The sequence below is a fragment of the [Ruminococcus] lactaris ATCC 29176 genome (assembly GCF_025152405.1).
In the GTDB taxonomy this organism is placed as follows: Bacteria; Bacillota; Clostridia; order Lachnospirales; family Lachnospiraceae; genus Mediterraneibacter; species Mediterraneibacter lactaris.
The window spans coordinates 1,672,474-1,903,159 of sequence record NZ_CP102292.1 but is presented as its reverse complement, the minus strand read 5'-3'; the positions used below and the strand labels follow the sequence as shown (position 1 = coordinate 1,903,159).

The window sequence follows — 230,686 nt, the reverse complement described above, 5'->3', positions numbered from 1 at the left end:
ATCGTAGGGTATATTATGTCTGGAGATCCGACTTATATCACCAGTTATAACGGTGCGAGAAGCCTTGTGATGAAGGTAGAGCGTGATGAACTGGTAGAAGAATTACTGAAAGCGTATATCGAACATAATTCTTGGGAATAATCAGAATATGAGGATCATGGGACTGGATTACGGCACAAAGACTGTGGGCGTTGCGATCAGTGACGCACTGAAGATCACCGCACAGGGGATCGAGACGATACAGCGGAAAGAAGAGAATAAGCTGCGAAAGACTTGTGCCAGAATTGAACAATTAATTAAAGAGTACGAGGTAGAAAAGATCGTACTCGGATTTCCTAAGCATATGAATAATGATGTCGGTGAACGTGCTGAGAAATCTTTGGAATTTAAGGCGATGCTGGAGAGAAGGACGGGTCTGGAAGTAGTTATGTGGGACGAGCGTCTGACGACAGTGGCAGCAGAGCGTACGTTAATAGAGAGCAGTGTAAGAAGGGAAAACCGCAAGCAGTACGTTGATAAGATTGCGGCGGTTTTTATATTGCAGGGATATTTGGATTTATTAAGCATGAGGAACGGAGCAGATGGAGAAGATTAAATTTGCGTTTGGAGACGGAAATGGTGAGGACGAGTTTTTCGTCCTTGAGCAGACAAAGATCAACGGAGCTACATATATTCTTGTGACAGATTCGGAAGAGGATGATGCAGAATGCCTGATCTTAAAGGAGACGGGCGTGGAAGAGCAGACGGATAAGATGTATGAGATCGTTGAGGATGATACAGAGCTTCTGGCAGTATCTAAAGTATTTGAAGAACTGCTGGAAGATGTAAGTATAGAGATGTAACAGTTTTTTGAAGACCGATGGAGGGGAAACGGATACAGATGGGACAGGATAAGACGCAGGAATTACTGAAAGAGAAATTAAGAGGAAAGGGTCTGAAAGTGACTCATCAGAGGCTGCAGGTCTTATCTGTTCTTGAAGAGAATGGCGGACGTCATATGACGGCTGAGGATATTTATGAGCTAGTGTCTGTGGACAACCCGGAGATCGGCCTTGCAACGGTATACAGAACCCTGCAGCTTTTACTGGATATGCAGTTGGTGGACCGGATTGATTTCGGGGATGGATGCGTGCGGTATGAGATCGGACATCTGTTGAACGGAGATACCCGGCATAACCATCATCATCTGATCTGTAAAAGATGCAATAAGGTAGTTCCGTTTGATGATGATCTTCTGGATGATCTGGAAGAGCATATCGAAAAAGCGACCGGATTTCATGTACTGGATCATGAACTGAAGTTTTATGGTCTGTGCAGCAAATGTCAGAAAAAGGAAAATGAAGAGAAATAAAATGTAAAAAGCAATAAAGAAAAAGGTTTATGGAGGTGTTTTATTTTTGAAAAAAAAGAATAATGGAAAATTGCGTATCATACCGCTTGGCGGTCTGGAGCAGATCGGTATGAACATTACTGCGTTCGAGTACGAGGACAGTATTGTTGTCGTGGACTGCGGACTTGCATTCCCGGAGGATGATATGCTTGGAATCGACCTGGTCATCCCGGATGTCACGTATCTGAAAGATAATATTTCCAAAGTGAAAGGATTCGTGATCACCCACGGACACGAGGATCATATCGGAGCATTGCCTTATGTGCTTAAGGAGATCAATATCCCGATCTATACCACGAAGCTTACAATGGGAATTATCGAGAACAAATTAAAAGAGCATAATCTGCTCCGCAGTACAAGAAGAAAAGTAGTCCGTCATGGACAGTCTATCAATCTCGGAAAGTTCAGAATCGAATTTATCAAGACGAACCACAGTATTCAGGATGCATCCGCACTGGCAATCTATTCCCCGGCAGGAGTGGTTGTCCATACAGGAGACTTTAAAGTGGATTATACACCGGTTTTCGGAGATGCGATCGACCTGCAGCGGTTTGCTGAGATCGGAAAGAAAGGGGTACTTGCCCTGATGTCAGACAGTACGAATGCAGAACGCAAGGGATTTACCCAGTCTGAGCGTACTGTTGGTATCACCTTTGACCATATTTTTGCGGAGCATCAGAATACCCGTCTGATCATTGCTACTTTTGCGTCCAATGTAGACCGTGTACAGCAGATCATCAACTCTGCCTATAAATACGGAAGAAAAGTTGTTGTTGAAGGACGGAGCATGGTGAATATCATTTCAACGGCTTCGGAGCTGGGATATCTGAATGTCCCTGAGAATACGCTGATCGAGATCGACCAGATGAAGAATTATCCACCGGAGAAGATGGTGCTGATCACAACAGGAAGTCAGGGAGAATCCATGGCTGCTCTGTCACGTATGGCGGCAGACGTGCATCGGAAAGTGACGATCCAGCCGAATGATACGATTATTTTCAGCTCCAATCCGATTCCGGGAAATGAAAAGTCTGTATCAAGAGTCATCAATGAGCTTTCAGCAAAGGGAGCAGAGGTTATCTTCCAGGATGCTCATGTATCAGGGCATGCATGTCAGGAAGAACTGAAGCTGATTTATTCACTGGTGAAGCCTAAATATGCGATTCCGGTTCATGGTGAATACCGCCATCTGAAAGCAAATGCAGGTGTGGCAACCTCTTTGGGAATCCCGAAAGAGAATGTCTTTATCATTCAGTCCGGTGATGTACTGGAGTTATGTGATGAGTCGGCAAAAGTAGTGGACAAGGTGCATACAGGTGCTATTCTTGTAGATGGATTAGGTGTCGGAGATGTTGGAAATATCGTATTGAGAGACAGACAGCATCTTGCGGAAGATGGAATTATTATCGTTGTCCTGACACTGGAACGAAGAACGAACCGTCTGCTTGCAGGACCGGATATTGTTTCCAGAGGATTTGTATATGTCCGTGAGTCAGAACAGTTGATGGAAGATGCAAGAAAGGCAGTGGCCGATGCACTGGATAAGTGCCTGCGAGGAAAGCATACGGACTGGAATAAGATCAAGCTGGTGATCCGGGATGCAATGAATGATTATATCTGGAAAAAGACGAAGAGAAGACCTATGGTGATTCCGATTATCATGGATGTGGATGTGTAGATATGATAGTAGATGAACGTATCATTACATTCATCAATTCTATGGATACAGAGAACAGTGAAATACTGGAGCAGATTGAAAAGGAGGCACGTGCAGATTCCGTTCCGATCATCCGGCGGGAGATGCAGAGCTTCCTCAGGACGCTCCTTATGCTGAAAAAACCTGTGCATATCCTTGAAGTGGGAACTGCCGTAGGTTTCTCTGCGTTATTGATGAGTGAATATGCACCGGAAGAGTGCAGGATTACAACAATAGAAAATTATGAAAAAAGGATTCCCATTGCCCGTGAAAATTTCAGGAGAGCAGGAAAAGCTGACCGGATCACTCTGATCGAGGGAGATGCGGCTGAAGTGCTTACAGAGTTGACCGGGGAGTATGATTTTATTTTTATGGATGCAGCGAAAGGCCAGTATATCCACTATTTTCCGGAAGTGATGCGGCTCCTGGCAAAGGGAGGCTGTCTTGTATCAGATAACGTCATGCAGGATGGAGATATTATAGAATCAAGATTTGCCGTGGAACGGAGGAACAGGACGATCCATGCAAGGATGCGAGAGTATCTTTATGAATTGAAGCATAATGAAGAGCTGGTTACTTCGATCATCCCGCTGGGAGACGGTGTAACGGTAAGTATAAAGAAATAGCAGGAAGGAACAAAAACGATGAGCAGACATCCAGAATTATTGATTCCGGCGAGCAGCCTGGAAGTGCTGAAGACAGCGGTTATCTTTGGAGCAGATGCAGTTTATATCGGGGGAGAAGCATTTGGATTGCGTGCGAAAGCAAAAAATTTCTCGTTGGAGGACATGAAAGAAGGAATCGCATTTGCACATGCACACGATGTGAAAGTTTATGTGACTGCCAATATTCTTGCACATAATGGAGATCTCGATGGAGTCCGCACATATTTTGAAGAATTAAAGGAAATCGGACCGGATGCATTGATCATTGCAGATCCGGGAGTTTTTGATATTGCGAAAGAGGTTTGTCCGGAAATTGAACGTCATATCAGTACGCAGGCAAATAATACCAACTATGGTACTTATAATTTCTGGTATCGGCAGGGGGCGAGCCGTGTGGTATCGGCAAGAGAATTGTCGCTGCAGGAACTGAAGGAATTAAGAGCAAAAATTCCGGCAGACCTGGAGATTGAGACCTTTGTCCATGGGGCGATGTGTATTTCTTATTCGGGAAGATGTCTTCTGAGTAACTATTTTACCGGAAGAGATGCAAACCAGGGAGCATGTACCCATCCATGCCGTTGGAAATATGCGGTAGTGGAGGAGACAAGACCGGGAGAATATATGCCGGTTTATGAAAATGAGCGTGGAACTTATATTTTCAATTCAAAAGATCTGTGCATGATCGAACATATACCGGAGTTGATTGATGCGGGAATCGACAGCCTGAAGATCGAGGGACGTATGAAGACGGCTCTGTATGTTGCAACGGTTGCAAGAACTTACCGCAAGGCACTGGATGATTATCAGAAAGACCCGGAATTATACAGAAAAAATATGCCGTGGTATCTGGATCAGATATCAAACTGTACTTATCGTCAGTTTACGACCGGCTTCTTTTTTGGCAAGCCGGATTCGGAATCTCAGATCTATGACAGTAATACGTACATTAAAGAATACACTTATCTGGGGATTGTAGGAGAAGTGAAAGATGGTCTGATCCAGATTGAGCAGAGAAATAAGTTTTCAGTTGGCGAGACCATCGAGATCATGAAGCCGGACGGACGGAATGTTGAAGCGAAGGTAGTGCGGATCGTCAACCAGGACGGGGAAGAACAGGAAAATGCACCACATCCGAAGCAGATCCTTTTTGTGGAACTCAGTGAGCAGGCGGATGTATATGATCTGTTGAGAAGGCAGGAAAAGGTCTGAAAAGTTAGAAACTGATTATGTAGCTGCAGGGAACCGCCGGAGGCAGTTCCTGCGGGTCAGCAGAACCAGACCCTGAGTTTTTCTACAGCACTTTTTTCAATACGGGATACATAAGAACGGGAAATGCCAAGCAGAGAGGCTATTTCCCGTTGCGTGTATTCTTCACCATTATATAAACCATATCTCATTTTTAATACAAGACGTTCACGGGGAGAGAGTTCACTCTCCACTTTTTCATATAATTTTTGAATATTTTCTTTCAGATACAGTTTTTCGGGAACATCAGTATCAGTAGTTTCAATGATATCGTAAAGACGTATTTCATTGCCGTCCCGGTCCGTGCCAATGGGTTCATAAAGAGAAATTTCTTTTCCCCCTTTTTTCCTGGCACGCAGGTACATCAGGATCTCATTTTCAACACAGCGGGATGCATAGGCAGCAAGCCGGTTTCCTTTTTCAGGATCAAAGGAAATGACCGCTTTGATGAGTCCGATCGTACCGATGGAGATCAGATCTTCCATTTCTTCACCAAGATTCTGGTATTTTCTTACGATATGTGCTACAAGCCTCAGATTACGCTCAATGAGAATGTGCTTTGCTTCCAGATCACCCTCGGTGTACTTTTGAAAGTAATACTTTTCTTCGTCAGGCGTGAGGGGATTGGGAAATGTCTTCAAGGATACACCTCTTAGCACATTTGATATCATTGTATGAAAAAGGATATTATATCGTGCTTTTCCATCTGAAAAATGCCTGGGATTCAGTAAAAAATTTCTAAAATCCGGAAAAGAAAAATAAACTCCATTGACTTTTGAAAGAGAGTCCTCTATTCTGTCAGTACATTTCCAGAGCATTCCGCTCTGGCGATCAGATCAGGCTGGTTCAGCCAGGTTTCATTGAAAGTGATTTCGTAAAAAGAACGGTTTTATTATTCGGAAAGAGGTGCATATTGAGTTTCAGTACAGTAGTATCTGCTGCAACCGAAGGACTTGCAGTAGAATTTGTCCATGTGGAGGCAGATGTCAGCAATGGTCTGCCGGTATTTCACATGGTAGGATATCTTGCCTCGGAAGTAAAAGAGGCAGGAGAACGTGTCAGAACAGCAATTAAAAATTCAGGATTTGATTTTCCGGCAAAAAGGACGGTGATCAATCTGTCCCCGGCAACGATGCGGAAGAGAGGAGCATCGTTTGATCTTCCGATTGCAGTGGCAGTACTGACTGCTCTCGGAGAACTGTCAGGGTCCAGGATTCAGAACACTCTGATCATTGGAGAAATGGGACTGGACGGGAGTGTCAGAAAAGTTCCCGGAATCCTGCCGATCGTGGCAGAGGCGAAAGAAAGAGAAGTCAGAAGGTGTATTGTGCCGGAAGAAAATAAGGCGGAGGCAGCTTTAGTCAGTGAAATGCAGGTAATCGGGGTGAAGGACTTGAAAGAAACGATTGAGTTTCTGAAAAGCGGGAGCAAGCCGCAGAAAGTGCAGCAGACCGGGAGTGTGCAGGAAAGAGAGACAGAGGAGAGTTTTCCAGATTTTGGAGATCTCTGTGGACAGAAAAATGTCAGAAGGGCAGCAGAAATTGCAGTGGCAGGAGGTCATAATCTGCTGCTGATCGGTCCTCCGGGCAGTGGAAAGACAATGACAGCCGGCTGTATCGCAGGGATCCTTCCACCTATGAGTACGGAAGAAAGTATGGAGGTAACGAAAATCTACAGTGTTATGGGGATGGTAAATGAAAAACAGCCACTGATCCGGAAGAGACCGTTCAGAAACGTGCATCATACAGCAACAAGGGCGGCACTGATCGGAGGAGGGATGATTCCAAGACCCGGGGAGATCAGTCTGGCACATCAGGGTGTCCTCTTTTTAGATGAACTCCCTGAATTTAAAAAAGGTGTCCTTGAGGTGCTGAGACAGCCGTTGGAGCAGCATTGCATTCGTATTACAAGAAATTATGGCACATATACCTTTCCGGCAGATTTTATGCTGGTGGCGGCAATGAATCCCTGTCCGTGCGGGTGCTATCCGAATCTGGAACGATGTACCTGTACGCCTGCACAGATCCAGGCTTATCTCGGAAAGATCAGCCAGCCCTTTTTAGACCGGATCGATCTGTGTGTGGAGGCAGGGAGAGTTGATTATGAGAATCTGACAGAACAGAAAAAAGGAGAAGCATCAGCGGAGATCAGGATGCGGGTCTGCAGGGTGAGAAATCTTCAGAAAGAGCGGTATGAAGGGAAGAAGATCAGAAGAAATACACAGCTTGAGGGGGAGCTGCTGAAAAAATACTGTGCATTGGGAACCAAAGAAGAAGCTATGATGCGTCAGGCATTTGAACGGTTCAGCCTGACGGCAAGATCCTATCACCGGATTCTGCGGGTTGCAAGAACGATCGCAGATCTGGATGGCAGGGAAAAAATCAGCGAGGAACATCTGAGTGAAGCTTTAGGATATCGCATGGTTGACAAAAAATACTGGGGCAGATAGAAGGCAGAGAAAAGGGAAGAGAACCTGTGTGGAAAGTGGAATGGAACGAGAAAGAAAATAGAAAGAAATCAGAAAGAACAATAAAAAGAACAATAAAAAAGAAAAATAAAAAAGAACAATAAAAAAGAACAAAAGAAAGGAGCAGGGATATGGGACAGGAAAAATATGAGGTATGGTTTGCAGGGATACGGGGACTTGGTGCAAGAAAAAAATATTTGCTTCATGAAGCTCTGAAATCGTGCAGAAATGCATATTATATAGAAGAAACGCAGTTGAAAAAATTCCCTTTTCTGACAGAAAAGGACGGTCAGGAAATCCGGCAGGCACAAAAGAGGAAAGATCCGGAGAAAATCTGCGAGGAAATGAAGAAAAAAGGAATCCGTATAATCCCGTATTATTCAGAAAAATATCCCCCAAAATTACTTCAGCTTGCGGACTTTCCATTTGCATTATTCGTGAAAGGAAAACTTCCGGGAAAAGATACTGAGAAGGCAGCGATCATAGGAGCGAGGAACTGCACCGCTTACGGAGAAAAATATGCAGTAGAATATGGAAGAAAGCTGGCACAGGCAGGAGTCGATGTCATCAGCGGACTGGCAAGAGGAATTGATGGAATGGGCCATCGTGGTGCGTTGATGGAGAAGGGGAAAACGTTTGCAGTTCTGGGCTGTGGTGTGGATATCTGTTACCCGAGAGAACATATTGGTCTGTATATGGATATTCTGGAGCAGGGAGGTGGGATCTTGTCTGAATTTCCACCCGGTACGCCGCCGCTGGCTGTCAATTTCCCGCTCAGGAACCGGATCATCAGCGGTCTGTCTGATGTGATCCTTATCATGGAGGCAAGAGAACGGAGTGGTTCACTCATCACAGCCGACCTGGCACTGGAACAGGGGAAGGAGGTTTATGCTCTGCCCGGACCGGTAGACAGTCCGCTCAGTACCGGCTGTAACCGGCTGATCCAACAGGGGGCCGGTGTACTCCTGTCAGCCGAAAACCTGCTGAATGAATGGGGAATTATGCCGGATAATTTGTGCAGAAAGACGGAGATAAAACCTGATAAAAATAAAAAAACGCTTGAAAGTGAAGATGAATTGGTGTATAGTTGTGTCGGTCTGTATCCAAAGAATGTGGAACATTTAGTGCTGGAGACAGGACTGGAAATCAGGAAACTGATGCGTGTTCTGGTATCTTTGGAGTTACAGGGATATATAAAAGAAGTTTCAAAGAATTATTATATCAGAAGGTAGAAGAAAGAATACTTCTGCCGGATGGAGGAAGTAGATTTATGGCACATTATCTTGTAATCGTGGAGTCTCCTGCAAAGGTAAAGACAATTAAGAAATTCCTTGGAAGTAATTATACCGTGACGGCTTCTCAGGGACATGTAAGGGATCTTCCGAAAAGTCAGCTTGGAATTGACGTAGACAATGACTACGAACCAAAATATATTACAATCCGTGGGAAAGGAGATATCCTTGCAACGCTCAGAAAAGAAGCAAAAAAGTCAGATAAAGTCTTTCTTGCAACCGACCCTGACCGTGAGGGAGAAGCTATTTCGTGGCATCTTGCCACAGCATTGAAGCTGGACGAAAAGAAGATGCGGCGTATCACATTTAACGAGATTACGAAAAATGCAGTAAAGGCATCATTGAAAAATCCAAGAGATATTGATATGAACCTGGTAGATGCCCAGCAGGCAAGAAGAGAGCTGGACCGTATGGTGGGATATAAGATCAGTCCGCTGCTCTGGGCGAAAGTGAAAAGAGGTCTGAGTGCAGGAAGAGTCCAGTCAGTGACACTTCGCATTATTGCAGACCGTGAAGCAGAGATCGATGCATTTATTCCTGAAGAATACTGGTCGCTGGAGGCAGTTCTTAAGGTAAAAGGCGAAAGACGTCCACTGACGGCAAAGTTCTACGGAACTGAGAAAGAAAAAATGACGATTCATTCTAAAAAGGAAATGGATGAGATTCTGAAAGCTCTGGAAAATGCAGAGTTTCAGATTACGGATATTAAAAAGAGTGAGCGGATCCGCAAGGCACCGTTACCGTTTACGACCAGTACCTTGCAGCAGGAGGCAGCAAAGGCTCTGAATTTTGGAACGCAGAAGACGATGCGTATTGCACAGCAATTATACGAAGGTGTGGATATCAAGGGCAGTGGAACCGTAGGTATCATTACCTATCTGCGTACGGATTCGACACGTATTTCGGATGAGGCAGATGCTGCAGCAAGAGGATATATCGGTTCGGTTTACGGAGCGGAATATGTGGCTGCAGGAAATCAGATCAAAAATGATGGAAAGAAGATCCAGGATGCCCATGAAGCAATCCGTCCGACTGATATTTCCAGGACACCGGCGGCAATAAAAGAGTCTCTTACGAGAGATCAGTTCCGTCTGTATCAACTGATATGGAAACGTTTTACGGCAAGCCGTATGCAGCCGGCACGTTATGAGACAACGGCGGTTAAGATCGGGGCAGCAGGTTATTGCTTTACCGTTGCAACTTCAAAAGTAGCTTTTGACGGATTCCGCTGCGTCTATACAGAAGCAGAGGAAGAGAAAGAGGAGAGCAATGTTCTTGTCGGAAATCTGAGTATGGATTCAGTACTGACAAGAGAAGAGTTTGAGCCAAAGCAGCATTTTACCCAGCCGCCGGCACATTATACGGAGGCAAGTCTTGTAAAGACACTGGAAGAACTGGGGATTGGACGACCTAGTACTTATGCTCCGACGATCTCTCTGATTCTGGGAAGACGCTATGTGACAAAAGAGGGAAAAAATCTCTACATGACCGAGATCGGGGAAGTTGTCAATAATATGATGAAACAGTCTTTCCCTAGTATTGTGGATGTGCATTTCACAGCAAATATGGAAGGGCTTCTGGATATGGTTGAAGAGGGAAAAGTACCGTGGAAAGAAGTCATCCGTAATTTCTACCCGGATCTGGACGAAGCTGTGCAGAAAGCAGAAAAAGAGCTGGAGAGTGTGAAGATCGAGGATGAGGTGACTGATGTAGTCTGTGAGGAATGTGGACGAAATATGGTCATCAAGTATGGACCGCATGGAAAATTCCTTGCCTGCCCGGGATTCCCGGAATGCAGAAATACGAAGCCGTATCTGGAAAAAATCGGAGTACCATGTCCGATATGCGGAAAAGATGTCGTGATCCGCAAGACGAAAAAGGGAAGAAGATATTACGGCTGTGAGAATAATCCGGAATGTGAATTTATGTCATGGCAGAAGCCGTCGAAAGAAAAGTGTCCACAGTGTGGTGGATATATGGTTGAAAAGGGAAATAAGCTTGTATGTGCAGATGAGCAGTGTGGTTATGTAACAAGTCTGAAAAAAGAGCAGGATCATGCGTAAATTACATTGATGTTTTCAGAATTGTATGATAATATAGACTTGCTTACAAAATTTTTTGCATTTGTATATACAACTTAGAATTGTGGAGGAGACAATGAGCGTACAATTATTGGATAAGACCAGAAAGATTAATAAACTTTTGCATAATAATAATTCCAGCAAAGTAGTGTTTAATGATATCTGTGCCGTCCTGACGGAGATTCTTGACTCCAATGTACTGGTTGTCAGTAAGAAAGGAAAGATTCTGGGAGTCAGCAAGTGTGATCATGTCAGAGAGATTCATGAACTGATCACCGAGGCAGTCGGATCGCATATTGACAGTATGCTCAATGAGCGTCTTTTAAGCGTCCTGTCTACCAAGGAAAATGTAAATCTTGAGACTCTGGGATTTTCTGCTGATGCAGTAGAGGGATGTCAGGCGATCATTACACCGATTGATATTGCGGGAGAAAGACTTGGTACATTATTTATTTATAAGCAGGATGCTACCTATTCCATTGATGATATTATTCTCAGCGAGTATGGCACTGCGGTTGTCGGACTTGAGATGCTTCGTTCAGTGAATGAAGAAAGTGCTGAAGAGACGAGAAAAGAGCATGTTGTCCAGGCTGCGATCAGTACCCTTTCATTTTCAGAACTGGAAGCGATCATCCATATTTTTAAAGAGCTGAACGGAACAGAGGGGATTCTGGTTGCAAGCAAAGTGGCTGACCGTGTAGGAATTACCCGTTCCGTGATCGTGAATGCACTGCGTAAGTTTGAAAGTGCGGGTGTGATCGAGTCCCGGTCTTCCGGTATGAAAGGAACTTACATCAAAGTACTGAACGATTATGTATTTACAGAACTGGAACGGATTGAGAAAGAGCGGATGTATTAGGAAGGAAAGACAGCTATGTATGAGGGAAATCCTGTTGATCTGCAAATGGAAAAAGTGATATCTGCGGATGGAATTTTTGACGACACAACACGAGCCTGCCGGGTATATAAGTATGATATCGAGGACGAATACATTTATCTTGAATTGAAAGAGGATGAACTGACAGCGATTCTGCTGGATGCAAAGTACCGGTGTTATATTTCCACGAAGACGGAACTTCTGTGCTGTTCCGGTGTCGTAAAAGAGAGATACCGGTCAGAGGGAATCAATCTCTTAAAGTTCCGCATTGAGAATGGATTTTATAATATCTACGAAGACCGCCGGGCAACGAGACACATATAAGAAACCCCATAAAAGGCATAAAAGAACGTAAAGAAGAGCTACAGGAAAGAACCTGTGGCTCTTTTCTGGTTGCATAAACCCGGCAGGCTGCATTCGTGCAGGTACGATACAGGAAGGAATCTAAAAAAAATCTAAACTAGGTTGACAAATGGGAAGTGGAGTGCTATTTTATATTCATGGGTTAGCACTCAAGTGAAAAGAGTGCTAATAAGCTGAATATCAAGGAGGAATTACAATGAAATTAGTACCATTAGGTGACAAGATCGTTTTAAAGCAGTTAGAAGCAGAAGAGACTACAAAGTCCGGTATCGTATTACCGGGACAGGCGAAAGAGAAGCCGCAGGAGGCAGAAGTTATCGCTGTAGGACCTGGCGGTAATATTGATGGAAAAGAAGTTGTAATGCAGGTAAAGGTCGGAGATAAAGTTATTTATTCCAAGTATGCCGGAACAGATGTTGAGCTGGATGGCGAGGAATATATCATCGTTAAGCAGAATGATATTCTTGCAATCGTTGAGTAAAGTACATTCAGAGCCGGAGAAATCCTGAGAAGAATGGCGGGCAGATCTGAAGAACAGGAACAGATCAGAGAAGCAGAGATAGATGATAGATCGAAAAGAATGAAAAGGAGATGCAGTGAGATGGCAAAGGAAATTAAATATGGCTCAGAAGCCAGAGCAGCACTTGAAAAAGGTGTAAACCAGTTGGCAGATACAGTAAAAGTTACGTTAGGACCAAAAGGAAGAAATGTTGTCCTTGATAAATCTTTCGGAGCACCACTGATCACCAATGACGGTGTTACGATCGCAAAAGAGATCGAGCTGGAAGATGGATTTGAGAATATGGGAGCACAGTTGATCAGAGAGGTTGCATCCAAGACCAATGATGTTGCCGGAGATGGTACTACAACAGCTACGGTACTGGCACAGGCAATGGTCCATGAGGGAATGAAGAACCTGGAGGCCGGAGCAAACCCGATTGTTTTAAGAAAGGGAATGAAGAAGGCAACAGATAAAGCAGTAGAAGCCATCCGTGAGATGAGCAGCAAGGTAAACGGAAAAGAGCAGATCGCAAGAGTTGCAGCCGTATCTTCAGGAGATGATGCAGTTGGACAGATGGTAGCAGATGCGATGGAAAAAGTATCCAACGATGGTGTGATTACGATCGAGGAGTCCAAGACTATGCAGACAGAACTGGATCTTGTAGAAGGTATGCAGTTTGACCGTGGATATATTTCAGCTTATATGGCAACCGATATGGAGAAGATGGAAGCAGTTCTTGATGATCCATATATCCTGATCACAGATAAGAAGATTTCCAATATCCAGGAGATCCTTCCACTTCTGGAGCAGGTTGTACAGTCAGGAGCAAGACTTCTTATCATCGCTGAGGATATCGAAGGTGAAGCTCTTACAACCCTGATCGTGAACAAACTGCGTGGAACATTCAACGTAGTAGCTGTAAAAGCTCCGGGATATGGCGACAGAAGAAAAGAAATGCTGCAGGATATCGCTATCCTGACAGGCGGACAGGTGATCTCAGAAGAGCTTGGATTTGACCTGAAAGAGACGACAATGGATCAGCTTGGCCGTGCAAAATCTGTAAAAGTACAGAAAGAGAATACAGTAATCGTTGATGGTTGTGGAGATAAGAATGCAATCGAAGACCGTGTTGCACAGATCAAGAAAGCTCTTGAAGAGACAACTTCTGAATTTGATAAAGAAAAACTTCAGGAAAGACTTGCAAAACTGGCAGGCGGAGTTGCAGTGATCCGTGTCGGTGCAGCAACAGAGACTGAGATGAAAGAAGCAAAGCTCCGTATGGAGGACGCACTGAATGCCACAAGAGCAGCAGTAGAAGAAGGAATTATCGGTGGAGGCGGTTCAGCGTACATTCACGCTTCCAAAGAAGTTAAGAAGTTTGCTGATGAACTTGAAGGCGATGAGAAGACAGGTGCGAACATCATCCTGAAAGCTCTGGAAGCTCCACTGTATCAGATTGCAAAGAATGCGGGACTTGAGGGTGCAGTTATTGTAAATAAAGTAAGAGAGTCTGAGCCTGGCACAGGATTTGATGCTTATAATGAGAAGTATGTCAATATGGTTGAGAAGGGAATCCTTGATCCTGCAAAGGTAACAAGAAGTGCTCTTCAGAACGCAACAAGTGTTGCATCTACTCTGCTGACAACAGAGTCAGTTGTGGCAACGATCAAAGAAGATGCTCCTGCTATGCCGGCTGGCGGTGCAGGCGGAATGGGTATGATGTAAGCAGTGTTCATCATCCTGTTGAGAACCGGAAAAGAAAATGGGGTGCGGAAATGTGCAGACGTTTCCGCACTTTTTTATTATACAAGTACTTTCGGAATAAAAAGTGCTTTTCGGAGGCAGTTATAAGCAGAAGTTAATAATACTATTTAACATAAATCAACAGGATTGACTTTGTCGAAGTTTTAAAGTTCTTGACAACTGATCTGAATTTAGGTACTATAACAGGTAACAATCACTAATAGTTGGATCTTATAAGGAAAGAGAGGTATTTGCATAATGGGAAAAATTATTGGAGAAGGTATTACATTTGATGATGTTCTTCTTGTACCTGCGTATTCGGAAGTAATCCCGAATCAGGTCGATCTTTCAACATATCTGACGAAGAAGATCAGACTGAACATCCCGATGATGAGTGCCGGAATGGATACAGTTACAGAACACCGCATGGCGATCGCAATGGCACGTCAGGGTGGAATTGGTATCATTCATAAGAATATGTCAATCGAACAGCAGGCAGAAGAGGTAGACAAGGTAAAGCGTTCTGAGAATGGTGTTATTACTGATCCGTTTTTCCTTTCTCCGGAGCATACACTGGAGGATGCAAATGATCTGATGGCGAAGTTCCGCATTTCAGGAGTTCCGATCACAGAGGGACGTAAGCTTGTAGGAATCATTACGAACCGTGACCTCAAGTTTGAGACAGATTTTTCCAAAAAGATCAAAGAGTCCATGACTTCAGAAGGACTGGTCACAGCCAAAGAGGGAATTACTCTTGAAGAGGCAAAGAAGATCCTTGCAAAGGCAAGAAAAGAAAAGCTCCCGATCGTAGATGATGAAGGCAATTTAAAGGGGCTTATCACGATCAAAGATATTGAGAAGCAGATCAAATATCCGCTTTCTGCAAAGGATGAGCAGGGAAGACTTCTCTGTGGAGCAGCAGTTGGTATTACGGCAAATTGCCTGGATCGTGTAGAGGCACTGGTGAAATCTCATGTCGATGTTGTTGTTATGGACTCCGCACATGGACATTCCGCTAATGTACTCCGTACTGTAAGAATGGTAAAGGATGCATATCCGGATCTTCAGGTTGTTGCAGGAAATGTTGCGACAGGAGAAGCAGCAAAGGCATTGATCGAGGCAGGAGTAGATGCCGTGAAAGTCGGTATCGGACCTGGATCGATCTGTACAACCCGTATCGTTGCCGGTATCGGTGTACCGCAGGTTACGGCAGTTATGGACTGCTATGCTGCGGCAAAAGAGTACGGAATCCCGATCATTGCCGATGGCGGTATCAAGTATTCAGGAGATATGACGAAAGCGATCGCAGCCGGTGCGAATGTATGTATGATGGGAAGTATCTTTGCAGGATGTGATGAGAGCCCGGGAACGTTTGAACTTTATCAAGGAAGAAAATATAAAGTTTACCGTGGAATGGGATCCATCGCAGCGATGGAGAACGGAAGCAAAGACCGTTATTTCCAGGAGAATGCAAAGAAGCTCGTACCGGAAGGTGTAGAAGGCCGTGTGGCATATAAGGGTTCAGTAGAAGATACTGTCTTCCAGTTAATGGGTGGTCTTCGTTCCGGTATGGGTTACTGTGGAACGCATACGGTTGAAGAACTGAAAGAGAACGGACGTTTTGTAAAGATTTCAGCCGCTTCTCTGAAAGAGAGTCATCCGCATGATATCCATATTACGAAGGAAGCTCCGAACTACAGCGTAGATGAATAAAAGTGCCCCCCTTTTGTTAGACAAAAAAGTCTAATGAAAGGGGTTATTTTTTTAGTTGTTTAGTTTTAAAAAGAAAGTCCTAAGATTTTATTCAGAATCCTTTAGAAAAGCTATGCTATAATGAACAATATGTAAAGAAGTTGTGTGAAGACAAAAGATTTTTATATATGAGGTACGGAATATGGCACAGGGAAACAGAAGAGATGAAAAAATGAGATCGGACAGAGGAGAATGGGACAGGAAAAGAACGGGTTTTGGAAATACAGATAAAAGAAAAAAGAACAGAAGGAGCAGACCTTCGGGGAGAGAAAGAAGAGCGGTGAAAAAATACCGCTTGATCCGTAGCGGAGTGTTGCTGCTGTTTTTGTTGACAGTGGTTCTTCTGCTTCGTTCGTGTATCAGAAAAGTCAGAGGAACAGACAGTATGTCATTCGATTACGGAACGGTCAACGTGGATGCGTCAGAGCCGGTGATTGATGTGCAGCTTCTAGATGTAAATCCATATTCAAGACCCGGCACAACGATTGATGAGATTCATGGGATTGTGATCCATTATACAGCAAATCCAGGAAGTACGGCACAGGAGAACAGGGATTATTTTAATGGGTTGAAGGACAGCCATGAGACAGAGGCCAGTAGCAATTTTGTGGTCGGACTGGAAGGGGAGATCATCCAGTGTGTGCCAACATGGGAGATGGCTTATGCATCAAATGAACGGAATGCGGATACGGTATCCATTGAGTGCTGCCACCCGGATGAAACAGGAAAGTTTACAAAAGAAACTTATCAGTCGATGGTTCAGCTTACAGCATGGCTGTGTAAAAAATATAATCTGAATGAGGATCAGGTCATCCGTCATTATGATGTGACCGGGAAAATCTGTCCGAAATATTTTGTGGAAGATGAAGCTGCGTGGAAACAGTTTAAAAATAATATAAGGAAGGCACTTGAAGAATAATCGAAAAACCTTGCTATCCCACTTTTGAATTGCTATAATAAGATGGATTGTGCGACGAAAAAAGATTTTAGCGGAAAATCTGTAAGAAGCATAAAGAAGTGTGGAGGTTTTAGGATGAACGATCTGGAAATGTACCGCGAGCAGCTTGCATTATGTGATGATAAGATCATTGATGCACTCGTGGAGAGAAATGCCATTATCGAGAAGATCATGGCTTATAAAGAAACTTATGGTATGCCGATTCTCCAGCCGGCTCAGGAAGCCAAGCAGGAACGCAGACTGAACGAGAAGCTGAAAGATAATAAATATCAGGATGAGATCCATGATGTATTTAAGCGGATCTTAAGGAATAGTAAGAGAATCCAGGCAAGAAAGCTCTTCTCATATAATATTGTTCTGATTGGATTTATGGGAGCAGGAAAATCCACGATTTCCGATTACTTAAGCACCATGTTCGACATGAAACTGGTGGAGATGGATCAGGAGATCGTAGAACGTGAAGAGATGAGTATCCCGGATATTTTTGCTACTTACGGAGAAGAATATTTCCGTAATCTTGAGACAAATCTTCTCAAAGAACTGCAGGAGGGTGAGAACTGCATTATTTCCTGTGGTGGTGGTGTTGCCATGCGTGAGCAGAATGTAGTCGAGATGAAGAAGAACGGAAGAGTTGTTCTGCTTACGGCAAGTCCTGAGACAATTTATGAACGTGTCAAGGACAGCAACGACAGACCGATCCTGAATGGAAATAAAAATGTTCCGTTTATTACAGATATGATGGAGAAGCGTCGTGAGAAATATGAAGCGGCAGCGGATGTTGTGATCCAGACAGATAATAAGTCGATTCTTGAGATCAGTGAAGAGCTTATCTCAAAGCTTACGGAGTTAGATGAAGAGAATGTTTGATCAATTTTTCCCGGATGAATATATGGAATCAACATACAGTATTCCATTTGAAAAGCTGTATCAGGAAGGGTACAGAGGTGTAATTTTCGATATTGACAATACACTGGTTCCGCATGGTGCTCCGGCAGATGAACGGGCAAAGCAGTTGTTCAGACGTTTGAAAGAGATCGGGTTTGAGTCCTGTCTTTTGTCGAATAACCAGAAGAAGCGGGTTGAGATGTTCAATCAGGATGTAGGGACGCATTATATTTTTAATGCACATAAGCCGGCTACAGGTAATTATAAGCGTGCGATGGAACTGATGGGGACAGATCTGTCCAGTACAATATTTGTCGGAGATCAGCTTTTTACGGATGTGTGGGGAGCAAAAAGAGCCGGGATTCATAATATTCTTGTGCAGCCTATGAATCCGAAAGAAGAGATCCAGATTGTGTTAAAACGGTATCTGGAGAAGATTGTATTGCATTTTTATGAAAAAGAATGCAGATAAATGCATTTAAGACAGGGCAACCTGCAAAAAAGGATTGAAAAAAGTAGAAAATTAGTATAAAATGGTATGAGCGAATGCCTGAATGATAAGTTATTGAAGGAGGATTATACATGGTTTCAGCAGGAGATTTTAAGAACGGTATTACAATCGAGATTGAAGGAAATATTTATCAGATTATGGAGTTCCAGCACGTAAAGCCTGGAAAGGGTGCTGCTTTCGTAAGAACAAAATTAAAGAATATCATCAGTGGAGGAGTTGTTGAGAAGACATTCCGTCCTACAGAGAAATTTGAGAATGCTCATATCGAGAGAAAAGATATGCAGTATCTGTATCAGGATGGAGATCTCTATAACTTCATGGATATGGAGACATATGATCAGATCGCACTGAACTCAGATGTTGTTGGTGACGCACTGAAGTTCGTAAAAGAGAATGAGACAGTTAAGATCTGTTCCCACAATGGAAATGTATTTTCTGTAGAGCCACCGCTGTTCGTAGAGTTGGCGATTACAGAGACAGAGCCTGGATTCAAGGGTGATACAGCACAGGGTGCTACAAAGCCTGCAATCGTAGAGACAGGTGCTACCGTTATGGTTCCGCTGTTCGTTGAGACAGGAGATGTTCTGAAAATCGATACACGTACTGGAGAGTATCTCTCAAGAGTATAATCCGGATATTCATAATTAGTCAGAGTCGTATACATGAGATGTTCATGTCTGCGGCTCCTTTTTTATATATTTTTAATTAGTTTGGAAAGTTTTAATAATTTTTATGTTGCGGTCAGGTGGACGGTCGCATATAATAAATAGCACATAATATTGTTTCAATTCATAAATCGAATCAGTCAGGTACGGATCGTACCGAATTTCATTCAAAAATCAGTGGACCGCAGTCGGAAAGGAGAAAGGTGAATTATACAGAATTTGTACATGCGGTTGAAACTATGATAAACCAGAGAAAAGAAGGAGGTCTGAAAGCGACAGTTTATACAGCAGTGAAGAATAACGATACACGGAGGACAGGTGTGATCCTTGAAACTCCGGGAATCAATCTTTCACCGACGATTTATTTAGAAGAATTTTATGAAAGTTATCTCGGAGGAAAGACGATCAATGAGATCGTGGACGAGCTGTTGGAGACTTATGAAAAAATTAAAAAAGATGAATCCTGGGATTATGAAAAGATTTTTGATTTTCAAAAGGTCAGAGAAAGAATTGTATACAGGCTTGTCAATACTGAAAAAAATGAACAGATGCTTCAGGATGTTCCGCACAGGGAAATACTGGATCTGTCATTGATCTATTATGTTCTGCTGGATGCAAGTGAAAAGGGGACTACGGCTATGCTGATCAGCGACAGGCATATGGATCAGTGGAAGACGACAGAGAAAATACTCTGGAGTGAAGCGGACAGGAATACAAGGCGGCTGCTTATGGCAGAGTGCTTTACAATGCAGTATGCCATGAGTGAACTGTTGGGGGCTGCCGGAAAAGAGGCACGCAGAGAGCAGAATCTCCTGGAAAGTGAAGAGAAGGGAGAAGATAAAATGTATGTCCTGTCGAACCGTGCAAGAAGCAACGGAGCAGCCTGCATGATCTATCCTTATGTGTTAAGAATGATGGGTGATATTTTAGAGGAAGATTTTTATATACTTCCAAGCAGCATCCATGAGGTGATCCTGGTTCCGGCTTCAGCAGGGATCAGTGTGGCGGAGATGGAAAAAATGGTCTGCGAGATCAATGAGACGCAGGTACCGGAAGAAGAAATCCTGGGAAGTCATGTATACCGGTACAGCAGAAAAAATAAGACCATCAGCATGGGTGGAAAAGCATATCAGGTAAAGGAGGAGACGAAATGAGAAAAAAGGGGAAATTTCATGGAAGTCTTCTCTCGGCGGTGATGATCCTGGTGATTCTGTTTACGGCACTGGGAGAGAAAGGCATTTCGGCAAAAGCGGAAACTTCAGAAAAAGAAGAGGTGAAGGAGCAGATTGAAGAAAAAAGGAACCGGATCAGGAATGCTTATTTTCCTGAAGCGGATGTAGCAGACCGGTCAGCGAAAGAGGATGTGGATGTTCAGTCGGCGGAAGAAGCGAAGACGGTTTATGTAGAATGTGGCAGAGTTATCTATTATTCAGGCTATTCTACCAATTATTTTGAGGCGGAAGGGAACAGTGCATGGTGTTTAGAACCGGCAAGAGGTACTCCGCAGAGTGGAAATTATACAGCAGTAAAACTGGAAAATACTTCTGATCTTGCAAGGGCATTATATTATTCTGTTGCTGCTCCCGGTGAAGCGGCACTGTATCAATGGTACGGAAGTGAAGGGTACTGGCAGATCGGGGATGTAAAGCAGGGGGCAGCAGTGGCAGGTTTTGATGAGAGATATTGCTACAGCCATATGTTCTTGTCATGGGTCTATAATGCGTTTGACTTTGATGCCGCTTTTTATGGAACGAATCTGAAAAGGCAGGAATACTACGAAGATCTGAAGAAAGCATTTCAAAAGAAACTGGAGGAGATCAGGGCATTGGCTGTACCGGATCAGGGATTTTGTGCATACGTCATCAACGGAGGAAACGGAAAGCAGGTCATGGGTGGCTGGACTTATGTTCCGCATGGAAAAGCAAAACTGAAGAAAAGTTCAAAAGAGCCGCAGGTGACAGAGCAGAATCCGGCATATCGTTTAAACGGAGCGGTTTACGGAGTCTATACTGATGCCGGGTGTAAAAATCTGACAGGAACGCTTACAACCGATGAAAATGGAATGACGCAAGAACTGACGGTCAGTCCGGGACAATATTATATAAAAGAGAAAAGTTGTCCGACAGGTTATGCACTGGATGATACAGTTTATCCGATCTGCGTTTTATCCGGTCAGACGGCGATGATAGAAGTCAGTGATATACCGCAGAAAAATCCAGTCAGTCTTATTCTGCAAAAAAAGGATGCCGATACAGGGAAATGTGAAGCTTCAGGTCATGCGACACTGGAAGGAGCAGAATTTGAAATCAGATACTATAAAGGACTGTATGAGGAAGATCCTGCAAAAAAAGGAATGAAAGCCGAAAGAATCTGGCTCATGCGGACAGATGCTTCAGGAAAGATCACTTTTGATCCGGAGCATAAGGTCAGTGGCGATGCATTTTTTGAACTGTCAGATGGGGAAGCAGCGTTTCCACTTGGGACAGTGACAATCAGGGAAACGAAAGCACCGGATGGATATCTGACAAAAGATGAGGTAGTTGTGAGGAAGATTCTTCCGGAGGGAACAGCCGAGGCTGTCTGCACTTATGAACCGGTGGAGGTCGCAGAACAGGTGATCCGGGGTGATATCGAACTGATTAAATTCAGAGAGGACACAGATCCTGAAACAGAACACAAGACTCCGCTGGAAGGGATTGAGTTTTCCCTGACAGCAAAAAGTACCGGAGAAGTTTTTAAAATCGTGACAGATGAAAAAGGTTATGCAACGACAAAGCAATCAGGAGAAAATGCAAGGGGAAATCTTGTCTATGATACTTATACTGTCCATGAAATAAATCCTCCGCAGGGAATGAAACCGGTACAGGATTTTGAAGTGACGATCTCTGAGGAGGGACAGACATTTTATTATCTGCTGGAGGATAAGCAAATCGTTTCACCCGTCAGACTGGTGAAAAAAGATGCAGTAACGGGGAAGACGATCCGGGTAAAAGGAGCAAAATTTGAGCTGCTGGACGATGAGAAAAAAGTGATCACCATGAAAAGTTATTATCCGGAAGAGACAGAGCATACTTATTTTGAGACCGGTGAAGACGGAATGTTTCTTCTGCCGGAGAAACTGAAGCCTGGTACCTATTATTTCAGGGAGATAGAAGCACCTTATGGTTATCTGCTGGGAGAAGATGTGGCATTTGAGATCCGGGAAGGACATAACTGGGCAGAACCGGTTACGGTAGAATTTTACGATGAACCTTTGATGGGAAAACTGGAAATAATAAAGACAGATGCTGATACAGGAGACGTACTGGAAGGTGCAGAGTTTGAAGTTGTAGCAGAAAAAGATATCATAACCGGGGACGGAACCATTCAGATAAAAGCCGGAGAGACAGCCGCAGTATTGAAGACGGATGAAAAAGGAAAGGCAGAAAGCGGACTGCTCTGTCAGGGAACATACCGGGTCAGAGAAATCCAGGCACCGGAAGGATATATCCGGGCAGAAAAAGAATGGATCGTGGAACTGACTAAGGATGCAGAAGATGACGAACAGAAAGAATTTGTCAGGAAAATGAGGATAACGAATCAAAAAGAGAAGATCATTGTGGAAAAAGAGAAGAAAAAATCAGAACCCCAGTCAGTAAAAACCGGGGATCCATCGCAAATGAAACAGTGGATGATGATCGTATCAGCAGAAAGTGTGGTATTGATTCTGATGCTTCTGACCTTAACTCGAAAAAGGAAAAAAGGGTACAAAAAAAGCGTCTGAGCGGAGTCGAACCGCCGCACATGCCTCCGGAGGGCATCGCTCTATCCACTGAGCTACAGACGCATTCCGATTGTATGATGAAATTCATCAACAACCTTATTTATCCTACCATAAAATAAAAGAAAAGTAAAGGGTGAATCTTGCTTGATGGATTTCATCATGAGCAGAAAAAATTTTACTGTTCATAAGACCGGTGACCAGCATCCGGAGACTTTCTGCTAGTTTTCTGCATCGGCAAGAATCTGTTCTTTCATATGTGGATTAAAAACCTGTTCTCTCAGCATCTGTATCTCATATTTATAAGGAGCATAAGATTTTTTCGCTTTTGTTGCAGAAGGAATATAGGGAGTTTCGAGGATTTTGGGGACATTTTCAAAGTCGGGATGATGAACAATATAGTTCAGGGCGTCAAATCCAATTTGTCCGAATCCGAGATTTTCATGCCGGTCTTTTGCTGCACCGGGGAGATTCTTGCTGTCGTTAATATGGAAGACAGCAATCTGTTCTTTTCCGAGGATACGGTCAAAAGAATCCATGACAGCATCGAAATGATGGATGATATCATATCCGCTGTCACTGGTGTGACAGGTATCAAAGCAGACCCGCAGTTTGTCGTTATGCATTACACCATCGTAAATGGCAGCCAGTTCTTCAAATGTACGACCAATTTCCGAGCCTTTTCCGGCCATGGTCTCCAGTGCAATGCAGCAGTCTGTGTCAGAAGAGAGGACTTCGTTCAGCCCTTGAATAATCTGTGCGGTTCCGGCCTCAATTCCTTCGCCTACATGGGAACCGGGATGAAGGATCAGGGTGTGGCTTTTACAGGCAATGGTACGTTCAAGCTCTTTGGCGAGAAATTCAACAGCAAGGGAGAAAGTTTCTGGTCTGACAGTGTTTCCGAGATTGATGATGTAGGGAGCGTGGACAACAATCTCCCGGATGCCATGGGCTTTCATGTATTCCCAGGCAGGATCAATCTGAAGTTCGCTGATGTCTTTTCGGCGGGTATTCTGCGGAGCACCGGTATAGAACATAAATGTATCAGCTCCATAGGAGACCGCTTCTTTCGCAGAACCAAGGAGCATCTCTTTTCCACTCATGCTTACGTGAGAACCTAATTTCATAGATAAATCCGTCCTTTCTGAAAGTATTACTTCATTATAAAGGAATCTGAAAGAAGGAGCAAGAAAATCTTCGGTTTTACTTTCGACTAAAATATTTGCTGTCAGTTGCTCACCTACCTATGAGCAAGCTCATGTGGGCTTAGACCTTTTGACCCTGGCATCATGAAAGATAAATAGCAGAAATGTCAGTAAAGATAGCTACACACCTATACAAGTTAAAATAGCTAGTGACTTGCCGTCTGGGAATATTCATGATAAAATAAAGATTACTGTTGTTCGAGTCTGAAAAGACTGAAGATCCAGAGACAGATCTTAGATACGAGAGATTCAAAAGGAGTGTGGAAAGTGAGAACATTACTGGAGTTAATTACAATAGAGATGAAAGAGGCATTTGTAAAGGCCGGTTACGGTGAAGAGCTTGCAAGAGTGACTCTTTCTAACCGCCCGGATCTGTGCGAGTACCAGTGTAATGGTGCTATGGCAGGAGCAAAGAAGTATAAAAAAGCCCCGATCATGATCGCAGAGGACGTTGTGGCAAATCTGGCAGAGAGTCAGTGCTTTGCACAGGCAGAGGCGGTGAAGCCGGGCTTTATTAATCTGAAGCTGAAGCCGGAGTTTGTGGCAGAATATCTGAATGAGATGGCTGCAGATGAGAATTTAGGCGTGGAGAAAGAAGCAGAGCCAAAGACTGTCATGATTGATTATGGCGGACCCAACGTGGCGAAGCCGCTTCATGTAGGTCATCTTCGTTCAGCGATTATCGGAGAGAGCATCAAGCGGATCATCCGCTATAAAGGAAATAAAGTGACCGGAGATATTCATTTAGGTGACTGGGGATATCAGATGGGGCTGATCATTACGGAGCTGAAAAAGCGTCAGCCGGATCTGCCATATTTTGATGAGTCTTTTGGAGGAGAATACCCGGAGGAAGCTCCGTTTACGATCAGTGAACTGGAAGAAATCTATCCGACTGCCAGTGCCTATGCCAAAGAGCATGAGGATTACAGAGAAGAAGCATTGCATGCGACTTATCTGCTGCAGAATGGTTATAAGGGATATCGTGCGATCTGGAAGCACATTATGAATGTGTCTGTGACAGACTTAAAGAAGAATTATGAGCGTCTGAATGTGGAGTTTGATCTGTGGAAAGGTGAGGCAGATGCACAGAAATATATTCCGGGCATGGTAGAGATGCTTAAAGAGAAAGGCTTTGCACATTATGACCAGGGAGCTTTGGTTGTGGATGTGGCAGAAGAGACAGATAATAAGGAAGTACCTCCGTGTATGATCCTGAAGTCAGACGGTGCGGCATTGTATGACACGACGGATCTTGCAACGCTGGTAGAGCGTGAAGAGTTATATCAGCCGGATGAAGTGATCTATGTTGTGGATAAACGTCAGGAACTTCATTTTATCCAGGTATTCCGCTGTGCAAAGAAGACAGGAATTGTAAGACCGGAGACCGAGCTGAAATTCCTCGGATTTGGTACGATGAATGGAAAGGACGGCAAGCCGTTCAAGACAAGAGAAGGCGGTGTGATGCGTCTTGAGAATCTGATCCGTGAGATTGACGAAGAGATGTATAAGAAGATTATGGACAACCGTACAGTAGAGGAGGCGGATGCAAGAAAGACAGCGGCGGAAGTCGGTCTTGCTGCCATTAAGTATGGAGATCTTTCCAATCAGGCATCCAAGGATTATATCTTTGATGTGGACCGCTTTACATCTTTTGAGGGAAATACAGGACCGTATATCCTTTATACGATCGTGCGTATCAAGTCCATCCTCAAGAAATATGCGGAGAATGGCGGAAATGCAGAGGGAGCGAAGATTCTTGCAGCAGAAAATGCAGCAGAAAAGGCACTGATGCTGCAGGTTCTGAAATTTAATGAAGTGATCGATACCGTATATGCCGAGACAGCACCGCATAAGCTTTGTGCTTATATTTATGATCTCGCCAATGAATTTAATAAGTTCTATCATGAGACAAAGATCTTGTCTGAAGAGGATGAGGCAAAGAAGAGCGGTTATATCGCACTCCTGAATCTGGCGAAAAAAGTTCTGGAGACCTGTATTGATCTGCTTGGATTCACTGCACCGGAAAGGATGTAAGACTTCATGACGGAAAATGGATTGATGGAAAGCTCGCAGACAGAAAAATTATTTTATAATAACAGTCATCAGAAGTCATTTGAGGCGACGGTCCTCTCCTGTCAGAAAAAGGAAAACTATTATGAAATCGTACTGGATCAGACCGCTTTCTTCCCGGAAGGGGGCGGTCAGTATGCAGATACCGGATATCTGGGGGATGCAAAGGTACTGGATGTGCAGGAGCAGGAGGGACAGATCCTCCACAGAACGGACCAGGAACTGCCGGTCGGAGAAAAGGTGACAGGACAGCTTGACTGGGAACTGCGGTTTATGAAGATGCAGCAACATACAGGTGAGCATATCGTCTCCGGAATCGTGCATGAACGCTATGGTTATGAAAATGTTGGTTTTCATCTGGGAAATGAAGACTGTACGATGGATTTTAGCGGAGAGATCCCGGTGGAAGATCTGCAGGAAATAGAGTTTCGTGCAAATCAGGCAGTCTGGGAAAATCTCAAAATACAGATCCTTTATCCTTCCAAAGAAGAGGAAAAAGAGATGACTTACCGGAGCAAGATCGAGATCACCGGACAGGTGAGAGTGGTTATCGTTCCCGGATATGATGCCTGTGCCTGCTGTGCACCGCATGTAGATTTTACGGGAGAGATCGGACTGATCAAGCTGGTTGGCATGCAGCGGTATAAAGGCGGTGTGCGTGTAACGATGCTTTGCGGAGGCAGGGCAATGGCTGATTATGCTTTAAAGCAGAAGCAGGCAAAAGAAATTTCAGCGATGCTGTGTGCAAAAGAAAATGAACTGACCGATGCCGTGGCACATCTGCAGAAAGAGCTGGCGGAAAAGAAGACAGAACTGGCAGAAAAGGAGCAGGAACTGATCCGGTGTAAAGCGGAGCAGATTCCGGAGTCAGAGCAGATTGTCTGTATTTTCCCGGAAGGAATCCAGGGAGACTCTCTCAGGATACTGATGAATGCAGTCCTTGAGAAAAATCGGAAGCTTTGTGCCGTGTTCAGTGGAAATGATGCTGCAGGATACCGGTATGTGATTGGAAGCCGGGATGTAGATGTGAGAAATATGGCGAAAGAGCTGAATGCCGCATTTGAAGGACGCGGTGGAGGAAGACCGGAGATGGTACAGGGAACAGTCAGAGGAACGGAAGAGGAACTGCAGAACTGGATTCTGAGGAAAGCGGAGGAACTGTAGATGAATCAGAAAAAAAAGCAAAATCCATTCTGGCATCTGGCAGGACCGCTGCTGGGATACTGGGTGATCCAGTTAGTTGCAGAGATTATCGTTTCGATGCTGGTCATGCTTCCTTATGCAGCAAAGTATCTGAGTCTGGTTATGAACCATGCTTCAGAAATGAATTATACAGATGTGGTAAATAAATATTATATGGAGACGATGCAGCCGGGGCTGGAGCTGGTGTTGAAATATGCTACAGAGATTAACGGTGTGACAGCACTTTTCACATTGATTCTTACGGTATCTTTATTTCGTCTGGACAGAAAGAAAGAGAAGCAGGCAGGGATACCGCAGCGGCAAAAAGTATCTGCCAGAAACTATGTCTGGCTGATCCTGATGGGAGCAGCAGGAAGTATCGGAGTAACCTGTCTGTCTGTTTTGGCACAGCTTGCGATGAACAGCAACAGCTATCAGCAGAGTGTACAGAGTACCTATGCCGCACCGATTTTTGTTCAGGTTGTGGTTGTGGGGATTATTATCCCAGTCGCAGAAGAGATGATGTTCCGGGGGGTTCTGTATCGCAGATACAGAGAGACAAAGGGCTTTTATTATGCGGCACTGTGGTCATCGGTTTTCTTTTCGGTGACGCATCTGACGATGATCCAGACCGTTTATGCATTTCTGCTGGGGATCCTGCTATGTTATGTCTATGAAAAGTATGGCTCAGTGAAGGCAGCGATAGGTTTGCATATCTGCCTGAATACCGGGTCGATCCTCTTTACCGAGGTCGGTCTGTTCAGATGGCTGGCAGGAGATCTGATGAGGATGGGACTGGCGATCATTTTAAGTGCTTTCTTCTGTTCCGTCTTATTTGTTATGATACAGAAGACCGGTGATCCGGTAATGGAGAAAAAAACTTCAAGGGAAAACGATGAACTATAACAGGAACATTATATAGAAAATTGTATTTATAAAAATACAATCTTGAATTGTACGCAATGGGGCGTGTGACCTATTGCGTATTTTTTTACTTTTATGAAGAAAAATCCAGTGATTAAAGGAAATATCGAAGATATCAGGAATTGATGTTAAATTCATAAAAAACTTAAATAATCAGACAATAAAAAATAAAATAATAAAAAGTCGAATTATCAGATAATTTACAGAAAATTCCTGTTTACAAGATAGGGAAAAAGAGTTATATTTTAAAAAAGTTTTAAATATGCAAAAGAAAGGACAGCGACTATGAGGAAAGAAAATGAAATCCCACAGCAGGGTCTGTATCGTGAAAGTTTTGAACATGATAACTGCGGTATTGGAGCAATCGTTAATATTAAAGGTCAGAAAAGCCACAGTACAGTAGCAGGTGCACTGCATATCGTGGAAAATCTGGAGCATAGAGCCGGAAAGGATGCAGAGGGAAAGACAGGAGATGGTGTCGGAATCCTGACACAGATTCCACATAACTTTTTTAAAAAGGTCTGTCAGCCACTCGGGATCGATCTCAAAGGAGAGAGAGATTATGGTGTGGGAATGTTCTTCCTTCCGCAGGACGAGCTGAAGAGAAATCAGGTGAAGAAGATCTTTGAGGTGATCGTAAAAAAAGAAGGACTGAAATTCTTAGGATGGAGAGAAGTTCCAATTCACCCGGATATCCTCGGAAAAAGTGCGGTTGACTGTATGCCATGTATCATGCAGGCGTTTATCGAACGTCCGTCTAGGTATGCAAAGGGACTGGAATTTGACCGCCGGCTGTATGTGGTAAGAAGGATCTTTGAACAGAGCAGTGATGACACGTATGTCGTTTCACTCTCCAGCAGAACGATCGTCTATAAAGGGATGTTCCTTGTAGGACAGCTCCGTCTTTTCTTTGCAGATCTGCAGGATGAGGAGTATGTATCAGCTATCGCCATGGTACATTCCCGTTTCAGTACGAATACAGCACCAAGCTGGCAGAGAGCCCATCCGAACCGTTTCATCGTGCATAACGGAGAGATCAATACAATTCGTGGTAATGCGGATAAGATGCGTGCCAGAGAAGAAACGATGGAGGCAGGCAAGCTGAAAGGTGAGCTTCATAAAGTTCTTCCGGCGATCAATACCTCCGGTTCTGACTCGGCAATGCTTGACAATGCACTGGAATTTATGGTCATGAGTGGAATGGAGCTTCCGCTGGCAGTCATGATCGCAATTCCTGAACCATGGGTCAACAACAATGAAATGTCTCAGAACAAGAAAGATTTCTATCAGTATTATGCAACCATGATGGAGCCATGGGACGGACCGGCATCCATCCTTTTCTCCGATGGAGATGTGATGGGAGCGGTACTTGACAGAAACGGTCTTCGTCCTTCCCGTTACTATATCACAGAGGATGATAACCTGATCCTTTCTTCTGAGGTCGGAGTACTGGATATTGATCCGTCAAAGATTGTCATGAAAGAAAGACTTCATCCGGGCAAGATGCTTCTGGTTGATACTGTGGCAGGCCGGGTGATCGATGATGAGGAACTGAAAGAAAAATACGCAAACGAGCATCCGTACGGTGAGTGGCTGGACAGCAATCTGATCGCTCTGAAGGATCTGAAGATCCCGAATAAAGATGTTCCGAAATATACGGCGGAAGAATGTACACAGCTTCAGAAAGCATTCGGATATTCTTATGAAGATGTGAAGACCTCCATTCTGACCATGGCAAAGAACGGTGGAGAGGGAATCGCAGCCATGGGAATGGATGCACCACTGTCCGTTCTTTCTAAAAAGCGTCAGCCGTTGTTTGGATATTTCAAGCAGTTATTTGCCCAGGTTACGAACCCGCCAATTGATGCGATCCGTGAGGAGATTGTTACATCCACTACGATCTACATTGGAAAAGACGGAAACCTGCTGGAGCAGAAAGAAGAAAATTGTAAGATGCTCAGGGTAAATAACCCGATCCTGACCAATACCGATCTTCTGAAGATCAAGAACATGAATGTGGACGGATTCAAAGTTGCAGAGATCCCGATCACTTATTATAAGAATACGAGCCTGGAAAAAGCCATTGAATATCTGTTCATCGAAGTAGACAGAGTCATCCGTGAGGGAGCGAATATCCTGATCCTGACAGACCGGGATGTAGATGAGTATCATGTAGCAATTCCGTCACTTCTGGCTGTATCGGGATTGCAGCAGCATCTAGTCCGCACAAAGAAGAGAACCTCTGTTGCCATGATCCTGGAAAGTGGGGAACCGAGAGAGGTCCATCATTTTGCAACCCTGCTGGGCTATGGAGCATGTGCGATCAACCCGTATCTGGCACATGAGTCCATCCGTCAGTTGATTGAGGCAAATCTGCTTCACAAAGATTATTACGCAGCGGTGGATGACTATAACTCTGCGGTGATCCATGGAATCATCAAGATCGCATCCAAGATGGGAATCTCAACGATCCAGTCTTATCAGGGAGCAAAGATCTTTGAGGCGATCGGTCTGAAGAGTGACTTTATCAATCGTTATTTTACCGATACAGTCAGCCGTGTCGGTGGAATCGGAATTGAGGAGATTGCAGAAGATTATACTGCATTCCATACAGAGGCCTTTGATCCGCTGGGACTTGCTGTAGATATGACACTGGACAGCGTCGGAAAGCATAAATATAAGAGCGGTGGAGAAGAACATCTTTACAATCCACAGACGATCCACATGCTTCAGCAGTCTACAAGAACCGGAAGTTATGATCTGTTCAAACAGTACACACAGATGGTGGATGAAGAGGGCGAAAAGATCAACCTGAGAGGCCAGCTTGAATTTAATTATCCGAAGAAGAGCGTTCCGATCGAAGAAGTGGAAAGCGTAGATTCCATCGTAACAAGATTTAAGACAGGAGCCATGTCCTACGGATCCATTTCCAAAGAAGCTCATGAGACCATGGCAATCGCCATGAACATGCTTCACGGAAAATCCAACTCCGGTGAAGGTGGAGAGGATATCGAGCGACTGGATACAAATAAATGCTCGGCCATCAAGCAGGTGGCTTCAGGACGTTTCGGAGTGACATCAAGATATCTTGTCAGTGCAAAAGAGATCCAGATCAAGATGGCACAGGGAGCAAAACCAGGAGAAGGTGGACATCTTCCGGGAGGAAAGGTATATCCGTGGATCGCAAAGACCCGTCATTCAACACCGGGAGTCAGTCTGATCTCACCACCACCGCACCATGATATCTACTCCATCGAAGACCTGGCACAGTTGATCTATGACTGTAAGAATGCAAATAAAAATGCAAGGATTTCAGTGAAGCTTGTATCAGAGGCAGGAGTCGGTACTGTGGCAGCCGGTGTTGCGAAAGCTGGTGCAGGAGTCATCCTGATCTCAGGTTATGACGGAGGAACCGGAGCTGCTCCGAGAAGCTCCATTCAGAATGCAGGACTTCCGTGGGAACTCGGACTTGCCGAGACGCATCAGACACTGATCCAGAATGGGCTGCGTGAGCGTGTCCGCATTGAGACAGACGGCAAGCTGATGAGCGGCCGTGATGTGGCGATCGCAGCAATGCTGGGAGCAGAAGAGTTCGGATTTGCCACAGCTCCGCTTGTAACGATGGGCTGTGTGATGATGAGAGTCTGCAACCTGGATACGTGTCCGGTGGGAGTTGCTACGCAGAACCCGGAACTGAGAAAGAGATTTACAGGAAAGCCGGAGTATGTAGTCAACTTCATGCGGTTTATTGCAGAAGAACTGAGAGAATATATGGCAAAGCTGGGTGTCCGCACAGTAGACGAACTGGTTGGACGTACCGATCTTTTGAAAGTGAAGGATGTACCGACTTCCCGTCGTGCGGCTATGCTGGATCTGAGCAGCGTGCTGTATAACCCATATGCAAAAGAAAAGAAAGGCATGATCTTCAATCCAAAGAAAGTTTACGATTTTGAACTTGGTAAGACCCTGGATGAAAAAGTGCTTGTAAAGCAGCTTCTTCCGGCACTTGAGCGGGGAGAAAAGAGAGGACTTGAAGTCGATGTCACGAATACAGACCGTGCATTCGGAACAATCTTCGGATCAGAGATCACGAGAAGATATCCTGAAGGACTGGAAGAAGACAGCTTCGTGATCCAGTGTAAAGGAGCAGGCGGTCAGAGCTTTGGTGCATTTATTCCGAAGGGACTGACTCTTGAACTGACCGGAGACAGCAACGATTATTTCGGAAAAGGTCTTTCCGGTGGTAAACTGGTCGTATGCCAGCCGAAGGGCGTGAAGTTCAAATCAGATGAGAATATCATCATCGGTAACGTTGCTTTATATGGAGCTACCAGTGGTAAAGTATTTGTCGGTGGTGTGGCAGGAGAAAGATTTGCAGTAAGAAACTCAGGAGTCAGAGCAGTGGTAGAAGGTGTCGGCGATCACGGCTGCGAGTACATGACCGGAGGATGTGTCGTTGTACTGGGACAGGTTGGAAAGAACTTTGCAGCAGGAATGAGCGGCGGTATTGCTTATGTTCTTGACCTTGACAGCAGACTTTATCAGAAAGTCAACAAAGCGATGGTCAACATCGAGCGTGTGACCGATAAGTATGATGTGCAGGAACTCAAAGGCATGATCCAGGAGCATGTAGCCTATACAAATTCAGAGGTCGGAAAGAAGATCCTTGATAACTTTAAAGAGTATCTTCCGAAGTTCAAGAAGATCATACCGGAAGATTATGAGAAAATGATGTCAACGATCATTCAGATGGAAGAAAAAGGTCTGAGCAGAGAAAAAGCAAAGATCGAGGCATTTAACCTGATTAAGAACGGAAGATAGGAGGCGTAGGAAGATGGGAAAACCGACAGGATTTATGGATTATAAAAGACAGGATAAAATAGCGGAGACACCACTTGAGAGAATACAGCATTTTAACGAGTTCCATACGCCGTTATCAAAGGAAGAACAGGAACTTCAGGGAGCACGCTGTATGGCGTGCGGAGTTCCATTCTGTCAGTCAGGAAAATTACTGGCAGGGATGGCAAGCGGATGTCCGCTCCACAATTTAGTACCGGAATGGAATGATCTGATTTATAACGGAAACTGGAAAGAAGCCTATCTGCGTCTGAAGAAGACAAATAATTTCCCGGAGTTCACCTCCCGTGTATGTCCGGCACTGTGTGAGAATGCCTGCACCTGTGGACTGAACCAGGAGGCAGTGGCATCAAAGAGCAATGAATATGCCATCATTGAAAATGCTTATGAGATGGGTTATGCCAAGGCAAATCCACCGAAAGTAAGAACCGGAAAGAAAGTTGCAGTGATCGGATCCGGTCCGTCCGGACTTGCTGCCGCAGATCTTCTGAATCAGAGAGGACATCAGGTGACGGTATTTGAACGGGAAGACAAGCCGGGCGGTCTGCTGCGGTATGGTATTCCGAATATGAAGCTGGAAAAGCAGATCATTGACCGCAAGATCGAGATCATGAAAGAGGAAGGAATTGAGTTTCGGACCGGATGTGATGTAGGAAAAGAAATCAAGCCGTCAGAGATCCTGAAAAATTATGACCGGGTTGTACTTGCATGTGGTGCATCCAATCCAAGAGATATCAAAGTACCGGGGCGGGATGCAGAAGGAATTTACTTTGCGGTAGATTTTCTGAAATCAACGACAAAAGCCTTATGGGCAAATGATATGCAGTTAAAGGATGGCACATATATTTCTGCAAAAGGAAAGAAGGTCATGGTCATCGGTGGTGGAGATACAGGAAATGACTGTGTTGGAACTTCCATCCGTCATGGAGCAAAAAGTGTGGTTCAGTTGGAAATGATGCCCAAGGCACCGGATCAGAGAGCTGCATCCAATCCATGGCCGGAATGGCCGAGAGTCTGCAAGACCGATTATGGCCAGCAGGAGGCAATCGCAGTTTTTGGTGCAGATCCGCGTGTGTATACCACAACGGTCAAAGAATTTATCAAGGATAAGAAAGGAAAGCTGTGTAAGGCTGTTCTTGTGAAACTTGAGAGTAAAAAAGACGAAAAGACCGGACGCATGAGAATGGAAGAAATTCCGGGAAGTGAATATACAGTGGCGGTGGATCTGGTTCTGATCGCAGCAGGATTCCTTGGAAGCCAGGATTATGTGACAAAAGCATTTGGTGTGGAAATCAATGAACGCACGAATGTAAAAACAGAGCCGGGCAGATATGCGACGAATGTAAAAAATGTGTTTACAGCAGGGGATATGCACCGGGGACAGTCACTTGTTGTGTGGGCGATCCGCGAGGGCCGCGAAGTTGCAAGAGAAATTGATGAAAGCCTGATGGGTTATACAAACCTGAATATACAGTAGGAAATTCCTCTGAAAAATATAACAGGAATCTTCTCTGAAAAAGATATCCGTAGAGAAATCTATGGGTATCTTTTTTCTTCCTGTGATATAATGAGCGTTAACAGATGAAAATAATTGATAGCAGGAGAGAACCATGGGAATCAGTCAGTATACATTTATAAAAAAAGAACGGAGAGCCGAGTGGGACAGAATACCGGAGCAGCATCGGCAGGAGGAGAGACTGCTTTTATGGCAGGGAGACCGTGGAAATGCAGCGGCGGAAGTGATCCTGGACGAAAAGGCAGAAGACCTGGAACTGATCGCAGATCCGGTGATGAATGAAAAAGGAAATTTGTCTGAAGGGATAGAGGTAAGAGCAGAATTTCAAAAATGGATCAGCACGTATACGGGAAGTAACTGGATCCCGGAGCCGAGGTCGTACCGTCTGCCGGAAGCACCGAAGGGAGACAAAAGCTATAGTGCGGATGTGATCTATGGTTCACAGATGGAGCGTGAAAAGCTGTTGGAGAAGAACGGAAGAATCATCCAGCCGATCTGGATCACGGTGTCAACGACTCAGGATGCAAAACCGGGGCTTTACAGTACAAAAATCCGGGTGAGAACAGAACAAGGTGGGGAGCAGAGCCTGAAGTTAAAGATCCGGGTGCTGGATCTTAAGCTGGACCAGGACAATGAGTATTATCTGAATCTGTGGCAGTATCCTTATGCCAGTGCGGCATATTATCAGGTTGAACCTTTTGGCAGGGAGCATCTTCAGATCATGAAACGGCAGATGCGGCCTTATATGGAGGCTGGTGGAAAAATCGGAACAGCTTCGATCGTGGAAGAACCGTGGTATCATCAGACATGGTGTGACTATCCGTCCATGGTCAGATGGAAAAGAGAAAATGGAAAATGGCAGTTTGAATACGGAGAGTTTGACCGGTGGACTGGGTTTTTGCTGAAAGAAGTAAAGGTGTCCTATATAGAGTGTTATTCTGTTGTTCCCTGGGGGAATGTGTTGCGATACAGGGAAGATGGAAAAGAAATAGAGAAGCAGGCAGAACCCGGAAGTGAGTTCTGGACTGAGGCGTGGAGTGCATTTTTACAGAGTTTTGTACAACATCTGGAAGAAAAAGGATGGTTTGACCGGATGATACTGGCGATGGATGAACGCCCGAAAGAAGAGATGGAGGCAGCTCTGAACCTGATCGCAACTTTCCCGGACAGGCACGGAAATTCCCTGAAAGTGGGCGGTGCGGTGGTGCATTATAATAAAGAAATGTGGGACAGACTATTTACGGTGACACCCCATCTGTCTGCACTGGCAAATGAGGAGATCCCGCAGGAGTTGTTCAGGGAGATTGTCCGCAGGCGGAGGCAGGAAGGAAAGCTGACAAGCATTTACAGTATGATCCATGATTATCCGGGCATCTTTTCCATGAGTGATCCGGGTGAAGCTGCATGGACAATCTGGTATATCGAGTCATGTGGTGCGGATGGATTTCTGAAATGGGCATATGATGCCTGGTGTAAAGATCCTCTGGAGGAAAATGTCCACTGCTATTTTGAAGCAGGGGATATGTTCTTGGTGTATCCCGGAGAAAGGCGGGAAAAAGAGCCGGATGTGCGGGTTTCACCGAGGTTCAGGATGCTGGAAGAAGCCATCCATGATGTAAGGAAACTGTGTCAGATGAAGAAAGTACCGGAATATGAAAAGAAGGCAGAACAGCTTTTGGACAGTGTCAGATGCTTTTATGGAAAAGGAAAAAGCAACGGAGTCGGAACAGCCGGATTTATGGAGGCAGATGAGCAGATAAAAAGAGAACTGGCAGAAGAAGTGGAACGGCTGCATCGGGCAGTCGGTATACTGTCCTGCCGGTATGCAGTGGATGAAGAACAACTGATGGAAAGGATCAGGCTGCCGAAAGAGGGAAGAGATGTGGTACGGATTCTGAAGATGACGGAGCAGGAATACCACAGATGGAAAGAATTATTTTATAAAAAAGAAGAAAAATTTTTTGAAATGCTTGCAGGAGAACAGGAAAAAGAAGGACTTCTTCTTTCTTTATATGTCCGTTTTGCAACGGATCTGTATAAAGAGTATGTAGAAAAAGAAATACCGGATGAAGTGTATGATGCGACATTTTCAGATTTTACAATCTGGTATCGGCATTGTGTAAAAGAAAGAAAAAAGATCGGACTTTGCGAGGAGCAGTGGCTGAAACTTCATTTGAAAATGAAATTATTCCGGCTTGGAAGACTTCAGTTTGAGCCGGATGAGGGGCAGAAAGTGATCCATGTCCATGTACCGGAAGGAGAATCTCTGAGCCGTGAAGGATGTGAAGCATCTTTTGCATGGGCGGACCGTTTTTTTGGTTCTTCCTATAAACTGTATGACTGCGAATCCTGGCTGCTTTCTCCGGCACTGAAAGAGCTGCTGGAGAAAGAAAGCGGAATCCTTCAGTTTCAGAATTGCTTTGAAATTCAGTCTGTGAATCTGGAAAACCGTCAGGCAGAGGAAAGGGTTTTTGGAAGAATACTGGAAGATCCGGAGGCATATCCTGAGAACACCAGTCTGCAAAAAGCATTGAAAAACTATTTGTCAGAAGGGAAAAAACCGGGAGTCGGATATGGGTGTCGGATAAGAAAAAAGATCTTTTGACCAAAAAATTAGATGTCGGGGTCAAAAGCCCCCGACTATGATACCTGCGGATTGTTACGCACTACGTGCCCCCACAATCCTACCCAACATTCGCATATCGTGGTGCTTACGCCCTACTTTTATGCTCATATTGGGGCAGGTCACAAGGTCATTCTACCACTGGTGTGCGAGCACACGTGGTGTCAGACCTTTTGCCCCTGGTATCAAAAATTAAAATATAGTATGATAAAAGACAATGCAAATAAAAGGAGCAGATGCCTATGTTACAGATAAAGAATGTCTGCAAAGAATACAGAACAGGGGGACTGGTGCAGAAAGCCCTGGATGATGTGAGCCTGAATTTAAGGGATAATGAATTTGTTGCCATTCTGGGTCCCAGTGGTTCCGGTAAGACAACCCTGCTTAATATCATTGGTGGGCTGGACCGGTATGACAGTGGAGATCTGATCATTAACGGGATTTCAACCCAAAAATATAAAGACAGAGACTGGGATTCCTATAGAAACCATACCATCGGATTCGTTTTTCAGAGTTATAATCTGATCCCGCATCAGAGTGTGCTGGCAAATGTAGAACTGGCACTGACAATCTCGGGAATCGGAAAGAGTGAACGAAGAAGACGTGCAACAGAAGCACTGGAAAAGGTGGGGCTTGGAAAGCAGCTCCATAAAAGACCAAGTCAGATGTCGGGCGGTCAGATGCAGAGAGTGGCGATCGCAAGGGCATTGGTCAATGATCCTGACATTTTACTGGCAGATGAGCCGACCGGAGCGTTGGACAGCGATACCAGTGTGCAGGTCATGGATCTGCTTCAGGAGGTGGCAAAAGACCGTCTGGTTGTGATGGTCACGCACAACCCGGAACTGGCAGAACAGTATGCCACCAGGATCGTGACCCTGCGTGACGGGAAGATCCGTTCCGATACGGATCCATATGAAGTGGATGAAACGCAGGCAGAACCACCGAAGCATAAAAATATGGGAAAGTCGTCGATGTCATTTCTGACGGCACTGGCACTGAGTTTTAATAATCTGAAGACCAAAAAAGCAAGGACACTTCTGACTGCTTTTGCAGGTTCCATCGGAATCATCGGGATTGCACTGATTCTTTCTCTGTCCAATGGAGTCAATGAATACATTCAGAATGTGGAAGAAGAGACTCTGTCAGAGTATCCTTTACAGATTCAGAGTACCGGATTTGATATCACTTCCATGATGGTCGGAAATGCATCTGAGATGGCAGCCGATGATGAAAAGGATACGGCAGACAATGAGGATGGAAAAGTCAAAGTCATGCAACTGGTAACCAATATGTTTTCGACGATGGATTCCAATGACCTGAAATCTTTAAAAGAATATCTTGATGAAGGAAAAAGCGGAATTGAAAAGTATACGAATGCCGTGGAATATTCCTATAGTGTAACGCCTCAGATCTTTAAAGAGGAGAAGGATGGTGTCCGTCAGGTACATCCGGATCAGTCTTTTTCTTCTCTGGGACTTGGATCATCGAGCAGTTCCAACAGTATCATGTCATCTATGATGAGTACGGATGTATTTTTTGAGATGCCTGAAACCAGAAGTCTCTACGAAAGTCAGTATGATGTGAAAGCAGGAAAATGGCCGGAAAAATATAATGAGTGTGTCCTGGTGCTTTCTTCTAATGGAAGTATCAGTGATTTTGTAGCATATACGCTGGGACTGAGAGATCCGCTGGAGCTGGATGAGATGATCCGGCAGTTTATGAATGAAGAGACGATTGATGTACCATCCGATTTTCAGGATTACAGTTACGATCAGATCGTGGGAACGACGTTTAAACTGGTGAACAGTTCTGACTTTTATGAATATGACAGTCAGTATAAGGTCTGGAAGGATAAAACAGATAATGCTTCTTATATGAAGAAACTGGTAGAAAATGGAGAGACGATTCGGATCGTTGGTGTAGTACAGCCCAGGGAAGGAGCAGCAGCTTCTTCCCTGAATCCGGGCATCTGCTATCCGGCATCACTGACCAGGTATGTGGCAGAGCAGGCAGCAGACAGTGAGATCGTAAAGCAGCAGCTTGCAGATGCAGGAGTTAATGTATTTACAAATAAGAAGTTCGGAGAGGAGGACGGAGAGAGCAGCTTTTCAGAAGATTCGCTTTTTACTGTAGATGAAGCAGCATTGCAAAAGGCATTTAAGATGGATGAGTCTGTACTTGCAGGACTTGGAACAGCATCGGATTTTTCAGGAGTCTTTACATCCGGTGGAAATGCACTGGATCTGTCAGGAATGATGGACAGTGGCAGCCTAGATCTGAATCTGGACGGACTGCCTGCAATGGATCTGCAAAAGCTGTTAAAAGGGATAAAAGTCGAGGTTTCATCGGATGGAATGCAGAAGTTATCTGCCAGTATGCTGGAAGGATATCAGGAGTATGCAAAGACGCATCCGGAGGCAGATTATTCCAATTTACAGGAAGATCTCAGAAATTATCTGCGTTCGGAAACTGCAAGAAAGATCCTTTCGGATAATCTGAAAGAGATTTTAAAAGCCAACGGAGAAGTCAAAGTCAGTGCAGAACAGATACAGGAACTGCTCCGAAATCTCATGTCGGGTTATCAGGAGTTCCTCATTAAAAATGGTTATACAGATCCTGCAAAATCTGATGAGTATCTGACAGAATATCTGCAGACAGCAGAAGCACAGAAGATCATTGCCGACTGGATGGAAAAGATCTATCCGTCGGACCGAGATTTTGAGATCAGCGATGCACAGCTTGAAAAACTGACAGATGAGCTGCTTAACGGTTATCTTGATTATGTAAAAGTGAATGGCCTGCCGGATCCGACAAAGCTGGGAGATCATATTCTTGAATATCTGAATACGGAGGACGGTCAGAAGCGGTTTTCTGAAGGACTGGTTGCAGCGGTCGATATGGATTCGCTGGAGCAGCAGCTCTCCAAAGCCATGGCTTCTTATATGGAACAGGCGATGGGGGCAATGTCAGAATCTGTGGCACAGGCGGTAGAGAAGCAGGTGCAGCAGTTGATGGGACAGATCACGAAAGCAATGGAAAATTCCATGCAGCAGGCAATGTCACAGCTCGGCACGAATCTGCAGAACGTGATGGAAAATGCAATCAGTATTGATGTGGATGCTTTTGCAGATGCATTTCAGATGAATGTAAGTGAGGAAGACTTAACGGAGTTGTTCTTATCTCTTGGATCAAAGCAGAGTGCATCTTATGATGGAAATTTACAGAAACTTGGCTATGCTGATTTTTCTGAACCATCCGGCATTAATATTTATCCAAAAGATTTTCAGAGTAAAGAACAGGTTGTAAAGATCCTGGATGATTACAACAGCCGGATGGAGGCAGACGGAAAAGAAGAGCAGGTCATCACATATACGGACGTAGTTGGAACGCTGATGTCTTCCGTGACAGATATTGTGGATATCATCAGTTACGTTCTGATTGCGTTTGTGGCAATCTCACTGGTCGTTTCTTCGATCATGATCGGTGTCATCACGTATATCAGTGTACTGGAGCGAAAAAAAGAAATCGGTATCCTCCGTGCCATCGGTGCGTCCAAAGGAAATGTATCGCAAGTCTTTAATGCTGAGACATTTATCATCGGATTTTGTGCGGGACTGATCGGAATTGGTCTGACGCTTCTGCTGCTGATTCCATGTAATGCGGTGATCCATCACTTGGCAGATACAACAGCGGTCAGGGCAGCACTTCCATTTGTCCCGGCAGCGGTTTTGATCCTTTTAAGTATCGGGCTTACTTTACTTGGAGGACTGATTCCTTCCAGAAAAGCAGCAAAGAGTGATCCGGTAACGGCATTAAGAACGGAGTGATAAAATGGAAAATTTGATTTTTAGTCTGAATGCGACTGTTCCTATTTTTCTCATGATGGTACTGGGAATGGTTTTTCGGAAAATTGGGTGGATGGATGTAGAATTTGCGGAAAAGATGAATAAATTTGTTTTTCTTGTTCCGCTTCCGGTGTTGCTTTTCAGTGACCTTGCAACGGTTGATTTTGAGGAAGTATGGAATATCCGGTTTGTGATCTTCTGCTTTATTGTTACATTTATCAGCATTGCGATTGTGTCAGGTATTTCATTTTTATGGAAAGACAGGACTATTCAGGGAGAGTTTATCCAGTCATCCTATCGGAGCAGTGCGGCACTGCTGGGAATTGCATTTATTCAGAATGTTTATGGAAATGCAGGAATGGCTCCGCTGATGATCATTGGAAGTGTCCCACTTTATAATGTGATGGCAGTGGTTGTATTGTCGTTCTTTCAACCGGAAAGAAAAGCACTGGATAAGGAAGTGTGGAAAAAAACTTTAAAAGGGATCGTGACAAATCCGATCATTATCGGAATCGTGGCAGGGCTGATCTGGTCAGCACTGAAGATCCCGATGCCGCAGATACTCAATAAGGCAGTGTCCAGTATCGGAGCTGTTGCGACACCAATGGGACTGATGGCGATGGGAGCAACCTTTGACTTTCAGAAAGCACTGGGAAAAGTAAGACCGGCTGTCACAGCAACATTTATTAAACTGGTCGGATTCGTCGCGATTTTTCTCCCGCTTGCAGCATATCTTGGATTCCGAAGGGAAGAACTGATCGCAATCCTGGTCATGCTTGGATCGGCGACGACTGTGAGCAGTTTCGTGATGGCAAAAAATATGGGACATGAAGGAGTGCTTTCTTCCAGCGTCGTCATGCTGACAACTCTGTTCAGTGCATTTACCCTGACCGGGTGGCTGTATCTTTTAAAAAGTCTGGCACTGATCTGAACAGACCGGACAGGATACAATGGATTTCATTTTTGAAAGCAGGAAAGGAGGATGTCCATGCTAAAGACATTATTAAAAGAAGTAAAAGAATATAAGAGAGTTTCCATAGTGACTCCTGTATTTATGATCGTGGAAGTCCTGATGGAGACGCTGATCCCGTTCCTGATGGCATCGATCATTGATGAAGGGGTCAATGCAGGAAATATGCAGCATATTTACAAAGTAGGAGGCATTATGGTCGTTGCCGCCGCAGTCGGATTATTTGCAGGACTGGCAGGCGGAAGGTTTGGAGCAAAGGCTTCTGCAGGATTTGCAAAAAATCTGCGTGAGGCAATGTTCAACCATATCCAGAGTTTTTCTTTTGCCAATATCGATCATTTCAGTACGGCAGGACTGGTAACCCGTATGACAACTGATGTGACGAATGTACAGAATGCGTACATGATGACACTGCGTATGTTCACGCGTGCCCCTGCCAGTATGATCTGTGCCATGGTGATGGCATTTGCGATCAATGCAAGACTTGCAAGCATCTATCTTGTTGCAGTCATTATATTAGGTACGATCCTTTTCTTTATTATCCGTCATGCAACGGCGTATTTTCGGCAGGCATTTCCGAAATATGATGACCTGAATGCATCGGTACAGGAGAATGTCTCTGCGATCCGTGTCGTGAAGGCTTATGTAAGAGAGGAGCAGGAGACAAGTAAGTTTCAGAAAGCAAGTGAAAATATTTACAGGATTTTTGTAAAGGCAGAACGAAATGTTATTTTTAATGCACCGCTGATGATGACAACGGTTTATACCTGTATTATCCTGATTAGCTGGCTGGGAGCAAAAATGATCATAAGTAGTACGCTGACGACCGGGGAACTGATGAGTCTGCTGGCATACTGTATGAATATTCTGAGCAGTCTGATGATGCTGTCCATGGTATTTGTCATGATCTCTATGAGTACAGCCAGTATGCAGCGAATTTCAGAAGTACTGAATGAAGAGAGTGACCTTCATAATCCGGCAGATCCTGTCTTTGAAGTAAAAGATGGAAGAATCGAATTTAAAAATGTAGAATTTGCTTATAAAAAGGACAGCAAAGAGCCGGTACTGACCGATATCAATCTGAAGATCCGTTCAGGAGAGACAATTGGGATCATCGGGGGAACAGGAAGTGCAAAGACCAGTCTGGTCAATCTGGTCAGTCGTCTGTATGATGTGACAAAGGGAGAAGTTCTTGTCGGTGGCAGAAATGTCAGAGAATATGACATGGAATCTCTGAGAAACCAAGTAGCAGTTGTACTTCAGAAGAATGTTCTTTTCTCCGGCACGATTCTGGAAAATCTGCGGTGGGGAAATAAAAATGCCACAGATGAAGAGTGCATAGAAGCGTGTAAACTGGCATGTGCAGATGAATTTATTGAACGATTTCCAAAGAAATATGAGACGTACATCGAACAGGGTGGAACTAATGTATCCGGTGGACAGAAGCAGAGACTCTGTATTGCCAGGGCAATTCTGAAAAAGCCGAAGATCCTGATCCTGGATGACAGTACCAGTGCGGTAGATACAGCTACAGATGCAAAAATCCGCAGAGCGTTCAGAAAAGAGGTTCCTGATACAACCAAGCTGATCATCGCCCAGCGTGTCTCCAGTGTGCAGGATGCAGACCGTATCATTGTGATGGATGAAGGCAGGATCAATGGATTTGGAACGCATGAAGAATTGCTGGAGACGAACGAAATCTACCGGGAAGTTTATGAGTCTCAGACGCAGGGCGGCGGTGATTTTGATGAAAAGGCAGGTGAATAAAATGGCAGGAACAATGAGGAAAACTCCCCGTGGAGCAAAGGGAAAAGTGGAAAACCCGGGAAAACTTTTTGTACGGCTGATGAAATATGTATTTAAAGATTACCTGTGGCAGTGTATTCTGGTTTTTGTTCTGATCCTGACAGGAGTTATCGCAAATGTACAGGGTACGATGTTTACCAAAAATCTGATCGATGATTATATTACTCCGTTCCTTCTGACGGATTCACCGGATTTTGGACCTTTAGCCCAGGCAATCGGCAGGGTAGCGGTCTTTTATGCAGTGGGTGTGATAGCAACCTATCTGTATAACCGGATCATGGTCAATGTGACGCAGGGAACTCTGAGGAATCTGAGAAATGAATTATTTGAACATATGGAAACGCTGCCGATCAAATATTTTGATACCCACGCTCACGGAGATATCATGTCTGTATATACGAATGATATTGATACACTGCGACAGATGATCAGTCAGAGTATTCCGCAGATCATCAACAGCGGGATCACGATCATCAGTGTTTTTATCAGTATGCTGATCCTGAATATCCCGCTGACGGTGGTTACGATGGTCATGGTGGCAGTCATGGTTTTATGCACGAAGGCATCAGCAGGACGGAGCGGAAGATACTTCCTGGAACAGCAGGTGAATCTGGGAAAAGTCAATGGATTTATCGAGGAAATGATGAACGGGCAGAAAGTCGTTAAAGTTTTCTGTCATGAGGAAGAAAATAAAGCCGATTTCAAAAAGCTGAATGATGACTTGTTTGTCAGTGCGGATCGTGCCAATACTTTTTCCAATTTTTTAGGACCGATCAATGCACAGCTTGGAAATATCAGTTATGTCTTATGTGCGATCGTCGGTGGAGGTCTTGCATTGAACGGAGTCGGTGGCTTTACATTAGGTGGTCTGGCAAGTTTTCTGACTTTTAATAAAAGCTTCAGTATGCCGATCAATCAGGTCAGCATGCAGTTAAATGCGATCGTCATGGCAATGGCGGGTGCAGAAAGAATTTTCCGGCTGCTGGATGAAAAGCAGGAAGTAGATGAAGGATATGTCACTCTGGTACGTGCAAAAGAAGTGGATGGAAAGCTGACAGAGTGTAAAGAAAGAACCGGACGCTGGGCGTGGAAACATGTGCATCAGGCAGATGGTTCAGTGGATTATATTGAACTGAAAGGAAATGTTGTCTTTGACGGAGTTGACTTTGGATATAATGATGATAAGATCGTTCTGCATGATGTCAGGTTATATGCTGAGCCGGGCCAGAAGATCGCATTCGTCGGATCGACCGGAGCCGGAAAGACAACCATTACGAATCTGATCAACCGGTTCTATGATATCCAGGATGGTAAAATCCGCTATGATGGCATCAATATTAATAAGATTAAAAAGGCAGATCTGCGGCGTTCCCTGGGGATCGTTCTGCAGGATACGCATCTTTTTACCGGAACAGTCCGGGAAAATATCCGGTTCGGAAAGCTGGATGCAACAGATGAAGAAATCGTGGCGGCAGCAAAGCTTGCCAATGCAGACGGATTTATCCGCAGGCTTCCGGATGGATATGATACCGTACTGACCGGAGACGGTGCGAATTTAAGCCAGGGACAGCGTCAGCTTCTTGCGATAGCAAGGGCAGCAGTGGCAGATCCACCGGTTCTGATCCTGGATGAAGCGACAAGCTCGATCGATACAAGAACAGAGCGGATTATTCAGGAAAGTATGGACCGTCTGATGAAAGGAAGGACAACGTTTGTGATCGCACATCGCCTTTCTACTGTCAGAAACTCAGATTGTATCATGGTTCTGGAACAGGGAAGAATCATAGAGCGTGGAACGCATGAACAGTTGATCGAAGAAAAAGGCAGGTATTATCAGTTGTATACCGGAAATGCGATCAGTGCATAAAAAGTGCCGGGAACAGAGAAAAAAGTATCCGCATAAAAAAGAAGAAAAGAATGAAAAAGAATCCTTCAGAGCGAGGTCATGAGTGAAGACACTGCTTTAAAGGATTCTTTTTTGCTGTCAGGCATCCGCAAAAATAGACACGCTGGATTCTTCAATCAGTACTAGTACATCGTTTTCGAAATAACTATACCACTAACTTGTCTGCAAATCCGATTGCACAGGCATAAAAGCCTCGGCGTAGCCCGCTACGCCTACATTTTTATACCTGCACACTCGAATCTGCATCCTGCGTGATTGGTATAGTTATTTACGAAACGATGTACTAGGAGATGAATACAGCCAGCTTTTTCTGCTCCCAGCTAATGACAGGACCAAGGAAAAATGCAATCGCAAATGTGACCGGACCGACATTTCCACCGGCGATCCATCCCAGAAGAAGAAAAGATGTATCCCATGCGATACGGACGTATTTAAATGGAACGTGCGGTACTTTCTTTGCAAGAATAAATGAAATTGCATCGTACGGTGATGTACCAAGAGCAGCAGTCATATACATGGCGGCTCCGAAAATAAATACAATCAGTGCAGGCAGCAGGATACAGATGCGAACCGGCATGGATTCAAAGAAATGTGCGGGAAAGATTCTGCTGTAGATCCATCTGCAGGTATCGGAGATATATCCGATAAAGATCATATTTGCAATCGTTCCAAAACCGATCAGGCTTGTATCGGACAGGAAAATGATGATAAAAAGGATCAGATTGATCAGAAGCTGGGCTGTTCCAAATGTCAGTCCGACATGGGAGATTACTCCCTGCGTAAATGCCGAACATGGATCTGTACCGAAATGGATCTCGATCAGCCAGGAGAGTCCGAATCCCTGGATGAGAACTCCAAGTATGACCATGATCAGTCTGTTCTTGAATTTTTCAGGTCTTGCAAACCAGTTTAATTTTTTCATAGATACCTCCTCAAGATATAAAAAATAAAGTCACAAAAAATGCAGTAACAGCATATAGCTTATCGTTCCGGCAGCGATGGACAGGAACATATTCCGTTTCCATATATGTAAAAGTGTTGTTATCAGAATGGAAACTGCTTCAGGAAGTCCGTGCGTTCCATGGAGAACATCTACATTCCGCAGGCAGTAGATGATGAGCATTCCAAAGACGGCAGAAGGAAGATATTTCCCAATATATTGTATAAATTCCGGTGTCTTTCGATTTTCACTGAAAATGATAAAAGGAAGGAAACGGGTCGTCATTGTTCCGAGAATACAGAGTCCGATGGTGATGATCTGCTGGGTAAGTGTCATGGGTTATCAGCCTCCTTTTTTTCAAGTTTCTTTCTTAATATAGCAAGAAAGATCAGGATCAGGAGCATGGTCGGGATCATAAAGGCATCTGCACCGAAAAGGATCAGGCACAGAGCAGTAACGGTAAGTCCGAGGACAGAAGCTGTATGATCCTTTTCCTTGAACCATTGCTCCAGAAAGATCACGACGAACATTGCTGTCATCACAAAGCTGATTCCATTGGTATCAAATTTGAGTAAAGAACCGAGCAAAGCTCCCAGAGTTGCTGAAATACCCCAGTAAAGCTGGTCTAAAAGTGTCACAAAGAACATGAACCATCCCCGGTCAATGTCTTCCGGAATGTCAGCCGTATAATTGACAGAAAATGTCTCGTCGCACATTCCGAAGATCAGATAATATTTTTCACAACCCATTCCCTTAAATTTGTCCAGCATGGAAATCCCGTAAAAAAGATGGCGTGCCTGGATCAGTAATGCCATGATCAATACCTGTACCGGGGCAAATGGACTTAGCAGCATCTCGACAGCGACAAACTCCAAAGAGCCACCGTAGATCAGAAAACTCATGCAAAGAGGGTAGACAAAAGAAAACCCGGATGCATTCATGTAGATTCCATAAGCCATTCCGAGAAAACTGAACCCGGCTAAAATAGGGAGAGTATAAGGAAAAGCGGCTTTGAAAGCTTTGCGTTTCATAAATCCTCCTTGAAATCATTTCCAACATACGATAAAATTTTTAACAGATGCAAGTATAGCATTAACGACAAAAAATTACAATCATCAGAAAAAGAGGCAGGTATACCAGAAGAAAGGACGGGTATACAGAAAAAGCAGGTGGAACTATGACATTGCAACAATTAAAATATGTCTGCATGGTAGCAGAAACAGGGAAGATCACTGAAGCAGCAAAAAAATTATATATTTCCCAGCCGAGTCTGACAAATGCCATCCATGAGCTGGAAAAAGAGATGAATGTGGTTATTTTTAACCGGACGAATAAGGGCATCAGCCTCTCAGCAGAGGGGGAAATCTTTCTGGGGTATGCCAGACAGGTTCTGGAACAGGCAGCAGTACTGGAGGACAAATATAAAGGAGGACACGGGGAAAAGAAAAAGTTCTGCGTGTCGACGCAGCATTATTCTTTTGCGGTAAATGCGTTTGTAGATCTGATCAAAAGGTATGGTCAGGATGAGTATGATTTCAGCATCCGGGAAACGCAGACTTATGAGATCATTGAAGATGTGGCGAGAATGAGAAGTGAGATTGGTCTTCTCTTTTTAAATGATTTTAATGAGACGGTACTCCGCAAGATTCTGAAATCCAACGGACTGGAGTTTCATCTTCTCTTTGTGGCGAGGCCGCATGTCTTTATCAGCAGACGGCATCCGCTGGCAGACAGGGAAGTCATTACCAATGAAGAACTGGAAGATTATCCATATTTGTCCTTTGAACAGGGGGAACATAATTCCTTTTATTTTTCCGAGGAAGTTTTTTCGGTTTCAGAGCGAAAGAAAAATATCAGAGTCAGAGACAGGGCAACACTTTTCAATCTTTTGATCGGGCTGAATGGCTATACTGTATGCAGCGGTGTCATTGATGAAAATTTAAATGGGAAAGATATCATTGCAGTACCGCTGGCAGATGAGAATGAAATGAAGATCGGATATATCGTGCATCAGAAAAACCGCATAAGCAGACTTGGAACTACCTATTTAAAGGCACTGGAAAAGTATCTGGATCCCAAAGAAGAACCGGGAAGGGAATGTCTGCATATGCGGCAGGAATAAGTAAGAAGATGTCGGGGTCAAAAGCCCCCGACTATGATACCTACGGATTGTTACGCACTACGTGCTCCCACAATCCTACCCAAGATTCGCATATCGTGGTGCTTACGCCCCACTTTTATGCTCATATTGGGGCGGGTCACAAGGTCATTCTACCACTAGTGTGCGAGCACACGTGGTGTCAGACCTTTTGACCCTGGTATCATTAAGAATATTACTGCATATGCAGAGGGAACGATTAAAAATGCTCTGGCATATGCAGAGAAAAGTCACGGTCAGTTCCGTTTCTTCAGATTTAACTGGTACAGATAAAAGATTCCGCCAAATAATCCAAAGATCAGGCCACTGTAACCGCCAAAGCAGATGAAAAGTGTAAGTTTGCTTTCCATATTAAAAGGTAGGATCAGATCAGCCAGTCCGCCGACAAGGAGTCCGGCAAGCATCCATCCAAGAGTCATAACAGTAAGGTAAATAGCAGATGTATGTGCTACAGTATGATTCTGATTCAGTTTTTTCCATAATTTTTTGTACATGACAGTTCCCTCTTTTCTATCTATGAGAAATCTTTTTTTTCTATCTGAGATCAGTATAGAAAAAGGATGTAAAGAAGAATGGGTGGAAAATGAAAAATTTATGTAAAATAAAAGTCGGAAAAAGGCAGAAATTTGAGTATGAGGCTTGAATCCTGGCAGGTTTAATGATAGGCTAGTGTTCTGACTATATTGATAAGTTATGGAGGAACTTCCCATGGAGAAAGTCTCAAAAAAGAAGGGTAAAGAGGAGAAGCCGGATGTAAGAGGAAAATTTTCAGGGCGTATAGGATATGTTCTGGCAGTGGCAGGCTCAGCAGTCGGCCTTGGAAATATCTGGCGTTTCCCTTATCTCGCAGCAAAGTATGGTGGCGGTATGTTTTTGCTGGTTTATCTGATCCTGATGCTGACGTTCGGATATGTCATGATCATGTCGGAAACGACACTGGGGCGGATGACAAAGAAAAGTCCGGTTGGTGCTTTTGGCACTTTTGGAAAAAAGAAATTTTTAAAATTCGGTGGATGGATCAATGCAGTGATCCCAATGCTGATCGTTCCATATTATAGTGTGATCGGTGGCTGGGTGCTGAAATACCTTTTTGAATATCTGCGTGGAAATTCGGAGACACTGGCAAAGGACGGATATTTTACAGAGTTTATCACTTCTTCCGGGAAAGTGGAATTCTGGTTCTTTGTATTTGCGGTGCTTGTATTTGCAGTTATTCTGGCAGGGGTGAAAAATGGAGTTGAGAGAGTCTCCAGGGTGATGATGCCCATGATGATCGTGCTGGCAGTTGTGGTTGCAGTTTATTCGGTTACAAGACCGGGAGCAGTGGAAGGAATCAAGTATTTTCTGATCCCGAATCTGGAACATTTCTCTATGATGACAGTTGTGGCAGCCATGGGTCAGATGTTCTATTCTCTTTCCATCGCCATGGGAATCCTGTATACTTATGGCTCTTATATTGGAAAAGAAGTGGACATTGAGAAAAGTACAACCCAGGTGGAGGTTTTTGATACAGGTGTGGCACTTCTTGCAGGACTTATGATTATTCCGTCGGTGTTTGCTTTCTCAGGCGGAGATATGGAGACACTGCAGGCAGGCCCGTCATTGACATTTATTACATTGCCAAAAGTATTTTCAAGTATGGGAGTAGGAACTGTTGTTGGGATCGTCTTTTTCCTGATGTTCTTATTTGCGGCACTTACCAGTGCGATTTCCCTGCTGGAGACAAGCGTATCCACACTGGAAGATGAACTTCACTGGAAACGTTGGAAATGTTGTCTGCTGATGGCAGGAGTTATGCTGGTGATCGGAACAGCCTCATCAATGGGATATGGAGTCTGGGATTCAGTCAGAATCCTGGGAATGCAGTTCCTGGATTTCTTTGATTTCCTTACCAATTCGGTGATGATGCCGATTGCAGCACTGGCGACCTGTCTTTTGATCGTGAGGGTGGTTGGATTTGAGAAAATGGACAAAGAGATCGAGCTGTCTTCAGCATTTAAGCGGAAAAAATTGTATCACTTTTTCCTGAAATATCTTGCACCTCTCTGCATTCTTGTGATTTTGATCAGTTCCATCGCAAATGTGTTTGGATGGATATCAATGTAAGAAAAAAATCCTTGCAATGCGAGAAGTTTTATGCTATACTCCCATCTTTGACAGTTGGAAAGATAAAAATGGCTACAAACCCAGTAAACATGGGCTCTGTAGCCGTTTTTTATTTCGTAACGATATGTGCTATATTATGATTTTTTTGATTTAATCTGTTTCGTTTCTTTAATGATTGTTCGCATGGAGGCTTTTGTAATGAATTCATAATCCGTTCTAAAGCCGAATGTTTTGTGCAGAGAATCCGTTAATTCTGTTCTTGTGTAGGAAGGAATATAACCACTTGCTGTATTTAGTAGTGTCATTTGCATAGAACGTAATGTCCCAAGTATCTGACTGACCGTATAAGCATCTCCAAGTTTCTTTTCTAATAACCGATAAAGAAGAAGACTGATATAGCAAGTCATGAAATGAGCTTTTATTCGCTCCTCTCTTCGTACATAGACTGGTCTAGCTTCAAATTCGGTTTTCATAATTCTAAAGTTTTCTTCTATTTCCCAACGCTGTTTGTTAATCCGTATGATTTCAGAGACATCACCTTCCAGATTTGTAATAACAGCATAAAAACCATCATACATTTCTTCTTTTTGAATCTGTTCTTCATCGATATTGTATACTTGTTTATTAGCGATTTCCCCATCTGGCGTCACAGAAGTCTTCTTTACAAAACGCATTGGATCATTCTGATTTTTTCCTTTTCGTTTACGCCCAGGTGTGTTGATGATCTTTTCAGCATGTTCGATTTGGCGGTCACGAATTCTTCTTTGGTATGCTTTATATTTTGGAGAATAAGTAACAATCAGAGTTTCATCCATGTTTCCTGTAACCACGGGAACTTCTTTGTAATAAACAGTGTTATAAACTTCTTCATCAGTTTCATCAAGTGTACGCAGATCTATGAATTTTGTGCTACCGACTTTACGAAACTGCGTAGGGTTCAGAGCAATCTCACGATCTTCTTTCTTCATCTTTTTAAGAGAATGAGTGATGATGTATGCCCGGTTTCCAAGACTGTTAAATCTTCTGTTCGCAGCACTTCCAAGTCCGGAATCAGAACAATAGATGAATTCACTGCAGTTAAAGTCCTGGAGAATTTTTGATTCTAAAGGCTTTAAAGTTGTCTGTTCATTTTGATTTCCTGGATAAACATCAAAAGCAAGAGGAATACCATCAGCATCCATAAATAATCCCATAGTTACAATTGGATTCGGACGGTTTTCCTTACTTTTACCATAACGCTTAGAATCGCTTTCCTCTTCAATTTCGAAATAGTAGTTTGTGCAATCGTAATAGAGGATACGATTATTTCTTGGATAAAGGAAATTAGAATTCTTGTAAAGTTCACTTTGAATAAAATCCGATTCTTCTGCAATCACAGAAAGAGAGCGGTAAACATCCTGCAGACTGTATTTAGGTGGCTCTAACAGTGTTTGACAATAGTCATAGCTAGCCAGCTTGCTAGAAGGCGATAGGATTCGTGCATAAACTAAATCAGTCAGGATTGCTTGTAGATTATATTTATATTTGTGGCGTTCTTTGATTGTTCTACAAATCTTATCTATACGAAGTTGTGTACAAAGTTCTTGTAAAAAGAGATACCCAACATTGAAAGAACGGCGTTCATTCATCGGAATGCAAGCAGCTTTTGAAAACTCTACAGAAATCTTTCCAGTAGCTTCTTTATAGAGCTTTGTTTCTTTATCAGCCTGCTCTCTTGCCCATGCCATCATCTTATCTCTGTCACCATCGAATTGTTCTAAAAGTGTGTTATATTTTCCAAGTTTTTTATAAATACGAGATGAGGACTTACCATTTTCCTTGCGAAAAGAATGATAAATATACACATCTTTATTGTTTTCACTACCTGTAAGTGCAATATACATGATTAGAAAAAACTCCTTTTCTTTTATTATAACACACTATCACAAACAAGTACATATAAAAACGGAAAATTTGACATAAAAAAAGCAGGTTTTATAAGGCCTGCAAGGTATTTTTCTAATATTCAACTGTCAAACTCCCGGATGGATATCAATGTAAGAAAAAAATCCTTGCAATGCGAGAAGTTTTATGCTATACTACGAGCGTTGCGAAAAAGCACGTATGCGGATTCCTTTGAAGGTGCCTAAGGAGAATCGCAGGATTTACCCGGTTTCAGAGGAGCTGAAAGCATACGGAAGAAAAAAACCAAATGGAGGAAAGTAACATGAGCGTTATTTCAATGAAGCAGTTATTGGAAGCCGGTGTTCATTTTGGACATCAGACAAGAAGATGGAATCCTAAGATGGCTCCGTATATCTACACAGAAAGAAATGGTATCTATATCATCGACCTGCAGAAGTCTGTAGGAATGGTAGACGATGCATACAAGGCAGTATCTGATATTGCAGCAGATGGCGGAACAATCCTTTTCGTAGGAACAAAGAAGCAGGCACAGGATGCAATCAAGGCTGAGGCTGAGCGTTGCGGAATGTATTATGTAAATGAGAGATGGCTTGGAGGAATGCTTACAAACTTCAAGACAATCCAGAGCCGTATCAAACGTCTGAAAGACATCGAGGCTATGGCTGAAGACGGAACATTCGATGTACTTCCGAAAAAAGAAGTTATCGAGCTGAAAAAAGAATGGGATAAGCTGGAGAAGAACCTCGGCGGAATTAAAGATATGAAGAAGCTGCCAGATGCTATCTTCATCGTAGATCCGAAAAAGGAAAGAATCTGTGTACAGGAAGCACATACACTCGGAATCCCGCTGATCGGTATCTGTGATACAAACTGTGATCCGGAAGAACTGGATTATGTAATCCCGGGAAATGATGATGCAATCAGAGCTGTAAAACTGATCGTTTCCAAGATGGCAGACGCTGTGATCGAGGCAAATCAGGGAGCAGCAGAAGATGGTTATTACGAAGATGCTGATGTAGAAGCAGCAGAAGCTGAAGAGGCTGTAGAAGAGTAATATCAGTTCTTGATATGAAAAGAAATGCGTTGCTGTTTACAGTATTCTGTGACCAGCAACGAGAATGCTTCAGCCTGATCAACAGGTTGAGGCATTTTGTATATACTTTAGTATGCGGGAAAATCTGCAGGTAGGAGATTTTCTGTATAAAAGTTTTATAGAGACAAGCAACAGATAACTATGAATAATGGAGGAAAATTATCATGGCAATCACAGCAGGAATGGTAAAAGAGTTAAGAGAAATGACAGGTGCAGGAATGATGGACTGCAAAAAAGCACTCTCCGAGACAAATGGAGATATGGATGCAGCCGTTGAATTCCTGAGAAAGAACGGACAGGCTAAAGCTGAGAAGAAAGCTGGAAGAATTGCAGCAGAAGGTATCGTTAAGACTGTAGTTAAAGATGATAAAGTAGCAGCAATCGTAGAAGTAAACTCTGAGACAGACTTCGTTGCTAAGAACGATGAGTTCCAGGGATTTGTAGAAGCAGTAGTAAATCAGGTTGTAGATTCTGATGCAGCAGATATGGATGCATTCATGGCTGAGGCATGGGAAGCTGATACAACAAAGACTGTAAAAGATGCTCTCGTAGAGAAGATCGCAGTTATTGGTGAGAACCTTAATATCAGAAGATTTGAGAAAGTAACAGCAGAGAATGGTGTAGTTGTACCTTACATTCACGGTGGCGGACGTATCGGTGTTCTTGTAGTAGCTGATACAGATGTTGTTAATGATGAGATCAAAGCTGCACTGAAGAACGTAGCTATGCAGGTTGCAGCTATGTCTCCGAAATATGTTTCCCGTCAGGAAGTGGCTCAGGATTATCTTGATCATGAGAAAGAGATCCTTCTTGCACAGGCTAAGAAAGAGAACCCGGAGAAGCCGGATAATATCATCGAGAAGATGATCATCGGACGTCTGAACAAAGAGCTGAAAGAAATCTGCCTGCTTGATCAGGTATATGTTCAGGACAGCGACCTTACAGTAGCTAAGTATGTTGATAAGGTAGCAAAAGAGAACGGTGCAAATGTAACAGTAACGAAGTTCGTTCGTTTCGAGACAGGAGAAGGTCTTGAGAAAAAGGTTGACGATTTCGCAGCAGAAGTTGCAGCTCAGGCTGGAATGTAAGCCAAAAGTCGCAAATCAGATGAACGCATAATCTTACAGTTCGCATAAGAATTTGAACCGTATTATTATCATGTAAATCAACGAAAAACCTTGAATTTCCTATGAAAATGGGATGATTCAAGGTTTTTTTGCGTGTTGGGGAACAAATTTTGACTTATCGTAAATTATCGCTATTTATGCATGGAATTGGGTAAAAGTTGGGGAGTAGTGTAATTACCCAATATTTACCCAACTTTTGATGTATGATAGCGTAAGATTCCCCAACTTTTCATAAGCTATCGTGGAAAATAATAAATTGAAATATTAAAAAAGAGAGATTATAATGAGGACACAGATTTTCGATTATTTGCATAAAGAACCATTTAGTAGTAAAAAGGGGAATAGAATTGATTTTATATCATGTAACATTATTTAATAAGCCAACACAGGAAATACTGATTCCACGAATACCAGGAGATACTTCTATAGGGGAAGAAGTTAAAACAAATAGAATATGTTTGGCACCAAGTATTATTCAATGTTTGCGTGCATTGGAGATATATAAGTATTTTCAAGAAGATACGCTAGATGTTAAAGTTTATAAGATAGTCGTTGATGAAAATGATGAACAGTTAATTTCATGGGAACAGTTATATTTAAATGGTTTGGTTGATGATGCTGCACTTACACATGAATATTGGTATAAAAGTAAGCTTATTCCAGTAGAATATAATGAATATAGAATTAGTGAATGTGTAAAAAAGAGGTATATTATTATTCCCTCAAAAGAGAAAATGCGGATAAAAGAAATCATAGAAACAATGGGAGTATGTTTTGATAGACTGGAGAAATATAATGCATTTCAAATTATGAATGAATGGCTTCCACGACAATCAGAAACATTTCAAGAGCAAGTAAAAAAGAAATTAACACATAAAGTTGAAGAATATACAGAAGGGTCTGCTGAAATTTATAAGAAAATATTTGGAAATATTCCGGAACGTTTTCGTGAAGAAAAAGATTTTCGAGAAATTGAATATCTTGAAAAATGTAAAATAGAATATATTACATAGCCGATTGATTCAAATGGAAAGTCAGTCGGCTTTTTTCATGCTCATTTTTATACATAGCCAGTTTCGTAAAACAGATTGGCTATTAAATTTTTCGAGGAAGGAGGAATCCACATGACCAAGTGTAAAGTAATCGCCCTTGCAAATCAGAAGGGAGGAACAGCTAAGACCACAACAACATTGAATCTGGGAATAAGACAGTTACAGTGACAGACCATGTCAAGCAGTCCTATGTCAGAACAAAAGAAAATATCATGCAATCGACGGAGAAATCTAGTGATAGAGAGAATAATCCGGTAGGTTATGCAGAAGATGTGGCCAGCGAGTATGCTGACCGCATCTTTCACGAAACAGGGCATCAGGTACGCAGACAGGCAGAAAAGCTTATTGAACGGAAGAAAGGGAAAGCTTCTGTTTCTTCGGCAGGCGAAGAAACTGTTTACCAGCCGAAAGAACAAATGCGACCAGTACCGCCTTCAGGCGAAGAAAAGGCACAGGAGCAGGGAAAAGAACTTGCTGTCAAAAAAATCAAGACCATTGAACGGGATAAAAGAACCATCAAGACCGGGAGAACTTCGGAACAGGTTGTAAAGAATACCGGAAAAGGTACCATTAAGATAAGAATAACAAAAGAAGAGGGTGTCACATAATCATTACTTTGATGATTTGGTGGCACTCTCTAAAAAATGAATTTTATGACATTATGGATATCAGAACTTGTTCCTTATTTTTCGGTACTCTCTGGGTGAATACCCTTTCAGCTTGTGAAAAAGCCGACTGAAATAAAGCTGGTTATCATATCCGACAATCTTAGAAATCTCATTGATGGAATAAGTTGTTGTTTCAAGTAACATCTGAGCATTGTTGATCCGGATTCCCACAATGAATTGCATTGGTGTAGAACCGGTATATTTTTTGAAATTTCGGATAAACCAGCTGACACTCATGCCTCGTGAGGCAGCATAATCATCAATATTGATATTTTGATTGTAGTTTTCACTGAAAAAGGTAACAGCATTATCCATCTCATGATCAAGATATTCATTTTTTAATATGTGCTCTCTTGTCAGTTCCCGGTGGAAACTAATCAGAAGATGACGCAGCAAAAGGACAAGCATTTCCTCATAATTCTCTTGACAGCGTTGGAGCTCGATAATGATACGTTTGAAAATTTGTTCATATTCATTAGATGTACCCACTTGAAAGACACGTTCTTTATCTGGAAACCCATATTGACGTAAGATATTTTTTACATTGCTTCCTGTGAAATGAATCCAGTATACTTCTGTCTTATCTTCTCCGTAATATTCATATTTTTGGAGTTCTTTTGGTCTGTACAGTACAATGTTACCAGCTGGAACAATCGTTTCGTCATCTACATTATCAAAATGAAAATGCCCACAACCAGCAGTGATATATATAATCTGATAATCCAGACGACCCCTTGGACGGTAGGTAGGAAGTTTGGGATGTCTGGAAAGACGGTAGGTACCACAGCTACCTACAACCAGTGGGCGACTTTTGTCTTTGAAATCCATATGGGAGTGGTTTAAATAACCGGTATTCATATACATATGGTAGCACCTCTTTTCCTTTTTGTTATTGTATCATTTAGTGCATATTTTGTCTAATCCAATTCATAGACATGTTTTGCGGATTAGGATAAGCTATATATAGCAAAACAGAGAAGCGTAAACATAAAAGTAAAAGACAAGGTTTGCTGTGGAAAAACAAAGTGCAAAAAAATGTATATGTATTAAAGGAGAGTTATTTATGATTGTACCACGTTATTATGAGGATTTAAGAGTACTGCATGAAAACACAATGCCAGCCAGAGCCTATTTTATTCCGGCATCCAAAAGAATGGATAACCTGATGGAGCACAGGGAAGAGTCAGACCGAATGCAGTTATTGAACGGAACTTGGAAGTTCCAGTATTTTAACAGTATCTATGATGTTCAGGAACCCTTCTTTGAGAAAGATTATGATACAGAAAATTTTGATGAGATTCAGGTTCCGAGTGTATGGCAGATGGCAGGATATGACACACATCAGTATACAAACATCAGGTATCCGTTCCCATTTGATCCACCGTATGTACCACAGGATATTCCATGTGGAACATATGCACATACCTTTGTTTATCACAAAGATGAAAATGCACCAAAAGCTTTCTTGAATTTTGAAGGAGTAGACAGTTGCTTTTATGTATGGATCAATGGCTCTTATGTAGGGTATAGCCAGGTTTCTCATATGACCAGTGAGTTTGATATCACCGACCTCCTTCGGGACGGAGAGAACAGCATAGCGGTTCTGGTCATGAAGTGGTGTGATGGTTCCTATTTGGAAGATCAGGACAAATTCCGTATGAGTGGTATTTTCCGGGATGTGTACATTTTGAAACGCCCAAAACAGGCAATCAGTGATTATCATATTAAAACAAGAATTGAGGATATGCTTGCGAAAGTAGAAATTGAAATGAAATTCTACTCTCCGTTAAATGTAAAAATTTCGATTGAAGATAGAAACGGAGCAGTTGTAGCACTAGGAAGTATTGCTGAAGAAGGAACAGCTGTATTAGAAATCGCAAGTCCGGAACTTTGGAATACAGAAAATCCATATCTATATAAACTGATTCTTGAAACAGAGAACGAAGTAATTGTAGATCACATTGCATTAAGAAAGATAGAGATTAAAGACCAGGTTATTTATTTAAATGGACAGAAGATTAAATTCCGTGGTGTCAATCGACATGATTCCGATCCGGTTACTGGATTTACAATCAGTCCGGAACAGATTACAACCGATCTTACGTTAATGAAGCAGCATAATTTTAATGCGATCCGTTCCAGCCACTATCCGAACGCACCATTTTTCTATGAAATGTGTGACAAGTATGGATTTATGGTAATAGATGAAGCAGATATTGAAGCTCATGGTCCATTTATGATCTACAGAAAAGAAGACACCGATTACAATCGATTCAAACGCTGGAATGAGAAGATTGCAGATGATCCGGTATGGGAAGAGGCAATCGTTGATCGAGTAAAACTCATGGTGGAACGTGACAAAAACCGTTTCTGTATTGTTATGTGGTCAATGGGAAATGAGAGTGCTTATGGCTGCAACTTTGAAAAAGCACTGGAATGGACAAAGAATTTTGATCCAGACCGTATCACACAATATGAGAGTGCAAGATATCGTAATTATGATGAAACATATGATTACAGCAATCTGGATGTGTACAGCCGGATGTACCCGGCACTTTCCGAAATTCAGGAATATCTGGATAAAGATGGAAGCAAACCCTTCCTTTTGGTAGAGTACTGTCACAGCATGGGAAACGGACCTGGAGATTTTGAAGATTACTTCCAGATGATTCAGGATAATGATAAAATGTGCGGCGGCTTTGTCTGGGAATGGTGTGACCATGCGATTGCTCATGGAACTGCTGAGAATGGAAAGACTATATATGCTTATGGGGGCGACCATGGCGAAGAAATTCATGATGGCAACTTCTGTATGGATGGATTAGTATATCCGGACAGAACGGTACATACAGGACTTTTGGAATACAAGAATGTTTATCGCCCGGCAAGGGTTATTTCCTATGACAAAGAAAGTGGAGAACTAATGCTTCATAACTACATGGATTTTGATGATTTGAAAGATTATGTGAAAATCAGTTATGAACTGACACAGGACGGTCTTGTAATCAGCAAAGGTAAACTTCCAGAAGTTTCAGTAGCACCACACAGTGAAGGAAAAACAAACCTTAAAATCAATGTGCCAGAGAATGGAAAATGTTATTTAAAACTTATTTACCATTTGAAAAAAGAATTACCATTATTGGATGAAGAACATATTCTTGGATTTGATGAAATTGAGGTAAGCAAAGATGATGCAAAATGTAAACTTGCAGAGAAATGGCTGCAAAAAACAGCAGTGGACTCTGAATTACAGGTAAATGAAAATGATACACAGATTCATATCAAGGGGCGTGAATTTGCTTATACCATAGACAAACGTACTGCACTCTTTACAGAGATGAAATTCGCAGGGCGGGAATACTTGAACCATCCGATGGAATTAAATATTTGGAGAGCTCCAACAGATAACGATATGTACATCAAGTCTGAATGGAAGAAAGCCCACTATGATAAAGCTTATACAAGAGCCTACACGACAGAGGTTGTGCAGGGAAAACATGGTGTGAAAATTACAAGCCATGCATCCGTTGTGGCAGAGACAGTACAGAAGATTCTTGATGTGATGATCACATGGAAAATAGAAGCTGCTGGAAAGATTGATGCAGATATTGAAGTAACAAAAGATGATGAATTCCCAGATTTGCCAAGATTTGGTGTGAGGATGTTCCTTGATAAAAAACTCTCAGCTGCAAGATACTTTGGAATGGGACCACAGGAAAGCTATTGTGACAAACATCAGGCTTCGAGCCACGGTTTGTATCAGGCAAATGTAGATGATTTGCATGAGGATTATATTCGCCCACAGGAAAATGGAAGCCATTATGATTGTGAATATGTAGAGCTTAACAACAGCCGATATGGAATTGTGGTATCTGCGGAAAATGCCTTCTCATTCAATGCTTCTTATTATACGCAGGAAGAACTTGAGAAGAAAACGCATAATTATGAACTGACAGAATCAGATAGTCTAGTATTTTGTGTTGACTATGCACTAAATGGCATTGGTTCTAATAGTTGTGGTCCAGTTGTATTGGAGCAGTACCGATTTGATGATGTATTATTCCGGTTTCAGTTTACACTGATACCGTATGTAAAGGGATAATAAAGTTTCATGTAACCCGTAAACAAGGAAAGAGAGTCTGATTGTAATGTAAAGTCCGGATATACAGAACAATCAGACAAAAACAGAGAAAAAACTAGAATTAGACATCATACTCTGTTAGACATCTTGAAATTCTAAGTGCGATGAAGATGAGGAGCAAAGAAATTCTATGGAAGAAAAAAAGTATTTGAAATGGTATAATAAAATTGGATACGGATCAGGTGATATTGCAGGTAATGTAGTCTATGCGTTCCTGACATCCTTCATGATGCCCTATCTGACAGACTCGGTAGGACTTGCTGCAGGTGTCGTAGGTACCCTGATTGCCGTATCAAAACTATTTGATGGTTTCACGGATATATTTTTTGGATCAATGATTGACAAAACACACAGTAAAATGGGAAAAGCGAAGCCATGGATGCTATACGGATATATTGGTTGTGCCATTACGCTGGTCTGCTGCTTTACAGTACCGGTCAGTTTGGGAACAACGGCTAAATATGCATGGTTCTTTATTTCATATACACTGTTAAATGGCGTGTTTTATACAGCAAACAATATTGCTTACTCAGCACTTACGTCACTGATTACAAAGAACAGCAAAGAGCGTGTGCAGATGGGATCTTACCGTTTTATTTTTGCATTTTCAACAAGTCTTCTGATTCAGGCGATTACAGTTGGATTTGTGGATAAATGTGGTGGAGATGCTGCGGCATGGAGAACGGTTGCTATTATCTATGCAATCATTGGTCTTGTCATAAATACGATTTCAGCACTTTCTGTTAAGGAACTTCCGGAGGAGGAACTTAATGAAGGAGAAGTAAAGAATGATAATGAAAAGTATGGAATGGTACAGGCATTCAAGCTTCTTGTCAAAAACAAATATTACATGATGATTTGTGGAACATATATTTTACAGCAGTTATATGGTGCCATGATTGGAGCTGGCATTTATTACATGACATGGGTACTGAAAAATAAGAATTTGTTTGGACAATTTGCATGGGCAGTAAATATTCCACTGATCATTGCCCTGATTTTCACACCGACATTAGTTGGTAAGTGGAAAGGTATGTATAAACTGAACTTAAGAGGTTATGTCTTAGCAGTCATCGGTAGAGCACTTGTTGTTGTTGCCGGATATATGGGTAGTGTTCCGCTGATGATGGCGTTTACAGCTCTTGCAGCCTTAGGTCAGGGACCATGGCAGGGAGATATGAATGCAGTTATCGCATCCTGCTCTGAATACACTTATCTTACACAGGGAAAGAGAATTGACGGAACGATGTACTCTTGTACTTCTCTTGGCGTAAAAATCGGTGGAGGTATTGGAACCGCTGTTGTTGGATGGCTGCTTGAGTTCAGTGGATATATCGGAACAAATGCAACTCAGCCGCAGTCTGCACTTGATATGATGCAGTTCATGTATCTTTGGCTTCCGTTAATCTTTGATGTATTGATTATGTTTGTACTTTCAAGAATGAATGTAGAAGATGCAAATAAAAAACTGAAAGCAGAAAAAGGAATTGCTGCAGATGAAGTAACAGATGCATCAGACATAAATTAGAATTGACAGGAGAAAGCGTTGTCTGGTCGTTGCTCGATGAGACAGTGCTTTTTTTCTATATATAAATTGATTGAATTTGCAGATATTTTGAAAATAAAAAAGGACTACTTCATTTTTGTGAAATGGCCTTAAGAAAATATTCAGTTTTCACAAAATAGTCCTTTTAGTATTTATACATGGTATGGATGCTCAAAATATTCAGCGTAGAATACTAAAAGGTTATTCAGATATTTTTTAAGATTGCTCATTTGCGATTCCTCCTTCCTTATTTACAAGTTGATTATAAGATAGGTGTAAAAGGATTGCTTGCCAAATCGAAAGAAGATATAGACAAATGTTGCAAAGGGGAGTATTTCATGCAGTTAAAATATGTTGACACAAAAGAGGAGATCATAGCAATAAATAGAAAGTCAAAACATATTGAACCACATCTTCATAATGCATTGGAGATCGTTTGTGTAACAAGTGGAGCATTAGAACTCGGTGTCGGACAGGAACTATATCATATGGATAAAGGAGATATAGGCTTTGTATTTCCAGATGTTATTCATCACTATCAGGTACTGACACCCGGTGTAAATAAAGCGACTTATCTGATTGCATCGCCATTTACGATTGCCAAATTTGCAGATATCATGCAATCCATGGCTCCTGAATACCCGATCATCAAAGCGGAAAATGTTGAACCGGAGGTATATAGGGTTATAAATGCGATTTTAGAGACAGAACAGTCGGATATTATTGTTGCACAGGCATATCTTCAAATTGTGTTGGCACGTTGCATAGGAAAATTAAATTTGGTAGAAAAGAGTAATGTGGGGAGCAACAATCTTATTTACCAGACAGTTTCCTATATATCAGCAAATTTTAAGAAGAAATTTTCGTTGGAAGAGATGGCAAAAGATCTGGGGGTGAGCAAATATGTTTTATCCAGACTCTTTTCCAAAACTTTCCATAGAAACTTTAATCAATATCTTAACGATGCAAGGCTGAACTATGCATGCCATCGTTTGGAAAATACGAGTGATTCTATTACAAACATTTGTCTGGATAGTGGATTTGAAAGTCAGAGAACGTTTAATCGAGTATTTAAAGAAAGATATAAAATATCACCGAGTGATTATCGGAGTACTTGTGTGAAAGATATGTTGTCATAAAAGGTTCTGTTGATAGAAATATTTACTTCGATTTCACAGTACTATGTATTTGATTTTATGTTCAAAAAAGCAAACCTATTAATGGGAAAGGCTTGGTTGCTTTAATTATGCACCAACGTTCTTCGGGACTTCCTTGCCGGAGGTTGTCGGTATCAAAGAAAATGATGATGGGACAGTAACATTAACGGTAGAGGCGGTGTGCGATATGGTTATTTGTAATGATGCGGTCATAACCCATGAACTGACTGTAAGGTTTGCGGAGGATGGCAGTTTTCAGTATTTAGGAAATGAAATATTGAATGATGGTATTACGAGTATACCGGATTACCAATACCGTATTCGCAAAGAGTAAGTTAAGAAAGAATGATTTGATAATAGTGGTGTTCTATAATAATCTTACATATGTAAGAAAAGAAAGGAGGAGAGGATGAAAAAACTGAAAATAGTTTGGATTTTAGCGGCAGCCATATTGATAGGAGGAGTTATTTCCCTTCCACTCATAAATAACCACACTGCTTACAAAGTGGAAAAAGCATTATGTGAAATTCCGCTACCAGAGGAAACAGAATTGATAGAGTCCTTATCACAGGCAGGGAAATTGACGGGTAATGGGAATGGAATGCAGTATTTCGGAGCAATCCTAATCAGAAGCGAATTGTCTTTGGAAGAACTGGATGCTTACTATTCAGATTATAGAAGGAATGAATGGGAATATTTGGTGGAAATTCAGAAAGGGCAGTCCATTGAGGTGATTGATCACGGAGGACTACAATTTTCGAAAGAAATAAAGGGTAGCGGTTATTACATTGTATATTCATGGGGAAGTGGAGATTCATTATTGCAAGAACTGGATATGCGTGGACATTAAAATAATGGAGGTAAAGTATATGATGAAACTTGATAATTTTGTAGGAATGATGACAGGACATTTTGATAATAATCAAAGTTGCAAAAGGAATGTTGCAGACTGGAAAATATCATATGAAGAAATTGCAAAAATAGTAGAATTGACCATAGACGAAGTTAAAACTTTGGACGAAAAAGTGATTGTTTAGCATAATGTGGTAAGGATATAGCAAAATCGCTTGGAGGGTACTGGTTGTTGTGAGTAGAATAATGGATGATATGCGACAAGAGGTAATGCATGAAGAGGCTGTTCGAATATCCAAAAGAATATTAGAACCAGATTCCCCAAATAAGAAAAAATGAAATTGAAATCAAGCAACAAATGCTCAAAATTATTCCCCAACTTAAAAATTTGGGGAACACTGGAAATCGTTAATTAGCCGGAAAGACAAATTTCTTGAAAATACTGATAAATACATAGCTGTATTATATATAGGTAGCAATACAGGCAGGAAGGTAAATTCAGAAGTTCGCAAATCAGGCTGGAATGTAATCGTTTAGCACAAACACGGCGTATATAAAAACTGTATATATTAACCAAAGAACTCTTGCATAATCCAATAAAATTGTTATAATTGACTTATTAGATATAGTAAGTATAGGAGGTTTTTGACGTGAAGCAGTTAAATGAAAAAGTTGCTATTGTAACAGGGGCAGGACAGGGAATTGGTAAAGGAATTGCCCTTTGTCTTGCAAAGAGAGGCGTAAAGATTGTTGCAACGGGTCGCCGTCTTGAACCGATTGAGCAGACAATCGCAGAAATTAAAGAACTTGGTGGAGATGGCTTTGCTATGAGCTGTGATTCCGCTGACAGAGCAAAAGTAGAAGAAGTTGTTAAAGCAACAGTCGATACATATGGAATAGTGGACGTTGTAGTGAATAATGCACAGGCAATCGTACCTTCTGCTCCGGTTGAGGAGACTACTTATGAAAATATGCTCAAAGCCTGGGAGAGCGGAGTGATCGGTTCTCTTAATTATATGCAGGCAGCATTCCCTTATATGAAAGAGCAGCATGAGGGAAGAATTATTAACTTTGCTTCGGCGACAGGTATGTTCGGTATAGCTGGTCAGTTAGCTTATGGCTCTAATAAAGAAGCATTAAGAGGTCTGACAAAGATCGCTGCAAAAGAATGGGGACAGTATGGAATTTGTGTCAATATCGTTCTTCCAGGTGCAGAATCACCGGCGGCTAAGGCCTGGGCTGCAAAATTTCCGGAGGAGTATGCAAAGCAGGTAAACTTGAATCCGATGAAGAGATTTGGTGATCCTGAAAATGATATTGCTCCTGTTATTGCATTTTTGGCAGGACCGGATTCGTGCTATTATTCAGGACAGAGTGTGATCGTAGATGGTGCGAATTCCATTATGCCATAGTCTGTTCTCCGGAATGGTTAGTATCAGGAGAAAAGCTCTGGCAGAGCCGATTATAATACGGTGAATTCTATGATAAAGAACGTGTAAGAAATAAATCCCATAGCCGGGGTGCAGACAACCGGCTATGGGATTTATTTATATACGCATGAAATCGATCTCATAAAAATATATTGCACTTATGCTTCGGAATAGGTATCCTATATTTATTGAAGTGGTGGTCAAAATATTTGTGAAGTACGATAGGAGAACTTGAGTAAAATGTATGAGATAATGAGTGCTGATGAGGCAATAAGGTTGATCCGGGATGGGGATTGTATTTGTGTAAATTCTTTCGTTGGGATTGAAAATCCGACAGAACTTCATGAAGCAATTTACCGCAGATACCAGAAAATGCAGTCACCAACGCATCTGACAATGATTTCCAGTGCAGGGTTTGGTGTTTGGGATGAAGAACATAATGCGGAAGGATACATAAGGGAAGGAGCAGTTGATAAGCTGATCTGTGGACATTTTGGAGCAATGCTCAGTACCAAGAAGCTGGTGCTGGAGGATCGGTTTGAGGCGTATAATCTTCCTCTTGGCTGTATTTCCCATGCAATCCGGGCACAGGCAGGAGGGCTTCCAGGAGCATTATCCAAAGTTGGACTGGATATTTTTGTAGATCCGAGAAGAGAGGGTCCGGGGATTAACCGTGTTTCGATTGACGATTCTCTTGTGAAACATGTCGAAGTAGATGGAGATGAATTTCTTTATTATAAACTGCCTAAGATCACGATCGCACTGATAAAAGGAACGGCAGCAGACCGGAAAGGGAATATCACCTTTGATGATATGTTTATGTCGGGAGATGCACTGTCAATCTGTCAGGCAGTAAAAGCGAACCGAGGTAAGGTGATTGTGCAGGTCGATCGTCTTGTTGATACGCCATCCCGTCCGAGAAATGCAATCATTCCAGGATGCCTCGTGGACGCAATTGTTGTAGCAGAACCGGAAGAAAAAAATGAAGCATATAAAGCATTAACCGGAAGTTTTGAAATTCCATATGAAGAGTGGAATCAGTGGAGTGAAAAGCTGGAACAGGTGTCTGCGAAGCAGCCAAAAAATACAACAGTAGCGAACATTATTGGCAAAAGAGCAGCAAAAGAACTGAGAGTCGATGACATTGTCAATATTGGAATCGGGATTCCGGAAATGGTTTCACGGTATGCAAGAAAAAGCGGTATGCTTGATATGGTGACACTGACGGTGGAATCCGGTGGAATCGGAGGATTCCCGGTTTCGGGTGAGGCATTTGGAGCAATGATCGGAGCGGCATCCGTTTATGATATGGCAAATCAGTTTGATCTTTATGACAATGGAGGTCTGGATGTTTGCTTTATGGGGGCGTTGGAAGTAGATAAAGAGGGAAATATTAACGCTCATAGAGGCCCTGGAGCATTTGCCGGAATAGGCGGATTTGCCAATATCACAGCAAAAACGCCAACCGTTGTATTCTGTCTGAGCTTTAATGCGAAAGGGCTAGAAGTTACGCAGAAAAAAGGTGTTGTAACAATTGAAAAGGAAGGTTCTGTTCCAAAGTTTGTAAATAAAGTAAAAAGTGTAAGTTTCTCCGCAAAACGTGCAATTTCAAATGGACAGAAAGTACTGTATGTGACAGAGAGGTGCGTATTCCGGCTGACACCAAAAGGGTTAAAGCTGATTGAAGTGTATCCGGGAATCGATATACAGAAAGATATTTTATCGCAGTTGCTGTTTGAAGTGGAAATATAGTAGAATGAAAAATCTTGATCTGGTATTTCAGGGAGTAGAAATCCGGTTCCATATGCAGATTTGAAATCAAAGAAATTTGTGGTGTCTGTTGTACTTTTTAACGATTTGAAGAAAAAAGTTGTATGAATTGTATGAAAAATATGAAAAATATAAAAAACATTGACAATTACACATTCGCGTGATAAGATAATCTTCGTCGCTGAGAACGGCACTGAAATCATAGAGCAACTTCTGATAAAGAGGAAGGCGTGGAAACGGACAGTCCCTGATCGAGAGGTAGTTCAATAGAATGATTCATAAGAGAAATTAATAACAACTTATAAGAATTGTTAAAAAGTGGTTGACAGAGAAGTTCGGATGTGATAACATAAATGAGCTGTCAGAGGGAAGCGATTGAGCAACTCACGAGCAGCAAAAGAAAATAAAAAAGTTCTTGACAAAGAGAAAAGCTTTTGATAAAATATAAAAGCTGTCGCTTGAAAAGAACAGCAAAAAGAACCTTGATAATTGAACAATAGACAACAATAACCCTTGAAAATTTCTTTAAGAGAAGATTTTCGAAAAGCGAAGACTGCACGAACAAAGCAGCAGTTTTGAAAGCTTGCTTTCAGAAAGCGATGCTTGTGAGTATTGGCGAAGCCACGAAAGCGAAAAACGAAGTTTTGAGCTTGAGGCAGTCGAGCGAACGGTTAAAAACCAAACAACAGTAAAAAGGGAAGAATTAGCTAGTATGTTGATTCTGAACTGGATACAAACACTTTTAACGAGAGTTTGATCCTGGCTCAGGATGAACGCTGGCGGCGTGCTTAACACATGCAAGTCGAGCGAAGCACTTAGGAAAGATTCTTCGGAGGATTTCCTATTTGACTGAGCGGCGGACGGGTGAGTAACGCGTGGGTAACCTGCCTCATACAGGGGGATAACAGTTAGAAATGACTGCTAATACCGCATAAGACCACAGCACCGCATGGTGCAGGGGTAAAAACTCCGGTGGTATGAGATGGACCCGCGTCTGATTAGTTAGTTGGTGGGGTAACGGCCTACCAAGGCGACGATCAGTAGCCGACCTGAGAGGGTGACCGGCCACATTGGGACTGAGACACGGCCCAAACTCCTACGGGAGGCAGCAGTGGGGAATATTGCACAATGGGGGAAACCCTGATGCAGCGACGCCGCGTGAGCGAAGAAGTATTTCGGTATGTAAAGCTCTATCAGCAGGGAAGAAAATGACGGTACCTGACTAAGAAGCCCCGGCTAACTACGTGCCAGCAGCCGCGGTAATACGTAGGGGGCAAGCGTTATCCGGATTTACTGGGTGTAAAGGGAGCGTAGACGGAGCAGCAAGTCTGATGTGAAAACCCGGGGCTCAACCCCGGGACTGCATTGGAAACTGTTGATCTGGAGTGCCGGAGAGGTAAGCGGAATTCCTAGTGTAGCGGTGAAATGCGTAGATATTAGGAGGAACACCAGTGGCGAAGGCGGCTTACTGGACGGTAACTGACGTTGAGGCTCGAAAGCGTGGGGAGCAAACAGGATTAGATACCCTGGTAGTCCACGCCGTAAACGATGACTACTAGGTGTCGGGTGGCAAAGCCATTCGGTGCCGCAGCCAACGCAATAAGTAGTCCACCTGGGGAGTACGTTCGCAAGAATGAAACTCAAAGGAATTGACGGGGACCCGCACAAGCGGTGGAGCATGTGGTTTAATTCGAAGCAACGCGAAGAACCTTACCTGCTCTTGACATCCCGGTGACGGCAGAGTAATGTCTGCTTTTCTTCGGAACACCGGTGACAGGTGGTGCATGGTTGTCGTCAGCTCGTGTCGTGAGATGTTGGGTTAAGTCCCGCAACGAGCGCAACCCCTATCTTCAGTAGCCAGCGGTAAGGCCGGGCACTCTGGAGAGACTGCCAGGGATAACCTGGAGGAAGGTGGGGATGACGTCAAATCATCATGCCCCTTATGAGCAGGGCTACACACGTGCTACAATGGCGTAAACAAAGGGAAGCGAACCCGCGAGGGTGGGCAAATCCCAAAAATAACGTCTCAGTTCGGATTGTAGTCTGCAACTCGACTACATGAAGCTGGAATCGCTAGTAATCGCGAATCAGAATGTCGCGGTGAATACGTTCCCGGGTCTTGTACACACCGCCCGTCACACCATGGGAGTCAGTAACGCCCGAAGTCAGTGACCCAACCGTAAGGAGGGAGCTGCCGAAGGTGGGACCGATAACTGGGGTGAAGTCGTAACAAGGTAGCCGTATCGGAAGGTGCGGCTGGATCACCTCCTTTCTAAGGAAGAAATGCTTTCTTTCGTCTGGAACAATCCAACTAAAACGGATGAAATATTTCCTTTCATTTGGAATAATCCAACGAGAACGGAAGAAAGAAGTAGAGGAATTTTACTGTTGTCTATTGTTGGGTTATCAAGTAACCTAAAGCTTTTGGTGGCGATGCGTTCAGGGGCAACACCCGTTCCCATCCCGAACACGATGGTAAAGACCTGAACGGCCGATGGTACTGCACTGGAGACGGTGTGGGAGAGTAGGTGGCCGCCAAATTTAAAAAGAAAAAGACAAGGTCTGACGGAAACTTCAGAAAACTAAGGTTCGAAAAAACCTCACCAAGAATTCTGAAGTACCAATCGACTAACGTGCGAAAAGACCGCACGAAGTCTTTAGGTATAGATACAGGCACAGATGAGCAACAACTTATCACCGCCAACCCAGTCAGCAGGGCAGTGCTGTTATGATAACTGGTTTCACCAGTGATTAGATATACAAAGAGATTTGTGTATGTAATGACTGATGAAAGTCGGTCAGGATGCGAAGCTCGCATCTTTATGTACCTTGAAAACTGCATATAGTGAAAATCAATAGATTAAGATAAATATCTAATCAAGACATCCGAGGTAATGTTAACAACATTAACTTAAGATCTGAAGAAAACAGATTCAAAAAAAATTGACTATCACCAACGCATGCAACGCTATGCATGTGTGGACATTATCCCATTCCCGTGGGATGAGGTCGAGTTGGTTATGCTGATAAGAGCGTATGGTGGATGCCTTGGCACTAAGAGCCGATGAAAGACGTGATAAGCTGCGAAAAGCTTCGGGGAGGGGCAAATACCCATTGATCCGGAGATTTCTGAATGGGGAAACCTACCTGAGCAAACCTCAGGTATCCTGACGCCAATCCATAACGTCAGGAAGGGAACCCGGTGAACTGAAACATCTAAGTAGCCGGAGGAAGAGAAAACAACATGTGATTCTGTGAGTAGCGGCGAGCGAAAACGGAAGAGCCCAAACCAGTGTGCGTGCATGCTGGGGTTCGGACCGCGGAATTGATTCAACAAGTTTAGCAGAACGGTTTTGGGAAAGCCGGCCAGAGAGGGTGAAAGCCCCGTAAGCGAAAGACGAGTTGACATGGCGGGATCCAGAGTACCACGAGACACGTGGAACCTTGTGGGAATATGCGGGGACCACCCCGTAAGGCTAAATACTACTTAGTGACCGATAGTGCATAGTACTGTGAAGGAAAGGTGAAAAGGACCCCGGGAGGGGAGTGAAAAAGAACCTGAAACCATATGTTTACAAGCTGTGGAAGAGCTTTATATGCTCAACCGCGTACTTTTTGTAGAACGGTCCGGCGAGTTACGCTGGCTGGCGAGGTTAAGCACTGAAGGTGTGGAGCCGAAGGGAAACCAAGTCTGAATAGGGCGAAGAGTCAGTCGGAGTAGACCCGAAACCGGGTGATCTATCCATGTCCAGGTTGAAGTTGCCGTAAAAGGCAATGGAGGACCGAACCCACATCCGTTGAAAAGGGTGGGGATGAGGTGTGGATAGGGGAGAAATTCCAATCGAACCCGGAGATAGCTGGTTCTCCTCGAAATAGCTTTAGGGCTAGCCTCATACGAGTCTTGCGGAGGTAGAGCACTGAATTCCTAAGGGGGCGTCAAAGCTTACTAAGGGATATCAAACTCCGAATGCCGTGTAGATGATGTATGGGAGTCAGACGATCCGAGATAAGTTGGGTGGTCAAAAGGGAAAGAGCCCAGACCAACAGCTAAGGCCCCAAAATGTGTGTTAAGTGGAAAAGGATGTGGGATTTCGAAGACAACTAGGATGTTGGCTCAGAAGCAGCCATCCATTCAAAGAGTGCGTAATAGCTCACTAGTCGAGAGGTCCTGCGCCGAAAATGTCCGGGGCTGAAACACACTGCCGAAGCTTTGGAATTGATGAATTTCAATTGGTAGAGGAGCATTCTTAAAGAGACGAAGCAGTACCGGAAGGAGCTGTGGATTTTTAAGAAGAGAGAATGCCGGAATGAGTAGCGAGAGGAAGGTGGGAATCCTTCCGGCCGAATATCTAAGGTTTCCAGAGTAAAGCTGATCTGCTCTGGGTAAGTCGGGGCCTAAGGCGAGGTCGAAAGACGTAGTCGATGGATAACAGGTTGAAATTCCTGTACTATCCTGTAACAGAACTGTGGGGACACAGGCAGAGAGCGTGAGCCGGGAATGGAAAGACCGGTACAAGCGAGGTAGGAGAAGAGCTGGCAAATCCGCTCTTCAATCTGAAGACGTGATGTGGACCGAAAAGAAGTAGGGAAGCACGTGAGCTGACTGTCAAGAAAAGCCGCTATTGTTTGCAGGATACCCGTACCGTAAACCGACACAGGTGGATGAGGAGAGAATCCTAAGGCCGACGGGAGAAGCATTGTTAAGGAACTCGGCAAAATGACTCCGTAACTTCGGGAGAAGGAGTGCCAGTAAGATGGCCGCAGAGAATTGGCCCAAGCAACTGTTTAGCAAAAACACAGGTCTATGCAAAACCGAAAGGTGAGGTATATGGGCTGACGCCTGCCCGGTGCTGGAAGGTTAAGGGGAGAGGTTAGCCGTAAGGCGAAGCTTTGAACTTAAGCCCCAGTAAACGGCGGCCGTAACTATAACGGTCCTAAGGTAGCGAAATTCCTTGTCGGGTAAGTTCCGACCCGCACGAAAGGCGTAATGATTTGGGCACTGTCTCAACAATGCACCCGGTGAAATTGAAATACCAGTGAAGATGCTGGTTACCTGCGCCAGGACGGAAAGACCCCATGGAGCTTTACTCCAGCTTGATACTGGGATTCGGTATTGTATGTACAGGATAGGTGGGAGGCTTTGAAGTGGTTACGCCAGTAGCCATGGAGCCGCTGTTGGGATACCACCCTTGCAGTACTGGGTTTCTAACCAGCAGCCGTGATCCGGCTGGGGGACAATGTCAGGTGGGGAGTTTGACTGGGGCGGTCGCCTCCGAAAGGGTATCGGAGGCGCTCAAAGGTTCCCTCAGAATGGTTGGAAACCATTCGAAGAGTGCAAAGGCAGAAGGGAGCTTGACTGCGACACCGACGGGTGGAGCAGGTACGAAAGTAGGACTTAGTGATCCGGTGGTATAAAGTGGGATTGCCATCGCTCAACGGATAAAAGCTACCCTGGGGATAACAGGCTTATCACTCCCAAGAGTTCACATCGACGGAGTGGTTTGGCACCTCGATGTCGGCTCATCGCATCCTGGGGCTGAAGTAGGTCCCAAGGGTTGGGCTGTTCGCCCATTAAAGCGGTACGCGAGCTGGGTTCAGAACGTCGTGAGACAGTTCGGTCCCTATCCGGCGTGGGCGTAAGATATTTGAGAGGAGCTGTCCTTAGTACGAGAGGACCGGGATGGACTGGCCGCTGGTGTATCTGTTGTCTTACCAAAGGCATAGCAGAGTAGCCAAGCCGGGAAGGGATAAACGCTGAAGGCATCTAAGCGTGAAGCCCCCCTCAAGATGAGATATCTCATAACGTCAAGTTAGTAAGACCCCTTGAAGACGACGAGGTAGATAGGGCAGAGGTGGAAGTGTGGTAACACATGGAGCTGACTGTTACTAATAGGTCGAGGGCATAACCAAAGCAGTGATAGGTAAATGGATGATGGTGTTGGTTTTAACTGTATGTAGTTTTGAAAGTATATAAATATAGAAGATAGTTTTGTAGGGAAGCAGTACTCTGGTGAGTATTGCTTTTTTGACGTTATCAGTGTTGCACTTCGGGGTAATGTTATGGATATGGCTGTCGGTGTTATCATAGGTGGAGCTTTTTCAGGAATTGTAACTTCACTGACGGATAATTTTATTAACCCGGTTTTAAATGTCCTGACAGGTGGGAAGATTTATTCACTTGAAGATGTAGCCGGATTCGCATCCAGTTTTCTTTCTGCAGTTGTGAATTTTATCATTATGGCATTTATTTTGTTCTGTCTGATGAAAGCGATCAATAAGCTTGTGAATCTGAGTAAGCCAGAAGAAAAGCCTGCAGCACCGACAACAAAAGTCTGTCCGTTCTGTCAGAGCAAGATCAGCATCAAGGCAACGCGTTGCCCTCATTGTACATCTGTTCTGGAAGAGAATGTTGCAGAAGAAAAATAAATTGTAGATATCAGAGTGAAGATTAGAATAAGTTTTTTCCTGAATCCGGGAAGAAACTTATTCTTTTTTAGTTGACTTGTAAATGATATAAAGATGTTGGGGTCAAAAGCCCCCAACAATGATGCCAACGGATTGTTTCGTGCTACGCACTCCCACAATCCTACCCGCTATTCGCATATCATGGTGCTTACGCCCCACTTTTATGCTCATATCGGGGCGGGTCTCAAGGTCATTCTACCACCAGTGTGCAAGCACACGTGGTTTCAGACCTTTTGACCCTGACATCATATAAATAATAAAAAGCTTTTAAAAAGAAAAAATATTACAAAAGAAAAATATCATGGTTGTGAGGAAGCCAAATGAAGACAGTGAAAAAGAGAACTGTATCAATTATTCATGAATTGATTGGAAATGAGGAATTGATGACACTTTCAGAACTAGCAGAAAAATTTGAAGTTTCTCAAAGAACCATACGAAATGATTTAAAATTAATCAATGAATTGTTGAAAGAAATGGATTTAGGGAAAATCAGACTTGTGGGAGGAAGGATTATCTGTCCCAGTTCATTTGGACAGGTGTTGAAGGCAGTTCCGAAAGATGATTTATATACATACAAGCTTTCACAGGAGGAACGTATCGAAATTGCAGCCTCTTTTCTGATTAATACAGTGGAATATATTACGATGTCTGTGATTGCAGACAATCTGGTTGTAAGCAGGTCAACGGTTATCAATGATTTAAGTAAGATAAAAGCGTATATTGGTCAAGGTAATCTTAAAGTACTTTCTCATCCTAATAAAGGACTGCGAGTAGAGGGAAAAGAGAGCGATAAAAGGCTATTTCTAATGAATATCAAAGGAAATGGTGTAGAAAAAGAACAAAAAGATATTGTAGAAAGTATTGTATTAAAGCAACTGAATCTCAGAACAGACAGTTGGCAGAAAATCAGAGAGATATTGTACGAAGCAGTGTATCTGGATCAGAGTCGTTTGCGGGAAGATTCTTTCGAGAAGATCGTATTATATTTAGGAATTATGATTCATCGTAATCAGCAGGGAAGTTACATTGAAATACAAAAGAGACAACCAAATAGTAAATATCGGATGGCACAGAATATTTTGATTCAGATTGCCAAAGAATATTTCATATCTCACAAAGAAGATGAAGTACAGTTTTTGAGTGAACTTCTTATCTGCGAAAAATTTTCCGGTTATGTATCAGAAAAGAACGAAATGAAAGAGCAGTTAGATTCTGCAATTTATGAGGCAGAGATATTATTGAAAAAAAGCAGAAGAATTGTAAAGGGATATTTTAGTCAGTCAGCGGAAATATGGGAACATTATGATACAGTTGAATTACATCATTTCCTTCCTGCGTCTCATATCCAACTGGGAGTGGAGTGTCAGGATTGGAAAGAAATTGTTGAAAACATGGGCAGATGGATGTATGAGCGTGGATATGTTGAAAAAAGATATGTGGCATCTATGATTGAAAATACCGAAAAAAATGGTCCATATATTGTTGTATTACCTGGGTTTGCAATTCCTCATGACGGGCAGGGCAAGGGCAGCATTATTTCAGGAATGTATCTTGTCAGTCTCAGGCGACCGATTCCATTCGGAGTTGAAAAGTTTGATCCGGTGGAGTTTGTCTGCTGTTTTAGTGCGGTGGATCTGAAAGTACATATGAAAGCATTTTTCAGTCTTATCAGTATGTTTAGAAATAATACTTTTAAGAGAAAATTACGAGAATGTAAAACATCTCAGGACGCAGCTCATCTGATTGAAGAATATGAATTCGAATAGGAAATAAAATGGTTGAAGATATTGCAAATTTTTTTGAAATATCTTCAACCATTTTATTTTTTGCAAAATTCAGGAAAAGAATTTGACTTTTTTCTTCGTGAAAGATGCGCAATAATTAAGTCATTCTGGAAATTACATCCAGGTATACAGATTATATTTGGAAACATTTGCAAAAAGTGTCGAACGAAATTTGTTATGATCCGTGAATTTCCGAATATAAATAAAGCAGAATGGCGGATGGAAAATAAAACCTGTTCATCAGGAAGAATCTGCCGGAAAGGAAGGAAAGATGCGGATAACGGAACGAAAAGAAGTTTCAAATGAGAAAAAGCAAAGAAACCGGCGTTGGTTCTCATTACTACTTGGAATCTGCCTGCTTGTATCAATGCAGCTAAGTGCATTTGCGGAATCGCAGAGTGCGGAAGGCATACCGGAGGCAGTAACCTCTGGATCCGGACAGTTACAAGAGCAGTCCGGAAAGACAGAAGAACGGTCAGCTGGGAGCGGACAGACACAAAAAGAACAGACAGCTGAAAACAAGCAGACGATGACAGAAGAGCGATCAGCTTCAAATGAGCAGATAAAGAATGAAGAACAAAAAGAAAAGAACGGGCAGGAGACGACAGAGGATCAGTCAGTGGCAGAAAAATCTGCGGCTGATAGATCAGAACAGCAGGAACGAGCTGTTTCAGGGAAGATTGAAGCAAAAGTTTATCTTCGTTACAGTAATGAAGTGCCCTCAGCCATCAATAATGCATTTGCTATGGGAGAATTTGGCCCTTCAGGAAATGACAAGCCATATTTCACAGTAACGGTTGATCTGGATGAGCTGAATAAAAAAGTAAATTCCTATAGTTACTGGCAAGATTATGGACGAGGAAACTGGGTAGAATATATCTATTATTCAATCGACAGTGACGCAAGATGGAATCAGCAAAATACGAGACTGGAAAGTGTTACAAAATTATGGCGGGAAGCAATTACTTCAGCCATGAGTGCAGCAGATCAGGCAAAGTTCACCAATGTATTTGGTGAGAATATGTTTGTAGGATATGTCCTGAAAAGAGAGGGGAGTGGATGGCATATTGACGGAGTTCTGGCAGAAGATCCACCGGTGTATGTTGTGGAGCTGTATGATGCGGAAAATAATGGACTTTTTGCCATTTCTTCAAATGATACAAAACTTCCGGGAGTTACTTACAGGGAATTTAAAAGGAAAGCAGAGGAGATTCTGGGTGGTCAGAATTATCAGTATGAAGAAGGAAATGACCACATTATCATGACGTATCAGAAAGACGGAGTAACATATCAGACAGAAATTGTGCCGAAGTCAGATGGTGCAGATGCGTCTTACGTAAAAAATTATCATGTGTATCCTGCACAGGGGAAATTTGCATACCGGACGGTAACGGCTGATACGTATTACCTTTGCAGGCTCAAAATGACAACCAGGCAGGTCGGTACAGATTTATGGATTGAAAAGAAAGTTGCCGGAGGTGCGGCAGACCCAAAAGAACATTTTACGTTTGTTCTGACAAAAACATCGCTTGCCGGAACCAGTTACAGCGTCAGCTATGAAGGAATTGCAGAAAATGACGGGGCAGGGCATCAGGAAACACTTACATTTGATGGAAATGGAGTGGCAAGGCTGTCTTTAAAGAATGGAGAAAAAGCCAGAATCCTGCAGATGCCGTCAGGGGATGTTCAGATCAAAGAAGAAAATGGTGATTATGTAACAAAAGTTACAGTAAATGGAATTTCTGAAAAGTACAGTGATGCATCGGGAATAAAAATCCAGCTTTCCAGTGAGAAGACAGAATTGGTTTTTACAAACCAGTTAGATGCACAGCCACCGACAGGTGCAGAACTGCTAAGTGTGCCATACTGGCTGATGGGAGGAACTGCACTGGCAGGACTGCTGGGCAGCAGAATTACAGGCAGGAGAAGAAAAGACAGAAAGAAAAAGTTTTTTTAGAAAGACAGAGCAGGAAAGATGGACAAGGAAAAATTAAAAAAACTTCGAAGATCAGATTTTTTCAAAGCGGTATTCCTTATCATTTTTGTATTTGTTACAGGGTGGGTCATATTTGGATTTACCCGGGTGTATGGTTCAGCAATGAAACCGGCAGCATGTGACGGGGATATTCTGATGTATTACCGCCTGCATACAGAATATAAAGCAGGAGATATGGTTGTTTATCAGGCAGACGGACTTCTGCATATTGGAAGAATTGCGGCAGTGCCGGAAGAAACTGTGCAGATCACAGAGGAAGGTGAACTGGTGATCAATGGATATACGCAGGCTGATACAGAAGTATTTTATGAAAAAGGACCTGCAAATGGTACGGAAGAACAATCGCTTGGAAAAGGGGAATATTATATTCTGGCGGATGATCCTTCCTCAACGGAGGACAGCAGAAGTTATGGACCGATCTTGCGGAAGCAGATCAAAGGCATTGTGGTTACGCTGATCCGCAGAAGAAATTTGTAGAAGGGAATCCATGGTTTTTGGCGGGATCATGCTGAAGAAGCAGGAAGATCCGGAAGCCGTCAACGATCATCTATCATAGTTGGGAGGTTGTCCACAACATAATATTAGGTAGAAAAATCTAATGGATCCAATAAAAATAAAAAGAAAGGAAATGCATAAGCTTTTTGCTTCTGAAGGTTTTATGCTAAGGTGAAAAATGAAGAATAATATGAAAAAGCTGGCAGCAGCACTGCTGTCAGGAACAATGCTCCTTGGAATGACAGGGTCTGTATTTGCTGCAGACGCACAGACAGATGCAATGTCTGTATCGGTAACTGCAAATGATACGAGTGCAGTACTCACAAAAACCTGGACTGCGGCAGAAAATGGACTTCTGAAAGATGGGGAAGAATTTACATTTCAGTTAACCTATGACAGTGTGGAGGCAGTTTCAACCAACGTACCTGCATCTCCACAGTATATGAATCAGCTTCTGAGTGCAGGAATGGCAGTTGATACAACCCTGTCAGCACAGTGGAAAACCAGTGCGGCAGGAGGAAATACAAGTTCTGCAACGAAATCGTATGTAGATTTATTTAACGGGATTTCCTTTACGACACCGGGAACGTATCATTTTACCCTGTCAGAAAATGCAGGAACAAATCCGAATATTTCTTATGATACAGCAACGTATGAAATTATAGTGCAGGTAGTGTGGAAGGATAATTTTGAAGGACTGAAGATCAATGGTGTCAGTACAGCACAGGGGGAAAATAAGTTAGATGGAGCAGCCTTTGAGAATAATGCGGCTGCAAATAAGATACTTACGGTTTCTAAAAAAGTCGGAGGCGGTGCAGCCAACAAAAATGATGACTTTACATTTAAAGTAACGATCACAGGAATTGACGGAACATATTCCACTAACGTTGCCGGAAAAACGATCACCAATGGAACAGAGACAGAATTTACATTAAGACATGGCGAAACCTTTGTAGTTAAGAATCTTCCTGAAAATGCATCCTACACGGTTGTTGAGACTGATAAAAAAGGTTATCAGAAGACCGAGGTAAGTGTAAATAAAGAAGCAAATCAGACCAGTGATACAGCAGAAGGTACAATCCGGATGGATGGTGAAAATACAGTAGACTATACAAATACAAAGACTGTGCCGTCACCGACAGGAATCGCACTGGAGATTCTTCCATTTGCTGTTCTCTTCCTTGCAGCAATCGCAGGAGGCGTTGTATTTTTCCGCAGAAAAAGAGGATGATCTATGGAGCGTAAGGCAGAGTATTGTCTGACGCAGATCTTCCACTACCTGGTAAATGGTCTGGCAGCGATCGTGTTTTTCTGCTGCATTGCCTATTCAGGATATGCACTGTGGGATAACTGGAGCATATTAAAGGAACCGGATCAGGTAAGGGAGGATCTGATCCGGTATAAACCTGCAAATGAAGAGGAATTAAGTTACAGTTTTCAGGAACTGAAAGCAATGAATCCGGATGTATGTGGATGGCTTACACTGGATCATACGAAAATAGATTATCCGGTTGTACAGGGAACAGATAATTTTGAGTATCTGGAAAAGGATGTGCTTGGAAATCCATCTGTGGCAGGAAGTATTTTTCTTGATGCAAAATCTGACAGAAACTTTCATGATTTCTATACTGTGATTATGGGACACCATATGCAGGGCAGAAAAATGTTCGGGGATATTGATTTATATACCGATGTTTCTTTCTTTGAAAAAAATACAACCGGGACACTTTACGTGGAAGGCAGGATCCTGAAGCTGGAGACGGTCGCAATCCTGAAGGCAGATGCGTATGATAAATATGTATACCGGACAGACTGGAAAGAGAAAGAAGAAAAAGAAGAGCTGATCCGGCACATTTACGAACTGGCAGTCCATACACGGGGGCAGCGGCTGACGGTGGAAGATCAGATGATAGCATTATCTACCTGTTCTTCAGGAAATACAAATGGCCGTCATCTTCTGATCTGCAAAGTGATAAAGGAAAATACAGTGGAAGGAAGTGAAACAGAGTGAAAAGAAAGAAAAGTTTCTGGAATATGTTCGTAGCAATGACGAGTGTTCTGATGATGACAGTGATTGGAGCCTGCACAATCTATGCAGCGGAAGAAGGCGGCAGTGCCGAGGTCAATGTACAGACAAAAGTCAGTGGAACAGCACCGGAAAAAGAAGTATTTACGTATACACTGAAAGAACAGGGAGCTTCAGACAACCAGGAAAGAAAGCTGACGGTTGAAGGAGCTGGAACGGGAACATTTCTTTTTCATTATACCCAGCCGGGGGTATACAGTTATATTTTAAAGCAGGAGAGCGGGACAAAAGCAGACTGGACTTATGATTCCGAGGTCTATTATGTAGATGTCTATGTAATGTGGGATGAAAAAATGGAGTCACTGGAAACCGTGACAGTCTATTTTGACAGTGAAGGAAATAAGAGCGAGCCGGTTTTTGAAAATAAATATCAGCAGCCGGAGAAAAGAACGCAGGCCGTTGTAAAAAAAGTAAGATCTGCTAAAACCGGAGATGAAGATATACTTTCGGGATGGGCAGTCCTGATGATACTGGCAGCAGGAACCGGTGTCTTGGCATACCGGAAAAAGGCAACCCGGCAGAGAAAATCATAAAAAACAGAGAAAATGCAGCAGAAAGCAGGAGAGACTGTATACAGGGAATAACTTTGTATACAGTCTCTTTTTTTGCTGCATAAACGCTATGATATCAATAGTAGTATTTTCGAGCAGAATTTGATACAATAGGAAATAACATAAAAGCTCAAAGGAGGAAGGAATATGGGACTTATCAGGGCAGCAATCAGTGCGGTTGGCGGAACAATGGCAGATCAGTGGAAGGAGTTTTTTATCTGTGAATCACTGGATGTGGATGTTCTTGCGGTAAAAGGGCAGAAGCGGATCGGCAGCCGTTCGGCAAATAAAAAAGGAAGTGATAATCTGATCACAAGTGGGTCGGGAATTGCAGTGGCAGATGGACAGTGTGCTTTGATCGTGGAGCAGGGAAAGATTGTAGAAGTATGTGCGGAACCGGGAGAGTATACTTATGATGCATCGACGGAACCGACGATCTTTTCAGGAAATCTTGGATCATCACTGGATCAGGTATTTGATGTGATCGGCAAACGTTTTACATATGGAGGAGACACCGGAAAAGATCAGAGAATCTACTATATAAATACAAAGGAGCTGATCGACAATAAGTTCGGAACGCCGAATCCGGTTCCGTTCCGTGTAGTAGACAGAAATATCGGTCTGGACGTAGATGTAGCAGTGCGGTGCAGCGGAGTTTATTCCTACAGGATATCAAATCCACTTCTGTTCTACGCAAATGTATGTGGAAATATAGAGCAGGAATACAGAAGAGAAGAGCTGGATCATCAGCTTAAGACGGAATTTATCAGTGCATTGCAGCCGGCATTTGCAAAAATTTCAGATCTGGAGATCCGTCCCAATGCACTTCCGGGACATGTAACAGAGCTGTGTGATGCGATGAATGAGGCACTGACAGGAAAATGGGCAAATACGAGAGGAATTACGGTCGTATCCGTTGCCATTGGAACGATCGATCTGCCGAAAGAGGATGCTGAGATGATCAAGCAGGCACAGAAGACTGCGATCCTGCGTGATCCGATGATGGCAGCAGCAACTCTGACAGAGGCTCAGGCCGGTGCAATGAAGACGGCAGCAGGCAATTCCGCAGGAGCCATGACCGGATTTATGGGAATGGGAATGGCAGCACAAAATGGAGGAATGAATGCTCAGAATCTGTATCAGATGGGAGCTGAGATGGCTCAGCACAATGCAGGACAGAACCAGCAGAATGTCAGCAGCCAGCCGCATATGACAGCACCGGGCAAGGGCGGTGAGAAAGAAGCAGCAGGAAAGTGGACCTGTGCCTGTGGAGCTGTGAATGAGAAAGAATGGAAGTTCTGTCAGGAGTGTGGAAAGGAAAGACCACAGGAGGGATGGATCTGTAGCTGCGGTGCGGAAAATAAAGGAAAATTCTGCACAGAGTGTGGAAAACCCCGTCCGAAAGGAACTCCTGTGTACCAGTGCGACAAGTGTGGATGGAAACCGGAAGATCCGAAGAATCCACCGAAATTCTGCCCGGAATGCGGAGATCCATTTGATGCAAATGATATCGTCGGATAAAAAGGAAGAAAGATAAATGAGTGAGTTGATACAATATAAGTGTCCGTGTTGTGGAGGAGCTGTAGAGTTTAACAGTACTGCACAGAAAATGAAATGCCCGTACTGTGATACAGAGTTTGAAATTGAGACGCTGAAGAAGTATGATGAGGAACTGAAGCAGGAAAAGCAGAAGGAAGATCAGATGCAGTGGCAGGAAGATGCCGGAAGTCAGTGGGGAGAAGAAGAGACCTCAAAGATGAGGGTTTACCATTGCGAATCCTGTGGTGGTGAGATCATAGCAGATGAGAATCAGGCTGCCACAAAATGCCCGTACTGTGATAATCCTGTTGTAATGAAAGGACAGTTCCAGGGAGATCTGAGACCGGATTACGTGATTCCGTTCAAGCTGGATAAGGCTGCGGCAAAGGAACGGTTTAAAAGCCATCTGAATGGAAAGCCGCTCCTTCCGAAAGTATTCCGCAGTGAGAATCATATTGATGAGATCAAAGGGATCTATGTTCCATTCTGGTTATTTGATGCGGATGCAGAAGCAGATATCCGTTATAAAGGAACGACTGTGCGGACATGGAGTGATTCGGATTATAATTATACCCAGACCAGTTACTATTCTATTTTACGAGGGGGACGGATCGGGTTTGAACGGGTTCCGGTGGATGGTTCTTCCAAGATGGAAGATGATCTGATGGAATCCATCGAACCGTATGATTTTAAGGATGCGGTGGATTTTCAGACGGCATATCTGGCAGGCTATCTGGCTGATAAGTATGATGTGAATGCAGAAGAAAGTATCGGCCATGCGAACCGCAGGATCAGACAGAGTACAGAGGATGCTTTTCGTGCCACGGTAAAGGGATACAGTGGTGTGGTGGTAGAAAATTCCAATGTCCGGTTGGAAAATAGCAGGGTAAAGTATGCACTTTATCCGGTATGGATCTTAAATACTACCTGGCAGGGAAAGAAATATCGGTTTGCCATGAACGGACAGACCGGAAAATTCGTAGGAAATCTGCCGACAGATAAAGGAGCCTATGTCCGCTGGTTTGTGGGGCTGACAGCAGGAATCAGTGTAGCAGCATTTAGTATCTTATCCCTGTTGTGGATGTTGTAGGAGGAGTGTGGAATATGAACAGAACAAGATCGAACAGACGAATCCTGCTTCTCTGTACTCTGCTTGTATGTCTTGTGAGTATGCTGATGATCCGGTTTTCTGCAGCAGCAGAGGAAAATGTCATACCGGAAACGAGGCAGCTCCCACGGCTGGTAGACCGTGCGGATCTTCTCAGTGAACTGGAAGAGGAAGAACTGGAAGCAAGACTGGATGAGATCAGTGAGCGGCAGCAGGCAGATGTGGTGGTTGTGACGGTGAACAGTCTGGATGGAAAGTCTGCACAGGATTATGCAGATGATTTTTATGATTATAATGGCTATGGAATTGGCACAGACAAAAGCGGTATCCTTCTGCTTGTCAGCATGGAGGCAAGAGACTGGCATATTACGACCACGGGATTCGGGATCAGAGCGATCACGGATGCTGGTCTTGATTACATATCGGATCAGTTCCTGCCTTATTTGAGTGATGGAGAATACCTGGATGCATTTGAGACTTATGCAGATCTGTGCGATGAATTTCTTACGCAGGCGAAAACCGGGAATGCATATGACGGAGATCATATGCCTAAAGGTGCGTATCCCTGGTTGAAAAATCTGCTGATCGCACTTGGAAGTGGCGTTGTGATCGCACTGCTGATCGTGGAAGGTATGAGAAGAAGTCTGAAAAGTGTAAAAATGCAGCGTTCGGCAGAAAACTATGTCAGAGCGGGAAGTATTCAGGTGACAAGACGGCAGGATCATTTCCTGTATACCAGAACAAGCAAAAGTGCGAGGCCGAAGAACAATTCAGGATCTTCCGGATCAAGTACGCATACGTCGTCTTCAGGAACAAGCCATGGTGGCGGTGGTGGAAAATTTTAAGGGAAAAATATGAAGAAAATAGTAATTATAGAAGATGATAAAATACTCAGGGAAGAACTGGAAATCCTGTTAAACGACAGTGGATATCAGGCAGAGATCCTTTCTGACTTTACTGATGCGGCTGCCCAGGTCAGGCAGATCCGTCCGGATCTGGTTCTTCTTGATATCATACTGCCCGGAGCAAACGGGCAGTATATTCTGCGTCAGATCAGGGAAAAATCGGATGTTCCTGTCATCATGCTGACCAGCAAAGACGGGGAAGTAGAAGAGATCATGAGCCGCAGCAGTGGGGCAGATGATTATGTGACAAAACCCTACAATCCAACCATCCTGCTTTTGCGGATTGAAACGATCTTACGGAGAACGGAGCAGACCGGCAGACAGTCGGAGCAAAGGGCATCTTCTGTCCGGGGAGAAAAGGCAGAAGGTGAAGCAGTTCAGGAAGAACTGCAGGATGAAGAACTCCGTCTTAACCTGCTGAAAAGTACGGTTTCTTATCACGGAGATGAAGTAGTATTATCGAAAAATGAACTGGCAATCCTGCATTGCCTGATGAGCAGGAAGGGGCAGATCGTTTCAAGGGATGAGCTGATGGATCATCTGTGGGATATGAGCGAATTTGTTGATGATAATACACTGACAGTCAATATCAACCGTCTGAGAAAGCGTCTTGCACAGATCGGTTTGGAGAATAAGATAGAGACGAGACGGGGACAGGGGTATCTGCTATTATGAGTTTAAAAAAATATTTAAAGGATCACAGGCTTCATCTTTTGCTGGGACTGCTGGCAGAGGGTGTGGCGGAGGCGGTCCTATGGTTGTTCGCAAGTCCGGTGGCACTACAGGGATTTGCTTTTTTTTGGCTGACCGGGAGTATCGGAGTGATTTTTGGATACGATTTCCTGAGAAAAAGAAAATTCTATAAAAAAGTGGAAGAAAATCTGTCGCAGCTTGAAGAAAAATATCTGCTGACGGAATTACTGGATGAACCGGAATTTCTGGAGGGACAGATCCTCTGCAGGGTGATCCAGGAAATGGAACATTCCATGACAGATACAGTAGAGCAGCAGATCAGGAAAAATGGAGAATTTAAACGTTATATTGAGACCTGGATCCATGAGATCAAGATTCCGATCGCAAGTACAAATCTGATTTTGTTCAATCACCGGGAAGATATGGAACGGAGAATGAAAGAGCAGATCAGAAGGATTGAGAGTTACGTGGAGCAGGTTCTGTATTATCTGCGAGGCGAAGTACCGGAGAAAGATTATTGTATTGGAGGTTATGGCTTAAAAGAGATTGTACAGAGTACCGTCAGGGACAATAAGGACAGTCTGATCCTGAATGGCTTTTCTGTTCTGGTTGAACTGAGAGACGAGAAGGTGTATACGGATCGTAAGTGGCTTCAGTTTATGCTCGGTCAGATTTTAAGCAATGCGGTCAAATATGCCGCGGAAGACGAAAGAAAAATCAGGATTTTTACAAAAAAAGTACAGTCCTCGGAGAACAGCTCCGGAGAAGCCGGTATCTGGCTTTGGATAGAAGATAACGGAATCGGGATCACAGAAAAGGATCTGCCGAGAATTTTTGAAAAATCATTTACAGGCGACAATGGAAGGAAAAGCAGTTCTACAGGAATGGGACTGTATATCTGCAGGAGATTATGCGAGGAACTGGGACATAAGATTCTGGCTGAATCAGAACCGGGAAAGTATACAAGGATCGGAATTTTATTCCGGGAGAGAGAAGCGGATGTCTCTGTCGGTTTTTAAAATCTGAAGAAAAGGGAATCTTACAGAAGTGTAAGGTTTTGTCAGCAAAATCAATGGCTCATTTTACCGGGAGAAGCTACAATGGCGGTAACAGGCAGAAAGGAGAAGATAAAATGAGTGAACTTCTGAAGATGGAACATCTGGTAAAATATTATGGAAATAAAACCAGTCTGACCAAGGCATTAAATGATATTTCCCTGACTGTGGAGCAGGGAGAATTTACAGCGATCATGGGGGCTTCGGGATCAGGAAAGACGACACTTTTGAACTGCATTTCTACAATTGACCGCCCCACAGGAGGAAAGGTCTGGATCGACGGAGTCTGCACATCGGAGTTGAAAAAGGGAGAACTTGCGGATTTCCGCAGAAACCGCCTGGGATTTATTTTTCAGGAATTTAATCTGCTGGATACACTGACAGCTTTTGATAATATCGCACTGGCATTGCAGATCCAAAAGTGTCCGCATGATAAAATAAAAGAGAAAATAGAGGCAGTGGCACAGAAGCTCGGGATCAGAGAAGTGCTTGAAAAGTATCCGTATCAGTTGTCAGGTGGTCAGAAGCAGAGAGTTGCCGCAGCACGGGCAATCATCACACATCCAAGCCTGATCCTTGCGGATGAGCCGACCGGAGCATTGGACAGTAAAAGTTCCAAAGACCTGCTGGAAAGTCTGAAGCTTTTAAATGAAACAGAGCATACAGCGATCCTGATGGTGACGCATGATGCCTATACAGCCAGTTATGCCCGGAGGGTTATTTTTATTAAAGACGGAAAGGTATTTCACGAACTGTTAAAAGGAACAGAAGAACGGAGAAGTTTCTTTGAACAGATCATGGATGTCATTTCACTTCTCGGAGGTGACATGAATTATGCTGATTAGACTGTCGATCAAAAATATCAGGAAAAGTATCAAAGATTATGCAATCTACTTTTTTACACTGGTACTGGGTGTCTGTATCTTTTATGTATTCAATGCGATCGAAGGGCAGTCTTCGATGCTGGAGGTGTCCAGGACAAAGTCAGATTCCATCGATCAGATGGTGTGGGCAATTTCAAGCATGAGTATTGTTGTATCCCTGATCCTTGGATTTCTGATTGTGTATGCCAACCGCTTTCTGATGAAAAAAAGAAACCGGGAATTTGGAATTTATCTGATACTTGGAATGAAAAAAGGCGATATTGCAAAGATTCTTTTCGGTGAGACGCTCTTGGTCGGAGCAGTCTCGCTGACTGCAGGACTTCTTTTAGGAATCGGACTGAGCCAGTTTATGTCACTGCTGGTGGCACATATGTTTGAAGCAGATATGGGCAGATTTGTCTTTACGGTATCCATTCCGGCGATTGGGAAGACGATTTTGTATTTCGTGATCATTTATGTGATCGTGATTCTGATGGATACAGTTCTGATTATGAAGACCAGGCTGATCGATCTGCTATTATCGAAGAAAAAGAACGAAAAGGTCCATCTGAAAAATCCGGTCATCTGCTGTATTATATTTGTAGCAGCGTGTATCATGCTGGGAACAGCATATTATAATGTTACTGCCGGACAACTGGATACAGAGGCTGAGGTCATGATACAGATCCTGCTTGGAATTGTAGGAACATTTCTGGTCTTTTGGTCCGTCAGTGGTGCTTTGTTTCAGATCATGAAAAAGTGTTCCGGGATTTATTATAAAAGACTGAATTCTTTTGCTTTCAGCGAGATACGAAGCCAGGTCAATACTTCCGTGGCGGCAGGAACGATCATTTGTCTGTTGCTTTTTGCTACCATTTGTATTCTCTCCAGTGCCTTTGCCCTGAAAGATTATAAGGCGAAGCAGGTGAAGAAGGTAGCCGGAATTTCAGTCAGTATGGAAAAATGGACAACGGATGGAAAAACGGTCAGGGATGTACTGGAAAAATCAGAATTTGATTTTTCTGCCTTCCAGGACTGCCATGAATTTTATACTTATGAAACCAGAGAAGTTACCATGAAAGATCTGATGGGAAGTGCAGGGGAAGAACTGCTGAAGACGCAGCAGGGATTCGAGGAATTTCTGGATTCTGAAGTAGAACTGATCCATGAAAGTGACTACAACCGGGCAGCAGAACTGTACGGTTATAAAAAAGTCCACCTTGGAGCAGCCGGCTATGCGGTGAGTGCAACAACAGAATTTTCCAAAAAGTATTTTAACAAAGGATTAAAAGAAAAGGTCCGGCTTACGATTCAGGGACAGGTACTTGATGCAGCAGAGGAAAAATGCCAGGAAACGTATCTGATGATGTCGTATTCAGACCAGAATATGGGGGTAGTGATCGTACCGGATACAATATCTTTTCCCAAAGAAAGCAGACATGCTTCTTATCTGCTTGCCGATTATTCCCCCAAATATGATACAAAAGAGTTCAGAAATTATATGGACAGTGATGAATTTCGATATCAGAAAGAGTTTACGGAAGATGAGCTGCTTTCTGTCAGTACGCAGTCGGAGATCTATGATGAAAGTATCGGGTCCAGTGGAGTCGTGATTTTTGTGGCAATTTATCTTGGTCTGGTATTTATCATCAGCGGGGCAGCACTCCTTGCATTGAAAGAACTGTCCGATGCCATTGACGGAAGAGAAAAATATCGGATTTTACAACAACTGGGAGTCAGTGAAAAAGAGCTTGGGCATACATTATTTTTACAGATGGCAGTCTTTTTTGCTTTCCCGTTGCTCCTTGCCATGATCCATTCCATTTTTGGTATCCAGGTATGTATTGAACTGCTCAGTATTTATGATATAAAAGCAATCATTCCGGCATTGCTGATCTGTGCGGCGATGATCGTGGGAATTTATGGAGGTTATTTCCTGCTTTCATACAGAGGATGTAAAAGAATTATAATAACCAAAAGAATCCGTTGAAAATCGTTCTCATAAAATGTATAATTAAAACGTTGGGAACATGGTAAAGTGCTTCTGACAACATCTTGCAGATGGCGTGAAAAGGAGAAAAAAATGAGTATTAAGATTGGTATTTTAGGTTATGGAAATCTTGGAAAAGGCGTAGAATGTGCGATCAGACAGAATGAAGATATGGAATTGGCAGCAGTCTTTACGAGAAGAGATCCTGCAACAGTGAAGATCCTGACAGAGGGAGCAGCAGTGTGCAGAGTAGAGGATGTAGAAGCATGGAAGGACAAGATTGATGTTATGATCCTTTGTGGAGGAAGTGCGACAGATCTTCCAGAACAGACTCCGAAATATGCAAAGCTTTTCAATGTGATCGACAGCTTTGATACACATGCAAGGATTCCTGAGCATTTTGGAAATGTAGATGCAGCAGCAAAAGAGGGCGGCAATGTAGGAATCATTTCCGTAGGCTGGGATCCGGGAATGTTCTCACTGAACAGATTATATGCCAATGCAATCCTTCCGGATGGAAAAGATTATACATTCTGGGGAAAAGGTGTCAGCCAGGGACATTCTGATGCAATCCGCAGAGTAGAAGGTGTAAAAGATGGAAAGCAGTATACGATCCCTGTAGAGGCGGCTCTTGAGGCAGTAAGAAATGGAGAAAATCCGGAACTTACAACAAGACAGAAGCATACAAGAGAGTGTTTCGTAGTACTGGAAGAGGGAGCAGATGCTGCAAAGGTTGAAGAAGAGATCAAGACCATGCCGAACTATTTCTCCGATTATGATACAACAGTACATTTTATCAGTGAGGAAGAACTGAAGGCGAACCACAGTGGAATCCCGCATGGTGGATTTGTACTCCGCAGCGGAAAGACAGGCTGGAATCAGGAGAACAGTCATCTGATCGAATACAGTCTGAAGTTGGATTCCAACCCGGAATTTACTTCTTCTGTACTGATTGCATATGCAAGGGCAGCATACAGACTTGCCAAAGAAGGACAGTCAGGATGCAAGACCGTTTTTGATATTGCTCCTGCATATTTAAGTGCAAAGAGTGGAGAAGAACTGAGAAAGAATCTGCTGTAAGATTCCGTGAAAAGAAAAAGCAGACAGCCAGAGATAAGAGAAAACCTGCCGGACAGAGAAAAATGTCCGGCAGGTTTTTTATGCCCGGCTATGCAGGAGAAGCTGCCAGCAGCTCATCTGCATAGCCGGGTATTATCCAGGGAACCAATGTACAGTACCTTAAGATTTTACAAGATCCTGAAGTGGAAGAATCTGATACCCCATTTCTTCCCATCGGGTCAGAAGTTCATCGAGGATCTGTGCATTGGTTGCAGAGGTGCTGTGGAGAAGAACCAATGCTCCGGGATGAATCCGGTTCAGCAGTTTTTCAAAAGCTTCTTCTTTGGAAGGCTGTTGATTCTGATACCAGTCTACATAGGCGAGACTCCAGAAAAAGCTTTTATAGCCAAGTTCTTTTGCCATCTGCAGATTGGATTCACTGTATTTTCCCTGTGGAGGACGGTAGTATTTCGTCATTTCTTTTCCGGTTACATTTTTATAGGCAGTTTCTACATCCTCCAGCTCTTTCCCGAATGTATCAAGCGAGGCGATCTTTGACATATCTGGATGATGCCAGGTATGGTTTCCAACGGTATGCCCTTCGTCTGTCATACGCTGGATGAGTTCCGGTTCGGATTCTATGTAAGTGCCGACAACAAAAAAGGTCGCTTTGACCTGATGCTTTTTGAGTGCATCTAAGATGGCGGGTGTATTTCCATTTTCATACCCTGCGTCAAAAGTCAGGAAAATAACTTTTTCATCCGTATCTTTTGCATAGTATGCGTCATATTTTTTGAGAGATTCAATGGTGGCATTTCCGGTGGGAAGCTGTCCGTCTTGCTGAAAACTAAGTCCCCAGTTTCCCTCGGAAGGTGCAGTCAGGGAGGGAATGGCACAGCTTAAAGAAGTCAGGCCGGTACTGACCGGAGTATCAGTCGAGGAAGTATCGGTTGAAGAAGTATCGGCCGGGGAAGAAACGGAGGACTCCATATTCCATGGAAAGAAGGAGAAAAAAGACGGATGGCGGGAAAGCCAGCCGATTCCTGTTCCGGCAAAATAGGAAGCAATGAGAAGGAGAAGTCCAAGTCTGACAGGAGAAAAAGCACCTTGCAAAAAATTTTTGAGTCTTGAAGAAAAAGAAGGTTTCATCGGTTTACCCCGAAAGGTTTCATCAGTAAAAATATATGTAAAAATGGATTGCAACATGACTGGAAAAGGCAAATTCTGCTTGTCTGGAGGAAAATGCAATGCTATAATAAACCGACACATAAATGTATTGTATCTCAGGGAATGAGAACGATAACAGGAGGAGAAAAATGAAGACGAAAAAGCATGATACTCGTTGGTTGGTCAGTGTTGCACTTATGGCAGCAATCATCATTGTCCTTGCGAATACTCCGCTGGGCATGATTCAGCTTCCGGTGATCAAGGCAACAACAGTCCATATTCCGGTCATCCTTGGAGCAATCCTTTTAGGACCATCTGCCGGAGCAATTCTCGGAGGTGTATTCGGTATCTGTTCGGTTGTCAGTAATACGATGACACCGACTCTTTTATCCTTTGCATTTTCACCGTTTATGAGTACAACCGGTATTCCGGGAGCATTCAAGGCATTATGGGTGGCGGTTGGATGCCGGATCTTACTTGGTGTCGCAGCCGGATGGTTGTGGATCTTATTCAGAAAGGTAAAGGTGAATGAAGTGATCGCACTTCCGATTGTTGGATTTGCAGGGTCTATTTTTCATACGATCATCGTAATGGGAAGTATTTACGTCTTATTTGCACAGCAGTATGCCGAGGCAAAAGAAGTAGCGATCAGTGCCGTATTTGGTCTGGTGATGGGAACGGTAATGGCATCGGGGATTCCTGAAGCAATCGCGGCAGCGATCCTGGTACTTGCCATCGGTAAAGTACTGGTAGTTGTATTTAGAAAGATGAATCTGAGTGCAGCGGGAAAATAAAACTGATAAAATGAAAGTTGGCAGCAGACCGGGATTGATCAAAGCCCGGGGATGCTGCTTTTTTCTTTAAAAATCCAGGAATCTCTATGCTTTAGTGGGAAAAAGTGCTAAAATCTATAAGAAGATGCCAGGGTAGGATTGTGGGAGTGCGTAGCACGGAGCAATCCGCAGGCATCAAAGTCGGGGGCTTTTGCCCCCGACATCTATAAGAATAGGGAAATGGATTCCGAAAAAGTTGGAGTTAATTACCCGGAGCAGTTCCACCGGATCAGCCGGACGGACAGAAGGAGAAAAAAGAAATTGGACAGAGCAGTATTATTTTTTGATATAGACGGAACCGTACTCAGCGAGATTACAAAGGAAGTTCCTGTCAGTGCGATCAATGCAATGAAAGCGGCACAGCAGGCAGGACATCTTCTTTTTATCAATACCGGCAGGACGATCTGCAGTATTCCGCCGGAGATCCGCAGACTGAAGTTTGACGGATATCTATGCGGATGCGGAACGTATCTTACTTATCAGGATGAAGTCCTTTTTTCAAGTTCAATCGAAAAAAAGCGTGGGAGGGAAATCCTGAAAAAAGCGACGGAGTGTAATTTGGGGGTAGTTGCAGAAGGGCAGGAAGATGTTTATTATCCTGAGAGGATGAGCCGGTTTGACGGACTGGAGAGTTCCAGAAGATATTTTCACCGAAGAGGAATGGGAATGGAGCAGTCCATTGAAAAGGGAGATTTTATTTATGATAAGATTTTCCTTTATGAGGATGAACGCAGCGATCTGAAGTCTTTTTTAGAGTATACCAAAGGAGAGCTGGAGGCACTGGACCGGGGCAGTCATACTTATGAAGTGATCCAGAAAGGTTATACGAAAGCAACGGCCTGCAGGTTTATTATGGAAAAGTTCGGGATTAATCCGAAAAATGCCTATGTTTTTGGTGACAGCAGCAATGATCTTGCCATGTTTCAGTTTGTGGAACATGCAGTTGCAATGGGGAACCATGATCCGGTACTGGATCCATATGCAGAGTTTGTAACGAAGACGGTGGAAGAGGATGGAATCGCCTTTGCAATGGAACATTATGGTCTGATTGAAGGATAGAAGAGAAAATAGAATGATATTGGAGACGAGGAGAGAGAAGTATGAAAATTTTTGTTTACAGTTACAGAGAATTTGATGAGGCAGAGTTTTTTCAGAAATTTTCAAAAGAATATGGAGTGGAGCTTGGAATCTGTAAGGATGCACCGACGCTGGAAAATGCACATTTGGCAGAAGGTTATGAATATCTGAGTATTATCACAACAAAGATCGATGCACAACTGGTGGAAAGATTTCATGAACTGGGAGTAAAAATGATCTCCACAAGAACGATTGGATTTGATCATATTGATCTGCAGGCAGCAAAAAAATTCGGAATGAGTGTCAGCAATGTATCCTACTCACCGGAATGTGTGGCAGACTATACGCTGATGCTGATGCTGATGGCAATCCGCAAAATGAAGAGGATCATGCAGAGAGCGGAGATCAATGATTTTTCACTGCCTGGAATCCAGGGGGGAGAGCTGCACAATTTTACCGTGGGAGTACTTGGAACGGGAAGGATCGGACGGGCGGTCATCCGTGATCTGTCAGGGTTCGGGTGTAGAATTTACGCTTATGATGCCTATGAAAATGAAGAAGTGAAAAAGTATGCACAGTATGCAGATCTTGATACGATTTACAAAGAATGTGACCTGCTCACCCTGCATATGCCGTTAGAAGCAGAAAATGCACATCTGCTGGATGCAGCGGCTTTTGCAAAAATGAAAGATGGAGTTGTGATCATCAATACTGCAAGAGGCGGCCTGATCGATACGAAAGCTCTGATCAATGCTTTGGAAAATGAGAAAGTCGGAGCAGTCGGACTGGATGTGATTGAGGACGAATTTGGTATGTATTATTATGACAGAAAATCGGACATTTTAAGTAAAAAGGATCTGTATATCCTGCGGGGATTTCCGAATGTTATTGTAACTCCGCATATGGCCTTTTATACAGACCAGGCAGTCAGCGATATGGTAAAAAATTCACTGTTAAGCTGTATTTTACATTCCGAGGGAAAAGAAGATCCATGGAAAGTATTGTAAAAGAAACCGAATTCTTCTGGCAGAAGATAATGATATGAATGTATTGATCCCGACAATTAAAAAATATCTGTAAAAAGTTTAAAGATGAATGATAAAAAATGATAAAAAGAACCGGATGAATGGCAGAAAAATGACCATTCATCCGGTTTTTCATAGTCTAAATCTGTCCTGCTCCATCAAAGAATGCAAGACTGTCAGGGCGGACATAACTGTCACCGATCGTATGGAGAAGAACCAGATTCAGATGATTATTTAAATTCTTTTTGTCTAAAGCAATAGCATCTGTAAGAGACGACATTGGCAGATCACAATGATCTGGAAGCCAGTAGATATCCAGAGCCTTTTTGATGGCATCGGCACAACCTGTGGTTGTCAGTCCCTTTTCTTCAGCAAGCCGGGTAATCTGATACATACCGATTCCGACTGCCTCCCCATGGCTTTCTCTTTCATAATTATAATACTGCTCGATCGTATGAGCCAGTGTATGACCAAAGTTCAACAACATCCGTTCACCGGTATCAAACTGGTCATGTTCTACTACAATCCGCTTAATATCAACGCAGCGTGCGATGATCCGGGTCAGTTCCGGCTTCAGGTCTTCAAAAGAAGTATGGCGGACTAAAGTATCGAACAGAGCTTTATCTTTGATACATCCGTATTTAATGACTTCGCCCATACCGTCACTGATGAAATGCTGGGGGAGCGTATTCAGCACATCCGGGTCAATAATGACTGCTTTTGGATGAAAAAATGCACCTACAAGATTTTTCCCCTGTGGCAGATCGACTGCGACTTTTCCACCAACAGAAGAGTCTACCTGGGCAAGAAGGGAAGTCGGGATCTGAACCAGCCTGACGCCCCGGAGAAAACTGGAAGCAGCGAAACCGGCAAGGTCACCGATCACGCCTCCTCCCAGTGCAATGACCAGGTCACTTCGGGTAAGTCTGGCATCCAGCATCGCAGAATAAATCTGCGGAAGTGTCTGAAAACTTTTCGTAGGTTCACCATGCGGAAGGACAAGAGAATGGCATTCATAGTCCTTCAGGGAATCCAGGACAGTCTTTCCATAAAGCGGAAACACATGATCATCTGAGATGATCATGATTTTCTTCCCAGTGAAGAATTTACGGATATAACTTCCGGTCTGTGGCAGGATTCCGTTTTCAATATAAATAGGATAAGTATCCGGTCCTAAATTTACAGTTAATTCCATTAATGAAACTCCTTACAGTGATTTTCCGATTACAGTAGCGATCTGGCTGACCTGCTTCAGAAGGGCATCGTATTTTTCCGGTTTCAGTGACTGAGCACCATCGCAAAGTGCAGCCTCCGGGTTATTGTGAACCTCAATCATGAGTCCGTCAGCACCGGCAGCGATCGCTGCTTTTGCCATTGGCTCTACCAGCCACCATTTTCCGCCGGCATGGCTTGGATCGACAATGATCGGCAGATGAGTCTTTTTACGAAGTACAGGAATACACTGGAGATCTAATGTATTTCTTGTATAGGTCTCGAAAGTACGGATTCCACGCTCGCACAGAATGACATTTTCATTACCGGATGCCATGATGTACTCAGCAGACATGATCCATTCTTCATAGGTCGCATTCAGACCTCTCTTTAAAAGGATCGGGCGGTCAAGCTGACCTAATTCTTTTAACAGATCGAAGTTCTGCATATTTCTTGCTCCGATCTGGATCAGATCGACTTTCTCATTGAAGACATCCAGATATTTTGGAGACATCAGCTCTGTTACGATCGGAAGACCGACTTCTTCTTTTACTGCACAGAGAATATCCAGTCCCTCAAGACCAAGTCCCTGGAAAGAATAAGGGCTTGTACGGGGCTTGAATGCACCGCCGCGCAGAAGATTGGCTCCGGATGCTTTGGCTTTCTGTGCAATTTCAAGAACTTGCTCAAAAGATTCAACGGAACACGGACCTGCGATCAGTCCCAGGTGGTCACCACCGATCTGAACACCGGAAACATCAATGATCGAATCTTCCGGATGAAAAGCTCTGTTGGCAAGCTTGTAAGGTTCCTGGACATGCATGACTTTATCAACGGATTCGTCAACCTCGAAAAGTCTCGGGTCGATCAGAGTTGTATCACCGATACAACCGATGATCGTCATTTCTGTTCCGCGGACAAGATGCGTGTCAAGACCTCTGTTCGTAACAAGATTTTCAACGCGGGTTATATTTTTTTCTGTAGTATTTGGCTTTAATACAATAATCATTTTTATGTCCTCCCAAAGTACAATCACATTCGCACTGTAAAATTTTAGTTGTTTAAAGTGCGAAAACATTTGTATCATAAATCATTGACACTAAAATGTCAATCATTTTATGAGGGTCATTTAGAAAATTTTACAAAAAAGTAGAAAAGAGAGGAACAGATTTCAGTGTTCCGTTTATTGACTTCATTCTGCCGGAGTGGTAACCTAGGTGAAGTGTCTGTGGAAAATGATCCGCAGCAGGAACATTTTATATATGAAGAAGGTAAGGAAAATGAAAATTTTGAAGCAGTTCGGGGTTATTTTTGGCGTCTGCTGGATCAGCCTGGTGATCGAGCATTATCTGCCATTTTCGTTTCCGGCAAGCGTGATCGGGATGGTTCTTTTACTGATCTGTCTGCTGACCGGATTTTTAAAGATCGAGCATGTACAGGAGAAAGCAGATTTTCTGCTGAGTAATATGGCATTCTTTTTTGTACCTGCGGGAGTAAGCATCATCAATTATTTCGATGAACTGAAAAGCACGGCAGTTCAACTGATTATTATCTGCATTATTTCGACTGTTGTGACATTTGCAGTGACAGCTTACAGTGTCATGCTTACAGTACGTCTGATGAAAAAGTGGAAAGACAGGAGGAAAAAAGCATGAAAGAATTAATGGTATCTCCATATTTCGGTGTGGCACTGAGTATTGTGGCATTCTGGATCGGAGTAAAACTAAATCATAAGTTGAAGACTCCGGTCTGCAATCCGCTGATCGTTGCAATCGTACTGATCGTCGGTGTATTACTTGTGTTTGATATTCCATATGATACTTATAATGTTGGAGGAGAATTGATCAATATGTTCCTCGCTCCTGCAACGGCATGCCTTGCAGTTGCAATTTATACAAAGCTGGATATCCTGAAGCAGTACTGGCTCCCGATCCTGGTGGGATGTACGGCGGGATCGGCGGCATCCATGGGAAGTGTATACGGGATGTGCAGACTGTTCGGACTGGATGAGAGCATGACAGTATCCCTGCTCCCCAAATCAGTGACGACACCGATCGCAGTGAGTATTTCAGAGCCGGGCGGTGGAGTTGTACCAATCACGGTCGTTGCAGTTATTTTTACAGGAATCCTGGGAAGTATTATTGCTCCGTTCCTGATTCGGCTCTTCCATGTATCAGATCCTGTGGCAGCAGGACTTGCGATCGGATCATGCAGTCATGCGGTGGGAACGTCCAAGGCGATCGAGATCGGGGAAGTAGAAGGTGCGATGAGCGGACTGGCAATCGGGATCTGTGGAATCATTACTGTGCTTTTTTCCATGCTGATTATTTAAGAAATGACAAATGTGGAAAGTTATGTTATACTTCCAATTAAGGTAATAATACAGAATAAAGGAGCTATACAGATATGAAAAGAGTATTGTTAAAGTTAAGCGGAGAGGCTCTTGCAGGAGAAAAGAAGACCGGATTTGACGAGGCAACGTGTATCGGTGTTGCAAAGCAGGTAAAGCAGCTTGTTGATGAGGGAATCCAGGTAGCGATCGTGACCGGCGGAGGTAACTTCTGGAGAGGAAGAACCAGTGAGACGATCGACCGTACAAAAGCAGATCAGATCGGAATGCTGGCGACAGTGATGAACTGTATCTATGTATCGGATATTTTCCGTCACGTAGGAATGAAGACCGAAGTATTTACACCGTTTGTATGTGGTGCTTTTACTTCTCTGTTTTCCAAGGATGCAGCAACTGCAGCACTGGAAGAGGGAAAAGTGATCTTCTTTGCAGGCGGAACAGGACATCCGTATTTCTCTACAGATACAGGAGCAGTACTTCGTGCCATCGAGATCGAGGCAGATGCAATGCTTCTTGCAAAGGCAATCGACGGTATTTATGACAGTGATCCGAAGACGAATCCTGCGGCAGTGAAATATGACGAGATTACGATTCAGGATGTGATCGATCAGAAGCTGGCAGCAGTGGATCTGACAGCATCCATTCTCTGTCTTGAAAATAAGATGCCGATGCTGGTATTCGGACTGAATGAAGAGAACAGTATCGTGAATACCATGCAGGGCAAGTTTACAGGAACAAAAGTAACAGTTTAGGAGGATTTTCCGATATGAATGAAAAAATTGCAGCATATGACGTAAAGATGACAAAGACGATCAATAATCTGGATGGCGAACTTGCTACGATCCGTGCAGGACGTGCCAATCCTCATGTATTAGATAAGATTGCCGTAGACTATTATGGTTCACCGACTCCGATCCAGCAGGTGGCAAATGTCTCTGTGCCGGAAGCACGTATGATCCAGATTCAGCCATGGGAAAAAAGCATGCTGAAAGCTATCGAGAAGGCAATCCTTACTTCTGATATCGGAATCAACCCGACAAATGATGGAACTTCGATCCGTCTGGTATTCCCTGAGCTGACAGAGGATCGCAGAAAAGAGCTTGCAAAGGATGTAAAGAAAAAAGGGGAAGAAGCAAAGGTTGCAGTCCGCAATATCCGTCGTGACGGAAATGTGGCATTTAAGAAGCTGAAAGGAACGGAAATTTCAGAAGATGAGATCAAGGATCTGGAAGACGAGCTTCAGAAGATCACCGATAAGTATATTGCACAGGTGGACAAGATGGTCGAGGCAAAATCCAAAGAGATCATGACGGTTTAATCGGTTATAGAGCAGTACGAACAGTGGAGCTTATGATTTAGGCTCCATTTTTTGTAAGGTGGAGAGGAAAGGAGCAATAGATGAATGTACCACAGCATATTGCAATCATTTTAGACGGAAACGGGCGTTGGGCAAAATCCAAAGGAATGCCGAGAAACTACGGTCATGCCCAGGGAAGTAAAAATGTGGAACGGATCTGTGAGGAAGCATGGCGACTCGGAATCAAGTATCTGACAGTCTATGCGTTTTCTACAGAGAACTGGAGCCGGCCGAAAAATGAAGTAGATGCATTGATGACATTACTTCGCAATTATATGAAGACCTGTCTGAAGACAGCGGCAAAAAATGATATGAAGATCCGGGTGATCGGGGATATTGAGCCACTGGATGAAAATATTAAAAGCCGTATCAAAGAGCTGGAAGAGGCAACAGTCAATAACGGAGGCTTAAATTTTACGATTGCTTTGAATTATGGAAGCAGGGATGAGATCACCAGGGCTGTTAAGAAGATTGCAGAGGATTGCAGGGAAGGGAAAATAAATCCTGATTCGATTACAGAGAAGACAGTGAACGATTATCTGGATACGCATGATATCCCGGATCCGGATCTGATGATCCGTACAAGCGGGGAGCAGAGACTGTCCAATTATCTGCTCTGGCAGCTTGCTTACTCAGAATTTTATTTTACAGATGTGCCATGGCCGGCATTTACGAAAGAAGAGCTGATAAAGGCAATCGAAGAATATAATCACCGGCACAGACGATTTGGTGGCGTTGAGGAGGAAAAATAATGTTTAAGACGAGGTTATTGAGTGGAATACTATTGGTGATCATTGCACTGATCACGGTGATTACGGGCGGAAGCCTTCTGTTCGGGGTTCTGCTTCTGATCAGCCTGATCGGAATGACAGAGCTTTATAAAGTATTTGGAATTGAGAAGAAAGCTCCGGGAGTCCTGGGATATATATTTGCAGTCGGTTATTATGCCTTACTGTATTTTAAGCCACAGCTTCCGGGAGAATCACTGAACTGGTTTATGATGCTTTTTATGGGATACCTGATCTGTCAGATGGCAGTGCTTGTATTTGCATATCCTAAGTATAATACACAGCAGATCCTGGCCGGCTTTTTCGGGGTCTTTTATGTGGCAGTGATGCTTTCCTATATTTATCAGACGAGAATCCTTCCGGGAGGTATTTTTACAGTATGGCTTGTCTTTGTATGCTCATGGGGATGCGATACGTGTGCTTACTGTGTGGGAATGCTGATCGGAAAGCATAAGATGGCCCCTATTTTAAGTCCGAAAAAGTCGGTAGAAGGTGGAATTGGAGGTATCGTCGGAGCAGCACTGATCGGGATTCTCTATGCACTTGCAGTGAATTACTGGGGAAATGCAGGAGAAGATGTACTCAGATATGCGATCATCGGAGCAGCAGGCGGAGCGATTTCCCAGATTGGAGACCTGGCAGCATCAGCGATCAAGCGATACCATAATATCAAAGATTACGGAAAGCTGATCCCGGGACATGGTGGAATCCTTGACCGGTTTGACAGTGTGATCTTTACAGCACCGATCATCTATTATCTCGCATTATTCCTGTAGGAAAGTTTTTTAAAGAGCGGATAGAAAAAGCAAATGAGGTGTAACGGAACATGAAAAAAATAGCAGTTTTGGGTTCTACGGGTTCGATTGGAACGCAGACACTGGAAATTGTCAGAACAAATCAGGATATCAAAGTAACGGCACTGGCTGCCGGAAATAATATAGAACTTTTAGAACAGCAGATCCGGGAGTTCTCTCCGAAGGTTGTTGCGGTGTGGAAAGAGGAGCGGGCAAAGGAACTGAAAGAAAAGATCCGGGATCTGGATGTGAAAGTACTCTGTGGAATGGACGGATTGCTTGCGGTGGCAGCAGAACCTGAAGCGGAGATCCTTGTCACTGCGATCGTCGGAATGATCGGAATCCTCCCGACGATTGAGGCAATCCGGGCAGGAAAGGATATTGCACTTGCGAATAAAGAAACTTTAGTTACGGCAGGGCATATCATTATACCGCTTGCAAAGAAAATGGGCGTTTCCATTCTTCCGGTGGACAGTGAACATAGTGCCATTTTCCAGTCTCTGCAGGGGGGACAGGAGAAAGCATTGCATAAGATCCTGTTGACTGCCTCAGGTGGCCCGTTCAGAGGAAAAAAGAGAGAAGAACTTCAGAATATCCGGGTAGAAGATGCCCTGAAGCATCCGAACTGGGCAATGGGGCGAAAAATCACGATCGATTCTTCCACCATGGTGAATAAAGGGCTGGAAGTGATTGAGGCAAAGTGGCTGTTCGGAGTGGACGTGGATCAGATCCAGGTAGTCGTACAGCCACAGAGTATCATTCATTCTATGGTGGAATACAAAGATGGTGCGGTGATCGCACAGCTTGGCACACCGGATATGAAGCTCCCGATCCAGTATGCACTGTATTATCCTGAGAGAAGATTTCTTCCGGGAGACAGACTGGATTTTGCCGCTTTAAGTCAGATCACATTTGAGAAACCGGATATGGAGACATTTTACGGACTGAAACTGGCTTATGAAGCCGGAAGGACAGGAGGTTCTCTCCCGACTGTTCTGAATGCTGCAAATGAACGGGCAGTTGCCATGTTCTTAGACAGAAAGATCAAATACCTGCAGATCCCGGAGATCATTCAGGCATGCATGGAAGCTCATAAAAATATTCCGTCCCCTACAGTAGAAGAAATACTAAAGACGGAACAGGCAACATATGAATTTATTAAAAACAGGTGGTAATATATGGGGATTATTTTAGCGATATTGCTGTTCAGTGCAATCATAATCATTCACGAGCTGGGACATTTCCTTCTTGCTAAAGCGAATGGAATCCGTGTGGATGAATTTTCACTGGGACTTGGACCAACGCTGTTCGGAAAGCAGTTTGGTGAGACAAAGTTCAGCGTGAAACTGCTTCCTTTTGGCGGAGCGTGCATGATGGGCGAGGATGATGTGGAAGATATATCAGAAGGAAGCTTTAACAGTAAATCTGTCTGGGCAAGAATGTCAGTCATTGTTGCAGGGCCGCTTTTTAATCTGATCCTGGCATGGATCTTATGTATGATTATGATCGCATGGGTTGGATACAGAACACCGGTTGTCGGTGGAGTGATAGATGGATATTCAGCCCAGGAACAGGGACTTTCAGAAGGCGATGTGATCACGAAGATCGGTGGTCGCTCTGTGCATATCTGGAATGATATCAGTTTATATAATCTGACTCATTCAGAAGAAAAAGAAGTTGAGATCACATATAAGAGGGATGGAAAGACGCATACAGCAGTGCTGGAGCCGAGACAGAAAGAAGGAGATACTGCACCGCTTCTGGGAGTGACCGGAGGTAAGATGGAGCGTCCCGGATTTTTCGGAACCCTGAAATATGGTGCTTATACCGTCAAATACTGGATCGATTATACAGTAGACAGTCTTCGGATGCTTGTGACGGGAAGAGTCGGAATGAAAGACCTGTCAGGTCCGGTGGGAATCGTCAGTGCAGTAGACGGCGTTTATCAGGAGGCAGCACCGGCCGGGTTATCAGTGATCATCCTGAATCTGATGAATATCGGGATTCTGATCACGGCAAACCTCGGTGTGATGAATCTTCTGCCGCTACCGGCACTGGATGGAGGAAGACTGGTATTTCTGATCATTGAGGCAATTCGTGGAAAGCGGGTATCACCGGATAAAGAAGGCATGGTGCATTTTGCGGGGTTTGCACTTCTGATGGTTCTGATGGTTGTGGTGATGTTTAATGATATTATGAAGCTGGTGTAAAGTGGCTTATGAAATTCGTGTAAATACCAATATGAAACTGGTGTGAATGGTATTATGAAATTAGCAGGAATATCATGAAAAGCCGGTTTATATAATAGAGATGATGATAGATTTCATGGAGTAGATCATGAGCCAGTTACGTGCCATGCAGACAGAAGCAGTTGACAGAGGAACGCTTCAGATCAATGTTACTTCCTCGGTGAATGCATTTCCGGTGGAACGGGCGGAAATTTCTATTTCGTATACCGGAGTACCGGAAAGTACGCTGGAAAAGATACAGACAGATTCATCAGGACAGACGGAGACAATCGAACTTGCAGCACCACCGGAGGAGTGGAGTCTGGATATAGAAGAAGACAGACAGCCATATTCGGAATATACGCTGAGTATCAAAGCACCGGGATTTGAACCGGTCAATATTGCAGGAACGGAGATTCTTGCAAATGTAAAGGCAATACAGAACATACAGATGAAACCAGCAGATGTGAGCGGGGAAGAGGATCAAGTATTCGTTATCCCCGCTCATACTTTATATGGAGACTATCCCCCGAAGATCGCAGAGGCAGAGATCAAGCCGGTGACAGAGACGGGGGAGATTGTTTTAAGCCGTGTGGTTGTGCCGGAGTATATTGTGGTACATGATGGTTCACCAAGAGATTCAACCGCAACCAATTATTATGTTAAATATAAAGATTATATCAAGAATGTTGCATCCAGTGAGATTTATGCGACCTGGCCGGAAAATACGATCCGGGCGAATGTACTGGCAATCATGTCGTTTACTCTGAACCGGGTTTATACGGAGTGGTACAGAAATAAAGGGTATGATTTCACGATCACTTCCTCCACTGCCTTTGACCATAAGTGGATTCCTGAGAGAAATATTTTTGATTCGATTTCTGTGATTGTGGATGAACTGTTTGCTGATTATCTTTCAAGACCCAATGTGCGGCAGCCGATCCTGACGCAGTATTGTGATGGGCGGAGAGTGAGCTGCCCGAACTGGTTGACCCAGTGGGGGTCAAAAGCACTGGGGGATCAGGGATTGACAGCGATAGAAATCTTACGTTATTATTACGGTGATGACATGTATATCAATACAGCTCAGGAGATCTCGGGAATACCATCTTCCTGGCCCGGATACACACTGGAGCAGGGGGCCAGTGGAGAAAAGGTGCTGCAGATGCAGGAACAGCTCCGGGTGATATCCGAGGCATATCCGGCAATCCCGAAAGTAGAGGCAGACGGAATCTATGGACCTGCAACAGCACAGGCAGTGGAGAAGTTCCAGTCAGTATTCGGACTTCCGGTGACAGGAACAGTAGATTATTCTACCTGGTATAAGATCTCAGAGATTTATGTAGGGGTGTCAAGGATTGCAGAGTTGGTTTAAAGCAGATATCTGGGATAGATAGAAGCTGATACTAAAGAGATGGAGAGAAAGATGAGCGGTCAGGGACGAGAAGAAAAGGGACTGTTTCCCAAAGGAATGATTCTTGCTTGTGTGATCCTTTTTCTGTTGGGGATAGGATGCGTAGGTATGAATCTTGCTGCGGGACCTTCGGAAGAAAAAAATCCGATGGGGCAGATTGCGGATTATAGAAAAAAGGAAGAAAAGAAAAAGGAAGCGGAAAAGAAAAAGCTTGAAGAGCAGAAGAAGCAGAAAAAAAGTACGGATGAAAAGAAAAATGCAGATCCAGATCAGGATATGACCGAAGAGCTGGCACAAAAGTATTATTATCAGAAACTGAGTGCAGAAGAACAGAAGTATTATAAAGAAATACTTAAAGGTCTGGAAGATATGGAGACGGTGATTCATGTAAGTACGGCAGATGATACGAAATTGCAAAAGGTATTTGAATATATTATGTATGATATGCCGACTCTTTTCTGGTGCGATCGGAGCTGGAGTGGAAGTAAGTATCTAAGTGAGAACAGGACAGAAATTTCACCGGGGTATACATGTACCAAAGCGGAAAGAGATGTACGACAAAACCAGGTTGATGAAGCTGTTGGGCAGTGCCTGAGTGGAATAGACAAAGATGCAGATGATTATACCAAAATAAAAGCAGTTTTTGAATATCTTGTCAATACGGTTGATTATGATAAAAATGCTGCGGATAACCAGAATGTATATAGTGCATTGGTGGGAAAGCGTTCTGTCTGTGCAGGTTATGCACGTTCTACGCAGCTTCTTCTTGAAAAGCTTGGAATTCAATGTTTATATGTTGAGGGAACGGCTGGAGAAAATAATGAAGCCCATGCATGGAATATCGTCAAGTGCAATGGAAAGTATTATCAGATAGACACGACATGGGGAGATCCGATTTATGACCAGACAGAAAATCCGGAAACGAATGCGGGAAATAATATTAATTATGATTACTTATGTACTTCAGATGAAAAGATGTACCGCAACCATACGATAAAAGCGGTGACTGATTATCCGGTCTGTGATTCAGACAATCTGAATTATTTTAAACTGAACAATATGTATTATGAAAGTTATGATGCAGCTACATTAATGGAAAAGATGAAAGAAAGTTATCAGAAAAAAGAAGATTCTTTCACCTGTGAATTTTCAAATCCGGATGTATATGCACAGGCGAGAGAGGATATCATCAATAATCTTCTCCCACAGGCATCCCAGGGGCTGGCACAATATTATGGCTTCAGCCGGGTACGGTACAGCTATTCAGAATATACGGAGCATTACAGAATCACAGTCGATTGGCAGTATTTCGAATACACCGGAAACTGAAATTTATAAGATGTCAGGGTCAAAAGGTCTGAAACCACGTGTGCTTGCACACTGGTGGTAGAATGACCTTGAGACCCGCCCAGATATGAGCATAAAAGTGGGGCGTAAGCACCATGATATGCGAATAGCGGGTAGGATTGTGGGAGTGCGTAGCACGAAACAATCCGTTGGCATCATTGTTGGGGGCTTTTGACCCCAACATCTTTATAATTATACATTAAAAATAATGTTGAAATATGGTCTCAAGTGTAGTATAATTTTTACAATTTGAGAAAGTGGGCGCTCTGGAACGAAAGACTCCAAGAGTGCCTTTACTATGTCAAAGTATGTAAGAGAAACTGCAGGTGGCAGATTCTCCCTATGCAAAGATAAATTTTACGAAGGGAAAGGGTGAACAGATGAAAGCGTTTCTTATTTTGGAAGACGGTACTGTGTTTACAGGAACAAGCATTGGTTCGACGAAGGATATGATCAGTGAGATCGTATTTAATACCTCGATGACAGGTTATCTGGAGGTGTTGACGGACCCTTCTTATGCAGGACAGGCTGTTGTCATGACCTATCCGCTGATCGGTAACTATGGTATCACACCGGACATGGAGTCTAGGAAGGCATGGCCTGACGGCTATATTGTGAGAGAACTGTCCCGTATGCCGAGCAATTTCAGATGCGAAGGCACAATTCAGGATTTCCTTAAAGAACAGGATATTCCGGGAATTGCAGGGGTGGATACACGTGCTCTGACAAAAATCCTGAGAGAAAAAGGAACTATGAACGGTATGATCACGACGAATGAGAATTATAATCTTGATGAGATCTTACCGAAGTTAAAGGCATATACGGTCGGTGATGTCGTATCAAAGGTGACATGTGCCGAAAAATATGTATTGGAAGGAAATGGAAAGAAAGTTGCACTTCTTGATCTTGGAGCAAAGAATAATATTGCAAAATCTTTGAACAGGCGTGGATGCGAAGTGACGGTTTATCCGGCACATACACCGGCAGAAGAAATTATTTCTTCTAATCCGGACGGCATCATGCTTTCTAATGGACCTGGAGATCCGGCAGACTGCACATCAATTATTGAGGAAATCAGAAAATTATACAATACAGATATCCCGATTTTTGCTATTTGTCTGGGTCATCAGTTAATGGCTCTGGCTACCGGTGCGACAACGCATAAGCTGAAATACGGACACCGTGGAGGAAATCATCCGGTGAAAGATCTTCAGACCGGACGTGTCTATATTTCATCCCAGAACCATGGTTATGTAGTAGATGATGAGAATGTAGATCCAAAGATTGCAGTTCCGGCATTTAAGAATGTAAATGATGGAACGAATGAGGGACTTGCATATGTAGGAAAGAATATCTTTACGGTGCAGTTCCATCCGGAAGCTTGTCCGGGACCGCAGGATTCAGGATACCTGTTCGACAGATTCATTGAGATGATGGGAGGGACGAAATAATGCCAAGAGATAATAGTATTAAGAAAGTATTAGTGATTGGTTCGGGTCCGATCGTCATCGGGCAGGCAGCGGAGTTTGACTATGCAGGAACCCAGGCGTGCCGTTCTCTGAAAGAAGAAGGAATCGAAGTTGTTCTGCTGAACTCTAATCCGGCTACGATCATGACGGATAAGGATATTGCAGACAGAGTATATATTGAACCTCTGACAGTAGAAGTGGTTGAGCAGTTGATCAAGAAAGAAAAACCGGACAGCGTACTTCCTACTCTGGGAGGACAGGCAGGACTGAACCTTGCCATGGAGCTTGAGGAGGCTGGATTCCTGAAAGAAAATGGGGTTCGTCTGATCGGAACAACTTCTGAGACGATCAAGAAAGCGGAGGATCGTCTTGAGTTTAAAGCAACGATGGAAAAGATCGGTGAACCGGTTGCCGCTTCACTGGTTGTTGAAAATGTGGAAGATGGTCTTGCATTTGCAAATGAGATCGGATATCCGGTTGTTCTCCGTCCGGCTTATACACTTGGCGGAAGTGGCGGTGGTATTGCCCATGATCCTCATCAGTTGGTAGAGATCCTTGAGAACGGACTTCGTCTTTCCCGTGTAGGTCAGGTCCTTGTAGAACGCTGTATTGCAGGATGGAAAGAGATCGAGTATGAGGTAATGCGTGACGGAAATGGAAACTGCATTACGGTATGTAATATGGAAAATATTGATCCGGTGGGTGTCCATACAGGAGACAGTATCGTAGTAGCTCCATCGCAGACGCTGGGAGATAAAGAGTATCAGATGCTTCGTACCTCCGCACTGAATATCATCAGTGAACTGAATATTACAGGTGGATGTAACGTACAGTATGCTCTTCATCCGGAGACATTTGAATATTGCGTTATCGAGGTAAATCCTCGTGTAAGCCGTTCTTCCGCACTTGCTTCTAAGGCAACAGGATACCCGATCGCCAAAGTTGCGGCAAAGATCGCTCTTGGATATAATCTGGATGAGATCCAGAATGCAATCACAAAGAAGACCTACGCAAGTTTCGAGCCAATGCTTGATTATGTAGTTGTAAAGATTCCGCGTCTTCCATTTGATAAGTTTATCAGTGCAAAGAGAACTCTTACGACTCAGATGAAAGCAACCGGAGAGGTTATGAGTATCTGCAATAACTTTGAAGGAGCTTTGATGAAAGCAATCCGTTCACTGGAGCAACATGTAGACAGTCTGATGTCCTATGATTTCACCGGTCTGACAGATGACGAACTCCTGGAGCAACTGGAGATCGTTGATGATATGCGTATGTGGAGAATTGCGGAGGCCTGCAGAAGAGGTGTGGATTATGATGTGATCCACAACATTACAAAGGTTGACAAGTGGTTCATTGATAAATTTGCGATCATCACAGAGATGGAGACAGCACTGAAGACCCAGGAACTCACACCGGAACTTCTGAAAGAAGCTAAGAGAATTGAGTTCCCTGACAATGTGATCGCTGAACTGACAGGAAAGACAGAGCAAGAGATCCATGATATGCGTCATGAAAATGGTATCGTGGCAGCATATAAGATCGTAGATACCTGTGCGGCGGAGTTCGCGGCAGAGACTCCATACTACTATTCCGTTTATGGTAGTGAGAATGAAGTTGAAAAGACAGATGCGAAGAAGAAAGTTCTTGTCCTTGGATCAGGTCCGATCCGTATCGGACAGGGAATCGAGTTTGACTTCTGTTCTGTACATTGTACATGGGCATTTGCAAAAGAAGGATATGAAACGATCATTGTAAATAATAACCCGGAGACAGTAAGTACAGACTTTGATATTGCTGATAAGCTGTATTTTGAGCCGCTGACACCGGAAGATGTAGAGAGTATCGTTGATATTGAGAAGCCGGATGGAGCAGTTGTCCAGTTCGGTGGACAGACAGCGATCAAGCTGACAGAAGCACTGATGAAGATGGGAGTTCCGATCCTTGGAACATCCGCAGAAAATGTAGATAAAGCAGAAGACCGAGAACTCTTTGATGAGATTCTTGAGGAGTGTCAGATCCCACGTCCGACAGGTGGTACTGTATTTACGGCTGAGGAAGCAAAAGAGGTTGCCAACAGACTTGGATATCCGGTTCTGGTTCGTCCTTCCTATGTACTTGGAGGACAGGGAATGCAGATTGCCATCAATGATAATGATATTGATGAGTTTATCGGCATTATCAACCGGATCGCACAGGATCATCCGATCCTTGTTGATAAATATCTTCAAGGAAAAGAGATCGAGGTCGATGCAGTATGCGACGGAGATGATATCCTGATTCCGGGAATCATGGAGCATATCGAGCGTGCAGGTATCCATTCAGGAGACAGTATTTCGGTATATCCGGCACAGAGCCTGACGGACGGTGCAAAGGCAAAGATCGCAGAATATACAAGAAGACTTGCAAAGTCACTGCATGTAATCGGAATGATCAATATCCAGTTTATTGTATGCGGCGAAGAGGATGTATATGTAATTGAGGTAAATCCGCGTTCCAGCCGTACTGTTCCGTATATCAGTAAGGTAACAGGAATCCCGATTGTACCGCTTGCTACGCAGGTGATCATCGGAAAGAAGATCAAAGAACTTGGTTATACACCGGGACTTCAGCCGGAGGCAGATTATGTAGCAGTCAAGATGCCGGTATTCTCCTTTGAGAAGATCCGCGGTGCAGATATCAGCCTTGGACCTGAGATGAAGTCCACAGGAGAGTGTCTGGGTATTGCAAAGACATTTGATGAAGCTCTTTATAAAGCATTCCTTGGAGCAGGAATCAAACTTCCAAAATTCAAGAATATGATCATGACAGTTCGTGATGAGGATCATGCAGATGCAGTAGAGATCGGAAGAAGATTTGAAAAGATCGGATACCATATCTTCGCTACAAGCGGAACTGCACGTGCCTTAAATGAAGCGGGAGTGAAAGCAACTCCGGTTCGCAAGATTGAGCAGGAGTCACCGAATCTTCTGGATCTGATCCTTGGACATAAGATCGATCTGGTTATCGATATTCCGGCACAGGGAGCAGAACATTCCAAAGATGGATTCGTGATCCGCAGAAATGCGATCGAGACAGGAGTGAATGTCCTGACTGCCATCGATACAGCTCATGCACTGATCACCAGTCTGGAAAATACAGATATTAAGAAGCTGACACTGATCGATATTGCGACAGTACAGTAAAAGCAGGCAGAGTAAGAGAGAAGAAATAAGCCATAAAAAATCCCGTTCCTGATGGAGCGGGATTTTTTGGCATCGGGGAAAATATTCCATATTTTCAATATTGGATTTCTGTCAGAAATAATCCATCAGACGGACAGAAATTTCCGGGAGTTTCATTTCCTTCAAAAATAGAAAGAATACAGTCAGGGGAACGCTTTCCCTGACCGATTTCCAGTAATGTGCCGACAATGAGCTGTGGCATGGAAGGAAGAAACGCATTTGCCGTAAGGCGGAAGGAAAGCTGTTCTTTATTCTGTATAAAATCAAGATAAAGCAGTTCTTTTTTTGTCCCTTTCTTTTTCCGTACAGGGGAAAAAGATTGAAAATCATGCTTCCCGATCAGACAGGAAGCAGCCTGCTTCATCAAAGCAAGGTCAGGAGCAGGAAAAAAATGAGCCTGATATCTGGAATGGAATACATCATAAACCGAAGCCGTGCAGACATTGTATTCGTAAGTATAAGCACGGATTCCGAGATCCGCACGGAAACGTCCGGAAACCGGTAAAAGAGAAAGTACTTTGATATCCATGGGAAGATACTGGTTCATCTGCTTTTTCAGTACTTCCGGTGAAAATGGTAAATCTGCTTCAAAAGAACAGACCTGACAGGAAGCGTGTACACACGGTTCGGTTCTGACGGCCGCATGAAGTGTTACAGGCTGTCCGAGCAGTCGCGTAAGAACCTGCTCCAGTTTATAACTGACAGTTTTTACTGATTTTTCATTTTTTGTCCATCCGAGGTAACGGGTTCCGTCATATTGAAGAGTCATTTTAAAATTATTCATGGTAAAATCCTCAGTGATTCATAAGAATGTTTGTATCAGAAAATTAATATTTTCAGACGTACTTATTTTAATAAAAAATACCAGAAAAGTACAGAGTACAATGCAGATTTTTCTGAGCTATATTGTCTGGCCCAGGCACTGTCAGCAGTAATGAGTATTTTGCCCGAAGGGAACCGGAACAATCACATGACAAGCAGAGAAAAGAATGATATGATAAAAGCTGTCAGAAATTATGAGGTGAACGAAAATGAATGAAATGAAAAAAGAAATAAAAAAGGAACAAGAAATAGAAAATAAAATAAAAAAAGAACATGAAATGGAACGGGAAATAGAAAGAACCGTATCGGATTCGCGGGTAGAGACAGTCCATATGGTACGCCCGAACCATATGAATGCAGCAGGCAGATTGTTCGGAGGACAACTGATGCAGTGGCTGGACGAAGTTGCGGGACTTGTAGCAAAACGCCATATCAGAGGAAATGTCATTACGGCTTCTGTTGACAACCTCAGATTCATTCATGGTGCATATCAGGGAGAAATGGTTGTCATCATTGGAAAAGCAACCTATGTCGGAAATTCTTCTATGGAAGTGCGGGTGGATACTTATGTGGAGCATCTTTCAGACGGAATGCGTTATCCAATTAATCGAGCTTATTTTACAATGGTAGGACTGGATGAGAAGGATAAACCATGCAGAATACCAAGGCTCACTATCAAGTCAGAAGAAGAAAAAGCAGAATGGGAAGCAGCGGAAAAGAGAAGAGAAATGAGGATGCACAGGCGGAAGGAAGGTTTTTGAAAAGAGAATTGTTGAGGTGATACGCAGTGAAGCAACAAAAATTATTAAGTCTGATTCGTCAGGCCATTGAGGAGTATCATATGCTGGAAGACGGAGACAGAGTTGCTGTGGGAGTCTCAGGAGGAAAGGATTCTCTGACATTACTTTATGCGATGAGGCAGTTGCAGAGATTTTATCCGAAAAACTTTGAATTATCTGCGATTACATGCAATGTGGGATTTGAGGGAATGGATTTTACCGGTGTTTCAGATTTCTGCGACAGTCTGAAAATCCCATATGAGCAGGTGGACACAAAGATTGCCGAGATTGTCTTTCAGGAAAATCCGGAGATAAGACCCTGCTCTCTGTGTGCGAAGCTGAGAAAAGGTGCCATGTATAAACAGTTAGCTGAGCTTGGAATCAATAAAATAGCCTATGCACATAACAAAGATGATTTCATAGAGACCGCTCTCATGTCTCTGATCTATGAGGGAAGATTTTATGCATTTCCACCGATGACGGTTCTGCCTGAAGCCGGAGTAACGGTGATTCGTCCGATGATGTATGTTCCGGAAAAAGGAGTTGCCAATTTTGTAGTGGAACAGGGAATCCAGATTGTGAAAAATGCATGCCCGGTAGACGGATCGACAAAAAGAGAATATGCCAGGCAGCTTATGGAGCAGATTAACAGGGAGACACCTGGGGCAAAGGACAGGATGATGCATGCGATTGTGAATGGAAGATTTTCGGATTGGCCGGGATAAATTTGTAGTTGTTGGAATGATACGCTTGTAAAGCAAAAGACTTCTTTATGGCGAAGCGGACGCGGAAAGCAGAGATATTCCTTCGCGGTGCAGGCCCGCTTTACCTCAGCCCGTTGACCGTTTGTAACTCGAAAGTGGAAATCTTCGTGCAAAGGCACTCAATTTACTTTCTCTAACAAACGCTGCAAAGTGTCTTCGGAACGCTCCTGCTAATGCACCTGCTCAGGAACACTCTGCTTTCCGCTGACCATCTCGATAAGAAGTTTTTAGCTCCACAGCGTATTCACTCAACAATGCAAATTTAAAAAGAATAGAAAAAAGCCGGATGGCTATTGACTAAGATATTCGATCGTAAATATCAGATAATAGATATTGTATTTACTATTTGATGGAGCATTTATCTTAGTCGATAGCCATCCGGCTCTTTATTTCTTATTGGAATTTCGTGTTTGTTGGGAGAAACTGTTTTGGCATGAGGGAAAATTTTCTGATTTGAAAAGCCTAATATCCGCCCTTGCTGTTGCGTGAGCAGTGCATTGACAAGGAGCGTTCCGAAGACACTTTGCCCAACTTGTTAAGGAACGTAAACAGGAGTGCCTCTGCACGAGTGTTTCCACGTTCCTGTTACAAGTTGTCAACGGGCTGAGGTAAAGCGGGTCCTGCACTGCGATGCAACAGCAAGGGCGGATATGAACGTTTTTTCATCAGATACTTTCTGACTGCCGAAACATTTTCACTCCAACAACTACAAATTTCACCCAAGATGTTTTCTGAATACAGCTCTGGTCATTTCCATCATCCGGTCGATCTGAGCCTGCTCTTCTGGGGACTTTCCCTCTTTTAGAACTTCCAGAATCAGAGAAACTTCTTCAGGAGTAAAGCGAAGCCCTTTTCTATTGGCATTGGTGATCAGACTGAGCATGACCGGGGCGAGATTGCGTCCGGTCTTGCCCTGGGTCTGTTGTGCTGCCAGTCTGATCAGTTCCAGCTTGGCTGGGTCGATTGATTTCATTGCAGGATGGTTCATCCATTGTTCCATTTGTTAAATCTCCTTTCTGATTTAGCGGTTGAGAAATATCGGCTGACGCAGTGGAAGGGGTCAGTGCATGTGCAAAAAGTTCATTACAGGTATTGAAAGTGTTGCGTTGTTCAGGAGTAAGCAGATTCATAAGAAAACTGAGAGGAGAGTCCCGGGTGTTTTCAAAGGATGGTTCCGGTGGAGGCGGATCTGAAGATTCATTTCGGAACTTGTTTTTAAATTCGTTTGCAGATTCATTTTCAAATCCATTTCCGAACCTGTTTTCAAATTCATTTTCAGAATTATTTCCGAATCCCCAATTTCCAGGGTCGGGAGAGAAATCCTGAAATAACTGCACCATAGACAGCATTTCTTTCATGTTTTTCAGATTTTCACTCATCTGACGCTCAGATTCAGTCAGATAAGGGGCGAGTACCTCAAGAATTTCTTCATAAGAAAAGGAAGCGGATAAGGAATGTGCTTTTAAAGGTGATTCTGAGAAAGTATACCTGGAAGAAAATAGTTCCAAAGTTCTCTGAAGCTCCGAAAATTTAATCCATGTGGCAAGCATACGTTGCTGAGAAAAGGAAAAAAAAGGGAGCAGGAGTTTCAGAATACGAAACTGTACCGGGGTTGTGAGTTCATCAAGAAGCGTCATGGGAGAAGGTTTATCCATAAAAAGAGTTCCTGACTGCGGCGTTGTAAATATATATGCGTAGCTTTTTAAAAAAATGTTCATACTATAATAAGAAAGAACAAAATAAAAAGAAAAGAGGAAAAACAGATGTCAGGAAAACTGATCATTGAAGGAAATGCAGTCTATGAACTGGATGAAGAATGTATGCTCAGAAAAAGACTGGATCAGACAGATGAAGAAGAAAAGCGAGAAGCAGAAGGCTGGGTGGCCGGTAAATATCCGAAGGAAGATACAAAAAAGTAAACTAACAGAACGCAGAGATACAAAGTGTGATTCGAAGGAAGTGTATGTGATAAAAGAAAGAGGGGGTGAAGAAGTCCCCTCTTGCAAAAGTAATACTTATGATGAAAAAGCAGAAATGTTTCAGAAAATCAAAAGAATCAGCATCCGCAACCGCTGTTGCATCCGCATCCATTACCACAACCGTTGTTGAGACCAAGTCCGTTGCCGCATCCACCGCAGCAGATAAGAAGCAGGATGATCCACAGACAACTGTTATCGCCGCCACAACCATTGTTGCATCCAAATCCATTGCCGCATCCGCCACAGCAGATGAGAAGAAGAATGATCCATAAGCAGGAATTCATTCCGTTACCACATCCGTTACCACATCCGTTGTCACATCCGCATCCGCAGTTTGTAGCTGTTAATTCACTCATGTTAAATCCTCCAGATAGATTTATTTTACAATTTTATAGTATGCCGGAGACAAAAAAGTGTTCCGGTAGGATTTAAGAATTTAGCAGATTTGCAACATGGAGTAATCCCCAGCCGGATTCTGTGCCGGGGATCGGCTGACAGGAGTTGTGAAGCCGGAGTTTCGCTTCTACATTTGAAAGATCGGGATATTTGGAAAACAGGCAGGCGATAGCACCGGTTACGACGGGCGTTGCCATGGAAGTTCCGGTCTTGGCAATATAGGGCTGTGAAGAAAGGAAAGTCGGACGTTGAAAAAGAGATGGACGCACAGAAGCAGACTGCATGGAAGAAATATAACGGCTGTTGCAACTGATGATTCCTGTACCGGGAGCAAATACATCCGGTTTCTTTATGCAGTGGTCGGTCGGTCCGCGGCCGGAATAATTGGAAGAGGAATGTCCTGTCCGAAAAAGTGGCAAAGTATCAGGAACACCGACAGTGATTACTTTGGGGCTTGTGCCGGGAACAGCGACCGTACCGGGGCGAGGTCCGTAATTGCCCGAAGAAACTACAACCGTCAGTCCAAGATCCCACAGATGTTCCACTGCATCAAGAAGAAGTTTTTTCTGCCCGGAAGGAAGTGTGGGCCGACCGCCGACAGAAATATTTACAAGGTGAAGAGGATAAGAATCTTTTATTTTCAAAATCCAGTCGATCCCTTTCAATACAGTCTGGATGTTTCCGTTTCCTTCGTGGTCGAGGACTTTACAGATCAGAAGATCCGTATCAGGTGCAATACCGGCATAAAGACCGGAAGAGACCTGACCACTTCCGGCAAGGATGCCTGCAACATGAGTCCCATGACCACTGTCATCATGAAGTGAAACAGAGGGAGTGGAAGAAGTAAAATCCCGGAAATCAAGGATACGGCCAGAAAAATCAGGGTGGGCTGATATTCCGGTATCTAAGATTGCTGCACAGATCCCGTTTCCCAGGCAATGTTTTGAGCGGGTATCGTCGCACCAGTAATGAATGGTTTGTTTAACCCATTTCATAGGAAAGTCCTTTTTATTTAATGTATTCATAAGAGAATCACATGGTGTTATCTGCCGGGGAAATTTACCGGGGAAAAAGATTGAAAGGTGAAATGTAAGATGTAAAGAAAAAATACTTGACAAGAAGAATCCTTTCCTGTATGATAGCAGAGGTGAAGATAATGAATAAGTTTTTAGAGCAGGCATTATTGTATGATTTCTACGGAGAACTGCTGACAGAGCATCAGAAAGATGTATATGAGCAGGTTGTTCTGGAAGATTATTCGCTCAGTGAGATCGCACAGATGAAAGGCATCAGCCGACAGGGGGTGCATGATCTCGTGAAGCGGTGTCAGAAGATTCTTGAAGGGTATGAGGCAAAGCTTCATCTTGTAGAAAAGTTCCTTTCAGTGAAAGAAAAGATCAGTCTCATCGATAAGACACTGGCAGAGTGGGAAGAGGACGGAAAAGATCCGGAAGAGATCGTGAAAAAGGTTCGCCGGATAGCGGACAATATCATAGAGGAGTTATAGGATGGCATTTGACAGCTTAAGTGAAAAACTTCAAAATGTATTTAAGAACCTGCGTAGTAAAGGAAGACTGACAGAGGCTGATGTCAAGGCGGCACTCCGGGAAGTCAAGATGGCACTCCTTGAGGCGGATGTAAACTTCAAGGTAGTAAAAGGCTTCATTAAAGATGTGCAGGAAAGAGCGATCGGTCAGGATGTAATGAACGGTCTGAATCCGGGACAGATGGTCATCAAGATTGTAAATGAAGAGCTGATCAGGCTGATGGGATCTGAGACAACAGAGATCAAGTTGCAGCCGGGAAGTGCGATTACGGTCATTATGATGGCTGGTCTTCAGGGAGCAGGTAAGACCACGACAACAGCAAAGCTGGCAGGAAAGTTCAAGTTAAAAGGAAAGAAACCTTTACTTGTAGCCTGTGATGTGTATCGTCCGGCTGCGATCAAGCAGTTGGAGATAAATGGCGAGAAGCAGGGCGTGGAAGTTTTCTCAATGGGAAATAAAAATAAACCTGCGGATATTGCCAAAGCTGCGATGGAACATGCAGCAAAGAATGGAAATAATATCGTAATCCTCGATACAGCAGGTCGTCTGCATATTGATGAGGATATGATGGCAGAACTTCAGGAAATAAAAGAAGCGGTGACAGTTCATCAGACGATTCTGGTTGTTGATGCAATGACCGGACAGGATGCAGTGAATGTTGCAAGCTCCTTTAACGATAAGATTGGAATCGACGGAGTCATCGTTACCAAACTGGACGGTGATACAAGAGGTGGTGCGGCATTGTCTATCAAGGCAGTGACGGGAAGACCAATCCTTTACGTCGGTATGGGAGAAAAGCTTTCCGATCTGGAACAGTTTTATCCTGACAGAATGGCATCCAGGATTCTTGGAATGGGAGATGTTCTTTCCCTGATTGAAAAAGCGGGGGCAGAACTGGATGAAGAGAAAGCCAAAAAGATGGCTGACAAGATGAAGAAAGCCCAGTTTGACTTCGAGGACTATCTCGACAGCATGGAGCAGATGCGGAAGATGGGCGGTCTTTCAAGCATTATGGGAATGATGCCGGGAATGGGCAATATGGCAGGAAAGATGCCGGATCTTGATTCAGAGGAAAGTGAGAAGAAGATGGCACAGATGGAGGCTATGATCTTTTCCATGACTCCTGAGGAACGGCGGAATCCGGATCTTTTAAATCCCTCCAGAAAGCACCGTATTGCGAAAGGTGCAGGCGTTGATATTGCAGACGTAAACCGCATGGTGAAGCAGTTCAACGAGTCAAGGAAGATGATGAAGAAGCTTCCTGGGCTGATGGGTGGAAAAGGTGGAAAAAGGGGCAGGTTCAGGCTCCCCTTTTGACACATAAGCTGTAACCGCCGGTGGCTTGTGCTGTGCCTGAATCAGCATAAAGAAACCTTCTGTCATCGGCAGGACAGTTTATTATAGATTAACAATATACAAATAAAATGATGAGGTGAAAGAAATGGCAGTAAAGATCAGATTAAGAAGAATGGGACAAAAGAAAGCTCCTTTTTACAGAATCGTAGTAGCAGATTCCAGATCACCAAGAGATGGAAGATTTATCGAAGAGATCGGAACATATGATCCGAATCAGGAGCCAAGCGTATTCAAAGTAGACGAAGAAGCAGCTAAGAAATGGCTCAATAATGGTGCTCAGCCGACAGAAGTTGTTGGAAAGATCTTCAAGGCAGCAGGAATCGAGAAATAATTATTCTGTCTCCACGGAGGTGCGAGTGTCATGAAAGAATTAGTTGAAGTAATCGCAAAGGCTTTGGTGGACTGCCCGGATGAAGTCTCTGTCAGTGAGAAGCAGGAAGGCAGAACCACAGTACTGGAACTTCATGTTGCAGAAAGCGACATGGGAAAAGTAATCGGTAAGCAGGGACGTATCGCAAAAGCGATCCGTTCGGTTGTAAAAGCCGCAGCAGCAAAGGAAGACAAGAAAGTTGTTATAGATATTATCTAAGCAGCACAGAGGAAGGGACAGTCATCCGCAAGGATGGAACTGCCCTTTTCTTTTCTGCCGAAACTGTGGTAAAACTGAAAAAGCAGGGAGAAAGCCGGAAGGGGACAGATGCAGGGCTTAGCAGAGCAGATTGAGTGAACAAAAGGAGAACAGGGCAATGGAGCAGTTTTTACAGGTGGGAGTCATTTCATCGACTCACGGACTTCGCGGTGAAGTAAAAGTTTTTCCGACAACAGATGATGCTGCAAGGTTTCAGACATTGAAAGAAGTCATCCTTGATACAGGAAAAGAAAAGCTGGATCTTGAAATCCAGTCAGTCCGTTTTTTTAAGCAGTTTGTGATCGTGAAATTTAAAGGGATCGATGATATCAATGACATTGAAAAATATAAGGGAAAGAGTCTGTTTGTCGCCAGGGAGAATGCAGTTGAACTGGAAGAGGATGAGTATTATATCGGGGATCTGATCGGAATGGATGTCTATACAGACGAAAGTGAAGAACGTTTTGGCGTACTGAAGGACGTGATGGAGACAGGGGCAAATGAAGTTTACATCGTACAGTCAGAAAGGTACGGAGAGGTGCTTCTCCCGGCAATCCATGAGTGTATCCTGGAAGTAGACCCGGAAGAGAAAAAAATGACGGTACATCTGATGGAGGGACTGATCTGATGAATTTTCATATACTGACCCTTTTTCCGGAAATGATAGAGCAGGGACTGAATACCAGTATTACAGGCAGGGCAATAAGTAACGGACTTTTGTCGATTGAAGCAATTAATATCAGGGACTATGCGTTTAATAAGCATCAAAGCGTGGATGATTATCCCTATGGTGGCGGAGCCGGGATGCTGATGCAGGCAGAACCGGTCTATCTGGCATATGAAGCTGTCAGAAAAAAGATCGCTGAAAGAAAACCGGCAGAGGCAGAGACAGAAGAGCCGGCAGAAGCAGAACAACTGGAAGAAAAACCGGTGACTGGATCAGAAGAAGAGCCGGTGAAAGAGAAAAAGCTCAGGGTCGTTTATCTTTCTCCACAGGGAGATGTGTTCAGCCAGGGAATGGCGGAGGAACTTGCAAAGGAAGAAGACCTGGTGCTTTTATGCGGACATTATGAAGGAATTGATGAACGGGTACTGGAAGAAATCGTGACGGATTATGTATCGATTGGAGATTATGTGCTGACGGGCGGAGAACTGCCGGCGATGGTAATGGTCGATGCGATTTCCAGATTAGTACCGGGCGTGCTTCATAACAATGTATCTGCGGAGTTTGAATCTTTTCAGGATAATCTGCTGGAGTATCCGCAGTATTCCAGACCGGAAGAGTGGCATGGAAAGAAAGTGCCACCGGTTCTGATGTCAGGACATCATGCAAATATTGAAAAATGGCGGAGAGAACAGTCAATCCTCCGTACTTATGAGAGAAGACCGGATCTGTTGGAGAAGAGTAATCTGACAGAAAAAGAAAAAAAATGGCTGAAAGACCAGATAAATGATTAAAAATAAAATAAATGCTTGAAAATATAAGAAAAGTATGATAAACTACAAAAGTTGTGAAAAGAAGAGCGATGGTCCTCTGGCACAGAATGAGTGTTAAGAACGTCAAATATTAAGGAGGTCACACGAAAATGAACGAAATTATTAAGAAAATCGAAGCAGAACAGTTAAAAGAGAATGCACCTGAATTTCACGTTGGTGATACTGTAAAAGTATACGCTAAGATCAAAGAGGGAAACCGTGAAAGAATCCAGGTATTCGAGGGAACAGTCCTGAAGAGACAGGGCGGTGGAGCAAGAGAAACTTTCACAGTAAGAAAGTCCTCTAACGGAATCGGTGTTGAGAAGACATGGCCGGTACATTCTCCACATGTTGAGAAAGTAGAAGTTATCCGCAGAGGTAAAGTAAGAAGAGCGAAACTGAACTACTTAAGACAGCGTGTTGGTAAGGCTGCTAAGGTAAAAGAATTAGTTAAATAATAACTATAAGCAAAATAGTAACCATGAGAGGGACAATTACAAAGATTTGTATATTGTCCCTTTTCTTCTACTTAAGGGAAAGAAAAGACCGGACGAAAGTGGAAAGCGGGGAATACACTGACGAAATAAGGGGAGGTCGTGTATGGGACAGGAGATTAATTTCCGCAGGCAGAGAGGCGGAAAAAAGAGAAAAGTTAAAAAGAAAAAGAATCATTTAAAATTTGAAGATAATAAAAAAAAGTTAAAATTTGAAAAAAAGAAGAATCCACGCCTGATCCGCCAGATTATCATCTGGGCAGCAGAGATTGCAGGGGCGTGTGCGGTGGCAGTGTTGCTTGTTGCATTTTTTGGACACCGGATCAGCAATTCAGGAGATGCGATGACTCCATCGATCCGTAATGGAGAAGTAGTCCTTGTGGATCGCCTGGTGATTGACATGAAAGAGTTATCCAGGGGACAGATTGTTGCATTCCGGCCGAATGGAAATAAAGAAGTCCATTTTTATATCAGAAGAGTAGCCGGACTGCCCGGCGAGACAGTTCAGATCAAAGAGGGGAAACTTTATATCGACGGGGAAGAACTGAAGAGTTATGAGTATGTCTCCGAGATCCGGGATGCCGGGATTGCAGCAGAACCGGTGAAGCTTGGAGCAGATGAATATTTCCTTCTGGGAGATAATCCACAAGGCGGGGAAGACAGCAGATCTTCAGATATTGGAATTGTAAAAAAAGATGATCTTTATGGAAAAGTATGGTTCAATACCACATCAGGAGATCATTTTGGAATTGTAAAAAAGTAATCATTTATCATAGACAGAACAGGATGCAGGAGGGTATGGTATGCATTTTCAGTGGTATCCGGGTCATATGACAAAGGCCCGAAGGATGATGCAGGAAAATATCAAGCTGATCGATCTGATCATTGAGCTTGTAGATGCGAGGGTTCCGCTTAGCAGCAGGAATCCGGATATTGACGAATTAGGAAAGAATAAGGCAAGACTGATCCTGCTGAATAAGGCAGATCTTGCAGAGGACAGAAGAAATGATGAGTGGCTGGAGTATTTCAAAGAAAAAGGATATTCTGCGGTAAAAGTAAATTCCAGGAAGGGCGGCGGGATCAAATCGATCCAGAATGTCATTCAGGAGGCCTGTAAAGAAAAAATGGAGCGGGACCGCAAACGTGGCATCCTGAACCGTCCGGTCAGGGCTATGGTAGTAGGAATCCCGAATGTTGGAAAATCCACATTTATCAATTCCCTGGCAGGAAAAGCCTGTGCGAAGACCGGAAATAAACCGGGTGTAACAAAGGGGAAGCAGTGGATCAGACTGAATAAAAATGTAGAGTTACTGGATACACCGGGAATCCTCTGGCCCAAATTTGAAGATCAGGCAGTCGGTCTGAAACTGGCGTTTATCGGCTCCATCAAGGATGAGATCCTTCAGACAGAAGAACTGGCATCCGAGCTGGTGGATTTTATAAACCGATCTTATCCGGGAGTGCTGGAAGAAAAGTATGCGATAGAGCATTCCGATGATAAGTTTGAAGTTCTTGAGAAGATTGCCCAGAGCAGACATTGTCTGGTACGGGGAAATGAATTTGATACAGAGAAGGCGGCAGCCATCTTATTAGATGATTTCCGCAACGGACGGCTTGGCAGGATCACCCTGGAAGTTCCGGAGGCAGTATGAGGAAAATTATAAAGGAACTGGCAGGATGGCTGGTATATATTGTGATTGTTGTTATCATTGCATGGGGATTTGTAACCTTTGTAGCACAGAGGACGCAGGTAAGCGGGGCTTCTATGGAGACGACATTGTCTGACGGGGATCAACTGATCGTTGATAAAATTTCTTATCAGTTCCGGGAACCGGAAAGATTTGAGATCATTGTATTTCCTTATCAATATGAAGCAGGTACATACTATATCAAGCGGATCATCGGACTGCCCGGCGAGACGGTACAGATCCTGGACGGTTCGGTCTATATTAACGGGGAAAAGCTGGAAGAACATTACGGAAATGAAGTGATGGAAGAAGCCGGAATTGCTGCAGAGCCGGTTACGCTGGGTGTGGATGAGTATTTTGTGCTTGGTGATAACCGGAACAACAGCAAGGACAGCCGTTCCGTGGATGTGGGAGTTGTGCATGGAAAGGATTTTGTAGGAAGAGCATGGATCAGGATCTGGCCTTTTGAAAAAATAGGATGGATCCGTCATGAGCTGACCGGACAGGAGTAACAGAATGGGAAAAAGCATCAGTGAGATAAAAAAAGAATTTGAAAATTCCGATGAAAATAGCTGGGAGAAACTCTGCGGTTTTTATGAGCAGGATTCCCGGATCGGTGTGCAGAATCTGGCGGCACGTTACCGCAAAAAGCAGGCGGCACTTGTGCAGGAACGAGAACGGCTGAAACAGATGCACTTTTATGAGGAAAAGTATAGTCAGTACCGGTGCATCTGTGGAATTGACGAGGCAGGAAGAGGACCACTGGCAGGTCCGGTTGTGGCAGGGGCAGTGATCCTGCCGGCAGACTGTGAGATTTTATATCTGAATGATTCCAAGAAACTGTCAGCGGCAAGAAGAGAAGAACTGTATGATGAGATCATGGAGAAGGCAGTTGCGACAGGAATCGGAATGGCAAGCCCGGCAAGGATTGATGAGATCAATATCCTGCAGGCAACGTATGAGGCAATGCGGGAGGCAGTATCAAAACTTTCCAGAGAGCCGGATCTTCTGCTCAATGATGCGGTGACAATCCCGGAGATGACGATCATGCAGGTTCCGATCATTAAAGGGGATGCGAAGAGTGTTTCGATTGCTGCAGCCAGTATTCTTGCAAAAGTGACAAGGGACAGGCTGATGATCGAATACGATAAAATTCTTCCTGAATACGGATTTGCAGGGCATAAGGGATATGGCTCAAAAGAGCATATTGCAGCGATTCAAAAGTATGGTCCGTCACCGATCCACCGAAGGACATTTATAAAGAATTTCATGTAATCATGAATGTTTCAGTGCAGATGACGGAGAAGAGAATGAAAAAGATTCAGAAGAATCGGAGAAAGACAGGAGCAGATTATGAAAAAGCAGCGGGATTTTATCTGGAGCAGATGGGATATGAGATTCTTCAGTTTAATTACCGCTGCCGTCTTGGGGAGATCGATCTGATTGCAAAGGACGGAGCGTATTACGTGTTCTGTGAAGTAAAATACAGAGCTGATGAACGGAAAGGAAGTCCGCTGGAAGCGGTGGATGCCAGAAAGCAGCAGAAGATCTTCCGTACGGCAATGTATTATCTGACAGAACAGCAGCTGGAGGATGTGCCGTGCAGATTTGATGTGGTCGGAATCGAGGGGACAAAGATCACGCTGATAAAGAATGCATTTGGAGGATGAAAATGGCTTTAGGATTGAAATATAAAAATGAAGAATCTATCTTGGAAGAAGCGGGAACTGTCACACCATTTTTGGAGTTTCCGCTTTTTAAAAATACGGGAATTGTCAGACATGGATTCTCTACAAGACTTGGAGGCGTAAGTAAGGGATATTATTCATCCATGAATTTAAGTTTTGAACGGGGAGATGACCCGGAGGCAGTCCGTGAAAATTTCCGGCGTATGGGAGCTGCAATCGGAGTTTCCTGTGAGGATATGGTACTTTCAAAGCAGACGCATACTACAAATGTCAGGATTGTGACGGAGGAAGACCGGGGAAAGGGAATCTTAAAGGAACGGGATTATACGGATGTGGACGGTCTGATCACGGACAGACCCGGAATCTGCCTGGTGACTTCATATGCAGACTGTGTTCCCCTTTATTTTGTTGATCCGGTCAGAAAAGTCATCGGACTGAGTCATTCCGGGTGGCGTGGCACTGTTGGTAAGATCGGAAAGCATACGGTTGAGCTGATGCAGGAGACGTTTGGATGCAGACCGGAAGAGATACTGGCTGCGGTAGGACCTTCTGTGTGTATGGACTGCTATGAAGTCAGCGAAGAGGTGATCGACAAATTCCGTGAAGCTTTTGATAAGGAGAACTGGGATCAGTTGTTTTATAAGAAAGCAAATGGAAAATATCAGTTGAATCTCTGGAAAGCCAATGAGCTGATCTTTTTAGAAAGTGGGATTCTGGCAGAGCATATGGCGATTACAAATGTGTGTACGCACTGCAACAGTGAGATCCTTTATTCTCATCGTACGATGGGAAATAAGCGTGGTAATCTCTGTGCATTTCTTGCATTGAAATAGCAGCAGGAAAAAACTGCGGCGTATTGATGGCAACAGAAAAGTGAAAAAGCCTGATAAAAAATGAATGAGAAAGGAAATAAGAAAAAATGACAGGAACAGGAAATCTGCTACAGCGTGCAATCCCGCGTCTGTATCTGGCAGCATCCGGTACGGTTACGAATGATTCCGTCAGTGATGTGTTGGATTCAGCACAGGAAGTGACAAAAGATACAGCGAATGAAGTCAATCAGTTTGTACAATACTTTTATGATCATATTCCGAATCTGATCGCATTTGGAATGAAAGTCTTGTTTGCGATTATTTTCTTTCTGATCGGAAGAAAAGTGATCAAGTGGATCAGGAAGATTGTTTCCAGATCAATGGAGAGAGCAAATGCAGATGTGGGAGTCAAACAGTTTGTAGATTCTATGCTGAAATTCGTAATGTATGCAGTTCTGATCTTTCTCATCGCTACAAAATTTGGTGTGGAATCTTCTTCAGTAGCGGCACTGATTGCATCAGCAGGTGTAGCCATTGGTCTTGCAGTTCAGGGAAGTCTTTCCAATTTTGCAGGGGGAATACTGATCCTTATTTTAAAACCATTTGAAGTGGGCGATTATATTATGGTCAATTCAGCCGGGATCGAAGGAACAGTGAAGTCAATCCAGATTTTTTATACAAGAATGACGACGATCGACAACAAGACGATCATTGTTCCAAATGGGATTCTGACAGATAACAGTCTGACCAATGTGACTGCACGTCCTGAGCGACAGTTAGATCTGAAAGTCGGAATCGCCTATGATGCTGATCTGAAAAAGGCAAAGGGTCTGATCGAGACTATGTTGTTGAATGATAAGGATGTAATACAGGATGAGGAGATTAAAGTCTTTGTGGATGAACTGGCTGACAGCAGTGTCGTGATCGGACTGCGTGCATGGGTGAAGACAGAAGCATACTGGACTACACGATGGAGAGTGTTGGAAGAGATCAAGCTTCAGTTCGATGAAGCAGGAATCGAGATTCCGTTCAATCAGCTTACAGTGCATATGAAAGAAGGAAAATAAAGGGCAGGCATTTCTTAGCAACATGAGAATCAGTAGCATGAAAATCAGCAGCATAAGAACCTGCAGCAGATAGAGTAAGGCAGCTATATGGATGCAAAGCGATCCTATAGCTGCTTTTTATATGAGAAAGAAAAAAGAAAATCTGAAATAAGAAATAAAAAGTTGAATAAGAAATAAAAATATTTACAGATAATGTAAAAGCAGGCATTTAAATTGATTTAATCTTGACTTTAAAGATAAAAATGGATACAATATGACATATAAAGTAGATACAAAAGAAAGTATCATAAAATGGATACATTTATAGATCCGAAGATGAAAATATAGAAAGATATGGGATACAGAGGAGGAAGACAGATGGGATTGATGATGAATGTACCGACAAAGGATTATATTGTAGAGACGATCAAAGAGGAGATTTTGTCAGGCCAGATAAAGCCGGGGACAGAACTGGCACAGGAAGCACTTGCAGAGCGGCTTGGTGTATCGAGGATGCCAATCCGGGAAGCATTGCAGAATTTAGTGCAGGAGGGCTTCGCGGTCAGACTTCCCAACCGGCATATGCAGGCAGTGGTATTAGACAGAGAACAGATCCACGATGTATTTCATATGATTGAGATGATGATGGCAGAGAATACGATTCTTCTTGCAGCGAAAGAACACCGGCAGGGTGGACAGCTCACAGAAGAGGATGCAGAAGATCCTTCCAGCGTCCAACTGGAACGTATCTTAAAGGGAATGAAGAATGCACCGGATGAAAGAAGAATGGCAGAATGGGAAATGCTGTTCCATGAGCGTCTGATCAGCCTCCTTGGGAATGCCTATCTGGAGCAGATGCAGAAAAAGATGCTGGATGGGTATGCTGCGTATGCGATCACCCATATGGGAGATAAGAAGGAAAGCTGCAGGCGGTTGAAAGAAGTCACAGAGGCGATGGCAGCAAATGACGATCAGAAGATCCGGGAAGCTTTTGCTGTTTATTTTTCCTCCTATGCGAATGCGTTTACTTCTGCGAGGGATGAAGAGGATAAGATGGATGGAGAATGGAGGAATGAGGATGAAGCCGGATGAGAAAACGGTAAAATTATTTGAAAATGACCGGTTTGCAACGGAGAATGGAGCTGTGATCGAGGAAGTGGAGGAGCATTATGCAAAGTGCAGTCTGAAGCTTGGATCACGTCATCGCAATGCCATGGGTGCAGTGATGGGCGGAGTTTATTTTACATTAGCCGATTTCGCTTTTGCTGTAGCTGCGAACTGGCAGGGAACGGGAACAGTGTCACTTCATTCAGATATCGCATATCTTGGAAGTGTGAAGGGCAATCAGCTTATTGCTGAAGCTGTCTGTATCAAAAATGGCCGCTCCACCAGTTACTACAAAATCGAGGTGAAAGATGAACTGGGAAATCTGACGGCGGTTGTCAATACGACCGGATACCGTGTAAAGTAATTTTATTTTGCGTGAAAGCTGATCTCTATCATAAATAAAAATCCGATCTGTCAAAAGACCGGATTTTTTGATATACTCGATTTTATTACAGAACCGATTTTTACAGATCAGATTTTCCCCGGGAATAAAGTTCCGGCATGCAGTCCTTTGACAATATCATATAAAGCTTCAGGGTGCTTTCCGTTGGTGACGATGGTATCGGTTCCCTGGGAGGTTGCCAGTGCGGCAGCCTGAAGTTTGGTTCTCATACCACCTGTACCGCGTCTGGAACCGGCACCGCCTGCCAGTGCATAAACACTGTCATCAATGGTATCAATCTGTTCGATCAGCTTTGCATTTGGGTAAAGGCGTGGATCATGGTCGTAGAATCCGTCAATATCTGAAAGGATAACCAGATGTCTGGCACGGCAGAGGACAGCTACGACAGCAGAAAGCATATCATTATCTCCGAAAAGGCGGTCTTCTGATTCGATTTCCTTATAACTTACGGAATCATTTTCATTTACGATCGGGATCACACCCATCTCTAAAAGTGCATTGAAAGTATTGATAAGATTTTCCTTTTTTTCTTCCTGTTCGATATCTTCCGCATTGAGAAGAATCTGTGCAACAGTCTTGTCATAATCTCCGAAAAATTTGTCATAAAGATACATCAGACTGCACTGTCCAACCGCAGCAGCAGCCTGTTTCATACGCATGCTGTCCGGTTTGGAGGTCATATTTAATTTGTTCCGTCCGACGGCGATCGCACCCGAAGAAACGAGAACAACTTCATATCCCATATTCTGGATATCAGAAAGTACGCAGACCAGTCGGTCTGTCGTTCTGAGATCACTTTTTCCTGCATCATTTGTCAGTGTAGAAGTTCCAACTTTTACTACAATCCGGTTATTATAAAGTCCCATGATAATCTCCTTTGTCTGTCTTGAAAATAACTTGATTCCTCAATGCAGTTATCGTATCATACAGTTATGGATTACAAAAGCGAATGTTTTTCATAATATATATGACAAAACCAGATACTATAATATTGTGAAGACCAGCTAGTTATAGTCAATACCTAAAAGACAAAAAATAGATATTTTTCTTTTATGTTTTGAAACCTAAAAATGAGTAACTTTAACAAACGTAAATCACTTGGATTTTCGTCAAGAAGCTCCTATGGTTTTATATAGCTGCATCTTTATGCAGCTGCTAAAGCAGGTCTTTGATACTGCTTACAGTGTTCTTCTGGTGACCGAAGCTCAAATGCCTTTTCATCACGAAGAACAGCAAATACGATGTTGCAGACTTTATGCATTACAGCACCGATTGCAACCATCTTAGGCTTTTGTCCAGACTTTAATTCGTAATACTTACGGAGGTATGGATTGATGCCCTCTCCATTACGTTTTGTACGAATGGAGGCGAGTGCTACTGCAAAGATAGCACGGCGCGCGATTCTGGAGCCACGTTTGCTCATATGTAACTGAGTGCCAACGAATTTTCCAGATTCATTTACTTCAGGATCTAATCCGAAGTAAGCAAAAAGTTGTTTTGGATTACGGAATGCTGAGAAATCACCTATTTCGCACATGATTGTTACAGCAGTCAGAAAGCCAACACCTGGGATTGTATTTAAAAGTTTAATCTGCTGAATAAACTTCTCGTTTTTATTGAATGTAATCAGCTGCCTAATACGATTCAGTATGGAATCCAAAGCAGAATCAAGCTTTTCAACAAGGTCCAAAGTTAAAAAGATATTGAAGTAGATACTGTCTATTTGACATCCAAATGTCTTTGCAGCATTAGCTGCAGCACAGAGTTTCTCATATCTTTCAGAAGCTTTGGCAAGACCTTTTCGTGAAGCTTTTGATATTTTTTCAATCATGGTCTTCTTATGACCACGAAGTATCTTGTCTGGAGTACCGTACTGGCGAAGAATCATTGTTGAGGTCTTGCCGGTAACATCACAGAAAACGTCAAGATACTGAGGAAACACGGTATGCAGGTCTCCTTTAAGTTTATTGATATGAGCAGAACGCTCATCAGTTAAATCGTAATACTTACGGGTAAGGCTACGCAGTTCAAGAACCAGCTTTGCTGGGAACTGGGAAACAGGAATATCTTTTGATAATCCTAGTTTGGCAATACCTTTAGAATCGATTTTATCATTTTTTACTTTTCTGATATTTCCATTCTTAGTAGAATGTGTAATAATAGGATTGATTATGGACGCGTTAAAACCACAATCAACAAGATAGCAGAAGAGCGGGAAATGATAAATCCCAGTGGATTCTAGAAAGGTGCGACTTTCTAAGGAATACAGCTCTTCTGCTTTTTTAATTTCAGAAACAGCTCGTTCCAAAGAATCCTTATTATTGTGAGTAATCTTGAAAGGTTTCAAGATCACTGTTTCGTCTGGCGCAAGAATTGTCATAAAGCTAAAAGCTGAACCGACATCAATGCCGACGGAAATATAGTTTTTGTTATGCATTATATGCTCCTTCCGATAGGGTTCCATAAAAAACAATGAATACACTACCTGGCACGTTATACGGGTATAGCTTAATTGCTCCCAACCAGCCTAAAACATAAATTTTCATTGATGGAATGACAGTCTTAAGTTACGGGTATTACTGGACATAAGCCAGCTCCCTAGGAGAAAATCGTCCTTTTCCCTATCCAATGGAAAATAATACCTTATGTAACAGACATAGTCTAGGAGTGAATAATCATACAAAAATGTATGTAACTTATACACGTATCTATGGTTGGAGTGATTATGGAGGAGAATCCTCTTACCAACCAGGATATAGATTAGAGAATATGATGTGGATGACCTTATTGGTCTATGACTACATCATACCAGGAGAAAATGCAAGCTTATGGATATGAATATACAAAAATATAAAGCGTTTGTAACAACAGTTTCGTGTGGCAGTTTCACGAAAGCAGCAGAGATTCTGAACTATTCGCAGTCAGGGATCAGCCGGATGATCCATGATCTTGAAAAGGAATGGAAGGTGATCCTGCTGGAGCGGAGTAAATTAGGAGTCAGGCTGACCAGCAGTGGAATGAAGCTTTTACCTTATGCAGAAAATGTCTGCAAAGAATATGAAAAGCTGCAGACCGAAGTGGATGAACTGCAGGGACTGAAGTCAGGACTGATCCGGATCGGTACATTTTCCAGTGTTGCTACGCACTGGCTGCCGAATATCATCCGGGAATTTCAGAAAGATTATCCTGAGATTGATTATGAGATGTTGCTGGGCGATTATACAGAGATCGAAGAATGGATTCTGGAAGGAAGAGTGGACTGTGGTTTTTTAAGACTTCCGACGCATGCAGAACTGGACACAGTCTTTTTGGAACAGGACAGACTGCTGGTCGTACTCCCGGAAGGACATCCGCTTGCTGAATATCGGAAAATTCCGGTGAGTGCTTTATGCGAGGAACCGTTTATGCTGTTGGAAAAAGGAGCAAAAGCAGAAGTTTCGGAAATTTTTGAAAGAAGTCACCTGACACCAAAAGTACATTTTACAACGTGGGATGACTATGCCATCATGGCTATGGTGGAGGGCGGACTCGGGATCAGTGTTTTGCCGGAACTGATCCTGAAGAGGATTCCCTACAGGATCGTGGCAAGAGAGCTGGAAATCCCGGCATACCGGAATATCGGACTGGCGATGAGAAGCAGGAAGACAGCACAGCCTGCGGTACAGAGATTTTTAGAATATCTTCAGTACAGACAGGTTGAGAAGACAGAAAAAATAAACTATAATTTATGATGTCAGGGTCAAAAGGTCTGAAACCACGTGTGCTTGCACACTGGTGGTAGAATGACCTTGAGACCCGCCCCGATATGAGCATAAAAGTGGGGCGTAAGCACCATGATATGCGAATAGCGGGTAGGATTGTGGGAGTGCGTAGCACGAAACAATCCGTTGGCATCATTGTTGGGGGCTTTTGCCCCCAACATCTAATTTATGACAGCAGGAGCAAAAAGTCTTTCAACCACGTGTGCTTGCACACTGGTGGTAGAATGACCTTGAGACCCACAATAGCATGCAGAAGAAAGGGAGATCAGTGATGGAGATCAAGCATCTTTTATTTGACCTGGATGGGACATTACTGCCGATGGTTCAGGAAGAATTTGTAAAATTTTATATGCCGCTTTTGGCAAAAGCGTATCTGGAGGCAGGAGTCAGGATCGATCCAAAGAAATTTATAGGAGCAGTATGGAAAGGATATGAGGCCATGGTGAAGAATGATGGGAGTCAGACGAACCGGGAAGCTTTCTGGTCCTATATTGATCCCTGCCTTCCGGTATCGAGAAAAGAGTCCGAGGCACTTGCAGATGCATTTTATGACGGGGAGTTTAACCGGGCAGTCAGTGCAACGCAGCCGACAGAGTTGTCAGATGCAGTCGTGAAACTGGCAAAGTCCAAAGGTATGAAAGTTTATCTTGCTACCAACCCGGTATTCCCACGTTGTGCAACAATGAATCGGATTCAATGGGCAGGACTGGATGCAGAAGATTTTGAGGTGATCACAACCTATGAAGACAACGGGTACAGCAAGCCGAATATAGAATATTTCAGGCAGATCCTGACAAAATTCAACCTGAACCCGGAAGAATGTCTGATGATCGGAAATGATGTAGAAGAGGATCTGGTCATCCGCAGGCTGGGAGTGAAGACGTTTCTTGTAACGGATACGATGGAAAATAAAAAGGGACTTCCGGTGGAGACCGATTATCAGGGAACGATGGAAGAATTATACCGCTTTGTAGAAAAGCTGTAGATAAGCGGAGGTGATGATGGAATTTCTGATGGGTAACCCTAAAAATATTATTCCTACAGAACGCTTCCTTGAGAAGATCCGGGGCTATGAGAGTAATTCGAAAGCTGACAGGGATTCTGGTGGATAATGCAGTAAAATATGCGGATGAAGGTGGAGAAATGCGACCAAAAAGCGGAAATAGAAGACAGATTTTACATAAATTTAACAGAAAGATAATACGGATCGAGCATAGGGTCCGATAGTATAAAGTGAATCGGCAGAATTTAGGCGTCTGTTGACAGTAAATGCAGGATAAAAGAGGAGAATACTATGGAATCTATTTATATGAATCGTGAATTGTCATGGCTGAAATTTAATGCAAGAGTTTTGGAAGAGGCAGAGAGCCAGGAAGTCCCGCTCTGTGAGAGAATGACGTTTGTATCGATCTACCAGAGTAATCTGGATGAGTTTTTTATGGTACGTGTAGGATCATTGCAGGATCAGATGCTTCTGGATCACGAAATCCGGGAAAATAAAACGAATATGACAGCACAGGAACAGATCCATGAAATTCTGAAGGAAGTAAAGAAGTTGAACCGCCGGAAGGATCAGGTATATACAGAACTGATGAAGAAGATTGAAGGGTATGGAATTAAACTAATTGACTTTGCCAGTGCAAAGCCGGATGAAAAGAAATTTCTGGAATCATATTTTAACCAGGAGATCATGCCGCTGAGTTCTCCGACGATTGTTGCAAAAAGACAGCCGTTTCCCTTTCTCAGGAATGAAGAAATCTACGCAGTCGTAGTACTTGAAACGAGAAATAAAAAGGAAAAGATTGGAATTATTCCGTGCAGTAATAATATGCTGCCAAGGATGATAGAACTTCCGGGAGGAAAAGGACGGTATATGCTGCTGGAAGAACTGATCCTCCATTATATCGGAAAAGTATTTAAAGGTTATAAAGTCAAGGGGAAATCTCTGATCCGCGTGGTGAGGAATGCAGATATTGATGCAGATGCCCTGTATGATGAAGATCTGGATTATCGGGAGTTTATGGCAGATCTGATGAAGCAGAGAAAGAAACTTTCACCGGTGCGGCTGGATATGTCAAGAGAGATGGATCAGGCGGTGATCGAGGCATTATGCCGGTATCTGGAGATCACACCGGACCGGGTATTCAAGAGTGAAGCACCGTTGGATCTTTCATTTATTTTTCAGATCCAGGATCTGCTGAGAAAGAACAGTGAGCTTTTCTACGAAAAGCGTGTGCCACAGAAAAGTCCTGATTTCAGGGAAAATGAAAGTATACTGGATCAGATCCGGGAAGAAGATAAGCTCTTGTCTTACCCCTACGAATCGATCCGTCCGTTTCTTAAGATGCTGACAGAGGCAGCAGAGGACGAAAGTGTGATTTCAATTAAAATGACGCTCTACCGTCTTGCCAAACAGAGTAAGGTAGTGGAAGCATTATGCGAAGCAGCTGAAAATGGAAAAGAAGTTGTTGTACTGGTGGAGCTCCGGGCAAGATTTGATGAAGAGAACAATATCCGTTGGTCAAGAATGCTGGAGCAGGCAGGGTGTCAGATCATTTACGGACTGGAAGGTTATAAAGTACATTCCAAACTCTGTCTGATCACGAGGCGTAGTGAGAAAGGCATTGAATATATCACGCAGATCGGAACAGGAAATTATAATGAAAAGACGGCAAGACTGTATACGGATCTTTGCCTGATGACGGTAAATGAACAGATTGGGATGGAGGCTGCCAGAGTATTTCAGGCATTGACAAAAGGTGAGATCATTGAGGAAGTAGACCATCTTATGGTTGCACCAAAGTGTCTGCAGTCAAAAGTAATTGCTCTGATCGACGAAGAGATCCGCCATAAAAAGCAGGGAGAAGACGCTTATATCGGATTGAAACTGAATTCCCTGACGGATAAAAGGATCATTGATAAACTGGTTGAGGCATCTAAAGCAGGAGTCAGAGTAGACATGATCATAAGAGGAATTTGCTGCATGGTTCCGGGGATAAAAGGTGAGACGGAAAACGTTCATATCATCAGTATTGTCGGAAGATTCCTGGAACATTCCAGGATCTATATCTTCGGCTGTGGAGAAAGAACGAAATATTATATTGGTTCTGCCGACTTTATGACAAGAAATACAGTAAAGCGTGTCGAAGTGGCAACTCCGGTTTATTCAGAAAAAATAAAGAAACGGATCCGTGGACTTTTTGATCTGATGCTCAGCGATAATAAAAAAGCAAGAACAGAGGATTACCATGGAAAGTATTCTATGATAAAATGTGAAGGACAGCCATGTAATTCACAAGAAATGCTCTATCAGGAGGCATATGACCGGGCTGCAATAAAGACGGAAAATAAGGTGGTAGAATGATATTTAAATTTGGCGGACAACTGCAGCCTGTAGAAATAGAAGAGTGGGAAGCAGAGAGAAGCCCTGCGGTGTTTGTGACGGATGCACGACACGCAGAGGAAACGCTTGCAAGGGCGGGGATCATTTATGAAAATGAGATCCGCCTGGAAAAGATCGGATTCTGTAAGATAGAAAACCAGCAGGAGTGCGTTGCGGGAACGCTTTGCATTCCGAAGTTGCTGGATGTACTGAACAGTCGATACAGGATGTTCTTTTTTGTGAACCGTTATCATATTGTGATCGTGGATGATGAAGATTTTTCACTCCGGCTGATCCGGCGGATCCAGAGGAAGAGGATGCATCAGGGAGAGACAAAGGAACAGTTTCTTTATAATTTTATTGCAGAGTTTATGAGCCGGGATCAGGAAATGCTTGTGGCATATGAGCGAAGGCTTCTGAGGATGGAAGAAGATGTGACGCAGGAGCATACGGAGACGTTTCAGAACCGGCTGATGCCGATCCGGCGAGAACTTCTGAATCTGAGAAGCTATTATGATGAAATGATGGATCTGACAAAAGAACTGGAAGAAAATGAGAATGGATTTTTCCTGAAGAAGCATCTGAAATATTTTGGTACGCTGTCTGACCGTGCAGATCGTCTGATGAGCAGAACTGTTCATCTTCTGGAATATGCCCAGCAGGTAAAAGAAGCGTATCAGGCACAGATCGATGCACGTCAGAACAGTAATATGCAGTTCCTGACCGTTTTGTCTACGATCTTTTTCCCGTTGACCCTGATCACGGGATGGTTTGGAATGAACTTCAGAGATATGCCGGGACTGGATAATGGATATCCGGCAGTTATGGCATTGAGTGTGATAGTGATTCTTATCTGTATCTATATTTTTAAGAAAAAGAAGATCATCTGATCGTGAAATGACCGGATGAAGGATGAAAAGGCAGCGGCTGAATTGGCAGGAGAAAGTCAGGAAGAATGTGAGGAAGATCATGGATTTTGAACATGTGAAGGCGGTATTTGAGGAATATCTGAATGGATATGACCGTGAGAATGATAAAGTAAAGCTGAAGATCGTACATACCTATGGTGTGATCCGGTGCAGTGAGGAGATCGGACGGCGGATGGGGCTTCAGGCAGAAGATATGGAACTTGCGAAGCTGATCGCACTGCTGCATGATATCGGACGGTTTGAACAGTTGAAGCGGTTCAACAGCTTTGAGGCTGATACAATGGATCATGCAACTTATGGAGTACAGGTCTTATTTGAAGAGGGAATGATCCGTCAGTTTATTGAGGAAGATACATGGGACGATGTGATCAGAACTGCGATCGCAAAGCACAGCGATTACGAACTGACAGGTATTACAGACGAGAGGACGCTGCTTCATGCGAGATTGATCCGGGATGCAGACAAGCTGGATAACTGCCGGGTGAAACTGGAAGATGCCATGGAGACGCTGTTGGATCTGTCTGCGGATGAGGTGGGAAAGTACGCAATTTCACCGAAAGTACGTGAAGATGCATTTGCGGGAAAATGCATCTGTTCCAAAGACAGGAGAACCCCGATGGATTACTGGGTTTCCTATGTGGCATATTTTTATGATCTGAATTTTCGGGAGACACTGGACATTGTGGCAGAAGAGCAGTATGTAAAGCGGATCATCGGACGTGTGCCATATACAAATGAACAGACGAAAAAGACGATGGAAGAGCTGGAACGGCAGCTTACAGAGTATGTGAGAAGGAAGTAAGTTTCTGTAAGCTGTAGACTTTTGAAAGTTGTAACCTGACTTCCGGCAGAAAGTCAGAGATGATTTTTTACGAAAAAAGCGGCTATCTCAAAGGATAGCCGCTTCAACTGTAGACAGAAGTATTTCTATCACTTAATTTTTCAAAAACAGAAGCCTCAAAAAAAGCAGTATTATTAAAAAAGTACAAACAAATTTTTCTGTTTTACAGTCTTTTTGCATAGGAAAGTATTTCTTTCTACAGAAAGAGTAAATCATGCTACAAGCAAGAGAAATAGAAAAAAATATTTTAAAATTCATAGTATCCATTTGCTCAGGAAAAAACATCATAATAAACCAAAGAATCACGAGCAAAAGAACTATTATATAGTGGGAAATTTTTTGAATCTTATTATTATCCATATCAATCACTCCTTTAAGTAATATTAAGTCATTAAAATGATAACACAAATCCTTTCTCTAAGTCAAATATTTATCACAAAAACATAGGTTATATTGTTTTAATATATGTAATAATATCGTTTTTTTTGTGCTTATTGCACAAATTTCAGCGTTGTAAATTATCTCTTCATATCCGTATACAGAAGTATAGAAAAAGCCCCTCTCCACAGGAAAAGGGCTGCATTTCCATCTATTTTTCTTACATCTGATAATATTTGGCGTAAATTCCGCCTTTTTGCAGGAGAAACTCATGCGTTCCACGCTCTGCAATTCCATTTTCGGTGATGACGATGATCTCATCAGAACCTTTGATCGTGGAAAGACGATGAGCGATGGTGATCGTTGTGCGGTTTTTGGAAAGTTCTTCCAGGCTTTTCTGGATCTTTCGTTCACTCTCATTATCCAATGCACTGGTAGCTTCATCCAGGATCAGGATCGGAGGGTTTTTCAGGAAGACACGGGCAATGGAAATCCGCTGCTTCTGACCACCGGAGAGACGGGCACCACGTTCTCCGACAAAGGTTTCATACTGCTGTGGAAGTTCCATGATAAAGTCGTGGATGTTTGCACGTTTTGCAGCGGCAATGATCTCTTCGTCAGAGGCATCCGGTTTTCCGTAGGCAATATTATCACGGATCGTTCCTGAGAACAGGTAGACATCCTGCTGTACCATACCAATCTGTGAACGCAGGCTTTTCAGGGTGAGATGGCGGATATCCTGGCCGTCGATCGTAATGCGTCCGGCTGTCACATCGTAGAAGCGGGGCAGCAGAGAACAGATTGTAGTCTTTCCGCTGCCGGAAGGACCCACCAGAGCGACAGATCTGCCGGCAGGGATCTCAATGGATACATTGGAAAGAACCGTTGTATCATCATCACTATAATGAAAGGATACATCCTCATAGCAGACTCTTCCTTTTACATTTGTAAGATCAACGGCATCGGGTGCATCCTGGATCTCGGGAACAGTTTCCATGACATCGAGAAACCGTCGGAAACCGGAAAGCCCTTTCTGCATCATTTCCACCAGTTCTACAAGAATCTGGATCGGACTGATAAAGATACCAATATACAGTGCATACATTGCAAGGTCTGCAGCCTGCATCTGTCCCCGGGCGATCAGATAACCGCCATAGACCAGTGTAATAAGATACATCAGTCCCTGAAAAAATAAATTGGAACTCATAAAAGATCCCATGCAGTGGTAGTTATCATTTTTGGAAAGAAGAAAGGCATGGTTGCTTTTCTTAAATTTTTCACGTTCCAGATCTTCATTTGCGAAGGACTGTACGATCCGGATACCGGAAAGAGTGTCCTGCAGACTGGCGTTGATATCTCCAATCTTGCGGCGGTTTTCCATGAAAGTTTCCTGCATCTTGCGGTTCTGCCTGAAAGAAAAGAGGAACATCACAACGACCAGGATCGCTAATGGAAAAGCCAGTTTGTGGTTGATCATAAAAAGAAAAATAAATGCACCAATGATCTTTACAACAGAGATGAACAAATTTTCAGGACCATGATGGGCAAATTCCGAAATATCAAAAAGATCACTGACCAGTTTGCTCATCATCTGACCGGAATTGTTCTGACTGTAATAGGAGAAAGAAAGCTCCTCATAATGGTCAAAAAGCTGTTGGCGCATATCCCGTTCCATGTTCGCTCCCATCATATGTCCCTGATAACTTACATAATATTTGCAGAGACTCTGGATCAGGTACATCAGGAGAAGTCCTGAAGCGATCCATGGAAGTGCATGGAGAATGACAGCAGTATCTCTGGTAAATAAAGTCTTCGTCATAGTTCTGAGAATCTGCGGGTAGGAAAGATCTACCAGACTGATGATGGCAGCACAGATCAGATCAATAAAAAAGACCAGTTTATAAGGTTGATAATAGTGGATGAATTTTTTTAATGTATGCATAAGTTTCCCTCCGGTTAAAAATTTCATCTGAACAGAGTCATCTTAGCACAATTAAAATTTCTTGACAAGCACAGCAAGGTATGGTAAAAGGAAAGTTATCGGAAAAGGCAGAAAGAAAATGAAAACAGGAGACCGGAAAACAGACCGGAAGAAAAGACAGACAGGGAGAATACAGTGGATGAAAATTTATCTTGCCCCGCTTGAAGGGATTACAGGACATATATACAGAACAGCATTAAAAGAGTGCTTTGACGGATTTGACAAGTATTTTATTCCTTTTATCAGTCCGAACCAGAAAGGGCATTTCAGCACGAGGGAAAAGAAAGATGTGTTGCCGGAAAATAACCGTGGTGTTCTGGCAGTGCCGCAGATTTTGACGAACCAGGCAGAGGATTTTATAGAGACAGCTAAAAAGCTTGCAGAGTATGGATATGAAGAAGTGAATCTGAACCTTGGCTGTCCTTCCCGGACGGTTGTTACGAAAGGGCGTGGAGCAGGGTTCCTTGAAGAGCCGGATCGGCTGGATCGTTTTCTGGATGAAATCTTCAAGAAGCGTGAATGGAAGATTTCGGTGAAGACAAGGATCGGAATGAGTGAACCGGAAGAATTTGAAGAACTCCTGAAGATCTATAACCGGTATCCGTTGGAAGAGCTGATCGTACATCCAAGGCTGCAAAAGGATTTCTATAAAAATACACCGAATCTGGATGTATTTGCCATGGCGGCAGAAGAGAGCAGAAATCCACTCTGCTATAATGGGGATATCTGTAACGCGGAAGATCTGAAGAGGCTCAGAGAGCGGTTTCCGAAGCTGGATTGCGTGATGGTTGGACGCGGAGTGCTGGCAGACCCGGCACTGGGAAGAGTCCTGAAAGGCGGAGGGCAGGCAGAAAAGGCAGAACTCAGAAAGTTCCATGATCTTTTATACCGGGCATATTGTGAGGAAATGTCTGGTGACAGAACGGTATTATATAAGATGAAAGAATTGTGGTTTTATTTCTCGGGACTTTTTACGAATGGGAAAAAGTATTATAAAAAGATAAAAAAATGTGAAAGATGTGTTATTTACGAGAGTATTGTAAATGAGCTTTTTATGAAGGAAGAGGTTATACATGGTTGATGCATTATTAAAGATGGACGGAGAAATTCTGCTTTTTATCCAGGATCATATCCGGCAGGAATGGATGGACTGGTTCTGGAAAGCAGTGACTCATCTGGGAGACGGAGGTGTTTTCTGGATTCTGCTGGGAATAATTCTTCTGTTTTCCAAAAAGACAAGACCTGCGGGAGTTGCCGCATTGCTGGCACTGCTGGTGGGGGCGTTGATCACGAATGTCTGCCTGAAAAATTTTGTGGCAAGGATAAGACCTTATGAAGTGGTAGAGGGACTCAGGCTGATGATCGAACGTCAGAGGGATTACTCTTTCCCGTCGGGGCATACGAGTGCTTCTTTTGCGGCAGCCTGTGCATTAGTCAGGACATTGCCCCAAAAATGGGGAACAGTCTGCATGATTCTTGCAGGTGTGATCGCCCTGTCAAGGTTGTATGTCGGTGTCCATTATCCAAGTGATGTCCTTGGAGGAATGGTGGTCGGAATTTTTGCCGGCTGGGCAGGATGGAAACTGATGCAGATGCTGATGTTGCAGATGGAGAAAAAAAGAAGATCAGTTTAAAAGCAAATACCGGAAGCAGCTTTCATTCTGCCTCCGGTATTATTTTTGTATCCTTTAAAAATTAATTTTCTTTTTCGTGCTGCTTTGCCAGAGCGGCTTCTACAAATCCTTTAAATAAAGGATGCGGACGGTTCGGTCTGGATTTCAGCTCAGGATGTGCCTGAGTGGCAATGAACCATGGATGAGACGGGATTTCTACCATCTCTACGATCCGGCTGTCCGGAGAAAGTCCGCACAGAGACATTCCGTTTGCTTCCAGTACTTCACGGTAATCGTTATTTACTTCATAGCGGTGACGGTGACGTTCATGGATCTCTTTTGTGCCATATAATCTGTATGCGAGAGAGTCTTCCTTCAGCACGCAGGGATAAGAACCAAGTCTTAAAGTTCCTCCGATATCTTCGATTCCGATCTGATCCTCCATGATATGGATGACCGGATGGGTTGTATCCGGGTTCAGTTCCATACTGTGGGCATCTTTGTAGCCGATGACATCACGGGCAAATTCCACAATGGAAAGCTGCATTCCGAGACAGAGACCAAGGAACGGGATATTGTGGGTACGTGCATAACGGATTGCTTCGATCTTCCCCTCTATACCGCGGTGGCCAAATCCGCCAGGAACAAGAATACCGCTGACATCAGCAAATAACTCTTCGGCATTTTCAGAAGTAACTGTTTCGGAGTCGATCCATTTGATATTGACAGTTGTATGGCTGTAAATTCCGCCATGTTTTAATGCTTCTACGACACTGATATAAGCGTCATGAAGCTGGATATATTTTCCGACAAGGGCAACAGTAACTTCCTGTGTCGGGTGACGGAGTTTTTCAACCATTTCAGTCCAGTCTGCCAGATCCGGTTCAGGACAGTCAAGATGGAGACATTCACATACTACCTGTGCAAGGTGTTCTTTTTCCATTGCCAGAGGTGCTTCGTAAAGATATTCTACATCCAGGTTTTGAAGGACATGATCTGCCGGAAGATTACAGAACAGGGAAATTTTGTTCTTCATGCCATCATCGAGAGGATATTCGGAACGGCATACGATGATATCCGGCTGGATTCCCATTCCCTGAAGTTCCTTTACGCTGGCCTGGGTCGGTTTTGTCTTCATCTCCTGAGATGCTTTCAGATAAGGAATCAGGGTTACATGGATCAGAATCACATTCTCAGATCCGCGTTCATGCTGAAACTGACGAATGGATTCGAGGAAAGGCTGGCTTTCGATGTCACCGACTGTACCACCAACTTCAATGATGGCGATCTCTGTATCAGTAGCAGCGGGATTCCGGTAAAAACGGCTTTTGATCTCGTTCGTGATATGTGGGATGACCTGTACTGTTCCTCCGCCGAAATCTCCCCGACGCTCTTTTTGAAGAACGGACCAGTAAATTTTTCCAGTTGTAACATTTGAGTTTTTCGTCAGGCTCTCATCAATAAATCTTTCATAATGTCCGAGGTCAAGGTCTGTTTCAGCACCGTCATCGGTAACAAATACCTCACCATGCTGAACCGGATTCATCGTTCCCGGATCAATATTGATATAGGGATCAAATTTTTGCATTGTAACGGTATAGCCTCTTGCTTTGAGAAGACGCCCGAGAGATGCAGCGGTAATTCCCTTTCCAAGACCGGAGACTACTCCGCCTGTAACAAATACATATTTCACTGCCATAGTGTCTTTCCTCCTCCGTAGTATATTGGGGTTAATGTGAAAAAAATACTTTCCAAGTATACACCAATCGAAAAAAAAAATACAGTATTTTTTAAAAAATATCCCCTACAATTTCAGTAGGTAGAGAAATCCCCCGTAATTCTGCGGAAATTACGGGGGAAAGTAAAAATATAAAACTTCGGTAAATCAGACTTTAAAGCGTCTGCTTGGTTCATAGACTGCTTCACAGGTGAGCTGAACACCAAGCTTTTTAAAAGTCTTAATATCAACATCTGAGAGCATCACAGAAGTATGTGCCTGACAGCCTTTCAGCTTTGGAAGCTGGGAGAGAGCCAGTTCTGCAAGCGGGTTAGTTGCGGCACTTCCTGAGAGGGCAATCAGCACTTCATCTGTATGAAGACGTGGATTTTTACTCTTCAGGTATTCCACCTTCAGTTTCTGGATTGGCTCGATAGACTCAGGAGAGATGATCCTGATCGAGTGATCGACACCTGCCAGTTCTTTCAGAACATTCAGAAGCAGTGCGGCAGATGCTCCAAGAAGATTGGAAGTCTTTCCGGTGATGATCCGTCCATCCTCAAGTTCCAGTGCTGCCGCAGGTGCATCGGATTCTTTTGCACGCTCCAATGCCGTTACAGCAACTTTGCGGTCAGCGATAGTGATTCCAGCCATATTCATGAGCAGTTCGATTTTTTCAGCTTCTTTTTCAGAGGAATTCCCCTTCAGGAGGGAGCCAAGAGCAGTGTAATAACGGCGGATGATCTCCTGACAGGAGGCCTCACGGCAGGCTTCATCATCACAGATACAGTTACCAGCCATATTTACCCCCATGTCGGTAGGAGATTTGTAAGGACTTGATCCATAAATCTTTTCAAACATCGTATTTAATACAGGGAAAATCTCAACATCACGGTTATAGTTGACCGTCGTTTCTCCGTAAGCCTCCAGATGATAAGGGTCGATCATATTGACATCATTTAAATCTGCAGTAGCGGCTTCGTAAGCGAGATTGACCGGATGCTTAAGAGGCAGATTCCAGATAGGGAATGTTTCAAACTTTGCATAGCCGGCATCAATTCCACGCTGATGATCCTGATAAAGCTGGGAAAGGCAGACCGCCATTTTTCCGCTTCCAGGACCCGGTGCCGTTACGATGACCAGCGGATGGGAAGTTTCGATATAATCATTTTTGCCATAGCCTTCATCACTGACAATGAGAGGAATATTGGCAGGATATCCAGGAATATTATAATGGATATAGACCGGGATATTCAGCTTTTCCAGGCGGTGCTTGAACAAAAGGGCACTTTCCTGTCCTGAGAACTGCGTAATAACAACACTGCCGACAAAAAGTCCCTGCTCACGGTAAGTTCCGATCAGACGGATGACATCAGAATCATAAGTAATTCCGAGATCCCCGCGGATCTTGTTCTTTTCAATATCTTTGGCACTGATCGCAAAGACGATCTCAGCCTGGTCGCTGAGTTCTTTCAGAAGACGGAGTTTACTGTCGGGTTCAAATCCCGGAAGAACGCGGGAGGCGTGGTAGTCGTCAAAGAGCTTTCCGCCAAATTCAAGGTAAAGCTTTCCACCAAATTTTCCGATGCGGTTTCTGATATGCTCGGACTGCATTTTTAAATATTTTTCGTTATCAAATCCTATTTTCATTGTTGATTCCCCACTTTGTATTTACTGGATGCCAGGGTCAAAAGGTCTAAACCCACATGAGCTTGCTCATAGGTGGGTGAAAGACCTTAGGACCCGCCCCGATATGAGCATCAAAGTCGGGGGCTTTTGACCCCGACATCTTTACTGTTAAGTAGTATACTATAAACCGTCATGGTTTTACAATATTTTCATAAAAATTAAAGTATCTTATAGAAATGACGAGGTGCTTGCCGGTGTAGTAAGTTTGAAGAGACTTCTTAATCAATCAAATTTAAATTGAAGAAAAAATATGATATCATGTGAGTAACAATCGGAATTTATGATAGCGGAACGAAATCTGCGAAGGGGGTGTTCTCATGAAATTAGTCAGTCCGAAAACATTGCTGGCATCGTTGCTGGGTTGCACATTTGTTGTTATGAAAGTGATGACTTTTGACGGGCTGGTGGATATGTTTTGGATCATATTCATCGGATACCTGACCGTTAAAGCCATAGTTACAGCGTTTTCCCAGGAAGCCTATGATGAGGATATAAGGCAGGCACAGCAGGGAAAGGTCTTGTACCGTGACCTGTTTGGCAAATTCGCATACATTGCAGCAGATGTCCCGATTCTTTTGATTCTTTTGGCGGGCCTTTTGGCTTCGGTCTGTTCCGCAACAACGCTACTCAGAGCCACCCTGATTGGACTTTTGCTGATTGCAGTGGGATATGCTATCTGGTTCAGTTGGTATGTTTCAAAGCATAAACGGCTGCGCATGAAAAACGGTGAGTGGGGTACAGGGATTTTAAGCACAGAAGACGAGAAAGCGTGGAAACGCTCAAATCTGTGGCACGGTATAATTCTCGGAATTACCGGGGTGTTGTTTGCTCTTTATCTCATTTTCGGAGATCTGAGGATTTATTTCAATAACGCCAAACTGGAAAAAACACTATCCACTTTGGACTGTGACAGCATCACTTTGGAGAAGATTGTCCCCTTTGAATGGACCACTGTATATACCTTTGATCCCTATACCTCAAAGGAACGCATTGAGCGAGTGGTCGGTTCAAAAATCCCCGCTTTGAAAGAAAGTGTCAGCGAGGGTATGAACCATGTTGTGTTTACAAACAGAGGGCGGGTGGTGGCCAGCGTCTGTACCCATCCCGCAAGCACTGGGTACTATTTGAGCTTTACCGGCGGCGAAAATACATATTACAGTTATTCAGATGGTGGATATTCCCACATTGAGTACGGTGATGAGATTGTCTTTGAAGTAATGCAGGATGATGGATTTGTCAGGCTGTACGCTCGTGTTGAGGAATAATGTGTGGTCGCATATTGAATTATCTAATGGAGAGGCGACAAACAAAGCGAGGGATAAATTTGAATTTGTAATTGTGTCTGCACATGACAAGGAGGCTTTCAGATGAAAGATATTTTAAAGCATTATTCTAAGTATATACTCTTAGATACACTTGTAGTAGCTACGTTATTTGCAGGTGCTCACGCCATATTATCGCTTTTCCATCTGAAGTTTATAGAATGGGTTTATTATGCGGTAATCGGAATCATAATAATAGGAATACTGTTGGGCATATTTCAATTATTGTTAAAAATACGAAAGAACTATGTGAAATATGTAGCAATATGTGTTGGAGCCATTTGTCTCATACCTTTGACTTATATTTGCATTTTAATATTTGCTTTTACTTATAAACCGATGCATATAGTTGAAAAAGACGGAATCAAATGTGTTGCCTATGTGAGATCCTTTCTACAGGTATATGTTGATTATTATGAATACAAAAATCCACTTATTATAGGTAATGAAGTACTTTTTACCGATTATTTTGGAAAAGGCGGGTTTGATCCATTTGTTGATGGTTACGAAGATGATAGTATGATGGAAGAAAATGCTGCAATGGATGATACTACTGAAATAACTGATGATTCAGAAGACGAGAGAATAGATGATGAAAATATATTTTCTCAACAGGATAACGAGAGTGACACGGCAATCGATGCAGACAATGACGGCTATCCTTTGACAGAAGAATTTCAGCCCTATAAGAAGGAACTAACAGCTGTTGCAACTTATATTAAAGATAACGAGTTATACCATGATGTAAAGGCAGGGAATGAATTCAGCGAGTTTCTGGTATATAATATTTCTGCCAAAGGACATCCTTACGTTAATATTGCGGAGCAGGTATACGAGCAGGATGGCATTTCAATTATAGCAACGCACTACATTATTATTAACGAATCTTATGTTGAGAATGGTTCAAGAGAATATGTTTATCAAATTAAATTTGAAGACGAATCCGGTAATGAAGTAGCTTCCAGGAAGGTTGTGGATTTCTATCTAATAGATACTGAAACATTGGTGATTACTGATGAGAAAACAAATGATTGGCATTAATTCGGGAAAGTACCAGATAATGTACAGAAAGCTGTAATTTAACAACAATTTCCAGTTTGTAGAATTCAAAATTTAATATGACATGTGAGATAGAGCGTATGGAAATAAACTATACGTTCTATTTTTTTGCCTTTTTGAGAAAAATGATTAAAAAACTATTGACATTTTGTTACTGGAGTGATCCGGCTGTTTTTCGTAAAGCAGAAGAAGGGGGATTTTGGGTCAGCTTTCCTGATCTTCCTGAATGTATGACGCAAGGCGATAGTATGAATGAAGCTTATGAAATGGCAGTGGATGCGTTGGGGTTGTCTTTGTCCAGCATGGAAGATGAGGGCACCGCGTTTCCAAAGGCATCAGAACTTGACGCGGTGGATTCAGAAGACGGGGTTCTTGTTATTGTAGAATTTGATATGGCGGAGTATCGAAGAAAGAACAGATCTAAGGCTGTAAAGAAGACTCTTAGTATTCCGGAATGGCTGAACAGGTTGCACCGGTGCGAGAGCTGGCTGACTGCTGCCGGATGATACTAAAATGATACTAAGATGTTGGGGTCAAAAGCCCCCAACAATGATGCCAACGGATTGTTTCATGCTACGCACTCCCACAATCCTACCCGCTATTCGCATATCATGGTGCTTACGCCCCACTTTTATGCTCATATCGGGGCGGGTCAAAAGGTCATTCTACCACCAGTGTGCAAGCACACGTGGTTTCAGACCTTTTGCCCCTGGCATCATACTAATATCTTGCGGAAAGTGCAAAAAAGGCGGCAAAATGAAGAGAAAAGCAGGGAAAATGTAAGAAAAAAAGCAGGGAAATAGGGCAAAAAACGATACTTTATAAATTATTTATTGATTTATGGAAAGCCTGTATTTATAATGGAAGTTAGTTGATTTTAGGAGGAAAATGATGGATAACCAGAATAATAAGAACAAAGGTCCGAACAATAACCGGCAGGGATGGGGTATCATTTTATTTACCACGTTACTGATCACCTTTATTGTTATGGGCCTCTTTTCTCTTATGCGGGGAGGAACCCCGGAAGAGATCAGTTATGATAAATTCCTGAAGCTTGTAGACAATAAAAAGGTAGAGTCAGTGACGTTTACAAATTCCAGGATTAATATTGTACTTACGGATTCGGCAAGAAAGGAAAAGCTGAAGGGAACTTTAAAAGAAGTAAAGGATGAGAGTAAAAAAAGCAGTTCATCCAAAGAGTCCACGGAGAAAAGCGGTACTTCTGATTCTTCAAAGGACAGCAGTAGCTCAGCCGGGGAAAATGGAACCTATGATCTGATCAGTCAGCTCCAGGAGCAGATGCAGGACTCCGGAGATACGGAAGAGAAGGATCCTGATTATTATACCGGTCTTGTGAATGATGAAACACTTGTAGAGAAGCTGAAAAAGGGTGGAGTGCAGTTTAAGGCAGAAGTGCCGGATACGGCAGGTTCTCTGATCACGGAGCTGGTCATCACAGTTGTGCCAATCATTCTGATGGTATTGTTGTTCGCATTTTTTATGAAGCGGATGACCAAAGGCGGCGGTATGATGGGCATCGGAAAGAGCAATGCCAAGATGTATATGGAGAAGCAGACCGGAGTCACATTCCAGAATGTTGCCGGACAGGATGAAGCGAAGGAATCCTTGCAGGAAGTTGTTGATTTCCTTCATAATCCTGAGAAATACAGTGGGATCGGAGCGAAGCTGCCAAAGGGTGCATTGCTCGTCGGACCTCCTGGAACAGGTAAAACCCTGCTTGCCAAGGCAGTAGCCGGAGAAGCGGGCGTCCCGTTCTTCTCGTTGTCCGGTTCGGCTTTTGTAGAGATGTATGTAGGTGTAGGAGCTTCCCGTGTGCGTGATCTGTTCAAGCAGGCACAGCAGATGGCTCCATGTATTGTATTTATTGATGAGATTGATGCCATTGGAAAGACCCGTGATACAGCCATGGGTGGAAATGATGAGAGAGAGCAGACACTGAACCAGCTTCTTGCAGAGATGGATGGATTTGATACGAACAAAGGACTCCTTGTCCTTGCGGCTACAAACCGCCCGGAAGTGCTTGATCCAGCCCTGCTTCGTCCGGGACGGTTTGACCGCCGGATTATTGTAGATAAGCCGGATCTGAAGGGACGTGTGGATGTATTAAAAGTCCATGCAAAAGATGTCAAGATGGATGAAAGTGTGAACCTGGAAGAAATTGCACTGGCGACATCCGGTGCGGTAGGATCGGATCTCGCCAATATGATCAATGAGGCTGCGATCAATGCGGTAAAGAATGGCAGACAGGTCGTCAGTCAGAAAGATCTTTTTGAGGCAGTGGAAGTGGTACTGGTCGGTAAAGAGAAGAAAGATCGGATCATGAGTGCGGAAGAGCGGAGAATTGTTTCCTATCATGAGGTCGGACATGCACTGGTCACAGCACTTCAGAAAAATACGGAGCCTGTCCAGAAGATTACCATTGTGCCAAGAACAATGGGGGCCTTGGGGTATGTTATGCAGACACCGGAGGAAGAAAAATTCCTGAATACGAAGAAAGAGCTGGAAGCGATGATCGTAGTTGCACTTGGCGGTCGTGCCGCTGAAGAGATCGTCTTTGATACAGTGACGACCGGGGCATCCAACGATATCGAGCAGGCGACTAAGATTGCAAGAGCAATGATTACCCAGTATGGAATGTCTGACCGGTTCGGACTGATGGGACTGGAATCAATACAGAACCGTTATCTGGATGGAAGACCGGTGTTAAACTGCGGTGAGGCAACTGCAAGTCAGATTGATGAAGAAGTGATGCGGATGCTTAAGAGTTCTTATGAAGAGGCAAAACGTCTTCTGTCTGAAAACCGGGATGCACTGGATCGGATTGCTGCATTCCTGATTGAAAAAGAAACGATCACCGGAAAAGAATTTATGAAGATTTTCCGTGAAGTGAAGGGAATCCCGGAGCCGGTGGAGGGAGAAGACGGAAAAGAGCAGGCTGAATCCGGCAGGATCAATATGAAAGAAGTATAAAAAGGATCATAAAGCAGACGATAAGAGTTATGGAAGAAATTCATTTTAATATTCAGGAAGAATTAAAGAAACTCCCGGGAAGACCGGGAGTTTATATTATGCATGATGAAAAAGATCATATTATTTACGTGGGAAAAGCGATCAGTCTGAAAAATCGTGTGCGGCAGTATTTTCAGAGCAGTTATAATAAAAGTGTCAAGATCCAGCAGATGGTGACGCATATCCGCAGATTTGAATATATTGTGACGGATTCAGAACTGGAGGCACTGGTCCTGGAATGCAATCTGATCAAAGAACACAGACCCAAGTATAATACGATGCTGATGGATGATAAAGCGTATCCATTTATTAAAGTAACGACAGGAGAGACATTTCCACGGGTGCTGCTGGCAAGGAAAATGGTGAAAGACAGGGCAAGATATTTTGGACCTTATACAAGTTCCCAGGCGGTGCGGGATACGATTGACCTGATCCATAAACTGTATCACGTCAGGAGCTGCAACCGGAATCTTCCGAGAGATACAGGAAAAGAACGTCCCTGCCTGAATTATCATATTCACCAGTGCGATGCACCGTGTCAGGGATATATTTCCAAAGACGAGTACCGGAAATCCATTGATGAGGTGATCCGTTTCCTGAACGGAAATTTTGACGGAATACTGAAAGAGCTGGAAGAAAAGATGCAGGCAGCGTCTGAGGCACTGGAGTTTGAAAAAGCAATCGAATACAGAGAACTTCTGAACAGTGTTAAAAAGGTGGCACAAAAGCAGAAGATCACGGATTCAAGCGGAGAGGACCGGGATGTGCTGGCAGTAGCGTGCCAGGAGGACGATGCGGTTGTACAGGTGTTTTTTATCCGTGGAGGAAGACTGATCGGACGGGATCATTTCTATCTGCGTATTTCAAAAGGAGAGACAAAGGCGGAGATACTGGACAGTTTCATCAAGCAGTATTATGCGGGTACTCCTTTTATTCCGGGAGAACTGATGCTCCAGGAAGAACTGGAAGAACAGGCGTTACTGGAGGAATGGCTGAGTACAAAGCGGGGACAGAAAGTCACGATCAGAATCCCGAAGAAAGGGACAAAAGAAAAATTAGTAGAACTGGCAGGAGAAAATGCACAGCTTGTACTGAACAAGGATAAAGAACGGTTGAAAAGAGAAGAAGGCCGTACAATCGGTGCAGTGAAAGAAATTGCCGCCCTGCTTGGAATGGAACGGATCGTGAGAATGGAGGCCTATGATATTTCCAATACCAACGGATTTGAATCGGTTGGTTCTATGATCGTGTATGAGAATGGAAAGCCAAAACGGAATGATTATAGAAAGTTTAAGATCAAAAGTGTAAAAGGGCCGAATGATTATGCGAGTATGCGGGAAGTCCTTACAAGAAGATTTCAGCATGGACTGAAAGAAAAAGAAGAACTGAGGAAAAAAGGAGAAGATTCTCAGCTTGGCAGTTTTACTGCTTTCCCGGATCTGATCCTGATGGATGGAGGCAGAGGGCAGGTTAATATTGCTCTTCAGGTGCTGGATGAACTGCATTTAAATATTGCAGTCTGCGGAATGGTGAAGGATGACCATCACCGGACAAGAGGACTCTACTACAATAATATAGAAATCCCCATTGACCGGGATTCAGAGGCATTCCGCCTGATAACGCGGATTCAGGATGAGGCACATCGGTTTGCAATCGAATATCATCGGCAGCTTCGCGGGAAAGGACAGGTTCATTCTGTGCTGGATGATATTCCGGGGATCGGATCAGCCAGAAGAAAAGCCCTGATGCGGCACTTTCTAAGCCTGGATGCGATCCGGGATGCGAGTGTGGAAGAACTGGCAAAAATCCCGTCAATGAATCAAAAAGCAGCAGAATCAGTCTATGAGTTTTTACATTAATATGGTATAATAGACCAGTACGCAAGTATAAGGAAGGAGAAACGTTATGGATGGTGTAAGATTAACTGAGATTGTAGAAAAGATGAATCTGAAAAATCTCACTCCCGGAGTGGATATTACCGAGCGTAAGGTTCATGTACCGGATGTCAACAGACCGGCTTTGCAACTGACCGGCTTTTTTGATCATTTTGATCTGAATCGTGTTCAGATTATTGGAAATGTAGAGTGTGCCTATCTTGAGACACTTACGAGAGAGAGAAAAGATGAAATCTATGAAAAGCTTCTGGCACATAAAGTACCGTGTATTGTATTCAGTAATGATCTTCAGCCGGAATCTGAGTTTATAGAGACCGCAGAAAAGAATGATATTCCTGTGTTCGGAACCTGCAAAAAGACTTCCTCTTTTATGGGTGAGCTGATCCGCTGGCTGAATGTGAAGCTTGCTCCATGCATTTCAATTCACGGAGTACTTGTGGATGTATATGGTGTAGGCGTCCTGATCATGGGTGAGAGTGGGATCGGTAAAAGCGAGGCCGCTTTGGAACTGATTAAGAGAGGTCATCGTCTGGTGACAGATGATGTAGTTGAGATCCGCAAGGTCAGTGATGAGACACTGGTGGGTTCTGCACCGGATATTACAAGACATTTCATCGAACTTCGGGGAATCGGTATCGTAGATGTTAAGTCAATGTTTGGTGTGCAGAGTGTCAGAGAGACGCAGAATATCGATCTGGTGATCACGTTGGAAGACTGGAGCAGAGAGAAAGAGTATGACCGGCTCGGACTGGAAGAAGAGTATACAGAGTTCCTTGGCAACAAGGTAGTATGCCACAATATTCCGATTCGTCCGGGAAGAAATCTTGCGATCATCGTAGAGTCAGCAGCAGTAAACCACAGGCAGAAGCAGATGGGGTATAATGCCGCACAGGAACTCTATAAGCGTGTGCAGGAGAATCTTGCAAAAAAGAGACGATAGAAAGCAGGGGGCAGAGAATCCTCCGAAGAATAAAAATTTGAAAAAGGATTGGAGAAGAAGGATGAAGTATTGTTTTGGCGTAGATATCGGTGGTACGACAGTAAAGATGGGGTTATTTGCTGAGAATGGTGATATCAGAGATAAATGGGAAATTGTGACAAAGACAGAAGATGAAGGAAAAGCGATCCTTCCTGATGTTGCAGCAGCGATCAGCGGGAAGATGGAAGAGCATCATCTGACGAAAGAAGATATCAAGGGAATCGGAGTCGGAGTTCCTGCACCGGTTACCGCAGAAGGTGTGGTAAATGGAAGTGCCAATCTTGGATGGAAATATAAAGAAGCAAAAAAAGAACTGGAAGAGCTGACCGGAATGAAAGCCACATTTGGAAATGATGCGAATGTGGCAGCACTTGGTGAAATGTGGAAGGGCGGCGGAGCCGGATGCAAGAATCTGGTAATGGTGACGCTTGGAACAGGTGTCGGCGGTGGTGTGATCGTTGGCGGAAAAATCGTAGTCGGACAGTTCGGAGCCGGTGGAGAGATCGGTCATATGTGTGTGAATTACCATGAGACAAAGCAGTGTGGATGTGGAAGTTATGGATGCCTGGAACAGTATGCATCTGCAACGGGAATTGTCCGTCTTGCAACAGAGAAGCTGGAGTCAGAGACAAGATCAACACTTCTGAAAAAGGAAGAGCTTTCTGCAAAGGCAGTATTTGATGCTGTAAAAGAGGGGGATGAAGTTGCTACAGAGATCGCTACAGAGATGGGCGAGTATTTAGGACATGCACTTGCAAATATCGCAGCAGTGCTTGATCCGGCAATCTTTGTAATTGGCGGGGGAGTTTCCAAGGCAGGAGATGTACTGCTTCCATTTATTGAAAAGCCGTTTAAAGACAGAGCGTTCTTTGCAAGCCAGAATGTAAAATTTGCACTTGCTACATTGGGAAATGATGCAGGAATTTGCGGTGCGGCAAAGATGGTTCTGGGAGATTAAGGGCAGATAGCCGATGCATAATGATATCAAATAAATGAGAAATGAGCCGGAGTTTATGTCTATACGACTAAACTCTGGCTCATTGATTTTTGTCAGAATTACGAATTACGGTGCGGGCTGAACATCCGGTTCAGACGGAGTGGGAACAGTTCCACTGTTATCACCGTTCGTTCCGGAAGGATCATCACCATTTGCAGAGTTATTCGGATCATCAGAATTATCAGGATCTTCAACAGAAGGATCATCATTGGAAGGTTCCGGTGCAACATAATGACCGGAACAACTCTGGGTTGGAGCATTATCTTTTGCAAAATACTCTGTCAGAGAAGGACAACTGCCGGTAGCGAGAAGTCCGGTTCTGGTACAGATCGTCTTCTGAACCACAGAAGAAGGAATTTCGAAATCTTTATATGCAAGACTTTTCGTTTCCTGAATCCGTTCCATGATATTTTTCCACAATTTCTGATGCCAGCTCTGACTCAGGTTACTCATGGTTTTTGATTCATCATATCCACCCCATACGGAAGCTGTATAATATGGTGTATAGGCAGCAATCCAAAGGTCATTACTTTCCTGGCTGGTACCGGTCTTTGCAGCAACAGGCATATTGCTCAGACGAGCCGAACCTCCGGTTCCTCCTGCACCATTTACAACATCCTCCATTGCACTGGTAAGAAGATAAGCGGTGGAGTCTTTGATGACTTCGTGGCTCAGAGGAGTGGTGTTATCCAGAAGAACATTGCCATCATGGTCAAGAATCTGGGTATACAGAGTAGGTTCTATATAAGTTCCACCATTGGCGATCGCTGCGTAAGCTGCGGTCAGTTCTGTATTGTAGACACCGAGAGTCAGTCCTCCGAGTGCTTTTGCCTGGGAATTTTTGTCGGCATCGGTCAGTGTTGTAAATCCGAAGTTGAGAAGATAGTCATAACTCTCAGTTTCTCCTACATAATCCGTCAGAGTCTTTACAGCAAGTACGTTCATGGAATGCTCGATTCCATAGCGGACTCTGGTTGCACCGATATACTTTTTATCCCAGTTCTTAACTTCCTGACCATTCTTGTATTCATACGGTTCATCATCAATCGTAGTAGCAAGGGTCAGCTTATTTTCATTGAGGGCAGGTGCATAGGATGCCAGGATCTTGAAACAGGATCCCGGCTGTCTGTAAGAATCAGTTGCACGGTTCAGGGAAAGACTGGAAGTCTTTTCGCCACGTCCACCGACTATAGCTTTGATCTGTCCGGTATACTGATCCATCACAACGACAGAAGCCTGTGGCTGTGGTGAAAGCTCGATCCGTTCATCTACAGTATCTCCGGCTGCCTCATCAATGTTCAGGGTACTCTTATAGTTGTTGATTGCATTCTGGGCTGCATCCTGCGTACTGAATACGAGAGGATACTGATCCCCGGTTGTACTGGAAATATAGGCTGCAAGCTGTTCTTTACTGTAGTTCTCAGAAGTACCGTCTGTATGATGGACTGTAAGTGCGTAATCAAGTCCCCATTCACTTCCGGCAAGGTAATTGTCTACATTGGCAACTTCCCCATCGCAGATCGACTGGATATCAGCGTCCTGCGTAGCTGTGATCGTAAGTCCGCCACTGTAGAGCAGGTTGTAAGCCTGCGTTTCAGAGTAGCCCTTTTTATTTACCAGATCTTTTACAATCTGCTTGATCAGGGCATCTACAAAATAGCTGTATGGTTTGCTTGTCTGCGTATTGGATGCCGTCTCTAAAATCCGGTCGTAAACATTATCTGCCATGGCTTCGTCATATTCTGTCTGATTGATGAAACCGAGTTTCTTCATATTGTTCAGTACTTTTTCACGACGTCTGGCATTGACATCCGGGTGCTTGACCGGATCATTCCCGGATGGACTCTGGGTAATTCCTGCAATAACGGCACATTCTGAAAGAGTAAGATCTGCAGCATCTTTATTGAAATAACGCTTTGCGGCAGTCTGAACACCAAGACATCCCTGACCGAGATTGATGGTATTCATGTATGCTTCCAGAATTTCTTTTTTTGACATCTGCTTTTCAATTTTGAGAGCAAGATACTGTTCCTGTATCTTACGCTCGAAACGTTCAGAATTTGTCTCATTGACAAAGTTAGGGAATACATTATTTTTAATGAGCTGCTGGGTCAGAGTACTTGCACCTTCTGTGAAATGAAAGCCGTGAGTGACACCTACAACTCCTGCACGGATGATTCCCTGGAGATCAATTCCGTTGTGCTTATAGAAACGTTCATCCTCGATGGCAACAAAAGCATCACCCATATACTTGGAAATTTCGTCATATTTCTTGTATACACGGTTGGAATCAGAATCTTTAAGCTGTTCCAGCACGGTTCCGTTCTGATCTACAATGGATGTCGTATACCCCTGAGGAAGGATATCCTTAGCGGTAACTTCCGGTGTATTATCAATGACATGCTTGACAAACACACCACCTGCGGCAACACCGACGATCCCGAGCAAAAGGATGCACAGAACAAATGCCTTAAATAAACGGACACCGACACGTTTCTTTTTCATTCTCTTTTTAGAAGAAATCCGCTTCTTTCTTCTTGAAAGATTCGATTTTCCATAATTCACGAATAAAATCCTCCTTTTTTCACTTCTATGATTATATCAAACTTACCTTTTTAAATAAAGCTAAAAATAAAAAGTTCATATTTTAAGAAGTAAAACTTAAGAAAATCTTGCAGTTTCATGGGCAGATGTATATCATAGGAGATAGCAAATATGAGAAAAATGAAAAGGAGCAACAGGTGGAAAGTTATCAGACAGTATACAGAGGCGGGATGGGAGAGATTATTGAAAAAAAATCCCGTTTTATAGCAGAAGTTTATCCGATAGAATCTGAAGAGCAGGCAGCTCAGATCCTGGAGGAGACGAGAAAAAAATATTGGGATGCAAGACATCACTGCTGGGCATATGTTCTTGGAAGAAATCCAGCTGCTGAGAGAATGAGCGATGACGGTGAACCGGCAGGGACAGCCGGAAAGCCAATCCTGGAAGTGATCCGGGGCAGAAAGCTGACGGATGTACTTGTTATCGTGACGAGATATTTTGGAGGAACACTGCTTGGAACAGGTGGACTGGTCAGGGCTTATACATCTGCGGCCATAGACGGACTGGAACATAGTGAAAGTATAACCAGAATCCATGGAATTAAACTGTTGATCCGGGCAGAGTACACAGATCTGGGGAAAATACAGTATCTGCTTGCAAGCCGGGATGTGATCCAGTTAGATCCGGTATATACAGATAAAGTGGAGTTGATGGCTTTAGTTCCGGTTGAGCAGATGAAAGGTCTGAAAGCAGATCTGATGGAAGGAACAAATGGACAGGTGGTTCTGGATGAAACGGTGCAGTGCTGGTTTGCACAGACGGAAGATGGTATCCGCATTTTTTCAGAGTGGGTGGAAGAGTAGAGAGAAGGCAGTAATAAAACTCTGTCGATGAGCATGGCAATGCAGAGAGTATGTTACGGGATATGTCACTGGAACTTTTCCGGGTTATTTTGACATAAAAAGAGACCTGCGGTCGGGAAAAATCTCCTGACTGCAGGTCTTTTAACCGTTCCAGTTAACGGAACACTACATATGGATTATGAAAATTCAGGCTCGATCAGACCGAAAGAACCATCTTTTCTTTTATATACTACATTTACTTCATCAGTCTCTGCATTGGAGAATACGAAGAAACTATGTCCGAGCAATTCCATCTGGATGCAGGCATCCTCAGGGAACATAGGCTTGATGCCGAATTTCTTTGTACGAACGATTTGAATTTCGTCATCCTCTGCTGCGTCATCTTCCGTCTCGAAAAATTCTTTTCTGAAGCTGTTTCCGGTAGATGTATAGGAAGTAGGATGTCCCTGGCTGCGGGCTACAAGCTTGTTCTTATATTTGCGAAGCTGACGCTCGATGACCTCTTCCACAAGATCAATGGAGACATACATATTATCACTGGTCTGTTCAGAACGAATGATATTTCCTTTTACCGGAATTGTGACCTCGATCTTCTGACGTCCCTTTTCAACGCTGAGAGTTACATTAATTTCTGTCTCAGGAGTGAAGTACCTTTCAAGTTTTCCTAATTTCTGTTCGATAGCATCCTTTAATCCCGGTGTTACCTCAATATTTTTTCCGCTGATAATAAAATTCATGCTGCTCAACTCCTTTGTTCAAATTATACAGAAGAAATGGTGAGTTCTATCTGTATTATGGATATATTATAACATAAACTTCCGCTTCTGTATATAAGAAATCCGGTCAAATTCAGAAAAAACCGAAAATTGACCGGAAGTGTGCGACAATATCTTCTATAATAAAAGGAGGTTTCAACTGCTCGTGCGAACAGATTATTTATTGATCATACTACGCTTTCTCATTCTTGAATCCAGGATTTTCTTCCGGATACGGAGATTCTTAGGAGTAACCTCCAAAAGCTCATCTGTATCAATAAAATCAAGTGCCTGTTCCAGACTTAAAATACGTGGCGGAGTCAGGCGGAGTGCCTCATCAGCACTGGAAGAACGGGTGTTGGTCAGATGCTTTGTCTTGCAGACATTCAGCTCGATATCTTCTGCCTTACCATTCTGTCCGATGACCATTCCAGAATAAACCTTTTCACCTGCACCAATAAAGAGAGTACCACGTTCCTGGGCACTGTAAAGTCCGTAAGTTACAGACTCACCGGTCTCGAATGCGATCAGAGATCCCTGCTTACGGTACTGGATATCTCCTTTATATGGAGCATATCCCTCAAAACTTGTATTGATGATACCATTTCCCTTTGTATCAGTCATGAACTCACCACGGTATCCGATCAGACCACGTGCAGGAATCAGGAACTCAAGACGGGTATAACCTCCGTTGGAAGGTGCCATGTTGCGAAGTTCCCCTTTCCGCTGACCAAGTTTTTCAATGACAACTCCGGTAAATTCATCCGGGACATCAATATAGGCAAGCTCCATAGGTTCTGTCTTCTTCCCGTTTTCATCTGTATGGTAGAGAACTTCTGCTTTACTTACTGCGAACTCATATCCTTCACGACGCATATTCTCGATCAGGACAGAAAGGTGAAGCTCTCCACGACCGGAAACTTTGAAGCTGTCGGCATTCTCAGTCTCTTCTACACGGAGGCTGACATCAGTATTAAGCTCACGGAAAAGACGGTCACGAAGATGACGGGAAGTTACGAACTTTCCTTCCTGTCCGGCAAATGGACTGTCATTTACGATGAACTGCATGGAGATCGTAGGCTCTGAGATCTTCTGGAAAGGAATTGCCTCCGGTTTCTCAGGAGAGCAGAGAGTATCTCCGATGGAAATATCTGCAATACCGGATACGGCAACGATTGCTCCGATGGTAGCTTCTTTTACTTCCACACGGTTCAGACCATCAAACTCATAAAGTTTACCGATCTTGACACGCTGCTGCTTGTCAGGATCATGATGATTCACAACAACCATGTCCTGGTTGACAGCGATCGTACCGTTCTCAACTTTACCAACTCCGATACGTCCAACATATTCATTGTAGTCGATGGTACTGATGAGCATCTGGGACGGAGCTTCAGGATCTCCCTCCGGTGCCGGAATATAGTCAAGGATCGTCTCAAATAAAGGCTTCATATCCTGCTTTTCATCAGAAAGGTCGAGGACAGCAACCCCGGCTTTTGCAGAAGCGTATACAAAAGGACACTCCAACTGGTCATCCGATGCACCGAGATCAATAAACAGTTCGAGAACCTCATCAATCACATCGTCAGGTCTTGCCTCCGGGCGGTCGATTTTGTTGATACATACAATAACCGGAAGGTTCAGCTCAAGAGCTTTTCTTAATACGAATTTGGTCTGCGGCATAGCACCCTCAAAGGCATCTACAACAAGTACAACACCATTTACCATCTTAAGGACACGCTCCACCTCTCCGCCAAAGTCAGCATGACCAGGAGTATCAATGATATTGATCTTAACCCCATTATAATGTACGGCAGTATTTTTGGAAAGAATTGTGATTCCACGTTCACGTTCAATATCGTTGGAGTCCATGACACGTTCTTCTACTTCCTGATTTTCACGGAATACACCGCTCTGCTTTAAAAGCTCGTCAACCAGAGTTGTCTTACCGTGGTCAACATGGGCGATAATTGCAACATTTCTTACATCTTCACGCTTTGTCTTCATAAATTTATACACTCTTTCTTTATCTGTCTAAAATTCACTCATATCTGTAACTTCCTTATTTTATCACAAAAAATGAAATTTACAAGATAGAAATAGAAATAGAGATTGTTCGGGATGCATCAAAAAAGAAAAACAGAAAAAATACAAATAAAATAAACTGTTCAAAATAAACAAAAATAATTTTAAAAATAACGAATAAATGTAAAATTTGTGTAAAATGTCAGTTAGAATAAAGATGGAGACATGTTATTATTATAATAATATAATCTTGTGGAGATTTCGGAACTGTCAATTTGACTGCCAGCCCGGGCAGATGATGGTGACCGGAAGCGAGAAAAAGGAGGAAAAAGATGAGGAAAAGGAAGACGGGTGCGTTAGCTGTATTGCTGGTATTTATGATGGCATTTGCCAATATATTTGGCATGATGCCGGCAATCAGTGTGGCGGCACAGGAAGAAAAGCAACAGGAAGTAACGGTAGAGAGGGCATCAGAGCTGGTATATGGTGAGCAGTATCTTCTTGTCGGAGGAACAGCGGGCAAGACTTCGGGCAGCGAAGATGATCTATACGCAGTGGTTGGTGCAACAACCCACAGTGGCAGCAAAGCAGGCAGTGTACTTGATAAAGTAGAAGTTTCCGGGCTGGATTTTTCAGATGCTGAAAACCAGCTTACAGCACAGGAAACGAATCTGTGGACAGCAGTCGAGGGCGAAAATGGAACGGTTGCACTTTACAATAAGGCTTCAAATAAATATATGCACTTTGAGTCAGGGAACAGAGCTGTGACACTGACAGATGAAGCAACTTATTATGAAGCAGTTCTGACAGATCATCACGCAGCGGGAAAGGCTCTGGCTTTTCGTCTTGGAACATGGTATCTGAACTTTTCCGAAAGCCAGAATGGATTCTGTGCTTACGATGCATCGACCTATTCACAGAATGAGACAAAGGATACAAACCAGTATGCCTTCTATCATGTGAAAAAGGCAGAAGTGTCAACCACAAGCACCGTTACCCGTGCTACAGCGATTACTGCAGGTAAGAAATATATGCTGGTAGGTGGAGATTCCAAGAGCAGTACATATCAGGCAGTTACTGCACAGACTCATGCAGGCAGCAAGGTGAACAGCGTCCTGACGGGAGCGGAGATTGCAGGACTGGATCTTTCAGACCTGTCGAATGAAGTGACAGTAAGTAACGAGTATCTTTGGACAGTGAAGGCCGGCAGTACAGAAGGTACTGTAGCACTTTATAATGAAGCTGCAGGCAAATATCTGAATTTTGCAGAGGGAGCAAGACCGGTTACTTTAGGGGATGAACCTACAGAGTTTGCTCTTGCACAGACAGATCATCATGTGGCAGGTATTGCAGCAGCATTCCATTTGAATAATTACTATCTGAATTATTCAGATAGTCAGAATGGATTCTGTGCTTACGATGAATCGACCTATTCACAGAATGAGACAAAGGATACAAACCAGTATGCATTATATGAAGTGAAATCCGGTGTAACTCCGACTCCAACTCCGGATCCTGATCCGTCAGAGGGAGATGCAAAGGCGACACTTTTGTTCTGCTCTGATTTCCAGACGGGTACAGAAGTATCACCGTATCAGAGCGTATCGGACGTGCCGGAAAGTCTGACTTCTGTTATGACGAATATTTCAAAAGCAATCTATGATGATGGTGTTACAAAGATTGACCGTGTACTGGCAGTAGGAGATTATACAGCATATACAGGACGGTACAATTATGATGCAGATGCGACGATCGGTATTCAGGCATTTAAAAATATCATTCAGAACCGCTGGACGGATACAGATCAGTTCCTGTTTATCCAGGGAAATCATGATCAGGCAAATTATCCGTTTGATGAGGGTGCTAATGAATATGAAGATTATATTGTGTACTGTATCAATACGACTTATAATTCTTCAGAAATGGGTGGATTCCCATGGATGCAGGGAAGTACAGGAAGTGAAGCACAGGTAAAGAAAGCAGCTCAGAAGCTTGGTGATTATCTGGAAGGCTGTATTACAGCCGGAGAGACACGCCCGATTTTCATTATGGTGCATCTGCCACTGCATTTCAGCGGGCGTACAAGTTCTCTTTATGGAAATGGGGATAATCTGTATTCTTCCTATTTGTTTGATGTGATCAATACAGCCGCAGAAGATTTGGATATTGTATACCTTTATGGTCATAACCATTCTAAAGGATGGGACAATTATATCGGTGGTTCACGTGTGTTCAAACGGCCTGGAGATACGATTTTGATCCCGGATCTTACAAAGAAGAGCGGTAGTACAACTGACAGTTATACAAAAGAAGAACTTAATTTTACTTATATGAATGCCGGATATATCGGATATTTCCATGATGCGACAGCAGCAGATGAGCTGACAGCTACCGTATGCCGGATTTATGATGATAAGCTGGTTTTAAGCAGATATTCAGAAGACGGACTGATTGATATTGGATCTGTTGGTAAGAATAATACGAGATATAATGATTCAGCAATGATTCCGGCAACAGAACTGACACAGGCAACGGCAAGTCCGGTTCAGATCGATCTGAATCAGGTAGCTGTACCAAGTGTAACTCTTGAGGCAGCAAGTGGTAAAGTTGGTGAAAAGGTTGCATTGAAGGCAACAGTCAAGCATATCAAAGCATCCTCTTATAAGTGGAGTATAGAAGATCCGGCGATTGCAGATCTGACTGCAGAAGAAAATACAGCAGACGTCTTCTGCAAGAAAGCCGGAAGTACGAACGTAAAAGTTACAGTGACAGATACAGACGGAAATACGACAGTTGGACAGGCGGTGCTGGAAGTAAGTTATGACCAGACTGCAGGTGCATCAGCAAAAATTCAGGATGCGGATGGAAATGGAGTAACAACTGCAGGAAAGAATGAAAGAATGATCCTTAAAGGAGCATTATCTGGAATACCGGAAGTAGTTTCTTATAAGTGGTCAGTATCTGATCCTGAACTTGCAGAGCTTGAAGATGCTGATTCTGCAGAGACGGCTGTAACATTTAAAGGAAAAGGTGAAGTGACCGTAACTCTGCTGGTTACGTATAAAGATGCACAGGGACAGCAGCAGACAGTGACAGCGGATACAAAAGTTACTGTATCGGAAATTCCGACATATAAGCGAGCAGCAGAGATGGAACCAGGAAAGAGTTACCTCATCATTGGTTCTTCAGGAAAAGCTTTAAATGCAGAGATCAGTCCGGTTGGCGGAGTCGCATGTATTGCAGGAACAGAAATGCAGACAGCAGATCTGGGCAACGCAGGTGATGTTATAAAAGGGGAGTATAGTGCGTTACTTTGGACAATCGAGAAAGATGCGAACGGACAGTATACCCTTTATAATAAAGCAGCGAAAAAATATCTTTCTTTAAGTGCATCAGAGCGAAATGTGAATCTGACAGATACGCCAGTGAAGCTGTCAGTAGAAAAAGGAGCATTAAGTAATGGCAGCGGTTTCTGTGTGGCATTTTACAATGGAACAATGTATCTGAACCACTCCAAATCCAAGCAGGCATATTGCGGATATTCAGGTGAGACGGTTACAAATGCAAATAATCAGTTCGCAATTTACGAACTGGTAGGGGGAGAAGCAGTCAAGACTACTTATACGGTTACATTTAACAGCTGGGGTGGAAGTGCTGTAGCTGCCCAGACCGTTGAAAAAGGAGCAAAGGTGACAGAGCCTTCAGCACCGACATTAGAAGGATATACATTTGCAGGATGGTATACAGATGAAGCATGTACCACGCAATGGAATTTTGCGACAGGTGTTGTGGACAGAAATCTGGAATTGTATGCAAAATGGAATGAGATTGAAGTACCGGAGCCGGTGATCGATACAGCAGAGCTTCAGAAACTGGTTGATGAAATGGATCGGGTTGATCTTGAAAAGTATGAGAAGGATGCAGCCTACGATGCATTTGTGGCAGCCCTGCAGAATGCGAAAGCAGTGCTTACAGATCCAGAGAGCGAGCAGGCAGTAGCAGAAGCGAAGGCAGCCCTGACAGAGGCATATGCAAATCTGAAGCTGATCGAGATGCCGGAACCGGAACCGACACCGGAACCGACACCGGAACCGGAACCGACACCGGAACCGACACCGGAACCGACACCGACGCCGGGCAAAGATGATAAGACTCCAGGAACAGATAAAAATGATAAGACTTCAGGAACAGATAAAAATGATAAGACTTCAGGAACAGGCAAAGATAATAAAAATCCTGGAAAGGGAACGACTACAACGACACCGGCTAAAGATAGCAGTAAGGTAGTTCCGACCGGAGACAGTACGGAAGGAATGATGGTAGTTCTGTGCATGATGGCAGCCGCAGCAGGCGTGATCGTGATCAGAAAGAAATCGGCAGAGAAGTAAAAACTTCGGTCAAATGCAACAGAAAAACTGAAAATGAACAGATCAGACGGGAATCTTCCAAAAAGCAGGGAGATTCCCGTTTTTACAGATCCGGACAGAGAGCGGAACCTGCAGGAGACGAATTCTGTCGAACGATTTCCATACTTTCGCCGTTCTATTCTTTTCTGTTTTGTCATATATTTTGTAGTGACTTGAAAATACGTAACAGAAGAAGGGAGAACTACAAATCATGTCAGATAAGATAATTGAGAACAACCAGGTGACGGTCATAGGGGAAGTGGTGTCTGAATTTACATACAGCCACGAAGTATTCGGAGAAGGATTCTATATGATGGAACTGCTCGTAAAGCGACTGAGCAATTCCTGCGACAGAATCCCGGTGATGATTTCTGAACGTCTGATCGATGTAACCAAAGACTGCCGTGGAGAGTGCATCATGGTATCAGGACAGTTCAGATCCTACAATCGGCACGAAGAATTGAAGAACCGGCTGGTACTGTCTGTATTTGCGAGAGAAATCGAGTTTATTGATGAAGAGCCGGACGGGGCAAAGACAAACCATATCCTGCTGGAAGGGTATATGTGTAAACGCCCGGTGTACAGGAAGACACCGCTGGGCAGAGAAATCGCAGATCTTTTACTTGCGGTGAACAGACCGTATGGAAAATCAGACTATATTCCATGTATCTGCTGGGGCAGAAATGCAAGATATGCCTCCAGTTTTGACGTAGGGGAACATGTGCGGGTACTTGGAAGGATTCAGAGTAGAGAGTACGTGAAAAAGCTTTCGGAAACTGAGACAGAGACGCGGGTTGCATACGAAGTTTCGGTAAGTAAACTGGAATGTATTGAGGAATCATGATGGTGATAAAAAAGTGAAGTACCAGAGCAGCATGGAAGATGTGGCATCATGACATAAGACAGGAAAAGGATATCATATATTGAGATAAAAGCTCAAATGTGATATCCTTTTTATTATATAGGGTATCCGAAAGGACTCTGTGAACGTTAAAAGCATTTAAAGGAGGATTTATACAGATGATTAAGATATTAATGCATGGATGCAATGGAAAGATGGGAAGAATGATCACTGAGATCGCAAAGCAGGATCAGGATGTTGAGATTGTGGCAGGTGTGGACAAGTATACAGCAGTTGCCAATGAATATCCGGTTTTTGAGACGATTTCAGAGTGTGATGTGGATGCAGATGCGGTCATTGATTTTTCAAATGCAGGGGCAGTGGATGAACTGCTGGATTATTGTGTTGAGAAGAAACTTCCGGCAGTCCTCTGTACAACAGGACTGTCAGAAGAGCAGCTTGCAAGGGTGAAAGAAGTATCCGAAAAGATCGCAGTGTTAAAGTCAGCGAATATGTCCATGGGAATCAATCTTCTCCTGAAGCTTTTAAAAGATGCAGCAAAAGTACTTGCACCGGCAGGATACGATATGGAGCTTGTTGAGAAGCATCATAATCAGAAGCTGGATGCACCGAGTGGAACAGCTCTCGCACTGGCAGATTCTATGAATGAGGCACTTGGCAATGAATATGAGTATGTTTATGACAGAAGCCAGGTGAGAAAGAAGAGGGATGTAAAGGAAATCGGTATTTCAGCAGTGCGTGCCGGAACGATCGTAGGAGAGCATGAAGTGATCTTTGCAGGGACAGATGAAGTGATCGAATTTAAGCATACAGCTTATTCAAGAAGTGTATTTGCAAAAGGTGCTGTAGAAGCTGCAAAATTTCTCGCAGAGCAGAAGCGTGGTATGTATGATATGGGAGATGTGATCCGTTTTTAATCAGGGATTCAGAGAGTTCTTGTAAAGTTTGCTGAGGGGAAAATAAAAAACAGGCAGGGAGAGCAGGAATGAAAGATTTGGAGACCAGATATTTGGAGCGGCTGTCAGATCTGTATCCAACGATCGCGGCAGCGTCCACAGAGATTATCAATTTGCAGGCCATTTTGAATCTTCCCAAGGGAACAGAGCTCGTGGAAGAGAGCTTTATGATGTGTTGGAAAGTTATGTGAGAAAAGGTTTTTTTGCACTGGACAAAAAGGAGCGTCAGGACGGGCGGGATATCATGTGGTATATCTGGCTCCACCCCGGATTCACCATTGTTTGGAAAGAATAAGATGGCGACGTTTGAACGGTATTTTCTTGCAGAAAAAGAGACGCATGTGGAGAAGAAGAACCCGTATTATGCATTGCTTGAAAATGAAAAGGTGATCGATAAGATCCTGATCGAGTTTGGTCTGGATCCATCGGATGCACATATTGTAAACGGACAGGTGGCAGACCTGGAGAGACTGCTTGCGGCATATCGCAGTGGTGAGATCATAGAAAAGGTGTAGATGGAGAAAAGCATGGAAAAAGAATTAAATATACCGGAAGGGACAGAGGTTACAGAACCGCTGAAGATCTATCTCAATGAGATCGGTCAGATTCCTCTGTTGGATGCAGAAGAAGAAAAAGAGCTGGGACGCAGAAGTGTGGACGGTGATGAAGAGGCAAGACGGAGACTGGAAGAAGGAAATCTCAGGCTGGTTGTATCAATCGCCAAGCATTATACCGGCAGAGGGATCCCACTGATGGATCTGATCCAGGAGGGAAATATCGGCTTGATGCGTGCAGTGGAAAAATACGATTTTACAAAGGAGAACCGCTTTTCAACTTATGCATCCTGGTGGATCAAAGAAGCGATCCAGCGTGCAATCGACCAACAGTCAAGAGAGATCCGTGTACCGGTTCATGTGGCAGAGGCGATGAAGAAAGTTCAGCGTATTTCAAAAGAACTCCAGCAGAGTCTCGGAAGAGAAGCAACACCGGAAGAAATCGCAGAAAAGCTGGGAGATAAGAGTACAGAGGATGTAAAAAATATTTTATCCTATCTTCAGAATCCGGTTTCACTGGAAACTCCGGTAGGAGAAGACGGAGAAAATAACCTGGGAGATATGGTGGAGGATAAAGCTTCTCCGACACCGGAAGAAGCGATGAATCTTCTTGTCCAGAAGGAGGAAGTAAGTGAACTTCTTAATGCATTGAATGACCGGGAAAAGCAGGTGATCCGGCTGCGTTATGGACTTGAGGATGGAAAAACCCATACGCTGGAAGAAATTGGAGAAGAGCTGAAGGTGACAAGAGAACGTGTGCGTCAGATCGAGTCCCGTGCAATGGAAAAGCTTAGAAATAAGGCAGAAAGATAATCGGGGCAGGTCAAAAGGTCTTTCACCCACCTATGAGCAAGCTCATGTGGGCTTAGACCTTTTGACCCTGGCATCATAAAATAGAAAATGTTTCCTGGATGTATAAATATTGAAGAACTTGCAGATAGTAGGAATACAATATTATTGATACAGAAAGGGAGAACTTTTATGAAAAGAACCAGAAGATTTTTAGTCATGATACTTTGTACCTTTGCACTCCTTGGCACAGTTGGATGTGGCAATAATAGTGCTGATAATGCAGCAGATCAGACGATGCAGGATAAAAATGGCACGAACCGGAAAGAAAATGGCAATGTAAATGATGCAACAGCGGGGAACGGCAATGGAGTGATGGACGATGCAGTGGATGATGTGACGGACGGTGTGGAAGATGTGACGGACGGGATTACCGACGGGATCGACCGTGCGGCAGACGATCTGACAGAGGATAACGGAGTACAGAACAATCAGGAAAATACTGATCAGACCGGAAAGAAGACAGACCGGGCAATGGAAGAGAACCGCTAAACAAAGGGAAAGTTTCAGAAAAGAGCCACAGGAATGTAAGAAAATTCCTGTGGTATTCTTTTGAAAATCCTGGAAAAGAAAGAAGGAAGTATGCTATGAAATTCAGACCGTGTATTGATATACATAACGGAAAAGTGAAGCAGATCGTAGGGGGAAGTCTCAGGGATGAAGGAAATCAGGCAAATACGAATTTTACTTCAGAACTGGATGCGGCATGGTATGCCGGACTCTATCAGAAGGACAGATTGAAAGGAGGGCATATCATCCTGTTAAACCCGGAAGGGTCGGAATATTATGAGGAAACAAAGCGGCAGGCACTGGAAGCTTTGCGGGCTTATCCGCAGGGAATGCAGATCGGCGGAGGAATTACGGCGGACAATGCAGCCGGATATCTGGAAGCCGGGGCGAGCCACGTGATCGTAACTTCTTATGTCTTCCGGGATGGCAGGTTTCAGAAAGAGAATCTTGAAAAACTTGTGGCAGCAGTGACAAAGGAGAAGATTGTGCTGGATCTGAGCTGCAGAAAGAAAGATGGAAAATATTTTGTTGTGACAGACCGGTGGCAGAAATTTACAGAAGCAGCACTTTCACCGCAGATACTGGATGAACTGGCAGAGTACTGTGATGAATTCCTGATCCACGGAGTAGACGTGGAAGGAAAAGGAGCGGGGATGGATGACGGTCTGGTAAGAATGCTTGGCGAATGGGATGGAATCCCGGTTACATATGCCGGTGGCATTGGATCACCGGAAGATCTGGAACGGTTTGAAAAAGAGAGCCGGGGAAAGATTGATTTTACGATCGGAAGTGCATTGGATTTATTTGGTGGAAAGATTCCCTATGAATATTGCAAAACTGTGAACAATGTTAACAAGCCATGAATTAGTTGAATTACAGTTCAGATAGTGATAGAATGGATAACATAGTGGCGTCGTATATCGAGATGTCAAAATCAGATTCAGATAAGGAGTAAATTACGGGATATGAACATTATAGAGAAGATTTTCGGAACCCATAGTGAAAATGAGCTGAAGCGTATTTATCCGATCGTAGATAAGATTGAAGCTCTCGGACCGGAGATGGAAGCATTGTCGGACGAAGAACTTCGCGGAAAGACCAGAGAGTTCAAAGAACGTCTGAAAGAGGGCGAGACACTGGATGATATTCTGCCGGAAGCATTTGCAGTTGTAAGAGAAGGTGCCTACAGAAGTATTGGTATGCGTCATTATCGAGTTCAGATGATCGGTGGTATCATTCTTCATCAGGGTCGTATCTCAGAGATGAAGACCGGAGAAGGTAAGACACTTGTGTCCACACTTCCTGCATATCTGAATGCACTGGAAGGCAAGGGTGTTCATATTGTTACTGTCAATGATTACCTGGCAAAGCGTGATGCTGAGTGGATGGGAAAAGTACACGAATTTCTTGGACTGACCGTCGGAGTTGTCCTGAACAGTATGGACAATGATGAGCGTCGTGCAGCATATAACTGTGATATTACTTATGTAACGAATAATGAACTGGGATTTGATTATCTGCGTGACAACATGGTCATTTATAAAGAACAGCTTGTACAGAGAGGACTGCATTATGCGATCATTGATGAGGTCGATTCTGTATTGATCGACGAGGCACGTACACCGCTGATCATTTCAGGTCAGAGCGGAAAGTCTACAGCACTTTATGAGGCATGCGATGTACTTGCACGTCAGTTGGAGCGAGGCGAGGCGAGCGGAGAGTTCTCCAAGATGAATGCGATCATGGGAGAAGAGATCGAAGAGACGGGAGATTTTATTGTTGACGAGAAAGAGAAGACAGTCAACCTGACGGAAGATGGTGTGAAAAAGGTTGAGAAGTTCTTCCATATTGAAAATCTTGCGGATGCAGAGAATCTTGAGATCCAGCATAATATCATCCTTGCCCTTCGGGCTCATAATCTGATGTTCCGGGATCAGGATTATGTGGTGAATGAAGAAGGAGAGGTTATGATCGTCGACGAGTTTACGGGACGTATCATGCCGGGACGCCGTTATTCAGACGGACTTCATCAGGCAATCGAGGCGAAGGAGCATGTAAAGGTAAGAAGAGAGAGCAAGACCCTTGCGACGATCACATTCCAGAACTTATTTAATAAGTATGATAAGAAGAGTGGTATGACCGGTACAGCCCTGACTGAGGAAAAAGAGTTCCGTGATATTTATGGTATGGATGTTATTGAGATCCCGACCAATAAGCCGGTTCTCAGAAAAGACCTGGAAGATGCGGTATATAAGACGAAAGAGGAAAAATACCGGGCTGTTGTAGAAGCAGTTAAAGAAGCTCATGCGACCGGTCAGCCGGTACTGGTTGGTACGATCACCATCGAAGTTTCCGAACTGCTGAGCCGGATGCTGAAAAAAGAAGGAATCCAGCATAATGTGCTGAATGCAAAATACCATGAAAAAGAAGCTGAGATCGTTGCAGATGCAGGTGTGCATGGAGCGGTTACGATCGCAACGAACATGGCAGGACGTGGTACGGATATCAAGCTGGATGATGATGCCAAAGCTGCAGGCGGTCTGAAGATTATTGGTACAGAGCGTCATGAGTCCAGACGTATTGACAACCAGTTGCGTGGACGTTCCGGTCGTCAGGGTGATCCGGGAGAATCCCGTTTCTATATTTCCCTGGAAGATGATCTGATGCGTCTGTTTGGTTCAGAGAAGCTGATGGGAGTATTCAATACACTGGGAGTGGAAGACGGAGAGCAGATCGAGCATAAGATGCTGTCGAATGCAATCGAAAAAGCACAGAAGAAGATCGAGGCGAACAATTTTGGAATCCGTAAGAATCTGTTAGAGTACGATCAGGTTATGAATGAGCAGAGAGAGATCATTTACGCGGAGCGTCGTCGTGTGCTGGATGGTGAGAGTATGAGAGATACGATCTACAGTATGATCACCGAATATGTGGAGAACATGACAGACCGTTTTGCTTCTACAGAAGTTGATCCGGAAGAATGGGATATTAAAGGTTTCGAGATCAATCTTCACGGAGTGATCCCGCAGATGGAACTTCCGTCAGAAGAAGAATGCCGTCAGATGAGACAGAAGGAACTGAAGCATCTGTTGAAAGAACGTGCTGTCAAGGCGTATGAAAGTAAAGAAGCAGAGTTCCCGGAGGCTGAACAGCTCAGAGAAGTGGAGCGTGTCATCCTGCTGAAAGTAATTGATGCACGTTGGATGGATCATATTGATGATATGGATCAGCTCCGTCAGGGAATCGGACTTCAGGCTTATGGACAGAGAGATCCGCTGGTTGAGTATAAGATGATGGGATACGATATGTTCGGTGAGATGACGAATGCCATCGCAGAGACTACGATCCGTACTCTGTTCCATCTGCGTGTGGAGGAAAAGGTAGAGCGTGAGGAAGTTGCAAAAGTAACAGGAACGAATAAGGATGATACATCCGTACGTGAGCCGAAGAAGCGTGAAGAAAAGAAGATTTATCCGAACGATCCATGCCCATGCGGAAGTGGAAAGAAATATAAGCAGTGCTGTGGAAGAAAAATAAAATAATCAGACTGGCAGAAGAGTTGAGATAAAATATGAAAGAGGTGATTAAGGTGGTTTTATTAGATGAATTAAAGTCAAAGCTGACTGCATATGAAGAACCGCTGAAAGATTTGAGGGATTCACTTTGACCTCGCTTCAAAGAAGCTAAGGATCGAAGAATTGGAAAAGAGACTTGAGGAGCCTGGATTCTGGGATAATCCTGAAGTTTCACAGCAGGTAATGAAGGAATTGAAGGGTCTTCAGGATTCTGTAAAAGAGATTGAAAAGTTATATACAGATTATGAGGATATGCTCCTGCTTATTGATATGAGTGCTGGAGAGGACGAAGAAGAGGAGACAGCAGAAGAGGTTGCAGAAGAGTTGCAACAGTTTGAAGCAGTATTTGAGCAACTGCGGATCAGCACGCTTCTGATCGGACCGTATGACCGGGACAATGCGATTGTGACGCTCCATGCAGGAGCAGGCGGAACAGAGGCCATGGACTGGACCGGAATGCTTTACCGTATGTATAGCAGATGGGCAGAAAAGAAGGGGTATGAACTGGAAGTACTGGATTATCTGGAAGGAGATGTGGCCGGGATCAAAGGTGTTACCTTTGAAGTGAAAGGAGAGAATGCCTATGGTTATCTCCGTTCGGAAAAGGGAGTACACCGCCTGGTGCGTATCTCTCCGTTTAACGCAGCAGGAAAGAGACAGACCTCTTTTGCATCGTGTGATGTGATCCCGGATATTGAGGAAGATATTGATATCGAGATCAATGAAGATGAACTGAGGATTGACACGTACCGTTCCAGCGGAGCAGGTGGACAGCACATCAATAAGACGTCATCGGCAATCCGTATTACACATCTTCCGACAGGAATTGTGGTACAGTGTCAGAATGAGCGTTCGCAGCATATGAACAAAGATAAGGCAATGCAGATGTTGAAATCCAAGCTGCTTCTTCTTAAGCAGCAGGAACAGGCGGAAAAAATGTCGGATATCCGGGGTGAAGTCAGTGATATTAATTTCGGAAATCAGATCCGTTCTTATGTTATGCAGCCGTATACAATGGTAAAAGACCACAGGACAAATGCAGAAATCAGCAATGTAGGGGCAGTGATGGATGGAAATATCGATCCGTTTATCAATGCATATCTGAGCATGGATGCAGAAGCACAGAAAGGAAAGAAAGAATGATAAATATAGCAGTAATGGGATACGGTACAGTTGGATCAGGTGTTGTAGAAGTGATTCGTACGAATGGCAGCCTGATCAATGAAAGAGTACAGGATGAGATTTATGTAAAATATGTACTGGATCTCAGAGACTTTCCGGGAGATCCTGTGGAAGAGATTCTGACGCATGATTTTGATACGATTCTCAATGATCCTGAAGTAGCGATCGTTGTAGAGACGATGGGAGGAATTGAACCTGCCTATACATTTGTAAAGAAGTGCCTGGAAGCAGGCAAGAGTGTGGCAACATCCAATAAAGCACTGGTTGCAAAGCATGGTGCGGAGCTGCTTGAGATTGCCCGTGAACGGGAGATCAACTTTATGTTTGAGGCAAGTGTAGGAGGAGGCATTCCGATTATCCGTGCATTGAATTCTTCTCTGACAGCAGACCGTATTGATGAAGTAATCGGAATCCTGAACGGAACAACGAACTACATGATGACAAAGATGTTCTTTGAGGGTGCAGATTATGCAGAAGTTCTGAAGGAGGCTCAGGATAAGGGATATGCAGAGAGAAATCCTGAGGCAGATGTAGAGGGACATGACGCATGCAGAAAGATTGCGATTCTTACATCTCTGATCTCCGGTCAGCACGTAGATTTTGAAAAAATCCATACAGAAGGAATCACAAAGATCACGACAGAAGATATGAAGTATGCCAAGAAACTGAATATGGCGATCAAGCTCCTTGCTTCAAGCAAACGTGTGGGAGATACGTTCAGTGTACTGGTTGCACCGATGCTTCTTTCAGAAGAGCACCCGCTCTGTAATGTAAATGATGTATTTAATGCAGTTTTTGTCCGTGGCAATATGCTTGGAGATGCAATGTTCTACGGAAGTGGAGCAGGTAAACTTCCGACAGCAAGTGCCGTTGTTGCAGACGTGGTAGATGCGGCAAAGCATCTTCACAGAAATGTTGTGACAAGATGGGATGCAGGAGAGCTGGAGCTGATCCCGAATGCAGAGGCAGAGCATCGTTTCTTTGTAAGGGTTCAGGGCAGATCAGAAGCTCAGAAGGAACAGATCAGAGAAGCATTTGGTTCTGTTGAGATTGTGGAGACAGAGGGCCTGGAAGATGAATTTGGATTTATAACAGAAGTAATGACGGAAGGAACTTACTCTAAAAAGGCAGAGGCATTCCCGGAGATTATTCATATGATCCGTCTGGCAGACTGATCGGAAAAGAATATTTTCTGCAGGAAGATCTCTGAAAAAGATCTGTAAGAAAAGGATAAAAGCTGAAAAAGTATAAAAAGAACCGGAATCTAAGGTGATGAGGGATTTCCTCAGTCATCAGAGATTTCGGTTCTTTTTTTGAAAACCAGCATACACTTAATCAAGGATTTTCTTAATGAGTTTCCGATCATCATCAGACGCTTCCCGCAAACGGATGAGAAGTTCGGCCTCCTCTTCAGTCAGATAGATCGTATCACCGGTTGTGATGATCAGCCCGGTATGGTAAGTATTTGCAGATTCTTTTGCAAAAGAATTTTTTATACTGCAGGGAACTGTCAGAAGCTGTTCAATCGAAAATCCATAAAGAGCAGAAAGCTTTGTGAGCATATCAATATTGGGATCACGATGTCCGGTTTCGTAATAGGAGTACGCCTGATGTGTGATATTAAGTTTATCTCCGAGTTGCTTCTGCGTGTAATGATGTTCCTGTCGGAGCTGGAGCAGATTTTTCGCAAGCTGAATATTTGCCAACGCCGTACCTCCCTGCATAAAATCGATAGTAATGTGAATAGATTATACCAAGATTTTAGCTACAGGAATTAAAATGCAACAGAATGTGAAAAATATGCAAAATTCAATAAACTGTTGCAAATACCGGATCTGTCTGCATTATTTTAACTGACTTAAAGTACTGTTGTGGTACAGAGACAGGTGTGTGACATCTTCACCAAGCCAGTCAGGAGCCTGATAGTTACGTGCAGTTTCCTCGTCAGGAAATTCAATCTCTGCGAGAAACAATGGGGCAAGATCGCCTTTAAAAATATCCAGTTCAAGGAAAAGAGAAACACCTTTTTCCCTGAACTGTGGGGAAAGATGACTTTCTTTCTGTGACGGGGATGAATCAGTGACTTCGTCAAGGGGAATGACATACCGTGTCTTCTGGATGATCCTGCCGTCAGCTTTTTCGCGGAGATGCAGATAAGCCTGGCGGTTGAGAGGAAGATTATATTCCTCCCGGATCATAAGCCCTTTGGATTTATAAGTGAGAAAATATTGTTCATCATCTTTACGAATCCGCACGACCGGTCCGGTACAGAGATAGGCCTGCTCCAGTTCACGGTGAGGATAAGCTTCTATTGAAAAAGGAAGAGAGTGCAGGTCTTTGATAAGAAATTTACGTTCGATTTCCATAGGTATGCTCCTTTATAAAAAAATTCTGATGTTCAGGACTGAAATACAGCTCTTCTCTTTATGATAGTATAGGGAAGAATAAATGTAAACCATTGCATTTAAAGAAGACATTTGTTACACTAATTGCGTATGCAAAGAATGAGGAGGCATAGACATGAAGAAAGCTTATGTATTTCTGGCAGATGGATTTGAAGAAATTGAAGGACTTACTGTCGTAGATGTCCTGCGTAGAGCCGGAGCAGAGGTGGAAATGGTTTCTGTGATGGATAGAAAAGAGATTACAGGAGCACATGGGATCAAGGTAGAGGCAGACCGGATGATCGAGGAAGCAGGAGAAGCGGATCTGTATGTACTTCCGGGAGGAATGCCGGGGACGCTGCATCTGAAAGAGCATGCAGGACTTTGCAGACTGCTGAATCAGGCAGAAAAGAAGGAAAAGCACATTGCGGCGATCTGTGCAGCACCGAGTGTCCTTGGAGAACTGGGAATGCTGAAAGGAAAAAGGGCATGCTGTTATCCGTCCTTTGAAGAGAAACTGAACTGTCTTGAAGTAAGCTACGAGCCGGTAGTGACGGATGGAAGGATCACGACATCTCGGGGAATGGGAACTGCCGTCAGGTTTTCACTGGAACTGGTGAGTGTTTTATATGGAAAGGAAAAAGCAGACGAAATAGCAGAATCTATCGTATATATGTAAAAAATACTGGAAATATGGTGACTTTTATGCTATACTAATGCAATGACTGCGAATGTATAGCTTATTGACGATACATTTTTCAATAAGAAGCTATTTGCTTAATCAAGGAGGAAGAAAATGAGTTTACAGGTAGAGAATTTAGAGCATAATATGGCAAAGCTGACGATCACAGTATCAGCAGAAGAAGTAGAAAAGGCACTTCAGGCAGCTTATTTAAAGCAGCGTAGCAAGATCAGCCTTCCGGGATTCCGTAAGGGAAAAGTTCCGCGTCAGATGATCGAAAAAATGTACGGACCGGAAGTATTCTATGATGAAGCAGCAAATCACATGATTTCTGAAGCTTATGGAAAGGCATATGATGAGTGTGAACTTGAGATCGCTTCCCAGCCGACAATTGATGTTGTCCAGCTTGAAAAAGGAAAAGACTTTATCTTTACAGCAGAAGTAGCTGTAAAGCCAGAAGTAAAGCTTGGCGAGTATAAGGGACTTAAGGTAGACAAGGTATCTACAAGAGTTATGCAGAAAGAAGTAGATGAAGAGATCGAGAAAGAGCGTGAGCGTAATGCCAGAACAGTAGAAGTTACAGACAGAGCTGTTCAGGACAAGGATATTGTTACACTTGACTTTGAAGGATTTGTAGACGGAGTTGCGTTTGAAGGCGGAAAGGGTGAGAATTACCCGCTGACGATCGGTTCCGGTGCATTTATCCCGGGATTTGAAGAGCAGTTGATCGGAGCTGAGATCGACAAAGAGACAGAAGTAAAAGTGACATTCCCAGAGGAATATCAGGCAAAAGAACTTGCAGGTAAAGAGGCAGTGTTCAAATGCACAGTGCATGAGATCAAGGCAAAAGAACTTCCGGAACTGGATGATGAGTTCGCTTCAGAGGTATCGGAAGAGGCAGAGACTCTGGAAGATTATAAGGCAGAAGTAAAGGCTAAGATCAAAGAGCGTAAAGAGAATGAAGGAAAAGAAAAGAAAGAAAACCAGGCTGTAGAGCAGGCTGTTGCTAATGCAGAGATCGATCTTCCTGCACCGATGGTAGATCTTCAGGCTAAGCAGATGGCAGATGATTTTGCACGTCGCATCATGCAGCAGGGTATGAGCGTGGAGCAGTACTTCCAGTTCACAGGACTCAATGAGGAGAAGATGATGGAAGAACTGAAGCCACAGGCTGAGAAGCGAATCAGAACAAGACTGGTTCTCGAAGCAATCGTAGCTGCAGAGAATATCGAAGTATCGGATGAGCGTCTTGATGAAGAACTTCAGAAGATGGCTGATTCTTACCAGATGGAAGTTGAAAAGCTCAAAGAGTTCATGGGTGAGAATGAGAAGAAGCAGATGAAAGAAGATATCGCAGTGCAGGATGCAGTTACTCTGATCACAGAGGCGGCTGTAGAAGAATAAGCAGAGATTCTGTAGGGGGTGCACCTGTAATGGGTGTACCCTTTTTAGTGGTGGGCAGGCAATTCCAGATGGAGTGACAGCCCGGTAATTTACAGACAAAGATTCAGACAGGGAGAAGGAAAGAATATGAGTTTAGTACCTTACGTCATTGAGCAGACAAGTCGCGGAGAACGTTCTTATGATATTTATTCAAGACTTCTGAAAGAAAGGATTATTTTTCTCGGAGAGGAAGTGAATGATGTTTCCGCAAGTGTGATCGTAGCACAGTTACTTTTCCTGGAGGCAGATGATCCGGATAAGGATATCCAGTTGTATATCAACAGTCCGGGGGGATCTGTGACAGCGGGAATGGCAATTTATGATACAATGCAGTATATCAAATGCGATGTATCTACAGTTTGCATTGGTATGGCAGCAAGTATGGGAGCATTTCTGCTTTCAGGTGGAGCAAAAGGCAAGAGATTTGCCCTTCCGAATGCTGAGATTATGATCCATCAGCCACTTGGCGGAGCACAGGGACAGGCGACAGAGATTCAGATCGCAGCAGAGCATATCCTCCGTACCAGAAAGACTTTGAACAGTATTCTGGCAGCAAATACAGGAAAGCCGCTGGAAGTGATCCAGACAGATACAGAGCGTGATAACTTTATGTCTGCGGCTGAGGCAAAAGAATACGGTCTGATTGACGAAGTAATAGCAAGCCACTAATAGATTGCAGTATGAGGTGACAAGAATATGGCAGGAAAAATGACAGAAGAGATTGTAAGATGTTCATTCTGTAACAAGACGCAGGCTCAGGTACGCAAGCTGATCGCAGGTCCGAACGGGACATATATCTGTGACCAGTGTGTGGGGATTTGTTCAGAGATCATTGAAGAAGAGCTGGATTATAACGACAGAGGAGCACTGGACGATATCAATCTGCTGACTCCGGAAGAAATGAAAGCATTCCTTGATCAGTATGTGATTGGTCAGGATGAAGCCAAAAAGGTGCTTTCCGTTGCGGTATATAACCATTACAAAAGAATTCTTGCAGAACAGGATCTTGGAGTGGAGCTTCAGAAAAGTAATATTCTGATGCTGGGACCGACCGGATGTGGAAAGACGCTTCTGGCACAGACCCTGGCAAAAATTCTGAATGTTCCGTTTGCGATCGCTGATGCAACTGCACTGACAGAGGCAGGATATGTGGGAGAAGATGTTGAAAATATTCTTCTGAAAGTGATTCAGGCAGCGGATGGAGACATTGAGCGTGCTGAGCATGGAATCATCTATATTGATGAGATTGACAAGATTACGAGAAAATCGGAGAATCCATCCATTACGAGAGATGTTTCGGGAGAAGGTGTTCAGCAGGCACTTCTGAAAATCATCGAGGGAACGGTTGCATCTGTTCCGCCGCAGGGAGGAAGAAAGCATCCGCATCAGGAACTGATTCAGATTGATACGACGAATATCTTATTTATCTGTGGTGGAGCTTTTGAAGGAATTGATAAGATTATAGAGACCCGGATCGACAGAAAGTCGATCGGATTTAATGCAGAGATTGCAACAAAGCATGAATACGATATGGATGTGCTGCTTCAGGAGGCACTTCCTCAGGATCTTGTGAAATTTGGTCTGATCCCGGAACTGGTGGGACGACTTCCTGTGACAGTGTCACTGGATCTTCTGGATCGGGATGCACTGATCCGTATTCTGACAGAACCAAAGAGTGCGATCGTAAAGCAGTATCAGAAGCTGCTTGAGCTGGACGGAGTGAAGCTTGAGTTTGATAAGGATGCACTGCTGGAGATTGCCGATACGACTCTGAAGCGTAAGACAGGAGCCCGTGGTCTTCGTGCAATCATGGAAAATATCATGATGGATACGATGTTTACAGTCCCATCTGATGAGACAATTAAAGAATGCCGGATCACGAAAGAAGCAGTTCTCGGAACAGAACCGCCAAGATATACGCGTGACGGCGAAGAAAGAAAGTCGTTCCTGACATCAGAGAGTGCATAAAAAAGGCGGGCGTGATGGCGAATCCCATCCACCCGCTTTTTTTACGCATGGTAGTCTGTAAGAGGAGAAGAATAGATTCAAATAGAAGGACATAAAAATAAGAACGGAGGAAAAGAAATGGACAGCGTAATGAAAAGCCTTCCGATGGTCGCTCTGAGAGGACTGACGATCATGCCGGAGATGGTCGTACATTTTGATGTGAGCAGAGAACGCTCGATCACTGCGGTACAGCAGGCAATGATGGAAGATCAGAAGATTTTTCTGGTTGCCCAGAAATCCATAGAGACAGAAGATCCGGGACAGGAAGATGTATACAGTATCGGAACAGTTGCCACAGTCCGGCAGGTCATTAAATTGCCGAAGAAAATTGTGCGGGTTCTTGTCTCAGGAGAACAGAGAGGAAGATTGACCGGGATCAGTGAAAAAGAACCGTATCTCAAAGCGGAAGTTGAACTTTTGGAAGAGACAGATTTTGGCATAGAGGATGAGATACAAAAGGAAGCGATGGCACGAAACCTGAGAGAGGTTCTTACGGAATATGCGGACAAAAGTGGAAAAATGTCCAAGGAGGCAGTGAAAGAACTGATTTCGATCGAAGATCTGAAGAAGCTGACCAATGAGATTGCCTGCAGTGTACCATTTTCATATACGGAACAGCAGAAACTTCTGGAAGAACTGGATATTAAAAAAAGATATGAGAAACTTTGCTCGGAACTGACAGATGAAATTCAGATTATAGATGTTAAAAAAGAGATTCAGAAAAAGGTCAAAGAACTGGTGGACCGGCATCAGAGAGAATATATCCTGCGGGAAGAACTCAAAGTTATCCGACAGGAGCTGGGGGAGGATTCAGGTATTTCTGATGCAGAAGAGTTTGAAGAGGCGGCAGCAAAGCTTGAAGCACCGGAAGAGGTAAAGGAAAAGCTGAAACGTGAGATCAGCAGATTCAAAAATACGATCGGATCACAGGCTGAAAATGGAGTGATCCGTACCTATATTGAGACACTTCTTGAAATGCCGTGGGAAAAGCGTTCCGAAGAAAATAATGACATTCAGTATGCCCGGAAAGTGTTGGATGAAGATCATTACGGAATGGAGACCGTGAAAGAGAGGATTCTGGAGTCACTGGCAGTCAGAACGCTGACCCGGAGAGAAGAAAGTCCGATCCTCTGCCTGGTAGGTCCCCCGGGAACAGGTAAGACTTCCATTGCAAGGTCGCTGGCAAGGGCAACGAATCGGCCTTATGTGAGGATTTCCCTGGGAGGAGTCCGGGATGAAGCGGAGATCCGTGGGCATAGAAAGACGTATGTGGGTGCAATGCCGGGAAGGATTGCAAACGGAATCCGCAGTGCGGGAGTCAAAAATCCGGTACTTCTTCTGGATGAAATTGACAAAGTAAGCACAGACTACAAGGGAGATACATTTTCTGCTTTGCTGGAAGTTCTGGATTCAGAACAGAACAGCCGGTTCAGGGATCATTATCTGGAAGTACCGCTGGATCTTTCCGAAGTAATGTTCATTACGACTGCCAACAGTCTTCAGACAATCCCGCGTCCGCTGCTGGACCGCATGGAGATCATTGAAATCAGTAGTTATACAGAAAATGAAAAGCTGCATATTGCCCAGGAACATCTGGTTCCGAAGCAATTGGAAAAGACAGGACTGACAGAACAGCAGCTATCTTTCAGTAAAAAAGCAATCTGGAAAATGGCACATAATTATACGAAAGAGGCAGGAGTCAGACAACTGGAACGTAAGATCGGTGCTGTCTGCAGGAAAGCGGCAAAAGAGCTGCTGATGACAGAAAAAGAGAAGATCGCAGTAACAGACCGGAATCTGTCCAGATTTCTTGGAAAAGAAAAGTATACGTATCAGATGGCAAATGCAGCACCGGAGGTCGGAATTGTGCGTGGACTTGCATGGACAAGTGTAGGAGGCGATACCTTGCAGATTGAAGTCAATGTTATGCCGGGAAAAGGTGAGATCATGCTGACCGGAAAGCTGGGAGATGTCATGAAAGAATCGGCAAGAACGGGAATCAGTTATATCCGTTCTGTAAGTAAAAAGTATGCGATTCAGGAAGATTTCTTTGAAAAGCATGATATTCATGTGCATATTCCTGAAGGAGCGGTACCGAAAGACGGACCGTCAGCAGGAATTACAATGGCAACAGCCATCCTCTCCGCAGTGACAGGAAAGAAAGTACGTGCAGATCTTGCAATGACAGGTGAGATCACACTTCGCGGAAGGGTTCTTCCGATCGGAGGCCTGAAAGAAAAACTGCTTGCTGCGAAAAATGCAGGAATACATACGGTACTTGTGCCGAAAGAAAATCTGGCAGATGTAGAAGAACTGTCAGTGGAGATTACGAAAGGACTGGAGATCATTCCGGTAGAGAGCATGAATGAGGTGCTGAAAACGGCACTTGTAAGATAAAGGAGGATCTTATGGTAATTAAAAATATTAATTTGGAAACTGTCTGTGGAATTACAAGTGTTCTGCCGGAAAATGACAAGCCGGAGATCGCATTTGCAGGGAAGTCAAATGTTGGTAAATCTTCATTGATCAATGCACTGATGAACCGGAAATCCTATGCAAGGATTTCGGCAACACCGGGAAAAACGCAGACGATCAACTTTTATAATATTAATGATGAAATGTATCTGGTAGATCTTCCCGGATATGGTTATGCGAAAGTATCCGAGCAGGAAAAAGCTCAGTGGGGAAAGCTGATCGAACGTTATCTGCATACATCCGGTCAGCTTCGGGCGGTTTTCCTTCTGATCGATATCCGTCATGCACCGTCTGCAAATGATAAGATGATGTATCATTGGATCGTAGAGCAGGGATATCAGCCGATCATCATTGCCACAAAATTAGACAAGATCAAAAGAAGCCAGGTACAGAAATGTATCAAGATCCTAAAAGAAGGACTGGAACTTGTTCCGGGAACAAAAGTGATTCCATTTTCTTCCCAGACAAAGCAGGGAAGGGATGAGATATGGGATCTGATCGAGACAGAATATCTGAATCAATCTGAGGAGGCATAAGCATGGAAAACAGACGCCCATACTGGCAGGTCGCAGTCAGCCTTTTATTCAGTATCCTTGCCACGGCAGCGTTTATTGTAATCGGGATCAGACTGATCGGATTTCTGATGCCGTTCGTGATCGGATGGATCGTTGCCAGTATTGCGACACCACTTGTAAACTGGTTGGAGAAGAGAATGAAGATTGTCAAAAAGCTGGGGTCGGCACTGATCGTGATCCTGGTACTGGCGGCAATCATTCTGGTCAGCTATTTTGCGGTCAGCCGTCTGGTGACGGAAGTGACGGGGCTGATCCGGGATTTCCCGGATCTGTATGAGCAGACAGAAACAGGGTTGGAAAAAATCGGTCAGACACTGTCGGGCGTCTTTGTGCGTCTCCCGGAAGGGATTCAGAACGGATGGACATCACTGGTTGAAAATCTGGACGATTATATGGGCAATCTGATGAGTAAGGTCAGTGAACCGACAGTTACGGCAGCAGGAAATGCAGCGAAAAAGGTTCCTTATATGCTGGTATCGTTTATTGTGATGATCATGTCGGCTTATTTTTTCATTGTGCAGAGAGAAGATGTCATTCACTGGATGAAAGGGATCGCACCAGAGGCTGTGACAAAAAGAATGGCTATGGTGATGGACAATCTGAAATATGCAGTGGGAGGTTATTTTAAAGCCCAATTTAAGATCATGGGGATTGTGTTCCTGATTCTGCTGGCAGGACTTGGGTTTTTAAAAATCCATTATTTTGTCCTGATCGCTTTTCTGATTGCATTTCTTGATTTCCTTCCATTTTTTGGAACGGGAACCGCTATGATCCCATGGGCGGTGTACGAAGTTTTTATGGGAGAATATAAGGTGGCGGCAGCATTGCTGATCATTTATGTGGTAACGCAGGCAGTACGGCAGTTGATCCAGCCCAAGCTGGTCGGTGACAGTGTGGGACTGAATCCACTGGTTACATTATTACTTTTATATATCGGATACCGGGTTGGCGGAGTGATCTGGATGATCCTTGCAGTGCCGGTCGGAATGGTAATCATTAATATGTGCCAGGCAGGAGCATTTGATTATATTTTTGATGATGTAAAGATTCTGACCAGGGGAATCCTGGGATTGCGGCAGGAGCAGCAGACAGAAAAAGAGCAGCTTGTGAAAGCAGAACAAGAGACAGAGAAAGAGCAGCTTGTGAAAGCAGAACAGCAGACAAAAAAGGAAGAATTGACTGAAGAGCAGAAAAAAGGAACGGAAAGTACAGGAAAATAAATAAGAATAGAAGAGAAAGAAAAAAGAAAAAAGAAAGAGGATTGTGAGAATGAGTAAATATGACGTAATTATTATCGGAGCAGGACCGGGAGGAATTTTTGCAGCGTATGAGCTGATGCAGAAAGCCCCTGAACTGAAAGTGGCAGTTTTTGAAGCGGGAAATCCGCTGGAAAAAAGAAAATGTCCGATTGATGGCAAAAAGGTGAAAAGCTGTATCAACTGTAAGACCTGTGCGATCATGAGCGGATTTGGCGGAGCAGGAGCGTTCTCTGACGGAAAATATAATATTACGAACAGCTTCGGTGGTACACTTTATGAGTATATCGGAAAAGAAGAAGCCATCAGACTGATGGAATATGTAGATGATATCAATGTAGAATTTGGCGGGGCAGGAACAAAAATGTACTCCACTTCCGGTACACACATTAAAAAGCTGTGTATGCAGAATAAGCTGAATCTTCTGGATGCATCTGTACGTCATCTTGGAACAGATATCAATTATGTGGTACTTGAAAATCTGTATGCAAAATTAAAAGAAAAAGTGGAGTTCCGGTTTAACTGTCATGTAGACCGTCTTGAGATGAAAGAAGACGGATACTGTGTGGTTACTAAGGACGGAGAAGATGAATGTGAGAAATGTATTGTTTCCGTGGGAAGAAGCGGAAGTAAATGGATGGAGCAGGTATGTAAGGATCTGAAGATCCCGACGAAATCCAACCGTGTGGATATCGGAGTGCGTGTAGAACTTCCTGCCGTGATCTTCTCCCATCTTACCGATGAGCTTTATGAGAGTAAGATCGTATACCGTACGGAAAAATTTGAAGATAAAGTCAGAACTTTCTGTATGAATCCGAATGGAATCGTAGTAAATGAAAATACAAACGGAATTGTAACGGTTAATGGACATAGTTATGAAGATCCTGCAAAGCAGACGGAAAATACAAACTTTGCATTGCTTGTAGAAAAGCATTTCTCAGAACCGTTTAAGGACAGCAACGGATACGGTGAAAGTATTGCACGGCTTTCCAATATGCTTGGGGGAGGAGTCCTGGTACAGCGTTTCGGAGATCTGATCCGTGGAAGAAGAAGTACACCGGAGCGGATCGCCGAGAACTTTATGACACCGACCCTGTCTGCAGAGCCGGGAGATTTAAGTCTCGTTCTTCCAAAGCGTATCCTTGACGGAATTATTGAGATGATCTATGCACTGGACAAGATCGCACCGGGAACTGCAAATGATGATACACTGCTTTACGGAGTGGAAGTGAAATTCTACAATATGGAAGTACAGTTGGATGAACATCTTGAGACGCTGCATAAGGGGTTGTATGTGATCGGAGACGGAAGTGGAGTGACCCATTCTCTGTCTCATGCATCTGCAAGTGGAGTTTTTGTGGCAAGAGAGATCGCAGAGGAGAGTCGGTGTTAGAACATTTCCGGGAACATCAGTAAAAGCACTGGATCAGATCACGTTTGAAAGGAGATACTAAAATGAAGATAGAAAAAGTAGCAGTTCTCGGAGCAGGAGCAGTCGGCTCCTATGTGATCTGGGGACTCTCCCAGAAAAAAGAGATCCGGCTGGGTGTGATCGCAGAAGGTGAAAGGGCAGAACGTCTGAAAAAGGGATGCAGGATTAATGGAGTCACGTATAATCCCGAAGTATGGACACCGCAGGAGGCACAGGGGGTGGATCTGCTGGTTGTATGTCTGAAGTATGGTGCTTTACCGGAAGCAATGGGCAGCATCCGTACGGCAGTGGGAGAAAATACGACGGTAATGAGTCTGATGAACGGAGTGGACAGTGAAGAACTGATCGCTGCAGAGATCGGGGCTGCACCGGTATTGCCTTCCCTGATCAAGGTGGCATCCCATCAGGAAGAGGATGGATATCATTTTGATCCTGAGACAACGATTGGTATCATTTTCGGCGAGGGTGAAGCACCGTATCAGAGCGAACGGGTGCAGGCGATCGAAGAATTATTGAAAGATACGGGAATCCATTATCGTTCCACAGAACAGATTCAGGCAGAAATATGGAGCAAGTTCCGTCTGAACGTATGTAATAACCTTCCACAGGCAATCCTTGGTGCAGGTGTGGGATGCTACAGAGACAGTATCCACATGAAGGAGATCAGTAATGGACTCCGCAGAGAATTAGAAGCCGTGGCGAAGGCAAAGGGGATCGATCTGAAGGCAGCGGATGATTCATCCAGTCGTGGAAGTGAAGTTCCGCCAACTGCGAGATATTCTACCTTGCAGGATTTAGATGCGGGAAGACATACTGAGATCGATATGTTCTCAGGAGCATTGATGCGTATGGGAAAGGAACTGGGGATTGCAGTTCCGTATAATGAGTATACGTATCATATGATCAAAGCACTGGAAGAAAAAAATGACGGAAAATTTGATTATGGTGGGAAAAATGAAAAAGCCACCTGCTCAAAATAGGCAGATAGCTGAAGAAAAATGATAGTTCTGAAAGATCAGAGAAAGCGGTCGAGTTCTTTTTCGACTGCTTTTCTTTTTTTGGGCATTGGATGATCCAGGGACAGCCGACATCGTTTCCGAGAACCACCGGAATATCATGTTCCAAAGCGGCTTTGGCACAGTCGATGATTCCCTGAAAGACAACATTTTCATTATACTGTTCGACTTCCAGCAAATCTGCAGAGAACAGAAGTAATAGAGAATATGGAAGAAAATGAAAAAATGATTTTAAATTAAAAAGCTGTAAAACTTTGCGTTGAATTTTACAGCTTTTTGTGTATAATGTAAGTAGCAGAAAAATATGAAATCAAGGAAGGAGCTGAAAGAATATGGCAAGTATTTTACCAGTATCTGATTTAAGAAATTATAATGAAGTCCTAAAAAATTGTCATAAAGGCGAGCCAGTGTATCTTACAAAGAATGGCAGAGGTCGTTTTGTAGTTATGGACTTTGAGGATTATGAACGTGATCGGGCAGAAAAGAAGCTCTTGATGAAGCTGCAAGAAGCAGAAGAAGCAGTGAAAGACGGCGAAGGATGGCTTGATTTGGATGAATTGAAAGCACTCGTGGGGGAATAGGATGTTAAAATTGAGGATTAACCCGATTGTTGCAAAGGATTTAAAAAGCATTCGGGATTACATTGCTGAAGATAACGAGGAGAATGCGGCAAAGACCATAAAGGAGATTTATGGCAAATTCGAAAATCTTCAGATGTTTCCTGGAATGGGTTCGGATCTTTCAAAACGAGTCAGCTTTTGGACAGACTATAAGTATGCGATATGGGAAGATTATGTGATTATCTACAAAGTAGATAATGAGTATGTAGAAATTTATCGTGTAATCAACCGGTATCAGGATATTACGAGAATCTTTGATTGATAACAGATATTTGATAACAAATTGATAACACCGTTCAGTACAGTCTGTGTACTTAGGACAGTGGAACACATATAAAAACAGATAGAACCACGCCTATACAAATTTGCAAAAAAGTATGATCTGCTGGAAGTTATGCCGGCAATGTGCAACCCGGATTTTACGGGGATGGAACTGATTCATGCTAAATTGATCCGTAAAACTACCTGTTCTAATGGATGCCGGTGCGATTATACAATCTGTGGTGATCAGAATCCCTGTGCAATGGAACATCCTGAATATCAGGATGAGCAGGGCTACCGGAGAAACCGGTGATCTGTTACCGGAGGATTCAGGAAAGATCCTGGAAGAAGGAAAAATCACAGAAAAAGGGAAAATTCTGAAAGAAAAATTATGGAAGATCAATGAAAAAGAGAGGCCTCTCTTTACCGGATATCCGGTGAGGAGAGGTCTTTCGGGTTCAATATTCCATTAAAGCGGCTTAAGAAGGTTATGGTTGTAATGGCAGCCGCCAGGATATCACTGACTGGTTCTGCAAGGAAAACTGCAAATACCTTATTAGATAAAAAGAGCGGCAGGATAAAGATGAGAGGGATCAGTAGGATCAGTTTTCGCAGGCATGCAAGAAGCAGAACAGCCCAGCACAGGGTCGTAAAAAAGACGCAGGCTTTAAACTTGGTAAAAAGGCTTCTTTTACCCGCTTTTTATTATTGGTACCGAAGTTGTAACTTGTGATCAGCTGACCTCCCTGGCAGATCCCCTGCACAGGCATTGTAACAAGCTGGCTGACACTGGTAATGATGGTCATTGCTCCAACTGCCAGGTCGCCACCGTACCTTGAAAGGCTGGAGGTGAAACTGATGGAGAGGATACTTTCCGTGGAGAGCATGACGAAAGTGGAAATACCAAGTGCCAGGCAGGGCAGGATAATGTCTCTGCGTAACCGGAAATTTTCTTTCCGGAGATGGAGAATGGTTTTCTTTCAGGTCAGGAAACGGAGGATCCATACAGCTCCGACAGCCTGACTTAAAACGGTGGCAAGTGCCGCACCTCTTACACCGAGATCCAGTACAAAAATGAAGATTGGATCAAGGATAATATTGATCACTGCACCAATAACGGTGGTGAGCATACTGATCTTTGCAAATCCCTGTGTTGTAATGAACGGGTTCATTCCCATAACGATCAGTACAAAAATACTTCCAAGGATGTAGATGCGGGAATAGGCAACGGCATAAGGAAGTGTCTTACCACTTGCACCGAAAAGGGTCAGCATCTGTGGGGCAAAAATAAAGAAAATAAAGGTCAGTATAACTGCCATGATAATAAGAAGAGAAAAGCAGTTCCCAAGGATCTTTTCTGCAGTCCTGTTATCCTTTTTCCCCATGGAAATCGCGGCACGCGGAGCACCTCCCGCACCGGCAAGCATGGCAAATGCATTGATCAGCATTAAAATGGGTGTGAATAAACCGCCACCGGTGAGGGCAGAAGCACCAACTCCCGGAATATGTAATTGGGCATGGAAATACGTTGAAGTGCAAAGAAGAAGCGGAAAAATATGTAACAGTGTAAGTAAGGATGTTCTTTAAAATGACAGGGTAACAAAAATGGAGAAGATATAGAGGATGGTAATAAAATAGGATATATCGCACATAAAGATGGTGAATATGGAGTATACAATTCCTGAAAATAGACTTGACTTTTAAATATTACAAGCGTAAGATTTAAGAAGCAAAAAGATTAGAAGAAAGGAATATCTATGAAAAGAAGATGAAAAAAGCAGATACAGTTACGCTTTCGTATGAAACATCATGTAATACAATTGCCGGAACAATACAGATTCCAACGAGCTTACAGTAGATTATACTCCCGGAAAGCAGGAGACAGCAAGAGAAGATTTCAATAACAGCAGAAATTATGTATAATTATATGATGTCGGGGTCAAAAGCCCCCGACTTTGATGCCTACGGATTGCTCCGTGCTACGCACTCCCACAATCCTGCCCAATATTCGCATATCGTGGGATTATCATCCCACTTTTATGCTCATATCGGGGCGGGTTCTAAGGTCTTTCACCCACCTATGAGCAAGCTCATGTGGGCTTAGACCTTTTGACCCTGGCATCATTATGTTGTAGGTACAAAAATAGTGTGACAGCGAGGTAGAGAAAATGGAAAAGCAGATAAAAAAGATTTATGAAAAGCAGAAAAAGGGACGCATCAGGATGATACGGAATGTGCTGTTGATTTATGCAGCATTGATCTGTGTGGTGAGTATTTTTAAAGGAAATCCGTTCCCGCATCAGGAGACAGTACTCTTTTTCGATGTGAAGCAGCCGGGCTGGGTCACGACAGATCCCTGGCTTCTGTGGATTTGCGTGGTGGTTGATCTGATCGCAGGTATATTCATTTTAATCAAGGGCATTCTCAGAGATTTTTCAAAAATTGACCGGATTCTGTCAGAGCAATGTGATGCAGAAAAATATTCAGAAATGCTGGAAGGGATGATAAAGTACGGAAAGAGTCTGGATTATCATAGATTTCAAAAAAATGTCATGCTGATAGCTGAGCCTAAATATGTAGTTGCACTGATCATAAATGGGCAGTTGCAGAAGGCAGAAGAGTATATAAAGAATGAATGGCAAGGAAAAAGAGAGGGACGTTCCTGGCAGCAGGTCATGACGAATCTCGAACTGGCGAAGAAATATCAGGAGAAAGATGCGGCAGGTTATTCGGCTACATTAGAAAAAGCAGGGAAAGTATTTCAGAAGAATCCGCTGTTAATGGCAAAAAATTTGATGCTGAAAGGTGAAGATGAGGCAGCAGTAAGATTACTGGAAAATGATACGGAAAAGCTGCCTTATTATGAGGTTACACGCAGATTCCTGCTGGGAGTATGTTACTACCGAATCGGAAAAGAAGAGCAGGGAAAAGAATGTATGAAATATGTAATTGGGCATGGAAATACGTTGAAATGCAAAGAAGAAGCGGAGAAATATGTAACCGTGTAAGTGAGGATGTTCTTTAAAATGACAGGGTAACAATAATGGAGAAGATATAGAGGATGGTAATAAAATGGGATATATCGCACATAAAGATGGAGAAAGAGTACAGACTGTAAAAGAACATTTGGAAGGAACGGCAGAGAGAGCTGGGAACTTTGCAGAAAAGTTTGGAAAAAGAGAATGGGGCTATTGCTGTGGAATGCTGCATGATATCGGAAAATACTCGAAAGAATTTCAGAAAAAAATACAGGAGAATACAAATGATAAAGTGGATCATGCTACGGCAGGAGCTCAGGTCTGTAAAGAACTTGGAGGTTATTATCCCATTCTAAGTTATTGCATTGCAGGTCATCATGCTGGACTGCCTGATTATGGAAATACTGCAATAAGTTCCAGCTTATGTGGAAGATGGAAGAAAAAAATCTGCGACTATCAGGATTATAAAGATGAGGTCGAAATTCCAGATCTGGATACGGAACCGATTACATTTAAAGAAGACAGAAATATGGATTTTTCACTGGGAACATTTATCAGAATGTTGTATTCATGTCTTGTAGATGCAGATTTTCTGGACACAGAATCATTCATGAAAAATGGAGATACAGGAAGAAATTCGGGAGAGACCATGGTAACTTTACAGAATAGATTGAAAAATCATATTTCCGAATGGTTGAAAAATACAGATGCAGACACAATAAATGGTCGAAGAACAGAGATATTGAGTCATTGTATAAAAGAGGGAAAGCAAAAAGAAGGGATTTTCCGTCTTACAGTGCCAACAGGGGGTGGAAAAACTGTTGCTTCTCTTGCATTTGCTCTGGAACATGCGGTAAAGAATCATAAGGATCGTATCATTTATGTAATTCCATATACAAGCATTATTGAACAGAACGCCCAGGTATTTCGAGAAATACTTGGTGAGGAAAATGTTCTGGAGAATCATTATAATGTAGATTATGAAAGCTCAGAAGAATTTAAACCGATGCAGCTTGCAAGTGAAAATTGGGACAAGCCTGTTGTGGTAACAACAAATGTACAGTTTTTCGAATCATTATTTGCAAATAAATCCTCGAAATGTAGGAAGATACATAATATTGCGAACAGTGTTGTTATATTCGATGAAGCACAGATGCTGCCGATGGATTATCTGAAACCTTGTATAGCGATGCTTCAGGAATTGGTGGACAGTTATTCTGTCAGCATAGTATTATGTACTGCAACGCAGCCGGCATTAGATTCGTTTTTTTCTAAAAATGAGTTAATAAAAGAATTATGTCCAAGAATGGAAGAACAATTCCTTTTTTTTAAACGCGTAAATTATCAGAATCTGGGAAGGATACGAGAGGATGATCTGCTTGAAAAACTGAAGAAGGAAAATAATGCATTATGTATTGTAAATACGAAAAAAGCAGCACAGATGATTTATAAAGAATTACAAGGAGAAGGAATCTATCATCTGTCAACAAGTATGTATCCGAAGCACAGAAAACGTGTGTTAAAGAGAATAAGAGAACGATTAAAAAATAATGAGAAATGCATTGTGATTTCTACAAGTCTTGTAGAAGCAGGAGTAGATTTAGATTTTGCAACAGTGTATCGTCAGATAGCGGGGCTTGATTCTATGATACAGGCAGCGGGAAGATGTAACCGTGAAGGAAAAAGAGAATTGTCAGAAAGCATGGTTTATATATTTGACTTAGAAGAGTCTTATAGTGTACCAAACCAAAGGCAACAGATTGATGTATCCAAAGGGATTTTACAGGATTATACTGATATAGCAGATTTAAAAGCGATTCATGATTATTTTACAAGACTATACCACTATAGAGGCACAAGTCTGGATAAGAAAAAGATTATGGATGAATTTCAAAAGATGGAATGTAATTTCGCAGAAGTTGCAAAGGAATTTAAATTAATCGAAGAAAATACAAAGACTATATTTATCAACAGGGAGCCTGAAGCAGATGAATTATTACAGGAATTACGAATTAAAGGAGTAACGAGGGAAAGAATGCGGAAAGCAGGACAGTATTGCATTCAGGTATATGACAATGCAAAATCAGAAAACAGCTTTTTCGACAGATTGAATGGAGCAGGTATGCTCAGACCAGTATCAGAAGAGATGCAGGATTTTTATGAGTTGGTTGATGGAGAGCAGTATTCAGAAGAATATGGACTGGATTTTTCATTAGAGGATGGAATGGCGTTCTTTGTGTGATATGAATTGTGGATTTTGAGAAACACACTTTGCGAGTTCCTCAAGTTACCGAGGCAGTTGCAAGGTCTTTTGTGTGCTAGTATAATCCACTTTAAATAACAAACTATTTTAATTCACATTCCTATTATGGTATAATTGAACCATCGGAGGTGCCAATTATGCCTAATACAATTAAAACTATTTCTTTAACAGATGATGATAAATCTTACTTAAATAAACTGCTGACTCAGAGCACTTTGGAAATTCGCGTTTATCAACGTGCTAGGATCCTTCTGCTCAAATCTGAGGGTGCATCTAACAAAGCAATTGCTGACAAACTGGATATTGGAATCAGTGTGGTAAAACGTTGTCTTAACAAATTTAAAGAGAACGGTGTTGAAGCTTCTTTACGTGATAACAAAGGCCGTGGAAGGAAAGCGGAAATTACCGATGACGATATCACCTGGGTAATCAGTAAAGCCTGCCAAAAACCGAAGGATTACGGCTATTCTGCTGAATTCTGGTATCCCATGAGTTTCAGGAAATTCATCAACTCTATAGCAGAAACGGAAGGACATCCTCGTATGGCAACAGTAGCTGAAACAACGCTTCGGAAAATTCTGAGCAATGCAAGGATCAAACCGTTTCAGGTGTCCTATTACTGCGAAAGACGGGATCCTGAGTTTGATGCAAAAATGCATGATGTCCTTGTTATCTACAAGCAGATTGAAATGCAGTTTGACAAGGATGGAAAACTGATTCCCTTTGAGAAAGATGCCGTACATACCCTGTCTTATGATGAAAAGCCAGGAATTCAGGCAATTGCTACCACAGGTGAAGACCATCCACCGATTCCGAATACAGATAAAAGCAATGGCTATCAGCGAGATTATGAGTATGTCAGGCTGGGAACCCTCTCCCTGCTTGCAGCGATTGATTTGCTCTCAGGAGAAGCAATTCCATTAGTAAGTGAAACTCATAAAAGTTCTGACTTTGTGACTTTTCTAAAGAAACTTGATGAAAAATATCCAAAGAGCGATATGATTCGGATTATTCTGGATAATCACTCTGCACATACCTCCAAAGAAACCCAGGAATATCTGAATACGGTTTCTGGACGTTTTGAGTTTGTATTTACACCCAAACATGGTTCCTGGTTAAACATGATTGAAGGTTTTTTCAGTAAAATGACAAAGCAGATGCTGGGTGGAATCCGTGTGGAAAGCAAGAAAGAACTCGAAGATAGAATCTACAGATACTTTGATGAAATCAACAAAGAACCTGTGCCCTACAAATGGACATATAAAATGGATACCATCGATCTTTCTCAAGAAGATATTGATTCCATAGTGTATGAGGTTGTAAATGAAAAAGCTGCTTCAGCAGAAAACAAAAACAAAAAAGCACCAAAAACAATTTCACGAAAGAGAAAGTCTATCCAGAATTAGCATAAAATGCTAATTTGAAACAGGCTTCTAATTTGCGTGGATTATACTAGTACAGATTTTGGATCATTGCTTACGGAAATAAAGAGAGGGGGCTGTCGCACTAATAAATCGTTAAAGCGACAAGCCCCTCAGCTTTTTCATTAAAAATACCATTATTTCAATCCACTGGAATACCAGACAACATAAGTATAAACGGTTATAGGAAATATTTCAAGAAAAAGTATTTTCAATGGAATTTAAAATGAATAAAAGATGTTGATTACCAAAATAAACTGTAGTATAGTGATTTTATAAAGAATGAAAATAGTATAAGTAGATACTATATTTTTAGTAAATAGAGTTTATAGTGTAATTTAGCAATTTTATGTAATCGGAAGGAGGAGAAGAATTTTGATTTTGTACCATGGAAGCAAAGAGATTGTAGAATTTCCAGAGATAAGGAAAGCAGTGTATAACAAAGAGTTTTATTTTGGCTTTTATTGTACCCGGATGCAGGAACAGGCGGAACGCTGGGCAACTCGTTACGGACGCAAAGGATATGTGAATTGTTATGAATATACACCGGATAAAAAATTAAAGTATTTGATCTTTGAAGAAATGACAGAAGAATGGTTGGATTTTATTGTTGCCTGTCGAAGCGGACAATCGCATGATTATGATATTGTAGAGGGACCAATGGCGGACGATACCATTTATAATTATGTACAGAATGTTATAGATGGGAAAATATCAAGAGCTGCCTTTTGGGAACTTGTTAAATTCAATCATCCGACACATCAGATCAGCTTTCATACGATATCAGCATTAGATACATTACAGTATGTAGGAAGTGAGGCAGTAAATGGGAACAAAAAATAATAATAATTTATTTTTTACGTGCAGTCTGATTGAATATATGGGACGTTTAAAAAAGAAAACCAGATGTGAAATAACAGAAGCCCTGGGCAAAGAGAACATAGACAGAATCTATGAATATGCGGATGTGCTGCACTGTGAACCAATTGAAAAGGTTGCACATGAATTCGTAACCGAATGTAAGATCACAACAGGAAATTTTGATAATGTAATTGAGTGCCGTTATAGAATTCCTGATTATTGGGATATTGGTGAAGTGTATGAACGCCTGATAGAGGATAGTTATAAAGATTCTGATATTTTAAAAGGGTTATGGGAAGTTTATCATTCGTGGATAGATGAAAAAATATCAGACTATAATACAGATTTTTATTACCAGCCGCGGGATTATATTGCAGCATGCTATAAGAAAGGAGAAGTATTATAGATGGGCATAGGTGTAAAAGTAAAAGTGTGGGGGGATTATGCTTTGTTCTCAAGACCGGAGATGAAGGTTGAAAGATGTTCTTATGATGTTATGACACCTTCGGCAGCACGTGGAATTCTGGAAGCAATATACTGGCATCCCGGTCTGAAATGGGTTATTGATAAGATTTATGTGAAGAATCCAATCCGCTTTACAAGTGTCAGGCGAAATGAAGTAAAAAGCAAGATATCTGCCAGCAATGTACTGCAAGTGTATAATGGGGCAGATAAACCACTTTATCTTAGTACAAAAGAAGACATTGTTCAGAGAGCCTCTCTAATTTTATGTGATGTATGCTATATCATAGAAGCACATTTTGAAATGACGAATAAGGCAAATGCATCGGACAATCCTGGAAAATTTAAAGATATTATCATGCGTCGTTTAAAAAGAGGAGAGTGCTATCATATGCCATATTTTGGGTGCAGAGAATTTCCGGCTCAGTTCTGTTTATGTGAAGAAAAAGAGATACATACCAGTTATGATACAGTGCCTGAAAAGGATCTGGGATTTATGTTGTATGATATGGATTATAGTAATCTGGATGAAATACAGCCGATGTTTTTCAGAGCAGTCATGAGAAAAGGAGTGCTGGATTTACGAAACTGTGAGGTGATCAGATGATTCTGCAGGCATTGGTAAAGTATTACGAGGAACTCGTACAGCAGGGAAAAGCAGCAAAACCAGGCTGGTGTCAGGCAAAAGTATCGCATGCAATAGAATTAAATGCGGATGGAACAATAAAAACGATTATTTCATTGAAAAAGGAAGAGCAAAGAGGCAAGAAGAAAGTATGGGTTCCCGAACCTTTAAATGTACCGGAAATGGTTACAAGATCTTCAGGGATTGCTTCTAACTTTTTATGTGATAATGCCAAGTATTTTCTTGGAATTGATGCAGAAGGAACAAATCAGAGAGTTATAGACTGCTTTCATGCGGCAAGGGAAAAGCACTTAGCAATTCTTGGAGAGGCAGAGGGAGAAATGGCGAAAGCAATCTGTCTTTACTTTAAAAACTGGAATCCGGAACAGGCAAAGAAGAATCCTGTGATTAAAGAACATTGGGAAGAACTGAATGAAGGCGGAAATATTATCTTTAGTATGAAAGGGATTTATGCACAGGAAGACGATGAAATAAAGAAGCTATGGGACAAGCTGCAAGTAAAAGAAAATAGTGGAAAGAAAGGAATCTGTCTTGTGACAGGACAGAAAACAGAGATAGCACGTATTCATAGAGGAATAAAAGGAGTTCCGGGAGCACAGTCAAGTGGAGCAGCACTTGTGTCATTTAATGCTCCGTCATTCGAGTCTTATGGAAAAGAACAAAGTTATAATGCACCGGTCGGAAAGTATGCGGAGTTTGCATACACAACAGCATTAAATTATTTATTGAGTCAAAGAGAATATCAATTTCCATTAGGAGATTCCATGATTGTATTCTGGGCAGAATCAGGAAAAGAAGAATATCAAAAGACATTTTTGTCCTGGATGAATCCCAAGCCGGATAATCAGAAAGAAATGAGAAAAGTATTTGGAAATTTAGAGAAGGGATTATGGGTAGACCTTGAGGATATCAACTTAGATCCGAATCAGCCATTTTATATCCTGTGTCTTGCACCAAATGCAGCAAGATTATCAGTTCGGTTCTTTTATCAAAATTCATTTGGAACCATTATTAAGAATATTTCCAGACATTATCAGAGAATGGAAATTGTAAAACCTTCCTGGGTGGAGAATGAATATCTGGGAGTAAAGAAGATGCTGGATGAAACAGTGAATCAGAAGTCAAAGGATAAAACTCCAGTTCCTAATATGGCATCAATGGTATTAAGAGCAATTCTGGAAGATTCAAGATATCCAGAAAGCTTATATACGGATACGCTGATACGAATAAGAGCCGAACAGGGAAATGTTACTTATGGAAGAGCGGCAATTATAAAAGCCTTTTTAATTAAAAACCGTGGATGGAAAGAAGGAGACGATAGTATGGGATTAAATGAAGAGTGTATAGAGACTTCCTATGTACTTGGAAGAATATTTGCAGTACTGGAATCAATTCAAAAGGATGCGAATCCTGGAATTAATGCAACAATTCGAGACAGATATTTTAATTCTGCATGTGCAACACCAGCATCAATATTTCCGGTTCTGATAAAATTGAAAAATAGTCATATCAAGAAAATAGACCGGGAATCAGTTGCCAGAAAAATATATTATGAAAAAGTGTTGGCTGATCTGATGGGAAAATTAGATGTGTCAGAAGAAAATGCAGGAATTCCGAAGCGATTATCATTAGAGGAGCAGGGAAGGTTCATGTTAGGATATTATCATCAGATACAAAAGAAGTACGAAAAAAAGGAGGACAAGTAAATGGGAGAAGCAATTAAAAATCGTTATGAGTTTGTGGTACTGTTTGATGTAGAAAATGGAAATCCGAATGGAGATCCGGATTCTGGTAATATGCCAAGAATAGATCCGGAAAGTGGATTGGGACTGGTTACAGACGTGTGTCTGAAGCGAAAAATTCGTAATTATGTGGAAACAGTAAAGGAAGATGCAAAAGGTTATAAAATCTACATCAAAGAAGATGTTCCGTTGAACAGAAGCGACCGGGAAGCCTGTGAAAGCCTTGGAATTACAGAAACAGAGGACAAAAAAGTTACCGAAGCATTGAAGAAATTAAAAAAATCAGATAAAGACGTGGATATAAAACTGAGAGATTATATGTGTGATAATTTCTATGATATTCGTACCTTTGGTGCAGTTATGACCACTTTTGTAAAAGCTTCTTTGAATTGTGGACAGGTAAGGGGACCGGTACAGCTTGGCTTTGCAAGAAGTATCGATCCGATTGTCAGTCAGGAAGTTACGATTACAAGAGTTGCAATTACAACGGAAAAAGATGCTGAAAATAAGAGTACTGAAATGGGAAGAAAAAATATTGTTCCGTATGGATTGTATCGAGTGGAAGGATATATTTCAGCGAATCTGGCCAGAAAAGTGACAGGATTTTCAGAGGAAGACTTAGATCTTTTGTGGGAGGCAATTATTAATATGTTTGAAAATGATCATTCAGCTGCAAGAGGGAAAATGGCTGTCCGGGAGCTTATTGTGTTTAAGCACAGCAAGGAACTGGGGGATTGTCCGGCATATAAGCTTTTTGATGCAGTCGAAGTAAGAAAAAAAGAAGAAATTGAATATCCAAGAAAATATCAGGATTATACAGTTCAGATTCACGAGGAAATGATTCCAGATTCAGTTGAGATGAAAAGGATGATTTGATGGCATATAAAGAAGACGAATATTTAATGTTGTCGGGGATACAGCATTTTAAATTCTGCCGACGGCAATGGGCTTTGATCCATATTGAGCAGCAGTGGAGTGAAAATGTTCATACAGTTATTGGTGAATTAATGCATAAAAAAGTCCATGATCCCAGTGTAAAAGAAAAAAGAAAAGAGACACTTCTTGTTCGGGCACTTCCGGTTTCCTCGAAAGAGCTTGGAGTTAGTGGGGAATGTGACCTGGTAGAATTTCATAAATGCGAAGATGGAATTACATTGTCTGGTCATAGAGGATTATATTCTGTTTTTCCTGTGGAATATAAAAAAGGAAAGCCTAAGATAACGGACGAAGATAAATTACAGCTAACAGCACAGGCAATGTGTCTGGAAGAAATGTTTTCTACTACAATATCTGAAGGGGCACTTTATTATGGAGAAACGAGGAGAAGAGAGAATATTACATTTTCACAGGAACTGCGTGATGAAGTAAAAGAAATATTTCAGGAAATGCATCAGTATTATGAGCGAGGTTATACGCCAAAAGTCAAAAAGAGTAAGGCTTGTAATTCATGCTCTTTAAAGGAAATCTGTCTTCCCAAATTAGAAAAGACGATATCAGTTTCTGATTATATAGCACAGGCACTGAAGGAGGACGAGCAGTGAGAAAATTATTAAACACCTTATATGTAACCTCTGAGAATAGTTATCTGGCATTGGATGGAGAAAATCTGGTTGTATACGATGAGAAAAAAGAATTGGGAAGATTGCCTTTACACAATTTGGATGGAATTGTTTCTTTTGGATATCGGGGAACCAGTCCGGCGTTAATGGGAGCATGTGCTGAAAGAAATATTTCACTTTGTTATCTCACTCCTCAGGGGAAATTTCTGGCAAGAGTAACTGGGAAGGTTCAGGGAAATGTTCTTTTACGGGAACAACAGTATAAAAGTAGCAAAGATGATGAAATAAGTCTCACAATTGCAAAAAATTGTATTATGGGAAAAGTTTATAATGCAAGATGGGTACTAGTACAAAAGTTTTTAAATAAATGGACTATATTTCTTTTCTGTAGTATACTGTTCTCATCAAATCAAAAGGAGCATTAAACTATGGGAAGAAAAGCATCCACTATTAATCTTAGCGAGGACGAACGTTTATATCTTGAAACTCAGATGCGTGCAAGAACAATTCAAGCCCAGACAGTAATTCGGGCAAGAATTTTACTACTCAAAGCAGAAGGTATTTCAGTTGACCATATTGCAGACAAAGTAGGAATGAATCGCAAAAGCGTCATGCTCTGTATCAATAAATACCTTGAGGGTGGTGTGGAAAATGCTCTGTTTGATGCACCCGGTCGTGGCAGGAATGCTGAAATAACCGATGATGAAAAAGCCTGGATAATAAATATCGCCTGTCAGAAGCCTGTCAATCTTGGATATTCAGCAGAAGTATGGACGCGTGCTCTTCTTACAAAACATATTAATAAATTTGCCGAAGAAGCAGGTCATACAAGGTTGTCAACAATCAGTCAGTCAAAGGTCCGCACAATACTGGAAGAAGCGGATATTAAGCCTAACAAAATAACTTATTACTGCGAAAATCGTGACCCTGATTTTGACCAGAAAATGCATAATGTTCTTCTTGTATATAAACAATTGTCTTTACAGTTTGACGAGAAGGGACAGCTCATTCCGTTTAAGGAGGATGAACAGGTTGTACATGTACTTTCCTATGATGAAAAACCCGGAATTCAGGCAATTGCCAATACCACAGAAGACCTCTTGCCGGATGAAAATCACAAGACGGTCAGCCGTGATTATGAATATAAACGTCTTGGAACTATTTCACTGCTTGCTGGAATCGACTTACAAACAGGGGAGGCAATTCCGCTTGTAAAAGATAAACACAGCAGCAAGGAATATATTGAGTTTCTAAAAATACTTGATTCAAAATATCCGGAGACTGACCGGATTCGTCTGGTATTGGATAATCTGAAAGTTCATTCTTCAGAGGAAACCCGAAAATACCTTGCGACAAAGCCGGGAAGATTTGAATTTGTGTTTACTCCCAAGCATGGTTCATGGTTGAATCTTGTTGAGGGATTCTTTAGTAAACTCACACGTCAGATGCTAAAAGGCATACGTGTAAAAACTAAGGATGAACTTGTGCAGCGTATCTATAGATACTTCGATGAAGTAAACGAACAACCTGTCGTATATCACTGGAAGTATAAGCTTGAAGAAATTAATTCAAGTGAAGAGGTGGTGGTTGATACGTTGCCAATTCAAAAGTCCAGTTAATTAATAACGGTTATACTAGAACGGGCAATTCGTGATCACGGAATGCAGATAGATGTAGAAGGCGTGAAGAAAGCATCTTTGCATTTAAAAGAATCGTTACAGTATATACAGAATGCAGAATCGAAAGACCAATTGAGAGGTTATGAAGGAGAAGCAGCCAGTATTTATTTTGGCGTTTTCAATGAATTGATTCTACAACAGAAAAAAGAATTTAATTTTCAGGGGAGAAATAAAAGACCGCCTAAAGATAATGTAAATGCGATGTTATCTTTTGTATATACCTTATTAACAAATCAGATTACATCTGCGTTAGAAGTGGTAGGACTGGATCCTTATGTCGGATATCTTCATACAGACCGACCGGGGAGAGTATCATTGGCATTAGATCTAATAGAAGAACTGAGAAGTGTGTATGCAGATCGGTTTGTTTTGTCATTGATCAATAAAAAAAATGTGAATGGAAAAAACTTCTCCCAAAAAGAAAATGGAGTTGTCTTGATGGGGGATGATTTGCGGAAAAAGTTATTAGTTGAGTGGCAGAATAAGAAAAAAGAAGTTATTACACATCCATATTTGAAAGAAAAAGTTGAATGGGGGATGGTTCCGTATGTACAGGCAATGTTGCTTGCAAGGTATTTACGTGGAGATTTAGATGGCTATCCTGTATTTCTGTGGAAATGAGGTGGAAATATGCTGTTGTTGATTACATATGATGTAAATACAGAAAATGAAGCCGGAAAAAAGCGACTTAGAAAAGTAGCCAAACAATGTCAAAACTATGGGAGAAGAGTACAGAACTCCGTATTTGAGTGCATTGTGGATCAGGCACAAAGTGTGACGTTAAAATCTTTGTTAACAGAGATTATTGATGATAAAGTAGATAGCTTGCGATTCTACTATCTTGGAAATAATTATAAGACCAAGATAGAGCATATAGGTGTAGAACGAGGAATTGCAGTCGATCAGCCTTTATTCTTATAATTTGCAGGTGCGAGTGTCTAGCATACATAAAATTACCGGGAGACTCGCACCTGTAAAAATAAACAAATTTGAATGTGCTTTTTGTATAGACAGAGTATTTCAATAGTATACGAAAGTAAATTCAAATATATTTATAGATATTTCATAAAAATAGACAGATGTTTTTGTGGAATATTGCAGTCACTTCCCTTGCGGAAGTGTGGATTGAAATTCAGATCTGATACCATACATTCCATAATTACTGCGTCACTTCCCTTGCGGAAGTGTGGATTGAAATTTGAGGCATGGGGGTGGCCGTATGAGTATATCAGTCACTTCCCTTGCGGAAGTGTGGATTGAAATATTTTTGATGAGATCAGAAAAACTGGCCCATTCAGTCACTTCCCTTGCGGAAGTGTGGATTGAAATACTTAATAAAAATGTAACAGCTCCAATTGCGGCAGGTCACTTCCCTTGCGGAAGTGTGGATTGAAATATTTTCCGCCTCCTATCCCGGTATCCATCTCACAGTCACTTCCCTTGCGGAAGTGTGGATTGAAATACGGAACATATAGTCCTCTCCTGCTGACTTCTCAAAGTCACTTCCCTTGCGGAAGTGTGGATTGAAATCCGGTACAATCCGGGAACATATTGAATTTGATTGTGTCACTTCCCTTGCGGAAGTGTGGATTGAAATCACCATATTTTTTATATAGGAATTGCCCATGTGGTCACTTCCCTTGCGGAAGTGTGGATTGAAATCCTGTATCTGCTGACCAATCAGTGTTCCATCCTGTCACTTCCCTTGCGGAAGTGTGGATTGAAATATGGCTTTCTGTGCATCCAGTGATCTAACGAACAGGTCACTTCCCTTGCGGAAGTGTGGATTGAAATCTGAAGCAGTGTTAAAAGTCGCAGGGTACAAGGAGTCACTTCCCTTGCGGAAGTGTGGATTGAAATTTGTTGCTATGTCATTATATTATATGACTAAGTCGTCACTTCCCTTGCGGAAGTGTGGATTGAAATCCCTGATCCTTTGCACATTTCGGGCGTGCTCCCGGTCACTTCCCTTGCGGAAGTGTGGATTGAAATGCTGATCCGCAGCTTGATCCGTGTCGCTTCTGCGTCACTTCCCTTGCGGAAGTGTGGATTGAAATACGGTGCTGCCGTCAATGGCTACGATGCAGGAAGTCACTTCCCTTGCGGAAGTGTGGATTGAAATTTGCAATGAAAACCCGTTAATTCTTGTAACAAGAGGTCACTTCCCTTGCGGAAGTGTGGATTGAAATCATTTGTATCAACGTATGCCATTACAGCACATGGTCACTTCCCTTGCGGAAGTGTGGATTGAAATGATTGTAAACGCTGCCTTTCCCTTCGGGCAGTTTGTCACTTCCCTTGCGGAAGTGTGGATTGAAATCACGGAAGATTGCCGGAATCAACAGCAAGCAGGAGTCACTTCCCTTGCGGAAGTGTGGATTGAAATGTCCTTTTGAGACTACTTTGTATGGGGTAACGAGTCACTTCCCTTGCGGAAGTGTGGATTGAAATATATTTAACAATCTGAGACAGAAAATCAAAAATCTGTCACTTCCCTTGCGGAAGTGTGGATTGAAATCTGCAGATATCTTTTTCTCATCATTCCCCATCTGTCACTTCCCTTGCGGAAGTGTGGATTGAAATGACTCTCTCTATCGGGAAACCGGTTGCTATTTTGTCACTTCCCTTGCGGAAGTGTGGATTGAAATATTTGTGAAGTCGGCGTGGGGGTGGGAGTATGAGTCACTTCCCTTGCGGAAGTGTGGATTGAAATATTGAGCCGTTCTACATATGGGAATCCGAGGAGTAAGTGCTATCATCATAAATATTATAAAGACTTACTGAAATCCTTGGATTTGCCTGATATTCATTTTCACCAGTTGAGAAATACCTATGCAACCATTTTGCTGAAGAATAGTTTTAATTCAAAAGGTGTTTCGCATTTGTAGGACATGCCAAGGAAATTATATCCGTAGATGTCTATGGAGATACACAGGAAATTATAGAAGACTGTCTGGACGTACTGGAACCATTTATTGAAGAAGTTATTCCAAAAGAGAGGAAAGATCAGTATTATGATTATTCAGAAATGATTGAAATAGACTTAATTCTGGAGGAATATTTCAACGCAGCATGATGAAAAATAGAATAGTAGTGATAGAAAAAAGTACAAATAAGAATCGAACATTTGTACTTTTTTCTTGCGTTAATCTATATACTTTCAAAAATTTATTTGATATAATAGGGACTGTTACAAGAACAAACAGTAAAAAATATGACAGGACCGGAGGTTAGTATTTTCAGGTATTTCCGAGTGCTGTTTTATCCGCAAATATTAGTTTTGTGACTTTTGCAGGAAAAATTCGTAATGGGGGAAGGAGGACGATAACATGATTTACTTTACAAGTGATTTACTTGGGGCATCGTGGAATTATCAGCATGCAGAATCGTCCTTTTGAAAATATACAAGAGATGAATCAGATTTTGATTCAAAATTATAATGCAGTAGTACATAAAAATGATACGGTGTATATTCTTGGAGATATTAGTCATCATCTACCGATGGATAGGGCAAATGAATTGATTAGCAGGTTGAACGGAAAGAAGATTCTGATTAAAGGAAATCATGACAAGAAAGATGATTTGGAATTGTTTGAGGAAATATGTGATTTTAAGACAGTATCATTGAATGGCCTCTATTTTGCATTGATGTATTATCCGATGCTGTCATGGCCGAAAAAGAATAGTGGGAGTATTCAATTACATGGACACATACATGCCCATGAAGAATATAATTTGCAGAATAAAGCAGACGGAATTAGAAGATATGATGTAGGTGTGGATGCGAATAATTATTATCCGGTATTGGTGAAGCAGATTATAGAGTTTTTTGAGAATAATGAAGGAAAATGTAAATTGTGAACTGATTAGGCAAAATTTGCCTAAACTGCGTCAATTAGGGAAATTGAATTCCCCAATTGAGAAAAACGTAATTATTACAGTTGATCTGAATTAGTGATATTAGATAAGCTTGAAAAGAATAGAAAGGATAGATGTACATGATTCAAGAACATGAAATTGTTTTGTATCAAGTGGAGGGTACTAATATATGTGTTAATGTTGTTTTTAAAGATGAGACATTCTGGATGACGCAAAAGGCAATGGCAGAATTATTTGATGTCAATGTACCGGCGATTTCAAAACATTTATCTAATATATTTGAGGAAGGAGAACTTTTTAAAGAGGCAACTGTTTCCAAAATGGAAATAGTTCAAATGGAAGGAAATAGAAAGGTCAAGCGAGAACCGGAATTTTATAATCTAGATGCAATTATAGCGGTCGGATATCGGGTTAATTCTAAGAAAGCTACAAGGTTTCGTCAATGGGCAACAAAAACATTAAAGGAATATATTACTAAAGGATTTGTTCTTAATGATGATATGCTTAAAAATGGTAAGCTGTTTGGAAAAGATTATTTTGCAGTTACCGGAAAGACAGCGGCAGAATTAGTTTATGAACGAGTAAATGCTGAGAAACCTGCTATGGGACTTACTACGTGGAAAGATGCTCCGGATGGTAAAATTTTGAAAAGAGATATTAGTGTTGCAAAGAATTACCTAAATGAAAAAGAATTATCACGCTTAAATAGGCTTGTTACAATGTTTATTGATTATGCAGAGTTGATGGCTGAAGATGAAGTATTGATGAGTATGCAAGATTGGGTAGAGCAGACAAATCAATTTTTAAGAAATAACAGAAGAGAGGTACTTGAAGGTAAGGGGAAAGTATCACATGATATGGTTCAGAAAAGGCAATTTTAATTGCAGCGACTATGCAAAAAGAAAATTATGAAAAAGCGAAAACGAAGCAGTTTGAAAAATATAGAGCAATCTCTTTATATACGTTATTAGCAACTCAAATTAAGTATGACGTGACAGGCATTGCAGTAAGCCCGGAATTTTGGCTTCAGATGAAACTTAATGATTATTCGGTTAGTAAGTCAGAATTTAAAAAAGCAAATAATCTCATTGTAAAAGAATTGAATTTGAAATCGGAATTCAAGATAAAGTAAAAGGAGACTCACATGGATCATTTCAAATTAGTATCAGAATATTCCCCAACCGGCGATCAGCCCCAAGCCATCGAACAACTTGTTCAGGGGTTTAAGGAAGGCAACCAATGCCAGACATTGCTTGGTGTCACTGGTTCTGGTAAGACATTTACCATGGCGAATGTCATTCAGGAATTGAATAAACCGACGCTGATCATTGCACATAATAAGACACTTGCAGTGCAGTTATATGGGGAGTTTAAAGAGTTCTTTCCAAATAACGCAGTGGAGTACTTTGTCTCCTAGCATGAGAAGGTTACAAAACAGGTGGTATTTTGTGGTATGTGGGTGGTTGAACATCTAGATGTTGTGGAAGTGGTAGTGGTGAGAATATAGGTGAAAAGCGGGTGGATGAAGAGGTTTTGTGACTTTTCATTGCCTGCTTTTTAATTATAGAATTTGAAAAAAATAGTGTATAGGGGTTGAAGAGTTGCTATAATTGAAATATAAGACAAGATATGTACTGTTTGGAAAAATGAAAGGTGTGGAATATTTTATGAAATTACCAGATCAATTAAAAGATATAGTTTATCGCTTACTACAGGAACCGACTTTAGATAATTTTCGGAATTTTTTAAAGGGACAAACAGGGGAGCATAATTCTATTGATTTTAAAGAAAAATGGATAGAACCGACGAAGTTAGTAAAAGAAATGTTGGCGATTGCTAACTCTGGTGGCGGAATTATTATATTTGGAGTAAAAGAAAAGGAAGATAAAAGTTTTTCTTATGATGGAATTGAAGAGATTGTAGATAAAGCCAAAATATCAAATGATATTAAAAATTATATTTCAACTGAACTGAAGTATGAAGTATATGATTTTGTATATGATTCTTCAGAATATGAAAAATTGCAAAATCACAAATATCAAATGATGGTTATTAAAGATTGTCCGAGATTTATACCATTTATGTCGATGAAAGAAAGTACCAATTTAAAGAAAAATAGAATATATATTAGAAGAGGTACATCGTGTGAAGAAGCAACAAGTGAGGAAATTACAGATATTATTAAGCGCAGAATGAATGCTGAGTATCCGGACTCTGGAAAAACTTTAAATTTGGATGAGCATTTAGAGCAGTTAAAAACTTTGTATAGTAAGATAAGTCCAACAAATGAATATTATCAAGGTGGTATAGGAAACAGTCTTCTAAAGCTTACAGAAGTTATAAAAGCTGTTTCTGCTGGAGAATGGATTAGTGAAGATAATCCATTATATCCTGAAGAAGATTATGAAGAATTCATTGCACGTATGATTGATGAAAAAAAGTGGAAAATAGAAAGAGAATTAGACTTGATATAAATAGAACATAAAATAAATGAAAGTAGGTTGGAAGAAGAGCAGAATCTCTGCCGTATGTTTGGAAATGGAGATACAGGACATAATTATTGAGGAAAAGGATACAATTATGTATAATATAAAAAAAGGAGTTGAGCAAAGAATGCAGGATAATATCAATACATTAAATAAAGAATTAGTTGATGCAAAAATATAATGGTCTCATAAATTAAGACACTTTTTCGGACAAATATTAATGAATCTGATATACTAAAATCAGTATGAAAGTGAGGATTCATCATTATGTCCAGACAAAGAAGAAACTTTAGTGCCAAATTTAAATCAGACCTGGTAATCGAGCTGCTTAAGGGCGAGAAAGATCTCAACACCCTTGCAACCGAGAATAACATCCAACCAAATCTGCTCCGCAATTGGAAGAAAGAATTCCTTAACAATGCCTCTGCAGTATTCGATGACAAGCGTCAGGAAAACCTCAAAGACAAGCTTGCTGAAGAACGCAAGGAAAAGGCGGAGTATGCGAAAAAGGTTGGTCAGTTAACCATGCAGGTTGACTGGCTCAAAAAAAAATCTGAAGAAATTTGTGGACCTGACTACGAGAGTAAGTTTAGTCCAAAACCTTTTGACTACTAAAGAAATCCCGGCATCTGTAGGAGCAAAACTGCTTGATATCAACCGTACAAGCATCTATTACAAGACTTCACCTGTATCAGACGAAGAACTGGCTTGTAAAGAGATTATCGACCATCTTCATACGGATAATCCAACCTGGGGTGCAAGGCAAATGTCTGCACAACTCAAAAACAGAGGTTATCATGTTGGGCGTCGTAAAGCACGCCGCTATATGAATGAGATGGATATTTACCCAATCTATCCTAAGATGAATCTTTCCAAGCGGATGCAACAGGCAAAGGGATGTCCTTATCTTCTTCGAAATGCCGTCATAGATGCACCAAATCAGGCGTGGTCTATTGACATTACATATATTCCAATCAGACACGGATTTCTGTATCTGACAGCTGTAATCGACTGGTACAGCCGTTGTATCGTAGGCTGGGAAGTCGATGATACCCTTGATACCAGAATGGTTATCAATGCTCTAAAAAAAGCATTTGCTGTGTCAAAACCACAGATTTTGAACTCTGATCAGGGTTGTCAGTTCACAAGTCAGAAATACATTGAATTTGTAAAAGAAAACGGTATCCGTCAGAGTATGGATGGAAAAAGCCGTTGGGCTGACAACATCATGATTGAGCGATGGTTCCGCAGCTTCAAGTATGAAGAAGCTTATCTGACGCTGTATAACAACATCAAGGATGCCAGAGTTGCTATTGGACGATATGTCCACACCTATAACTTTGAAAGATGCCATTCTGCCCTTGATTACAAAACACCGGCTGAATGTTACTACCCGGCAATGCTTTTGCCGTATGCAGCTTAATGCATATATGGATCTGGGGAGTGTTCCACTATCCTCCCCATGTTCCTTGTTACTTATCAACCATATCAGTTCATTATAAAAATCTTAGATTTTTGTCTTGACAACTGAGCCACTATAAAATATCATTAGATGAAATATATTTGGATCCAAATAACCCTAGGTTTACATCGCTTAAATGGGATGATATTCCAGATCAGCAAATTTCAGATGCAAGTATTCAAGTAGCAACAAAAAGGAAACTGGAAGAAGAATTTTCTATTTACAAATTGGTTGATAATATTCAAATAAACGGTTTCCTTCCCATTGATAGAGTAATTGTAAAAAAGTTTGCAGAGAATAAATATGTAGTGCTTGAAGGAAATCGGAGAATATGTGCAGCTAAGAATATTATGGAATTATATAAGGGAAATCCTGAACAGGTTGAAGAATCGGTTGTTGATTCTTTAAAAGAAATTAGTTGTTTAATTTATACAGGATCAGAAAGACAACCATCATGGGTATTTCAAGGATTGCGACATATCATAGGGATTCAAGAATGGCCTGCATATAATAAAGCGAGGCTGTTGGTACAGTTAATGGAAGATGAAAATTTGAGTTTGACAGAGGTTGGCAAAAAATTCGGATTGACAGCATATGGTGCAGGGCAATGGGTAAGGGGATATTATGCATTTATACAAGCAGCAGAAGAGTCTGACTATACACAAGAAATAGATGAAAGAGCATATCCATATTTACAAGAAATATTTAGTAGAAGCAATCCGGTTTTTAAAGATTGGTTACAATGGAATGATACAGAGTATAAATTTGAAGATAATTTGAAATTTAACGAATTTTTATCATGGTTATATCCAAGAAATGAAGAAAATGTATTGGATGGAGTAGAGGTAAAGGGAAATTGGGATAATCGCTTAATAAAAAGAAGTAATGATATAAGAATAGTATCGTTTTTATTGAGAGAATCTATTTCTGATTTTGAAATGTTTAGAGCAGACGGAGATTTGGAAAAGGCACAAAATAGTGCAAATACAAGAAAATATCTTGAAAGTCAAGATCCGTCTACAGAGACATTAGAAAAAATAAAATCTTGTACAAAGGCTCTTGATGATATTCCATTTAAATTAGTAATGTCGCGTAAAGAGGAATTATCAGATTTACTAGAAAAATTATCAGATAAAGTTGGAGAGATATTAGATGCATGTCGATAAACGAAAATACAATAATATTCAATAAATTATATCGGAGTCATTATGATGACAAAGAGTATTTTTTTGAAGAAATTTTAAAGAAAGCCATTCTTAGAACGTTGACTGATGATACAGTAAAAGCGGAAACTATGGCAGCGAATAAAGTGAATAGATTATGGAACAGCTATAAAAAACAGTATGAAGAAGATGTTTCTAACGGTATAGTGCCTTTGTTTTCTATAGTTAATAATTATGAAAAAAAGGTTAGGTGGATAGGGGAAAATTTAGATACTGATTCAAGACGAGAATATTATAAAATACGTCCAGAATTATATAAGTTTTTTGATAAATTAAAAGACAGAGAATACGAAGTGATGTCATGTGTGATATGTGATTTATTAGGAGCAGATAAGATTAGTTTAACTGCACCTGGAAATGAAGGTGGTGTTGACTTTTTTGCAAGAATATCCTTTCCGCAAAAAGCTCATTTTTTATTTGGAACTAAAGGACCAATAAGAATTGTAGGACAGTGTAAAAAATATGCAAATAGAGATAATGTAGGTCATATGAAAGAGTTTGTAACAACGATGAATAATGTGTATAACAAGTCATATCGAGCAGGAGAAATTCTTCCAGATTGGTTCAAATTAGAAAAAGGAGATATAATTGGTTGGCATATTGCAAATTCTGGACATCAAACAGGAGCACTTGATGTGGCAAAGAATTATGGAATTCTTGTTTCGGATACTAAACAGCTGATAGAAATAATATGTAATTCAAAAATTATACGGAGAGAAAAAGAGCCTGTAAAGTTTTTGCGGAGTCTTATGAAAGAAGAAAATTATACATATTAAAAACAATTACATAGCCGATTGATTCACCAAGAATCAGTCGGTTTTTTCATGCCCATTTTTGTACATAGCCAGTCCTGTAAAAAGGATTGGCTATTAAATTTTTCAAGGAAGGAGGAAACTATATGTCCAAGTGTAAAGTTATCGCTCTTGCAAATCAGAAGGGAGGAACCGCGAAGACCACAACGACATTAAATCTTGGAATTGGTCTTGCACATCAGGGGCGAAAAGTATTATTGGTTGATGCTGATCCGCAGGGAGACTTAACGACTGCATTGGGTTGGACGAATGCAGACAGTCTTCCGATTACATTAGAAACACAAATGAAGAAGATATTACAAGACGAACCATTTGTGTATAATGAGGGGATTTTACATCACAAAGAAGGAGTAGACATTATTCCAACTAATATTGAATTATCGGGCTTGGAAATCTCACTGGTAAATGCCATGAGTAGAGAGCAGACTTTAAAGCTGTATCTGGCAGATTTGAAAAAGGATTATGATTATATTCTGATTGATTGTATGCCTAGTTTGGGAATGCTGACCATCAATGCATTAGTTGCCGCGGACAGTGTAATTGTTCCAGTACAGGCTCATTATCTTCCATTAAAGGGTATGACACAGTTGATGAAAACAATCGGTAAGGTACAAAGACAGCTAAATCCTAATCTGAAGATTGATGGAGTATTGCTGACACTTGCAGATATGAGAACAAAACTTGCAAGGACAACAGAGGATAGCCTTCGAGAAAATTACGGGAAACATATTCGAATTTTTAAAACGGTTATTCCAGTGGCTATCACAGCGGCAGAAAGCAGTGCCGCAGGACAGAGCATTTATGAGTATGACAAGAATGGAACTGTTGCAAAGGCGTATGCGGAATTTACGAGGGAGGTGTTAAAGTGTGGCGAAAAGCAGAGAAATAAATATGAATCTTCCCTCAGCCGATGACCTTTTTACCACGCAGGAAGAAAGAAATCATAAGAATCAGGAATATGTAAAAAATATTTCTATTTATGAAATTACAGACTTCCCGAATCATCCGTTTAAGGTAAAAATGGACGATAAGATGTTGGAAACTATCGATAGCGTGCGTGATCATGGTGTATTAGTGCCTGCACTTGTTAGGGAGAAACCAACGGGCGGGTATGAAATGATTTCCGGACACCGTAGAAAAATGGCGAGTGAACTGGCAGGATTTGAGAATATGCCTTGTATAGTAAGGAATCTCAGCGATGATGAAGCAGTCATTGTCATGGTTGACAGCAATCTTCAAAGAGAAGAAATCTTACCATCAGAAAAAGCATTTGCTTATAAAATGAAATTAGAAGCAATGAGCAGGCAGGGAAAACGATTAGATATTACTTGTGCACCAGAGGAGCACAAGTTAAAAGGAGTAAAATCAAGAGACATTCTTGCAGAACAAAGTGGAGAAAGTCGAGAAACAATCCGCCGCTATATCCGCCTTACGGAGCTTATCCCGGAAATCCTAGAAATGGTCGATGACAAAAAGATTTCTATGCGTCCGGCGGTGGATCTGTCTTATTTGCCGAAAGAGGAACAGGAGATATTGTACGACACCATGGAGTCGGAGGCTTGTACCCCAAGTCATGCCCAGGCAATTAAAATCCGCAAATTTTCAGCAGAGGGCAGGTTGAATGAAGATGTTTTGCTGTCGATTATGTCAGAAGAGAAGCCAAATCAGGTAGAGCAGTGGAAAATCCCGAAGAACCGACTGGAAAAATACTTTCCATCGGGAACTACACAGCAGAAAATGGAAGAAACCATTATCAAAGCACTGGAATTATACCGGAAACGGGAAAAAAGCAGGGAACGATAGGCATTTTGACACCAAGGGAAAAGTCTACCCGTTGGTGGTCAATGAGAAATCAGCCTTTTTCTGTTTTCCCCTCCCCACACCCTACCCCTTTGGTTTACCAGCAGATTACCAGCCGAAAAGACAATAAGGAGCCGGGAACATCTTCTCTTTCGGCAAGTCAGAGATTCTCATACCCTGCATGACAGCAGGGAGCAAACAACATAAAGCAACAGCAGGCGTTCCAGACGGACGTCTTTTTTTGATTGAAAAGAAAGGAATTGTAGAAAATGAAGAAGATATGGAAACGAGTGTGTACAGGGATTCTTGCCCTGACCACGATTTTAACTGCAGTACCGATCACATCGGTTCAAGCAGCGGAAACACAGTATTGAACAGAATCCGCAGAGAGAGTTGGACATGTAGAACATTTGATGAATGACGGAACAATTAAAAGCATTTTCAACGAAGGACACATGAAAGTAGAAGGCGAAACCGCCTATTGTGTAGATATTAACAATGGATTCAAGAATGGGTATAAAACCAGACATGATGCAAGTGCCAGCATGAGTGCTGCACAGATCGAAGATGTGGCATTGTCGCTTGAGTATATGAAACAGTATGTAGGCAGTCACAGTAATCTGAGTACAAATCAGGCATATCTCTTAGAACAGTGTCTTGTGTGGCAGCGTTTAAGTGAGCATTTGGGTTGGCAGTGTGATAATGTCCGGGTAGTCTATTCCGAGATTTCACAGGATATTCAGAATGAGGTGTATGACGGAGCAAAATCATTTGTGAAGGCAAATAAGGGACGATATAAATGCGGCGGTTACATTTACACCGGAGAAGGGCAAGACATCGGACAGTTTTGGGCAGAACTGAATGTCGGAAATGCAAAAGTAAAAAAGACAACCGCAAATGAGAGTGTCACAAATGGAAATGCGATGTATTCCATTGCAGGGGCAACCTTTGGCATATTCTCAGACCAGAATTGCAGTAATCAGATTGGAACACTTACGACAAATGAGAATGGAGATACAAATGAGGTTGAAGTGACTGCAGGGACTGTTTATATCAAAGAGCTTTCTGCACCGAAGGGATATAAGCTGGATACGACAGTACGCAGTCTGAAAGTTGAAGCCGGAAAAACAGTTACATTAAATGTTTCAGATGTTCCGAAAGTAACAGAGACACTGGTAGACCTGTTCAAGATTGATATGGAGACAGGAAAAGCAACTGCACAGGGGAATGCAGCACTGGCAGGAGCAGAGTTTACCTGGCATTATTATGACGGACTTTATACAAAAGATAACTTACCAGAGAAAGCAACACGTACCTGGGTTACAAAAACGGTGGCAGAAAAGAGCAGTGACGGAAGTATTCATTATGTGACAAAACTGTCAGATGCTTACAAAGTATCCGGAGATGCATTTTACACTCAGAATGAAAAAAGTGTATTACCACTTGGAACACTGGCTGTTGAAGAAACCAAAGCACCAGACGGATATTTACTTGATGGAGCTTATATGCAGGCAGGAGACAGTACAGAACAGATAAAAGGAATGTATCTGACACAGATCACAGAGGACGGAGAACTTGCAGTTCTTTCCGGAAGCAACCAGTATTCCGTATCTGACCAGGTAATCCGAGGTGGTGTGAAGATTCAAAAACGTGATTTAGAGACAAAAGATACCAAAGCACAGGGAAGTGCCATATTAAAAGATGCGGTGTTTGCAATTATTTCACTGAACGAGAATCCGATTCTGGTAGAAGGAAAGCTATACAAAAGGAATGAGACAGTTAAGATGATTCAGACAGGGATTGATGGTATTGCAACAACATCAACAGATTTACTTCCATATGGTAAATACAAACTGGAGGAAACAAAAGCACCGGAAGGTTATTTGACAGACGGTGCAAAAGCGATTGAATTTTCCATTACAGAAAATGGAAAAATTGTAGATTTAACAGACGAAAGCCATTCTATTTACAACCCGATTAAACGTGGAGATCTGGAAGGAGTCAAGATTGGAGCTAGCACACATAAGAGACTGGCAAATGTTCCTTTTAAGATTACAAGCAAAACAACCGGAGAGAGCCATATCGTAGTGACAGATAAAAATGGTCAGTTTTCAACCGCTTCCGATTGGGCATCCTATAAGAAAAATACAAATGCCGGAAAGTCCAGTGAGGACGGTATCTGGTTTGGAACTTCTGAGCCGGACGACAGCAAAGGTGCATTACTTTATGACACTTATGAGATTGAGGAGTTATCTTGTGAATCCAACAAAGGCATGAAGCTGATTCCGGCATTTGAAGTTGTTGTGAGCAGAAATAAAGTAACTATCGACCTTGGAACACTGACTGATGAGTATGAAAAAGAGATTACCATTCATACAACTGCAACAGACAAGAAAACAGGCGAAAAAGTAATTGTTGCAGGAAAGAAAGTAACGATTGTGGATACAGTTACTCTGGACAGTCTGGAAGAAGGCAGAAAGTACCAGTTAAAAGGCTGGCAGATGCTGAAAGAGGAAAATGCAGAACTGCTCATTGATGGAAAGCGTGTGGAGAGTGATTACACTTTTGTTGCTGACAGCGAGAAAATTAAAGTAGAGATTTTTTATACGTTTGATGCATTAGAACTTGGCGGACAGAATCTGGTTACATTTGAAGAATTATATGATCTGAAGAATCCGGAAGAACCTGTAAAAGTTGCAGAGCATAAGGACATTGACGATGAAGGTCAGACCGTCCTGATTACGGAGCGAAAGATTTCGATTCATACCACAGCAACGGATAAGAACGGTAAGAAAGAGGTGGAAGCCGGAAAAAATCTGACGATTGTGGATACGGTTACTTTAGAGGGATTGGAAATTGGTACGAACTATAAGTTGTCCGGTTGGCAGATGGTTAAGGCAGAAAATGTCAAGTTGCTCATTGATGGTAAAGAGGTTACCAATGATTATGAATTTACAGCGGACAAGGAAAACATGGAAGTGCAGATTGAGTTTACTTTCAACGGCAGCACGCTTGGAGGAAAGCAGCTTGTAACCTTTGAAGAACTGTATGATATGACAAATCCGGAAGAACCGAAAAAGGTAACAGAGCATAAGGATATTGACGATGAAGGTCAGACCGTAACTATCAAAGAAGTACCGGAAACATCAACTCCAGAGACACCGGGTACTATTACAAAGACAAGTAATTCTCCAAAAATGGGCGATACTGCGAATGCAGTTTTATGGATAGCCATTCTGGTATTATCGGCAGCCGGAATCACGGGAGTTCGTATCTGGAATAAAAAGAAGCAGGTTAAGAGATTAGGAATTGAAGAAAAGAAAGAAGAGAAGGAGTAAAATAGAAGGCGGCGATAAGCTGCCCTTTGATATTGAAATGGGAAAGAATCAGAAAGCAATAAAAGTATTACAGCGTTTATTTGATGCCGGATACGGAACGGAGAAAGAGATTGTCAATATGACGATGGATGAAATGCTTGCTTTGCCAGGAGTAAATGTAGCAGACCTGTGCATTATCAGCGAGTTACAGAAAAGCATTAAGGCAAACAAAGTGATAGCTATTTGTCAGAGAAAACAGAAGCAAGGGAAGAAACGAAAGGAGCAGATTATGGTGGAACAACCTAAATATTTGGAAATGACATTATCACAATTGAAAGCATATGTGGAATCTTCAGAGAGTAATGTTCTTCTAGTTGTAGAATTTCCAAAAGACCAGCTAGTTATAGTCAATACCTAAAAGACAAAAAATAGATATTTTTCTTTTATGTTTTGAAACCTAAAAATGAGTAACTTTAACAAACGTAAATCACTTGGATTTTCGTCAAGAAGCTCCTATGGTTTTATATAGCTGCATCTTTATGCAGCTGCTAAAGCAGGTCTTTGATACTGCTTACAGTGTTCTTCTGGTGACCGAAGCTCAAATGCCTTTTCATCACGAAGAACAGCAAATACGATGTTGCAGACTTTATGCATTACAGCACCGATTGCAACCATCTTAGGCTTTTGTCCAGACTTTAATTCGTAATACTTACGGAGGTATGGATTGATGCCCTCTCCATTACGTTTTGTACGAATGGAGGCGAGTGCTACTGCAAAGATAGCACGGCGCGCGATTCTGGAGCCACGTTTGCTCATATGTAACTGAGTGCCAACGAATTTTCCAGATTCATTTACTTCAGGATCTAATCCGAAGTAAGCAAAAAGTTGTTTTGGATTACGGAATGCTGAGAAATCACCTATTTCGCACATGATTGTTACAGCAGTCAGAAAGCCAACACCTGGGATTGTATTTAAAAGTTTAATCTGCTGAATAAACTTCTCGTTTTTATTGAATGTAATCAGCTGCCTAATACGATTCAGTATGGAATCCAAAGCAGAATCAAGCTTTTCAACAAGGTCCAAAGTTAAAAAGATATTGAAGTAGATACTGTCTATTTGACATCCAAATGTCTTTGCAGCATTAGCTGCAGCACAGAGTTTCTCATATCTTTCAGAAGCTTTGGCAAGACCTTTTCGTGAAGCTTTTGATATTTTTTCAATCATGGTCTTCTTATGACCACGAAGTATCTTGTCTGGAGTACCGTACTGGCGAAGAATCATTGTTGAGGTCTTGCCGGTAACATCACAGAAAACGTCAAGATACTGAGGAAACACGGTATGCAGGTCTCCTTTAAGTTTATTGATATGAGCAGAACGCTCATCAGTTAAATCGTAATACTTACGGGTAAGGCTACGCAGTTCAAGAACCAGCTTTGCTGGGAACTGGGAAACAGGAATATCTTTTGATAATCCTAGTTTGGCAATACCTTTAGAATCGATTTTATCATTTTTTACTTTTCTGATATTTCCATTCTTAGTAGAATGTGTAATAATAGGATTGATTATGGACGCGTTAAAACCACAATCAACAAGATAGCAGAAGAGCGGGAAATGATAAATCCCAGTGGATTCTAGAAAGGTGCGACTTTCTAAGGAATACAGCTCTTCTGCTTTTTTAATTTCAGAAACAGCTCGTTCCAAAGAATCCTTATTATTGTGAGTAATCTTGAAAGGTTTCAAGATCACTGTTTCGTCTGGCGCAAGAATTGTCATAAAGCTAAAAGCTGAACCGACATCAATGCCGACGGAAATATAGTTTTTGTTATGCATTATATGCTCCTTCCGATAGGGTTCCATAAAAAACAATGAATACACTACCTGGCGCGTTATACGGGTATAGCTTAATTGCTCCCAACCAGCCTAAAACATAAATTTTCATTGATGGAATGACAGTCTTAAGTTACGGGTATTACTGGACATAAGCCAGCTCCCTAGGAGAAAATCGTCCTTTTCCCTATCCAATGGAAAATAATACCTTATATAACAGACATAGTCTAGGAGTGAATAATCATACAAAAATGTATGTAACTTATACACGTATCTATGGTTGGAGTGATTATGGAGGAGAATCCTCTTACCAACCAGGATATAGATTAGAGAATATGATGTGGATGACCTTATTGGTCTATGACTACATCATACCAGGAGATTAGAACAATGGAGAATGAATTGGAAGTTGTGAATATCCGTCTGGTAAGAGAACCATCTCTTTATAGTGAGCAGATATTGGATAGTCCACAGGCTGTTGTAGAATTGATGGCGAAGGAGTTATCTCAATATGACAGAGAAGTATTTTGTATCCTGAATATGAAAAATAATGGACAGGTAATCAATATGAATCTGGTCAGTGTTGGAACGATCAACGCATCTTTGGTAATTCCCAGAGAAGTTTTTAAGAGCAGTATTCTGGCAAATGCTTCTGCAATCATTGGACTTCATAATCATCCCAGTGGCAATGTGAAACCGTCAAAAGAGGATATGATTGTTACGAGAAAGCTGCAGAAGTGTGGACAGCTACTGGGGATAGAATTGCTGGATCATATTATTGTCGGTGGAACTAATGGAAAGATGCTCAGCTTCCGAGAAGAAAAGATGTTGAACGTGACAGGAAGGATGGGAGAGATGGAAAGATAAAACATATATATATAATTTAGAAGAATCAATCTAATAAAGTAATTGATTTGAGTGGTATTATTTGGATAATATCGCTCAAATCAATAATTTTAGCGAATAAATAATGAAAAAATGAACACAATATAAATAATATTATAATTTTAAAAATGGAATAAAAAATACCAAAATGTAAAATAAAATTGAAAAATCAAATGTTTTGTGTTAGAATATAGATGCAATTTTAATGGATTATAGGAGGCAATTATGGGAAATATTGTTGTTCGTTTATCATCATTAACTTTAAAAAATATTAAAAATGTAAAGAATGGTATTATTATAATGCCGCTTGCTAATGAAAGAAAATTTGAATGTAGTAGAGCTGAGATTTTGGGAATTTATGGACAAAATGGATCTGGTAAAACAGCAATTGTCGATGCACTTTATTTTTTACAAGGTATTATTACTGGTGAGGAATTAGATCAAAGGATTATAGATTATATCGATACAGATTCAGCAAATGCAGAGATAAATGCTGAATTTAAAATATTTGGAGATAACGTACTGTATGAGGTAGGTTATCATATTATTTTTTCGAAAATAGATGATGGCGTTATTATTGAAAGAGAATATTTGAATTGTGCAATAAATAAAGATGGCAATAGAACGAATAAGAATGTTTTTATGGATTATCAAAGAACTCAGACAGATGTTGTTTTTAAACCATTGAAAAGAGTTGAAGAATTAGTTGGGAAAGATAAAAATGTAAAAATGGATCTTATTGTTGCACGAAAAATAGCAGAAAAGAGTAATTGCTCTTACATTTTTGGAAAGGATAGTAGAGAAATTTTCTTTAAAAAAAATAGTGAATTTAAGAATTATTCCATTGTTATTCATGCATTGTTTGATTTTGCACTTAAAGATTTGTTTGTTATTAGAAGTTCTCATTCCGGTTTGATTTCTGCAAATTTCTTGCTCCCAATGGCTTTTCGCATTGAAAAGGAAAAAACAGGAATGAAAGGGGATTTTGCAGTTCCATTAATGGAACCAGTTATTTTAGATATTAAAAAGAAAGATATTCTTAATGAGATTGTAGATCAAATCAATACTGTTTTATATACAATTATTCCGGGAATGAGTATTGAAATAAAAGATTATGGAAAGCAAGCAATGGATTCTGGTGAAGAAGGCTGGAAAGTTGAGCTTATGTCGAATAGAGAAGGAAAAAGAACGATTCCGATTCGTATGGAATCTGAAGGTATTATTAAAATAGTATCTATTTTAAATGTTCTAATTCAAGCATTTGGAAATTCTTCTATCTGCTTAGTTATTGATGAATTAGATGCTGGAATTTTTGAGTATATGTTAGGAGAATTATTAGATATTTTCAATAAGAGTGCAAAAGGACAATTGATTTTTACATCTCACAATCTACGTGCATTAGAGATGTTGGATAAAGATAGTATTATGTTTTCTACTGCCAATCCAAATAATAGATATATTCACATGAAAAATGTGAAAGGATCTAATAATCTCCGAAGTATGTATATTAGAAGTATTACTCTTGGTGGACAGGAAGAAAAAATATATGAAGAAACTGACAGCTTGAAAATTGCGAGAGCATTTAGAAAAGCAGGAAGGAGACTGCGAAGTGAATGAAAAAAAGGTAGTTACAGTTATTGTTGAGGGGCCTAGTGATGAAAATGCTATAGGTGGAATATTGAAAGAGTTTTTTTCTTCGGAAGAAGTGCAATTTGCAGTTGTTCACGGAGATATAACATCTAATTATAGTACAACAAAAGAAAACGTAGTGTCAAAAGTAGGTGCTTTAATAGAGACTATCAAAAGTAAGTATGGATATAATTGGGGAGATTTTGTAAAAATTATTCATATAGCTGACACAGATGGTGCATTTACTAAAAATTGCATTAAGGAAGCAGAAGTTGAAAATATTCAATATTATGAGGATCATATGGAATATTTTGACATTGAAGAGGTTGAAAAAAGAAATGCACATAAATCAGAGATTATGTTTAAGTTGTACACAACTGGAAAAATCCGTAATATTCCGTATAGGTTATATTTTAATTCATGCAATTTAGAACATGTTTTATACAATGAACTTAAAGACTTTTCAGATGATGAGAAAGAAATACTTTCGGATGAATTTGCTGAAAAATATGAAGGAAAAGTTTTGGAGTTTATAGATTTTATTTCAGATAAATCAGTTTCCGTTGAAGGAACATATAAAGAAACGTGGAAATACATAGAAAAAGATAAAAATTCACTTCAACGTCATTCAAACATGCATTTGATTTTTAAAACAGATTAGTAAGCACGTATATATTGATATTTTATCAATAATTTTACTAATAAAAAATAGAAAAAAGTCATAATAGAAAGAGGGCGTGAAAATGCAATATATTTCAGGAGAGGCACGTAAACCATCAATATTTGTAAGTTCTACATGTTATGATTTAAAACAAATTAGGCAAGATATTAGAGAATTTATTGAAGCGGATTTAGGATATGAAGCCATATTATCTGAATACGATTCTTTTCCAATAGATTCGGATAAAGATACTATAAATAACTGTCTTCGAGTCGTAGAACAAAGAGCTGATATAATGGTACTAATCGTTGGCAGTCGATATGGGTACATAACAGATCATGGAGAAAAATCAATTACTAATTTAGAGTATTTACGGGCAAAAGCAAAAGGTATCCCGATTTTTGTATTTATAGATCAAAAAGTAAGTAATATTTTGCCTGTTTGGAAGAAAAATAAAGAAATGAATTTTTCAGATATCGTAGATTCGGAAAAAATATTTGAATTTGTAGATACTTTAAGAAACAAAGATAGTAATTGGGTATATGAGTTTAACACAGGCCAAGATATTATAAAATGTCTGAAAAATCAATTGGCTTATTTGGTTAATGATAGTTTATGTTTAAGAAAACATTTTTCAAAAGAAGGGGTATCGCCTAAGGTGTTAAAATATTCCGGGCGTGTATTTGAATTAGTGGTTGAAAAACCGGCTTTGTGGGAGTACTTATTATTTGCAGAGGTATTAAAAGATAATTTGAATAAACTGGATGATTTGCGATATGATATGAAATACGGTATTTCATTTGAAAGAACAGTTTGTTTTGAAAATCCTATAGAAATTTTTGATTATGTTCAGGCAAAAAGTAAAGAACTTATTCGGAAAAATGATATTCTTTGTGTTATACTTAATAAGGCTCTTAAAGAAGCACTTGGTGAACGTGGAACGCCAGGAAATGCTGAGTATATAATTTATGTAGCAGAAAAATTGATTGAAGTATATAAAAGCGATCATCTTTGGGCATTAGATTTTAAATGTATTAGTGTTCCAGAAATGTTCGAAAAATTGATAGAATATACATCAGAGTTGAGCAAATCTATAATAGAAGATATTGAGAATTTTATAGATGATTATGATAAACGAATTAATGAATTATCTTATGGTTTAGAGGATATTTCTGGAGAAAAAGTAGTATCTTTTAACCTTGAATTACGCAGTCCAGATATGAATAAGATTGATGCAGAAATTAAGCGGTTAGGAAAAATATTATTAAATAATTAAAAAAGAATATACGTGCCTTACATAGCCAGATGGTTCCAACTCAAGGAATCACCTGGCTATTTTCATGCCCGGATATTATCCCAATAATATCAATCCAAGGCAGGAAAGGAGATGAAAATTATGCCATATATACCACCATCAGTTGTGCAAGAGGTCAAGCGGATGGACTTGCTCACATACCTGAAAAATTATGAACCATACGAATTGGTTCACTTTTCTGGTAACACCTACACTACCAGAACACACGATAGTTTGAAAATATCAAATGGGAAATGGATGTGGTGGAGTCAGAGAACCGGTGGCAGATCAGCACTGGATTATCTGATCAAAGTAAGAGGATACAGTTTTTTAGAGGCGGTTGAATTGCTTGCAGAACGGGCAAATATTCAGCCGTCTCTTTCTGTATCTGAGAATGTTCCGATGGAGAAACAGTTACTGTTGCCAAAGAAGAATCAAGATGATCAGAAAGTGATTGCGTATCTTTCAGGACGTGGGATTGATAAGGAAATCATTCAGTTTTGTTTAGAGTCCGGAAGAGTTTATGAAAGTGCATTTCATCACAACGCGGTGTTTGTAGGGATGGATGAGAAAAATAATCCGAAATATGCAGCCATTAGGGGAACTGGTACCAGTTTTATCGGAGAAGCAAATGGAAGTGATAAGAACTATTCTTTTTCCATTTTTACAGAGAAACCCAATGATACGATGCATCTGTTTGAGTCAGCCATTGATCTGTTATCTTATGCAACATTGCAGAAATTGGACGGGAAGGAGTGGAGAAGAGAACATTTATTGTCACTGGCAGGTGTCTATCAGCCAGCAAAAGAAATTGAAAAAAGTAAAGTCCCTGCAGCATTGGCAAGAGCACTAAAAATGCATCCAGAGGTGAAAACAATCGTATTGCATTTGGACAATGACCGTATTGGAAGACTTGCCACAAAAGCAATTTTTACAGTACTTCCGAAGCAATATCAGGTAAAAGATGTACCGCCAAAACAAGGAAAAGATTACAACGATCTGCTCTGTATCAAGTTAAATCTGGCGATTACAAAGCGAGAAAAAAGCACGAAAAAGAGTATGTCAGGTCATGAAAATATGAGAGATAGAAGGTGAAAAAAGATATGAAAATTGCAAGATATGAGCTGAAGGTCGTGCATAAGAAAGAGTTGATTTTGACGATGGAAGATGATGTGGACAGTGAAGAACTGTTGAAGATTTTTCTGGAAACACATGTGAAAGAAGAAAAAGAACAGAATGAATTACTTGGAATTATTGCTGAGAAAGTGTCAGAAGAAGACTGTACGGAGCAGTGTGAAAGTTGTCAAAAGTATTGCCCGGTGAGTGAAGAATGCATGGCAACTGATGAAAATGTACGATGCACAGAGTGTGAATATTTGTGTGAAACTTGCGGGATTTGTGAACTGAAAGAATAGAAAAGCATTTGCCTTTTCGGCAAGTAAATCTTCTGATGTCCGGAACCGTGAGACAGGAGTAGAAGAATACACAATACCAGCAAGCAACGCCTTTGGATTGCCATACAGGTTTCCTGTTTGTCAGTCCTCCGGCAGCTTGTCAGGGAGAATCCCTGAAACCCTCGGAAAATGGAAAAGACCAGCTAGTTATAGTCAATACCTAAAAGACAAAAAATAGATATTTTTCTTTTATGTTTTGAAACCTAAAAATGAGTAACTTTAACAAACGTAAATCACTTGGATTTTCGTCAAGAAGCTCCTATGGTTTTATATAGCTGCATCTTTATGCAGCTGCTAAAGCAGGTCTTTGATACTGCTTACAGTGTTCTTCTGGTGACCGAAGCTCAAATGCCTTTTCATCACGAAGAACAGCAAATACGATGTTGCAGACTTTATGCATTACAGCACCGATTGCAACCATCTTAGGCTTTTGTCCAGACTTTAATTCGTAATACTTACGGAGGTATGGATTGATGCCCTCTCCATTACGTTTTGTACGAATGGAGGCGAGTGCTACGGCAAAGATAGCACGGCGCGCGATTCTGGAGCCACGTTTGCTCATATGTAACTGAGTGCCAACGAATTTTCCAGATTCATTTACTTCAGGATCTAATCCGAAGTAAGCAAAAAGTTGTTTTGGATTACGGAATGCTGAGAAATCACCTATTTCGCACATGATTGTTACAGCAGTCAGAAAGCCAACACCTGGGATTGTATTTAAAAGTTTAATCTGCTGAATAAACTTCTCGTTTTTATTGAATGTAATCAGCTGCCTAATACGATTCAGTATGGAATCCAAAGCAGAATCAAGCTTTTCAACAAGGTCCAAAGTTAAAAAGATATTGAAGTAGATACTGTCTATTTGACATCCAAATGTCTTTGCAGCATTAGCTGCAGCACAGAGTTTCTCATATCTTTCAGAAGCTTTGGCAAGACCTTTTCGTGAAGCTTTTGATATTTTTTCAATCATGGTCTTCTTATGACCACGAAGTATCTTGTCTGGAGTACCGTACTGGCGAAGAATCATTGTTGAGGTCTTGCCGGTAACATCACAGAAAACGTCAAGATACTGAGGAAACACGGTATGCAGGTCTCCTTTAAGTTTATTGATATGAGCAGAACGCTCATCAGTTAAATCGTAATACTTACGGGTAAGGCTACGCAGTTCAAGAACCAGCTTTGCTGGGAACTGGGAAACAGGAATATCTTTTGATAATCCTAGTTTGGCAATACCTTTAGAATCGATTTTATCATTTTTTACTTTTCTGATATTTCCATTCTTAGTAGAATGTGTAATAATAGGATTGATTATGGACGCGTTAAAACCACAATCAACAAGATAGCAGAAGAGCGGGAAATGATAAATCCCAGTGGATTCTAGAAAGGTGCGACTTTCTAAGGAATACAGCTCTTCTGCTTTTTTAATTTCAGAAACAGCTCGTTCCAAAGAATCCTTATTATTGTGAGTAATCTTGAAAGGTTTCAAGATCACTGTTTCGTCTGGCGCAAGAATTGTCATAAAGCTAAAAGCTGAACCGACATCAATGCCGACGGAAATATAGTTTTTGTTATGCATTATATGCTCCTTCCGATAGGGTTCCATAAAAAACAATGAATACACTACCTGGCGCGTTATACGGGTATAGCTTAATTGCTCCCAACCAGCCTAAAACATAAATTTTCATTGATGGAATGACAGTCTTAAGTTACGGGTATTACTGGACATAAGCCAGCTCCCTAGGAGAAAATCGTCCTTTTCCCTATCCAATGGAAAATAATACCTTATGTAACAGACATAGTCTAGGAGTGAATAATCATACAAAAATGTATGTAACTTATACACGTATCTATGGTTGGAGTGATTATGGAGGAGAATCCTCTTACCAACCAGGATATAGATTAGAGAATATGATGTGGATGACCTTATTGGTCTATGACTACATCATACCAGGAGAAAGTAATAATGTTGAAGTTTATTTGTGGAGTATTAGTAGGTGGCATCATAGGAGTTGTGATGATGTGCCTGTTGCAGATTAACAAGATTTAGTAGCGAAAAGAAAGGAGACACAAGATGCAGGTTGAAGTATCGGTGAAAGATAAGAAGAAAGCAGAAAGACGGTATCAGGAATATTTAAAGAAAATGAACAAGAAGAAGGGAGAACAGAAGAAATGATTGCAAAAGAGATGATAGCAGAAAAGGTATTTGCGGAAGGTGTAGCAAAGGACATCCGGAATTTTCTTCCAGCTAAATATGAGAATGCAGAATTTCAGGTAATGCAGATGAATAAAAATAATGGAGTCCAGATGGTAGGTGTACAGGTAAGATTACAGGAAGAAAATGTGTGCCCAGTTGTCTATGTAGAACCGTTCTTCAATGAAATACGTTTGGGTGAACCCGTTGAGAAAGTGATGAATGAAATTGCAAGATGCATGGAAGAAGCAGGCAATGTTCCGTTTTTGCACAGTGGTATCAACCCAATGGATTATGATTCAGTGAAGGAGCATCTGGCAGTGATGCTTGTGAACACCCAGGCAAACAAACGAATGTTACAGGAAATGCCTCATGAAAATATGGAAGATCTGTCGGCTATCTGTTATGTGGACTTCCTGGTAGAGTCTAACGATGGAAAAGCGACTATGAAGGTGAAAAATGAACATCTTAAGATGTGGAATGTGGATGCAAAGGAAATGTTCCGGCAGGCAAGAGCAAATACACAGCCTGTAAATACACCGATTCTTCAGTCAATGGACGAAATGTTGTTGAGTATTTTTAATGAAGAAGGACATGCAACAAACCTGTTAGATGAAAATGTTGATTTTGGACTTCGTTCACATGATATGCTGTATGCACTTACGAATGTAGAAAAGCAATATGGAGCATCTATGATCACGCAGCCAGAAGTTTTAAATAAATTGGAACAGCTTTTTCCAGAAGGATTTTATGTGTTACCGTCATCTGTGCATGAAGTTCTGATTGTTCCGGATAATGGAGAGATGGAACCGAAAATGCTTGGTGAAATGGTACGGGAAGTAAATAAAAATGAAGTGGAACGGCAGGAGGTTCTCTCAGACAGAGTTTACAGTTACGATAAAGAAAAACACCAGATTCGCCAGGAACCAGATTCTATACAGCAAGTAAAGGAGATGGGGCGTTGAGAAAACGTAATGTAGCAATCCTTTTCCGATTGAACAAAAAAGAAGCAGAGGCATTGGATAAGAAAGTAAAGAGAAGCGGACTGAACCGGGAAGCTTACCTGAGACAGTTGATTTCTGGTGTCGTTCCAAGAGACGCACCACCGCCAGATTATTATTCTATGATGCGGAAGCTGCATAAGATTGGAAATAACTTAAATCAGATCGCACAGAAAGCACATGTGTTAAATGTGGTAGATGTGCAGCGTTACGATAAGGAAGTGCGGAAGTTCAATGAAGCAGTCCGTAAGATTACAGAAGCAGTGATACTTCCAGAGAAAAATGAATCATGGCAGTGACATCAATCTGGAGCATCAAGGGGTGGATTGGAAAAGTCATCAATTATGCGGAGAATCCGGATAAGACGAAAGAGAACAACGAAGGGCAGATAGCCGAGGATCAATCACGATCCACACAAGGACTTAATGATGTAATTACCTATGCGGTGAATGCAGAAAAGATCAGACGGAGGCAATCTGAATCTATGGAAATGGAACTTGTCGGAGAAGCGGAAGAACTGATGGAACAGTATGTATCTGGAGTGAATTGTGCACCGACAACCGCCAGAGAAGAAATGATTGCGGTCAAGATCCGGGCAGACAGACCGGAAGAAGAAATACAGGAAATGAAAGAAGGACCAGTATCAAAACATCGGAGCAGACAGCAAATGTTTCTGTCCGGGCAATGCATTATTCCATGAAAAAAGCAGAAAAAGCAGTGCAGGCAGCAAGACAGACAGCACAGAATACAAAGATTGCAGTGAAAACGACAGCAAAGGCAGTAACACATGCAATAAAAGCGTTGATGGAAGCTATAAAAGCATTGTTAAGTGGATTGACCGCAGGCGGTTGGATTGCAGTGGTGATATTGATTATCGTCATTTTATTTGGTGGATTTCTTTGCATGACAGGCGGGGATAATTCCAGTACGGTTTCTTCTGTCAGTGCAGAAGTAGAAGCATATGAGCCACTAATTCGGCAGTATGCAAACCAATATGGAATTGGTGAATATGTGGAATTGATTAAAGCGATTATGATGCAGGAATCCGGTGGGAGAGGACTTGACCCGATGCAGTGTTCAGAGGGCAGTTTTAATACAAAATATCCCAAACAGCCGAATGGAATCACAGATCCGGAGTATTCGATTTCTTGCGGAGTGCAGGAAATAAAAAGCTGTCTGGAACGTGCAGGAGTAAAAAATCCTCTGGATATGGAAAATATTAAACTGGCATTGCAAAGCTACAATTATGGAAATGGATATCTGGAATGGGCGAAAGCTAGAGGTGGATATACCCTTGCCAATGCAGCAGAATTTTCTGATATGATGGCACAGAGAATGGGGTGGAGCAGTTATGGGGACAAGCAGTATGTACCACATGTGCTTCAGTATTATGCATTTGGAAGAATCCCGACAGGTATCGGCAATCAGGCAATCGTTCAGGTGGCAGCATCGCAGGAAGGAAAAGGCGGAACGACTTATTGGAGATGGTATGGATTTGGAGGCAGGGTAGAGTGGTGTGCCTGCTTTGTGTCCTGGTGTGCAGACCAGAGCGGTTATATTCAGAGTGGAGTCATTCCGAAATTTTCTCTTTGTTCGGACGGTGTGAAGTGGTTTGAAAGCAAAGGTAGGTTCCGTGACGGAAGTTATACCCCGGCGGCAGGAGATATTATTTTCTTTGATTGGGGAAACAATGGAACGATTGACCACGTTGGAATTGTGGAGAGTGTCAGCGGTGGAACAGTGAATACCATTGAAGGAAACAGTGGAGATAAGGTGGCAAGACGGAGTTATAGTATTGGAAGCAGTAACATCTATGGATACGGTGTTCCGGCATATTAAAAGGCAGGAGAAAGAATATGATAGTCTAATATTGAATCCGTTGTATACAATTCCTAAAAATAGACTTGACTTCTAAATATTACAGGTGTAAGATTTAGAAAAATAAAATAATTAGAAGAAAGGGGTATCTATGAAAAGAAAACGGAAAAAGCAAAGCACCCAAAAATCTTACACTTGTAAGATTTTTGGGCTGATAGTGGCTATAACAGTAATTGCTGTTTCAGGAGGTATTTTATTAAAAAGGACTATAACGGAATCACCAGAAAATACACTTATGGAATATATGAACCATATTGAAAAAAAGGAATATGAAGTAATGTACACTATGATAGATTCAGATGAAAAAGTTTATCTGACAAAAGAAGAGTACATACAACGAAATTCTAAGATATACGAAGGAATAGAGGTCAGTGACATCAAAATCAGTCATGTAACTGTGAAAGAGAAAAAAGCAGATACAGTTACGCTTTCGTATGAAACATCATGTAATACAATTGCCGGAACAATACAATTTGACAATATGGCGGAACTGAAGAAGACGAAACAGGGATATAAATTAGTATGGCAGGATAGCCTGATTTTTCCAGATTTAGAGAGTGATGATAAAATAAGTGTTACTACATCAAAAGCGGAGAGAGGAGAAATATTAGACCGAGATGGTAAAATGCTTGCAGGAAAAGGAGTAGCAACATCAGTTGGCATTATACCGGGAAAGCTGGAAGACAGGAATGTATCTATTGAAAAAATAGCGGAGTTATTAGAGATAGATGTAGAAACAATAAATAACAAACTCACAGCAAAGTGGGTAAAAGAAGATTCTTTTGTACCAATTGAAACTATTCCGAAAGTAGAAGAAATAGATTTAATGAAAATACAGCCAGAAGAAAAGACACTTGAGGAGCAGGATTGTCAGAATAAACTTTTGGAAATTCCAGGGGTTATGCTATCAGATGTGGAAGTTAGAACCTATGAGTTAGGGGAAGCAGCAGCTCATTTAATTGGTTATGTACAGTCTGTAACAGCAGAAGATTTGGAAAATCATCCAGGGGAAGGATATTCAGCTGAAAGTGTAATCGGAAGATCTGGGGTGGAAAAGTTATACGAAAAGCAATTAAAAGGAAAAGATGGTTGTGATATAAAGATTTTGGATAGTGATGGGGAAGTAAAAGAGGTTCTTGCAAGTATTTTTAAAGAAGATGGTATGGATATAAGATTAACGATAGATTCCGATTTGCAAAAATCATTATACGAGCAGTTTAAAGAAGATCCGGGGTGTTCTGTCGCAATGAATCCTTATACGGGAGAAGTATTGGCTTTGGTAAGTACCCCATCTTATGATAATAATGAATTTATACGGGGCTTATCATCAGAGAAATGGACATCATTAAACGAAGACGAAAAGAAGCCATTATATAATCGTTTTCGTCAAGTATGGTGTCCTGGCTCAACATTTAAACCAGTTGTGGCAGGAATTGGGTTGAAAACGGAAAGCATAGATCCAAAAGAAGATTTTGGAAATGAAGGTTTGGCATGGCAGAAAGATTCGTCTTGGGGATCTTATCAAGTGACAACACTTCATGAATATGAACCGGTTATTATGAAAAATGCAATTATCTATTCTGATAATATTTATTTTGCAAAGGCAGCTCTTAAAATTGGTAGTGAGAATTTTATGAATACTTTAAATGAAATAGGATTTAATCAGGATATGCCGTTTGAGATTGCGATGCAGGAATCAACATATTCCAATACAGATAAAATAGAAACAGAAATACAATTGGCAGATAGTGGTTATGGGCAAGGGCAGATTCTTGTAAATCCATTACATCTGGCAAGTATTTATACTTCATTTTTAAATGAAGGGAATATGATAAAACCGTATTTGAAATACAAAGAAGAAGCATCCGGTGAAACATGGATAGAAAATGCGTTTAGCAAAGAAAATGTAGAAGAAATTATGCAAGGGGTGGAAGGTGTTGTAAATGATCCGGAAGGAACCGGATATGCTGCACATCGTGACGATATTTTGCTGGCTGGAAAAACAGGGACAGCCGAGTTGAAGGCAACGAAAGAAGATACTTCTGGCAAAGAAATCGGGTGGTTTTCGGTGTTTACGGCAGATAAAAGCGTGGACAAACCAATTCTTCTTATCAGTATGGTTGAGAATGTGAAAGGAATCGGTGGAAGTGGTTATGTTGTTAAAAAAGATGCAACCGTATTGGATGAGTATTTTGAAGAATAAAAAAATTTTTATGGGAAATTATTACATATGTAAGATATTTGCGATGATATTGATAGTTCTTATTGTTTTTACAGGGTGCGGACAAAATCGAATTACGGAAAAAGAAGAAAAGAAAGAAACCGTAGAATCTGAAATGAATGCAGAAGTAAAAAAACAGCGCAAACTTTTCGGTCTGTTTATATGAAGGAGAAGTCGGAGTTAAATACATTAAAGGTGAAAAGAAAAATTATCAATTGTCTGGAAGAAAAAGGATATGCGGCAGTAGATTGTGATAATCAGATTGATATGGTCAATCGTGAAAAAGTAGAAGAATTTTGCAAAGCAGCGGAGAAAGAAGAACAGGCAGCAGTAGATATTGTTGTTGTATTTGATGAAGGGGAAATTATACAATATCATTTAGAGTCAATGAATGGAAAGATAAATGTTCGATTATGTCAGGTTAAATGGAAGGATAATAGCCCACAGGCTAATTATTATGATGAATATGAAGCATATGAGTGGAAATATACAGAAAAAGGATACTTGTTTCTGGAGGAATATCACCCACCGGGATTTGATGGAGCACCGGGTGAAACTGGATTCAGAGTGCAGCCATTAGATAAAACATGCCGAGAATTGAATCGAAAATATGTTATGCCGTTGGGGTATGCACTTAATAATCTGTTGATTACAAATTGGGATAACCAGAATTATACGGAACTTGAT

The 230,686-nt window shown here is 42.3% G+C and carries 200 protein-coding genes, 1 tRNA gene, 3 rRNA genes, 8 pseudogenes and 1 CRISPR repeat array (2 of these 213 running past the window's edge); of the genes and pseudogenes, 180 read left to right on the top strand and 32 right to left on the bottom strand.

All coding sequences use genetic code 11. The annotated features are described in order from the left end of the window. The 7 genes in view from NQ541_RS08895 to NQ541_RS08865 are tightly spaced (at most 46 nt apart) and all read left to right on the top strand, a layout consistent with a single transcriptional unit that may run on beyond the window. Positions 1–141, top strand: the 3' portion of a protein-coding gene (locus tag NQ541_RS08895) for an IreB family regulatory phosphoprotein (protein ID WP_005612802.1). 123 nt of this gene lie to the left of the window's left edge; 141 of the gene's 264 nt are visible here — the last part of the coding sequence; the start codon falls outside the window, past its left edge; it ends in the stop codon at positions 139–141. Positions 142–148: 7 nt separating this feature from the next. Next, a complete protein-coding gene (gene ruvX / locus NQ541_RS08890; RefSeq protein WP_005612804.1) occupies positions 149–595 on the top strand; it encodes a Holliday junction resolvase RuvX in 447 nt (148 codons plus the stop codon). Further along, complete coding sequence (locus NQ541_RS08885; RefSeq protein ID WP_005612805.1) at positions 582–842, top strand: DUF1292 domain-containing protein; 261 nt, start codon at positions 582–584, stop codon at positions 840–842. The genes ruvX and NQ541_RS08885 overlap by 14 nt, the downstream gene beginning before the upstream one ends. 38 nt (positions 843–880) lie before the next feature. After that, the gene (locus tag NQ541_RS08880) at positions 881–1,351 is read left to right on the top strand and encodes a Fur family transcriptional regulator (protein ID WP_023921206.1); all 471 of its coding nucleotides are present in this window, start codon (positions 881–883) and stop codon (positions 1,349–1,351) included. 46 nt (positions 1,352–1,397) lie between these two features. Beyond that, complete coding sequence (locus NQ541_RS08875) at positions 1,398–3,068, top strand: ribonuclease J (RefSeq protein WP_005612808.1); 1,671 nt, start codon at positions 1,398–1,400, stop codon at positions 3,066–3,068. A gap of 2 nt (positions 3,069–3,070) precedes the next feature. Beyond that, positions 3,071–3,712, top strand: coding sequence for an O-methyltransferase (locus NQ541_RS08870; protein WP_005612809.1), 642 nt, complete (start codon positions 3,071–3,073; stop codon positions 3,710–3,712). A gap of 18 nt (positions 3,713–3,730) precedes the next feature. Next, on the top strand, positions 3,731–4,960 hold the full coding sequence (locus tag NQ541_RS08865; RefSeq protein ID WP_005612810.1) for a peptidase U32 family protein: 1,230 nt from the start codon (positions 3,731–3,733) through the stop codon (positions 4,958–4,960). A 56-nt stretch (positions 4,961–5,016) separates the two neighbouring features. Here NQ541_RS08865 and sigK read toward each other — a convergent pair whose 3' ends face one another. Continuing rightward, a complete protein-coding gene (gene sigK / locus NQ541_RS08860) occupies positions 5,017–5,637 on the bottom strand; it encodes an RNA polymerase sporulation sigma factor SigK (protein ID WP_023921211.1) in 621 nt (206 codons plus the stop codon). A 272-nt stretch (positions 5,638–5,909) separates the two neighbouring features. Here sigK and NQ541_RS08855 point away from each other — a divergent pair, with 272 nt between their 5' ends. The 14 genes from NQ541_RS08855 to NQ541_RS08790 all read left to right on the top strand — a co-directional run bounded on the left by NQ541_RS08855 (position 5,910) and on the right by NQ541_RS08790 (position 22,855). Then, entirely contained in the window at positions 5,910–7,445 is a 1,536-nt protein-coding gene (locus NQ541_RS08855; RefSeq protein ID WP_005612812.1) for a YifB family Mg chelatase-like AAA ATPase, read from the top strand. Positions 7,446–7,594: 149 nt separating this feature from the next. Further along, a complete protein-coding gene (gene dprA / locus NQ541_RS08850) occupies positions 7,595–8,695 on the top strand; it encodes a DNA-processing protein DprA (protein WP_005612813.1) in 1,101 nt (366 codons plus the stop codon). Positions 8,696–8,733: 38 nt separating this feature from the next. Continuing rightward, positions 8,734–10,818: a type I DNA topoisomerase gene (topA, locus tag NQ541_RS08845; RefSeq protein WP_005612814.1), complete on the top strand. Its 2,085-nt coding sequence runs from the start codon at positions 8,734–8,736 to the stop codon at positions 10,816–10,818. Between the two features lie 94 nt (positions 10,819–10,912). Continuing rightward, complete coding sequence (gene codY, locus NQ541_RS08840) at positions 10,913–11,695, top strand: GTP-sensing pleiotropic transcriptional regulator CodY (protein ID WP_005612815.1); 783 nt, start codon at positions 10,913–10,915, stop codon at positions 11,693–11,695. Positions 11,696–11,710: 15 nt separating this feature from the next. Further along, positions 11,711–12,037, top strand: a complete 327-nt coding sequence (locus NQ541_RS08835; protein WP_005612816.1) for a hypothetical protein — start codon at positions 11,711–11,713, stop codon at positions 12,035–12,037. A gap of 235 nt (positions 12,038–12,272) precedes the next feature. Beyond that, a complete protein-coding gene (locus NQ541_RS08830; RefSeq protein ID WP_005612817.1) occupies positions 12,273–12,557 on the top strand; it encodes a co-chaperone GroES in 285 nt (94 codons plus the stop codon). Between the two features lie 120 nt (positions 12,558–12,677). Continuing rightward, complete coding sequence (groL, locus tag NQ541_RS08825) at positions 12,678–14,303, top strand: chaperonin GroEL (protein ID WP_023921214.1); 1,626 nt, start codon at positions 12,678–12,680, stop codon at positions 14,301–14,303. Between the two features lie 276 nt (positions 14,304–14,579). Further along, a complete protein-coding gene (gene guaB, locus NQ541_RS08820; RefSeq protein ID WP_005612820.1) occupies positions 14,580–16,034 on the top strand; it encodes an IMP dehydrogenase in 1,455 nt (484 codons plus the stop codon). 181 nt (positions 16,035–16,215) lie between these two features. Beyond that, the gene (locus NQ541_RS08815) at positions 16,216–16,992 is read left to right on the top strand and encodes a peptidoglycan recognition protein family protein (protein ID WP_005612821.1); all 777 of its coding nucleotides are present in this window, start codon (positions 16,216–16,218) and stop codon (positions 16,990–16,992) included. A gap of 114 nt (positions 16,993–17,106) precedes the next feature. Continuing rightward, a complete protein-coding gene (locus tag NQ541_RS08810; protein ID WP_023921216.1) occupies positions 17,107–17,898 on the top strand; it encodes a shikimate kinase in 792 nt (263 codons plus the stop codon). Next, on the top strand, positions 17,891–18,388 hold the full coding sequence (locus NQ541_RS08805; protein ID WP_044904856.1) for a YqeG family HAD IIIA-type phosphatase: 498 nt from the start codon (positions 17,891–17,893) through the stop codon (positions 18,386–18,388). Before NQ541_RS08810 ends, NQ541_RS08805 begins: the two co-directional genes overlap by 8 nt. A gap of 110 nt (positions 18,389–18,498) precedes the next feature. Further along, on the top strand, positions 18,499–19,056 hold the full coding sequence (gene efp, locus NQ541_RS08800; protein ID WP_005612826.1) for an elongation factor P: 558 nt from the start codon (positions 18,499–18,501) through the stop codon (positions 19,054–19,056). A 239-nt stretch (positions 19,057–19,295) separates the two neighbouring features. Next, positions 19,296–20,246 (top strand): DUF5688 family protein, encoded by a 951-nt coding sequence (locus NQ541_RS08795; RefSeq protein ID WP_005612828.1) that lies wholly within the window; start codon positions 19,296–19,298, stop codon positions 20,244–20,246. After that, a complete protein-coding gene (locus NQ541_RS08790) occupies positions 20,243–22,855 on the top strand; it encodes a SpaA isopeptide-forming pilin-related protein (RefSeq protein ID WP_005612830.1) in 2,613 nt (870 codons plus the stop codon). The genes NQ541_RS08795 and NQ541_RS08790 overlap by 4 nt, the downstream gene beginning before the upstream one ends. Here the strand turns inward: NQ541_RS08790 and NQ541_RS08785 are convergent. Next, a tRNA-Arg gene (locus tag NQ541_RS08785) sits at positions 22,847–22,918 on the bottom strand. The genes NQ541_RS08790 and NQ541_RS08785 overlap by 9 nt on opposite strands. A 155-nt stretch (positions 22,919–23,073) precedes the next feature. After that, complete coding sequence (locus tag NQ541_RS08780) at positions 23,074–23,979, bottom strand: deoxyribonuclease IV (protein WP_005612831.1); 906 nt, start codon at positions 23,977–23,979, stop codon at positions 23,074–23,076. Positions 23,980–24,324: 345 nt separating this feature from the next. On the opposite strand from NQ541_RS08780, the gene argS reads away from it, so the two are divergent. From argS to NQ541_RS08730, 10 genes are all read left to right on the top strand, one after another. Beyond that, on the top strand, positions 24,325–26,091 hold the full coding sequence (argS, locus tag NQ541_RS08775; RefSeq protein ID WP_044941139.1) for an arginine--tRNA ligase: 1,767 nt from the start codon (positions 24,325–24,327) through the stop codon (positions 26,089–26,091). Between the two features lie 6 nt (positions 26,092–26,097). Then, positions 26,098–27,291 (top strand): serine-tRNA(Ala) deacylase AlaX, encoded by a 1,194-nt coding sequence (locus NQ541_RS08770; RefSeq protein ID WP_005612834.1) that lies wholly within the window; start codon positions 26,098–26,100, stop codon positions 27,289–27,291. Further along, the gene (locus NQ541_RS08765) at positions 27,292–28,215 is read left to right on the top strand and encodes a CPBP family intramembrane glutamic endopeptidase (protein ID WP_005612837.1); all 924 of its coding nucleotides are present in this window, start codon (positions 27,292–27,294) and stop codon (positions 28,213–28,215) included. 303 nt (positions 28,216–28,518) lie between these two features. After that, complete coding sequence (gene gltB / locus NQ541_RS08760; protein ID WP_005612839.1) at positions 28,519–33,054, top strand: glutamate synthase large subunit; 4,536 nt, start codon at positions 28,519–28,521, stop codon at positions 33,052–33,054. A gap of 13 nt (positions 33,055–33,067) precedes the next feature. Beyond that, the gene (locus tag NQ541_RS08755) at positions 33,068–34,567 is read left to right on the top strand and encodes a glutamate synthase subunit beta (RefSeq protein WP_005612842.1); all 1,500 of its coding nucleotides are present in this window, start codon (positions 33,068–33,070) and stop codon (positions 34,565–34,567) included. 133 nt (positions 34,568–34,700) lie between these two features. Then, positions 34,701–37,211, top strand: coding sequence for a glycoside hydrolase domain-containing protein (locus NQ541_RS08750; protein ID WP_005612844.1), 2,511 nt, complete (start codon positions 34,701–34,703; stop codon positions 37,209–37,211). Between the two features lie 260 nt (positions 37,212–37,471). After that, complete coding sequence (locus tag NQ541_RS08745; protein ID WP_023921228.1) at positions 37,472–41,059, top strand: ABC transporter ATP-binding protein/permease; 3,588 nt, start codon at positions 37,472–37,474, stop codon at positions 41,057–41,059. 4 nt (positions 41,060–41,063) lie between these two features. Then, complete coding sequence (locus NQ541_RS08740; RefSeq protein ID WP_005612848.1) at positions 41,064–42,008, top strand: AEC family transporter; 945 nt, start codon at positions 41,064–41,066, stop codon at positions 42,006–42,008. A 57-nt stretch (positions 42,009–42,065) separates the two neighbouring features. Beyond that, complete coding sequence (locus NQ541_RS08735; RefSeq protein WP_005612850.1) at positions 42,066–43,814, top strand: ABC transporter ATP-binding protein; 1,749 nt, start codon at positions 42,066–42,068, stop codon at positions 43,812–43,814. 1 nt (position 43,815) lies between these two features. Further along, complete coding sequence (locus NQ541_RS08730; RefSeq protein ID WP_044941141.1) at positions 43,816–45,720, top strand: ABC transporter ATP-binding protein; 1,905 nt, start codon at positions 43,816–43,818, stop codon at positions 45,718–45,720. Positions 45,721–46,042: 322 nt separating this feature from the next. Here NQ541_RS08730 and NQ541_RS08725 read toward each other — a convergent pair whose 3' ends face one another. The 3 genes from NQ541_RS08725 to NQ541_RS08715 are packed head-to-tail and all read right to left on the bottom strand — an operon-like array spanning position 46,043 to position 47,730. Continuing rightward, a complete protein-coding gene (locus tag NQ541_RS08725; RefSeq protein ID WP_005612854.1) occupies positions 46,043–46,681 on the bottom strand; it encodes a YczE/YyaS/YitT family protein in 639 nt (212 codons plus the stop codon). Between the two features lie 30 nt (positions 46,682–46,711). Continuing rightward, positions 46,712–47,035: a branched-chain amino acid transporter permease gene (locus NQ541_RS08720; protein ID WP_005612855.1), complete on the bottom strand. Its 324-nt coding sequence runs from the start codon at positions 47,033–47,035 to the stop codon at positions 46,712–46,714. Then, the gene (locus tag NQ541_RS08715; protein WP_005612857.1) at positions 47,032–47,730 is read right to left on the bottom strand and encodes an AzlC family ABC transporter permease; all 699 of its coding nucleotides are present in this window, start codon (positions 47,728–47,730) and stop codon (positions 47,032–47,034) included. Before NQ541_RS08715 ends, NQ541_RS08720 begins: the two co-directional genes overlap by 4 nt. A 146-nt stretch (positions 47,731–47,876) precedes the next feature. Here NQ541_RS08715 and NQ541_RS08710 point away from each other — a divergent pair, with 146 nt between their 5' ends. Together NQ541_RS08710 and NQ541_RS13205 are read left to right on the top strand one after the other, a co-directional pair. Continuing rightward, entirely contained in the window at positions 47,877–48,821 is a 945-nt protein-coding gene (locus NQ541_RS08710; RefSeq protein ID WP_023921242.1) for a LysR family transcriptional regulator, read from the top strand. An 8-nt stretch (positions 48,822–48,829) separates the two neighbouring features. Continuing rightward, positions 48,830–49,012 (top strand): hypothetical protein, encoded by a 183-nt coding sequence (locus tag NQ541_RS13205; protein WP_117687891.1) that lies wholly within the window; start codon positions 48,830–48,832, stop codon positions 49,010–49,012. Positions 49,013–49,093: 81 nt separating this feature from the next. On the opposite strand, the gene NQ541_RS08700 is transcribed toward NQ541_RS13205, so the two are convergent. After that, positions 49,094–49,351, bottom strand: coding sequence for a hypothetical protein (locus NQ541_RS08700; protein WP_005612863.1), 258 nt, complete (start codon positions 49,349–49,351; stop codon positions 49,094–49,096). Between the two features lie 214 nt (positions 49,352–49,565). Between NQ541_RS08700 and NQ541_RS08695 the strand changes: the two genes are divergently transcribed. Beyond that, positions 49,566–50,963: a sodium-dependent transporter gene (locus NQ541_RS08695; RefSeq protein ID WP_044941143.1), complete on the top strand. Its 1,398-nt coding sequence runs from the start codon at positions 49,566–49,568 to the stop codon at positions 50,961–50,963. Positions 50,964–51,097: 134 nt separating this feature from the next. Here NQ541_RS08695 and NQ541_RS08690 read toward each other — a convergent pair whose 3' ends face one another. Continuing rightward, positions 51,098–52,846, bottom strand: a complete 1,749-nt coding sequence (locus tag NQ541_RS08690; protein ID WP_005612165.1) for an IS1634 family transposase — start codon at positions 52,844–52,846, stop codon at positions 51,098–51,100. Between the two features lie 323 nt (positions 52,847–53,169). Here NQ541_RS08690 and rpsB point away from each other — a divergent pair, with 323 nt between their 5' ends. The 5 genes and pseudogenes from rpsB to NQ541_RS08665 all read left to right on the top strand — a co-directional run bounded on the left by rpsB (position 53,170) and on the right by NQ541_RS08665 (position 56,748). Further along, complete coding sequence (gene rpsB, locus NQ541_RS08685) at positions 53,170–53,922, top strand: 30S ribosomal protein S2 (RefSeq protein WP_023921247.1); 753 nt, start codon at positions 53,170–53,172, stop codon at positions 53,920–53,922. 203 nt (positions 53,923–54,125) lie between these two features. Continuing rightward, complete coding sequence (tsf, locus tag NQ541_RS08680) at positions 54,126–55,049, top strand: translation elongation factor Ts (protein ID WP_005612870.1); 924 nt, start codon at positions 54,126–54,128, stop codon at positions 55,047–55,049. A 386-nt stretch (positions 55,050–55,435) separates the two neighbouring features. Further along, positions 55,436–56,101, top strand: a complete 666-nt coding sequence (locus tag NQ541_RS08675; protein ID WP_005612873.1) for a hypothetical protein — start codon at positions 55,436–55,438, stop codon at positions 56,099–56,101. Between the two features lie 111 nt (positions 56,102–56,212). After that, positions 56,213–56,293 (top strand): annotated as a pseudogene (locus NQ541_RS08670) (AAA family ATPase); the annotation flags it as partial. 11 nt (positions 56,294–56,304) lie between these two features. Beyond that, entirely contained in the window at positions 56,305–56,748 is a 444-nt protein-coding gene (locus NQ541_RS08665) for a hypothetical protein (RefSeq protein WP_005612877.1), read from the top strand. A 60-nt stretch (positions 56,749–56,808) separates the two neighbouring features. Here NQ541_RS08665 and NQ541_RS08660 read toward each other — a convergent pair whose 3' ends face one another. Then, positions 56,809–57,672, bottom strand: coding sequence for an AraC family transcriptional regulator (locus NQ541_RS08660; protein WP_044941146.1), 864 nt, complete (start codon positions 57,670–57,672; stop codon positions 56,809–56,811). 199 nt (positions 57,673–57,871) lie between these two features. On the opposite strand from NQ541_RS08660, the gene NQ541_RS08655 reads away from it, so the two are divergent. The 27 genes and pseudogenes from NQ541_RS08655 to NQ541_RS08525 all read left to right on the top strand — a co-directional run bounded on the left by NQ541_RS08655 (position 57,872) and on the right by NQ541_RS08525 (position 90,314). Then, positions 57,872–60,910, top strand: coding sequence for a glycoside hydrolase family 2 TIM barrel-domain containing protein (locus NQ541_RS08655; protein WP_044941149.1), 3,039 nt, complete (start codon positions 57,872–57,874; stop codon positions 60,908–60,910). A 169-nt stretch (positions 60,911–61,079) separates the two neighbouring features. Continuing rightward, positions 61,080–62,477 (top strand): MFS transporter, encoded by a 1,398-nt coding sequence (locus NQ541_RS08650; RefSeq protein ID WP_005612884.1) that lies wholly within the window; start codon positions 61,080–61,082, stop codon positions 62,475–62,477. A 356-nt stretch (positions 62,478–62,833) separates the two neighbouring features. Next, entirely contained in the window at positions 62,834–63,634 is an 801-nt protein-coding gene (locus NQ541_RS08645) for a helix-turn-helix transcriptional regulator (protein WP_044941153.1), read from the top strand. An 82-nt stretch (positions 63,635–63,716) separates the two neighbouring features. Then, positions 63,717–63,986, top strand: a pseudogene (locus NQ541_RS08640) (DUF6070 family protein); the annotation flags it as partial. Positions 63,987–64,061: 75 nt separating this feature from the next. Further along, positions 64,062–64,502: a hypothetical protein gene (locus NQ541_RS08635; protein ID WP_005612893.1), complete on the top strand. Its 441-nt coding sequence runs from the start codon at positions 64,062–64,064 to the stop codon at positions 64,500–64,502. 19 nt (positions 64,503–64,521) lie between these two features. Beyond that, positions 64,522–64,689: a hypothetical protein gene (locus tag NQ541_RS08630; RefSeq protein ID WP_155813743.1), complete on the top strand. Its 168-nt coding sequence runs from the start codon at positions 64,522–64,524 to the stop codon at positions 64,687–64,689. 465 nt (positions 64,690–65,154) lie between these two features. After that, positions 65,155–65,916: an SDR family NAD(P)-dependent oxidoreductase gene (locus NQ541_RS08625; RefSeq protein WP_005612898.1), complete on the top strand. Its 762-nt coding sequence runs from the start codon at positions 65,155–65,157 to the stop codon at positions 65,914–65,916. Between the two features lie 258 nt (positions 65,917–66,174). After that, on the top strand, positions 66,175–67,686 hold the full coding sequence (locus NQ541_RS08620) for a CoA-transferase (RefSeq protein ID WP_005612900.1): 1,512 nt from the start codon (positions 66,175–66,177) through the stop codon (positions 67,684–67,686). A gap of 759 nt (positions 67,687–68,445) precedes the next feature. Further along, positions 68,446–69,976: ribosomal RNA gene (locus NQ541_RS08615) — 16S ribosomal RNA — on the top strand. Positions 69,977–70,127: 151 nt separating this feature from the next. Then, positions 70,128–70,245, top strand: a 5S ribosomal RNA gene (rrf, locus tag NQ541_RS08610). A 475-nt stretch (positions 70,246–70,720) separates the two neighbouring features. Continuing rightward, positions 70,721–73,614, top strand: a 23S ribosomal RNA gene (locus NQ541_RS08605). Together the 16S, 23S and 5S rRNA genes form the textbook arrangement of a ribosomal RNA operon. A gap of 150 nt (positions 73,615–73,764) precedes the next feature. Next, positions 73,765–74,130 carry a large conductance mechanosensitive channel protein MscL gene (gene mscL, locus NQ541_RS08600; protein ID WP_005608771.1) on the top strand — a complete coding sequence of 122 codons (366 nt, stop codon included), beginning with the start codon at positions 73,765–73,767 and terminating at the stop codon, positions 74,128–74,130. Positions 74,131–74,223: 93 nt separating this feature from the next. Then, on the top strand, positions 74,224–74,406 hold the full coding sequence (locus NQ541_RS13200) for a hypothetical protein (RefSeq protein WP_081442907.1): 183 nt from the start codon (positions 74,224–74,226) through the stop codon (positions 74,404–74,406). 83 nt (positions 74,407–74,489) lie between these two features. Continuing rightward, complete coding sequence (locus NQ541_RS08590; protein ID WP_005611898.1) at positions 74,490–75,935, top strand: BglG family transcription antiterminator; 1,446 nt, start codon at positions 74,490–74,492, stop codon at positions 75,933–75,935. A gap of 289 nt (positions 75,936–76,224) precedes the next feature. Further along, positions 76,225–77,910 (top strand): cell envelope integrity TolA family protein, encoded by a 1,686-nt coding sequence (locus tag NQ541_RS08585; RefSeq protein WP_147644448.1) that lies wholly within the window; start codon positions 76,225–76,227, stop codon positions 77,908–77,910. An 18-nt stretch (positions 77,911–77,928) separates the two neighbouring features. Beyond that, complete coding sequence (gene lepB, locus NQ541_RS08580) at positions 77,929–78,426, top strand: signal peptidase I (RefSeq protein ID WP_005611903.1); 498 nt, start codon at positions 77,929–77,931, stop codon at positions 78,424–78,426. Between the two features lie 196 nt (positions 78,427–78,622). Next, positions 78,623–79,675, top strand: coding sequence for a DUF7601 domain-containing protein (locus tag NQ541_RS08575; RefSeq protein ID WP_005611905.1), 1,053 nt, complete (start codon positions 78,623–78,625; stop codon positions 79,673–79,675). Positions 79,676–79,678: 3 nt separating this feature from the next. Next, entirely contained in the window at positions 79,679–80,455 is a 777-nt protein-coding gene (gene srtB, locus NQ541_RS08570) for a class B sortase (RefSeq protein WP_005611907.1), read from the top strand. Then, a complete protein-coding gene (locus NQ541_RS08565; protein WP_005611909.1) occupies positions 80,452–81,063 on the top strand; it encodes a Spy0128 family protein in 612 nt (203 codons plus the stop codon). The genes srtB and NQ541_RS08565 overlap by 4 nt, the downstream gene beginning before the upstream one ends. 165 nt (positions 81,064–81,228) lie before the next feature. Beyond that, positions 81,229–82,602, top strand: a complete 1,374-nt coding sequence (locus tag NQ541_RS08560; protein WP_005611912.1) for an SPFH domain-containing protein — start codon at positions 81,229–81,231, stop codon at positions 82,600–82,602. Between the two features lie 16 nt (positions 82,603–82,618). Beyond that, the gene (locus tag NQ541_RS08555; RefSeq protein ID WP_005611915.1) at positions 82,619–83,710 is read left to right on the top strand and encodes a TFIIB-type zinc ribbon-containing protein; all 1,092 of its coding nucleotides are present in this window, start codon (positions 82,619–82,621) and stop codon (positions 83,708–83,710) included. Positions 83,711–83,724: 14 nt separating this feature from the next. Continuing rightward, the gene (locus NQ541_RS08550) at positions 83,725–84,573 is read left to right on the top strand and encodes a TPM domain-containing protein (RefSeq protein WP_023922694.1); all 849 of its coding nucleotides are present in this window, start codon (positions 83,725–83,727) and stop codon (positions 84,571–84,573) included. Between the two features lie 9 nt (positions 84,574–84,582). Beyond that, entirely contained in the window at positions 84,583–85,308 is a 726-nt protein-coding gene (locus NQ541_RS08545; protein WP_005611919.1) for a response regulator transcription factor, read from the top strand. After that, entirely contained in the window at positions 85,305–86,345 is a 1,041-nt protein-coding gene (locus NQ541_RS08540; RefSeq protein WP_005611921.1) for an ATP-binding protein, read from the top strand. Before NQ541_RS08545 ends, NQ541_RS08540 begins: the two co-directional genes overlap by 4 nt. A gap of 113 nt (positions 86,346–86,458) precedes the next feature. Next, positions 86,459–87,226: an ABC transporter ATP-binding protein gene (locus tag NQ541_RS08535; RefSeq protein ID WP_023922699.1), complete on the top strand. Its 768-nt coding sequence runs from the start codon at positions 86,459–86,461 to the stop codon at positions 87,224–87,226. Next, positions 87,216–89,234 (top strand): FtsX-like permease family protein, encoded by a 2,019-nt coding sequence (locus tag NQ541_RS08530; protein WP_005611924.1) that lies wholly within the window; start codon positions 87,216–87,218, stop codon positions 89,232–89,234. Before NQ541_RS08535 ends, NQ541_RS08530 begins: the two co-directional genes overlap by 11 nt. 93 nt (positions 89,235–89,327) lie before the next feature. Next, positions 89,328–90,314: a diaminopimelate dehydrogenase gene (locus NQ541_RS08525; protein WP_005611926.1), complete on the top strand. Its 987-nt coding sequence runs from the start codon at positions 89,328–89,330 to the stop codon at positions 90,312–90,314. A 159-nt stretch (positions 90,315–90,473) separates the two neighbouring features. On the opposite strand, the gene pdaA is transcribed toward NQ541_RS08525, so the two are convergent. Beyond that, positions 90,474–91,442, bottom strand: a complete 969-nt coding sequence (pdaA, locus tag NQ541_RS08520) for a delta-lactam-biosynthetic de-N-acetylase (RefSeq protein WP_226968799.1) — start codon at positions 91,440–91,442, stop codon at positions 90,474–90,476. Positions 91,443–91,609: 167 nt separating this feature from the next. Between pdaA and NQ541_RS08515 the strand changes: the two genes are divergently transcribed. The 3 genes from NQ541_RS08515 to NQ541_RS08505 all read left to right on the top strand — a co-directional run bounded on the left by NQ541_RS08515 (position 91,610) and on the right by NQ541_RS08505 (position 94,377). Continuing rightward, positions 91,610–92,254, top strand: a complete 645-nt coding sequence (locus tag NQ541_RS08515) for an ECF transporter S component (RefSeq protein ID WP_044940908.1) — start codon at positions 91,610–91,612, stop codon at positions 92,252–92,254. Between the two features lie 300 nt (positions 92,255–92,554). Continuing rightward, on the top strand, positions 92,555–93,352 hold the full coding sequence (locus NQ541_RS08510; protein WP_044905594.1) for a Cof-type HAD-IIB family hydrolase: 798 nt from the start codon (positions 92,555–92,557) through the stop codon (positions 93,350–93,352). 41 nt (positions 93,353–93,393) lie between these two features. Then, complete coding sequence (locus NQ541_RS08505; RefSeq protein ID WP_005611934.1) at positions 93,394–94,377, top strand: D-isomer specific 2-hydroxyacid dehydrogenase family protein; 984 nt, start codon at positions 93,394–93,396, stop codon at positions 94,375–94,377. Between the two features lie 157 nt (positions 94,378–94,534). Here NQ541_RS08505 and aroB read toward each other — a convergent pair whose 3' ends face one another. Then, positions 94,535–95,590 carry a 3-dehydroquinate synthase gene (aroB, locus tag NQ541_RS08500; RefSeq protein WP_005611936.1) on the bottom strand — a complete coding sequence of 352 codons (1,056 nt, stop codon included), beginning with the start codon at positions 95,588–95,590 and terminating at the stop codon, positions 94,535–94,537. A gap of 12 nt (positions 95,591–95,602) precedes the next feature. Continuing rightward, positions 95,603–96,616, bottom strand: coding sequence for a 3-deoxy-7-phosphoheptulonate synthase (aroF, locus tag NQ541_RS08495; protein WP_044940912.1), 1,014 nt, complete (start codon positions 96,614–96,616; stop codon positions 95,603–95,605). Between the two features lie 271 nt (positions 96,617–96,887). Here aroF and NQ541_RS08490 point away from each other — a divergent pair, with 271 nt between their 5' ends. From NQ541_RS08490 to carB, 12 genes are all read left to right on the top strand, one after another. Continuing rightward, positions 96,888–97,262, top strand: a complete 375-nt coding sequence (locus NQ541_RS08490) for a CidA/LrgA family protein (protein ID WP_044940935.1) — start codon at positions 96,888–96,890, stop codon at positions 97,260–97,262. Then, positions 97,259–97,939, top strand: coding sequence for an LrgB family protein (locus NQ541_RS08485; RefSeq protein ID WP_005611942.1), 681 nt, complete (start codon positions 97,259–97,261; stop codon positions 97,937–97,939). Before NQ541_RS08490 ends, NQ541_RS08485 begins: the two co-directional genes overlap by 4 nt. Positions 97,940–98,013: 74 nt before the next feature. After that, positions 98,014–98,709 (top strand): UMP kinase, encoded by a 696-nt coding sequence (pyrH, locus tag NQ541_RS08480; protein WP_005611945.1) that lies wholly within the window; start codon positions 98,014–98,016, stop codon positions 98,707–98,709. A 14-nt stretch (positions 98,710–98,723) separates the two neighbouring features. Next, the gene (gene frr, locus NQ541_RS08475; protein WP_005611947.1) at positions 98,724–99,275 is read left to right on the top strand and encodes a ribosome recycling factor; all 552 of its coding nucleotides are present in this window, start codon (positions 98,724–98,726) and stop codon (positions 99,273–99,275) included. Positions 99,276–99,355: 80 nt separating this feature from the next. Beyond that, positions 99,356–100,066 (top strand): isoprenyl transferase, encoded by a 711-nt coding sequence (locus tag NQ541_RS08470; RefSeq protein WP_005611950.1) that lies wholly within the window; start codon positions 99,356–99,358, stop codon positions 100,064–100,066. Then, entirely contained in the window at positions 100,066–100,878 is an 813-nt protein-coding gene (locus NQ541_RS08465) for a phosphatidate cytidylyltransferase (RefSeq protein ID WP_005611953.1), read from the top strand. Before NQ541_RS08470 ends, NQ541_RS08465 begins: the two co-directional genes overlap by 1 nt. 50 nt (positions 100,879–100,928) lie before the next feature. Continuing rightward, the gene (dxr, locus tag NQ541_RS08460) at positions 100,929–102,071 is read left to right on the top strand and encodes a 1-deoxy-D-xylulose-5-phosphate reductoisomerase (protein ID WP_005611956.1); all 1,143 of its coding nucleotides are present in this window, start codon (positions 100,929–100,931) and stop codon (positions 102,069–102,071) included. A 3-nt stretch (positions 102,072–102,074) separates the two neighbouring features. Then, positions 102,075–103,106: an RIP metalloprotease RseP gene (gene rseP, locus NQ541_RS08455; RefSeq protein ID WP_005611959.1), complete on the top strand. Its 1,032-nt coding sequence runs from the start codon at positions 102,075–102,077 to the stop codon at positions 103,104–103,106. Between the two features lie 127 nt (positions 103,107–103,233). Beyond that, entirely contained in the window at positions 103,234–104,499 is a 1,266-nt protein-coding gene (locus NQ541_RS08450) for a peptidoglycan-binding domain-containing protein (RefSeq protein ID WP_005611962.1), read from the top strand. Between the two features lie 51 nt (positions 104,500–104,550). Beyond that, positions 104,551–105,867, top strand: coding sequence for a transglutaminase domain-containing protein (locus NQ541_RS08445; RefSeq protein WP_049931305.1), 1,317 nt, complete (start codon positions 104,551–104,553; stop codon positions 105,865–105,867). Positions 105,868–106,265: 398 nt separating this feature from the next. Further along, on the top strand, positions 106,266–107,336 hold the full coding sequence (locus NQ541_RS08435; RefSeq protein WP_044905598.1) for a carbamoyl phosphate synthase small subunit: 1,071 nt from the start codon (positions 106,266–106,268) through the stop codon (positions 107,334–107,336). Then, positions 107,336–110,539 (top strand): carbamoyl-phosphate synthase large subunit, encoded by a 3,204-nt coding sequence (gene carB, locus NQ541_RS08430; RefSeq protein ID WP_005611971.1) that lies wholly within the window; start codon positions 107,336–107,338, stop codon positions 110,537–110,539. The genes NQ541_RS08435 and carB overlap by 1 nt, the downstream gene beginning before the upstream one ends. A gap of 94 nt (positions 110,540–110,633) precedes the next feature. Here carB and NQ541_RS08425 read toward each other — a convergent pair whose 3' ends face one another. Next, a complete protein-coding gene (locus NQ541_RS08425) occupies positions 110,634–111,362 on the bottom strand; it encodes a tRNA pseudouridine synthase A (protein ID WP_005611973.1) in 729 nt (242 codons plus the stop codon). Positions 111,363–111,678: 316 nt separating this feature from the next. Between NQ541_RS08425 and NQ541_RS08420 the strand changes: the two genes are divergently transcribed. Both NQ541_RS08420 and NQ541_RS08415 read left to right on the top strand, forming a co-directional pair. Beyond that, complete coding sequence (locus tag NQ541_RS08420) at positions 111,679–112,161, top strand: acyl-CoA thioesterase (protein WP_044905599.1); 483 nt, start codon at positions 111,679–111,681, stop codon at positions 112,159–112,161. Between the two features lie 26 nt (positions 112,162–112,187). After that, positions 112,188–112,904, top strand: a complete 717-nt coding sequence (locus NQ541_RS08415) for a tRNA 2-thiocytidine biosynthesis TtcA family protein (protein ID WP_005611984.1) — start codon at positions 112,188–112,190, stop codon at positions 112,902–112,904. Between the two features lie 754 nt (positions 112,905–113,658). Here NQ541_RS08415 and NQ541_RS13190 read toward each other — a convergent pair. Next, entirely contained in the window at positions 113,659–113,916 is a 258-nt protein-coding gene (locus NQ541_RS13190; protein ID WP_226980140.1) for a hypothetical protein, read from the bottom strand. Further along, positions 113,798–114,598 carry a hypothetical protein gene (locus tag NQ541_RS08405; protein ID WP_207635042.1) on the bottom strand — a complete coding sequence of 267 codons (801 nt, stop codon included), beginning with the start codon at positions 114,596–114,598 and terminating at the stop codon, positions 113,798–113,800. The genes NQ541_RS13190 and NQ541_RS08405 overlap by 119 nt, the downstream gene beginning before the upstream one ends. Positions 114,599–114,706: 108 nt before the next feature. On the opposite strand from NQ541_RS08405, the gene NQ541_RS08400 reads away from it, so the two are divergent. After that, positions 114,707–114,862, top strand: a complete 156-nt coding sequence (locus tag NQ541_RS08400) for a hypothetical protein (protein WP_005611993.1) — start codon at positions 114,707–114,709, stop codon at positions 114,860–114,862. A gap of 137 nt (positions 114,863–114,999) precedes the next feature. On the opposite strand, the gene NQ541_RS08395 is transcribed toward NQ541_RS08400, so the two are convergent. Both NQ541_RS08395 and NQ541_RS08390 read right to left on the bottom strand, forming a co-directional pair. Then, entirely contained in the window at positions 115,000–115,278 is a 279-nt protein-coding gene (locus NQ541_RS08395) for a hypothetical protein (RefSeq protein ID WP_023922732.1), read from the bottom strand. Positions 115,279–115,350: 72 nt separating this feature from the next. Further along, positions 115,351–116,313 carry a S8 family peptidase gene (locus tag NQ541_RS08390; RefSeq protein WP_044940919.1) on the bottom strand — a complete coding sequence of 321 codons (963 nt, stop codon included), beginning with the start codon at positions 116,311–116,313 and terminating at the stop codon, positions 115,351–115,353. A 161-nt stretch (positions 116,314–116,474) separates the two neighbouring features. Between NQ541_RS08390 and ylxM the strand changes: the two genes are divergently transcribed. The 16 genes from ylxM to NQ541_RS08310 all read left to right on the top strand — a co-directional run bounded on the left by ylxM (position 116,475) and on the right by NQ541_RS08310 (position 127,524). After that, on the top strand, positions 116,475–116,825 hold the full coding sequence (gene ylxM / locus NQ541_RS08385; RefSeq protein ID WP_044940922.1) for a YlxM family DNA-binding protein: 351 nt from the start codon (positions 116,475–116,477) through the stop codon (positions 116,823–116,825). A 1-nt stretch (position 116,826) separates the two neighbouring features. Then, entirely contained in the window at positions 116,827–118,182 is a 1,356-nt protein-coding gene (gene ffh, locus NQ541_RS08380) for a signal recognition particle protein (protein ID WP_005612002.1), read from the top strand. Positions 118,183–118,306: 124 nt separating this feature from the next. Beyond that, complete coding sequence (gene rpsP, locus NQ541_RS08375) at positions 118,307–118,552, top strand: 30S ribosomal protein S16 (RefSeq protein ID WP_005612004.1); 246 nt, start codon at positions 118,307–118,309, stop codon at positions 118,550–118,552. Positions 118,553–118,582: 30 nt separating this feature from the next. Continuing rightward, complete coding sequence (locus tag NQ541_RS08370; protein WP_005612005.1) at positions 118,583–118,810, top strand: KH domain-containing protein; 228 nt, start codon at positions 118,583–118,585, stop codon at positions 118,808–118,810. A gap of 157 nt (positions 118,811–118,967) precedes the next feature. Beyond that, positions 118,968–119,477, top strand: a complete 510-nt coding sequence (rimM, locus tag NQ541_RS08365) for a ribosome maturation factor RimM (RefSeq protein WP_023922742.1) — start codon at positions 118,968–118,970, stop codon at positions 119,475–119,477. Further along, entirely contained in the window at positions 119,477–120,307 is an 831-nt protein-coding gene (gene trmD / locus NQ541_RS08360) for a tRNA (guanosine(37)-N1)-methyltransferase TrmD (RefSeq protein WP_005612011.1), read from the top strand. Before rimM ends, trmD begins: the two co-directional genes overlap by 1 nt. 128 nt (positions 120,308–120,435) lie before the next feature. Beyond that, the gene (rplS, locus tag NQ541_RS08355; protein WP_005612013.1) at positions 120,436–120,783 is read left to right on the top strand and encodes a 50S ribosomal protein L19; all 348 of its coding nucleotides are present in this window, start codon (positions 120,436–120,438) and stop codon (positions 120,781–120,783) included. Positions 120,784–120,925: 142 nt separating this feature from the next. After that, on the top strand, positions 120,926–121,582 hold the full coding sequence (gene lepB, locus NQ541_RS08350) for a signal peptidase I (RefSeq protein WP_005612014.1): 657 nt from the start codon (positions 120,926–120,928) through the stop codon (positions 121,580–121,582). Between the two features lie 40 nt (positions 121,583–121,622). Next, complete coding sequence (ylqF, locus tag NQ541_RS08345; RefSeq protein ID WP_005612016.1) at positions 121,623–122,471, top strand: ribosome biogenesis GTPase YlqF; 849 nt, start codon at positions 121,623–121,625, stop codon at positions 122,469–122,471. Further along, the gene (gene lepB / locus NQ541_RS08340) at positions 122,468–123,019 is read left to right on the top strand and encodes a signal peptidase I (RefSeq protein WP_005612018.1); all 552 of its coding nucleotides are present in this window, start codon (positions 122,468–122,470) and stop codon (positions 123,017–123,019) included. The genes ylqF and lepB (NQ541_RS08340) overlap by 4 nt, the downstream gene beginning before the upstream one ends. Positions 123,020–123,023: 4 nt before the next feature. Next, the gene (locus NQ541_RS08335; protein WP_005612020.1) at positions 123,024–123,782 is read left to right on the top strand and encodes a ribonuclease HII; all 759 of its coding nucleotides are present in this window, start codon (positions 123,024–123,026) and stop codon (positions 123,780–123,782) included. Between the two features lie 35 nt (positions 123,783–123,817). Further along, complete coding sequence (locus tag NQ541_RS08330; RefSeq protein ID WP_044940941.1) at positions 123,818–124,177, top strand: YraN family protein; 360 nt, start codon at positions 123,818–123,820, stop codon at positions 124,175–124,177. Positions 124,178–124,179: 2 nt separating this feature from the next. After that, the gene (gene pgeF, locus NQ541_RS08325) at positions 124,180–125,028 is read left to right on the top strand and encodes a peptidoglycan editing factor PgeF (RefSeq protein ID WP_044940926.1); all 849 of its coding nucleotides are present in this window, start codon (positions 124,180–124,182) and stop codon (positions 125,026–125,028) included. A gap of 86 nt (positions 125,029–125,114) precedes the next feature. Next, positions 125,115–126,074: a mechanosensitive ion channel family protein gene (locus NQ541_RS08320; RefSeq protein ID WP_005612025.1), complete on the top strand. Its 960-nt coding sequence runs from the start codon at positions 125,115–125,117 to the stop codon at positions 126,072–126,074. A gap of 357 nt (positions 126,075–126,431) precedes the next feature. Continuing rightward, positions 126,432–127,145 (top strand): GntR family transcriptional regulator, encoded by a 714-nt coding sequence (locus tag NQ541_RS08315; protein ID WP_226968952.1) that lies wholly within the window; start codon positions 126,432–126,434, stop codon positions 127,143–127,145. Beyond that, positions 127,132–127,524 carry a PaaI family thioesterase gene (locus NQ541_RS08310; protein ID WP_005612031.1) on the top strand — a complete coding sequence of 131 codons (393 nt, stop codon included), beginning with the start codon at positions 127,132–127,134 and terminating at the stop codon, positions 127,522–127,524. The genes NQ541_RS08315 and NQ541_RS08310 overlap by 14 nt, the downstream gene beginning before the upstream one ends. Before the next feature lie 107 nt (positions 127,525–127,631). Here the strand turns inward: NQ541_RS08310 and proB are convergent, their stop codons facing one another. Together proB and NQ541_RS08300 are read right to left on the bottom strand one after the other, a co-directional pair. Further along, positions 127,632–128,429, bottom strand: a complete 798-nt coding sequence (gene proB, locus NQ541_RS08305) for a glutamate 5-kinase (protein ID WP_005612033.1) — start codon at positions 128,427–128,429, stop codon at positions 127,632–127,634. Between the two features lie 278 nt (positions 128,430–128,707). Continuing rightward, positions 128,708–130,000, bottom strand: a complete 1,293-nt coding sequence (locus NQ541_RS08300) for an IS110 family RNA-guided transposase (RefSeq protein ID WP_023921410.1) — start codon at positions 129,998–130,000, stop codon at positions 128,708–128,710. Positions 130,001–130,391: 391 nt separating this feature from the next. On the opposite strand from NQ541_RS08300, the gene NQ541_RS08295 reads away from it, so the two are divergent. After that, complete coding sequence (locus NQ541_RS08295; protein ID WP_259936090.1) at positions 130,392–131,294, top strand: LysR family transcriptional regulator; 903 nt, start codon at positions 130,392–130,394, stop codon at positions 131,292–131,294. Between the two features lie 8 nt (positions 131,295–131,302). On the opposite strand, the gene NQ541_RS13185 is transcribed toward NQ541_RS08295, so the two are convergent. After that, on the bottom strand, positions 131,303–131,485 hold the full coding sequence (locus NQ541_RS13185; protein ID WP_117687653.1) for a hypothetical protein: 183 nt from the start codon (positions 131,483–131,485) through the stop codon (positions 131,303–131,305). A gap of 110 nt (positions 131,486–131,595) precedes the next feature. On the opposite strand from NQ541_RS13185, the gene NQ541_RS08285 reads away from it, so the two are divergent. From NQ541_RS08285 to NQ541_RS08265, 5 genes are all read left to right on the top strand, one after another. Then, positions 131,596–132,309: an HAD family hydrolase gene (locus tag NQ541_RS08285; RefSeq protein ID WP_049931293.1), complete on the top strand. Its 714-nt coding sequence runs from the start codon at positions 131,596–131,598 to the stop codon at positions 132,307–132,309. 86 nt (positions 132,310–132,395) lie between these two features. Then, entirely contained in the window at positions 132,396–132,551 is a 156-nt protein-coding gene (locus tag NQ541_RS08280; protein ID WP_005611732.1) for a hypothetical protein, read from the top strand. Positions 132,552–132,618: 67 nt separating this feature from the next. Continuing rightward, a complete protein-coding gene (ppk1, locus tag NQ541_RS08275) occupies positions 132,619–134,688 on the top strand; it encodes a polyphosphate kinase 1 (RefSeq protein WP_005611734.1) in 2,070 nt (689 codons plus the stop codon). Continuing rightward, entirely contained in the window at positions 134,685–135,596 is a 912-nt protein-coding gene (locus NQ541_RS08270) for a magnesium transporter CorA family protein (RefSeq protein ID WP_005611736.1), read from the top strand. The genes ppk1 and NQ541_RS08270 overlap by 4 nt, the downstream gene beginning before the upstream one ends. 79 nt (positions 135,597–135,675) lie before the next feature. Then, positions 135,676–136,437, top strand: a complete 762-nt coding sequence (locus NQ541_RS08265; protein ID WP_023922762.1) for an HD domain-containing protein — start codon at positions 135,676–135,678, stop codon at positions 136,435–136,437. A 637-nt stretch (positions 136,438–137,074) separates the two neighbouring features. Here the strand turns inward: NQ541_RS08265 and NQ541_RS08260 are convergent. After that, positions 137,075–138,796 carry an ABC transporter ATP-binding protein gene (locus NQ541_RS08260; RefSeq protein ID WP_044940860.1) on the bottom strand — a complete coding sequence of 574 codons (1,722 nt, stop codon included), beginning with the start codon at positions 138,794–138,796 and terminating at the stop codon, positions 137,075–137,077. Between the two features lie 178 nt (positions 138,797–138,974). Between NQ541_RS08260 and NQ541_RS08255 the strand changes: the two genes are divergently transcribed. Together NQ541_RS08255 and NQ541_RS08250 are read left to right on the top strand one after the other, a co-directional pair. Then, positions 138,975–139,916 (top strand): tRNA dihydrouridine synthase, encoded by a 942-nt coding sequence (locus NQ541_RS08255; RefSeq protein ID WP_044940865.1) that lies wholly within the window; start codon positions 138,975–138,977, stop codon positions 139,914–139,916. Then, positions 139,909–140,469 (top strand): phosphatase PAP2 family protein, encoded by a 561-nt coding sequence (locus NQ541_RS08250; protein ID WP_005611744.1) that lies wholly within the window; start codon positions 139,909–139,911, stop codon positions 140,467–140,469. Before NQ541_RS08255 ends, NQ541_RS08250 begins: the two co-directional genes overlap by 8 nt. A 61-nt stretch (positions 140,470–140,530) precedes the next feature. Here NQ541_RS08250 and NQ541_RS08245 read toward each other — a convergent pair whose 3' ends face one another. Continuing rightward, positions 140,531–142,147: a CTP synthase gene (locus NQ541_RS08245; protein WP_005611746.1), complete on the bottom strand. Its 1,617-nt coding sequence runs from the start codon at positions 142,145–142,147 to the stop codon at positions 140,531–140,533. A 186-nt stretch (positions 142,148–142,333) separates the two neighbouring features. Beyond that, positions 142,334–143,815, bottom strand: coding sequence for a DUF1846 domain-containing protein (locus NQ541_RS08240; protein ID WP_005611748.1), 1,482 nt, complete (start codon positions 143,813–143,815; stop codon positions 142,334–142,336). A 356-nt stretch (positions 143,816–144,171) separates the two neighbouring features. Here NQ541_RS08240 and NQ541_RS08235 point away from each other — a divergent pair, with 356 nt between their 5' ends. The 7 genes from NQ541_RS08235 to NQ541_RS08205 all read left to right on the top strand — a co-directional run bounded on the left by NQ541_RS08235 (position 144,172) and on the right by NQ541_RS08205 (position 153,097). Next, complete coding sequence (locus NQ541_RS08235; protein ID WP_005611749.1) at positions 144,172–145,119, top strand: hypothetical protein; 948 nt, start codon at positions 144,172–144,174, stop codon at positions 145,117–145,119. Positions 145,120–145,221: 102 nt separating this feature from the next. Beyond that, positions 145,222–146,217 carry a hypothetical protein gene (locus NQ541_RS08230; RefSeq protein WP_005611752.1) on the top strand — a complete coding sequence of 332 codons (996 nt, stop codon included), beginning with the start codon at positions 145,222–145,224 and terminating at the stop codon, positions 146,215–146,217. 143 nt (positions 146,218–146,360) lie between these two features. Further along, entirely contained in the window at positions 146,361–146,741 is a 381-nt protein-coding gene (locus NQ541_RS08225) for a type II toxin-antitoxin system HicB family antitoxin (protein ID WP_044905603.1), read from the top strand. A gap of 385 nt (positions 146,742–147,126) precedes the next feature. Continuing rightward, positions 147,127–149,226 carry an ATP-dependent zinc metalloprotease FtsH gene (gene ftsH, locus NQ541_RS08220; protein ID WP_023922776.1) on the top strand — a complete coding sequence of 700 codons (2,100 nt, stop codon included), beginning with the start codon at positions 147,127–147,129 and terminating at the stop codon, positions 149,224–149,226. A 29-nt stretch (positions 149,227–149,255) separates the two neighbouring features. Next, entirely contained in the window at positions 149,256–151,124 is a 1,869-nt protein-coding gene (gene uvrC, locus NQ541_RS08215; protein ID WP_005610715.1) for an excinuclease ABC subunit UvrC, read from the top strand. 46 nt (positions 151,125–151,170) lie between these two features. Continuing rightward, positions 151,171–152,100 (top strand): HPr(Ser) kinase/phosphatase, encoded by a 930-nt coding sequence (gene hprK, locus NQ541_RS08210; RefSeq protein ID WP_005610716.1) that lies wholly within the window; start codon positions 151,171–151,173, stop codon positions 152,098–152,100. A 61-nt stretch (positions 152,101–152,161) separates the two neighbouring features. Continuing rightward, complete coding sequence (locus tag NQ541_RS08205) at positions 152,162–153,097, top strand: ROK family glucokinase (protein ID WP_023922782.1); 936 nt, start codon at positions 152,162–152,164, stop codon at positions 153,095–153,097. A gap of 105 nt (positions 153,098–153,202) precedes the next feature. Here NQ541_RS08205 and NQ541_RS08200 read toward each other — a convergent pair whose 3' ends face one another. Further along, positions 153,203–155,701 (bottom strand): transglycosylase domain-containing protein, encoded by a 2,499-nt coding sequence (locus NQ541_RS08200; protein ID WP_023922784.1) that lies wholly within the window; start codon positions 155,699–155,701, stop codon positions 153,203–153,205. Between the two features lie 125 nt (positions 155,702–155,826). Here NQ541_RS08200 and NQ541_RS08195 point away from each other — a divergent pair, with 125 nt between their 5' ends. After that, positions 155,827–156,543 carry a YigZ family protein gene (locus NQ541_RS08195; RefSeq protein WP_005610719.1) on the top strand — a complete coding sequence of 239 codons (717 nt, stop codon included), beginning with the start codon at positions 155,827–155,829 and terminating at the stop codon, positions 156,541–156,543. Between the two features lie 176 nt (positions 156,544–156,719). Here the strand turns inward: NQ541_RS08195 and hpf are convergent, their stop codons facing one another. Together hpf and typA are read right to left on the bottom strand one after the other, a co-directional pair. Beyond that, positions 156,720–157,280, bottom strand: a complete 561-nt coding sequence (gene hpf / locus NQ541_RS08190; RefSeq protein WP_005610720.1) for a ribosome hibernation-promoting factor, HPF/YfiA family — start codon at positions 157,278–157,280, stop codon at positions 156,720–156,722. A gap of 195 nt (positions 157,281–157,475) precedes the next feature. Next, the gene (gene typA, locus NQ541_RS08185) at positions 157,476–159,305 is read right to left on the bottom strand and encodes a translational GTPase TypA (RefSeq protein ID WP_005610721.1); all 1,830 of its coding nucleotides are present in this window, start codon (positions 159,303–159,305) and stop codon (positions 157,476–157,478) included. 350 nt (positions 159,306–159,655) lie between these two features. Here typA and NQ541_RS08180 point away from each other — a divergent pair, with 350 nt between their 5' ends. The 11 genes and pseudogenes from NQ541_RS08180 to NQ541_RS08130 all read left to right on the top strand — a co-directional run bounded on the left by NQ541_RS08180 (position 159,656) and on the right by NQ541_RS08130 (position 173,392). Then, positions 159,656–163,711, top strand: a complete 4,056-nt coding sequence (locus NQ541_RS08180) for an InlB B-repeat-containing protein (RefSeq protein ID WP_005610722.1) — start codon at positions 159,656–159,658, stop codon at positions 163,709–163,711. A 229-nt stretch (positions 163,712–163,940) separates the two neighbouring features. Next, the gene (locus NQ541_RS08175) at positions 163,941–164,573 is read left to right on the top strand and encodes a single-stranded DNA-binding protein (protein ID WP_005610723.1); all 633 of its coding nucleotides are present in this window, start codon (positions 163,941–163,943) and stop codon (positions 164,571–164,573) included. Positions 164,574–164,749: 176 nt separating this feature from the next. Then, entirely contained in the window at positions 164,750–165,508 is a 759-nt protein-coding gene (gene dapB / locus NQ541_RS08170; protein ID WP_005610724.1) for a 4-hydroxy-tetrahydrodipicolinate reductase, read from the top strand. Between the two features lie 68 nt (positions 165,509–165,576). Further along, positions 165,577–165,738 (top strand): fructose-bisphosphatase class III, encoded by a 162-nt coding sequence (locus NQ541_RS08165; protein WP_005610726.1) that lies wholly within the window; start codon positions 165,577–165,579, stop codon positions 165,736–165,738. Continuing rightward, a pseudogene (locus tag NQ541_RS13180) lies at positions 165,702–166,002 on the top strand (fructose-bisphosphatase class III); the annotation flags it as partial. The gene NQ541_RS08165 and the pseudogene NQ541_RS13180, both read left to right, overlap by 37 nt. Before the next feature lie 72 nt (positions 166,003–166,074). Continuing rightward, the gene (locus tag NQ541_RS08155) at positions 166,075–166,914 is read left to right on the top strand and encodes a sigma-70 family RNA polymerase sigma factor (RefSeq protein WP_023922795.1); all 840 of its coding nucleotides are present in this window, start codon (positions 166,075–166,077) and stop codon (positions 166,912–166,914) included. 168 nt (positions 166,915–167,082) lie between these two features. Continuing rightward, entirely contained in the window at positions 167,083–167,442 is a 360-nt protein-coding gene (locus NQ541_RS08150; protein ID WP_023922797.1) for a hypothetical protein, read from the top strand. A gap of 95 nt (positions 167,443–167,537) precedes the next feature. Further along, positions 167,538–168,323 carry a phosphoribosylformimino-5-aminoimidazole carboxamide ribotide isomerase gene (gene hisA / locus NQ541_RS08145; protein WP_005610735.1) on the top strand — a complete coding sequence of 262 codons (786 nt, stop codon included), beginning with the start codon at positions 167,538–167,540 and terminating at the stop codon, positions 168,321–168,323. Between the two features lie 102 nt (positions 168,324–168,425). After that, positions 168,426–171,002, top strand: a complete 2,577-nt coding sequence (secA, locus tag NQ541_RS08140) for a preprotein translocase subunit SecA (RefSeq protein WP_005610737.1) — start codon at positions 168,426–168,428, stop codon at positions 171,000–171,002. Positions 171,003–171,049: 47 nt separating this feature from the next. Then, positions 171,050–172,178 (top strand): peptide chain release factor 2 gene (gene prfB, locus NQ541_RS08135; protein WP_117687690.1). Its coding sequence is split into 2 segments (ribosomal slippage): positions 171,050–171,124 and positions 171,126–172,178, totalling 1,128 coding nucleotides; the frame shifts between segments, so codons are not numbered across the junction. Beyond that, positions 172,175–173,392, top strand: a complete 1,218-nt coding sequence (locus NQ541_RS08130) for a homoserine dehydrogenase (RefSeq protein WP_005610740.1) — start codon at positions 172,175–172,177, stop codon at positions 173,390–173,392. Before prfB ends, NQ541_RS08130 begins: the two co-directional genes overlap by 4 nt. 156 nt (positions 173,393–173,548) lie before the next feature. Here NQ541_RS08130 and NQ541_RS08125 read toward each other — a convergent pair whose 3' ends face one another. Together NQ541_RS08125 and NQ541_RS08120 are read right to left on the bottom strand one after the other, a co-directional pair. Continuing rightward, positions 173,549–173,923, bottom strand: coding sequence for a helix-turn-helix transcriptional regulator (locus tag NQ541_RS08125; protein ID WP_023922803.1), 375 nt, complete (start codon positions 173,921–173,923; stop codon positions 173,549–173,551). A gap of 138 nt (positions 173,924–174,061) precedes the next feature. Beyond that, positions 174,062–174,583 (bottom strand): CYTH domain-containing protein, encoded by a 522-nt coding sequence (locus NQ541_RS08120; RefSeq protein WP_005610743.1) that lies wholly within the window; start codon positions 174,581–174,583, stop codon positions 174,062–174,064. Between the two features lie 154 nt (positions 174,584–174,737). On the opposite strand from NQ541_RS08120, the gene NQ541_RS08115 reads away from it, so the two are divergent. The 12 genes from NQ541_RS08115 (at position 174,738) to NQ541_RS08060 (ending at position 186,681) form a co-directional block, all read left to right on the top strand. Continuing rightward, positions 174,738–175,280, top strand: a complete 543-nt coding sequence (locus NQ541_RS08115) for a DJ-1 family glyoxalase III (protein ID WP_005610746.1) — start codon at positions 174,738–174,740, stop codon at positions 175,278–175,280. Between the two features lie 117 nt (positions 175,281–175,397). Beyond that, positions 175,398–176,687 carry a trigger factor gene (gene tig / locus NQ541_RS08110; protein WP_005610748.1) on the top strand — a complete coding sequence of 430 codons (1,290 nt, stop codon included), beginning with the start codon at positions 175,398–175,400 and terminating at the stop codon, positions 176,685–176,687. A 126-nt stretch (positions 176,688–176,813) separates the two neighbouring features. Beyond that, on the top strand, positions 176,814–177,395 hold the full coding sequence (gene clpP, locus NQ541_RS08105; protein WP_005610750.1) for an ATP-dependent Clp endopeptidase proteolytic subunit ClpP: 582 nt from the start codon (positions 176,814–176,816) through the stop codon (positions 177,393–177,395). Positions 177,396–177,422: 27 nt separating this feature from the next. Then, a complete protein-coding gene (clpX, locus tag NQ541_RS08100) occupies positions 177,423–178,694 on the top strand; it encodes an ATP-dependent Clp protease ATP-binding subunit ClpX (RefSeq protein WP_005610753.1) in 1,272 nt (423 codons plus the stop codon). A 117-nt stretch (positions 178,695–178,811) separates the two neighbouring features. Beyond that, on the top strand, positions 178,812–181,130 hold the full coding sequence (lon, locus tag NQ541_RS08095) for an endopeptidase La (RefSeq protein ID WP_005610755.1): 2,319 nt from the start codon (positions 178,812–178,814) through the stop codon (positions 181,128–181,130). Positions 181,131–181,141: 11 nt separating this feature from the next. Then, positions 181,142–181,744, top strand: a complete 603-nt coding sequence (gene yihA / locus NQ541_RS08090; protein ID WP_005610756.1) for a ribosome biogenesis GTP-binding protein YihA/YsxC — start codon at positions 181,142–181,144, stop codon at positions 181,742–181,744. Between the two features lie 2 nt (positions 181,745–181,746). Beyond that, positions 181,747–183,003 (top strand): sporulation integral membrane protein YtvI, encoded by a 1,257-nt coding sequence (gene ytvI / locus NQ541_RS08085; RefSeq protein ID WP_005610757.1) that lies wholly within the window; start codon positions 181,747–181,749, stop codon positions 183,001–183,003. A 49-nt stretch (positions 183,004–183,052) separates the two neighbouring features. Beyond that, positions 183,053–184,432, top strand: coding sequence for an NAD(P)/FAD-dependent oxidoreductase (locus NQ541_RS08080; protein WP_005610759.1), 1,380 nt, complete (start codon positions 183,053–183,055; stop codon positions 184,430–184,432). A 62-nt stretch (positions 184,433–184,494) separates the two neighbouring features. After that, positions 184,495–185,451: a ketopantoate reductase family protein gene (locus tag NQ541_RS08075; RefSeq protein WP_005610761.1), complete on the top strand. Its 957-nt coding sequence runs from the start codon at positions 184,495–184,497 to the stop codon at positions 185,449–185,451. A gap of 368 nt (positions 185,452–185,819) precedes the next feature. Then, the gene (locus NQ541_RS08070) at positions 185,820–186,068 is read left to right on the top strand and encodes a type II toxin-antitoxin system prevent-host-death family antitoxin (protein WP_005610763.1); all 249 of its coding nucleotides are present in this window, start codon (positions 185,820–185,822) and stop codon (positions 186,066–186,068) included. A gap of 1 nt (position 186,069) precedes the next feature. After that, entirely contained in the window at positions 186,070–186,369 is a 300-nt protein-coding gene (locus tag NQ541_RS08065) for a type II toxin-antitoxin system RelE/ParE family toxin (RefSeq protein WP_005610764.1), read from the top strand. 165 nt (positions 186,370–186,534) lie between these two features. Further along, positions 186,535–186,681: a hypothetical protein gene (locus tag NQ541_RS08060; RefSeq protein WP_226979142.1), complete on the top strand. Its 147-nt coding sequence runs from the start codon at positions 186,535–186,537 to the stop codon at positions 186,679–186,681. A gap of 289 nt (positions 186,682–186,970) precedes the next feature. Here the strand turns inward: NQ541_RS08060 and NQ541_RS13175 are convergent, their stop codons facing one another. Next, a complete protein-coding gene (locus NQ541_RS13175) occupies positions 186,971–187,255 on the bottom strand; it encodes an MATE family efflux transporter (RefSeq protein WP_334290415.1) in 285 nt (94 codons plus the stop codon). A gap of 93 nt (positions 187,256–187,348) precedes the next feature. Beyond that, positions 187,349–187,873 carry an MATE family efflux transporter gene (locus NQ541_RS12960; RefSeq protein ID WP_334299797.1) on the bottom strand — a complete coding sequence of 175 codons (525 nt, stop codon included), beginning with the start codon at positions 187,871–187,873 and terminating at the stop codon, positions 187,349–187,351. Between the two features lie 663 nt (positions 187,874–188,536). On the opposite strand from NQ541_RS12960, the gene NQ541_RS08050 reads away from it, so the two are divergent. The 27 genes and pseudogenes from NQ541_RS08050 to NQ541_RS12955 all read left to right on the top strand — a co-directional run bounded on the left by NQ541_RS08050 (position 188,537) and on the right by NQ541_RS12955 (position 215,376). After that, on the top strand, positions 188,537–189,376 hold the full coding sequence (locus NQ541_RS08050) for a hypothetical protein (RefSeq protein WP_005610773.1): 840 nt from the start codon (positions 188,537–188,539) through the stop codon (positions 189,374–189,376). Between the two features lie 64 nt (positions 189,377–189,440). After that, positions 189,441–191,588, top strand: a complete 2,148-nt coding sequence (locus tag NQ541_RS08045) for a CRISPR-associated helicase/endonuclease Cas3 (RefSeq protein ID WP_005610775.1) — start codon at positions 189,441–189,443, stop codon at positions 191,586–191,588. Positions 191,589–191,746: 158 nt separating this feature from the next. After that, positions 191,747–193,015, top strand: a complete 1,269-nt coding sequence (locus NQ541_RS08040; protein WP_005610777.1) for an IS630 family transposase — start codon at positions 191,747–191,749, stop codon at positions 193,013–193,015. A 390-nt stretch (positions 193,016–193,405) separates the two neighbouring features. Continuing rightward, on the top strand, positions 193,406–193,873 hold the full coding sequence (locus NQ541_RS08035; protein ID WP_005610780.1) for a DUF3990 domain-containing protein: 468 nt from the start codon (positions 193,406–193,408) through the stop codon (positions 193,871–193,873). Beyond that, positions 193,857–194,297, top strand: coding sequence for a hypothetical protein (locus NQ541_RS08030; protein WP_005610781.1), 441 nt, complete (start codon positions 193,857–193,859; stop codon positions 194,295–194,297). Before NQ541_RS08035 ends, NQ541_RS08030 begins: the two co-directional genes overlap by 17 nt. Continuing rightward, positions 194,298–194,960, top strand: a complete 663-nt coding sequence (gene cas5c, locus NQ541_RS08025) for a type I-C CRISPR-associated protein Cas5c (RefSeq protein ID WP_005610782.1) — start codon at positions 194,298–194,300, stop codon at positions 194,958–194,960. After that, positions 194,957–196,705, top strand: coding sequence for a type I-C CRISPR-associated protein Cas8c/Csd1 (cas8c, locus tag NQ541_RS08020; protein ID WP_005610783.1), 1,749 nt, complete (start codon positions 194,957–194,959; stop codon positions 196,703–196,705). Before cas5c ends, cas8c begins: the two co-directional genes overlap by 4 nt. After that, a complete protein-coding gene (cas7c, locus tag NQ541_RS08015; RefSeq protein WP_005610784.1) occupies positions 196,706–197,617 on the top strand; it encodes a type I-C CRISPR-associated protein Cas7/Csd2 in 912 nt (303 codons plus the stop codon). It begins immediately after the preceding gene. Continuing rightward, positions 197,617–198,282 carry a CRISPR-associated protein Cas4 gene (cas4, locus tag NQ541_RS08010; protein ID WP_005610786.1) on the top strand — a complete coding sequence of 222 codons (666 nt, stop codon included), beginning with the start codon at positions 197,617–197,619 and terminating at the stop codon, positions 198,280–198,282. The genes cas7c and cas4 overlap by 1 nt, the downstream gene beginning before the upstream one ends. Beyond that, positions 198,279–198,647: pseudogene (cas1, locus tag NQ541_RS08005) on the top strand (CRISPR-associated endonuclease Cas1); the annotation flags it as partial. The gene cas4 and the pseudogene cas1 (NQ541_RS08005), both read left to right, overlap by 4 nt. A gap of 81 nt (positions 198,648–198,728) precedes the next feature. Beyond that, complete coding sequence (locus tag NQ541_RS08000) at positions 198,729–199,919, top strand: IS630 family transposase (protein WP_005609147.1); 1,191 nt, start codon at positions 198,729–198,731, stop codon at positions 199,917–199,919. A 12-nt stretch (positions 199,920–199,931) separates the two neighbouring features. Next, positions 199,932–200,600: pseudogene (cas1, locus tag NQ541_RS07995) on the top strand (CRISPR-associated endonuclease Cas1); the annotation flags it as partial. A 9-nt stretch (positions 200,601–200,609) separates the two neighbouring features. Beyond that, positions 200,610–200,900 carry a CRISPR-associated endonuclease Cas2 gene (gene cas2, locus NQ541_RS07990; protein ID WP_005610790.1) on the top strand — a complete coding sequence of 97 codons (291 nt, stop codon included), beginning with the start codon at positions 200,610–200,612 and terminating at the stop codon, positions 200,898–200,900. Positions 200,901–201,079: 179 nt separating this feature from the next. Further along, a CRISPR array of direct repeats spans positions 201,080–202,692; the repeat unit is 32 nt; unit sequence GTCACTTCCCTTGCGGAAGTGTGGATTGAAAT. A gap of 665 nt (positions 202,693–203,357) precedes the next feature. Continuing rightward, positions 203,358–203,840 (top strand): metallophosphoesterase, encoded by a 483-nt coding sequence (locus NQ541_RS07985; protein ID WP_005610798.1) that lies wholly within the window; start codon positions 203,358–203,360, stop codon positions 203,838–203,840. 137 nt (positions 203,841–203,977) lie between these two features. Beyond that, entirely contained in the window at positions 203,978–204,739 is a 762-nt protein-coding gene (gene rhuM / locus NQ541_RS07980) for a RhuM family protein (RefSeq protein WP_023922836.1), read from the top strand. 11 nt (positions 204,740–204,750) lie between these two features. Beyond that, entirely contained in the window at positions 204,751–204,990 is a 240-nt protein-coding gene (locus tag NQ541_RS07975) for a hypothetical protein (protein ID WP_005610800.1), read from the top strand. 12 nt (positions 204,991–205,002) lie between these two features. Beyond that, positions 205,003–205,272, top strand: a pseudogene (locus tag NQ541_RS07970) (DEAD/DEAH box helicase family protein); the annotation flags it as partial. Between the two features lie 196 nt (positions 205,273–205,468). Further along, entirely contained in the window at positions 205,469–206,332 is an 864-nt protein-coding gene (locus tag NQ541_RS07965; protein WP_207635037.1) for an AlbA family DNA-binding domain-containing protein, read from the top strand. Between the two features lie 16 nt (positions 206,333–206,348). After that, a complete protein-coding gene (locus tag NQ541_RS07960) occupies positions 206,349–206,525 on the top strand; it encodes a hypothetical protein (RefSeq protein ID WP_005610803.1) in 177 nt (58 codons plus the stop codon). 86 nt (positions 206,526–206,611) lie between these two features. Next, positions 206,612–206,959 carry a transposase gene (locus tag NQ541_RS07955; protein ID WP_005609354.1) on the top strand — a complete coding sequence of 116 codons (348 nt, stop codon included), beginning with the start codon at positions 206,612–206,614 and terminating at the stop codon, positions 206,957–206,959. After that, on the top strand, positions 206,949–207,767 hold the full coding sequence (locus NQ541_RS07950) for an IS3 family transposase (RefSeq protein WP_005609355.1): 819 nt from the start codon (positions 206,949–206,951) through the stop codon (positions 207,765–207,767). Before NQ541_RS07955 ends, NQ541_RS07950 begins: the two co-directional genes overlap by 11 nt. Positions 207,768–207,907: 140 nt before the next feature. Next, a complete protein-coding gene (locus tag NQ541_RS07945; RefSeq protein WP_005610805.1) occupies positions 207,908–208,972 on the top strand; it encodes a ParB N-terminal domain-containing protein in 1,065 nt (354 codons plus the stop codon). After that, positions 208,963–209,805: a PDDEXK family nuclease gene (locus tag NQ541_RS07940; RefSeq protein WP_005610806.1), complete on the top strand. Its 843-nt coding sequence runs from the start codon at positions 208,963–208,965 to the stop codon at positions 209,803–209,805. The genes NQ541_RS07945 and NQ541_RS07940 overlap by 10 nt, the downstream gene beginning before the upstream one ends. Before the next feature lie 122 nt (positions 209,806–209,927). Beyond that, the gene (locus NQ541_RS07935) at positions 209,928–210,755 is read left to right on the top strand and encodes a ParA family protein (protein ID WP_044940600.1); all 828 of its coding nucleotides are present in this window, start codon (positions 209,928–209,930) and stop codon (positions 210,753–210,755) included. Next, on the top strand, positions 210,733–211,644 hold the full coding sequence (locus NQ541_RS07930) for a ParB/RepB/Spo0J family partition protein (RefSeq protein WP_005610809.1): 912 nt from the start codon (positions 210,733–210,735) through the stop codon (positions 211,642–211,644). Before NQ541_RS07935 ends, NQ541_RS07930 begins: the two co-directional genes overlap by 23 nt. A gap of 266 nt (positions 211,645–211,910) precedes the next feature. Continuing rightward, positions 211,911–214,979: pseudogene (locus NQ541_RS07925) on the top strand (VaFE repeat-containing surface-anchored protein). Beyond that, complete coding sequence (locus NQ541_RS12955; protein ID WP_005610813.1) at positions 214,951–215,376, top strand: hypothetical protein; 426 nt, start codon at positions 214,951–214,953, stop codon at positions 215,374–215,376. Before NQ541_RS07925 ends, NQ541_RS12955 begins: the two are co-directional and overlap by 29 nt. A gap of 119 nt (positions 215,377–215,495) precedes the next feature. Here NQ541_RS12955 and NQ541_RS07915 read toward each other — a convergent pair whose 3' ends face one another. Then, positions 215,496–216,788, bottom strand: a complete 1,293-nt coding sequence (locus tag NQ541_RS07915; RefSeq protein WP_023921410.1) for an IS110 family RNA-guided transposase — start codon at positions 216,786–216,788, stop codon at positions 215,496–215,498. A 387-nt stretch (positions 216,789–217,175) separates the two neighbouring features. Between NQ541_RS07915 and NQ541_RS07910 the strand changes: the two genes are divergently transcribed. The 6 genes from NQ541_RS07910 to NQ541_RS07885 all read left to right on the top strand — a co-directional run bounded on the left by NQ541_RS07910 (position 217,176) and on the right by NQ541_RS07885 (position 222,669). Next, positions 217,176–217,652 (top strand): JAB domain-containing protein, encoded by a 477-nt coding sequence (locus tag NQ541_RS07910; RefSeq protein ID WP_044940604.1) that lies wholly within the window; start codon positions 217,176–217,178, stop codon positions 217,650–217,652. A gap of 243 nt (positions 217,653–217,895) precedes the next feature. Continuing rightward, on the top strand, positions 217,896–219,287 hold the full coding sequence (locus tag NQ541_RS07905) for an AAA family ATPase (RefSeq protein ID WP_005610816.1): 1,392 nt from the start codon (positions 217,896–217,898) through the stop codon (positions 219,285–219,287). Then, entirely contained in the window at positions 219,280–219,960 is a 681-nt protein-coding gene (locus NQ541_RS07900) for a hypothetical protein (protein WP_005610817.1), read from the top strand. Before NQ541_RS07905 ends, NQ541_RS07900 begins: the two co-directional genes overlap by 8 nt. 82 nt (positions 219,961–220,042) lie before the next feature. Beyond that, the gene (locus NQ541_RS07895) at positions 220,043–221,236 is read left to right on the top strand and encodes a DUF4062 domain-containing protein (RefSeq protein WP_005610818.1); all 1,194 of its coding nucleotides are present in this window, start codon (positions 220,043–220,045) and stop codon (positions 221,234–221,236) included. 120 nt (positions 221,237–221,356) lie between these two features. Next, positions 221,357–222,349 (top strand): DUF3991 and TOPRIM domain-containing protein, encoded by a 993-nt coding sequence (locus tag NQ541_RS07890; protein ID WP_187115606.1) that lies wholly within the window; start codon positions 221,357–221,359, stop codon positions 222,347–222,349. Between the two features lie 8 nt (positions 222,350–222,357). Further along, the gene (locus NQ541_RS07885; protein WP_044940629.1) at positions 222,358–222,669 is read left to right on the top strand and encodes a hypothetical protein; all 312 of its coding nucleotides are present in this window, start codon (positions 222,358–222,360) and stop codon (positions 222,667–222,669) included. Between the two features lie 322 nt (positions 222,670–222,991). Here the strand turns inward: NQ541_RS07885 and NQ541_RS07880 are convergent, their stop codons facing one another. Next, complete coding sequence (locus NQ541_RS07880) at positions 222,992–224,284, bottom strand: IS110 family RNA-guided transposase (protein WP_023921410.1); 1,293 nt, start codon at positions 224,282–224,284, stop codon at positions 222,992–222,994. 357 nt (positions 224,285–224,641) lie between these two features. Between NQ541_RS07880 and NQ541_RS07875 the strand changes: the two genes are divergently transcribed. The 8 genes and pseudogenes from NQ541_RS07875 to NQ541_RS07840 form a co-directional block, all read left to right on the top strand. After that, positions 224,642–224,755 (top strand): DUF3789 domain-containing protein, encoded by a 114-nt coding sequence (locus NQ541_RS07875; protein ID WP_081442947.1) that lies wholly within the window; start codon positions 224,642–224,644, stop codon positions 224,753–224,755. Positions 224,756–224,877: 122 nt separating this feature from the next. Continuing rightward, positions 224,878–225,864 (top strand): DUF5688 family protein, encoded by a 987-nt coding sequence (locus NQ541_RS07870; RefSeq protein WP_005610823.1) that lies wholly within the window; start codon positions 224,878–224,880, stop codon positions 225,862–225,864. Then, positions 225,861–226,199 carry a plasmid mobilization protein gene (locus NQ541_RS07865; RefSeq protein WP_005610824.1) on the top strand — a complete coding sequence of 113 codons (339 nt, stop codon included), beginning with the start codon at positions 225,861–225,863 and terminating at the stop codon, positions 226,197–226,199. Before NQ541_RS07870 ends, NQ541_RS07865 begins: the two co-directional genes overlap by 4 nt. Then, complete coding sequence (locus tag NQ541_RS07860) at positions 226,190–226,600, top strand: hypothetical protein (RefSeq protein WP_005610825.1); 411 nt, start codon at positions 226,190–226,192, stop codon at positions 226,598–226,600. Before NQ541_RS07865 ends, NQ541_RS07860 begins: the two co-directional genes overlap by 10 nt. Beyond that, a pseudogene (locus tag NQ541_RS07855) lies at positions 226,534–227,739 on the top strand (lysozyme family protein); the annotation flags it as partial. The gene NQ541_RS07860 and the pseudogene NQ541_RS07855, both read left to right, overlap by 67 nt. Before the next feature lie 130 nt (positions 227,740–227,869). Further along, positions 227,870–229,981 carry a penicillin-binding transpeptidase domain-containing protein gene (locus tag NQ541_RS07850; protein ID WP_005610827.1) on the top strand — a complete coding sequence of 704 codons (2,112 nt, stop codon included), beginning with the start codon at positions 227,870–227,872 and terminating at the stop codon, positions 229,979–229,981. Continuing rightward, entirely contained in the window at positions 229,971–230,165 is a 195-nt protein-coding gene (locus NQ541_RS07845; protein WP_028087877.1) for a hypothetical protein, read from the top strand. The genes NQ541_RS07850 and NQ541_RS07845 overlap by 11 nt, the downstream gene beginning before the upstream one ends. Next, a protein-coding gene (locus NQ541_RS07840; protein ID WP_005610829.1) for a DUF6070 family protein crosses the window boundary here: on the top strand, positions 230,162–230,686 show its 5' portion. Its footprint extends 483 nt past the window's final position; 525 of the gene's 1,008 nt are visible here — the first part of the coding sequence; the start codon lies at positions 230,162–230,164; the stop codon falls past the right edge of the window. The genes NQ541_RS07845 and NQ541_RS07840 overlap by 4 nt, the downstream gene beginning before the upstream one ends.

Bases quoted from the DNA above. Each gene is read 5' to 3' on its own strand.
- ruvX (WP_005612804.1), top strand. From the start codon at position 149: ATGAGGATCATGGGACTGGATTACGGCACAAAGACTGTGGGCGTTGCG.
- NQ541_RS08885 (WP_005612805.1), top strand. From the start codon at position 582: ATGGAGAAGATTAAATTTGCGTTTGGAGACGGAAATGGTGAGGACGAG.
- NQ541_RS08880 (WP_023921206.1), top strand. From the start codon at position 881: ATGGGACAGGATAAGACGCAGGAATTACTGAAAGAGAAATTAAGAGGA.
- NQ541_RS08870 (WP_005612809.1), top strand. From the start codon at position 3,071: ATGATAGTAGATGAACGTATCATTACATTCATCAATTCTATGGATACA.
- NQ541_RS08865 (WP_005612810.1), top strand. From the start codon at position 3,731: ATGAGCAGACATCCAGAATTATTGATTCCGGCGAGCAGCCTGGAAGTG.
- dprA (WP_005612813.1), top strand. From the start codon at position 7,595: ATGGGACAGGAAAAATATGAGGTATGGTTTGCAGGGATACGGGGACTT.
- topA (WP_005612814.1), top strand. From the start codon at position 8,734: ATGGCACATTATCTTGTAATCGTGGAGTCTCCTGCAAAGGTAAAGACA.
- codY (WP_005612815.1), top strand. From the start codon at position 10,913: ATGAGCGTACAATTATTGGATAAGACCAGAAAGATTAATAAACTTTTG.
- NQ541_RS08835 (WP_005612816.1), top strand. From the start codon at position 11,711: ATGTATGAGGGAAATCCTGTTGATCTGCAAATGGAAAAAGTGATATCT.
- NQ541_RS08830 (WP_005612817.1), top strand. From the start codon at position 12,273: ATGAAATTAGTACCATTAGGTGACAAGATCGTTTTAAAGCAGTTAGAA.
- groL (WP_023921214.1), top strand. From the start codon at position 12,678: ATGGCAAAGGAAATTAAATATGGCTCAGAAGCCAGAGCAGCACTTGAA.
- guaB (WP_005612820.1), top strand. From the start codon at position 14,580: ATGGGAAAAATTATTGGAGAAGGTATTACATTTGATGATGTTCTTCTT.
- NQ541_RS08815 (WP_005612821.1), top strand. From the start codon at position 16,216: ATGGCACAGGGAAACAGAAGAGATGAAAAAATGAGATCGGACAGAGGA.
- NQ541_RS08810 (WP_023921216.1), top strand. From the start codon at position 17,107: ATGAACGATCTGGAAATGTACCGCGAGCAGCTTGCATTATGTGATGAT.
- NQ541_RS08805 (WP_044904856.1), top strand. From the start codon at position 17,891: ATGTTTGATCAATTTTTCCCGGATGAATATATGGAATCAACATACAGT.
- efp (WP_005612826.1), top strand. From the start codon at position 18,499: ATGGTTTCAGCAGGAGATTTTAAGAACGGTATTACAATCGAGATTGAA.
- NQ541_RS08790 (WP_005612830.1), top strand. From the start codon at position 20,243: ATGAGAAAAAAGGGGAAATTTCATGGAAGTCTTCTCTCGGCGGTGATG.
- NQ541_RS08780 (WP_005612831.1), bottom strand. From the start codon at position 23,979: ATGAAATTAGGTTCTCACGTAAGCATGAGTGGAAAAGAGATGCTCCTT.
- NQ541_RS08770 (WP_005612834.1), top strand. From the start codon at position 26,098: ATGACGGAAAATGGATTGATGGAAAGCTCGCAGACAGAAAAATTATTT.
- NQ541_RS08765 (WP_005612837.1), top strand. From the start codon at position 27,292: ATGAATCAGAAAAAAAAGCAAAATCCATTCTGGCATCTGGCAGGACCG.
- gltB (WP_005612839.1), top strand. From the start codon at position 28,519: ATGAGGAAAGAAAATGAAATCCCACAGCAGGGTCTGTATCGTGAAAGT.
- NQ541_RS08755 (WP_005612842.1), top strand. From the start codon at position 33,068: ATGGGAAAACCGACAGGATTTATGGATTATAAAAGACAGGATAAAATA.
- NQ541_RS08750 (WP_005612844.1), top strand. From the start codon at position 34,701: ATGGGAATCAGTCAGTATACATTTATAAAAAAAGAACGGAGAGCCGAG.
- NQ541_RS08745 (WP_023921228.1), top strand. From the start codon at position 37,472: ATGTTACAGATAAAGAATGTCTGCAAAGAATACAGAACAGGGGGACTG.
- NQ541_RS08740 (WP_005612848.1), top strand. From the start codon at position 41,064: ATGGAAAATTTGATTTTTAGTCTGAATGCGACTGTTCCTATTTTTCTC.
- NQ541_RS08735 (WP_005612850.1), top strand. From the start codon at position 42,066: ATGCTAAAGACATTATTAAAAGAAGTAAAAGAATATAAGAGAGTTTCC.
- NQ541_RS08730 (WP_044941141.1), top strand. From the start codon at position 43,816: ATGGCAGGAACAATGAGGAAAACTCCCCGTGGAGCAAAGGGAAAAGTG.
- NQ541_RS08725 (WP_005612854.1), bottom strand. From the start codon at position 46,681: ATGAAAAAATTAAACTGGTTTGCAAGACCTGAAAAATTCAAGAACAGA.
- NQ541_RS08720 (WP_005612855.1), bottom strand. From the start codon at position 47,035: ATGACACTTACCCAGCAGATCATCACCATCGGACTCTGTATTCTCGGA.
- NQ541_RS08715 (WP_005612857.1), bottom strand. From the start codon at position 47,730: ATGAAACGCAAAGCTTTCAAAGCCGCTTTTCCTTATACTCTCCCTATT.
- NQ541_RS08710 (WP_023921242.1), top strand. From the start codon at position 47,877: ATGACATTGCAACAATTAAAATATGTCTGCATGGTAGCAGAAACAGGG.
- NQ541_RS13205 (WP_117687891.1), top strand. From the start codon at position 48,830: ATGTCGGGGTCAAAAGCCCCCGACTATGATACCTACGGATTGTTACGC.
- NQ541_RS08700 (WP_005612863.1), bottom strand. From the start codon at position 49,351: ATGTACAAAAAATTATGGAAAAAACTGAATCAGAATCATACTGTAGCA.
- NQ541_RS08695 (WP_044941143.1), top strand. From the start codon at position 49,566: ATGGAGAAAGTCTCAAAAAAGAAGGGTAAAGAGGAGAAGCCGGATGTA.
- NQ541_RS08690 (WP_005612165.1), bottom strand. From the start codon at position 52,846: ATGTATATTGCACTTACAGGTAGTGAAAACAATAAAGATGTGTATATT.
- rpsB (WP_023921247.1), top strand. From the start codon at position 53,170: ATGAGCGTTATTTCAATGAAGCAGTTATTGGAAGCCGGTGTTCATTTT.
- tsf (WP_005612870.1), top strand. From the start codon at position 54,126: ATGGCAATCACAGCAGGAATGGTAAAAGAGTTAAGAGAAATGACAGGT.
- NQ541_RS08660 (WP_044941146.1), bottom strand. From the start codon at position 57,672: ATGTATATGAATACCGGTTATTTAAACCACTCCCATATGGATTTCAAA.
- NQ541_RS08655 (WP_044941149.1), top strand. From the start codon at position 57,872: ATGATTGTACCACGTTATTATGAGGATTTAAGAGTACTGCATGAAAAC.
- NQ541_RS08650 (WP_005612884.1), top strand. From the start codon at position 61,080: ATGGAAGAAAAAAAGTATTTGAAATGGTATAATAAAATTGGATACGGA.
- NQ541_RS08645 (WP_044941153.1), top strand. From the start codon at position 62,834: ATGCAGTTAAAATATGTTGACACAAAAGAGGAGATCATAGCAATAAAT.
- NQ541_RS08635 (WP_005612893.1), top strand. From the start codon at position 64,062: ATGAAAAAACTGAAAATAGTTTGGATTTTAGCGGCAGCCATATTGATA.
- NQ541_RS08630 (WP_155813743.1), top strand. From the start codon at position 64,522: ATGATGAAACTTGATAATTTTGTAGGAATGATGACAGGACATTTTGAT.
- NQ541_RS08620 (WP_005612900.1), top strand. From the start codon at position 66,175: ATGTATGAGATAATGAGTGCTGATGAGGCAATAAGGTTGATCCGGGAT.
- mscL (WP_005608771.1), top strand. From the start codon at position 73,765: ATGGATATGGCTGTCGGTGTTATCATAGGTGGAGCTTTTTCAGGAATT.
- NQ541_RS13200 (WP_081442907.1), top strand. From the start codon at position 74,224: ATGTTGGGGTCAAAAGCCCCCAACAATGATGCCAACGGATTGTTTCGT.
- NQ541_RS08590 (WP_005611898.1), top strand. From the start codon at position 74,490: ATGAAGACAGTGAAAAAGAGAACTGTATCAATTATTCATGAATTGATT.
- NQ541_RS08585 (WP_147644448.1), top strand. From the start codon at position 76,225: ATGCGGATAACGGAACGAAAAGAAGTTTCAAATGAGAAAAAGCAAAGA.
- lepB (WP_005611903.1), top strand. From the start codon at position 77,929: ATGGACAAGGAAAAATTAAAAAAACTTCGAAGATCAGATTTTTTCAAA.
- NQ541_RS08575 (WP_005611905.1), top strand. From the start codon at position 78,623: ATGAAGAATAATATGAAAAAGCTGGCAGCAGCACTGCTGTCAGGAACA.
- srtB (WP_005611907.1), top strand. From the start codon at position 79,679: ATGGAGCGTAAGGCAGAGTATTGTCTGACGCAGATCTTCCACTACCTG.
- NQ541_RS08560 (WP_005611912.1), top strand. From the start codon at position 81,229: ATGGGACTTATCAGGGCAGCAATCAGTGCGGTTGGCGGAACAATGGCA.
- NQ541_RS08555 (WP_005611915.1), top strand. From the start codon at position 82,619: ATGAGTGAGTTGATACAATATAAGTGTCCGTGTTGTGGAGGAGCTGTA.
- NQ541_RS08550 (WP_023922694.1), top strand. From the start codon at position 83,725: ATGAACAGAACAAGATCGAACAGACGAATCCTGCTTCTCTGTACTCTG.
- NQ541_RS08545 (WP_005611919.1), top strand. From the start codon at position 84,583: ATGAAGAAAATAGTAATTATAGAAGATGATAAAATACTCAGGGAAGAA.
- NQ541_RS08540 (WP_005611921.1), top strand. From the start codon at position 85,305: ATGAGTTTAAAAAAATATTTAAAGGATCACAGGCTTCATCTTTTGCTG.
- NQ541_RS08535 (WP_023922699.1), top strand. From the start codon at position 86,459: ATGAGTGAACTTCTGAAGATGGAACATCTGGTAAAATATTATGGAAAT.
- NQ541_RS08530 (WP_005611924.1), top strand. From the start codon at position 87,216: ATGCTGATTAGACTGTCGATCAAAAATATCAGGAAAAGTATCAAAGAT.
- NQ541_RS08525 (WP_005611926.1), top strand. From the start codon at position 89,328: ATGAGTATTAAGATTGGTATTTTAGGTTATGGAAATCTTGGAAAAGGC.
- pdaA (WP_226968799.1), bottom strand. From the start codon at position 91,442: ATGAAACCTTCTTTTTCTTCAAGACTCAAAAATTTTTTGCAAGGTGCT.
- NQ541_RS08515 (WP_044940908.1), top strand. From the start codon at position 91,610: ATGAAGACGAAAAAGCATGATACTCGTTGGTTGGTCAGTGTTGCACTT.
- NQ541_RS08505 (WP_005611934.1), top strand. From the start codon at position 93,394: ATGAAAATTTTTGTTTACAGTTACAGAGAATTTGATGAGGCAGAGTTT.
- aroB (WP_005611936.1), bottom strand. From the start codon at position 95,590: ATGGAATTAACTGTAAATTTAGGACCGGATACTTATCCTATTTATATT.
- aroF (WP_044940912.1), bottom strand. From the start codon at position 96,616: ATGATTATTGTATTAAAGCCAAATACTACAGAAAAAAATATAACCCGC.
- NQ541_RS08490 (WP_044940935.1), top strand. From the start codon at position 96,888: ATGAAAATTTTGAAGCAGTTCGGGGTTATTTTTGGCGTCTGCTGGATC.
- NQ541_RS08485 (WP_005611942.1), top strand. From the start codon at position 97,259: ATGAAAGAATTAATGGTATCTCCATATTTCGGTGTGGCACTGAGTATT.
- pyrH (WP_005611945.1), top strand. From the start codon at position 98,014: ATGAAAAGAGTATTGTTAAAGTTAAGCGGAGAGGCTCTTGCAGGAGAA.
- frr (WP_005611947.1), top strand. From the start codon at position 98,724: ATGAATGAAAAAATTGCAGCATATGACGTAAAGATGACAAAGACGATC.
- NQ541_RS08470 (WP_005611950.1), top strand. From the start codon at position 99,356: ATGAATGTACCACAGCATATTGCAATCATTTTAGACGGAAACGGGCGT.
- NQ541_RS08465 (WP_005611953.1), top strand. From the start codon at position 100,066: ATGTTTAAGACGAGGTTATTGAGTGGAATACTATTGGTGATCATTGCA.
- dxr (WP_005611956.1), top strand. From the start codon at position 100,929: ATGAAAAAAATAGCAGTTTTGGGTTCTACGGGTTCGATTGGAACGCAG.
- rseP (WP_005611959.1), top strand. From the start codon at position 102,075: ATGGGGATTATTTTAGCGATATTGCTGTTCAGTGCAATCATAATCATT.
- NQ541_RS08450 (WP_005611962.1), top strand. From the start codon at position 103,234: ATGAGCCAGTTACGTGCCATGCAGACAGAAGCAGTTGACAGAGGAACG.
- NQ541_RS08445 (WP_049931305.1), top strand. From the start codon at position 104,551: ATGAGCGGTCAGGGACGAGAAGAAAAGGGACTGTTTCCCAAAGGAATG.
- NQ541_RS08435 (WP_044905598.1), top strand. From the start codon at position 106,266: ATGAAAGCGTTTCTTATTTTGGAAGACGGTACTGTGTTTACAGGAACA.
- carB (WP_005611971.1), top strand. From the start codon at position 107,336: ATGCCAAGAGATAATAGTATTAAGAAAGTATTAGTGATTGGTTCGGGT.
- NQ541_RS08425 (WP_005611973.1), bottom strand. From the start codon at position 111,362: ATGAATAATTTTAAAATGACTCTTCAATATGACGGAACCCGTTACCTC.
- NQ541_RS08420 (WP_044905599.1), top strand. From the start codon at position 111,679: ATGGAACGGGAAATAGAAAGAACCGTATCGGATTCGCGGGTAGAGACA.
- NQ541_RS13190 (WP_226980140.1), bottom strand. From the start codon at position 113,916: ATGAAATCAATCGACCCAGCCAAGCTGGAACTGATCAGACTGGCAGCA.
- NQ541_RS08405 (WP_207635042.1), bottom strand. From the start codon at position 114,598: ATGGATAAACCTTCTCCCATGACGCTTCTTGATGAACTCACAACCCCG.
- NQ541_RS08400 (WP_005611993.1), top strand. From the start codon at position 114,707: ATGTCAGGAAAACTGATCATTGAAGGAAATGCAGTCTATGAACTGGAT.
- NQ541_RS08395 (WP_023922732.1), bottom strand. From the start codon at position 115,278: ATGAGTGAATTAACAGCTACAAACTGCGGATGCGGATGTGACAACGGA.
- NQ541_RS08390 (WP_044940919.1), bottom strand. From the start codon at position 116,313: ATGAAATGGGTTAAACAAACCATTCATTACTGGTGCGACGATACCCGC.
- ylxM (WP_044940922.1), top strand. From the start codon at position 116,475: ATGAATAAGTTTTTAGAGCAGGCATTATTGTATGATTTCTACGGAGAA.
- ffh (WP_005612002.1), top strand. From the start codon at position 116,827: ATGGCATTTGACAGCTTAAGTGAAAAACTTCAAAATGTATTTAAGAAC.
- rpsP (WP_005612004.1), top strand. From the start codon at position 118,307: ATGGCAGTAAAGATCAGATTAAGAAGAATGGGACAAAAGAAAGCTCCT.
- NQ541_RS08370 (WP_005612005.1), top strand. From the start codon at position 118,583: ATGAAAGAATTAGTTGAAGTAATCGCAAAGGCTTTGGTGGACTGCCCG.
- rimM (WP_023922742.1), top strand. From the start codon at position 118,968: ATGGAGCAGTTTTTACAGGTGGGAGTCATTTCATCGACTCACGGACTT.
- trmD (WP_005612011.1), top strand. From the start codon at position 119,477: ATGAATTTTCATATACTGACCCTTTTTCCGGAAATGATAGAGCAGGGA.
- rplS (WP_005612013.1), top strand. From the start codon at position 120,436: ATGAACGAAATTATTAAGAAAATCGAAGCAGAACAGTTAAAAGAGAAT.
- lepB (WP_005612014.1), top strand. From the start codon at position 120,926: ATGGGACAGGAGATTAATTTCCGCAGGCAGAGAGGCGGAAAAAAGAGA.
- ylqF (WP_005612016.1), top strand. From the start codon at position 121,623: ATGCATTTTCAGTGGTATCCGGGTCATATGACAAAGGCCCGAAGGATG.
- lepB (WP_005612018.1), top strand. From the start codon at position 122,468: ATGAGGAAAATTATAAAGGAACTGGCAGGATGGCTGGTATATATTGTG.
- NQ541_RS08335 (WP_005612020.1), top strand. From the start codon at position 123,024: ATGGGAAAAAGCATCAGTGAGATAAAAAAAGAATTTGAAAATTCCGAT.
- NQ541_RS08330 (WP_044940941.1), top strand. From the start codon at position 123,818: ATGAAAAAGATTCAGAAGAATCGGAGAAAGACAGGAGCAGATTATGAA.
- pgeF (WP_044940926.1), top strand. From the start codon at position 124,180: ATGGCTTTAGGATTGAAATATAAAAATGAAGAATCTATCTTGGAAGAA.
- NQ541_RS08320 (WP_005612025.1), top strand. From the start codon at position 125,115: ATGACAGGAACAGGAAATCTGCTACAGCGTGCAATCCCGCGTCTGTAT.
- NQ541_RS08315 (WP_226968952.1), top strand. From the start codon at position 126,432: ATGGGATTGATGATGAATGTACCGACAAAGGATTATATTGTAGAGACG.
- NQ541_RS08310 (WP_005612031.1), top strand. From the start codon at position 127,132: ATGAAGCCGGATGAGAAAACGGTAAAATTATTTGAAAATGACCGGTTT.
- proB (WP_005612033.1), bottom strand. From the start codon at position 128,429: ATGGGACTTTATAATAACCGGATTGTAGTAAAAGTTGGAACTTCTACA.
- NQ541_RS08300 (WP_023921410.1), bottom strand. From the start codon at position 130,000: ATGCATAACAAAAACTATATTTCCGTCGGCATTGATGTCGGTTCAGCT.
- NQ541_RS08295 (WP_259936090.1), top strand. From the start codon at position 130,392: ATGGATATGAATATACAAAAATATAAAGCGTTTGTAACAACAGTTTCG.
- NQ541_RS13185 (WP_117687653.1), bottom strand. From the start codon at position 131,485: ATGTTGGGGGCAAAAGCCCCCAACAATGATGCCAACGGATTGTTTCGT.
- NQ541_RS08285 (WP_049931293.1), top strand. From the start codon at position 131,596: ATGGAGATCAAGCATCTTTTATTTGACCTGGATGGGACATTACTGCCG.
- NQ541_RS08280 (WP_005611732.1), top strand. From the start codon at position 132,396: ATGAGAGTAATTCGAAAGCTGACAGGGATTCTGGTGGATAATGCAGTA.
- ppk1 (WP_005611734.1), top strand. From the start codon at position 132,619: ATGGAATCTATTTATATGAATCGTGAATTGTCATGGCTGAAATTTAAT.
- NQ541_RS08270 (WP_005611736.1), top strand. From the start codon at position 134,685: ATGATATTTAAATTTGGCGGACAACTGCAGCCTGTAGAAATAGAAGAG.
- NQ541_RS08265 (WP_023922762.1), top strand. From the start codon at position 135,676: ATGGATTTTGAACATGTGAAGGCGGTATTTGAGGAATATCTGAATGGA.
- NQ541_RS08260 (WP_044940860.1), bottom strand. From the start codon at position 138,796: ATGCATACATTAAAAAAATTCATCCACTATTATCAACCTTATAAACTG.
- NQ541_RS08255 (WP_044940865.1), top strand. From the start codon at position 138,975: ATGAAAATTTATCTTGCCCCGCTTGAAGGGATTACAGGACATATATAC.
- NQ541_RS08250 (WP_005611744.1), top strand. From the start codon at position 139,909: ATGGTTGATGCATTATTAAAGATGGACGGAGAAATTCTGCTTTTTATC.
- NQ541_RS08245 (WP_005611746.1), bottom strand. From the start codon at position 142,147: ATGGCAGTGAAATATGTATTTGTTACAGGCGGAGTAGTCTCCGGTCTT.
- NQ541_RS08240 (WP_005611748.1), bottom strand. From the start codon at position 143,815: ATGAAAATAGGATTTGATAACGAAAAATATTTAAAAATGCAGTCCGAG.
- NQ541_RS08235 (WP_005611749.1), top strand. From the start codon at position 144,172: ATGAAATTAGTCAGTCCGAAAACATTGCTGGCATCGTTGCTGGGTTGC.
- NQ541_RS08230 (WP_005611752.1), top strand. From the start codon at position 145,222: ATGAAAGATATTTTAAAGCATTATTCTAAGTATATACTCTTAGATACA.
- NQ541_RS08225 (WP_044905603.1), top strand. From the start codon at position 146,361: ATGATTAAAAAACTATTGACATTTTGTTACTGGAGTGATCCGGCTGTT.
- ftsH (WP_023922776.1), top strand. From the start codon at position 147,127: ATGGATAACCAGAATAATAAGAACAAAGGTCCGAACAATAACCGGCAG.
- uvrC (WP_005610715.1), top strand. From the start codon at position 149,256: ATGGAAGAAATTCATTTTAATATTCAGGAAGAATTAAAGAAACTCCCG.
- hprK (WP_005610716.1), top strand. From the start codon at position 151,171: ATGGATGGTGTAAGATTAACTGAGATTGTAGAAAAGATGAATCTGAAA.
- NQ541_RS08205 (WP_023922782.1), top strand. From the start codon at position 152,162: ATGAAGTATTGTTTTGGCGTAGATATCGGTGGTACGACAGTAAAGATG.
- NQ541_RS08195 (WP_005610719.1), top strand. From the start codon at position 155,827: ATGTATATCATAGGAGATAGCAAATATGAGAAAAATGAAAAGGAGCAA.
- hpf (WP_005610720.1), bottom strand. From the start codon at position 157,280: ATGAATTTTATTATCAGCGGAAAAAATATTGAGGTAACACCGGGATTA.
- typA (WP_005610721.1), bottom strand. From the start codon at position 159,305: ATGAAGACAAAGCGTGAAGATGTAAGAAATGTTGCAATTATCGCCCAT.
- NQ541_RS08180 (WP_005610722.1), top strand. From the start codon at position 159,656: ATGAGGAAAAGGAAGACGGGTGCGTTAGCTGTATTGCTGGTATTTATG.
- NQ541_RS08175 (WP_005610723.1), top strand. From the start codon at position 163,941: ATGTCAGATAAGATAATTGAGAACAACCAGGTGACGGTCATAGGGGAA.
- dapB (WP_005610724.1), top strand. From the start codon at position 164,750: ATGATTAAGATATTAATGCATGGATGCAATGGAAAGATGGGAAGAATG.
- NQ541_RS08165 (WP_005610726.1), top strand. From the start codon at position 165,577: ATGAAAGATTTGGAGACCAGATATTTGGAGCGGCTGTCAGATCTGTAT.
- NQ541_RS08155 (WP_023922795.1), top strand. From the start codon at position 166,075: ATGGAAAAAGAATTAAATATACCGGAAGGGACAGAGGTTACAGAACCG.
- NQ541_RS08150 (WP_023922797.1), top strand. From the start codon at position 167,083: ATGAAAAGAACCAGAAGATTTTTAGTCATGATACTTTGTACCTTTGCA.
- hisA (WP_005610735.1), top strand. From the start codon at position 167,538: ATGAAATTCAGACCGTGTATTGATATACATAACGGAAAAGTGAAGCAG.
- secA (WP_005610737.1), top strand. From the start codon at position 168,426: ATGAACATTATAGAGAAGATTTTCGGAACCCATAGTGAAAATGAGCTG.
- NQ541_RS08130 (WP_005610740.1), top strand. From the start codon at position 172,175: ATGATAAATATAGCAGTAATGGGATACGGTACAGTTGGATCAGGTGTT.
- NQ541_RS08120 (WP_005610743.1), bottom strand. From the start codon at position 174,583: ATGGAAATCGAACGTAAATTTCTTATCAAAGACCTGCACTCTCTTCCT.
- NQ541_RS08115 (WP_005610746.1), top strand. From the start codon at position 174,738: ATGAAGAAAGCTTATGTATTTCTGGCAGATGGATTTGAAGAAATTGAA.
- tig (WP_005610748.1), top strand. From the start codon at position 175,398: ATGAGTTTACAGGTAGAGAATTTAGAGCATAATATGGCAAAGCTGACG.
- clpP (WP_005610750.1), top strand. From the start codon at position 176,814: ATGAGTTTAGTACCTTACGTCATTGAGCAGACAAGTCGCGGAGAACGT.
- clpX (WP_005610753.1), top strand. From the start codon at position 177,423: ATGGCAGGAAAAATGACAGAAGAGATTGTAAGATGTTCATTCTGTAAC.
- lon (WP_005610755.1), top strand. From the start codon at position 178,812: ATGGACAGCGTAATGAAAAGCCTTCCGATGGTCGCTCTGAGAGGACTG.
- yihA (WP_005610756.1), top strand. From the start codon at position 181,142: ATGGTAATTAAAAATATTAATTTGGAAACTGTCTGTGGAATTACAAGT.
- ytvI (WP_005610757.1), top strand. From the start codon at position 181,747: ATGGAAAACAGACGCCCATACTGGCAGGTCGCAGTCAGCCTTTTATTC.
- NQ541_RS08080 (WP_005610759.1), top strand. From the start codon at position 183,053: ATGAGTAAATATGACGTAATTATTATCGGAGCAGGACCGGGAGGAATT.
- NQ541_RS08075 (WP_005610761.1), top strand. From the start codon at position 184,495: ATGAAGATAGAAAAAGTAGCAGTTCTCGGAGCAGGAGCAGTCGGCTCC.
- NQ541_RS08070 (WP_005610763.1), top strand. From the start codon at position 185,820: ATGGCAAGTATTTTACCAGTATCTGATTTAAGAAATTATAATGAAGTC.
- NQ541_RS08065 (WP_005610764.1), top strand. From the start codon at position 186,070: ATGTTAAAATTGAGGATTAACCCGATTGTTGCAAAGGATTTAAAAAGC.
- NQ541_RS08060 (WP_226979142.1), top strand. From the start codon at position 186,535: ATGGAACTGATTCATGCTAAATTGATCCGTAAAACTACCTGTTCTAAT.
- NQ541_RS13175 (WP_334290415.1), bottom strand. From the start codon at position 187,255: ATGCTCTCCACGGAAAGTATCCTCTCCATCAGTTTCACCTCCAGCCTT.
- NQ541_RS08050 (WP_005610773.1), top strand. From the start codon at position 188,537: ATGGAAAAGCAGATAAAAAAGATTTATGAAAAGCAGAAAAAGGGACGC.
- NQ541_RS08045 (WP_005610775.1), top strand. From the start codon at position 189,441: ATGGGATATATCGCACATAAAGATGGAGAAAGAGTACAGACTGTAAAA.
- NQ541_RS08040 (WP_005610777.1), top strand. From the start codon at position 191,747: ATGCCTAATACAATTAAAACTATTTCTTTAACAGATGATGATAAATCT.
- NQ541_RS08030 (WP_005610781.1), top strand. From the start codon at position 193,857: ATGGGAACAAAAAATAATAATAATTTATTTTTTACGTGCAGTCTGATT.
- cas5c (WP_005610782.1), top strand. From the start codon at position 194,298: ATGGGCATAGGTGTAAAAGTAAAAGTGTGGGGGGATTATGCTTTGTTC.
- cas8c (WP_005610783.1), top strand. From the start codon at position 194,957: ATGATTCTGCAGGCATTGGTAAAGTATTACGAGGAACTCGTACAGCAG.
- cas7c (WP_005610784.1), top strand. From the start codon at position 196,706: ATGGGAGAAGCAATTAAAAATCGTTATGAGTTTGTGGTACTGTTTGAT.
- cas4 (WP_005610786.1), top strand. From the start codon at position 197,617: ATGGCATATAAAGAAGACGAATATTTAATGTTGTCGGGGATACAGCAT.
- NQ541_RS08000 (WP_005609147.1), top strand. From the start codon at position 198,729: ATGGGAAGAAAAGCATCCACTATTAATCTTAGCGAGGACGAACGTTTA.
- cas2 (WP_005610790.1), top strand. From the start codon at position 200,610: ATGCTGTTGTTGATTACATATGATGTAAATACAGAAAATGAAGCCGGA.
- NQ541_RS07985 (WP_005610798.1), top strand. From the start codon at position 203,358: ATGCAGAATCGTCCTTTTGAAAATATACAAGAGATGAATCAGATTTTG.
- rhuM (WP_023922836.1), top strand. From the start codon at position 203,978: ATGATTCAAGAACATGAAATTGTTTTGTATCAAGTGGAGGGTACTAAT.
- NQ541_RS07975 (WP_005610800.1), top strand. From the start codon at position 204,751: ATGCAAAAAGAAAATTATGAAAAAGCGAAAACGAAGCAGTTTGAAAAA.
- NQ541_RS07960 (WP_005610803.1), top strand. From the start codon at position 206,349: ATGAAAGTAGGTTGGAAGAAGAGCAGAATCTCTGCCGTATGTTTGGAA.
- NQ541_RS07955 (WP_005609354.1), top strand. From the start codon at position 206,612: ATGTCCAGACAAAGAAGAAACTTTAGTGCCAAATTTAAATCAGACCTG.
- NQ541_RS07940 (WP_005610806.1), top strand. From the start codon at position 208,963: ATGTCGATAAACGAAAATACAATAATATTCAATAAATTATATCGGAGT.
- NQ541_RS07935 (WP_044940600.1), top strand. From the start codon at position 209,928: ATGTCCAAGTGTAAAGTTATCGCTCTTGCAAATCAGAAGGGAGGAACC.
- NQ541_RS07930 (WP_005610809.1), top strand. From the start codon at position 210,733: ATGAATCTTCCCTCAGCCGATGACCTTTTTACCACGCAGGAAGAAAGA.
- NQ541_RS07915 (WP_023921410.1), bottom strand. From the start codon at position 216,788: ATGCATAACAAAAACTATATTTCCGTCGGCATTGATGTCGGTTCAGCT.
- NQ541_RS07910 (WP_044940604.1), top strand. From the start codon at position 217,176: ATGGAGAATGAATTGGAAGTTGTGAATATCCGTCTGGTAAGAGAACCA.
- NQ541_RS07905 (WP_005610816.1), top strand. From the start codon at position 217,896: ATGGGAAATATTGTTGTTCGTTTATCATCATTAACTTTAAAAAATATT.
- NQ541_RS07895 (WP_005610818.1), top strand. From the start codon at position 220,043: ATGCAATATATTTCAGGAGAGGCACGTAAACCATCAATATTTGTAAGT.
- NQ541_RS07890 (WP_187115606.1), top strand. From the start codon at position 221,357: ATGCCATATATACCACCATCAGTTGTGCAAGAGGTCAAGCGGATGGAC.
- NQ541_RS07885 (WP_044940629.1), top strand. From the start codon at position 222,358: ATGAAAATTGCAAGATATGAGCTGAAGGTCGTGCATAAGAAAGAGTTG.
- NQ541_RS07880 (WP_023921410.1), bottom strand. From the start codon at position 224,284: ATGCATAACAAAAACTATATTTCCGTCGGCATTGATGTCGGTTCAGCT.
- NQ541_RS07875 (WP_081442947.1), top strand. From the start codon at position 224,642: ATGACTACATCATACCAGGAGAAAGTAATAATGTTGAAGTTTATTTGT.
- NQ541_RS07870 (WP_005610823.1), top strand. From the start codon at position 224,878: ATGATTGCAAAAGAGATGATAGCAGAAAAGGTATTTGCGGAAGGTGTA.
- NQ541_RS07860 (WP_005610825.1), top strand. From the start codon at position 226,190: ATGGCAGTGACATCAATCTGGAGCATCAAGGGGTGGATTGGAAAAGTC.
- NQ541_RS07850 (WP_005610827.1), top strand. From the start codon at position 227,870: ATGAAAAGAAAACGGAAAAAGCAAAGCACCCAAAAATCTTACACTTGT.